153 protein-coding genes, 1 tRNA gene, 1 other RNA gene and 5 pseudogenes are annotated in these 166092 nt (G+C 62.3%); 87 read left to right on the top strand and 73 right to left on the bottom strand.

The features are described 5' to 3' along the window. The 6 genes and pseudogenes from B2S33_RS00855 to B2S33_RS00830 form a co-directional block, all read right to left on the bottom strand. Positions 1-668, bottom strand: a pseudogene (locus B2S33_RS00855) (right-handed parallel beta-helix repeat-containing protein); the annotation flags it as partial. A gap of 18 nt (positions 669-686) precedes the next feature. Then, the gene (locus B2S33_RS00850) at positions 687-2162 is read right to left on the bottom strand and encodes an alginate export family protein (protein WP_288649485.1); all 1476 of its coding nucleotides are present in this window, start codon (positions 2160-2162) and stop codon (positions 687-689) included. Then, complete coding sequence (algK, locus tag B2S33_RS00845) at positions 2159-3592, bottom strand: alginate biosynthesis TPR repeat lipoprotein AlgK (RefSeq protein WP_125921921.1); 1434 nt, start codon at positions 3590-3592, stop codon at positions 2159-2161. The genes B2S33_RS00850 and algK overlap by 4 nt, the downstream gene beginning before the upstream one ends. Before the next feature lie 19 nt (positions 3593-3611). Continuing rightward, positions 3612-4778, bottom strand: coding sequence for an alginate biosynthesis protein Alg44 (locus B2S33_RS00840; RefSeq protein ID WP_288649483.1), 1167 nt, complete (start codon positions 4776-4778; stop codon positions 3612-3614). A 36-nt stretch (positions 4779-4814) separates the two neighbouring features. Continuing rightward, positions 4815-6296: a mannuronan synthase gene (gene alg8, locus B2S33_RS00835; RefSeq protein ID WP_161780414.1), complete on the bottom strand. Its 1482-nt coding sequence runs from the start codon at positions 6294-6296 to the stop codon at positions 4815-4817. 69 nt (positions 6297-6365) lie between these two features. After that, on the bottom strand, positions 6366-7682 hold the full coding sequence (locus tag B2S33_RS00830) for a nucleotide sugar dehydrogenase (protein ID WP_023534285.1): 1317 nt from the start codon (positions 7680-7682) through the stop codon (positions 6366-6368). 838 nt (positions 7683-8520) lie between these two features. Here B2S33_RS00830 and B2S33_RS00825 point away from each other — a divergent pair. From B2S33_RS00825 to B2S33_RS00815, 3 genes are all read left to right on the top strand, one after another. Beyond that, on the top strand, positions 8521-9021 hold the full coding sequence (locus B2S33_RS00825; protein WP_256674425.1) for a hypothetical protein: 501 nt from the start codon (positions 8521-8523) through the stop codon (positions 9019-9021). Between the two features lie 99 nt (positions 9022-9120). Next, on the top strand, positions 9121-9903 hold the full coding sequence (locus B2S33_RS00820) for a hypothetical protein (protein WP_145280249.1): 783 nt from the start codon (positions 9121-9123) through the stop codon (positions 9901-9903). Further along, positions 9900-10526: an ABC transporter ATP-binding protein gene (locus tag B2S33_RS00815; RefSeq protein ID WP_033695030.1), complete on the top strand. Its 627-nt coding sequence runs from the start codon at positions 9900-9902 to the stop codon at positions 10524-10526. The genes B2S33_RS00820 and B2S33_RS00815 overlap by 4 nt, the downstream gene beginning before the upstream one ends. 21 nt (positions 10527-10547) lie before the next feature. On the opposite strand, the gene yaaA is transcribed toward B2S33_RS00815, so the two are convergent. Next, positions 10548-11327, bottom strand: coding sequence for a peroxide stress protein YaaA (yaaA, locus tag B2S33_RS00810; RefSeq protein ID WP_027914451.1), 780 nt, complete (start codon positions 11325-11327; stop codon positions 10548-10550). Positions 11328-11463: 136 nt separating this feature from the next. On the opposite strand from yaaA, the gene B2S33_RS00805 reads away from it, so the two are divergent. From B2S33_RS00805 to moaE, 5 genes are all read left to right on the top strand, one after another. After that, the gene (locus tag B2S33_RS00805) at positions 11464-12606 is read left to right on the top strand and encodes a polysaccharide deacetylase family protein (protein WP_145280247.1); all 1143 of its coding nucleotides are present in this window, start codon (positions 11464-11466) and stop codon (positions 12604-12606) included. Positions 12607-12870: 264 nt separating this feature from the next. Next, on the top strand, positions 12871-14265 hold the full coding sequence (locus tag B2S33_RS00800; RefSeq protein ID WP_023534350.1) for a PhoH family protein: 1395 nt from the start codon (positions 12871-12873) through the stop codon (positions 14263-14265). Positions 14266-14383: 118 nt separating this feature from the next. Beyond that, entirely contained in the window at positions 14384-14854 is a 471-nt protein-coding gene (gene moaC / locus B2S33_RS00795) for a cyclic pyranopterin monophosphate synthase MoaC (RefSeq protein ID WP_023534451.1), read from the top strand. Further along, positions 14854-15099, top strand: coding sequence for a MoaD/ThiS family protein (locus B2S33_RS00790; RefSeq protein ID WP_027914453.1), 246 nt, complete (start codon positions 14854-14856; stop codon positions 15097-15099). The genes moaC and B2S33_RS00790 overlap by 1 nt, the downstream gene beginning before the upstream one ends. Before the next feature lie 2 nt (positions 15100-15101). Continuing rightward, positions 15102-15551: a molybdopterin synthase catalytic subunit MoaE gene (moaE, locus tag B2S33_RS00785; RefSeq protein WP_027914454.1), complete on the top strand. Its 450-nt coding sequence runs from the start codon at positions 15102-15104 to the stop codon at positions 15549-15551. 149 nt (positions 15552-15700) lie between these two features. Here moaE and rhlB read toward each other — a convergent pair whose 3' ends face one another. Together rhlB and B2S33_RS00775 are read right to left on the bottom strand one after the other, a co-directional pair. Continuing rightward, positions 15701-17149, bottom strand: coding sequence for an ATP-dependent RNA helicase RhlB (gene rhlB / locus B2S33_RS00780; protein ID WP_145280245.1), 1449 nt, complete (start codon positions 17147-17149; stop codon positions 15701-15703). 100 nt (positions 17150-17249) lie between these two features. Next, a complete protein-coding gene (locus B2S33_RS00775) occupies positions 17250-17906 on the bottom strand; it encodes an alpha/beta hydrolase (RefSeq protein WP_027914456.1) in 657 nt (218 codons plus the stop codon). A 331-nt stretch (positions 17907-18237) separates the two neighbouring features. Between B2S33_RS00775 and B2S33_RS00770 the strand changes: the two genes are divergently transcribed. From B2S33_RS00770 to B2S33_RS00755, 4 genes are all read left to right on the top strand, one after another. Beyond that, positions 18238-19266, top strand: coding sequence for an amino acid ABC transporter substrate-binding protein (locus tag B2S33_RS00770; protein WP_027914457.1), 1029 nt, complete (start codon positions 18238-18240; stop codon positions 19264-19266). A gap of 66 nt (positions 19267-19332) precedes the next feature. Continuing rightward, complete coding sequence (locus B2S33_RS00765) at positions 19333-20511, top strand: amino acid ABC transporter permease (protein WP_110607134.1); 1179 nt, start codon at positions 19333-19335, stop codon at positions 20509-20511. A 10-nt stretch (positions 20512-20521) separates the two neighbouring features. Next, on the top strand, positions 20522-21619 hold the full coding sequence (locus tag B2S33_RS00760; RefSeq protein ID WP_023534443.1) for an amino acid ABC transporter permease: 1098 nt from the start codon (positions 20522-20524) through the stop codon (positions 21617-21619). 10 nt (positions 21620-21629) lie between these two features. Further along, positions 21630-22394 (top strand): amino acid ABC transporter ATP-binding protein, encoded by a 765-nt coding sequence (locus tag B2S33_RS00755; protein WP_027914459.1) that lies wholly within the window; start codon positions 21630-21632, stop codon positions 22392-22394. 72 nt (positions 22395-22466) lie between these two features. On the opposite strand, the gene algW is transcribed toward B2S33_RS00755, so the two are convergent. Beyond that, on the bottom strand, positions 22467-23627 hold the full coding sequence (algW, locus tag B2S33_RS00750) for a Do family serine endopeptidase AlgW (protein WP_027914460.1): 1161 nt from the start codon (positions 23625-23627) through the stop codon (positions 22467-22469). Positions 23628-23796: 169 nt separating this feature from the next. On the opposite strand from algW, the gene B2S33_RS00745 reads away from it, so the two are divergent. The 3 genes from B2S33_RS00745 to cysN all read left to right on the top strand — a co-directional run bounded on the left by B2S33_RS00745 (position 23797) and on the right by cysN (position 27742). After that, positions 23797-24555: a Nif3-like dinuclear metal center hexameric protein gene (locus B2S33_RS00745; RefSeq protein WP_049696503.1), complete on the top strand. Its 759-nt coding sequence runs from the start codon at positions 23797-23799 to the stop codon at positions 24553-24555. Positions 24556-24745: 190 nt separating this feature from the next. Further along, on the top strand, positions 24746-25663 hold the full coding sequence (gene cysD, locus B2S33_RS00740) for a sulfate adenylyltransferase subunit CysD (RefSeq protein WP_288649476.1): 918 nt from the start codon (positions 24746-24748) through the stop codon (positions 25661-25663). Positions 25664-25840: 177 nt separating this feature from the next. Further along, on the top strand, positions 25841-27742 hold the full coding sequence (cysN, locus tag B2S33_RS00735; RefSeq protein WP_027914462.1) for a sulfate adenylyltransferase subunit CysN: 1902 nt from the start codon (positions 25841-25843) through the stop codon (positions 27740-27742). 50 nt (positions 27743-27792) lie between these two features. On the opposite strand, the gene B2S33_RS00730 is transcribed toward cysN, so the two are convergent. The 6 genes from B2S33_RS00730 to B2S33_RS00705 form a co-directional block, all read right to left on the bottom strand. Then, on the bottom strand, positions 27793-28083 hold the full coding sequence (locus B2S33_RS00730; RefSeq protein ID WP_145280243.1) for a GTP-binding protein: 291 nt from the start codon (positions 28081-28083) through the stop codon (positions 27793-27795). Positions 28084-28303: 220 nt separating this feature from the next. Then, a complete protein-coding gene (locus B2S33_RS00725) occupies positions 28304-28447 on the bottom strand; it encodes a bacteriocin immunity protein (protein WP_225806699.1) in 144 nt (47 codons plus the stop codon). A 148-nt stretch (positions 28448-28595) separates the two neighbouring features. Then, a complete protein-coding gene (locus B2S33_RS00720; RefSeq protein ID WP_288649473.1) occupies positions 28596-28853 on the bottom strand; it encodes an S-type pyocin in 258 nt (85 codons plus the stop codon). A 190-nt stretch (positions 28854-29043) separates the two neighbouring features. Beyond that, entirely contained in the window at positions 29044-29307 is a 264-nt protein-coding gene (locus B2S33_RS00715; RefSeq protein ID WP_028687194.1) for a bacteriocin immunity protein, read from the bottom strand. Next, complete coding sequence (locus B2S33_RS00710; protein WP_232097727.1) at positions 29304-32000, bottom strand: S-type pyocin domain-containing protein; 2697 nt, start codon at positions 31998-32000, stop codon at positions 29304-29306. The genes B2S33_RS00715 and B2S33_RS00710 overlap by 4 nt, the downstream gene beginning before the upstream one ends. Before the next feature lie 112 nt (positions 32001-32112). Then, on the bottom strand, positions 32113-32592 hold the full coding sequence (locus B2S33_RS00705) for an Lrp/AsnC family transcriptional regulator (protein ID WP_145280241.1): 480 nt from the start codon (positions 32590-32592) through the stop codon (positions 32113-32115). A gap of 127 nt (positions 32593-32719) precedes the next feature. Here B2S33_RS00705 and B2S33_RS00700 point away from each other — a divergent pair, with 127 nt between their 5' ends. Beyond that, on the top strand, positions 32720-33916 hold the full coding sequence (locus tag B2S33_RS00700) for a methionine gamma-lyase (protein WP_145280239.1): 1197 nt from the start codon (positions 32720-32722) through the stop codon (positions 33914-33916). Positions 33917-34192: 276 nt separating this feature from the next. Here the strand turns inward: B2S33_RS00700 and B2S33_RS00695 are convergent, their stop codons facing one another. Then, positions 34193-34630 carry a YhcB family protein gene (locus B2S33_RS00695; RefSeq protein ID WP_023534478.1) on the bottom strand — a complete coding sequence of 146 codons (438 nt, stop codon included), beginning with the start codon at positions 34628-34630 and terminating at the stop codon, positions 34193-34195. Between the two features lie 135 nt (positions 34631-34765). Here B2S33_RS00695 and B2S33_RS00690 point away from each other — a divergent pair, with 135 nt between their 5' ends. From B2S33_RS00690 to zapE, 3 genes are all read left to right on the top strand, one after another. After that, entirely contained in the window at positions 34766-35416 is a 651-nt protein-coding gene (locus B2S33_RS00690) for an alpha/beta hydrolase (protein WP_125921917.1), read from the top strand. 10 nt (positions 35417-35426) lie between these two features. Further along, positions 35427-36776, top strand: coding sequence for a tryptophan--tRNA ligase (locus tag B2S33_RS00685; RefSeq protein WP_242810131.1), 1350 nt, complete (start codon positions 35427-35429; stop codon positions 36774-36776). 158 nt (positions 36777-36934) lie between these two features. Next, a complete protein-coding gene (gene zapE / locus B2S33_RS00680) occupies positions 36935-38029 on the top strand; it encodes a cell division protein ZapE (protein WP_027914467.1) in 1095 nt (364 codons plus the stop codon). Between the two features lie 59 nt (positions 38030-38088). On the opposite strand, the gene B2S33_RS00675 is transcribed toward zapE, so the two are convergent. Together B2S33_RS00675 and B2S33_RS00670 are read right to left on the bottom strand one after the other, a co-directional pair. After that, positions 38089-38985, bottom strand: coding sequence for a GlxA family transcriptional regulator (locus B2S33_RS00675; protein ID WP_162832347.1), 897 nt, complete (start codon positions 38983-38985; stop codon positions 38089-38091). A gap of 238 nt (positions 38986-39223) precedes the next feature. Next, positions 39224-40264, bottom strand: coding sequence for an NADP(H)-dependent aldo-keto reductase (locus tag B2S33_RS00670; protein ID WP_145280237.1), 1041 nt, complete (start codon positions 40262-40264; stop codon positions 39224-39226). 258 nt (positions 40265-40522) lie between these two features. On the opposite strand from B2S33_RS00670, the gene rplM reads away from it, so the two are divergent. The 7 genes from rplM (at position 40523) to B2S33_RS00635 (ending at position 45381) form a co-directional block, all read left to right on the top strand. Continuing rightward, positions 40523-40951: a 50S ribosomal protein L13 gene (rplM, locus tag B2S33_RS00665; RefSeq protein WP_003260798.1), complete on the top strand. Its 429-nt coding sequence runs from the start codon at positions 40523-40525 to the stop codon at positions 40949-40951. A 14-nt stretch (positions 40952-40965) separates the two neighbouring features. Then, on the top strand, positions 40966-41358 hold the full coding sequence (gene rpsI / locus B2S33_RS00660) for a 30S ribosomal protein S9 (RefSeq protein WP_003251821.1): 393 nt from the start codon (positions 40966-40968) through the stop codon (positions 41356-41358). Between the two features lie 261 nt (positions 41359-41619). Further along, positions 41620-42213: a ubiquinol-cytochrome c reductase iron-sulfur subunit gene (gene petA, locus B2S33_RS00655; protein ID WP_023534417.1), complete on the top strand. Its 594-nt coding sequence runs from the start codon at positions 41620-41622 to the stop codon at positions 42211-42213. Beyond that, complete coding sequence (locus tag B2S33_RS00650; RefSeq protein WP_028687198.1) at positions 42213-43424, top strand: cytochrome b; 1212 nt, start codon at positions 42213-42215, stop codon at positions 43422-43424. Before petA ends, B2S33_RS00650 begins: the two co-directional genes overlap by 1 nt. Further along, positions 43424-44203, top strand: a complete 780-nt coding sequence (locus B2S33_RS00645; RefSeq protein ID WP_027914471.1) for a cytochrome c1 — start codon at positions 43424-43426, stop codon at positions 44201-44203. Before B2S33_RS00650 ends, B2S33_RS00645 begins: the two co-directional genes overlap by 1 nt. Positions 44204-44315: 112 nt before the next feature. Further along, on the top strand, positions 44316-44939 hold the full coding sequence (locus tag B2S33_RS00640) for a glutathione S-transferase N-terminal domain-containing protein (RefSeq protein ID WP_049696499.1): 624 nt from the start codon (positions 44316-44318) through the stop codon (positions 44937-44939). Between the two features lie 10 nt (positions 44940-44949). Then, positions 44950-45381: a ClpXP protease specificity-enhancing factor gene (locus B2S33_RS00635; protein WP_027914473.1), complete on the top strand. Its 432-nt coding sequence runs from the start codon at positions 44950-44952 to the stop codon at positions 45379-45381. Between the two features lie 86 nt (positions 45382-45467). Here B2S33_RS00635 and B2S33_RS00630 read toward each other — a convergent pair whose 3' ends face one another. The 4 genes from B2S33_RS00630 to B2S33_RS00615 form a co-directional block, all read right to left on the bottom strand. After that, positions 45468-46046, bottom strand: coding sequence for a BON domain-containing protein (locus B2S33_RS00630; protein ID WP_027914474.1), 579 nt, complete (start codon positions 46044-46046; stop codon positions 45468-45470). Further along, a complete protein-coding gene (locus B2S33_RS00625) occupies positions 46043-46636 on the bottom strand; it encodes a phosphoheptose isomerase (protein WP_012274070.1) in 594 nt (197 codons plus the stop codon). The genes B2S33_RS00630 and B2S33_RS00625 overlap by 4 nt, the downstream gene beginning before the upstream one ends. An 86-nt stretch (positions 46637-46722) precedes the next feature. Beyond that, complete coding sequence (locus tag B2S33_RS00620) at positions 46723-47094, bottom strand: YraN family protein (protein ID WP_027914475.1); 372 nt, start codon at positions 47092-47094, stop codon at positions 46723-46725. After that, the gene (locus tag B2S33_RS00615) at positions 47094-48911 is read right to left on the bottom strand and encodes a penicillin-binding protein activator (protein ID WP_288649469.1); all 1818 of its coding nucleotides are present in this window, start codon (positions 48909-48911) and stop codon (positions 47094-47096) included. The genes B2S33_RS00620 and B2S33_RS00615 overlap by 1 nt, the downstream gene beginning before the upstream one ends. A 186-nt stretch (positions 48912-49097) precedes the next feature. Here B2S33_RS00615 and rsmI point away from each other — a divergent pair, with 186 nt between their 5' ends. From rsmI to lpxC, 18 genes are all read left to right on the top strand, one after another. Further along, positions 49098-49973, top strand: a complete 876-nt coding sequence (gene rsmI / locus B2S33_RS00610) for a 16S rRNA (cytidine(1402)-2'-O)-methyltransferase (RefSeq protein WP_027914477.1) — start codon at positions 49098-49100, stop codon at positions 49971-49973. Positions 49974-50040: 67 nt separating this feature from the next. Beyond that, positions 50041-50414, top strand: an RNA gene (rnpB, locus tag B2S33_RS00605) — RNase P RNA component class A. Positions 50415-50722: 308 nt separating this feature from the next. Beyond that, positions 50723-51178 carry a division/cell wall cluster transcriptional repressor MraZ gene (gene mraZ / locus B2S33_RS00600; protein WP_023534344.1) on the top strand — a complete coding sequence of 152 codons (456 nt, stop codon included), beginning with the start codon at positions 50723-50725 and terminating at the stop codon, positions 51176-51178. Beyond that, the gene (gene rsmH, locus B2S33_RS00595; protein WP_023534295.1) at positions 51175-52122 is read left to right on the top strand and encodes a 16S rRNA (cytosine(1402)-N(4))-methyltransferase RsmH; all 948 of its coding nucleotides are present in this window, start codon (positions 51175-51177) and stop codon (positions 52120-52122) included. The genes mraZ and rsmH overlap by 4 nt, the downstream gene beginning before the upstream one ends. Further along, positions 52119-52412, top strand: a complete 294-nt coding sequence (gene ftsL / locus B2S33_RS00590) for a cell division protein FtsL (protein ID WP_023534348.1) — start codon at positions 52119-52121, stop codon at positions 52410-52412. Before rsmH ends, ftsL begins: the two co-directional genes overlap by 4 nt. Beyond that, positions 52412-54160 (top strand): peptidoglycan D,D-transpeptidase FtsI family protein, encoded by a 1749-nt coding sequence (locus tag B2S33_RS00585; RefSeq protein WP_161631443.1) that lies wholly within the window; start codon positions 52412-52414, stop codon positions 54158-54160. The genes ftsL and B2S33_RS00585 overlap by 1 nt, the downstream gene beginning before the upstream one ends. Continuing rightward, positions 54157-55647, top strand: coding sequence for a UDP-N-acetylmuramoyl-L-alanyl-D-glutamate--2,6-diaminopimelate ligase (locus B2S33_RS00580; protein WP_414707688.1), 1491 nt, complete (start codon positions 54157-54159; stop codon positions 55645-55647). The genes B2S33_RS00585 and B2S33_RS00580 overlap by 4 nt, the downstream gene beginning before the upstream one ends. Beyond that, positions 55640-57007 carry a UDP-N-acetylmuramoyl-tripeptide--D-alanyl-D-alanine ligase gene (locus tag B2S33_RS00575; protein WP_288649464.1) on the top strand — a complete coding sequence of 456 codons (1368 nt, stop codon included), beginning with the start codon at positions 55640-55642 and terminating at the stop codon, positions 57005-57007. The genes B2S33_RS00580 and B2S33_RS00575 overlap by 8 nt, the downstream gene beginning before the upstream one ends. Next, on the top strand, positions 57007-58089 hold the full coding sequence (gene mraY / locus B2S33_RS00570) for a phospho-N-acetylmuramoyl-pentapeptide-transferase (protein WP_015271711.1): 1083 nt from the start codon (positions 57007-57009) through the stop codon (positions 58087-58089). The genes B2S33_RS00575 and mraY overlap by 1 nt, the downstream gene beginning before the upstream one ends. 6 nt (positions 58090-58095) lie before the next feature. Further along, positions 58096-59442 (top strand): UDP-N-acetylmuramoyl-L-alanine--D-glutamate ligase, encoded by a 1347-nt coding sequence (murD, locus tag B2S33_RS00565; RefSeq protein ID WP_288649461.1) that lies wholly within the window; start codon positions 58096-58098, stop codon positions 59440-59442. Then, a complete protein-coding gene (ftsW, locus tag B2S33_RS00560) occupies positions 59439-60653 on the top strand; it encodes a putative lipid II flippase FtsW (RefSeq protein ID WP_023534433.1) in 1215 nt (404 codons plus the stop codon). Before murD ends, ftsW begins: the two co-directional genes overlap by 4 nt. Beyond that, a complete protein-coding gene (gene murG, locus B2S33_RS00555) occupies positions 60643-61722 on the top strand; it encodes an undecaprenyldiphospho-muramoylpentapeptide beta-N-acetylglucosaminyltransferase (protein WP_027914481.1) in 1080 nt (359 codons plus the stop codon). Before ftsW ends, murG begins: the two co-directional genes overlap by 11 nt. A 13-nt stretch (positions 61723-61735) precedes the next feature. Next, positions 61736-63163, top strand: a complete 1428-nt coding sequence (murC, locus tag B2S33_RS00550; RefSeq protein ID WP_173645895.1) for a UDP-N-acetylmuramate--L-alanine ligase — start codon at positions 61736-61738, stop codon at positions 63161-63163. Beyond that, complete coding sequence (locus B2S33_RS00545) at positions 63160-64116, top strand: D-alanine--D-alanine ligase (RefSeq protein WP_027914482.1); 957 nt, start codon at positions 63160-63162, stop codon at positions 64114-64116. The genes murC and B2S33_RS00545 overlap by 4 nt, the downstream gene beginning before the upstream one ends. A gap of 5 nt (positions 64117-64121) precedes the next feature. Further along, a complete protein-coding gene (locus tag B2S33_RS00540; protein ID WP_027914483.1) occupies positions 64122-64991 on the top strand; it encodes a cell division protein FtsQ/DivIB in 870 nt (289 codons plus the stop codon). 14 nt (positions 64992-65005) lie between these two features. Next, positions 65006-66265 (top strand): cell division protein FtsA, encoded by a 1260-nt coding sequence (gene ftsA, locus B2S33_RS00535; protein ID WP_023534383.1) that lies wholly within the window; start codon positions 65006-65008, stop codon positions 66263-66265. Between the two features lie 55 nt (positions 66266-66320). Beyond that, positions 66321-67517: a cell division protein FtsZ gene (gene ftsZ / locus B2S33_RS00530; protein ID WP_012274054.1), complete on the top strand. Its 1197-nt coding sequence runs from the start codon at positions 66321-66323 to the stop codon at positions 67515-67517. Positions 67518-67629: 112 nt separating this feature from the next. After that, positions 67630-68541: a UDP-3-O-acyl-N-acetylglucosamine deacetylase gene (gene lpxC, locus B2S33_RS00525; protein ID WP_023534425.1), complete on the top strand. Its 912-nt coding sequence runs from the start codon at positions 67630-67632 to the stop codon at positions 68539-68541. 388 nt (positions 68542-68929) lie between these two features. Here lpxC and B2S33_RS00520 read toward each other — a convergent pair whose 3' ends face one another. Next, on the bottom strand, positions 68930-69385 hold the full coding sequence (locus B2S33_RS00520; protein WP_145280226.1) for a DUF721 domain-containing protein: 456 nt from the start codon (positions 69383-69385) through the stop codon (positions 68930-68932). Between the two features lie 353 nt (positions 69386-69738). Here B2S33_RS00520 and secA point away from each other — a divergent pair, with 353 nt between their 5' ends. From secA to B2S33_RS00505, 3 genes are all read left to right on the top strand, one after another. After that, the gene (gene secA / locus B2S33_RS00515) at positions 69739-72474 is read left to right on the top strand and encodes a preprotein translocase subunit SecA (RefSeq protein ID WP_023534287.1); all 2736 of its coding nucleotides are present in this window, start codon (positions 69739-69741) and stop codon (positions 72472-72474) included. A gap of 209 nt (positions 72475-72683) precedes the next feature. Then, positions 72684-73901, top strand: a complete 1218-nt coding sequence (gene argJ, locus B2S33_RS00510; protein ID WP_027914485.1) for a bifunctional glutamate N-acetyltransferase/amino-acid acetyltransferase ArgJ — start codon at positions 72684-72686, stop codon at positions 73899-73901. 106 nt (positions 73902-74007) lie between these two features. Beyond that, positions 74008-74952, top strand: a complete 945-nt coding sequence (locus tag B2S33_RS00505; RefSeq protein ID WP_280077751.1) for a Nudix family hydrolase — start codon at positions 74008-74010, stop codon at positions 74950-74952. A 29-nt stretch (positions 74953-74981) separates the two neighbouring features. Here the strand turns inward: B2S33_RS00505 and B2S33_RS00500 are convergent, their stop codons facing one another. The 3 genes from B2S33_RS00500 to B2S33_RS00490 are packed head-to-tail and all read right to left on the bottom strand — an operon-like array spanning position 74982 to position 78534. Beyond that, entirely contained in the window at positions 74982-75548 is a 567-nt protein-coding gene (locus B2S33_RS00500; protein ID WP_027914487.1) for a cob(I)yrinic acid a,c-diamide adenosyltransferase, read from the bottom strand. Between the two features lies 1 nt (position 75549). Continuing rightward, positions 75550-77580, bottom strand: a complete 2031-nt coding sequence (locus tag B2S33_RS00495; protein WP_027914488.1) for an ATP-binding protein — start codon at positions 77578-77580, stop codon at positions 75550-75552. 36 nt (positions 77581-77616) lie between these two features. Then, positions 77617-78534: a putative 2-dehydropantoate 2-reductase gene (locus B2S33_RS00490; protein ID WP_128610820.1), complete on the bottom strand. Its 918-nt coding sequence runs from the start codon at positions 78532-78534 to the stop codon at positions 77617-77619. A 99-nt stretch (positions 78535-78633) separates the two neighbouring features. Here B2S33_RS00490 and B2S33_RS00485 point away from each other — a divergent pair, with 99 nt between their 5' ends. From B2S33_RS00485 to B2S33_RS00475, 3 genes are all read left to right on the top strand, one after another. Further along, positions 78634-79119 carry a YajQ family cyclic di-GMP-binding protein gene (locus tag B2S33_RS00485; protein ID WP_110607306.1) on the top strand — a complete coding sequence of 162 codons (486 nt, stop codon included), beginning with the start codon at positions 78634-78636 and terminating at the stop codon, positions 79117-79119. A 111-nt stretch (positions 79120-79230) separates the two neighbouring features. Continuing rightward, positions 79231-80073 (top strand): mechanosensitive ion channel family protein, encoded by an 843-nt coding sequence (locus B2S33_RS00480; protein WP_023534305.1) that lies wholly within the window; start codon positions 79231-79233, stop codon positions 80071-80073. 191 nt (positions 80074-80264) lie between these two features. Beyond that, positions 80265-81509, top strand: coding sequence for an MFS transporter (locus B2S33_RS00475; RefSeq protein WP_049696494.1), 1245 nt, complete (start codon positions 80265-80267; stop codon positions 81507-81509). Positions 81510-81545: 36 nt separating this feature from the next. On the opposite strand, the gene B2S33_RS00470 is transcribed toward B2S33_RS00475, so the two are convergent. After that, positions 81546-83093: an AmpG family muropeptide MFS transporter gene (locus tag B2S33_RS00470; protein ID WP_027914493.1), complete on the bottom strand. Its 1548-nt coding sequence runs from the start codon at positions 83091-83093 to the stop codon at positions 81546-81548. 42 nt (positions 83094-83135) lie between these two features. Beyond that, positions 83136-83477, bottom strand: coding sequence for an MGMT family protein (locus B2S33_RS00465; RefSeq protein WP_033695031.1), 342 nt, complete (start codon positions 83475-83477; stop codon positions 83136-83138). A 162-nt stretch (positions 83478-83639) separates the two neighbouring features. Here B2S33_RS00465 and B2S33_RS00460 point away from each other — a divergent pair, with 162 nt between their 5' ends. The 5 genes from B2S33_RS00460 (at position 83640) to groL (ending at position 88241) form a co-directional block, all read left to right on the top strand. Beyond that, the gene (locus B2S33_RS00460) at positions 83640-84650 is read left to right on the top strand and encodes a DUF481 domain-containing protein (protein WP_027914495.1); all 1011 of its coding nucleotides are present in this window, start codon (positions 83640-83642) and stop codon (positions 84648-84650) included. Between the two features lie 104 nt (positions 84651-84754). Further along, positions 84755-85486 (top strand): HugZ family protein, encoded by a 732-nt coding sequence (locus B2S33_RS00455; protein ID WP_110607305.1) that lies wholly within the window; start codon positions 84755-84757, stop codon positions 85484-85486. Positions 85487-85553: 67 nt separating this feature from the next. Further along, positions 85554-86018 (top strand): FxsA family protein, encoded by a 465-nt coding sequence (locus tag B2S33_RS00450; RefSeq protein ID WP_027914497.1) that lies wholly within the window; start codon positions 85554-85556, stop codon positions 86016-86018. Positions 86019-86253: 235 nt separating this feature from the next. Further along, a complete protein-coding gene (locus B2S33_RS00445; RefSeq protein ID WP_003251905.1) occupies positions 86254-86547 on the top strand; it encodes a co-chaperone GroES in 294 nt (97 codons plus the stop codon). Positions 86548-86597: 50 nt separating this feature from the next. Then, a complete protein-coding gene (groL, locus tag B2S33_RS00440) occupies positions 86598-88241 on the top strand; it encodes a chaperonin GroEL (protein WP_027914498.1) in 1644 nt (547 codons plus the stop codon). Between the two features lie 93 nt (positions 88242-88334). Here groL and B2S33_RS00435 read toward each other — a convergent pair whose 3' ends face one another. Next, positions 88335-89063, bottom strand: coding sequence for a phosphatase PAP2 family protein (locus B2S33_RS00435; protein WP_280076561.1), 729 nt, complete (start codon positions 89061-89063; stop codon positions 88335-88337). 182 nt (positions 89064-89245) lie between these two features. Here B2S33_RS00435 and colR point away from each other — a divergent pair, with 182 nt between their 5' ends. The 4 genes from colR (at position 89246) to B2S33_RS00415 (ending at position 92397) form a co-directional block, all read left to right on the top strand. Continuing rightward, the gene (gene colR, locus B2S33_RS00430; protein WP_023534349.1) at positions 89246-89929 is read left to right on the top strand and encodes a two-component system response regulator ColR; all 684 of its coding nucleotides are present in this window, start codon (positions 89246-89248) and stop codon (positions 89927-89929) included. Further along, positions 89919-91226: a sensor histidine kinase gene (locus B2S33_RS00425; RefSeq protein ID WP_027914500.1), complete on the top strand. Its 1308-nt coding sequence runs from the start codon at positions 89919-89921 to the stop codon at positions 91224-91226. The genes colR and B2S33_RS00425 overlap by 11 nt, the downstream gene beginning before the upstream one ends. Before the next feature lie 108 nt (positions 91227-91334). After that, on the top strand, positions 91335-92015 hold the full coding sequence (locus tag B2S33_RS00420) for a class I SAM-dependent methyltransferase (RefSeq protein ID WP_027914501.1): 681 nt from the start codon (positions 91335-91337) through the stop codon (positions 92013-92015). Between the two features lie 148 nt (positions 92016-92163). Then, a complete protein-coding gene (locus B2S33_RS00415) occupies positions 92164-92397 on the top strand; it encodes a hypothetical protein (protein WP_023534390.1) in 234 nt (77 codons plus the stop codon). A gap of 27 nt (positions 92398-92424) precedes the next feature. On the opposite strand, the gene B2S33_RS00410 is transcribed toward B2S33_RS00415, so the two are convergent. The 9 genes from B2S33_RS00410 to B2S33_RS00370 form a co-directional block, all read right to left on the bottom strand. Then, positions 92425-93522 (bottom strand): DUF1513 domain-containing protein, encoded by a 1098-nt coding sequence (locus tag B2S33_RS00410; protein WP_288649452.1) that lies wholly within the window; start codon positions 93520-93522, stop codon positions 92425-92427. Positions 93523-93524: 2 nt separating this feature from the next. Continuing rightward, positions 93525-94589, bottom strand: coding sequence for an imelysin family protein (locus tag B2S33_RS00405; protein ID WP_027914503.1), 1065 nt, complete (start codon positions 94587-94589; stop codon positions 93525-93527). A gap of 19 nt (positions 94590-94608) precedes the next feature. Then, on the bottom strand, positions 94609-96036 hold the full coding sequence (locus tag B2S33_RS00400) for a di-heme oxidoredictase family protein (RefSeq protein ID WP_288649450.1): 1428 nt from the start codon (positions 96034-96036) through the stop codon (positions 94609-94611). 108 nt (positions 96037-96144) lie between these two features. Further along, positions 96145-96531, bottom strand: coding sequence for a hypothetical protein (locus B2S33_RS00395; RefSeq protein WP_027914505.1), 387 nt, complete (start codon positions 96529-96531; stop codon positions 96145-96147). Positions 96532-96543: 12 nt separating this feature from the next. Beyond that, entirely contained in the window at positions 96544-97026 is a 483-nt protein-coding gene (locus B2S33_RS00390) for a hypothetical protein (RefSeq protein ID WP_027914506.1), read from the bottom strand. A gap of 137 nt (positions 97027-97163) precedes the next feature. After that, positions 97164-98501, bottom strand: a complete 1338-nt coding sequence (locus B2S33_RS00385; protein ID WP_027914507.1) for an imelysin family protein — start codon at positions 98499-98501, stop codon at positions 97164-97166. Positions 98502-98652: 151 nt separating this feature from the next. After that, on the bottom strand, positions 98653-100707 hold the full coding sequence (locus tag B2S33_RS00380; RefSeq protein ID WP_059183299.1) for a putative bifunctional diguanylate cyclase/phosphodiesterase: 2055 nt from the start codon (positions 100705-100707) through the stop codon (positions 98653-98655). 233 nt (positions 100708-100940) lie between these two features. Then, positions 100941-101537 carry a superoxide dismutase gene (locus B2S33_RS00375; RefSeq protein WP_288649448.1) on the bottom strand — a complete coding sequence of 199 codons (597 nt, stop codon included), beginning with the start codon at positions 101535-101537 and terminating at the stop codon, positions 100941-100943. Between the two features lie 251 nt (positions 101538-101788). Beyond that, positions 101789-102388, bottom strand: a complete 600-nt coding sequence (locus B2S33_RS00370; protein WP_027914510.1) for a LysE/ArgO family amino acid transporter — start codon at positions 102386-102388, stop codon at positions 101789-101791. Positions 102389-102479: 91 nt separating this feature from the next. Here B2S33_RS00370 and B2S33_RS00365 point away from each other — a divergent pair, with 91 nt between their 5' ends. The 3 genes from B2S33_RS00365 to B2S33_RS00355 all read left to right on the top strand — a co-directional run bounded on the left by B2S33_RS00365 (position 102480) and on the right by B2S33_RS00355 (position 105329). After that, entirely contained in the window at positions 102480-103370 is an 891-nt protein-coding gene (locus B2S33_RS00365; RefSeq protein WP_027914511.1) for a LysR family transcriptional regulator ArgP, read from the top strand. Positions 103371-103420: 50 nt separating this feature from the next. Then, positions 103421-104416, top strand: a complete 996-nt coding sequence (locus B2S33_RS00360; RefSeq protein WP_288649445.1) for an NAD-dependent epimerase/dehydratase family protein — start codon at positions 103421-103423, stop codon at positions 104414-104416. Positions 104417-104501: 85 nt separating this feature from the next. Further along, the gene (locus tag B2S33_RS00355; RefSeq protein ID WP_028687212.1) at positions 104502-105329 is read left to right on the top strand and encodes a hypothetical protein; all 828 of its coding nucleotides are present in this window, start codon (positions 104502-104504) and stop codon (positions 105327-105329) included. 42 nt (positions 105330-105371) lie between these two features. On the opposite strand, the gene B2S33_RS00350 is transcribed toward B2S33_RS00355, so the two are convergent. Further along, positions 105372-106421 carry an alkene reductase gene (locus tag B2S33_RS00350; protein ID WP_288649443.1) on the bottom strand — a complete coding sequence of 350 codons (1050 nt, stop codon included), beginning with the start codon at positions 106419-106421 and terminating at the stop codon, positions 105372-105374. Positions 106422-106437: 16 nt separating this feature from the next. Continuing rightward, a pseudogene (locus B2S33_RS00345) lies at positions 106438-106739 on the bottom strand (ArsR/SmtB family transcription factor). A 145-nt stretch (positions 106740-106884) separates the two neighbouring features. Here B2S33_RS00345 and B2S33_RS00340 point away from each other — a divergent pair. After that, the gene (locus tag B2S33_RS00340) at positions 106885-107481 is read left to right on the top strand and encodes an ACP phosphodiesterase (protein WP_288649441.1); all 597 of its coding nucleotides are present in this window, start codon (positions 106885-106887) and stop codon (positions 107479-107481) included. A 14-nt stretch (positions 107482-107495) separates the two neighbouring features. On the opposite strand, the gene B2S33_RS00335 is transcribed toward B2S33_RS00340, so the two are convergent. Next, complete coding sequence (locus B2S33_RS00335; RefSeq protein WP_059183298.1) at positions 107496-108287, bottom strand: lysophospholipid acyltransferase family protein; 792 nt, start codon at positions 108285-108287, stop codon at positions 107496-107498. Next, a complete protein-coding gene (locus B2S33_RS00330) occupies positions 108284-109039 on the bottom strand; it encodes a GNAT family N-acetyltransferase (protein WP_028687214.1) in 756 nt (251 codons plus the stop codon). Before B2S33_RS00330 ends, B2S33_RS00335 begins: the two co-directional genes overlap by 4 nt. A 206-nt stretch (positions 109040-109245) precedes the next feature. On the opposite strand from B2S33_RS00330, the gene B2S33_RS00325 reads away from it, so the two are divergent. From B2S33_RS00325 to B2S33_RS00315, 3 genes are read left to right on the top strand one after another with little or no spacing between them, the layout of a single operon-like run. After that, positions 109246-109827 carry a YceI family protein gene (locus tag B2S33_RS00325; protein ID WP_027914518.1) on the top strand — a complete coding sequence of 194 codons (582 nt, stop codon included), beginning with the start codon at positions 109246-109248 and terminating at the stop codon, positions 109825-109827. A 1-nt stretch (position 109828) separates the two neighbouring features. Continuing rightward, positions 109829-110986 (top strand): phospholipase D-like domain-containing protein, encoded by a 1158-nt coding sequence (locus B2S33_RS00320; RefSeq protein ID WP_027914519.1) that lies wholly within the window; start codon positions 109829-109831, stop codon positions 110984-110986. Positions 110987-111037: 51 nt separating this feature from the next. After that, entirely contained in the window at positions 111038-111616 is a 579-nt protein-coding gene (locus B2S33_RS00315; protein ID WP_027914520.1) for a DJ-1/PfpI family protein, read from the top strand. A gap of 25 nt (positions 111617-111641) precedes the next feature. Here the strand turns inward: B2S33_RS00315 and B2S33_RS00310 are convergent, their stop codons facing one another. Next, entirely contained in the window at positions 111642-112040 is a 399-nt protein-coding gene (locus B2S33_RS00310; protein ID WP_027914521.1) for a nuclear transport factor 2 family protein, read from the bottom strand. A 115-nt stretch (positions 112041-112155) separates the two neighbouring features. On the opposite strand from B2S33_RS00310, the gene B2S33_RS00305 reads away from it, so the two are divergent. Both B2S33_RS00305 and B2S33_RS00300 read left to right on the top strand, forming a co-directional pair. Then, positions 112156-112746: a GNAT family N-acetyltransferase gene (locus B2S33_RS00305; RefSeq protein ID WP_110607297.1), complete on the top strand. Its 591-nt coding sequence runs from the start codon at positions 112156-112158 to the stop codon at positions 112744-112746. Then, positions 112743-113612, top strand: coding sequence for a carbon-nitrogen hydrolase family protein (locus B2S33_RS00300; RefSeq protein ID WP_125921913.1), 870 nt, complete (start codon positions 112743-112745; stop codon positions 113610-113612). The genes B2S33_RS00305 and B2S33_RS00300 overlap by 4 nt, the downstream gene beginning before the upstream one ends. Before the next feature lie 106 nt (positions 113613-113718). Here the strand turns inward: B2S33_RS00300 and B2S33_RS00295 are convergent, their stop codons facing one another. Continuing rightward, positions 113719-115242: a fumarate hydratase gene (locus B2S33_RS00295; protein WP_110607295.1), complete on the bottom strand. Its 1524-nt coding sequence runs from the start codon at positions 115240-115242 to the stop codon at positions 113719-113721. Positions 115243-115522: 280 nt separating this feature from the next. Here B2S33_RS00295 and B2S33_RS00290 point away from each other — a divergent pair, with 280 nt between their 5' ends. After that, on the top strand, positions 115523-116443 hold the full coding sequence (locus B2S33_RS00290; protein WP_242810141.1) for an iron-sulfur-binding ferredoxin reductase: 921 nt from the start codon (positions 115523-115525) through the stop codon (positions 116441-116443). 80 nt (positions 116444-116523) lie between these two features. Here B2S33_RS00290 and pyk read toward each other — a convergent pair whose 3' ends face one another. Next, on the bottom strand, positions 116524-117978 hold the full coding sequence (pyk, locus tag B2S33_RS00285) for a pyruvate kinase (protein ID WP_027914526.1): 1455 nt from the start codon (positions 117976-117978) through the stop codon (positions 116524-116526). A gap of 212 nt (positions 117979-118190) precedes the next feature. Here pyk and B2S33_RS00280 point away from each other — a divergent pair, with 212 nt between their 5' ends. The 3 genes from B2S33_RS00280 (at position 118191) to sbcB (ending at position 120652) form a co-directional block, all read left to right on the top strand. Beyond that, entirely contained in the window at positions 118191-118577 is a 387-nt protein-coding gene (locus B2S33_RS00280; RefSeq protein WP_023534272.1) for a hypothetical protein, read from the top strand. A 115-nt stretch (positions 118578-118692) separates the two neighbouring features. Then, positions 118693-119058, top strand: coding sequence for a PilZ domain-containing protein (locus B2S33_RS00275; protein WP_033695024.1), 366 nt, complete (start codon positions 118693-118695; stop codon positions 119056-119058). A gap of 160 nt (positions 119059-119218) precedes the next feature. After that, entirely contained in the window at positions 119219-120652 is a 1434-nt protein-coding gene (gene sbcB / locus B2S33_RS00270) for an exodeoxyribonuclease I (RefSeq protein ID WP_242810142.1), read from the top strand. A 69-nt stretch (positions 120653-120721) separates the two neighbouring features. On the opposite strand, the gene mvaT is transcribed toward sbcB, so the two are convergent. Beyond that, positions 120722-121099 (bottom strand): histone-like nucleoid-structuring protein MvaT, encoded by a 378-nt coding sequence (gene mvaT / locus B2S33_RS00265; RefSeq protein ID WP_023534419.1) that lies wholly within the window; start codon positions 121097-121099, stop codon positions 120722-120724. 280 nt (positions 121100-121379) lie between these two features. Between mvaT and purU the strand changes: the two genes are divergently transcribed. Next, complete coding sequence (gene purU, locus B2S33_RS00260) at positions 121380-122231, top strand: formyltetrahydrofolate deformylase (protein ID WP_027914530.1); 852 nt, start codon at positions 121380-121382, stop codon at positions 122229-122231. A 182-nt stretch (positions 122232-122413) separates the two neighbouring features. Here the strand turns inward: purU and B2S33_RS00255 are convergent, their stop codons facing one another. From B2S33_RS00255 to B2S33_RS21490, 5 genes and pseudogenes are all read right to left on the bottom strand, one after another. Beyond that, on the bottom strand, positions 122414-123406 hold the full coding sequence (locus tag B2S33_RS00255; protein ID WP_088522922.1) for a lysylphosphatidylglycerol synthase transmembrane domain-containing protein: 993 nt from the start codon (positions 123404-123406) through the stop codon (positions 122414-122416). Continuing rightward, complete coding sequence (locus B2S33_RS00250) at positions 123403-124167, bottom strand: DUF2334 domain-containing protein (RefSeq protein ID WP_027914532.1); 765 nt, start codon at positions 124165-124167, stop codon at positions 123403-123405. The genes B2S33_RS00255 and B2S33_RS00250 overlap by 4 nt, the downstream gene beginning before the upstream one ends. After that, on the bottom strand, positions 124160-125281 hold the full coding sequence (locus tag B2S33_RS00245) for a glycosyltransferase family 4 protein (protein ID WP_027914533.1): 1122 nt from the start codon (positions 125279-125281) through the stop codon (positions 124160-124162). The genes B2S33_RS00250 and B2S33_RS00245 overlap by 8 nt, the downstream gene beginning before the upstream one ends. Before the next feature lie 165 nt (positions 125282-125446). Then, positions 125447-126043, bottom strand: a pseudogene (locus tag B2S33_RS21495) (methyl-accepting chemotaxis protein); the annotation flags it as partial. A 261-nt stretch (positions 126044-126304) separates the two neighbouring features. Next, positions 126305-127177, bottom strand: a pseudogene (locus B2S33_RS21490) (HAMP domain-containing protein); the annotation flags it as partial. 311 nt (positions 127178-127488) lie between these two features. On the opposite strand from B2S33_RS21490, the gene B2S33_RS00235 reads away from it, so the two are divergent. Then, a complete protein-coding gene (locus B2S33_RS00235) occupies positions 127489-128964 on the top strand; it encodes a helicase HerA-like domain-containing protein (protein WP_027914535.1) in 1476 nt (491 codons plus the stop codon). 66 nt (positions 128965-129030) lie between these two features. Here B2S33_RS00235 and B2S33_RS00230 read toward each other — a convergent pair whose 3' ends face one another. Both B2S33_RS00230 and B2S33_RS00225 read right to left on the bottom strand, forming a co-directional pair. Then, positions 129031-130503 (bottom strand): inorganic phosphate transporter, encoded by a 1473-nt coding sequence (locus B2S33_RS00230; RefSeq protein ID WP_023534437.1) that lies wholly within the window; start codon positions 130501-130503, stop codon positions 129031-129033. 304 nt (positions 130504-130807) lie between these two features. Further along, positions 130808-131008 (bottom strand): hypothetical protein, encoded by a 201-nt coding sequence (locus B2S33_RS00225; RefSeq protein ID WP_027914536.1) that lies wholly within the window; start codon positions 131006-131008, stop codon positions 130808-130810. A 431-nt stretch (positions 131009-131439) separates the two neighbouring features. On the opposite strand from B2S33_RS00225, the gene pcaR reads away from it, so the two are divergent. The 3 genes from pcaR (at position 131440) to B2S33_RS00210 (ending at position 135129) form a co-directional block, all read left to right on the top strand. Then, positions 131440-132315 carry a pca regulon transcriptional regulator PcaR gene (gene pcaR / locus B2S33_RS00220; RefSeq protein WP_242810145.1) on the top strand — a complete coding sequence of 292 codons (876 nt, stop codon included), beginning with the start codon at positions 131440-131442 and terminating at the stop codon, positions 132313-132315. Positions 132316-132499: 184 nt separating this feature from the next. Further along, on the top strand, positions 132500-133702 hold the full coding sequence (gene pcaF, locus B2S33_RS00215) for a 3-oxoadipyl-CoA thiolase (RefSeq protein ID WP_027914538.1): 1203 nt from the start codon (positions 132500-132502) through the stop codon (positions 133700-133702). 137 nt (positions 133703-133839) lie between these two features. Then, entirely contained in the window at positions 133840-135129 is a 1290-nt protein-coding gene (locus tag B2S33_RS00210) for an MFS family transporter (RefSeq protein WP_197874302.1), read from the top strand. Positions 135130-135195: 66 nt separating this feature from the next. On the opposite strand, the gene B2S33_RS00205 is transcribed toward B2S33_RS00210, so the two are convergent. From B2S33_RS00205 to B2S33_RS00190, 4 genes are all read right to left on the bottom strand, one after another. Continuing rightward, positions 135196-135717 carry a DUF962 domain-containing protein gene (locus B2S33_RS00205; protein ID WP_104926679.1) on the bottom strand — a complete coding sequence of 174 codons (522 nt, stop codon included), beginning with the start codon at positions 135715-135717 and terminating at the stop codon, positions 135196-135198. 158 nt (positions 135718-135875) lie between these two features. Continuing rightward, positions 135876-137330 carry an AdeC/AdeK/OprM family multidrug efflux complex outer membrane factor gene (locus B2S33_RS00200; protein WP_027914540.1) on the bottom strand — a complete coding sequence of 485 codons (1455 nt, stop codon included), beginning with the start codon at positions 137328-137330 and terminating at the stop codon, positions 135876-135878. Further along, positions 137327-140479, bottom strand: coding sequence for a multidrug efflux RND transporter permease subunit TtgB (gene ttgB / locus B2S33_RS00195; protein WP_027914541.1), 3153 nt, complete (start codon positions 140477-140479; stop codon positions 137327-137329). The genes B2S33_RS00200 and ttgB overlap by 4 nt, the downstream gene beginning before the upstream one ends. A 3-nt stretch (positions 140480-140482) precedes the next feature. Then, on the bottom strand, positions 140483-141649 hold the full coding sequence (locus B2S33_RS00190; protein WP_027914542.1) for an efflux RND transporter periplasmic adaptor subunit: 1167 nt from the start codon (positions 141647-141649) through the stop codon (positions 140483-140485). Between the two features lie 255 nt (positions 141650-141904). On the opposite strand from B2S33_RS00190, the gene ttgR reads away from it, so the two are divergent. Further along, positions 141905-142537 (top strand): efflux transport transcriptional regulator TtgR, encoded by a 633-nt coding sequence (gene ttgR / locus B2S33_RS00185; protein WP_110607292.1) that lies wholly within the window; start codon positions 141905-141907, stop codon positions 142535-142537. A gap of 77 nt (positions 142538-142614) precedes the next feature. On the opposite strand, the gene B2S33_RS00180 is transcribed toward ttgR, so the two are convergent. Then, positions 142615-144066 (bottom strand): MDR family MFS transporter, encoded by a 1452-nt coding sequence (locus tag B2S33_RS00180; RefSeq protein ID WP_027914543.1) that lies wholly within the window; start codon positions 144064-144066, stop codon positions 142615-142617. Between the two features lie 418 nt (positions 144067-144484). Here B2S33_RS00180 and B2S33_RS00175 point away from each other — a divergent pair, with 418 nt between their 5' ends. After that, positions 144485-145354 carry an isocitrate lyase/PEP mutase family protein gene (locus tag B2S33_RS00175; RefSeq protein WP_027914544.1) on the top strand — a complete coding sequence of 290 codons (870 nt, stop codon included), beginning with the start codon at positions 144485-144487 and terminating at the stop codon, positions 145352-145354. 8 nt (positions 145355-145362) lie between these two features. Here B2S33_RS00175 and B2S33_RS00170 read toward each other — a convergent pair whose 3' ends face one another. Next, a complete protein-coding gene (locus tag B2S33_RS00170; RefSeq protein WP_088522943.1) occupies positions 145363-146268 on the bottom strand; it encodes a LysR family transcriptional regulator in 906 nt (301 codons plus the stop codon). A gap of 102 nt (positions 146269-146370) precedes the next feature. Here B2S33_RS00170 and B2S33_RS00165 point away from each other — a divergent pair, with 102 nt between their 5' ends. Continuing rightward, entirely contained in the window at positions 146371-147255 is an 885-nt protein-coding gene (locus tag B2S33_RS00165; protein WP_197874304.1) for an MBL fold metallo-hydrolase, read from the top strand. A 45-nt stretch (positions 147256-147300) separates the two neighbouring features. Here the strand turns inward: B2S33_RS00165 and B2S33_RS00160 are convergent, their stop codons facing one another. After that, entirely contained in the window at positions 147301-148221 is a 921-nt protein-coding gene (locus B2S33_RS00160) for an AraC family transcriptional regulator (RefSeq protein WP_027914547.1), read from the bottom strand. Between the two features lie 198 nt (positions 148222-148419). Between B2S33_RS00160 and B2S33_RS00155 the strand changes: the two genes are divergently transcribed. After that, the gene (locus B2S33_RS00155) at positions 148420-148713 is read left to right on the top strand and encodes an antibiotic biosynthesis monooxygenase family protein (protein ID WP_059183290.1); all 294 of its coding nucleotides are present in this window, start codon (positions 148420-148422) and stop codon (positions 148711-148713) included. Positions 148714-148803: 90 nt separating this feature from the next. Further along, positions 148804-149037 (top strand): hypothetical protein, encoded by a 234-nt coding sequence (locus B2S33_RS00150; RefSeq protein ID WP_059184111.1) that lies wholly within the window; start codon positions 148804-148806, stop codon positions 149035-149037. Here the strand turns inward: B2S33_RS00150 and B2S33_RS00145 are convergent, their stop codons facing one another. The 6 genes from B2S33_RS00145 to bglX form a co-directional block, all read right to left on the bottom strand. Beyond that, complete coding sequence (locus B2S33_RS00145; RefSeq protein WP_206405671.1) at positions 149038-149643, bottom strand: flavin reductase family protein; 606 nt, start codon at positions 149641-149643, stop codon at positions 149038-149040. Positions 149644-149760: 117 nt separating this feature from the next. Next, the gene (locus B2S33_RS00140) at positions 149761-150087 is read right to left on the bottom strand and encodes a hypothetical protein (RefSeq protein ID WP_242810148.1); all 327 of its coding nucleotides are present in this window, start codon (positions 150085-150087) and stop codon (positions 149761-149763) included. 382 nt (positions 150088-150469) lie between these two features. Continuing rightward, on the bottom strand, positions 150470-151789 hold the full coding sequence (locus B2S33_RS00135) for an MFS transporter (protein ID WP_023534430.1): 1320 nt from the start codon (positions 151787-151789) through the stop codon (positions 150470-150472). 242 nt (positions 151790-152031) lie between these two features. Further along, positions 152032-153366: a sigma-54-dependent transcriptional regulator gene (locus B2S33_RS00130; protein ID WP_280076569.1), complete on the bottom strand. Its 1335-nt coding sequence runs from the start codon at positions 153364-153366 to the stop codon at positions 152032-152034. Continuing rightward, positions 153360-155117 (bottom strand): sensor histidine kinase, encoded by a 1758-nt coding sequence (locus B2S33_RS00125; RefSeq protein WP_049696481.1) that lies wholly within the window; start codon positions 155115-155117, stop codon positions 153360-153362. Before B2S33_RS00125 ends, B2S33_RS00130 begins: the two co-directional genes overlap by 7 nt. Positions 155118-155221: 104 nt before the next feature. Then, positions 155222-157513, bottom strand: a complete 2292-nt coding sequence (gene bglX, locus B2S33_RS00120) for a beta-glucosidase BglX (RefSeq protein ID WP_288649427.1) — start codon at positions 157511-157513, stop codon at positions 155222-155224. A 185-nt stretch (positions 157514-157698) separates the two neighbouring features. On the opposite strand from bglX, the gene B2S33_RS00115 reads away from it, so the two are divergent. Further along, positions 157699-158316: a hypothetical protein gene (locus B2S33_RS00115; protein ID WP_288649425.1), complete on the top strand. Its 618-nt coding sequence runs from the start codon at positions 157699-157701 to the stop codon at positions 158314-158316. A gap of 66 nt (positions 158317-158382) precedes the next feature. Beyond that, positions 158383-159588, top strand: a complete 1206-nt coding sequence (locus tag B2S33_RS00110) for a class I SAM-dependent methyltransferase (RefSeq protein WP_288649423.1) — start codon at positions 158383-158385, stop codon at positions 159586-159588. Positions 159589-159669: 81 nt separating this feature from the next. Here B2S33_RS00110 and B2S33_RS00105 read toward each other — a convergent pair whose 3' ends face one another. Then, entirely contained in the window at positions 159670-160680 is a 1011-nt protein-coding gene (locus B2S33_RS00105; RefSeq protein ID WP_288649422.1) for a DUF4917 family protein, read from the bottom strand. 252 nt (positions 160681-160932) lie between these two features. Between B2S33_RS00105 and B2S33_RS00100 the strand changes: the two genes are divergently transcribed. Together B2S33_RS00100 and B2S33_RS00095 are read left to right on the top strand one after the other, a co-directional pair. Continuing rightward, positions 160933-161157 (top strand): DUF2188 domain-containing protein, encoded by a 225-nt coding sequence (locus tag B2S33_RS00100; RefSeq protein WP_027914557.1) that lies wholly within the window; start codon positions 160933-160935, stop codon positions 161155-161157. Further along, complete coding sequence (locus B2S33_RS00095; protein WP_173645883.1) at positions 161154-161588, top strand: DNA methylase; 435 nt, start codon at positions 161154-161156, stop codon at positions 161586-161588. The genes B2S33_RS00100 and B2S33_RS00095 overlap by 4 nt, the downstream gene beginning before the upstream one ends. Before the next feature lie 48 nt (positions 161589-161636). Here B2S33_RS00095 and B2S33_RS00090 read toward each other — a convergent pair. The 4 genes from B2S33_RS00090 to B2S33_RS00075 all read right to left on the bottom strand — a co-directional run bounded on the left by B2S33_RS00090 (position 161637) and on the right by B2S33_RS00075 (position 164202). Further along, positions 161637-161710 (bottom strand) — tRNA-Gly (locus B2S33_RS00090). A 111-nt stretch (positions 161711-161821) separates the two neighbouring features. Beyond that, positions 161822-162514 (bottom strand): pseudouridine synthase, encoded by a 693-nt coding sequence (locus tag B2S33_RS00085; protein WP_128610795.1) that lies wholly within the window; start codon positions 162512-162514, stop codon positions 161822-161824. After that, entirely contained in the window at positions 162504-162728 is a 225-nt protein-coding gene (locus B2S33_RS00080) for a cysteine-rich CWC family protein (RefSeq protein WP_128610793.1), read from the bottom strand. The genes B2S33_RS00085 and B2S33_RS00080 overlap by 11 nt, the downstream gene beginning before the upstream one ends. Position 162729: 1 nt before the next feature. Next, positions 162730-164202 (bottom strand): sensor domain-containing diguanylate cyclase, encoded by a 1473-nt coding sequence (locus B2S33_RS00075; protein WP_027914561.1) that lies wholly within the window; start codon positions 164200-164202, stop codon positions 162730-162732. Between the two features lie 215 nt (positions 164203-164417). Here B2S33_RS00075 and B2S33_RS00070 point away from each other — a divergent pair, with 215 nt between their 5' ends. Then, on the top strand, positions 164418-164828 hold the full coding sequence (locus B2S33_RS00070) for a hypothetical protein (RefSeq protein WP_027914562.1): 411 nt from the start codon (positions 164418-164420) through the stop codon (positions 164826-164828). 33 nt (positions 164829-164861) lie between these two features. On the opposite strand, the pseudogene B2S33_RS00065 reads toward B2S33_RS00070, so the two are convergent. Next, positions 164862-165968: pseudogene (locus tag B2S33_RS00065) on the bottom strand (enoyl-CoA hydratase/isomerase family protein). Positions 165969-166092: the final 124 nt, after the last annotated feature.

The raw sequence follows: 166092 nt of genomic DNA, 5'->3' as shown, positions 1-166092 counted from the left end.
TAGGTCTCGGTGCCGCCCCAGGACAGCAGAAACGGGCGAAACGCCTGGGGCGAGCGGAACGTGGCCGGGCCTTTGGCCTGCTCGCGCCACCCGGTCACCTGGGTGTCGGTGATGAACAGCTTGCCGTCGTTGACCAGAAATGCCCCGCCTTCCTCGGACAGGCGCAGTTGCTTGACCTTGCCGTCGATCTCCAACGTCCCGGTGCGCCCGACCACGATGGGCAGACGCGCCAGGTACACACCGGGCTGCACCTCGGACAGGTACCGGCGCGGCACCTGGCGGCTCAACTGCGCCAGGTCCACGTGGCCATCGTCGATGAAAATGGCCTGTGGAATGCCGTGTTGGCGCCGCACCCATTCGGCGGCCTTGTTGTCGCCACCGACGAATGCCTTGAGGCTGTCTTCCTGGAACATACGGCGCAGGCTGACCTTGCCCGGCTGGCTGCGGTCGATCTTTTGCTGCACGGCCTGTGCGGTGTAGCCACTGAGGTCAGGGAGCTTGGGCGCGTCCAGCTGCAGCGGCGCTATCGGTGCGCTAGAGACGGTATAGCTGCGCGCCTGTTGCAGTTCCTTGGTCAGCAGGCCGGGTTGCGCCGCCCAGGTCGAACCACTGGCAAGCAGCAGGGCGCAGGCCAGCAGGCTATGGCGAAGATGGGGATGAACGTTCATGGCAATTTCCTCGTGGCCTCAGAAACGCCAGATCACGTCGACGAAGGCGCGGTGCATGTAGCTGTCTGCCTCTTTGCCGTAGGCATCGCCCGGCTTGAATACCCCAGCACGCAGGCGAACCAGAGCCGAAGGCTCGTCGATCGCCTGGCTCATCGAGGCGGGGAGCAGGCCTTGCTTGAAGTACTTGGTCACGACCACGTCCATTTCCTGGCCAAGGTCTTTCTCACCCTCGACCAAAGGCCGGTTGATGCCGTTGTCGTTGACTACGGCGTTGATGCCGCTCGAGCCTATGTTCTGCGCACCGTCCACTCGCCAGAACCTGTGGTAGAGGAAGCTTGCGTCGTAGTCGTCGCGCAGCTGCCAGGAGGCGAACAAGGTGGCGGCCTGCAGGTTGCCCAACTCGCCACGAAAGGCCTCGCCAAAGCGATGCACACGCGATCGGGTGCCGGTGAAGTTGGAGCGGTTGCTTTCAAGGCCGGTCTGCTCGAAGTTGTTGCCGCCCTCGTCACCGCCGCCGCTGCCGCGGGCATAGGCGGCGCCCGCCTGCCACTGCGGGTTCAGGCGCAGGCGTACGCCCAGGTCGGTGGCCCAGGCATTGACGTCGCCGCGTTGAGTACCGGTGGCCACTTGCTGGTCGCCCACCTGGCGGCTGCTGAGGGTGTCACGGTTGCCGGTCAGCCAGGTCAGGCTGCCCCAGTAGTTGACGTCATGCTCATTGCGCCAGTTGTAGGCATCGCTGTTGGCCTCCAGGCCCAGCCATGTCAGGTCGCCGGTGCGGGTCTTGTCCAAGGCGTCGACGGTTTGGCCGGGGTTTTTCAGGCTACCGCTGTCGTGGGTGTGATGAGCCCGCAGGCCCACCCAATGGCCAGGCGTCCACTGGGCAGCGACATTGCCGTAGAGGTGAGTACGATCCTCGTCCTGCGGGGCCAGGTCGGTCAGGTCGGTTCGGTATTCGCTGAAACGCCGGGCTACACCCAGGTCGGCCTTGAGCAGGGTGGTGTCGAAGGTCCAGTTGAGGGCTTCGATGTTGGTGTCGCGCCACATGCCATCGTCGCTGCGCAACCGTTGCCGGCCCAGTCGCAGTTGCTCGCCGGGGTAGGCGGTCAGGCCGCTGTAGCCCACCCAGAACTCGCGCATGGCCAGGTAGCTCTTGTCCGGTTGACGACTGTCTGTGCCCGTGTCGGTAGTGGTGCCATCGTCGTTCTGGCGCAGGGTATCGGTTTCGATGGTATCGGTGGCAGTGACCGCCTGGCCCATGGCATAGGCGCTCCAGTTGCCGCGCTCGCCGTAGACCCACGGGCGCAGGTCCAGGCCCAGGCCATTGACGTCACCGCCTGGGCGGGTGCCCAGGTCGCGGTCGTCTTCGGACTGGCCAGTGACTTTCACTTCCAGGCCAAAATTGCGTTCGGCCGTGACCTGGGCCAGGCTCGGGCAGGACCACAGCAAGGCAAAGCCAAGGCCGATCCCGGCTTTGACGAAAGGGTTGAGCATCATGGCGCGTCCTCACCGTCTACGTCGTTTTCATCGTCTTGCAGCACATCCAGGGCCAGGGTATTGCTGGCGCCGGGCGTCATGGCCATGCGAGCTTGGGTTTCCCGCGCCAGCGTCTGCTGGGCCTGGCGGCGCGCCTCGGGCGCCAGCTGCTGCTCGATCTGCTGCAACAGCTCGGCCGACTGGGGCGTCGGGTTGGCCTGGGCGAGTTGCGCGAAGACCCATGCATCGGCAGGTTGCGGGCGGATGCCATGCCCCTCGCTGAACAGCTGCGCCAGGGCATAGTCGGCACTGACCTGGCCACCGCGTGCGGCCGCCAGCAGGTTGTCCAGCGCTTTCTGCGGCTCGACGTTGCCCAGGTAGCCACGGCGATAGAGTTGGCCCAGGTAGTAGCGGGCACTGGTCTCGCCGGCCGTGGCGGCGGCCAGCAGGTGACGCTCGGCGCTCTCGGCATCGGCCGGCAGCTGCTTGCCCTCGTAGTACAGGCGGCCGAGCAGCAGGTCCGCGCGAGGCTGCTGCGCATCACGGCCTTTTTTCAGGTAAGCCAGCAAATGGTCGGTGTCCCCCAGTTCAGGGAAGTCGTACAGCAGCTGCGCCAGGCTGACCCAGGATGCCGGGTACGCCGGTGCCACGCGTTCGAGCAACGCCTTGGCAGCTTGCCCGTCGGTCTGGCCCAGGCTGCGGTCGGCCAGCACGCGAGCGACGCTGTCCACCCGGCTGGCAGGCACTGCCCCGCGGGCGTAAGCCGATTCGAGCTGGTGCATCAGGGCGGTCAGCTGTTCGGCCTGACCACGCTTGCGGTACACGGTGGCCAGCTCCACGTAGCACAGGTCGGCAGTCGCCAACCCCGCCTGGCACAGGCTCTGCACTTCGTCCAGGTGCTGGTCGTAGGTGCCCTGCGTACGGTAGAGCAGCACCTGGGCGATACCCGCTTCCGGGTAGCCCTCGGTACGCCACCGCTCGATCTGCTGCTGCGCGTTGATGGTGGGGAAGCTCTGCGGGTAGGCCAGGTACAGCATGGCCAGTGGCACCAGGGTATTGCCCTGGCCCTGGCGGGCGGCCAGCTTGAGCAGCGTTTGCGCCTCTTCGCGCTCGGCCTGGGTGCTGCCCGGCTTGGTCACCAGCAGGCGGCCAAGGCGCGCCTGGGCACGGGGCGAGGTGGCAGCGGCGGCGCGGTAGGTGGCTTCGGCTTGCTCGCGTTGGGCGCTGTCACCGGTGGCCACCTTGATGTCGGCCAGCCCGACCTGGGCATCGCTGTAGCCCAGGTCGGCCAGTGCCTGGTAGTTGCGTTCGGCCACAGCCAGGTCGCCGCGCTTGAGCGCTTCGTTGGCCAGGCGCTGGTCGGGCAGACCGGCGCAACCGGCCAGTGTCACGGTCAGGGCAAGTGCGCACGCCGTGAAAGGGCGTGGGTTGGACCCAGGCAAGGTTGGCATGCTCGTCATCACCTCGCCCTCACAGGCCACGGGCCGACGCACTGCCGATCAGCCAGTCCAGCGAAGGGCCGCGGTTGCTGGCAACCGACACCGGCCGGCCTGCCAGGGCCGCTGGCAGGGCGCTGTCCGGTTTGATCTGTACGCGGATGTCGGCGGCCAGCGCGTCGGGTTCCAGGCTGCTGCTGGCGACGATTTCCCCTGCGCGCACCTGGTCTTCGCCTGCCACCTGGAAGTTGACCCGCGTCCCCGGCTTGACCTCGTCGAACTGGCGGTAGCTGAAGCGGGCCTGGACAGTGGGTGTGCTCGTGCGTGGCACCAGCTCGAAGATCGGTTGGCCCTTGGCGGCGTACTGGCCGTCTTCCACACGCTGGCGGGCGACGATGCAATCGCAAGGGCTGGTGAGGGTGCCGGACAGTTGCTTGCCGAACAGCTCCTGGATTTTGGCGGGGTCGAGCTGGGTGTCGTCCAGGCTGCCCTTGAGCACGTCCAGCATGCTGGTGCTGAAGCTGGCAAGCGGGGCGCCCTTGCTCGTTTGGGCGCCGCTTGGCACCAGGCTGCTGACGGTGCCGTCCCTGGGCATGGTGATGGTGGTGACAGGCACGGCGACGACTGCGGCCTGGGCATGGCTGACGAAGTACAGGCCATACAGCGATTTGGCAACGAAGCCGAACGCTGCCACGCCCGCCACGAACAGGCCCAGCGTCACGCTGACCGCCTTGAACCGGGCCAGTGGGCCCAGCCCGCTGCCGGCGTCCTTTTGCTTGCGCGCCTTGGTGAAGTTGTCCCGTTGCAGCGTGCTGAGCACATCGCCCACGGTGATCAGCTCGCCGGACAAGTGGCTGGTGATCAGGTGGCGCAAGGTGGCGATATCGCGCGGCTCCAGGTTCTGGAACTGCACGCCGGCCCGACCGCTGCCTGGGACGTAGGAGCGCACCTGAAACGCCACGTCCATCGACAGCCCCAGGTTATCGACGCTGAACTGCAACCGGCCGTGCAGCACCTGGCCTACGGCCAGAGGATGCGGGCTATGGAAGCTCAGGCCGCCGGCCGACAGGTCATCTACCTTGGTTTCATGGGGCTGACCCTGGGCGTCGACAAAGCGCAGCCTGGCAGGCATGCGCACCCGTGCGTGCTGGCGCTGGGCTTCGGATTCATGCACGACGTTGACGTTCACGGCGGTATTCATGGCGGTTGTTCCTGTTAGTTCCGATCCGGGGTGGGGTCACACGACCATGAACAGCGCAGCGACGAACAGGCTGGCAGCCGAAAAGGTCATGGCCCGCGAGGACCAGGTGTTGAACCATTGTTGAAAGCTGGCGAGGTCACGCTTGAGGGTGGTGGGCTGGCGCGTCCACGACTGTTTGTCGAGGCGGAAGAACACGTAGATCTTCATCAGCGCGCCGACGATCTGGTTGTAATAGAGAATCACCGGGTAGGCCGGGCCAACGCTGTGGCCCGAGCACAGCAGCATGAAGGTGAGTACCAGGCGGGTGAAACCGATCCACAGCAGGTACACCAGCAGGTAGGCCATGCCGAATTTCAGGCTGGCGATGAGGGCCACTGTCAGGCCCAGCAGGCTGGTCCACATCGAGACCCGCTGATCGAACAGCACGATGCTGGTGAACAGCCCCAGGCGGCGCAGGCCAAGCCCAAGGGCGCGTGAATTCTGCCGAAGGTTGTTGCCGTACCAGCGGTACATCAGCTTGCGGCTGGCCTTGAAGAAGCTTTTTTCAGGCGGATGCTCGACCGTGTTGATGGCCGCATCGGGCACGTAAAACGTGTCGTAACCCAGGCGCATCAGGCTGAACCAGCTGGACTTGTCGTCACCGGTCAGGAACTTGAAGCGCCCCAGGCGCCAGTGCATCAACGCGTCGCTTTCCACGTCGGCGATGAACTCGGGGTTGGTCACCACGCTGGCGCGGAACATCGACATGCGGCCAGTCATGGTCAGCACGCGCTTGGACAGGGCCATGGAACACATGTTGATGTGGCGCTGGGCGAAGCGCAGCTTGTGCCACTCGCTCATGATGTAGCCGCCGCGCACTTCGCAGAACTCGTTGGTGGTCAGGCCGCCGACGTTGGGGAACAGCTTGAACCACGGCACGGTCTTGCGCACCACGCCCTCGTCCAGCACGGTGTCGCCGTCGATCACCGCCACCACGGCATCGTCATCGGGCAACATGCGGGAAATGGCGCGAAAGCCGTAGGCAAGGCCATCGCGTTTGCCGGTACCTGCGATGCGCACGATGTCCAGGGTGACATGAGGGGGCGGGTTGTATCTGGCCCACAGGCTCTTGACCAGCAGCTCGTCCGACATCTCCACCAGCGAACAGACCACGGTGGTGGGGAAGCCGCAGTCGATCGCTTCGCGAATCACCGAGCTGTACACCTGGGCGGTGGTCAGCGCTTCGATGCGAAAGCTGGTGACCATCAGGTAGACATGGGACGGATCGGCTGCCTGGCCCATCTTCTGCACCTTGCGGCGCAGGTACGGATAGACGCCGTACAGAAAGACCATGCCACGGATGAAGTGGGTGGCGCCCATGGAGTAACGCCAGATGCCAACTGCGCCGACCAGGAAGATGAAGTGCCTGGACTGCGGGTCGAAGATGTCGGCTGGCAGGGCCAGGGCGATCAGCATGAGAAGGCTCATGTAGAACAACCAACCGGCGCACTGCAGCAGCGCTGTCTTAAGCCTTTGCATGTTCAGCATCCGTGAAGAATTCAGGGTAGGGGCGACGCGGGATGGGGCACCGCGTCGCCTGGCCAGGCGTTACCAGCAGATGCCTTCGGTGCGGCCATCGGGGCTGGTGGGCTTGGCCATGAAGCCCACCAGGTCGATCACTTGCTTGCCGGCCGGCGCGTGCTGGGCCAGGGCGCGGAACTGCTCGTCACGGTTGCCGAGCACGATGATGTCGGCGTTGTCGATCACCTTCTGGAAATCGGCATTGAGCAGCGAGGACACGTGCGGGATCTTCGATTCGATGTACTCTTTGTTCGCCCCGTGTACCCGGGCGTACTGCACGTTCTCGTCATAGATGTCCAACTGGTAGCCCTTGCCGATCAGGCGCTCGGCCAGCTCCACCAGTGGGCTTTCACGCAGGTCATCGGTGCCGGCCTTGAAGCTCAGGCCCAGCAGGGCCACCTTGCGCTTGTCGTGGCTGTCGATCAGGTCGAAGGCGTTCTGCACCTGGGACTCGTTGCTGCGCATCAGCGAATCGAGCAGGGGCGCTTTCACATCGAGGCTGGCGGCGCGGTAGGTCAGTGCACGGACATCCTTGGGCAGGCACGAGCCGCCGAAGGCGAAGCCGGGACGCAGGTAGTACTGGGACAGGTTCAGCGCCTTGTCCTGGCAGACCACTTCCATCACTTCGCGGCCATCGACGCCCACGGCCTTGGCGATGTTGCCGATCTCGTTGGCGAAGGTCACCTTGGTGGCATGCCACACGTTGCAGGTGTACTTGATCATCTCGGCCACTTCGACCGACTTGCGGATGACAGGTGCATCGAGTTCTTCGTAGAGCGCCTGGAGCACGTCGCCACTGGCGCTGTCGAGCTCACCGATGACGGTCATCGGCGGATGGTCGTAGTCCTTGATGGCCGTGCTCTCCCGCAGGAACTCAGGGTTGACTGCGACGCCGAAGTCGATGCCGGCACGTTTGCCGGAGCAGTCTTCGAGCAGCGGTATTACCACGTTCTTCACGGTGCCCGGCAACACGGTACTGCGTACCACGATGGTGTGGCGGCTGGCTTTTTCACGCAGCACGAAACCGATCTCGCGGCACACCGATTCGATGTACTCAAGGCCCAGGTCGCCATTCTTCTTACTGGGGGTGCCCACGCAGATCATCGACACATCGCTGGCCCGGATGGCCTCGGCAAAGTCGGTGGTCCCCCGCAGGCGGCCATTGGCGATGCCCTGCTGCAACAGCGCCTCCAGGCCTGGTTCGACGATGGGCGACTTACCCTGGTTGATCAAGTCGATCTTGGTGGCCGAGACATCGACGCCAATTACGTCATGGCCACGTGCAGTCAGGCAACCTGCACAGACGGCACCTACATAACCCAAACCAAAGATGCTGATACGCATCGCTATCACCTCGTGTGTTATCACGCTGGCACTTGTACTTGCAGGTGCCGAGTGGGGTTGATTAACAACAAATTCAGGGCGCACGGGGGCGTGGCGATTATCGGCATCGCCCCAGGCAATCACATTCAACATTAAACGTATGCGTTTAAAGTGCTTAGTTGAGCACGCCCATTTGAGCCACGCTCAGAAAGTACTTGGGTGCGGTCGGCACGTCTGTTCATGTTTATGTACAGGTGCCGGGTCGCTGGGTGTGCTATTTAAAATAAAAACCATAGCGTTCAATTACCCGCGCTGGGCGTGGCCATTATTGACGTGCTGGGCGCGACATTTTATTGCCAGGGTTTGATATCGAGATGCTGGCAACTTTCCGGTATGGGAATTTATCTTTAGGCCATCTCTTACAACCTACGAACAGCAAAATCGTTACGGCACCTATGAGCAGTAGGGTTGAGAGAAGTTCCGGCCTGAGATTCATTCGTATGCGGGTTTTTTCAGTATTTTGCGATGGTCATACAATTTCAAATTGATGGCACGAGGCGGTTTAACCTCGGTATATAAAGGGCGAAAATGTTTCGAGATGTTTATATGCCAGCATGAGCGTCAGGTGCGAAAAAAAACTAAAAAAATCGGCCTGAACGATGGTGGCAATCTGAGATTTTTTGGACCGGTGTTTATTTCTTGACGTCAATAAACAGTCCTTTGCGGCTGGTTTTCACGATTTCTCGCCATATTTCGTAACGCTTGAAGGCCCTTCGCTTCCTAAGGTTTTTCAGCATCGGGCCGCCAACGTGGCTAGACGTCGTCATCGGCGGCTGTGAACGAAGGATCGTCGCAGTCCATGCGTGGCCGCCCACGCAGGCGTCTGCTCCCTAACCACATGGAAGAGACGAGGCTTGAAACGATGAAGAACTGCATGCGGATCCTGTCTGCCACCGCCGTCATGCTGGCGGCGGCTCCAGCCCTTGCCGGGCCACCCGTTGAAGTGACGTTCAGAAATCTTGGAACCGAGTCGGTGAAACTCCAGCTGACCAATGCGAACGAGACCAGTACGTATCAGATTGCCAACCCTAAGCCGCACGATGAAGTGAAACCGGGTGAGAGCATCAGGTTCACCGTGCAGCGTCTGGTGAGCCCTGACACCAATGGTGCAATGCTCCGCTATTCGCAAGGGCGCAAGTCATGCGCCTTCAGCACGACGTTCGTCATGATGATGTCAGGAGGTATCAAGCAGCCTAAGTGGAACAAGACTGCCACGCCGGCCGGCGGTGCAACCTGCACCGCCGTTAACTCGGGGTTCAGTTCCAACTACGCCTGGAAAGCCGAATTCACCATGAAGTAACTCGGCTCCGTAGCCTGCTTTGCTGTTGGATTGGCGCTGATGGCAAACGCAGGCACTTTCACCGATTGAACTCACGGAATTTCAAATCGAGGTGCGGCGATGGAACATATTTCGAGAACGGCAAGTTTTTCCGCAGGGGCTGTACCTGTAACGCGGGCAAAGGAGGCAACGACCGGTACGAACGCGGGCAACGTAGCGCCCGTGTTTGAAATACATGAGTCAAGTTCTGATGTTTCAGCGTTGGGCCGTCAACTCGCGGCGGCGGCGCAGCGAGCGGCTGTCCGAGATAGCCAGCTGAGTCGGCAGGAGTTGGCGGAGCTTGGGTCGCGCATTCAAATGGGTCTAGGCGGTCAAGGCTACGTCTATACAAAGGCGCTGCATGATGCCTTCATCCCTGATACGCAAGATCAGGCGCTGTTAGCCAGGGCGCGGCAAGCAACTGATTTTATCAACGGGAAAGATGCCAACCCCTTCAAACACCTCACCACAGAGCAATTGGCGCTGATTGGTTACGATGAGGGCGAAGACTTCACCTACAACGAGCGGCACGCTGCCAGTGCTGAATTGGGTCATCGTTATTCGCAGTGGACCCGCTACATCGTTGACAAAGCCAACGCGGAATACGACAGGACAGGCTTCAGGGACGATGCGCTGAGGGAAATGATCGATTACTACAAAAAACTTCCTCCTATCATGGAGGCGAGTTTTAGAAACTACGAATTTGATTTGACTGCGATGATAGGCAGAACCGAACCACCGCACGGCGATGAAGCCGATTCTCTGATAGACACCCTCCTGAAAACCGCCCGCAAGCTTGAAGACCGGGCAAAGAAGGATCACCCGCCGCTCGAAGACCCTGACGAACCAGGCAAGCCCGCATGATGCCCGCCGTACAGCTGTGCAATGTCAGCCGGTTTCAGGGTGACGTGCCGGTGCTTCAAGGCATCGACCTGCTGATCCCCAGCGGGCAGACGTGCGCTGTCATCGGCCCGTCCGGTTCGGGCAAGAGCACGTTGCTGAACCTGATCGGGCTGCTAGACCGCCCGTGCGCAGGCCAGGTATGGATCGGCGGTACCGACATGACAGGCGCCAGCGCCGACCAGCGCGCCGTGATGCGCAACCGCCTGATCGGCTTCGTTTTCCAGAGTTTCAACCTGCTGCCGCGGTTGTGCGCCCTGGACAACGTGGCGTTGCCGCTATCGTATCGAGGGCTGCGCTTGCCCGTTGCCCGCCAGCACGCCGAGGTGCAATTGCGTGCCGTAGGCCTTGCCAGCCAGGCGGGCAAGCGGCCCGCCGAGATGTCCGGTGGTCAGCGCCAACGTGTGGCGATCGCGCGTGCGTTGGTGACCGAGCCGAGCCTGCTGGTGGCCGACGAGCCCACCGGGAGCCTTGACGCCCAGACCGGTGAGCAGGTGCTGCACCTGCTGCTGACCCTCAACCAGGAAAGAGGCACGACCTTGCTGGTGGTCACCCATGATGCCAAGGTGGCACACAGGCTGCCCTGACGACCCGTTGCGCTCAGCGCCCTATGCGTCGGGCTGATCCCGCAAGAACACCAGGTGTTCGGCCTTCGACTGCTCGGCGCTGTAGTAATACCCCTGCACGTCGAACTGCTTGAGCTGCGTCGGGTCACTGATGCGCTCTTCGATGACGAAGCGGCTCATCATGCCGCGCGCTTTCTTGGCATAGAAGCTGATGATCTTGTGCTGGCCGTTTTTCAGGTCCTTGAAGTCCACGTTGATCACCCGGGCCTTCAGGGCGCTGCGCTTGACCGCGCTGAAATATTCGTTGCTGGCCAGATTCAGCAGCACATCGTCGCCCTGTTCGGCCAGGGCCTCGTTGAGCCACTCGCTGATGCGCGTGCCCCAGAACGCGTACAGGTCCTTGCCACGGGCGTTGGCCAGTTTGGTGCCCATTTCCAGGCGATAGGGCTGCATCAGGTCCAGAGGGCGCAGCAGGCCGTAGAGGCCGGAGAGCATGCGCAGGTGATCCTGGGCATAGCTGAGGTCGTCTTCAGTCAAGGTCTGGGCGTCCAGGCCGGTGTAGACGTCACCTTTGAAAGCCAGCAGGGCCTGCTTGGCGTTCTCTGGCGTGAAGGCGGGTGTCCAACTGCCGAAACGCGCGGCGTTCAGGCCCGCCAGCTTGTCGGACAGGTGCATCAGTTCGCTGATCTGCGCCGGGCTCATTGCTCGCAGCTGCTCGATCAGTTCCTGGGAATGGTCGAGGTGGCGGGGCAGGGTGAAACGCTCGGTCACCGGCGGGGTGTCGTAGTCGAGGGTCTTGGCGGGGGAAATCACCGTCAGCATCGGATCGGCTCCTGGCATCGTTGAGCGGGGATTCTAAGGGTTGGAAGAGGCAAGTCCAAACTATGGCGACAATAGTCAACGCCCATGGCCGATACAGCGGCTATAGTGCCTGTTTTCCTTGAGCGGAGCCCTGACCGTGCGCCTCGTTACAGCCCTGCTGGCTGGCCTGTTGAGCCTGGCCGTTCAAGCCGCCCCTGCCACGCCGGCCAGCCTGGACCGTGGCCTGTGGCCGGAGCAGCTGGACAGCCCTGCGCTGTTCGATGTGGCATCACGGGCCGAAATACTCTCGTTCGCCCGGGTGCTGCACGAGAACGAGCTGCTCGACGAGAATACCTTGGCAGCTCGCCTGGGCCTGCGGCAGGTCAACGTGCAGAAGGTCAGGCAGGTGAGGGCGCGGCTGTGGCAGCGGCTTTGGCAAGGTTATCAACAGGCGCAACGCAGTTGCGAGCAGGATGCGTCCTTTTGCTATGCGGTGACGTCGATGGCCGAACTGCGCTTGCAAGCGGCGACCTTCGCCACGGATGTGGGTGAGTTCTACACGGGCTGGATCGAGCCCAGCCGGCAATTTCATGAGCAGTACCTGAACGAGCAACTGCGCAAGGCGGCGTTGTTGCCGCAGACCAGCAGCGAAGTACAGCGGCTGTCGGCGGCCGAGCGCAACGGCGATGAGCTCAATGACCGGCTGTTTCTGCTCACCTTTGCCGGTGGGCCGGGTGCGGCGGCGGGCACCACAGACGAATTGGCCGCCTACCTGCGCAAGCAGAAGCTCGACGGGACGTTCTTCGTGCTCGGTAGCCGCTTGCAGCAACGTCGTGACGGCGAATCGCTGACGGCCCTGCGGCGCTTGTATCAAGGGCAGTGCGTAGGCATTCAGGGGTGGGAGTACCGGTCCCACGCGCAGTGGACGGATTGGCAGGCCTCGATCAGCCGCAGCCAGGCACGGGTGCGGGCAGACCTGCCCGAGCAGTACGTGCCGCTGTTTCGCCCGCCCTATGGCCAGCGGCGGGCCGACGGCCAGGCCTTCATGCAGCGCCAGCAGTTGCAGGTCTCGCTGTGGGATATCGATGCGCAGGACGACTCGGGCTTGAGTGCGCAGGCCTCAGCCCAGCGTGTGTTGACCTTGATGCTGCTATGGCGCAAAGGCGTGATCCAGTTTCATGACGCGTTGCCCAAGGCCAGGCCTGCGCTGCAGTGGCTGCTTGAACACACCGCGCAAAGCGGCATTGGTTGGCAGGATTGTCGCGAATACGGACAGGGCGCGCAGCAACCTGACTTCTGACTGTAGACCTGCTTGGCGCTGGCGCCAAGGCCTGTTCGTCAATCAGAAAAATAAAGTTGGCAATCGTATGAAAATGCTTTTTCCGGTCATGGCTTTTGCGGTATGAAGAAACCAGACAGCCGATTCCTGCAGCACAGGTGGCGTCACATGGGTCCACCTGGCCAGATCGCTTCCCGCCCGTAACAACGCGGATACGGGAAGAACGGCAGTCACTCCGCGGCGTAACAGACCACGCCGTGCCGCTTCGACATAAGGTGACCGAGTATGGATGACCAAGGACGCACCCCTTCCTCCAGCAAGCCAATCCTCTATGTGCTCGATACCAACGTCCTGATTCACGACCCCAACGCATTACTCAACTTCGAGGAGCACCACGTCGCCATTCCCATGACGGTGCTGGAGGAACTCGACAAGCTCAAGGCCGGTAAGCAAAGTATCGCTGCCGAATGCCGCCAGGCCATCCGCCTGATCGACCAGACGCTGGGTGATGCCTCGCCCAGCGTGGTGGAGCAGGGGGTACCCATCCAGCGTGGCAAAAGTGGGCCAAAAGGTTATCTGTCCATCCTGATGACCCCGCGCAACGAGCCGAACAAGCTGTTGCCCGAAACCCTCAACGACAACATCATCATCAATCAGCTGCTCGAAGTCAGGGCACGGCGTACCGACCTGGACGTGGTGCTGGTCACCAAGGACATCAACATGCGCCTGAAGGCGCGTGCCTGCGGCATTGCCGCCGAGGACTACAGCACCGACCAGTTGGTCGACGACGTGTCGCTGTTGTCCAAGGGCTACCACTCGGTCACCGGCTCGTTCTGGGACCGGGTCAGCAAGGTCGACACGCGTCAGGAACGTGGCCGTACCTGGCACAGAGTGCAATTGGCCGAGCCGCTGCCAGCGGTGCACGTGAACGAGTTCATCATCGATGAGCAAGGGTTCGTCGGCTGGATCAAGGGCACGCGCGAGGGCGAACTGCTGCTGCTCGACCTGCACCAGGAGCCCTTGCTGCACCAGGAAGCCTGGGGCCTGAAGCCGCGTGACATTCATCAGAGCCTGGCGTTGTTGGCGCTGCTCGATCCGGATATCCACCTGGTCAACCTGACCGGGGCGGCGGGTTCGGGCAAGACCATTCTGGCGCTGGCGGCGGCCATCGAGCAGACCATGGTCAGCAAGCGCTACCGGCGCATCATCGCCACCCGTAGCGTGCAGGGGCTCGACCAGGAGATCGGTTTTCTACCGGGCACAGAGGCCGAGAAGATGGAGCCCTGGCTGGGCGCCATCACCGACAACCTCGAAGCCTTGCACATGGACGACGAAAGCACCCATGGCAGTGTCGAGTACATCCTCGAGCGGGTGCCGCTGCAGTTCAAGTCGCTCAACTACATCCGTGGTCGCAGCTTCCAGCAGAGCCTGATCCTCATCGACGAGTGCCAGAACCTCACGCCGCACCAGATGAAAACCATCATCACCCGTGCCGGCGCAGGGTCGAAGGTGGTGTGCCTGGGCAACCTGGCGCAGATCGATACACCATACCTGTCCGCGACCAGTTCGGGCCTGACCTACCTGACCGAACGCTTCAAGGACTTCCCCCACGGCGTGCACATCACCCTGCAAGGGGTGCCTCGGTCGGTGCTGGCCGAGTTCGCCGAGTCCCACATGTAGCCCCGTGCGCCGGGCGGTTCGCCGCCCGGCGGCTTCTGGCCGCGATGCGTCGGCCTGGCCCCTGCTCAAACCTGACCCACCGGTTTACACTCTCTGCTCCCTTCACAGGAGCAGAGCAGTGCTGACACATCTTGATTCCCAAGGGCGGGCCAACATGGTCGACGTCACTGAAAAAGCCGTGACCGAGCGCGAGGCCACAGCCGAAGCGCGCGTGCGCATGTTGCCGCACACCCTGCAAATGATCGTGGACGGTGAGCATCCCAAGGGTGATGTCTTCGCTGTGGCGCGCATCGCCGGCATTCAGGCGGCGAAGAAGACCAGCGACCTGATTCCGTTGTGCCACCCGCTGATGCTGACCAGTGTCAAGGTCGAGCTCAGCGCCGAGGGCAGTGATGCAGTGCGCATCGTCGCCCGGTGCAAGCTGGCCGGGCAGACCGGCGTGGAGATGGAAGCGCTGACGGCAGCCAGCGTGGCTGCATTGACCCTCTACGACATGTGCAAGGCCGTGGACAAGGGCATGGTCATCGAGCAAGTGCGCTTGTTGGAGAAGCTGGGCGGAAAAAGCGGCCCGTACAAGGTGCAAGGCTGATGAAGATCAAGGTGATGTATTTCGCTCGCTACCGGGAGCGGCTGGGACGCGGTAGCGAGTCGCTCGAAGGGACGTTCAAGGATGTGGACGATGTGCGCCTGGCGTTGGTGGGTAGAGGCGAGCCTTATCAGGTGCTGGCCGAGCAAAACCTGATGTGCGCCCGCAACGAGGAATTGTGCAGGCTGGATGAGCCTGTGCAAGAGGGCGATGAAGTGGCGTTCTTTCCGCCTGTAACCGGAGGTTGAGCATGGCCGTTCGGGTACAGGAAGGCGCTTTCGACCCAGGCGTTGAGACCAACGCCTTGCACGCGGCCAACGTGGGTGTCGGGGCAGTGGTCAGCTTCATCGGCTACGTGCGGGACTTCAACGACGGCCAGGACGTGGCGGGTATGATGCTTGAGCATTATCCCGGCATGACCGAGAAGGCCCTGGCCAAGATCGTGGCCGAGGCGCAGCAGCGCTGGCCGTTGCTCAAGGTCGAGGTGCTGCACCGCGTGGGTTACTTGGCGCCCGGTGAGCCGATCGTGTTCGTCGGCGTGGCCAGTGCCCATCGGCAGGCCTCGTTCGAGGCTTGCAACTTCATCATGGATTACCTGAAGACCCGTGCACCGTTCTGGAAGAAGGAAACGACCGGGCAAGGGGAGCGATGGGTGGAAGGACGTCAGAGCGACCAGGACGCGGCGGGGCGGTGGGGGTAGAGGGGGCGATTGACCTTGAGCGTCGCAGAAACGCCCAGGGATCAGTCATGCAGGCTCAACGCCCAGGGTCGCTGCGCGGCCCTGGGCGGCCGATCCGGTGGTCAGGGCCCGGAGCATGGGCATCATCGACCTGACCGCCCGCAACCCGATCAAGTGTGCTTGCGCGGCACTGGCTTGAGCAACTCATCAGGCGGCATTTCACACTTGATCTTGCGCCCCAGCAGCGTTTCGATCGCTGGTAACTGGTAGGAATCATCTTCGCCGGCAAAGCTGATCGACACGCCGCTCGTGCCTGCCCGGCCGGTACGGCCGATCCGGTGCACGTAATCGTCAGGGTCTTCCGGCAGGGTGAAATTGATGACGTGGCTGATGCCGTCGATATGAATCCCGCGCCCAGCCACATCGGTCGCCACCAGCACCGTGATACGCCCCTCACGGAAGTTCTCGAGGGTACGGATACGCTTGTGCTGGGGTACATCGCCGGACAACTGCGCGGCATTGACGCCATCGCGTACCAGTTTTTCCTCGATACGGCGCACTTCGTCCTTGCGATTGGCGAACACCATCACCCGTTCCCACTTGTTCTGGGTCACCAGGTTGTACAGCAGCTTGTATTTGTCGCTGCCAGCCACCGCGTAAACGTGCTGCTCGACCGTTTCGCTGGCCACGTTCTCGGGCTCGATCTCGACGATAGCGGGATCGGTCGTCCACTGCTTGGCCAGGTTCATCACGTCATCAGTGAAGGTGGCCGAGAACAGCAACGTCTGGCGCTCGCTCTTGGGTGGCGTCTGGCGAATGATCTGACGCACCTGCGGGATGAAGCCCATGTCCAGCATGCGGTCGGCTTCATCCAGCACCATCACCTCGACCATGTCCAGGTGCACCTCGCCACGCTGGTTGAAATCCAGCAGGCGGCCGGGGGTTGCCACCAGGATGTCGCAGTGGCGTGCTTCCAGGGCCTTGAGCTGCTTGTCGAAGTCCATGCCGCCGACGAAGCTCATCACGTTCAGGCCGGTGTATTTGGTCAGGGCGACCGCGTCCTTGGCAATCTGCACTACCAGCTCCCGCGTGGGGGCGATGATCAGCGCGCGTGGCTCGCCCATGTAGCGTTCCTTGGGCGGGGGCGTCTGTTGCAGCTGGGAAATGATCGAGATCAGGAACGCGGCCGTCTTGCCGGTACCGGTCTGGGCCCTGCCGATCGCGTCCTGGCCCCGCAGCGTGAAGCCCAGCACCTGCGCCTGGATCGGCGTGCAGTAGGGGAACCCCAGATCGTGAATGGCGTGCATCAGCTCAGAGGAGAGCCTGAAGTCGTGGAAACGGGTCTTGCCCTCCTGGGGCTCGACCACGAAGTCCTCCGGTTTCCACAGGCTGGCCTGCGGCTTGGGCTTTGGCTTGCGCTCTCGACGCGGTTTGTCACTGGCCGGTTTGGTAGCGGCAGTGTGTTCGATTTGGGCGGCAGGCGGGTTGCCCGCAACGGCAGGGGCCGCTGGCAAATCGGCCTGGGGGGCCGCTGGCGCCGGGGTAGTGCTGGCAGCGGGCGCAGTGGCCTGGGGGGCAATGTCTCCCTTGCCGAATATTTTCTTGAGTGCCTTGAGCACGGTCATCTCGTCAATTGGTTAAGGAATGTACGCCGGGCAGTGTAATGCAAGATCCCCGCTCGGCGTAGTGCAATGGCCTTGAACGAACCGTGCGCCCAGGTCACTGCAGTTGCGTGGCCAGCCATTGAAGGATGTCATTGAGTTCTTCGACGATCACTTCGTGCTCCATCGGGTACTCGTGCCATTGGGCAGCGACGCCCCAGGTGTTCAGGTACTCGAAGGCCGTGCGCCCCATCGACGGGATCACCACCGGGTCGTGCACACCATGCAGGCACAGGGCCGGGGTGCGTTGCTGGCAAGCACTCAACGTGTGCTCGTCAGCGAAGGTGGGGGCATAGGTGGAAAGGGCCAGCACGCCACCCAGCGCTTCCTGCCACTTTATATAGGCCGTGTGCAGCACGACGGCGCCCCCTTGGGAGAACCCGGCCAGGAAGATGCGCGACAGGCTGATGCCCTTGGCCTGCTCGGCCTTGATCAAGGCGATGACCTGCTCGGCCGAGGCCTCGAGCTCGGCCTCGTCGATGGCCCTGGCCGGCGTCATGGCCTTGATGTCGTACCAGCTGGGCATGGCATAGCCGCCATTGATGGTCACCGGCCGGGTCGGCGCCTGGGGCATGACGAACCGGGCAGTGAGCAGATGCTGCTGCATGAATTCGGCCACCGGTAGGAAGTCGTAACGGTCCGCGCCCAGGCCGTGCAACCAGATCACACAGGCATCTGCGGCTTTTTGGGGTTCGAGAATGAGTGGGTCGGTCATGGCTGCTCCGAAAACGTGCGTGTGGAAGGGGTTGTGCTTGAAAAGAAGGCGCGCGCCCGACGAGCCGGAAAAAGAATGTCGCAACGATGCAACTTTCCCTACTTGACTCGTGCTTAAACGCTCAAGCCGCGCAATCTGGTACGCGGTTTGCACTTCCCTCTGTGATGCAAGGGACAGGCCGAGACGGTAACACCCTTTGCACGCGAAGGCTGTCACAGAACAGCCCATTGCGCCAAGTGACCCAATAACAAGCCAATACGGGTCGGATGCGCCTCAAAAGGGTGCGGTGCAATTCCGGCTCGATACAACAAGAGCGATTTGGAGGTTGTGAATGAAGATGTTGAAAACCACCCTGGCAGTCCTGACCGCTGCCGCTGCCCTGGGCGCCGTGAGTACGGCCCAGGCCGGTGCGACGCTCGATGCGGTAAAGAAGAAGGGCTTCGTCCAGTGTGGCGTGAGTGACGGTCTCCCTGGCTTCTCGGTTCCAGATGCACAAGGCAAGATCGTCGGGATCGACGCCGATGTCTGTCGCGCTGTAGCGGCAGCAGTGTTCGGGGACGCGACCAAGGTCAAGTTCAGCCAGCTCAACGCCAAGGAACGCTTCACCGCGCTGCAATCGGGCGAAGTCGACGTGCTGTCGCGCAACACCACCTGGACCAGCTCGCGCGATGCCGGCATGGGCCTGATGTTCACTGGGGTCACCTACTACGACGGCGTAGGTTTCCTGGTCAATAAGAAGCTGGGCGTATCCAGCGCCAAGGAGCTCGATGGCGCGACCATCTGCATCCAGGCCGGCACCACGACCGAACTGAACGTATCGGACTTCTTCCGCGCCAATGGCTTGAAATACACCCCCATCACCTTCGACACTTCGGATGAGAGCGCCAAGTCCCTGGAGTCTGGCCGTTGCGACGTGCTGACGTCGGACAAGTCCCAATTGTTCGCCCAGCGTTCCAAACTCGCCGCCCCGACCGACTACGTGGTACTGCCGGAAACCATTTCCAAGGAACCGCTGGGCCCGGTCGTGCGCAAGGGTGACGAGGAGTGGTTCAGCATCGTCAAGTGGACCCTGTTCGCCATGCTCAATGCCGAAGAAGCCGGCATCACCTCCAAGAACGTCGAGGCCGAGGCCAAGAGCACCAAGAACCCGGATGTGGCGCGTCTGCTGGGTGGCGACGGCGAGTACGGCAAGGACCTCAAGCTGCCCAAGGACTGGGTAGTGCAGATCGTCAAGCAAGTGGGCAACTACGGCGAGGTGTTCGAGAAGAACCTTGGCCAGAGCACCGACCTGAAGATCGACCGTGGCATGAATGCCCTGTGGAACAACGGCGGCATCCAGTACGCACCACCTGTGCGTTGATGGTTGCACCTGCGGCGGCATCCCGCCGCCGCAGGCGGTCCGCTACCCTTCTCTTCGGGGCATTTCATGCAAAATCGAATTGGCGCACCAAAGGGTTTATCCCTGAGCGATCCACGTGTGCGCGCGTGGCTGTTCCAGCTATTGACCATCGTCTTCGTGGTCGGTCTGGGCTGGTACCTGTTTCACAACACGCAAACCAACCTGCAGCACCGAGGCATCACCTCGGGCTTCGACTTTCTTGACCGCAGTGCCGGCTTCGGCATCGCTCAGCACCTGATTCCCTATGTGGAGTCGGACAGCTATGCGCGGGTGTTCGTCATCGGATTGCTCAACACCTTGCTGGTGACCCTCATCGGGGTGGTGCTGGCCACACTGCTGGGCTTCATCATCGGTGTCGCCAGGTTGTCGCCGAACTGGATGATCAACAAGCTGGCTACCGTGTACGTGGAAACCTTCCGCAACATCCCGCCGCTATTGCAGATCCTGTTCTGGTACTTCGCCGTGTTCCTGACCCTTCCGGGGCCGCGGGGCAGCATCAACATCGATGACGCTTTCTTTATCAGCAACCGCGGCCTGAACATGCCTGGAGCCTCCATGGCAGAAGGCTTCTGGCCATTCGTGGCTGCCCTGCTGGTAGCCGTGCTGGCAACCGTGTTGATGGCGCGTCGAGCCAACCGGCGCTTCGAAGAAACCGGCCAGCCGTATCACAAGTTCTGGGTGGGGCTGGCGCTGATGATCGCCATTCCGGGTGCCTGTGTGCTGTTGTTCGGCAGCCCCGTGCAGTGGGAGGTGCCGCAGCTCAAGGGCTTCAACTTTGTCGGCGGCTGGGTACTGATCCCTGAACTACTGGCGTTGACCCTGGCCTTGACGATCTACACCGCAGCATTCATTGCCGAAATCGTGCGCTCGGGTATCCGTTCGGTCAGCCATGGCCAGACCGAGGCTGCGCGTTCGCTGGGGCTGCGCGAGGGGCCAACCCTGCGCAAGGTGATCATCCCGCAGGCACTGCGCGTGATCATTCCACCGCTTACCAGCCAGTACCTGAACCTGGCGAAGAACTCGTCGCTGGCCGCAGGCATCGGCTATCCGGAAATGGTCTCGCTGTTCGCCGGCACCGTGCTCAACCAGACCGGCCAGGCCATCGAGGTGATCGCCATCACCATGAGCGTCTACCTGGCCATCAGCATCAGCATTTCGCTGTTGATGAACTGGTACAACAAGCGCATCGCGCTGATCGAACGGTGAGGATACGTCTGTGAATGCTCATGTTTTCAAACCTGACATGCCGCCTCCGGTGAAAACCGTCGGCGTGCTCGCCTGGATGCGCGCCAACCTGTTCTCCAGCTGGCTCAATACCCTGCTTACCCTGTTCGCCATCTACCTGGTCTGGCTGATCGTGCCACCGCTGCTGCAATGGGCGTTGATCGATGCGAACTGGGTGGGCACCACCCGTGCCGACTGCACCAAGGAGGGCGCCTGCTGGGTGTTCATCCAGCAGCGTTTCGGCCAGTTCATGTATGGCTACTACCCCTCCGAGTTGCGCTGGCGGGTGGACCTGACGGTATGGCTGGCGGTGCTGGGCGCAGCGCCGCTGTTCATCCGCAGCTTCCCGCGCAAGGCGGTCTACGGGCTGGGGTTCCTGGTGCTGTACCCGCTGGTGGCCTACACCCTGCTGCACGGCGGGCTGTTTGGCCTGGAGACGGTACCGACCAGCCAATGGGGCGGCCTGATGCTGACGCTGGTGATTGCCACCGTGGGCATCGTCGGGGCCTTGCCCCTGGGGATCGTACTGGCGCTGGGGCGGCGCTCGCGCATGCCGGCGGTGAAAGTGGTGTGCGTGACCTTCATCGAGTTCTGGCGGGGCGTGCCACTGATCACGGTGTTGTTCATGTCGTCGGTGATGCTGCCGTTGTTCCTGCCCGAGGGCATGAGCTTCGACAAGCTGCTGCGGGCCATGATCGGGGTGATCCTGTTCCAGTCGGCATACATCGCCGAAGTGGTGCGTGGCGGCCTGCAAGCCATCCCCAAGGGGCAGTACGAAGCCGCCGCCGCCATGGGGCTGGGCTACTGGCGCTCGATGGGGCTGGTGATCCTGCCCCAGGCGCTCAAGCTGGTCATCCCCGGCATCGTCAATACCTTCATCGCCCTGTTCAAGGACACCAGCCTGGTGATCATCATCGGCCTGTTCGACCTGCTCAACAGCGTCAAGCAAGCTGCCGCCGACCCGGCCTGGCTGGGCATGGCCACCGAAGGCTATGTGTTCGCCGCCTTGGTTTTCTGGATTTTCTGTTTCGGTATGTCCCGCTACTCCATGCACCTGGAGCGCAAGCTGGACACTGGCCACAAGCGTTAGGAGTTTCGAAATGAGTGAAGCGATCAAGCAGCCTGCCGGCCCCGAAGGCATCATCCAGATGCAGGGCGTGAACAAGTGGTATGGCCAGTTTCATGTGCTCAAGGACATCAATCTCAATGTTCGCCAGGGCGAGCGCATCGTGCTGTGCGGGCCCTCGGGTTCGGGCAAGTCCACCACCATCCGTTGCCTGAACCGTCTGGAGGAACACCAGCAGGGGCGGATCGTGGTCGACGGTGTGGAACTGACCAACGACCTCAAGCAGATCGAGGCCATCCGCCGCGAAGTGGGCATGGTGTTCCAGCACTTCAACCTGTTTCCGCACCTGACCATCCTGGAAAACTGCACCCTGGCGCCCATGTGGGTGCGCAAGATGCCCAAGCGCAAGGCCGAGGAAATCGCCATGCACTACCTGGAGCGAGTGCGTATCCCCGAGCAGGCGCACAAGTACCCCGGGCAGTTGTCTGGCGGTCAGCAGCAGCGCGTGGCCATCGCCCGGGCGTTGTGCATGAAGCCCAAAATCATGCTGTTCGATGAGCCGACCTCGGCGCTGGACCCGGAAATGGTCAAGGAAGTGCTCGATACCATGGTTGGCCTGGCCGAAGATGGCATGACCATGCTGTGCGTGACCCACGAAATGGGCTTTGCCCGCACCGTGGCGAATCGGGTGATCTTCATGGACAAGGGCGAGATCGTCGAGCAGGCGTCACCGGACGATTTCTTCGACCGGCCACAGAGTGACCGCACGCGCTTGTTCCTCAGTCAGATTCTGCACTGATGCAGTAGAGGGGCGAATGGCCTGCGTAGCGCCGCAGGCCAATCGCAAGCGCCCACATGTTGGGCACTTGCGTTACTTTTCTTCCTGCTTGGCCACCGGCGCTGGCGGTGGCCGCAGGCCTACCTCGGCGATCAGCTTGAGCTGCTGACCGTTGCGCATCACCTCGATGGTGATCTTTTCGTTGGGCTTGATGCGCGCCACCTGGTTCATCGACCGGCGGCCATCGCCCGCCGGCTCGCCGTTAATGCTCAGGATCACATCCCCTAACTGCAGGCCGGCCTTGGCCGCCGGGCCTTCGCGGAAAATGCCCGCCACCACGATGCCTGGCCGGTCCTTCATGCCGAACGACTCGGCAAGCTCTGTGCTGAGCGGCTGAACTTCGATACCCAGCCAGCCCCGGATGACCTGACCGTGCTCGACGATCGACTTCATCACCTCAAGGGCCAGCTTTACTGGAATAGCAAAGCCGATGCCTTGCGAGCCACCCGACTTGGAGAAGATGGCGGTGTTGATGCCGATCAGGTTGCCGTTGGCATCCACCAGGGCGCCGCCCGAATTGCCCGGGTTGATCGCCGCGTCGGTCTGGATGAAATCTTCGTAGTTGTTCAGGCCCAGCTGGTTACGGCCGGTGGCGCTGATGATACCCATGGTCACGGTCTGGCCGACGCCGAACGGGTTGCCGATCGCCAGCGACACGTCGCCGATGCGAATGGTGTCGGAGCGCCCGATGGTGATGGCCGGCAGTTTCTTCAGGTCGATCTTGAGCACCGCCAGGTCTGTCTCCGGGTCGCTGCCGATCACCCTGGCCAAGGTTTCCCGGCCATCCTTGAGCGCCACGACGATCTGGTCGGCGCCGCTGGTCACGTGGTTGTTGGTCAGCAGATAGCCCTCGGGGCTCATGATCACCGCCGAGCCCAGGCTGGACTCCCAGCGGCGCTGCTTGGGCAGGTTGTCGCCGAAGAACCGGCGGAACTGCGGGTCTTCGAACAGCGGGTGCGAGCTCTTGTTCACCACCTTGGTGGTGTACAGGTTGGCCACCGCAGGCGCGGCCAGGGTGACGGCATCGGCATAGGAGACCGGGCCCTGCACCACCTGTGTGGACTGGGGCGCCTGTTGCAGGTTGACATCCTGGCTGGGCAAGCCGACCCACTCCGGAAAGCGTTGGATGATCAGGGCGGCGATGAGCACGCCAGTGAGCAGGGGCCAGCCAAAGTAACGCAGAGCCTTGAACATGAACGAATCCTGGAAAGAGCCGGGGCCTGGGGCCGCGCATTGGAGCGTGGGCGCGCGATCATACACCGGTTCCCCCAGTGCCGACGACGGCCCATAATGGCCGGCATTATACGGACCTTCGCCAGGCCTTGCGCCTGGCAGGCACCCAGTTTTTTCGAGGAGATTTCCCATGGCCGTCGCGCTGAGTACATTGGTCGAAGAAGCCGAGCGCTACCTGGGCAGCAGCAGGATCCAGGACTATTGCCCCAATGGCTTGCAGGTCGAAGGCCGGCCGCAGGTCGGGCGCATCGTCACGGGCGTGACCGCCAGCCAGGCCTTGCTCGATGCGGCCGTAGAGGCTCAAGCCGATCTCGTGCTGGTGCACCATGGTTATTTCTGGAAGGGGGAAAACCCCTGCATCACCGGCATTCGCCAGCGACGCCTGAAAACCCTGCTGAACAACGACATCAGCCTGCTGGCCTTTCACCTGCCGCTCGACGTCCACCCGGAAGTGGGCAACAACGTGCAGCTGGCGCAACAGCTTCAGATCACCGTCGAGGGCCCGCTGGATCCAGACAACCCCAAGGTAGTCGGGCTGGTCGGGTCGCTGGCCCAACCCATGACTGCCCGCGATTTCGCCCGACGCGTGCAGGATGTGCTGGGGCGTGAGCCATTGCTGGTCGAAGAAGACAGGGTCGTTCGTCGTGTAGGGTGGTGCACCGGCGGCGGGCAGGGCTACATCGACACCGCGATCGCCGCCGGGGTGGACTTGTACCTGACCGGCGAAGCGTCGGAACAGACCTACCACAGCGCCCGCGAAAACGGTGTGAGCTTCATCGCCGCAGGACACCATGCGACCGAGCGTTACGGGGTGCAGGCATTGGGCGATTACCTGGCACGGCGTTTTGCCGTGGAGCACCTGTTCATCGATTGCCCCAATCCGATCTGACCGGCCTGTCGGCGCAGGCCAGATGATGGATCAGCGGGCTTGAGCGCCAACCCGCAGCCCAAACCCGCAGTCATATGGTTAGACGCTTTCGATCTATCCAGGCGCCTAAATAGAATCATCTGCTGTGATAGAGTGGCTCGCTCGAACACGGCCCGCTGGCCGTCCATAAGATCGTTTTTCGTGAGTAGCCATGGTCGACAAACTGACGCACTTGAAACAGCTGGAGGCGGAAAGCATCCATATCATCCGCGAGGTGGCCGCCGAGTTCGACAACCCGGTCATGCTGTACTCGATCGGCAAGGATTCCGCCGTGATGCTGCACCTGGCGCGCAAGGCTTTCTTCCCGGGCAAGCTGCCGTTCCCGGTGATGCACGTCGACACCCAGTGGAAATTCCAGGAGATGTACCGCTTCCGCGACAAGATGGTCGAGGAAATGGGGCTCGACCTGATCACCCACGTCAACCCAGAGGGTGTGGCGCAGGGCATCAACCCGTTCACCCATGGCAGCGCCAAGCACACCGACATCATGAAGACCCAGGGCCTCAAGCAGGCACTGGACAAGCATGGCTTCGATGCCGCTTTCGGTGGCCCCCGCCGCGACGAAGAAAAGTCGCGAGCCAAGGAACGCGTGTACTCCTTCCGTGACAGCAAGCACCGCTGGGACCCGAAGAATCAGCGCCCTGAGCTGTGGAATGTCTACAACGGCAAGGTCAACAAGGGCGAGTCCATTCGTGTGTTCCCTCTGTCGAACTGGACCGAGCTGGACATCTGGCAGTACATCTACCTTGAAGGCATCCCGATCGTGCCGCTGTACTTCGCCGCCGAGCGCGAAGTCATCGAGAAGAATGGCACCCTGATCATGATCGACGACGAGCGCATCCTCGAGCACCTGTCCGAGGAAGAGAAAGCCCGTATCGTCAAGAAAAAGGTGCGTTTCCGTACCCTGGGCTGCTACCCGTTGACGGGCGCCGTGGAGTCCGAAGCCGAGACGCTCACCGACATCATTCAGGAAATGCTCCTGACGCGCACTTCCGAGCGCCAGGGCCGGGTCATCGATCACGACGGCGCCGGGTCCATGGAAGACAAGAAACGCCAGGGCTATTTCTAAGCTTCAAGCGGCAAGCTGCAAGAGCAGTCGAACGCGCTGCGTTCGAACCTTGTGGATTGCCGCCTGCATGGCCCGCGAGCGCTCCAGAATGCCAAGTGGGTTGATCAACCTAATTTCTAACTAGTTGTACGCCGACAAGCTTGCCGCTTGAAGCTGACAGCTTGGAGCTTGAATGAGATGAGTCACCAATCCGATTTGATCAGCGAAGACATCCTCGCTTATCTGGCTCAGCACGAGCGCAAAGAACTGCTGCGTTTCCTGACCTGCGGCAACGTGGACGACGGCAAGAGCACCTTGATCGGGCGCCTGCTGCATGACTCGAAGATGATCTACGAGGACCACCTCGAAGCCATCACCCGTGATTCGAAGAAGTCCGGCACCACGGGCGAGGAAGTGGACCTGGCGCTGCTGGTCGATGGCCTGCAGGCCGAGCGCGAGCAGGGCATCACCATCGACGTGGCCTACCGCTACTTCTCCACCGCCAAGCGCAAGTTCATCATCGCCGACACCCCGGGCCACGAGCAGTACACCCGCAACATGGCGACCGGCGCGTCCACCTGCGACCTGGCCATCATCCTGGTCGATGCGCGCTACGGTGTGCAGACCCAGACCCGCCGCCACAGCTACATCGCCTCGTTGCTGGGCATCAAGCACATCGTGGTCGCCGTCAACAAGATGGACCTCAAGGGCTTCGATGAAGGTGTCTTCGAGTCGATCAAGGCCGACTACCTGGCATTCGCCGAAGCCATCAACCTGACGCCGAGCAGCCTGCACTTCGTGCCGATGTCCGCGCTCAAGGGTGACAACGTGGTCAACCACAGCGAACAGTCGCCGTGGTACACCGGCCCGACCCTGATGGAAATCCTGGAAACCGTGGAAGTGGCGGCCGACCGCAACTTCACCGACCTGCGTTTCCCGGTGCAGTACGTCAACCGCCCCAACCTGAACTTCCGTGGTTTCGCAGGCACCCTGGCCAGCGGCGTGGTGCACAAGGGCGATGAAGTCGTCGTGCTGCCGTCGGGCAAGAGCAGCCGGGTGAAGTCCATCGTTACCTACGAAGGCGAGCTGGAAAGCGCAGGCCCGGGCCAGGCCGTGACCCTGACCATGGAAGACGAGATCGACATCTCCCGTGGCGACCTGCTGGTGCATGCCGACAATGTGCCGCCTGTGACCGACCAGTTCGAAGCCATGCTGGTGTGGATGGCCGAAGAGCCGATGCTGCCGGGCAAGAAGTACGACATCAAGCGTGCGACCAGCTACGTGCCGGGTTCGATTGCCAGCATCACCCACAAGGTGGACGTCAATACCCTGGAGAAGGGCGCTGCCAGCGCCTTGCAACTGAACGAAATCGGTCGCGTCAAGGTGTCCCTGGACAGTGCCATTGCGCTGGACGGTTACGAGAGCAACCGCACCACCGGTGCGTTCATCGTCATCGACCGCCTGACCAACGGCACCGTGGGCGCCGGCATGATCATCGCCCAGCCCGTACTGCCCCATGGCAGCGCCGGGCAGCATGGCAAGTCGGCGCATGTCTCGACCGAAGAGCGCGCCCTGCGCTTTGGCCAGCAACCGGCAACCGTGCTGTTCAGCGGCCTGTCCGGCGCCGGCAAGAGCACCTTGGCCTACGCGGTGGAGCGCAAGCTGTTCGACATGGGCCGCGCCGTTTACGTACTCGACGGGCAGAACCTGCGCCATGACCTGAACAAGGGCCTGCCACAGGATCGCGCTGGCCGTACCGAGAACTGGCGCCGCGCCGCCCATGTGGCGCGCCAGTTCAACGAAGCCGGCTTGCTGACCCTGGCCGCGTTCGTGGCCCCGGATGCCGAAGGCCGTGAGCAAGCCAAGGCGCTGATCGGCAAGGACCGCCTGGTGACCGTCTACGTCCAGGCCTCGCCACTGGTCTGCCGCGAACGCGATCCGCAGGGCCTGTATGCAGCCGAAGGTGACAACATTCCAGGCGAAAGCTTCCCGTTCGATGTACCGCTGGACGCCGATCTGGTCATCGATACCCAGGCCACCAGCGTGGAAGAAGGGGTCAAGCTCGTGCTGGATGTGTTGAGGCAGCGTGGGGCGATCTGACGGCGTTTGACGCTTAGGCTTTATTGCGGCTACGCTCGCTCCTACGGGTTTTACTTTCCTGCAGGAGCGAGCGCAAGCTCGCCACCTTCCATCTGCACCCAACGCTTGGGCCCCGCCAATATCGCCTCCTCGCTCAGCAAACATCCATTCAGCGCCGACTTCAGCGCATCAACGTCCAGCCGCTGGCCGATGAACACGATTTCTTGACGGCAATCACTCACGTTTTCATCCCATTTTCCCATGCTCGCTTGGCGCCGATAGGCTTCCAGCGGCCACTGAGGTTGCTCGACGAAGCGCCACCAGCGCCCTTGGTATGCCCATTCGAACCGGCCACCACTCAACGCTCAACAGCAACCCGATTTCAAACCCGGCTGGCCGGGCTGGCCGATCAGAAATCGCCTTTATCGCGCAGCAGGTGGCCGTTTGTCCCGGCTGTTCGAACAAGCTTCGCAGACGTAGTGGATGGAAGGACGCGTTCGCAGGGGTACGGAATCCTCGCAGTCAGCAGGGCGGGGAACGCCGGGATGGGCGCCACACTAGGTGCTCGAGCGCAGGCTTTGGTCACCGCAAGTCGGTGAACACCGGGAGTTGGTTGGAAGTGCGCCAGGCTACAAGGGTTGCCAGCACCTGCTCAGCGGTTCGCTCATAGGCGGGATCAAGGGGGTAGATCAGGTCTGAACCGTCGGGATGGTCTACAGCCTCGATGGAAATGTTCGAGCTGCGCGTCTTGGTATGCTGTCGTTCCAGTGGCGGACATTATCGTTTGGATCAGCGTCAGGAAGTCGGCTGCGGTGTAGTCGACCAGGCGTTTGGGCGGGAGTTGCTCCACTGGCGTGGCGCGGCCGCAACACCTTTAATTGAGATCATGGCATTTCGCTTCAGGGCCGTGGTTGCAAAGTTCGTAGGATCTTGAACCCTCAAGGGTTTGATGAAACGGCGCACGGGGCGGCCAACCCTCTTTCATAGGATTCAATTGGTAAGTCCCGAACTGTTTTGAAAAGGTCGCGTCGTTGGCATAGGTGCTCCACAAGGCGGACTTGAAATCGGCAAATGTTTCAAACTGTTGGCTACGGAGTTTGGTCTTGATCTGTTCTGGCAGGTGTGTGTTCATTCATGACTCGCTGTAAAGGCAATAGTGTTTTTCGACTGGCGCGGATAGTGCGCGAGTAGTATTCATAATATCGCGCGGGGGGGAATGCTTTCCGGGGCTGACTGAATGTAGGTGAACGCCGAACCGTAGGATTTTTTCTGGGGTTTGGGATGGTGGTTGATAGGCCCTGGTTGTCCAGAGCCTTATGGCTTCAAGGAGTTTTGAAGCTTTCTTTTTCATTGGCTAATCGCCAAGCCTTGACAATTTCCAATACTTCGCCAGGTGCTCCGGTATTGCTCCCAACAGGCCTGAAGAATAAGTCGCTACCACTGGGATGCTCGGTAATGCGTTCAAAGTGCTCAAGTAGTGGGTCGAGTATACGGTCTGGCTCATCTTCGATCGCACGGTTTATCTCGAGTAAGAAGTCAAGGAATTCCTGTTCGGTATAATCGCGATAACTGCCTTTTAAGATCATGGCCTTTTCCCATAATGAATGCTGTTATGAATGAGAGGTGTCAGAATGACTATATTGTTCATGTCGTATACGCCACCATTTTGACTAATGGGGATCACATGGTGTAACTCATAAGATCGCTTGCTTTTGTATTCATCTTGCTTATCCACCCTGGGTGAATAGCCGTGCTTTCTCATTCGGCGAAGTTCTTGAGGGCTGAAGTGTTTAGACAAATCTGGGTCGTTAGCTATCTCCTTCCAAAACCGTCTTCTAAAAGCATCGAAACTCTTGAACTCCCTACCTCTGAGTTTATCCGCGATCTGAGCCGGGACGGGAGCACCTTCCGGGCGTCTCGCATCCTGGCGCCAGGTTTCGGAGGGGACGGCACCTGTTCCCACAGATGTACCCGACTCATACCTCGGACTTTTCAGCACTACCAACAGAGGCGGCAGCCCTGAATCCGCGGGGAACGTGACAATCAGCCGTTCCTGGTCCAGCAAGTCCAAGGCGGGATAGCTTTCCGCTTCGGGGGTAACAGGGTTCAGGCTGGACCCTGTGTACACAATGATCCCTTCTGGTACCTGTGGTAAACCGGTGGGGCCGCCCAACTCAGCCCCCGGTGGACTAGCCGGCGTCCAGGTCAAGGTGCGCTGCGGGTTCTCCAGCGCCACGATGTAGACACCTCGTGCGCTATCCCATCTGGCGGCGCGGACAGGGACCGAAGCGCGACCAGCTGTTATGTGCAACTTGAGGTCAGTACCTTCTTCGCTGCCCGATAGCAGGTACGGAAGGTCCAGTTGCGGTAATGACAAGGAAAGCGCTTCTAGGTCTGGACCCTCTGGCGGCACCAAATCTCTCAGCGGGATACCGATCAGGTATTGCCGGTCGCTGTTGCCCAGATTGGATGGCCATGCCAGAGACATGGTCGCGACAAGCGCCGTGGTGCCGGTGGCCAAAACACTGGCTATCGCTGTGCGTATTGCGGCTTGCAGGCCTGCATATGCGGTTGACAGGTTGCCGAACGAGGCTGACCCGATCGGCAGTACCAATGGCAACGAAGCAGCATCGCGGGCGGGGTAAGCATATGTTCGGCGCACGCGTTCTTCCTGCTGCTTGCGCATCGCCTCGGCCTGCTGCCTGGCTTTGTCTGCACGGCGTTCAGCTGCAAGTTTTCGCGCAGCTTTTTTTGCCTGTCGCTCTGCCAGCGCTTCCTTGACCTTACGTTCAGCTTCAACCCGCTGGGCTGCTCTGGCGGCCCTTGCTGCCTCCTTGGCCTGCTGAGCCTGCTCCCTGCGCAAGCGGAGCATTTCGGCTTTTTCAGCTGCCTCTCTGGCTTTGCGTTCTGCTAGGGCCTTTCGTTGGGCCTTTTTTGCCAGTCGCTCTTCCCTGGGGCGTTCAATTGCCTGAAGCTCCCCAGGAACCCACTTGTGTATGAAGGCTTGCTCCTTCGCCCGGAGATCTGCCTGAGCTTTTCGCCTGGCTGCTTCCGCTTCGGCCTGCTGCTGAGCAGCTTGGTCTGCAGCGGCCTGCTGACGAGCTGCTTGCGCCGCAGCGGCTTGTGCCTCAAGCAGAGCGCTTTGTTCGATTGCATGTCTTGCCAACAGCTGCTCTGCAACCTGGGTACGTTCAAGCAGGTTCTGAGTAGCGCTTGCGTAACGCTCCAGAAACCGTATGGATTCGGTGAGCGACATTGCCAGGTGGTAGTCTTTCCACAACGGGCCGGCCCGACGGTTGCGTTGTTCATCTACAAGGTGCTGCAAAGCTTCTGTTTGCGGCTTGGACAGCGGGCTTGTGATCTTGGGGTTGGATGAGGAAAAGGCGGGGATGGCCTGGCGTTTGGCGGCGATCAACGCGTGCGCGGCGGCAAGGTGCGCGGCGAGGTTGTCGGTCAGCTGCTGCCCTTCCAGTCCAACGGTACTGACTATTTCGTGCTGGAGAAAACTTGGCAGGCCGTCGAATTGGATGGCTCTTTCCACGTGGATCTGGCCAAGCCTTCTGGTCACAACTTCAGGCAGGTCGATGCCGGGCTCTTCAAGCTCGATACGATCCAGCGCGGCAGCCAGTGGCGCAAGATCCGCCGCATGCACTGCCAGTGCGCTCGCTTTGAGGTGCAACCTGTAAGAGCCATCGGCAGACCTGTTCAGCCGTGAGTACAGTTCGTTGGCGAACGCCTCCCCTTTTTCTGTAAAGACACCCGGGTCATAGATCCGGGTCATCATCGAGTCCGTGCGCTTGTAGAAAGAGGGTGCCCCGTAGAAGCTCACAGCATCCGGCAAGTCCTGCAAGTAGCCCCTACGCGTGTCGCTTATCAGTTCCGTAAGCCGTCTTTGTTCCTCCTTCAACTGGCCGAGCGTGGTGGTTGCTGAGGCGCTTGCGGCCTCGGTTATGCTCGATCTCTGCTGTGCTATTTGCGCGGGCAATGCCTGAATGGAGGCGGCATACTTGGCATCATGGTCCTGCTCGATGCCCTTGCGCTCGATATCGAGCACGCGGCTGGGGGCTAGTTCGTGTGTGTCTATTACACGAGGTGGGCTGGTGCCACGTGGGCGCCCTGCATCCAAGCCCCAGCCACCGAAGCCGAATCCACCGCCTCCGCTGATTGGGGCCAGTGGCATCCGGTCCGGGGCGGTGTCGCTGATCCAAAGTGCCTCGGTCAAGTACAGCGGGGGGTGTACGTAAGTGGGTTCAAGTACAACGGGGTTGTTTTTGGCCATGTAGTCAGCTCCTGATCTCTACATGGCCAGCTTTTCGTAAGGCAACCTTCGCAGATATCGGCTGCCGGGTAATCAATCCGTAAGACACTTCCCTCGCGATGGAAGGGCGTATCTAGCGATGGTTCTCCCATACCGGAACCACGCGTCTTTCCTTCACCGCCTTATAGGAAAAACTCGAATAGATCTCCTTCACTCCCGGCAGACGCTGAAGCACCTCACGGGCAAATTCTCCGAAGGCCTCCAAGTCCCTGGCCACGATTTCCAGCAGAAAATCGTACCGCCCGGAAATGTTATGGCAGGCGACAATCTCGGGTATCTCCATCAGTCGCTGCTCGAACGCCAGCGCCATCGGTTTGGTATGGGAATCCATCATGATGCTGACGAAGGCAGTTACCCCGAACCCTAGCGATTTGGAGGAAAGCATGGCCTGATAGCCGGTGATATAGCCGTTCTCTTCCAGCAGCTTAATCCTGCGCCAGCAGGGCGAAGTGGTCAGCGATACCCTGTCGGCGAGCTCGGCGACGGTGAGGCGAGCGTTCTTCTGCAAGGCCGCGAGCAGTGCGCGGTCGATGCGGTCCAAGGGTGCAGGCATGCTTTGCCCTCAAGTACTCACATTTATTGTTTTTGTTCCAAAACAGCGACGCTGGCTTGGTCATTTTGGAAAAATTCTGGGGTTGCCCTGGCATAAGCTTAGATCAAACCAACAAGAGGCTGTTGCCATGCGCGACTCCCGTCACGACAACGGTTTTTCAACGCGTGCCATCCATCACGGTTACGACCCGCTCGCGCACGGCGGCGCACTGGTACCGCCGATCTACCAAACCGCTACCTATGCCTTTCCAACCGTCGAATACGGCGCGGCGTGCTTTGCCGGTGAACAGGCCGGGCATTTCTACAGCCGTATCTCCAACCCCACGCTGAATGTGCTCGAAGCGCGCATGGCGTCGCTTGAGGGCGGGGAGGCGGGCCTTGCGCTGGCATCGGGGATGGGCGCCATCACGTCCACGCTCTGGACCCTGCTGCGCCCGGGCGATGAGTTGATCGTCGGGCGGACCGTGTATGGATGCACCTTTGCCTTCATGCACCACGGCATCGGGGCGTTTGGCGTGACGATCCGCCACGTCGACCTCAACGATACCGACGCACTGCGCGCCGCGCTCAGTGACAAGACGCGCATGATCTACTTCGAGACCCCCGCCAACCCGACCATGCGGCTGGTCGATATTGCCGCCGTGGCCGAAGCGGTACGCGGCCGTGATGTGCTGGTGGTGGTCGACAACACCTACTGCACGCCTTACCTGCAAAGGCCGCTGGAACTGGGCGCTGATCTGGTCGTGCATTCGGCCACCAAGTACCTCAGCGGCCATGGCGATATCACCGCCGGCTTGGTGGTGGGCCGTCAGGCGCTGATCGATCGGATTCGTCTGCAGGGGCTCAAGGACATGACAGGGGCGGTGCTGTCGCCTCAGGACGCCATGCTGCTGATGCGCGGAATAAAGACCCTGGCCCTGCGCATGGACCGGCATTGCGAAAACGCCCGGCAGGTCGCCGAGTACCTGTCGCGTCAGCCGCAGGTGGAGCTGATCCACTACCCAGGCTTGCCGACGTTCGCACAACACGACTTGGCCAAGCGGCAAATGCGCCTACCCGGCGGCATGATCGCTTTCGGGCTCAAGGGCGGCCTTGATGCTGGACGCCGCTTCATGAATGCGCTGGGCCTGTTCGCACGCGCCGTGAGCCTGGGGGATGCCGAGTCGTTGGCCCAGCACCCGGCAAGCATGACCCATTCTAGCTACACGCCCGAAGAGCGGGTGCAGCACGGTATCTCCGAGGGGCTTGTGCGTTTGTCAGTAGGGCTTGAGGACATTGAAGACCTGCTGGCAGACGTGCAACAGGCGTTGCGCGCCTGCTCATGAGGTGCGAGGAAGCGCTACCCGATGCCTTGTCCAGACTGGGCGAGGGCATTCTGGCGGTGCTGGCGAAAGAGCCAGCGTATCCAAGAGGAGCGTCACCATGAAAGTATCTGCATACCCACTCGATCTGATCATTCGCCATGCTGGCGGAGATGACGATGAGGGCGGTCATTCCTGGCGCAAGCCTTGACCTGAAGGGCGTTCCCCGCCCTTGCAGGGGGCGCCTGGTCGATGTTGATCGTGCATTGAAAAAGGCCTCTTTCGAGGCCTTTTTCAATGTCAGTGCTTCAGACCATAGCTCTCGTCGAGCATGCCCGGCGAGTTGGGCGTTTTCGGCGCGTAATCGCGCGGCACTTCGGCGGTATCCCTGGGCGGCGTCAGGCGGCTGTGCGGGCCGTGGGAGCTTTCCGAGTGCAGCGCTGCCAGCAGGCGTTGACGCGTCACTTCGTCCAGGGCCAGGTTGTTGGCGCCATCGGCCAGGTGATCTTGAACATCCTGATAGCTCTGATTGAGCTTTTTGACCAGTACGGCGGTGCTGTTGAAGTGCGTCACCACCTGGTTCTGGTAGCTGTCGAAACGCTGTTGGATGTCATCGAGCTGGCGCTGGCTGCTGCTGGGCGCAGCGTTGGGCAACAGGCGCGCCACGACGAAACCGACGACCACACCGATGACCAGGGCCAGGGTAGGCAACAACCAAACAAGGAGCGAGAGTTCCACGAGTCCTTCCTCTATAAACGGCTTTGCTTTACGTTAACGGCTCAGACCTGCGCTGTATACCGCGAGCGATCGCAAATCAGAACAGAATTCCTCACCTAGACGAATCGACCTCCCCCAAGGTCACGGAGTAGTGCCTTGCTTGTCCGCGAAACCCCTCTGTTCATCGACGGCCCCAGTGGCCCGCTCGAAGCCCTCTACCTGGACGTGGCAGACGCCCGTGGCGCCGTGCTGATCTGTCATCCCAACCCGGTCCAGGGCGGCACCATGCTCAACAAGGTGGTTTCGACATTGCAACGCACGGCCCGGGACGCCGGGTACGTGACCCTGCGTTTCAACTATCGCGGCGTTGGGCAAAGCGCCGGCAGCCATGACATGGGTGAAGGCGAGGTGGCTGACGCCCAGGCCGCGGCCGCCTGGCTGCAGGCGGCGCATCCCGGGCTGCCCCTGGTGTTGATGGGCTTTTCCTTCGGCGGCTTCGTGGCGACCGCCCTGGCAGGCCGCCTGGAAGCCGAAGGCACTGCCTTGCAGCATCTGTTCATGATCGCCCCGGCCGTCATGCGCCTGAGCGAGCAATTCCCCGTGCCGCAGCAGTGCCCGGTGACCCTGGTGCAACCCGATGCCGACGAGGTCGTTTCACCGGCGCTGGTTTACGATTGGTCCGACAGCCTGTCACGCCCCCATGAGCTGCTGAAAGTGGCAGAATGCGGACACTTCTTCCATGGCAAGCTGACCGACCTCAAGGATCTGCTGCTGCCGCGCCTTTCGAACCGAGCCAAGCCTGAATAAGCGAACACCCATGACCACGCGTATCCTTACCGGTATCACGACCACCGGCACTCCGCACCTGGGCAACTACGCCGGTGCCATCCGCCCGGCCATCCGAGCCAGCCAGCAGCCTGGCGTGGACTCGTTCTACTTCCTGGCCGACTACCACGCCCTGATCAAGTGCGACGATCCGCTGCGCATCCAGCGCTCGCGTCTGGAAATCGCCGCCACCTGGCTCGCCGGTGGCCTGGATCCGGACAAGGTGACCTTCTACCGCCAGTCCGACATTCCGGAAATCCCCGAGCTGACCTGGCTGCTGACCTGCGTGGCGGCCAAGGGCTTGCTCAACCGCGCCCATGCCTACAAGGCATCGGTGGACAAGAACGTCGAAAACGGCGAAGACCCGGATGCCGGCGTCACCATGGGCCTGTTCAGCTACCCGGTGCTGATGGCGGCGGACATCCTGATGTTCAACGCCAACAAGGTGCCGGTTGGTCGTGACCAGATCCAGCACGTGGAAATGGCCCGCGATATCGGCCAGCGCTTCAACCACTTGTTCGGCCAGGGCAATGAGTTCTTCGCACTGCCGGAGGCGGTCATCGAGGAAAGCGTGGCCACCTTGCCCGGCCTGGATGGGCGCAAGATGTCCAAGAGCTATGACAACACCATCCCGTTGTTCACCAGCGCCAAGGACATGAAGGATGCCATTTCGCGCATCGTCACGGACTCGCGCGCGCCGGGTGAAGCCAAGAACCCGGACGACGCGCACCTGTTCACGCTGTTCCAGGCCTTCTCCACACCTGAGCAGTGCGCCGAGTTCCGAGCCGAGCTGGAGCAGGGCCTGGGTTGGGGCGAAGCCAAGCAGCGACTGTTCCAGTTGCTCGACGGCCAGCTGGCCGAAAAACGCGAGTATTACCATCAGCTGATCGCGCGGCCTGCGGACCTGGAGGATATCCTCCTGGCAGGCGCGGCCAAGGCGCGCGCCATCGCCACGCCGTTTCTGGAGCAATTGCGCGAAGCCGTTGGCCTGCGCTCGTTCCGCAGCAGCGTACAGGCCACGGCGAACGTCAAGAAGAAGGTCGCCAAGAGCGCGCGCTTCGTCAGCTTCCGCGACGAAGACGGGAGCTTCCGCTTCCGCCTGTTGGCTGCCGATGGCGAGCAACTGCTGTTGTCGCGCAGCTTTGCCGATGGCAAAAGCGCAGGTGCCGTGAGCAAGCAGTTGCAACAGGGCGACGGGGTGGATATCCGCGTCGAGGGATTGGGCTTTGCTGTGTGGCTCAAGGATCAGCCGGTTGCCGACGGTGCGCCGTTCGACAGCGAACAAGCCCGTGATGCTGCCATCGAGCGTCTTCGCGCAGCGCTTGAGCCGCAACAGGACTGACCGACGGGCGGAAGGTATCCGCCCACTGGTACTGTGATCAGGGTAGCCTCATCGGGTCTCTGGTGCCGGTATGAGGCATATTGACGCAAGTCGCATTGCCATTAGGCGGGCCGCTCGCTACAGTGACGGCCCGTTTTTTGTTGCCTCGCTAACGAATCATGACTCCCCTAGAACGCTATCAAGCAGATCTGAAACGTCCCGATTTCTTTCATGACGCGGCGCAGGAAACTGCGGTGCGTCACCTGCAGCGCCTGTACGACGACCTGGTGCAGGCCCAGAACAACAAGCCGGGTGTATTCGGCAAGTTGTTCGGCAAGAAGGAGCAGACCCCGGTCAAGGGCCTGTACTTCTGGGGCGGGGTAGGGCGAGGCAAGACCTACCTGGTCGACACCTTCTTCGAAGCGCTGCCGTTCAAGCAGAAGATGCGCACGCACTTCCACCGCTTCATGAAGCGTGTCCACGAGGAGATGAAAACCCTAAAGGGCGAGAAGAACCCCCTGACCATCATTGCCAAGCGCTTCAGCGATGAGGCCAAGGTGATCTGCTTCGACGAGTTCTTCGTCTCGGACATCACCGACGCCATGATCCTGGGCACCTTGATGGAGGAGCTGTTCAAGAACGGCGTTTCCCTGGTGGCCACTTCCAACATCGTGCCGGACGGCCTCTACAAAGATGGCCTGCAGCGTGCGCGCTTCCTGCCGGCCATCGCCATGATCAAGCAGTACACCGATGTAGTGAACGTCGACAGCGGTGTCGATTATCGCCTGCGCCACCTGGAGCAGGCCGAACTGTTCCATTACCCGCTCGACGAGGCGGCGCAGCAGAGCATGCGTGCCAGCTTCAAGGCGCTGACGCCCGAGTGCACGGCAGCGGTCGAGAACGACGTGCTGATGATCGAGAACCGTCCCATTCATGCGCTGCGCACCTGCGACGATGTGGCCTGGTTCGACTTCCGCGCCTTGTGCGATGGGCCGCGAAGCCAGAACGACTACATCGAACTGGGCAAGATCTTCCATGCGGTCCTGCTGAGCAACGTCGAGCAAATGGGCGTGGCAAGCGATGACATCGCGCGTCGCTTCATCAACATGGTCGACGAGTTCTATGACCGTAACGTCAAGCTGATCATCTCGGCCGAAGTGGAACTCAAGGACCTGTACACCGGTGGGCGCTTGAGCTTCGAGTTTCAGCGCACGCTGAGCCGACTGCTGGAAATGCAGTCTCATGAATTCCTGTCCCGCGCGCACAAGCCTTGAAAACCTGGGGCTGCCTTGCAGCCCATCGNNCGATGGGCTGCAAGGCAGCCCGATTGCGCTCAGGCCTCTTGCATGAACTGCTGGCGATACTGATTCGGTGACAGGTCGGTGTGCTGGCGAAACAGCCGGGCGAAGAAGCTGGCATCGTCATAGCCCACCTCGTAACTGATGGTCTTGATGCTCTTGCGCGTGCTCGACAACAGCCCCTTGGCCGTCTCGATGCGCAAGCGTTGCAGGTAATGCAGCGGCTTGTCCCCGGTTGCGCCCTGGAAACGGCGCATGAAATTGCGAATGCTCATGCCGTGGTTGCGGGCTACGTCCTCGAAGCGAAACTTGTCGGCGAAATGCTCTTCCAGCCAGTGCTGAATCTGCAGGATGATCAGGTCCTGGTGCAGCTTCTGGCCGCCAAAGCCCATGCGTCCCGGCGTGTAGTTGCGCTGCACCTCGTACAGGATGTCGCGCGACACGGCCCGCGCCACATTGGCCCCGCAGAAGCGCTCGATCAGGTAGATGTACAGATCGCAGGCTGACGTGGTGCCGCCAGCGCAGTACAGATTGTCCGCATCGGTCAGGTGTTTGTCCTGGGTCAGGCGTACGTGTGGGAAGCGCTCGGCAAAACTGTCGAAGAAACGCCAGTACGTGGTCGCTTCCTTGCCGTCGAGCAGGCCTGACTCGGCCAGCCAGAACACGCCGCTGGCCTCTGCACACAGCACGGCGCCCCGCGCATGCTGTGCCTGCAGCCAGGGCAGCACCTGCGGATAACGTTGCAACAGGTTGTCAAAATCGTCCCAGAACGCCGGAAGGATGATCACATCGGCATCATCCAGGCCGCCGTCCACCGGCAGCTGCACGTTGCTGAAGCTCTCTACCGGCAACCCGTCAGGGCTGACCAGGTGGATCTCGAACATGGGTTGCAAGCCCAGGCCAAGCTGCTTGCCGTAGCGCAAGCTGGCCAGGTGAAAGAAGTCCTTGGCCTGCATCAAGGTCGAAGCGAATACCTTGTCAATGGCCAGGATGCTGACGCGCCGCAACGACGCGGAGGGTTGGGTAAACATCATTGTCATTGTTCTTATAGGATGGAGTGGTCAATCACTGGCTGGATCGTCTTATTTTTTACGGGTCATGTCTAGCCTGGTAGACAGCGCCGCCCGCTTCGCGGGTAAACCCGAGAAGCAAGCGGCGTTGGGTGCGTGCTCAGGGCGCGGGGTTGGGTTGATCCTGGTGGATGGCCTCGATGGCTGCCAGCAGTTCGTCATCGAGGCTGAGTTCGAGGCTGGCCAGGTTGCTGTCCAGTTGCTCGAGGCTGGTGGCACCGATGATGTTACTGGTCACGAACGGTTGACGGGTAACGAAGGCCAACGCCATCTGCGCCGGATCGACACCGTGTTCCCGGGCCAGCTGTACATAACGCTCGCAAGCGGCCACTGTCTGTGGGTTGGAATAGCGCGCAAAGCGGCTGAACAGGGTCAGACGCGCCTTCTCCGGGCGGGCGCCGCCGTCGTATTTGCCCGAGAGCATGCCAAAGGCCAGGGGCGAGTAGGCCAGCAGGCCGCACTGCTCGCGAATGGCGATTTCGGCAAGCCCCACCTCGAAGCTGCGGTTGAGCAGGTTGTAGGGGTTCTGGATGGAGACGGCCCGAGGCCAGCCACGGGTTTCGGCCAACTGCAGGAATTTCATGGTGCCCCAGGGGGTTTCGTTGGACAGCCCGATGTGGCGGATCTTGCCCGCGCGCACCTGCTCGTCGAGCACCTCCAGGGTTTCTTCCAGTGGGGTGAAATGGTCCTGCGGCAGGTGCTGGTAGCCCAGCTTGCCGAAGAAGTTGGTGCTGCGCTCAGGCCAGTGCAGCTGGTAGAGATCGATGCGATCAGTCTGCAGGCGCCGCAGGCTCTCTTCCAGTGCCGCGACAATGTGTTGCCGGTTGTGCCTGAGTTGACCGTCGCGGATATGGCTGATGCCATTGCCGGGGCCGGCCACCTTGCTGGCCAGTACCCAGTCGTCCCGACCGCCCTGGCGGGCGAACCAGTTGCCGATGATGCGCTCGGTGGCGGCATAGGTTTCCGGGCGCGGGGGTACCGGGTACATCTCGGCAGTGTCGATGAAGTTGATGCCTGCGGCCTTGGCCCGGCCAATCTGTTCGAATGCCTGGGTCTGATCGTTCTGTTCGCCCCAGGTCATGGTGCCCAGACACAGCGCGCTGACTTCGAGGTCGGTGCGACCCAGCTGACGGTAGTCCATCGGTTGCTTGCTCCTTGGCTATGGTCATTCATCAAAGCAGGTTGATATTTTTCCCGCAATCTGGATAATTCAGCCCCTCTCCGCGTGGCGGAAGTGATGCACCATCACGCAGGAAGAACCCCGTCGAACATTGGCGTGCCTGACCCGAGCCCCCAAAAGCGTCAGCGTTCGGCTGCGCGCTTGCCCTTGGCAAGCTGTGCACTATCCAGTAAGATTCGCCGTCTATTTTTCGCTGGGCGGCCTCTGAGGCTTTAGAGAATGAAAACTTTTACTGCTAAACCGGAAACAGTAAAGCGCGAGTGGTTCGTAGTCGACGCCGCTGGCCAGACCCTGGGTCGTCTGGCTACCGAAATCGCTAGCCGTCTGCGTGGCAAACACAAGCCAGAATACACCCCTCACGTTGATACCGGCGACTACATCGTCGTCATCAACGCCGAGCAGGTTCGTGTGACGGGTGCCAAGTCTTCCGACAAAATGTACTACTCCCACTCCGGTTTCCCAGGTGGTATCAAGGAAATCAACTTCGAGAAGTTGATCGCCAAGGCCCCTGAGCGTGTTATCGAGACTGCGGTCAAAGGCATGCTGCCGAAGAACCCGCTGGGTCGCGACATGTACCGTAAGCTGAAAGTGTACGCGGGTGCTGCTCACCCACACACTGCTCAGCAGCCTCAAGAACTGAAGATCTAACGGGATAGTTCATTATGTCGGCGACTCAAAATTACGGCACTGGCCGTCGCAAGACCGCAACCGCTCGCGTATTCCTGCGTCCGGGTACTGGTAACATCTCCATCAACAACCGTTCTCTGGACGTGTTCTTCGGTCGCGAAACCGCTCGCATGGTTGTTCGCCAGCCACTCGAGCTGACCGAAAGCGTTGAGAAATTCGACATCTACGTCACCGTTTCCGGTGGTGGTGTCAGCGGTCAGGCCGGTGCGATCCGTCACGGTATCACCCGCGCTCTGATGGAATACGACGAAACCCTGCGTGGCGCACTGCGTCGTGCTGGCTACGTCACCCGCGACGCTCGTGAAGTCGAGCGTAAGAAAGTGGGTCTGCGTAAAGCGCGTAAGCGTCCTCAGTACTCCAAGCGTTAATACCGCTTCGGCAGTCGAAAAAAGCCCGGTTCCTTGGAACCGGGCTTTTTTTTGCCTTGAATAATTCACCCGCTCGGCGGTGAGCGTCTTTCCCATAGACGTAGATCAAGCAAAGCGTGGGTAGTGGCCGTGCAGCCCGGTAATCACCTTGTCAGTGTGTGGTTTTGTTACTTACCATGGCGACCAATTTTTAGCGCCACTGACACAACCTAGGTACGAGCCTGGTTCAACAGGCCAAGCAAGCTGATGGGAGAGGACTGAATGAGCAATGACGGCGTCAACGCAGGCCGGCGCCGCTTCCTCGTAGCCGCGACATCCGTGGTCGGGGCAGCGGGAGCAGTGGGGGCTGCGGTACCGTTCGTGGGGTCATGGTTCCCCAGTGCCAAGGCGAAAGCTGCAGGTGCACCGGTAAAGGTCAACATCGCCAAGGTCGAGCCAGGGCAGCAGATGGTTGCAGAATGGCGAGGGCAGCCTGTATTCATCGTGCGGCGAACGGCTGAGATCCTCGGCAATCTCAAGAAAATCACCGGCGAACTGTCAGACCCCGATTCCCAGGCATCGGACCAGCCGACCTACGTCGATCCGCAGGTACGCTCCATCAAGCCGGAGATCCTCGTGCTGGTTGGTCTGTGCACGCACCTGGGTTGCTCGCCGACGTTCCGCCCTGAAGTGGCCCCTGTCGACCTCGGACCCAAATGGGTCGGAGGTTATTTCTGCCCCTGCCATGGTTCCCACTACGACATGGCGGGGCGAGTGTACAAGTCGCAGCCGGCACCGCTGAACCTGCCGGTGCCGCCGCATGCCTACGAGTCCGACGAAATCATCGTCATCGGTATCGACCAGGAGAACGCATGATGAGCAAGTTCATGGACTGGATCGACGCGCGTTTCCCTGCCACCAAGATGTGGGAAGACCACCTCAGCAAGTACTACGCGCCCAAGAACTTCAATTTCCTGTACTTCTTCGGCTCTCTGGCCTTGCTGGTGCTGGTCAATCAGATCGTCACCGGGGTCTGGCTGACGATGAGTTTCACGCCTTCGGCCGAAGAGGCATTCGCCTCGGTCGAATACATCATGCGTGACGTGGAGTACGGCTGGATACTGCGCTACTTGCATTCGACAGGTGCGTCGGCCTTCTTCATCGTCGTCTACCTCCACATGTTCCGCGGCTTGCTGTATGGCTCCTACCAAAAGCCCCGGGAGCTGGTATGGCTGTTTGGCATGCTGATCTACCTGGCGCTGATGGCTGAGGCGTTCATGGGCTACCTGCTGCCATGGGGGCAGATGTCGTATTGGGGCGCACAGGTGATCATCTCCCTGTTCGGGGCCATTCCCGTCATCGGCGATGACATCACCCAGTGGATTCGCGGCGACTACCTGATTTCGGGCATCACGCTCAATCGCTTCTTCGCCCTGCACGTGGTGGCCTTGCCGATCGTCATTCTGGGCCTGGTGGTGCTGCACATCCTGGCCTTGCACGAAGTCGGCTCGAACAACCCTGACGGCATCGACATCAAGAAGCACAAGGACGAAAACGGTATCCCGCTGGACGGCATTCCGTTCCACCCGTACTACACCGTCAAGGATATCGTCGGGGTGGTCGTGTTCCTGTTCGTGTTCTGCGCCGTGGTGTTCTTCTTCCCGGAAATGGGCGGATACTTCCTGGAAAAACCCAACTTCGAACAGGCCAACGCCTTCAAGACCCCTGAGCACATCGCGCCGGTGTGGTACTTCACGCCGTTCTACGCCATCTTGCGCGCCGTACCGGACAAACTGATGGGCGTGATCGCCATGGGCGCTGCCATTGCCGTGCTGTTCGTGCTGCCCTGGCTGGACCGCAGCCCCGTTCGCTCCATGCGCTACAAGGGCTGGATAAGCAAACTCTTCCTGCTGGTGTTCTGCGTCGCCTTCATCGTCCTCGGCGTGCTGGGGGTACTGGCGCCGACGCCTGGGCGTACCTTGCTGTCGCAGGTGTGCACGTTCCTGTACTTCGCCTACTTCCTGCTGATGCCGTTCTACACAAGGCTCGAGAAGACCAAACCGGTTCCGGAAAGGGTGACTGGCTGATGAAAAAGTTGATTGCTGTAATTCTCCTGGCAGTGATGCCTGCATTCACCCTTGCTGCAGAGCATGGCGTGGAACTGGACAAGGTCGATATCGACCTGAGCGACAAGGCGGCGATGCAGGACGGTGCGCGCACGTTCGCCAACTACTGCATGGGTTGCCACAGTGCCAAGTTTCAGCGCTATGAGCGTGTGGCCGATGACCTGGGCATACCCCACGATGTGATGCTTGAGAACCTGGTGTTCACCGGGGCAAAGATTGGCGACCACATGCAGATTGGCATGAAGCCCAGCGATGCCAAGACCTGGTTCGGTGCCGCGCCGCCCGACCTTACCCTGGTGGCGCGGGTCAGGGGTGCCGACTGGCTGTACAGCTACCTGCGCAGTTTCTACGAGGACCCATCGCGGCCCTACGGCGTGAACAACAAGGTCTTCCCCAACGTCGGCATGCCGAACGTGCTGGTTGGCCTGCAGGGAAACCAGGTGATCGGCTGCAAGCAGGTGCAGACGGTGGTGGATGGCAAAAAACAATTTGACCCATTGACCGGCACGCCGTTGACCCATGAAGCCTGCGATCAGCTGACCATTACGCCGAATTCCGGTACCCTGACCACCGAGCAGTTCGACGAGAAGGTCAAGAACCTGGTGACCTTCCTGGCCTATTCGGCCAACCCGGTCAAACTGGAAAGTCAGCGCATTGGTACTTACGTATTGCTGTACCTGGCTTTCTTCTTCGTATTCGCCTATTTGCTCAAGCGTGAATACTGGAAGGACGTGCACTGATCACGCAGTAACCTCTGGTTGTTGAACGCGCCTGTGGCGCACTGGNNCCAGTGCGCCACAGGCGCGTTTTCATTTACAGTTTTTACAAGCATCCCTCGAGAGGAGGCGCTACATGGGCGTAACCAATGGGTTAGCCTGCTATTCCGACCCTGCCGATCAATACTCGCATCGGGTTCGCCTTGTGTTGGCCGAAAAGGCCGTTGACGCGCACATCATCGACGTCGATACCGGCAAGATCCCGCCGCGGCTCGCCGAACTGAACCCGTATGGCAGCGTGCCGACCTTGGTGGATCGGGATTTGGTTCTGTACGAGTCGACCGTGATCATGGAATACCTGGAGGAGCGCTATCCGCACCCTCCGCTGATGCCGGTCTATCCGGTCGGGCGTGGCAATAGCCGGTTGCTGATGCACCGTATCCAGCGAGATTGGTGCAGCCTGGCCGATCAGATTCTCGACCCACGCACCCGCGAGGCTGCCCGTGCAGAGGCTCGCAAGGCACTGCGCGAAAGCCTGACCGGTGTCTCGCCGCTGTTTGCCGAGTTCGCCTGTTTCATGAGCGATGAGCAAAGCCTGGTCGATTGCTGTCTACTGCCCATACTCTGGCGTCTGCCGATGATGGGTATCGAATTGCCGCGGCAAGCCAAGCCGCTGCTGGATTACATGGAGCGACAGTTCGCCCGGGAATCATTCCAGGCAAGCCTGTCGTCCGTTGAACGCGAAATGCGCACGCTTTGAGGAGCTGTTGATGAACTCCAGTCGCCCCTATCTGGTTCGAGCACTGTACGAGTGGATCGTCGACAACGATTGCACACCCCATATGTTGGTCAATGCCGAGTACCCGAAAGTACAGGTGCCGGACGGTTTCGCCAGTGATGGCCAGATCGTCCTGAATGTGTCGCCAAGCGCTGTGCGCAGTTTGCACATGGACAATGACGCCGTCAGCTTCGAAGGCCGTTTTGGCGGTGTGCCCCATTCATTGTTCGTGCCCATTGGCGCGGTGCTGGGTATCTATGCCCGCGAGAATGGACAGGGCATGGTCTTCGAGTTGGAGTCTTCGATGATGGAGGACGACGAGATCGAGGACGATCAGGAGCAGCCTGATGATGATGGGCCGCCAGAAGGGGGCGGGCAGCCTCCGCGCCCAAGCGGGCGGCCAAGTTTGAAAGTGGTGAAATAAAAAAAGGCGGTCCGCAAGGATCGCCTTTTTAGCCTGGGCAATAGACGAGGTGCGCGCTGGTCCGCGCTGCCTGCGGGCTCACGTGTTCAGTCGATGTACTCGAACAGTTTCACGATCTTCTGCACGCCAGACACGCTCTGCACGACGGCAGTGGCGGCATTGGCCTCCTGCTGGGTGACGAGGCCCAACAAGTACACGATGCCATTCTCGGTGATCACTTTGATCCGCGAGCTGGGTACTGCTGTATCGGTCAGCATCTGGGTCTTGATCTTGGTGGTCAACCACGCGTCGTTGTTGCGTGCCAGGATGGAGGAGGGCTGCATGACCTGCAGTTCGTTATGCACCTTCTTGACGCGCTGGACCTGGCTGGCCGTCTGTTCGGCAAGGCTCTTGAGTTCGGCGCGTGGTGTCTGGCCAGCCAAGAGCACGATGCCGTTGTAGCTGCTGACGACGATGTGCGAGCCCTTGTCCAGGTCTGGGCTGGCCTTGGCGATATTCACCGAGGCCTTGGTCTCGATCAGTGAGTCGTCGATCTTGCTGCCAATGGTACGAGTGCCTCGGTCATCCTCGATGGGCGAATTACGAGCAGAGTTGAGTACCGAACTGCAGCCGGTGACGCTCAGGCACAAGGTCAAGGCCACAAGGCCAATGCGCATAGGGGTCATTCTTCACTCCCGAACAGTTGGCTGTCGATCAGATCGCACAGGCAATGGATCGCCAGCAGGTGGACTTCCTGGATGCGAGCGGTCACCGTCGAGGGTACCCGAATCTCGACGTCCTCTGGCAGCAAGAGCGAGGCCATGCCCCCGCCGTCGCGGCCGGTCAATGCTACGACAATCATTTCGCGGTCATGTGCGGCCTGGATGGCCTGGATGACGTTGGCGGAATTGCCGCTGGTAGAGATGGCCAGCAGAACATCCCCAGGTTGGCCCAGGGCGCGGATCTGCTTGGAAAATACCTCGTTGTAACTGTAGTCGTTGGCAATCGAGGTCAGGGTCGAGCTGTCGGTGGTCAGCGCGATCGCTGGCAGGCTGGGGCGTTCGCGCTCGAAGCGGTTGAGCAGCTCCGAGGAGAAATGCTGCGCATCGCCGGCCGAGCCGCCATTGCCACACGCGAGCATCTTGCCCTCGTTGAGCAGTGCGTTGACCATGACCAGGCTGGCCTGCTCGATGTGCGGTGCCAGGATGTCCATTGCCTGTTGCTTGGTATCGATGCTGGCCTGGAACAGCCGGCGGATTCGGGATTGCATGTCCATCTGGTGACCTTAAATGGGGCGGAGGCCGGCGCGGCACGCGACGGTAATCAGCCCGCGAAACATAGAGCAAAAAGAACGGAGTGGGTTCAGCATTCGAAGGCGTTTTTCAACCATTCGAGCGGCTTGCCAGCATGATGGCTGCCTTGCAGGGCAACCACGTCGAAGCGGCAAGGACAGTTGCCCCATTGAGGCTTCTGATGCAGGAACAGGCTGGCGGCAAGCACCAGCCGCTTCTGCTTGCGCTGATCGATACTGCCGAGGGCGCCACCGAAGCGTGCGTGCAACCGATAGCGGACTTCGACGAATACTACTGTATCGGCGTCGAGCATGACCAGATCAAGCTCGCCTCCTTTGCATCGCCAGTTGCGGGCAATCAGCTTGAGGCCATGCCCTTGAAGGTACTCAAGGGCCTGGTTTTCCGCCGCTTGCCCGGCATGGCTTGGCGAGGCAGGGGGCATCAACGGGGCGTGTCGGGGAGGCGCTTGACCTGGCCACTGGCAAACTCTGCCCACGGCAGCTGACGCTCAACACGTTGGCTGGCATTGATGCCCAGGTTGCCAGACAGGCCCTGGATACGGCTGTCAGGCAGGGCCTTGAGCTGCCCGAGGCGCGGGGCCAGGCTGTAGGCGTCCACCCCCATGGCATACAGGCGTCCCAGGCTGCCGGCAGCTTGCGGCCATTGCTGTACCACCTGCTGGCGGAGGCTGTTGCTGCTGTCGAGCAACCATGGGGTTTCACAGAAACGGATGCCGTTCATGTCGTTGTACTGGTTCACATCGCCGCTGGCGCTGTACAGGTTGGAGGTGGCATAGACCGGCACATCACCTGCGTACTGGAAGTTCAGGGTCGGCTTGATTTGCTGTGCCTGCTGTGGGGTGGCGGCGAGGAACAGGAAGTCGATGTCCTGGCGACGCGCGGGCTGGGCAGCGATGCTGCCGCCCACGGTGCTTTGCACGCTCTTGGCGCGACCTTCGCTTTGGCGCAGCTGGAACAGGTCGGCAATCTGCTGGGCCAGTGCCACGGGCTGGGCAATACGCTCTGCAGCCAGCAATGTGCCGCCGTTGCTCTCCCAGTCCTGACGGAGCGCGGCCAGTACACGGTCGCCCCATTCCCCGCTCGGCACCATGGCAACGGCACGGACCATGCCGTCTGCGCGCGCCCTGCGGGACACCTCGCGGGCTTCGTCCTCGGCGGCAAGGCCAAATTGGAACAGTTGAGGCGGCGCTTTCTGACCGGCGTCGGCGTAGTTCAGTGCCAAGGTTGTGATCGGAAGCTGCGGTTTGGCAGCCAGTTGCTTGACCAGCGGTTTTTCCAGCGGGCCAATGACAAGCTGCACACCATCGGCCTGGGCCTGGCGGTAGAAGTCGTCCAGCGACCCTAGGCGGGAGCTGTCGACCATCTGCACGGACGGGGCAGGCTGCCCGGATTGCTGGGCCTGGAAGTGGGCAGCCATGAAGCCGTCACGCAGCGCACGCGCCACGCCAGCCAATGGGCCTTCCTGGGGAAGTAGCAGGGCGATGCGCGTCAGAGGCTGGCTAGCCAGCTCCTTGAGCTTGGTCAGAGCGGTTGGCAACTGTTTCGCGGCAGGATGATCCGGGTGCTGTTTGACCCAGTCGTCGATCGCTGCCTGTTGCTGTTCCAAGGTACCAGCGCCCTTGACGGTCAGGGCCAAGCTGGACCAGCCTGCCAGGACAGGATCGCTGGTGGGCTGTTGCAGTTGCTCGTTCGACAGCGAGGCGACCAGTGACCAGATGGCATCGTGGTTGGCGCTGGCAGCATGCCCGCTGAGCAGCGGTGCCAACAGCACGCGCTGCTGGGCGGCGGCCATGGCCTGCCCGTCGGCTTCCAGGGCGGCGGCGTGTACCGAATAGGTACGCACTTGCTGTTGCGCAGGCAATTCGGGCACGTGCTGCAGGCTGGGGTGCTGCAATGTGCTCAGGGCCGCCTTGGGTTGATTGCGGCTCATGGCAAGTTCGGCCGCCAGCGTAACGGCGAATACCTGCTGGGCTGGCTTGAGCGTCTCTACCTGGACTTGTTCGAGAATGCGTGCGGCGCGCGGGAAGTCCTTTTGCTGGTAGGCCATGTCTGCGGCGCTCAGGCGCAGCAGTGCGGCATCTTCGGCAGACTTGCTGGAGGTCGCCCTTTCGAGCAACTGCTCGATGCTGGCATCCGGCGTACGGGGGAGCTCGCCAAGGCTGGATGAGGGCGAACTGGCGCAAGCTGCCAGCAGGGCAGCGAGACAGAAGGCTGTGAGCAGCCGCAGGCAGGCGATCATGTAATTGTCCTGTTACTCGATCAAGTTGGCTGGCGATTGTACCCAAGCGCTGGCTGGGGCGCGATGTCGCCGTGTGAAAGCATCACTATAGGCCTGCTGCCGCGCAGCGGCGTTCAACTTCTTTGCGCGCTGTTGCGGGTGCTCGGGCTACAATGCCCGCTTTGATTTCAATCGCAGGTGCGTGCAGTGACTGATGTGGCCGGGGCTTCGACCGCCCCCGTGGGAACGCTTTATGTGGTGGCAACACCTATCGGCAATCTTGACGACATGAGTGCCAGGGCGCTGAAGGTGCTGGCAGGCGTGTCCCTGATTGCTGCCGAGGACACGCGCCATTCGATCCGCCTGCTTCAACACTTCGGCATCGACACTCCGCTGGCCGCCTGTCACGAACATAACGAGCGGGACGAGGGGGGGCGCTTTCTGACCCGGCTATTGGCCGGCGACGATGTGGCGCTGGTGTCTGACGCAGGCACCCCGTTGATTTCGGATCCGGGTTATCACCTGGTCCGGCAGGCTCGCAGTGCAGGCGTACCCGTGGTGCCGGTACCTGGCGCCTGTGCCTTGATCGCCGCACTGTCGGCGGCAGGCTTGCCTTCGGATCGTTTCATCTTCGAAGGTTTCCTGCCGGCCAAGGCAGCGGGGCGCCGCGCCCGTCTGGAGCAGGTCAAGGAGGAGCCGCGTACCTTGATCTTCTATGAGGCGCCGCATCGCATCCTGGAGTGCCTGGACGACATGCAGGCAGTGTTTGGCGCAGATCGCCCAGCGGTGCTGGCGCGTGAAATCACCAAAACGTTTGAAACCCTCAAGGGCCTGCCTTTGTCCGAGTTGCATGCGTTCGTGGCCGGCGACAGCAATCAGCAGCGGGGTGAATGCGTGGTATTGGTAGGCGGCTGGAGCGCCCCGGAAGGCGAGCAGGGGATTGGCACCGAGGCGCAGCGGGTACTTGACCTGCTGCTGGCCGAGCTTCCGCTCAAGCGGGCCGCGGCGCTGGCGTCGGAAATAACGGGCGTACGCAAGAACCTGCTGTATCAAGTTGCGCTGGAAAAACAGAAAGAGCAGTAGTGGCTAATTGATATATGTGGCGGTAACGCTTGTTCTTGGCAGCATCTGCCGGTACTCTTTGCGCCGGAGAGTCGATCGGACAGTCGCTGCCCGTTTAAGTTCCACCGCATTGCGGTGTCGCTGACGGGGGGAGGAAAGTCCGGGCTCCGCAGGGCAGAGTGCCAGGTAACGCCTGGGAGGCGCGAGCCTACGGAAAGTGCCACAGAAAACAACCGCCTAAGCACTTCGGTGCCGGTAAGGGTGAAAAGGTGCGGTAAGAGCGCACCGCACGGCTGGCAACAGTCCGTGGCTAGGTAAACCCCACTCGGAGCAAGACCAAATAGGGTTCCATCAGGCGTGGCCCGCGTCGGAACCGGGTAGGTTGCTAGAGGCGTCCAGTGATGGCCGTCGTAGAGGAATGACTGTCCTCGACAAAACCCGGCTTACAGATCGACTCTCCACCTTTTCCTTCCTGCTTGAATCGATAGCAGATCTCATCTGGTAATGCCGAAAAAATCTTACTCTTGATAAATCACTTTAAGTTCGGCCCGCATCGGGTTGTGCGCGTTTGATTTCTCAAGTCTTTTTATTCCCCAGATAGTCTTTCCACATTCCTTTAACGCGCTAAATCTCGGTCATGTAAGGCTTTTCCTTCCGAACGTGCCTTGACGGTGCTGCGGGCGGATTCCTATAGTGTGCGCAAGTGGCAGAAAGTGGGATGAAGTGGGTTTTCTGACACAAAAAAGCTAATATTGTGGGGAATCGCAGCCGTGTTTCGCGGAGCCAATGCCGTCAGTCTCGATGCCAAGGGCCGTCTCGCCATGCCGAGCCGGTACCGTGACGAGCTCGATTCGCGTTGCAACGGGCAGCTGATCGTGACCATCGATGCTGTCGATCCCTGTTTGTGCGTCTACCCGCTCGATGAGTGGGAGCAAATTGAAGCCAAGTTGCGAGCCTTGCCGTCGCTTCGTGAGGAAAACCGCCGCCTGCAGCGCTTGCTGATCGGTAACGCGGTCGACCTTGAGCTTGATGGCAGTGGTCGCTTCCTGGTGCCGCCCCGCTTGCGTGAGTACGCCCGGCTGGACAAGAAGGCGATGCTGGTGGGGCAACTGAACAAATTCCAGCTGTGGGATGAGGAAGCCTGGAACACGGTTTCGGCAGCCGACCTCGCAGCTATCCAACAACCGGGCGCCATGCCCGACGAATTGCGTGACCTGATCCTGTGACCATAGATAGCGGCTTCAACCACATTACCGTCCTGCTCGACGAAGCTGTCGAGGCACTGGCCTTGCGCGCCGACGGTTGCTATCTGGACGGCACCTTTGGCCGTGGCGGACACAGTCGGTTGATTCTCAGCAGGCTCGGCCCACAAGGGCAGCTACTGGGCTTTGATAAAGATCCACAAGCGATTGCCACAGGGCAAGCGCTGGCGGCCGAAGACGGCCGCTTTGTCATTGTGCAGCGCAGCTTTGCCGAGCTGGGTGCAGAAGTGGCCGAACGCGGCCTGCACGGCAAGGTGAGCGGGATACTGATGGACCTGGGTGTGTCCTCACCCCAGCTCGACGACCCGGAACGTGGCTTCAGCTTTCTCAACGACGGGCCGCTGGACATGCGCATGAATCCCGATCAGGGCATCAGCGCCGCCGAATTCATTGCCACCGCGCCGGTCGAGGAAATCGCCCGCGTGTTCAAGGAGTATGGCGAGGAGCGCTTTGCCGGCCGTATGGCCCGTGCCGTCGTCGAGCGCCGTGAAAAGCAGCCGTTCACCCGCACCGGTGACCTTGCCGAGGTTCTCAAGGTAGCCAACCCTGCGTGGGAGAAGGGCAAGAACCCTGCCACCCGCGCGTTCCAGGGCCTGCGTATCCATGTCAACAACGAACTCGGTGACCTGGAAACCGGGCTGCAAGCGGCTATCGACGCGCTGGAGGTTGGCGGTCGCCTGGCCGTGATCAGCTTCCACTCGCTCGAAGACCGGATCGTCAAGCTGTTCATGCGCAAACTGGCCAAGGGCGAAGCTGACAACCTGCCGCGCAACCTGCCCGTGCAGCACAAGGTGTTCGAGCCCAAGATCAAGCTGATCGGTAAAGCCCAGTTCGCCTCCGATGCAGAGCTCAAGGCCAACCCCCGCTCACGCAGTGCGGTGATGCGTGTTGCGGAGAAATTGCGGTGAGCAAGTTGTTCGCCAAACCTCTGCCGGGCGGCAGCTTCCTCATGCTCATGCTGTTCGTCGGCGTGCTGGGCTCGGCCATTGCCGTGTCGTATAGCGCGCACTGGAACCGGCAATTGCTCAATACCCTGTACGGGGAGCTGAATGAGCGGGACAAGGCCCAGGCCGAATGGGGCCGGTTGATTCTGGAGCAAAGCACCTGGACGGCGGCCAGCCGCATCGAAAACCTGGCCACCGAGCAGCTAAAGATGCGTGTGCCAGCCGCTGACGAAGTGCGGATGGTGGCGCCATGATGAAGCTCGAAGGCGCACTCTACCCCTGGCGGTTCCGCGTAGTCGTTGGCCTGCTGGCGCTGATGGTCGGCGCCATTTGCTGGCGCATCATCGACCTGCAGGTCGTCGACCGCGATTTCCTCAAGGGGCAGGGCGATGCGCGCAGCCTGCGTCACATTCCTATCCCTGCGCACCGTGGCTTGATCACAGACCGCAATGGCGAGCCACTGGCGGTCAGTACGCCGGTCACCACCCTGTGGGCCAACCCCAAGGAAATGCAGGCTTCGCGCGATCGCTGGCCGCAGTTGGCAACCGCCCTTGGGCAGAATCCACAGCAGCTCACCGAGCGCCTGACTCAGCAGGCCAACAAGGAATTCATCTACCTGGTCCGTGGCCTGACGCCCGAGCAGGGGCAGCACGTGCTGGACCTGAAGGTACCGGGCGTCTATGGGCTGGAAGAGTTCCGCCGCTTCTACCCTGCCGGTGACGTGACCGCCCACATGGTCGGTTTCACCGACCTGGATGATCACGGTCGCGAGGGCGTCGAGCTGGCCTATGACGAGTGGCTGGCCGGTGTGCCGGGCAAGCGGCAGGTGATCAAGGACCGGCGCGGTCGCCTGATCAAGGACATCCAGGTCACCAAGAACGCCAAGGCAGGGAAGACCTTGGCGTTGTCGATTGACCTGCGCCTTCAGTACCTGGCTACCCGCGAACTGCGTAACGCCATCGCCGAGCAGGACGCCAAGGCCGGTAGCCTGGTGATCATGGACGTCAAGACCGGTGAGGTTCTGGCGATGGTCAACCAGCCTACCTACAACCCTAACAACCGCCGCAGCATGTTCCCGGCGGCCATGCGCAACCGGGCCATCATCGACGTGTTCGAGCCTGGTTCCACGGTCAAGCCCATTTCGATGAGTGCCGCACTGGAAAGTGGCCGCTGGAAGCCCACCGACAAGGTCGAGGTTTACCCGGGCAGCTTGCAGATCGGTCGCTACACCATCAAGGACGTGTCCCGAAGCGAAGGTCCGATCCTCGACCTGACCGGCATTCTGATCAACTCCAGTAACGTGGGCATGAGCAAGATCGCCTTCGATATCGGCGGCGAAGCCATCTACCGGGTCATGTCTCAGGTCGGGCTGGGTCAGTACACCGGCCTGGGTTTCCCGGGTGAGCGCGTCGGCAACCTGCCCAACCACCGGGAATGGCGCAAGGCCGAAACAGCCACGCTGTCGTACGGCTACGGCGTTTCGGTCACCGCCCTGCAGCTGGTGCATGCTTATGCAGCCTTGGCCAACGACGGCAAGATGGTGCCGCTGTCGATCCTCAAGGTGGACAAGGCGCCCGAGGCCGTCCAGGCGATTCCCAAGGATACCGCAGAGACCGTGCAGGGCATGCTCCAGCAAGTGATCGAGGCGCCGCGCGGCGTATTCCGTGCCCAGGTGCCGTTCTATCACGTGGCCGGCAAGTCCGGTACCGCGCGTAAAGCCACGGTGGGCTCCAAGGGCTACACCGAAAATGCCTATCGCTCGCTGTTCGCAGGCTTCGGTCCGATGAGCGATCCGCGTTATGCGATCGTCGTGGTGATCGACGAGCCCGGCAAAGGCGGGTACTTCGGCGGTCTGGTATCGGCACCTGTGTTCAGCAAGGTCATGTCCGGCACCCTTCGGTTGATGAACGTGCCGCCAGACAACCTGCCGCCCCCTGCGCCGGCAGCGCCGGCAAGCCAATCGCAAGTCAATGCAGCAGCTGCCAACGGAGGGCGTGGATAATGACAATGCCATTGAGCAAGCTCTTCGCCCATGCCAGCCGCGATCCGCTGATTCGTGAACTGACCCTCGACAGCCGCAACGTGCGCCCAGGCGACCTGTTCCTAGCGGTGCCTGGGGCCAAGGTCGACGGCCGCGAGCATATCGCCGACGCGCTGGCCCGTGGCGCTGCCGCCGTGGCTTACGAGGAACAGGGCGCCACGGTGCTGCCGCTGACCGATGTACCGCTGATTCCAGTCAAAGGCCTGATCGCCCAGCTGTCGGACATCGCCGGGCGCTTCTATGGCGAGCCCAGCCGCCAATTGAACCTGGTGGGCGTGACCGGCACCAACGGCAAGACCAGCGTTACCCAACTGGTGGCACAGGCGCTCGACCTGTTGGGCCAGCGTTGCGGCCTGGTGGGTACCCTGGGGACGGGTTTCTACGGCGAGCTGAAAAGCGGCCGCCTGACCACGCCTGACCCGATCGCCGTGCAGTCGACCCTGTATGACTTGAAAAAACAAGGCGCCAAGGCCGTGGCCATGGAAGTGTCCTCCCATGCCCTGGAACAGGGGCGTGTAGCGGCCCTGGCGTTCGACATCGCGGTGATGACCAACCTGTCCCGTGACCACCTCGACTACCACGGCAGCATGCAGGCCTACGAAGCGGCCAAGGACAAGCTGTTTGCCTGGCCAAGCCTGCGCTGCCAGGTGGTCAATCTGGACGACGACTTCGGTCAACGCCTTGCTGACGCCTACGCTCGCAAGCCGATGGCCGATCGCATCGATACCCGGCTGATCAGCTACAGCCTGGAGCACCCCGACGCCTCGCTGTATTGCCCCGAGGCCACGTTCGACGACGATGGCGTCTGCGCCACCCTCGTCACCGCCCAGGGCGAGCGCACGTTGCGCACGCAGCTGCTGGGTCGCTTCAACCTGAGCAACGTATTGGCGGCCGTGGCGACCTTGCTGGCATTGGATTACGCGCTGGACGAGATCCTCAAGGTCATGCCGCAGCTGCACGGCCCTGTTGGCCGCATGCAACGCCTGGGCGGCGGCGAAAAGCCCCTGGTGGTGGTCGATTACGCGCACACGCCCGATGCCCTGGAAAAAGTGCTCCAGGCCCTGCGCCCTCATGCCCACGGGCAACTGCTGTGCCTGTTCGGCTGTGGCGGCGACCGTGACCGGGGCAAGCGCCCGCTGATGGCAGAAGTGGCCGAGCGCCTGGCCGACCGGGTGCTGGTGACCGACGACAACCCGCGGACCGAAGACCCGATGCGCATATTCGACGATATTCGTCCCGGCTTTACGGCGCCGACCGAGGTGGCGTTCGTGCCCGGTCGCGGCGAGGCCATCGCCCAGCTGATCGCCGGTGCCCGCGCCGCCGACGTCATCGTGCTGGCCGGCAAGGGACATGAGGATTATCAGGAAATCAACGCGCAGCGGCATGCGTTTTCCGATTTGACCGAGGCCGAAAAGGCACTCGCAGCCTGGGAGGCCCCCAATGCTTGAGGCGATGACGCTCAGCCAGGTGAGCTCCACCTTGCACGGCCGCCTGACCGGCGCCGATGCTCGCTTCGATGGCGTCAGCATCGACAGCCGTAGCGTCGTGCCGGGGCAGCTCTTCGTTGCCCTGACCGGCCCGCGCTTCGACGGCCATGACTACCTGGCAGACGTCAAGGCCAAGGGCGCCGTGGCGGCGCTGGTAGAGCGCGAAGTGCAAGGCGTCCACCTGCCGCAATTGGTGGTCGCCGATTGCCGCCTGGCCCTTGGCCAGCTTGGAGCACTCAACCGGGCCGCCTTCGACAAGCCCGTGGTGGCCATTACCGGGTCCAGCGGCAAGACCACGGTCAAGGAAATGCTCGCCAGCATTTTGCGCACGCGCGGCCTGGTGCATGCCACACGAGGCAACCTGAACAATGACCTGGGCGCGCCCCTGACCTTGTTGGAAATTGCCCCCGAGCATAGCGCCGCCGTCATCGAGCTGGGCGCCTCGCGCATCGGCGAGATTCGCTACACCGTGGGCCTGACCCAGCCTCAGGTGGTGATCATCAATAATGCCGGCACCGCGCACGTGGGTGAATTCGGCGGCCCGGACAAGATCGTCGAGGCCAAGGGCGAAATCCTCGAAGGGCTGGGTGAGGGCGGTACAGCCATTCTCAACCTGGCCGACAAGGCCTTCGACACCTGGCGCACGCGTGCTGGCGATCACCGGGTCGTGAGCTTTGCGCTCGACGATCCCCGTGCCGATTTCCATGCCAGTGGCATTGGCCGTGATCCCCGCGGTTGCCCGTCCTTCACCCTGCACGGGGCTGGCGAGCAGGTGCAGGTGCAACTCAACGTGCTGGGCGTGCACAACGTCAGCAACGCCCTGGCCGCCGCCGCCGCTGCCCATGCCGTGGGCATCAGCCTGCAGGGTATTGCCGCAGGCCTGGCTGCGGTTCAGCCGGTCAAGGGCCGCACCGTGGCGCAGGTCACCCCGCGCGGTGCTCGTGTGATCGATGACAGTTACAACGCAAATCCCACCTCCATGTGTGCCGCCATTGATATACTCGCCGGCTTTTCCGGACGCACCGTCCTGGTGCTTGGAGAAATCGGCGAGCTGGGTCAGTGGGCGCAGGAAGGTCACCGTCAGGTGGGTGACTACGCACGCGGCAAGGTCGACGCCTTGTATGCGGTGGGTGCCAACATGGCGCACGCCGTCGAGGCGTTCGGGACCCATGGCCACCATTACGCTACGCAGGCCGCGCTGATCGAAGCAGTCAGTGCCGAAAATGCCAGCGATACCACTATCTTGATCAAGGGCTCGCGCAGCGCTGCGATGGAAAACGTCGTGGCTGCACTGTGCGGTGCCAGCGGGGAGAAACATTAATGCTGCTGCTGTTGGCCGAGTATCTGCAACAGTTCCACAAAGGCTTCGCGGTCTTCCAGTACCTCTCCCTGCGCGGGATTCTCGGGGTGCTTACCGCGTTGTCGCTGGCGCTGTGGCTGGGGCCGTGGATGATCCGTACGCTGCAAATTCGCCAGATCGGCCAGGCCGTGCGCAATGACGGGCCGCAGTCGCACCTGTCCAAGTCCGGTACGCCGACCATGGGCGGGGCGTTGATCCTGTCTGCCATCGCCGTCAGTACCTTGCTGTGGGCCGACCTGACCAACCGATATGTCTGGGTGGTGCTGATCGTCACCCTGGCCTTCGGTGCCATCGGCTGGGTCGACGACTACCGCAAGGTCATCGAGAAGAACTCCCGTGGCCTGCCAAGTCGCTGGAAGTACTTCTGGCAGTCGGTGTTCGGCCTGGCTGCGGCGGTGTTCCTCTACAAGACCGCCCCGACCAGTGTCGAGACCACCCTGATACTGCCGTTCATCAAGGACGTCACCATTCCCCTGGGCATCGGTTTCGTGGTGCTGACCTATTTCGTCATCGTCGGCTCCAGCAACGCCGTGAACCTGACCGATGGCCTGGATGGCCTAGCCATCATGCCGACCGTGATGGTCGGCGGGGCGCTGGGCATCTTCTGCTACCTGTCGGGCAACGTGAAGTTCGCCGAGTACCTGTTGATCCCGTACGTGCCCGGCTCCGGTGAGCTGATCGTGTTCTGCGGCGCACTGATCGGTGCTGGCCTCGGCTTTCTGTGGTTCAACACCTACCCGGCACAAGTGTTCATGGGCGATGTGGGGGCATTGGCGCTGGGCGCGGCGCTGGGCACCATCGCCGTGATCGTGCGCCAGGAGATCGTGCTGTTCATCATGGGCGGCGTGTTCGTGATGGAAACCCTGTCCGTGGTCATCCAGGTCGCTTCGTTCAAGCTGACCGGCAAGCGCGTGTTCCGCATGGCGCCGATTCACCACCACTTTGAACTCAAGGGCTGGCCAGAGCCACGCGTGATCGTCCGATTCTGGATCATCACCGTGATCCTGGTGCTGATTGGCCTTGCCACCCTGAAACTGAGGTAGATGCGCGTGTCACTGATCGCTTCCGACCAATTCCGCATCGTTGTCGGCCTCGGCAAGAGCGGCATGTCCCTGGTTCGCTTCCTGGCGAGCAGGGGCATCGCCTTTGCGGTCGCCGATACCCGCGAGCAACCGCCGGAACTGGAAACCCTGCGCCGTGACTACCCGCAGGTGGAAGTACGCTGTGGCGAGCTTGACGTGGACTTCCTGTGCCGCGCCAGCGAGCTGTACGTCAGCCCAGGCCTGGCCTTGGCTACGCCGGCGCTGCAACAAGCCGCTGCCCGTGGGGTCAAGCTGTCCGGCGACATCGAGCTGTTCGCGCGCAACGCCAAGGCACCCATCATCGCCATCAGTGGATCGAATGCCAAAAGCACCGTCACCACCCTGGTCGGCGAAATGGCCGCCAGGGCGGGCAAGCGCGTGGCGGTCGGCGGCAACCTTGGCACACCGGCCCTCGACCTGTTGGCCGATGACGTGGAGCTGTACGTGATGGAGCTGTCCAGCTTCCAGCTGGAAACCACCGACCAGCTCAATGCCGAAGTCGCCACGGTGCTGAACATCAGCGAAGACCACATGGACCGCTACAGTGACCTGCCGGCCTACCACCTGGCCAAGCACCGCATCTTCCGTGGTGCGCGGCAGGTGGTGGTCAATCGCCAGGACGCGCTCAGCCGTCCCCTGCCGGTCGAAGGCCGTCCCTGCTGGACCTTTGGCCTGGGCGAGCCCGACTTCAAGGCGTTCGGCCTGCGCGAGGTGGACGGCGAGAAATACCTGGCCTTCGCGTTCCAAACCCTGATGCCGGTTCGCGACCTCAAGGTGCGCGGCGCCCATAACCAAAGCAATGCGCTGGCCGCACTGGCCCTGGGCCATGCTGCGGGCCTGCCCTTCGAGCCGATGCTGCAGGCGCTGCGTGAATTCACGGGGCTCGCTCACCGCTGCCAGTGGGTACGTGAGCGCAACGGCGTGAACTGGTATGACGACTCCAAGGCCACCAACGTTGGCGCCGCACTGGCAGCCATCGAAGGCCTGGGTGCCGATACAGCAGGCAAGCTGGTGCTGATTGCCGGAGGCGACGGCAAGGGCGCCGATTTTGCCGCGTTGCGCGAACCGGTCCGGCGCTACTGCCGCGCCGTGGTGTTGCTGGGCCGTGATGCCGAACGCCTGGGCCAGGCCCTGGGTGATGCTGCGCCGCTGGTGCAGGTGGCCTCCCTGGACGACGCCGTTCAGCGCTGCGCCGAGCTGGCACAGCCCGGTGATGCCGTTCTGCTGTCGCCAGCCTGCGCCAGCCTCGACATGTTCAAGAACTTCGAAGAACGCGGGCGCCTGTTTGCCCAGGCAGCGGGAGCACTGGCATGATCTTCGGCATCCTCAAGCCCTATCCGTCGCCGCTGATCAGCGGCCGTGGCATCGACCTGGACTTCCCCCTGCTGGCCGGTTGCCTGGCGCTGCTGGGCCTGGGCCTGGTGATGATCACTTCCGCCTCCTCGGAAGTGGCCGCCGTTCAGTCCGGCAACCCGCTTTACCACATGTACCGGCACCTGGTTTACGTTTTCCTCGGGCTGGTCGCCTGTGGCGCGACCATGATGGTGCCAATTGCCACCTGGCAGCGCATGGGCTTCATGATGCTCCTGGGGGCCTTCGGCCTGTTGGTCATGGTGCTGGTGCCCGGGATCGGGCGCGAGGTCAACGGCTCGATGCGCTGGATCGGCTTCAGCTTCTTCAACGTCCAGCCGTCTGAAATCGCCAAGGTATTCGTGGTCATCTACCTTGCCGGCTACCTGGTACGCCGTCAGACCGAGGTGCGGGAAAGCTGGATGGGCTTTTTCAAGCCGTTCATCGTGCTGCTGCCCATGGCTGGCCTGCTGCTGATGGAGCCGGACTTCGGCGCCACCGTGGTGATGATGGGGGCGGCGGCTGCCATGCTGTTCCTGGGTGGGGTGGGGCTGTTCCGATTCAGCCTGATGGTGGTGCTGGCGGTTGTCGCGGTGTTCGTGCTGGTGCAGGCGCAGCCCTATCGAATGGCGCGACTGATCACCTTCACCGACCCCTGGTCCGATCAGTTCGGCTCCGGCTACCAGTTGACTCAGGCCCTGATCGCATTCGGGCGTGGCGAGTGGCTTGGCGTGGGCCTGGGCAACAGCGTGCAGAAGCAGTTCTACCTGCCTGAAGCGCACACCGACTTCGTGTTCTCGGTGCTGGCCGAAGAGCTGGGTGTGGTGGGCTCGCTGGTCACCATCGCGCTGTTCGTCTTCGTTACTGTCCGTGCGCTGTACATCGGGCTCTGGGCCGAAAAAGCCAAACAGTTCTTCGCCGCGTACATGGCCTTCGGGCTGGCCTTCCTGTGGATTGGTCAGTTCCTGATCAACATTGGCGTGAACGTCGGTTTGCTGCCGACCAAAGGCCTGACCCTGCCGTTCCTCAGCTATGGCGGCAGCTCGCTGGTCATCTGTTGCGCGTGCGTGGGGCTGCTGCTGCGCATCGAATGGGAAAGCCGTACCCACCTGGGCAGCGAGGAGCACGAATTCAGCGAAAGCGATTTTGCCGAGGAGCCTGCCCATGGCCGCTGAAGGCAAGAACGTATTGATCATGGCTGGCGGAACCGGCGGTCACGTGTTCCCGGCGCTGGCCTGCGCGCGCGAGTTCCAGGCGCGTGGCTATACCGTGCACTGGCTGGGTACCCCGCGAGGTATCGAGAATGAATTGGTGCCCCAGGCCGGCCTTACCCTGCATCAGATTCAGGTCACCGGCCTGCGTGGCAAGGGCAAGCTGTCGCTGCTCAAGGCCCCATTGACCCTGGTCAAGGCCGTGCTGCAGGCCCGGCGCATCATCCGCGCGCTCAAGCCTGCCTGTGTGCTGGGCTTCGGCGGGTATGTCACGGGCCCCGGCGGCGTGGCAGCGCGCCTTTGCGGGGTGCCGCTGATCATTCATGAGCAAAATGCCCGCGCTGGCACCGCCAACCGTTTGCTGGTGCCTCTGGCTGCACGGGTGTGCGAAGCCTTCCCCGACACCTTCCAGGCCAGTGAAAAGCGCCGCACCACAGGCAATCCGGTGCGTGCGGAACTGTTCATGGATGCCGAGCGCCCTGCGCTTGGCCAGCGCCAACCGCACCTGCTGGTACTCGGCGGTAGCCTGGGCGCGGAACCCTTGAATACTTTGTTGCCTAAGGCGCTGTCCGAAGTGCCCGAAGCCGTGCGCCCCAAGGTGTTCCACCAGGCGGGCAAGCAACATGCGTCGATCACCGCCGAGCGATACCGCGAAGCGGGTGTCCAGGCGCAGGTCGAGCCCTTCATCAAGGACATGGCCCAAGCCTATGGCTGGGCCGACCTGGTGGTCTGCCGTGCCGGGGCCCTCACCGTCAGCGAGCTGGCGGCAGCGGGCCTGCCCTCGATGCTGGTGCCCTTGCCCCATGCGATCGACGACCACCAGACCCATAACGCCCATTATCTGGCCCGCGAAGGCGCTGCCTTCCTGATGCCACAAGCGACAACTGGCGCAGCGCAGCTCGCTGAACGCCTGAACGAGGTGCTGATGCAACCCGAGAAACTGACTGTCATGGCCGGTACCGCAAGACGCCTGGCCAAACCTGCTGCAACCAGCACCGTCGTCGATATCTGCCTGGAGGTGGCCCGTGGTTGAGAGCCAGAAAGCCATGCCCCAGCCCAAGATGGGCCGTATTCGCCGTATCCACTTCGTGGGTATCGGCGGTGTCGGCATGTGCGGTATCGCCGAGGTGCTGCTGAACCTGGGCTACGAGGTTTCCGGTTCGGACCTCAAGGTCTCGCCTGTGACCGAGCGCCTGGAGTCGTTCGGCGCGCAGATCTTCGTCGGCCATCGTGCAGAGAACGCTGCGACCGCTGACGTGCTCGTGGTGTCGAGCGCCATCAACCCGGCCAACCCTGAAGTGGCAACCGCCCTGGAACGCCGCATTCCGGTGGTGCCACGTGCCGAGATGCTGGCCGAACTCATGCGCTACCGCCATGGCGTGGCCGTGGCCGGGACCCACGGCAAGACCACCACCACCAGCCTGCTGGCCTCGGTATTCGCCGCCGGTGGGCTGGACCCCACGTTCGTCATCGGTGGCCGTTTGACCGCAGCAGGCACCAATGCCCAGCTGGGCACCAGCCGTTACCTGATCGCCGAAGCCGATGAAAGCGACGCCAGCTTCCTGCACTTGCAACCGATGGTCGCCGTGGTCACCAACATCGACGCCGACCACATGGCCACCTACGAAGGGGACTTCAACAAACTGAAGAAGACCTTCGTCGAGTTCCTGCACAACCTGCCGTTCTACGGCCTGGCGGTGATGTGCCTGGATGACCCGGTGGTGCGCGAGATCCTGCCCCAGGTCAAGCGCCCGACGGTCACCTACGGCTTCAGCGAAGAAGCCGATATCCGCGCCATCAACGTCCGCCAGCAAGGCATGCAGACGCATTTCACCGTCTTGCGCCGCGACTGCGAGCCGCTGGAAGTCTCGGTGAACATGCCCGGCAACCACAACGTGCTCAATGCACTGGCGACCATTGCCATCGCCACTGACGAAGGCATTCCCGACGAAGCCATTCTCCAGGGGCTCTCCGGGTTTCAGGGCGTGGGCCGTCGGTTCCAGGTGTACGGTGAGCTGCCCGTGGAAGGCGGCAGCGTGATGCTGGTGGATGATTACGGTCATCACCCCACTGAAGTGGCCGCGGTGATCAAGGCCGTGCGTGGCGGCTGGCCAAGCCGCCGCCTGGTGATCGTCTACCAGCCGCACCGCTACAGCCGCACCCGCGACCTGTACGACGACTTCGTCCAGGTGCTCGGTGACGCCAACGTGCTGCTGCTGATGGAAGTCTACCCGGCTGGCGAAGAGCCGATCCCCGGGGCCGATAGCCGCCAGCTGTGCCACAGCATTCGCCAGCGCGGCAAGCTGGACCCGATCTACATCGAGCGCGGCGCCGAGCTGGCGCCGTTGGTTCAGCCGTTGCTGCGTGCCGGCGACATCCTGATCTGCCAAGGTGCCGGCGATGTCGGTGGCCTGGCTCCGCAATTGATGAAAAGCCCGCTGTTTGCCGGCGCCGTGCAGGAGACGTCTAAATGACCAGCGCCTACGACCTATTGCCCAGCACCTTGGACGTCAAGGCGTTCGGCCGCGTCGCCGTGCTCTATGGGGGCAAGAGCGCCGAGCGGGAAGTCTCGCTCAAGTCCGGCGCCGCCGTGATAGGTGCGCTCACCGAAGCCGGCGTGGACGTCGTCGCCATCGACGTGGGCGATGACCTGCTTGCGCGTCTGCAAAGCGAAAAAATCGACCGTGCCTTCATCATCCTGCACGGCCGCGGCGGCGAAGACGGCAGCATGCAGGGGTTGCTCGAGTGCCTGGGCATTCCCTACACCGGTAGCGGCATCCTGGCTTCGGCCTTGGCGATGGACAAGCTGCGCACCAAGCAGGTTTGGCAGAGCCTGGGCATTCCTACCCCGCGGCATGCGGTATTGGCCAGCGAAAGCGATTGTTTGCGTGCCAGTACGGAACTGGGCTTCCCGCTTATCGTCAAACCTGCCCATGAAGGCTCCAGCATCGGCATGGCCAAGGTGAACAGCGAGCAAGAACTGGTTGCCGCCTGGCGAGATGCCGCCAACTACGATTCTCAGGTACTCGTGGAACAGTGGATTCACGGCCCGGAGTTCACCATTGCGGTGTTGCGCGGGCAGGTACTGCCGCCGATTGCCCTGGGAACCCCCCACGTGTTCTACGACTACGACGCCAAATACATCGCCAACGATACCCAGTACCGCATTCCCTGTGGGCTCGATAGCGCCAAGGAGCAGGAACTGATCGATCTGACCGCCCGCGCTTGCGATGCCATCGGCATCGAAGGCTGGGGGCGGCTGGACGTGATGCAGGACGAGCAGGGCCGGTTCTGGCTGCTCGAAGTCAACACCGCACCAGGCATGACTGATCATAGCCTGGTGCCCATGGCGGCCCGCGCGGCCGGCTTGGACTTCCAGCAGCTGGTGCTGGCGATCCTGGCCGAAAGCGTGGCGACGCGAGGTTAATCATCATGCAGGGCGCAATGGTACGTCAGCAGCAACCCGTTACCGGCCGCAGCAAGCCGGTGCCGCGTGGTGCCAGCCGGCTGGTGGCCGACGAGCCCGTATCGGCGCGCCTGCCGCGTCCAAGCCTGGGCGGCCTCAAGCGCCTGCTGTGGCCGGTGTTGCTGGTAGCCGCAGGCTTCGGAGCCTACGAGGGGGCCATACGGCTCATGCCGTATGCCGACCGGCCGATCACCAAGATCGACGTGCAGGGCGACCTGACCTACATCAGCCAGCAGTCGGTGCAGCAGCGTATCGCCCCCTATGTGGCCGCAAGCTTCTTCACCGTCGACCTGCCGGCGATGCGCAAGGAGCTTGAGCAGATGCCCTGGATCGCCCATGCCGAAGTGCGCCGGGTATGGCCGGACGAAGTGGTGATTCGCCTCGAGGAACAACTGCCGGTGGCACGCTGGGGTGACGCGGCCTTGCTCAATAACCAGGGCCAGGCCTTCACACCGCGCGAACTGGCCAACTACGAGCACCTGCCACAATTGGCCGGCCCCCAGCGGGCCCAGCAGCAGGTCATGCAGCAGTATCAGATATTGAGCCAGATGCTGCGCCCCCTGGGCTTCTCCATTGCGCGCCTGGAGTTGCGCGAGCGAGGCAGCTGGTTCCTGACCACGGGCGCAAGCAGCGCAGGGCCTGGTATCGAGCTGCTGCTGGGGCGCGACCATCTGGTCGAGAAGATGCGCCGTTTCATTGCCATTTACGACAAGACGCTTAAAGAGCAGATCGCCAACATCGCCCGCATCGATCTGCGATATGCCAACGGGCTTGCCGTTGGCTGGCGGGAACCGATTGCACCGACGACGGCCCAACCCGCCGTTGCGAAGAATTAGAGAGAGGCAGGACCATGGCAAACGCGCATAGCGGCAAAATGATCGTCGGGCTGGACATCGGCACTTCCAAGGTAGTGGCCTTGGTAGGTGAGGTGGGCGAAGACGGCACGCTGGAAATCGTCGGGATCGGCACACACCCGTCCCGCGGCCTGAAAAAAGGCGTGGTGGTGAACATCGAGTCCACCGTGCAATCGATCCAGCGCGCCGTCGAAGAAGCTCAACTGATGGCGGGCTGCCGCATCCACTCGGCCTTCGTGGGCGTTGCAGGCAATCACATCCGCAGCCTGAACTCCCATGGCATCGTCGCCATTCGCGATCGCGAAGTCAGCCTGGCCGACCTTGAGCGTGTGCTCGATGCCGCCCAGGCGGTGGCCATTCCGGCGGACCAGCGGGTGCTTCACACCCTGCCGCAGGACTACGTGATCGATAACCAGGAAGGCGTGCGCGAACCGCTCGGCATGTCGGGCGTGCGCCTGGAGGCCAAGGTTCACGTGGTGACCTGCGCCGTCAATGCCGCCCAGAACATCGAGAAATGCGTGCGCCGCTGCGGCCTCGAAATCGACGACATCATTCTCGAGCAACTGGCATCGGCCTATTCGGTACTGACCGACGACGAGAAAGAGCTGGGCGTGTGCCTGGTCGACATCGGCGGCGGCACCACCGACATCGCGATTTTCACCGAAGGCGCCATTCGCCACACCGCCGTCATTCCGATTGCCGGCGACCAGGTGACCAATGACATTGCCATGGCCCTGCGTACGCCCACACAGTATGCCGAGGAAATCAAGATCCGTTATGCCTGCGCCTTGGCCAAGCTGGCAGGTGCAGGTGAAACCATCAAGGTGCCAAGCGTTGGCGACCGTCCTCCGCGCGAACTGTCGCGCCAGGCATTGGCCGAAGTGGTCGAGCCGCGCTACGACGAACTCTTCACCCTGATCCAGGCTGAACTTCGCCGCAGCGGCTACGAGGACCTGGTGCCTGCTGGCATCGTCCTGACCGGTGGCACCGCCAAGATGGAAGGCGCGGTCGAGCTGGCCGAGGAAATTTTCCACATGCCGGTACGCCTGGGCGTGCCGCACAGCGTGCGCGGCCTGAGCGACGTGGTACGCAACCCGATTTATTCCACCGGTGTGGGCTTGCTTACCTACGGGCTGCACAAGCAGACCGAAGACCTGCCCTTGACCGGCAACAGCAGCAGCAACAACAGCTATGGCGATGAACCGAAGGCCCCGGTGCTTGAGCGCTTCAAGCGGTGGGTACAAGGCAACTTCTAAGTTTCAAAGCAGTAGTGGTAGGCGCGACAACTAGAGAACTGTAAGGAGAGGGAAAATGTTCGAGCTCGTAGACAACGTCCCGCAAAGCCCGGTCATCAAGGTGATCGGCGTAGGTGGTGGTGGTGGTAACGCCGTCAATCACATGGTCAAGAGCAGCATCGAAGGCGTGGAGTTCATCTGCGCCAACACCGATGCTCAGGCGCTCAAGAACATTGGTGCGCGCACCATCCTGCAATTGGGCACTGGCGTGACCAAGGGCCTGGGTGCTGGCGCCAATCCGGAAGTCGGTCGTCAGGCCGCGCTGGAAGACCGTGAGCGCATCGCCGAAGTGCTGCAAGGCACCAACATGGTGTTCATCACCACCGGCATGGGCGGCGGTACCGGTACCGGTGCAGCGCCGATCATCGCCGAAGTGGCCAAGGAAATGGGCATCCTCACCGTGGCAGTGGTGACCCGTCCGTTCCCGTTCGAGGGCCGCAAGCGCATGCAGATCGCCGATGAAGGCATCCGCATGCTGGCCGAAAGCGTCGACTCGCTGATCACCATCCCCAACGAGAAACTGCTGACCATCCTGGGCAAGGACGCAAGCCTGTTGTCCGCGTTCGCCAAGGCCGATGACGTGTTGGCCGGTGCCGTTCGCGGTATCTCCGACATCATCAAGCGCCCGGGCATGATCAACGTCGACTTCGCCGACGTGCGCACCGTGATGGGTGAGATGGGCATGGCCATGATGGGCACCGGCTGCGCCAGTGGCCCGAACCGTGCTCGCGAGGCGACCGAGGCTGCGATCCGCAACCCGCTGCTCGAGGACGTCAACCTGCAGGGCGCACGTGGCATCCTGGTCAACATCACCGCAGGTCCGGACCTGTCCCTGGGTGAATACTCCGACGTGGGTAGCATCATCGAAGCGTTCGCCTCGGACCACGCCATGGTCAAGGTCGGTACCGTGATCGACCCAGACATGCGCGACGAACTGCATGTCACCGTCGTGGCCACCGGCCTGGGTGCGCGTATCGAGAAGCCGGTCAAGGTGGTGGACAACACTCTGCAGACTGCCCAGCAGGCCTACGAGGCGTCCAACCCTGCCCCTGCGCGTCAGGAGCAGCCAGCCGTCAACTACCGTGATCTGGAGCGCCCGACCGTCATGCGCAATCAGGCGCACGCGGGTGCGGCAGCGGCGGCCAAGCTGAACCCTCAGGATGACCTGGATTATCTGGATATTCCGGCCTTCCTGCGTCGTCAGGCTGATTAATGAAATTTATCAGGGCTATGAAGGTGATTGGTATTCATCAAAGGTTGGGTCTGGTATTATCGCCAGCCTTTGTTGATAACTGTTCGCAATTTGCGCTGAAGCGGCCAATGCCATGATTAAACAACGCACCCTGAAGAATACCATCCGTGCCACAGGTGTCGGTCTGCACTCTGGGGAGAAGGTCTACCTGACCCTCAAGCCTGCACCTGTTGACACCGGCATCGTCTTCCGCCGCGCCGACCTCGACCCTGTGGTCGAGATCCCGGCGCGTGCGGCCAATGTCGGCGAGACAACCATGTCCACGACGCTGGTCAACGGTGACGTCAAGGTCGATACGGTCGAGCATCTGCTCTCCGCCATGGCGGGCCTGGGCATCGATAACGCCTACGTCGAGCTCTCCGCCTCGGAAGTACCGATCATGGATGGCAGCGCCGGACCTTTCGTATTCCTGATACAGTCTGCCGGCCTGGAAGAACAGGACGCAGCCAAGAAGTTCATCCGCATCCTGCGTGAGGTAACGGTGCAAGAGGGCGACAAGCGCGCCACCTTCCTGCCTTTCGAGGGGTTCAAGGTGAGCTTCGAGATCGACTTCGATCACCCGGTGCTTCGCAACCGGACCCAGAGCGCAAGCGTCGACTTCTCTAGCACCTCGTTCGTGAAGGAAGTCAGCCGCGCCCGCACCTTTGGCTTCATGCGTGACATCGAATACCTGCGCAAGCACAACCTTGCGCTGGGCGGCAGTGTAGAAAACGCCATCGTGGTCGATGAGGAAGGCGTGTTGAACGAAGACGGTCTTCGCTACGAAGACGAGTTCGTCAAACACAAGATTCTCGACGCCATTGGCGACCTGTACTTGCTGGGCAACAGCCTGATTGGCGAGTTCAAGGGCTTCAAGTCCGGTCACGCGCTGAACAACCAGCTGTTGCGCAAGCTGATTGCCGAAACCGATGCCTGGGAAGTGGTCACTTTCGAAGATGCCAGCACGGCGCCGATCTCGTATATGCGTCCTGTCGCGGCTGTGTAAGCTCGAACACTCTCTAGTTCATTGAGGCCACCTTCGGGTGGCCTTTTTTATGGCTTGCTTATGGGCAGAGACACCCATCAATCCATCCAGATGGCCCGAGCCGACCGTGTAAGTCGGGGCAGCGTCGGACTGTATCCTGCGGCGCCGAGGCGGCAAAGGCATCGACTCAGGCTTCGATGGTGGATGCGATCCATCGGCTTGGCCCTGGGGCTGCCCTTGCGCGCGGCTCTTTCATCCTCGATATGATCCAGGCGCGCATGCACCTGTGAGTAATGGCGGCCCCCCAAGGGCGCCGCCGAGGATGGCTAGCACCATCAGGCTGAACAGCGCAGTCTGTAACGCCTTCAAAATCTTGGTTGCTGCCGCCCGAAGCCCCCTGGCAAATCGCTCAGTCCTTGGCCTGCGCATGCGCCGCCAGGCGCTCCAGTGCTGCCCGCAATTTCGCGTCAGTGATGCCTTCGGCCGTCTGCAGCAGGCTCTCGGCCGCGCTGTTGGACAACTCGGCCGCATACCCGCCGCGTTTGGCGGGTACCAAGGGTGGTTGCACCTTGAAAAGAATACGCCTGAGGTTGCCGAACGCATCGGTTGCCTGCAACGCCGCCATCAGGCGCTTTTGCTGGTAACGCAGGCGCGTGGCCCAGTGCCCGTCGGTTACCACAAGCAGCAAGGTACCGTCGCGCCATGACGCCACGTGGCAGTGCTCGCGTGCAGCCGGCTGCAACTGGCCTTCGACCAGGCGTTGCAGGTGCTCCAGGCGCTCGGCCTGGTTGAGCAACAGGCGCAGCGGGCGAACCTGGCGCAGCAACGCCGAGGGCAGCTGGGCGGGGGAGGGTTTGTAGGCCATGGGTATACGCATGAGGTTACAAGTAGGGCAGTCTAACACTTCAGCGTCTGTACCGATCACCCGGCGGTTGAGCCCACTGGCCAAGCGCTGCGCCTGGCGCTACCGGGGCCAGGCCCTGCAAGGCAGCGCGCACAGGCGAGTCTTGAACGCTTTCATCTTTCCAGGTCTTGAACTCAGGGGAAATGCCCCTATCTAAGACACGCCCCTGTAAAAGCGCTGTGCCAGCATCGTGGAATCCACCACTTTCATCACCATCGTTTCCGGGTAGAATGCTCGTTCGCATGCGGCCTTAGGGCTGCACGGGCGACTCATGGGGCCGCCCTCCATCCCTACGTGTGGAAGATCCTGCCAATATGTTTGCGCCTTTGTTAAAGAAACTTTTTGGAAGCAAGAACGAGCGTGAAGTCAAACGCATGCTCAAGACGGTGAGTATCGTCAATGCCTTCGAAGAGAAGATGGTGGCCCTCTCCGACGAGCAGCTGCGTGGCAAGACTGCCGAGTTCAAGGAGCGTTTGGCCAAAGGCGAAACACTGGACCAACTGCTGCCCGAAGCCTTCGCCGTCGCCCGTGAGGCTGGCAAGCGCGTAATGGGCATGCGTCACTTCGACGTTCAGCTCATTGGCGGCATGACCCTGCACGAGGGCATGATCGCGGAAATGCGCACCGGTGAAGGCAAGACCCTGGTCGGTACCTTGGCCGTCTACCTAAATGCATTGTCCGGCAAGGGCGTGCACGTGGTCACCGTCAACGACTACCTCGCCCGTCGTGACGCCAACTGGATGCGCCCGCTGTACGAGTTCCTCGGCCTGTCGGTCGGTATCGTCTCGGCCTTCCAGCCGCCGGAAGAAAAGCGCGCAGCCTACGCTGCCGATATCACTTACGGTACCAACAACGAATTCGGTTTCGACTACCTGCGCGACAACATGGCGTTCAGCCAGGACGAGAAGTTCCAGCGTGAGCTGAACTTCGCAGTGATCGACGAAGTGGACTCGATCCTCATCGACGAAGCCCGTACGCCGTTGATCATTTCCGGCCAGGCCGAGGACAGCTCCAAGCTGTACATCGAGATCAACCGCCTGATCCCGCGCCTGACCCAGCACATCGAGGAAGTCGAAGGCCAGGTCACCCAGGAAGGCCACTTCACCATCGACGAGAAGACCCGCCAGGTCGAGCTCAACGAAGCCGGTCACCAGTTCATCGAAGAAATGCTGACCCAGGTCGGCCTGCTGGCCGAGGGCGAGAGCTTGTACTCGGCGCACAACCTGGGCCTGCTGACCCACGTCTATGCCGGTCTGCGCGCGCACAAGCTGTTCCACCGCAACGTCGAGTACATCGTGCAGGACGGCCAGGTGCTGCTGATCGACGAGCACACCGGGCGTACCATGCCGGGTCGTCGTCTGTCCGAAGGCCTGCACCAGGCCATCGAGGCCAAGGAAAACCTCAACATTCAGGCCGAGAGCCAGACCCTGGCCTCCACCACGTTCCAGAACTACTTCCGTCTGTACTCGAAACTGTCGGGCATGACCGGCACCGCCGATACCGAGGCCTTCGAGTTCGCCCAGATCTACGCCCTGAACGTGATGGTCATTCCGCCGAACAAGCCCCTGGCGCGCAAGGACCACAACGACCTGGTGTACCTGACCGCCGAAGAGAAGTACGCCGCGATCATCGCCGACATCAAGGAAACCTTGAAGCAAGGCCGGCCGGTGCTGGTGGGTACGGCCACCATCGAAACCTCCGAGCACATGTCCAACCTGCTGCACAAGGAAGGCATCGAGCACAAGGTTCTGAACGCCAAGTACCACGAGAAGGAAGCCGAGATCATTGCCCAGGCCGGTGCGCCAGGCGCGCTGACCATTGCCACCAACATGGCCGGTCGCGGTACCGACATCCTGTTGGGCGGCAACTGGGAAGCTGAAGTGGCCGCACTGGAAAACCCAACGGCCGAGCAGATCGCGCACATCAAGGCCGACTGGCAGAAGCGTCACCAGCAGGTGATCGAGTCCGGTGGCCTGCACGTCATCGCCTCCGAGCGTCACGAATCGCGTCGTATCGACAACCAGCTGCGCGGTCGTTCCGGTCGCCAGGGTGACCCGGGTTCCAGCCGCTTCTACCTCTCGCTCGAAGACAGCCTGATGCGCATCTTCGCCTCTGACCGGGTGAAGAACTTCATGAAGGCGCTGGGCATGCAATCGGGCGAAGCCATCGAACACCGCATGGTCACCAACGCCATCGAAAAGGCCCAGCGCAAGGTCGAAGGCCGCAACTTCGATATCCGCAAGCAGTTGCTCGAATACGACGACGTGGCCAACGAGCAGCGCAAGGTCATCTACCACATGCGCAACAGCCTGCTGGCCGCAGAGAACGTGGGCGACACCATCGCCGAATTCCGCAAGGAAGTACTCGACGCCACCATCAGCCAGCACATCCCGCCGCAATCGCTGCCTGAGCAGTGGGACGTGGCCGGCCTGGAAGCCTCGCTGTCCAGTGACTTCGCCATGAAGTTGCCGATCCAGCAGTGGCTCGACGAAGACGACCACCTCTACGAAGAGACCCTGCGCGAGAAGCTGCTGCACGAAATCACCACGGCCTACACCGAGAAAGAAGACCAGGCCGGGATGGAAGCACTGCGCACCTTCGAGAAGCAGATCCTGCTGCGTGTGCTGGACGACCTGTGGAAGGACCACCTGTCGACCATGGACCACCTGCGTCATGGTATCCACCTGCGCGGCTACGCCCAGAAGAACCCGAAGCAGGAGTACAAGCGCGAGTCGTTCACCCTGTTCCAGGAACTGCTCGAGTCGATCAAGCGCGATGCCATCCGTGTGCTCTCGCACGTTCAGGTTCGCCGCGAAGACCCTGCCGAGGAAGAAGCACGCCTGCGCCGCGACGCCGAAGAGTTGGCCAGCCGCATGCAGTTCGAACACGCGCCCGCACCTGGTCTTGAAAGCGAGCAGTTGGCCGAGGAGGGCGCTGAGGTAGCCGTGGCTGCCGAGCCTGTGCGCAACGAGCAGAAACTGGGTCGCAACGAGCCGTGCTGGTGTGGTTCGGGCAAGAAATTCAAGCACTGCCACGGCCAGATCGAGTGATCTGACCGCAAGGCCGTCACAGGGCGCACGGCGCCGTGCTGGCTGCTCACTGCCAAGGGGCTACTGCGCAGCCCATCGCCGACACGCCAGCGCCGCCCTGAGCTGCGTCGATTCAAGCCATGCGGTATGCCCGGTTCGCCCGGGCTTGCCAAAGATGGGCCGCACAGCGGCCCTTTTTTTCACCACACGTATTTTCTAGGAGCGCTCCAATGGCTGTTGGTCTTGGTCCTTTGCCTACGCTGCACCCCGTCCCGGGTTTCGAACTCGGTATTGCCTCCGCCGGCATCAAGCGCCCGGGGCGCAAGGATGTGGTGGTCATGCGCTGCGCCGAGGGTTCGAGTGTGGCCGGTGTGTTCACCCTCAATGCCTTCTGCGCCGCCCCCGTGATCCTGGCCAAGCAGCGGGTGCAGGGCACCGTACGCTACCTGCTGACCAACACGGGCAATGCCAACGCCGGCACGGGCGCCCCCGGCTTGGAAGCGGCGCAGCGGACCTGCGCGAAACTCGCCGAGCTTGCTGGTGTGTCCGCCGAGTCGGTTTTACCGTTCTCCACCGGTGTGATCGGTGAGCCACTGCCGGTGGAAAAGATCGAAGGTGCCTTGCAAGCTGCCCTGGACAACCTGTCGGAAAACAACTGGGCTGAAGCGGCCACCGGCATCATGACCACCGACACCTTGCCCAAGGGCGCGAGCCGTCAGTTCCAGCACGACGGCGTGACCGTGACCGTGACCGGTATCAGCAAGGGCGCGGGCATGATCCGCCCGAACATGGCGACCATGCTGGGCTACATCGCCACCGACGCCAAGGTCGCGCCAGGCGTGCTCAAGGACCTGATGCTGGACGGGGCCAACAAATCGTTCAACCGCATCACCATCGACGGTGATACCTCGACCAACGACTGCTGCATGCTGATCGCCACCGGCCAGGCCGACCTGCCGGAAGTCACCCAAGCCAGCGGAGCCCTGTTCGAAGCTTTGAAAAAGGCTGTGTTCGAGGTCTGCATGGAGGTGGCACAGGCCATTGTCCGTGACGGTGAGGGGGCGACCAAGTTCGTGACCGTGCAGGTCAACGGCGGTGGCAACCCTCAGGAATGCCTGGACGTCGGCTACGCCGTGGCGCATTCGCCGCTGATCAAGACCGCACTGTTCGCCTCCGATCCCAACTGGGGCCGCATCCTCGCAGCGGTTGGGCGGGCCGGCGTGCCCGCGCTGGATGTGAGCCTGATCGATGTCTACCTGGATGAGGTGTGCATTGCCAGCCAGGGCGGTCGTAGCCCGAGCTATACCGAAGACCAGGGCGCCCGGGTGATGGCCCAGGAAGAAATCACCATCCGTATCGACCTTGGCCGTGGCCAGTGCAGTGAAACCATCTGGACCACCGACCTCTCTCACGAATACGTGAAAATCAACGCCGAGTACCGCACCTGATGCAGCCGGGGCCGCTCGCGGTCCCGATGTTTCAATGCCAAGGGAGCAGAACCATGAGCTTTATGCCAACCCCATTGCCCACGGCTGGCGTGACGGAGTGTGACCGATGAAACGGGTTCACGTCGTTGCAGCCGTGATTCGGGGCATGGACGGGCGGATACTCATCGCCCGCCGCGCCGACACCCAACACCAGGGCGGCCTCTGGGAGTTTCCGGGAGGCAAGGTGGAGCCCGGTGAAAGCGTCGAGGCCGCGCTGGCGCGTGAGCTCGACGAGGAGCTGGGCATCCAGGTAACGCGCTCGCGGCCCTTGATCAAGGTCAGTCACGACTACCCCGACAAACACGTACTGCTCGAGGTGCGCGAGGTCGAGGCCTTCAACGGTGAACCCCATGGCGCCGAAGGGCAACCGCTGGCCTGGGTCGCGCCCCGTGAGCTGCCGGACCATGCGTTTCCCGAGGCCAACAAGCCCATCGTCAACGCTGCCCGGCTGCCGGATCAATACCTGATCACACCCGACGGCCTAGACGTGCCTGACATGCTCAAGGGTATCCAGAAGGCCGTGGCCAGTGGCATCCGGCTGATCCAGTTGCGTGCACCGGACATGTACGACCCCAAGTACCGCGATGTGGCGGTTGATGCGGTGGGGTTATGCGCGGGCAAGGCCCAGCTCATGCTCAAGGGGCCTCTGGAGTGGTTAGGCGACTTCCCGTCGGCAGGCTGGCACCTGACGGCAGCGCAGTTGCGCAAGTATGCCGACAAGGGCAGGCCGTTCCCGGTCCAGCGCTGGCTTGCCGCCTCCTGCCACACTGCCGAGGAGCTTGCCCTGGCCCAGCAGATGGGGGTCGACTTCGTCACCCTGTCGCCGGTCCAGCGTACCGAAAGTCACCCAGAGGCCGCGCCGCTTGGCTGGGAACAGGCCCAGCACCTGATTGCCGGGTTCCACCAGCCGGTGTACCTGCTCGGTGGCGTGGGCCCAGCGGACCGCGAACAGGCCTGGCTAGCCGGGGCGCAGGGCGTTGCGGGTATCAGGGCGTTCTGGCCGACCCTCTGACGCCGGACCGGTGCGGCAAGCGCTTGGCGTCAGCCTTGAGGTTTTTCGGCCGGCTGCCACAGGACCTCGGCAATGCCTTGCCGCCTGCCGATGATACGGGCGGCAACGAACAGCAGGTCCGATAGGCGGTTGATGTACGCCAGGCCGACACCCTCCAGCGGCTCTACGGTATTGAGGTGCTGGCAGCGTCGCTCGGCGCTGCGTGCCAGGCTGCGGCACACGTGTGCTTGGGCGACCAGGGCCGATCCGCTGGGCAGGATGAAATTCTTCAGTGGGCCCAGTTCGTCATTCCACTCATCGATGGCCGCCTCCAGCCGCTCCACCTCTGCCGTGGTCAGGGCCTGGTAACTGGGCATGGCCAGCTCCCCGCCCAGGTCGAACAGGCGGTGCTGGCAGGGCGCCAGAACGCGGCTGACTTCGTCCAGACCTTGTTCATCCAGGCCGGCCAGCAACAGGCCAAGCTGGCTGTTGAGGCTGTCCACTTCGCCGATGGCTTCGATGCGTGGATGATCCTTGGGCACACGCCGGCCATCGCCCAGGCCGGTTTCACCTGTGTCGCCAGTGCGGGTATAGATTTTGGACAAGCGGTAGCCCATGTCATTGCTCCGTGGTGACCGGCAGCGGCGGATGCGGCTGGCCGAGGGGCAGGCGCAGGGTGAAACAGGTCCCCTGCCCAGGCGTGGAATGCACCTCCATCTGCCCCTTGTGGTTATTGGTGATGATGAAGTACGACACCGAAAGCCCAAGACCGGTGCCCTGGCCGATTTCCTTGGTCGTGAAGAAGGGCTCGAAGGTGCGCTTGCGCACGGCTTCGGGCATGCCCACGCCATTGTCCTCCACTTGGATTTCTGCCCAGGGCGGCGCAAGCCGTGTGCGCAAGATGATACGTCCTGGCTCGCAAGGTGCCGGGCGCTGGTGAATGGCCTGGGCGGCGTTCTTGAGCAGGTTGAGCAATACCTGCTCCAGTTCGTTGGCGGTGCAGGGCACAGGCCCCAGCGCCGGGTCGAACTGGCGCACGATGGCCTGGCCTTTGAAGTCGAAACCAATGGCCAGGTCGAAGTCGTTGCCTGCTATGTCCACCGCCTGGTCGATCAAGGCAGGGAGGTCGCAGGGCGCCAGTTCGCGCGTGCTGCGACGGCTGAAACTGAGCATGTGGGTGACGATCTTGGCGGCCCTGGCACCCGCTTGCTGGATGCCATCGAGCAACTGAGGCACTTCGCGGCTTTGCAGGTAGGCGTTGACCGTGGTCAGGTCGATGCCCAGCGCGTGGGCTTGCTCAAGATTGCGCGGCAGATCAGGTGACAGGCGGCGGCGGATATTCTGCACGTTATGCAGGATGGCCCCGAGCGGGTTGTTGATTTCGTGGGCCATGCCGGCCGCCAGGCCACCGACCGAGAGCATCTTTTCCGACTGCACCATCATTTCTTCGAGCGACAGACGTTGGGTGATGTCATCGATCCGGATCACCACGCCCCGGCCTCCACCGCCGGTGAGCGGGTAGAAGGTCAATGCGTAATGCCGCGGCTCATCATCCTTGTGCCAGGTAACACGCTCGATTTTCGCCACCCGGTGCCGCTCCACCGTGTCCTTCAACTGTGGCAAGAAGGGTTTTAGCGGTGCGAAGGCGATGAACACCGGTTGGTTGAGCGCCTCGTTGAGGGTCGTGCCGGATAACGCCGTTGCCTCTTGGTTCCACTGGGTCACGTACAGCTGCTCGTCCAAGGCGATCAGGGCCGACGGCATGGAGTCGATGATGCTGTTCAGGTAGTTCTGAAAGCCTGTGAGCTTTTTCTCGATCTTGCTGCGCACCTGCACTTCGAGCTCGAGCTTGCGGTTTGTATGACGCGTTTGCTCGGCAAGCCCCTGGGCCTGGTCGTAGGCACTCTGGAACTCGTCCCGGGCACGCTTGAGCTGGTGCTCCCGGGCTTCGATGCGCGAGAGCATCGTATTGAAGGCATTGGCCAGGCTACCGATCTCGTCGTCGTTGCCGCGTCGGGCCCGCAGCGCGTAGCTCTCCTCACGGGTGACCTGGCGGCTGAGCTCTTCGAGCTGGTTGATCGGCTGCGTGATCAGGCGTTTGATCTGCCGGGCGATGAAGAGCCACAACAGCACGCTGAACACCAGAATGGCCAGGCTCGCGCTGAGCGTGCCGGTGTAGAAGGCGGTGGGCAGCTCGCTGCTGGCTACCAGTAGCAAATGCCCCGGCGGGCTACCGGCCCGTGGCAGGCGAATCAGCTGCGTGCTGCGAAACTCCATGAATCGCCAGCCTTCTATGTTGCGAAACCGCTTGGGCAGTGTGAGGGGGGCGCCATGCTGCAATTGGGCGAGCATGCGCCCGTCGCTGCCATACAAGGCGGCGGCGCGCAGCGGCGCATAGCTGTCCAGTTCATCGAGCAGCGCCTGGGCCGAGGTGGGGTCGTCTGCCGCGCGGGTCGACAGCTCAGGATTGGAGACCAGCCGGCCGATGGTCTGGAGCGCTTGCGGTGCCATGCTTTCCTGGGTGATCCAGTAGGCGGCGCTGATGAAGGTCAGGTTCGCCACCAGCAGAATGGTCACCAGCAAGACCAGCAAAGCTGCCAGCAGCTTCTGCCCGACGGGGAGGTTCTCCAGGCGTTGACGCAGCGTCATGGGCAAGGCGATGTCCGTGTGGGTTCAAGGGCCGCGTCAGTCGCAGGGCAAGCCCCGCACGCGCAAGTTATCGACCAGGCATTGGAGCAGGTGTTCCAGATGCGGCAGGTGCAGCCCATGTCGGCGGGCTGCCTGGCAAGCATAGCCAAGCAGGTACTGCACCTCGGTACGCCGGCCAGCCCGCACATCCTGGTACATCGAAGCGTAGTTGGTGGCAGTGGCCAGGAGGACCCGTTGCACGTCCTGTTCAAGGTCCTTAGCGGCCTGCGGCTGGCCGCACCGACGCAACAGACGCTCGAGCTCAACGCACAGTGCCTGCACCTGATCGAGATGGCCCAGCAGGCCCCCGTTGCGGCATTGGTGCAGCACGGTCAGCGGGTTGATCGCGCAGTTGATGGCCAGCTTGCGCCAGAGCCGGCTGAGGATATCGGGGCTCCATTGGGCAGGGATACCCGCTGCTTGCAAATCCTCGAGCCACGGCGGTGGAGCAGGATTGCCCGGGTCCCCCAGCCAGTTGTACCCCTGCCCGGCGAAGCGCACCTGCCAGTCACGTTCCCGGTAGGCGCCCTCGGTGCTGGAGACGAAGATGCAGCGGGCCTGCGGCACCTGTCTGGCCACCTCGTCCTGGCTACCCAGGCCGTTTTGCAACAACAGCACCTCGGCGCCGGGCACAAGACGGCTGGCAACGCTGGCCACGGCCGGCGCCGCGTCATAGGCCTTGCAGGCCACCAGCAGGCGGTGGATCGGCCCATCACTCTGGGCTGTCTCGGCCGGTATGGCGTAGTGGGCGGTCAGGTCCTGTTCCAGCAAGCCAAGGCTGCCCACTTGCTGGTAAGCCTGCAAACGCGTGCTGTCACGCATGATCAGGCGCACGGCCTTGCCGGCCCGCGCCAGACGACAGGCCCACAGGCTGCCCAGGCTTCCTGCGCCGAGAATGTGCCAGGTGCTGCTCATATGCGTTTCGCAACCGTTATAATGAGCCCGCATTTTAACCGTCAAACCCAGCGCGCTCCATCTTCAGTCCGAGCGCGCTTTTATTTTGGGAGAGTAACCATGCCTTCGTTCGACGTGGTATCGGAACTGGACAAGCACGAAGTGCAGAACGCGGTCGACAATGCCATCAAGGAGCTTGACCGCCGCTACGACCTCAAGGGCAAGGGCAGCTTCGAGTTCAAGGATAAAGAGCAGACCGTCATGCTCACGGCCGAGGAAGAGTTCCAGCTCGAGGCGATGATCGAAATCCTGCGCCTGGCCCTGGTCAAGCGCAAGATCGACGTCAAGTGCCTGGAAACCAAGGACCCCTATCCGTCCGGCAAGGAGAAAAAGCAGGAGGCCAAGTTCCGCGAGGGCATCGACAAGGACCTGGCGAAGAAGATCGTCGCCACCATCAAGGATGGCAAGCTCAAGGTCCAGGCCGCCATCCAGGGCGAGCAGGTACGGGTCACTGGCAAGAAGCGCGATGATCTGCAGGAAGCCATCGCCTTGCTCCGTACCAAGGAATTTGACATGCCGCTGCAGTTCAACAACTTCCGCGACTGATCCGGGCCGCCGGAACCCCCGTGCACTCACGGCTGTCCATGGGGGCCTGGCCGCTGAAATGCAGGCGGCCTGACGTATTGTGCAATCGCCGTTCGGCATCAGGAGATGAATATGGATTTGAGTGCTGAAGTCGATCAGTTGGTCCGCCAATCCGAAACCTGGATTCCCATGATCATGGCGTACGGCAGCCGCCTGCTGCTGGCGCTGGTGACCCTCGCCATCGGCTGGTGGGTGACCAACATCGTCAGCGACCGGCTGGCAAGGCTCGTGGGCCTGAAAGTCCACGACCCGGCGCTGCAGAACTTCATCCGCACGCTGGCAAACATCGTGTTGAAGATCCTGCTGGCCATCAGCGTGGCCTCGATGATCGGTATCGAGACGACCTCCTTCGTGGCGGCCATCGGTGGTGCTACCCTGGCCATCGGCCTGGCGTTGCAAGGCAGCCTGGCGAACTTCGCAGGCGGCGTACTGATCCTGCTGTTCCGCCCGTTCCGCATCGGTGACTGGATCGAGGCGCAGGGCGTGAGCGGTACCGTGGACAGCATCCAGATTTTCCACACGGTGCTGCGTACCGGCGACAACAAGACCGTGATCCTGCCCAACGGCTCCCTGTCCAACGGGATTATCACCAACACCAACCGCCAACCCACCCGCAAGGTGGTGTTCGACGTGGGGGTGGACTACGAGGCTGACTTGCAGAAGGCGCGCAACGTCCTGCTGGAGCTGGCCCAGGACCCACGTGTGCTGGCCGACCCTGCCCCTGTGGCGGTGGTGTCTACCCTGGGTGACAGCTCGATCACCGTCTCGCTGCGTCTGTGGACCAAGACCTCGGACTACTGGGACGTGATCTTCATGCTCAACGAGCAGGCACGTGACCGCTTGAAGGCGGAAGGGATCGACATTCCGTTCCCGCAGCGGGTCATTCGCGTGGTGCAGGAAACGGCCGCGCAGTAAGGCCTCAGCACAGGCTGGCATCGATCGAGCCCGCCCTCCGGGTTCAGCAGCGTCCTTCACAGGGCCTGCTGGGCGCGCAGGGCGGGCTTCGTTGCTCAAGGGGATCTATTCGCGCGCTTACACTTGCTCACAGTCAGTCATCGGGATTTCTGGCATATAGCCTCGTCCCACCGTCATCTTCGTAAACCATCATGAAACCACTGCTGTACATCACCCCGCTGCGGGCCTTGTTGTTTGGCCTGACACTCGCGCTGTTCGAGCTGCTGACCTACCTGGCCAGCGACGCCGTCATGCCGGCGATGCCCGTTGTGGTGGGCGAGCTCAAGGCCGGCCCCGAATACATTCCCCACGCGCTCAATCTCTACCTGCTCGGGGGTGTCTTGCTGCAATGGCTGATCGGGCCGTTGGCCGATCGCTACGGCCGCCGACCGCTGCTGCTCACCGGTTGCGCATTCTTCGGCCTGGCGTGCCTGGGCACCTTCTGGGTCCATGACATTGGCCTGTTCAACCTGCTGCGTCTGCTGCAAGGCATCGGACTGGGTTTTGTGGTCACGGTCAGTTATCCCGCACTCAACGAGGCATTCAGCGAGGCGGATGCTGTGCGCATGATGGCCTTGCTGGCCAATATCGCCTTGCTGTCGCCACTGCTGGGGCCTTTGGTGGGGACGCTGATGCTGCAATGGCTGGACTGGCGCTGGTTGTTCGTGGCGTTTGCCATTGGCGCTGTGGTTGCCTGGTTGCTGCTGTATCGGTTGATGCCCGAAACCTTGGGTGTGGAGCGGCGCGACGGCTCGCGCCTGGCCTTCACCCCGATCCACCTGTTGCCGTTGCTGGCCGGGTACGGGCAGCTGCTGTCGAACCGGCGTTTCGTCGCCGGCAGCGCCGCCCTGGGCCTGGTTGGTCTGCCGTTGATCGGCTGGATTGGCCTGTCCCCGGTGCTGCTCATCCACGATGAAGGGCTAAGCACGCTCGCCTATGCCCTGTGGCAGTTGCCGGTGTTTGGTGGGCTGATTCTGGGCAACCTGATCATCAACCACATTGCCGACCGTCATCCGCTGCCGACGTTGGTGCGCGGTGCGCTGTGGCCTTATGTGGCAGGGCTCTGCCTGATGGTGGTGGCAACCTGGGTATGGCCGAGCGTTATCAGCCTGGTGGCAGGTCTGTCGCTCTACGCACTGGGCCTGGGTATCGCCAATGCCGTGCTCTATCGCATGACATTGTTCGCAAGCACTCAAAGCAAAGGCCTGGTCTCGGCCATGCTCGGCATGATCACCATCGCGTTGCTGGGATTAGGCGGGGCCTTGCTGGCCATGATCGGTGCCGGGGCGAGCCTTTTGCACTTTGCCGTGGCGGCCAGTGTGGCAGGGGGGCTGGCCCTGTGGCCGCTGTGGTCGCTGTTGAGGGCGCGCAGTGCCCAAGCGGCTGTGATGCCTTAGGCGGTACACATGCCTTGCCCTTGCAAGGCAGGCTGTTCAGGGCTGCTCGGAGGCCGGGGCAGGTGGGCTGGCCGACTGGCCGGGCGTGCTGTCCTGGCGCCACTGCAAGGCGATCAGGATCAAGGTCGGCACGCCAAGCAGCGCGGTGATCAGGAAGAAATCGTGGTACCCGAACTTCTCCACCATGACGCCGGAATAGCCACCGATCAAGCGTGGCAGCAGCAACATGATCGAGCTCAGTAGCGCATACTGGGTGGCCGAGAACTTGAGGTTGGTCAGGCTCGACAAGTAGGCGACAAAGGCTGAAGTCGCCATGCCGGAGCTGAAGTTGTCCAGCGAAATGGTCACCACCAGCATTTCCAGATTCGGGCCCATGTCCGCCAGCATCAGGAACAGAATGTTGGTGCCGGCTGACGCCACGCCACCGATGAACAGAATGGGCATGATGCCGAAGCGCACGATGAGCAGGCCGCCCACGCCGGCGCCCACCAAGGTCATGATCAGGCCGAAAATCTTGCTGACACTGGCGATCTGGTCCTTGGTAAAGCCCATGTCGATGTAGAACACGTTGGCCATGACGCCCATTACCGTGTCGGACATGCGGTAGGTGGCGATCAGCCCGAGTAGCAGCAGAGCTTGCCAGCGGTAGCGCACGATGAAGTCATTGATGGGCGTGAGCACCGGCGCAAGGCCGCGGCGGCCAAGGCTCGACAGGCAAGCCCAGGACAGCAGCACGTACAGGATCAAGCGCAGGAAGGCGCGGTCCTCGAGCAGCAGGTCCAGGGGCGTGGCGTCGCCCGAGATCACGCTCGACCAGCCTGTATTGAACATCTGCGTGAAGCTGGCCGGCACCGACACCAGCAGGATGATGAGCACGAACACCGAGGCCAACTGGTGGGCCAACCCGTAGCGGGCTGCCGAAAGCTGGGTGCGCAGGGGCACGGGTGGCTCGCGCATGACCAGGGTCGTGAAGAGGGCCGGAAGCATCATGACTGCGAACATCACATAGGTGCCGGCCCACGCCTTGTGCAGGTAGCTGAACCCGGTGGAGCCAAACCATTCGGCAAAGAACAGCGCGCCGGCGGTGGCGAGCAGGGCGGCGACGCGATAACCGGCCATGTAGCTGGCGGCCAGGGCCGCCTGGCGCTGGTCATCGGCGATCTCCAGGCGGTAGGCATCCACGGCGATATCCTGGGTGGCCGAGGCAAAGGCCACCAGGACGGCCAGGGCGATCAGCCACGAAAGGTGCTGTTGCGGGTCGCACAGGCTCATGCCGACCAGGCCCACCACGACCAGTGCCTGGGACAGCAGCAGCCAGGAACGGCGACGCCCCATGCCGCCCAGAAGCGGTAAACGCCATTGGTCCAGCAGCGGCGACCACACCCATTTGAAGGCATAGGCCAGGCCGATAAGGCTGGCATAGCCGATGGTTTCCCTGGCTACGCCGGCTTCGCGCAACCATACGGAGAGGGTCGAGAACACCAGCATGTAAGGCAGGCCGGCCGCGAAGCCGAGCAGCAAAAGCACCAGGGTTGACGGGCTGGCATAGGCAGCGAGCGCAGCGCGCCAGGTTTTACGGGGCATGGACCAACATCTGCCTCAAGTTTCCAGGACAAAGCGCGCACTCTAACCGCTGTGCTCCATCGGGCGCCAGCCATGGCGCGTCATATCCACGCGATTGTTGGCCACGTGCACGCCTTCGGCACGCAAACGGGCCCGTTGCTCATCGCCCGATGGCGTACCTGAAGGCAGGCTCAGGCGACCGCCTGCGCCCAGCACCCGATGCCAAGGCAAACGCGTGCCCTCAGGCAACTGAGACAGCGTGCGGCCCACCCACCGGGCGGCCTTGCCAAGCCCGGCAAGCGCTGCCAGTTGGCCATAGCTCACCACGCGCCCGACAGGTACCTGGCCGAGCACTGAATACAATGCCGTCCGTCGGCCCTCTGCAGTTTCCAAGGTATGCTCCATCGCGTCGAACACCAGGCCCTCCCTGGGGTGTACATGAAACCTGACCAACGGCCGGCAAATGAGAGTGGAACTCATCGGCGCGTGGCAGGTCTTTGCTTGCTCTTGCCGGTTGCATCTGGATAATGCCCGGTTTTCTCGCCAAATCGAACCTGTAGCCCGCTTATGTCCTTCAAATTACTGCTCTCACTACTCGCCGCCTCCTGCTGCGTCTCCTCGGCGTTCGCCGATACTGTCTGGATGAAAAATGGCGACCGCCTGAGCGGCAAGATCAAGGTCTTCGACGGCGGCAAGCTGCTGCTCGAAACGCCTTACGGCGGTTCGATCGCCTTGGACTGGAAACAGGTGAAGACCCTTGAAAGCGACCAGGAGCTGCTGGTCAAGCAGGATGCCTACTCCGGCGAGAAGGCCAAGTCGCTCCAGGCTGCCGAGGCAGGCAAAGTGACCCTGGCCAACGGCGAGGCACCCAAGACGGTGGACCTGGCGAGCATCGAGCAGATCATGAAGCCCAAGCCGGTGGTCGAGGACCTGGTCTGGAAAGGCAATGTCGATGTGGCGCTGGACTACAAGCGGGCCGAGAACGACACCGACGACTACGACGTCAGTTTCAAGACCACTGCACGCCATGGGCGCTGGCGTCATAACGCCGAAGGCGAGTACAACCGCGAGACCAAGGACGATGTCACCACCACCGACAACTGGAGCGCCGAGTATGCGCTGGACCGCTTCCTGACCGAGAAATGGTTCTGGCAGGGGCGTGCCGAGTACAAGCGTGACCGTATCGAAGACCTCGCCCGCCAGCGCACGGTGGGTACTGGCCCTGGCTACCAGTTCTGGGACGACGAGCTGGGTGCCTTCTCGCTGGGCTCGCTGATCAACCGTACCGACTTCGAGTACCAGGACGGTGACAAGGACAACTTCTATTCCGCCGCCGTGAAGTGGGACTACACCCGCTACCTGATCGGCAAGAAGGTGCAACTGTTCACTAACGGCGAGCTGGCAAAGCCCCTGGGCAATGTCGCCGACTATTCCCTGGACGCCGAAGTGGGCCTGCGCTACAAGGTCACCGACTGGGCGTCGCTGAACCTCAAGGCCGAGAAGGACATCATCAGTGGCACCCGCGAGAGCGACCTGGACAAGACCCGCTACACTGCAGGCTTTGGCGTTACCTGGTAAGCCGTCGGGGTTAAGCTGGGCGATTGGAGTCAGGCCTGCCCTTGTCGGTCTTGTGCCTGCCATCACCGCCTGCTGCCTGCAGGGTTTCATCGAGGGGTTTCGAAGTGAGTCAGAACGCCGTCCGTCCTGCCCGGGAATTGTTGCTCAAGGAATACCGGGGGGTCTTGTCGACCCATTCCAAGTCCATGCCTGGTTTCCCGTTCGGTTCGGTCGTGCCCTATTGCCTCGATGCAGAGGGCAGGCCGCTCATCCTGATCAGCCGTATCGCCCAGCACACGCATAACCTGCACAAGGACGCCAAGTGTTCGCTGCTGGTGGGCGAGCGTGAGGCGCAGGACGTGCAGGCGGTCGGGCGACTGACCGTCATGGCCGAGGCGAGCAAGCTGCAGGACCCGACCAGCATCGAGGCAGCGGCCCTGCGCTATTACCGCTACTTCCCGGACGCGGCCGACTACCACCAGGCTCACGACTTCGATTTCTGGGTGCTTGAGCCGGTACGGCATCGCTACATCGGTGGCTTCGGTGCCATCCACTGGCTCGACAAGGTGACCTTGGCCAATCCGTTCGCCGGCAAGGTCGAGAGCGGCATGATCGAGCACATGAACAGCGACCATGCCGTGGCCATCGCGCACTATGTGCAGCTTGCCCAGCTTCCCAGCCACATGCCTGCGCAGTTGGTCGGTATCGACAGCGAAGGGATGCACCTGCGCATCGGCCAGGCGATCCACTGGTTGGCATTTCCGACTCATTGCAATACGCCGACACAAGTGCGCGAAGCCTTGGTTTTTCTGGCCCGCGCCGACCGCTGGCCGGCTTCGAGCGAAATACCTGCTTGAAAAGCGGAGCACACGCATCCATTTGTAGGTCTTACTGCAAGGGTGTCTTGCGACGAGGAATGCTTTGATGCGTGTTTTTCTACTGCTGCTTCTGCTGTTTCCAGTGCTGGAGCTGTTCGTCTTCGTGAAAGTCAGCGGGGCCATCGGGTTCTTCCCCGCATTGCTGCTGATTATCGCCGGCTCCGCCCTCGGGGTCTTGGTCATGCGAGTCGCCGGGTTGGCCACGGCCCTGCGTGCGCGTGAAAGCCTGCAACGCGGTGAGCTGCCTGCCGAGGACATGTTCCATGGCATGATGCTGGCGGTCGGCGGCGGGCTGCTGATGATCCCCGGTTTCATCAGCGACGTGCTCGGCCTGCTGTGCCTGTTGCCCTTCACCCGCCGTCTGGCGGCTCGCAAGATGCGCGAGCGTGCCCAGGCCCAGGCGACCCGCCAGCGAGCGTTTCAGGATGACCCTTTGCAGGGCCAGCCCCCGCGTGACGGGGGCCATCGGCCCAATGTGATAGAAGGCGAGTACGAGCGCCGCGATCAGTGAGAACAGGGCCGCCAAGCGGCCCTTTTTCATGCCTGGGCAAAAAAAATTCCCTGCCAAGCCTTGTAATCGATTCGGACGGCCTCATGTAGTGGTCACCGCAAGGTTTCTGGTGGTGACACCAGACATGACTCAGGCCGTTTGCTCGTTGCGAGCGGCCTTCCGGCAACGCCGGACAGCATCAACCCGCCGGTGTCGACACCGGCCGATGAAAACCACAATTTGGGAGAGATCGACAATGAAGCTTCGTCCTCTGCATGACCGCGTCGTCATCCGTCGCAGCGAAGAAGAATCGAAAACCGCTGGCGGTATCGTCCTGCCAGGTTCGGCCGCTGAAAAACCAAACCGCGGCGAAGTCGTCGCCGTCGGCACTGGCCGCGTCCTGGACAACGGCGAAGTACGTGCACTGGCCGTGAAAGTGGGTGACAAAGTGGTTTTCGGCCCGTACTCGGGTAGCAACACCGTGAAAGTCGACGGCGAAGACCTGCTGGTCATGGCCGAAAACGAAATCCTGGCCGTTGTTGAAGGCTGATTTCCACCGACTTCCCGTTACTCCAAAGATTTATCAAGGATTAAACGATCATGGCTGCTAAAGACGTAAAATTCGGCGATTCCGCTCGCAAGAAAATGCTGGTTGGTGTCAACGTTCTGGCTGACGCGGTAAAAGCGACCCTGGGCCCGAAAGGCCGTAACGTGGTACTGGCCAAGAGCTTCGGCGCGCCGACCATCACCAAGGACGGCGTTTCCGTCGCCAAGGAAATCGAGCTCAAGGACGCCTTCGAGAACATGGGCGCCCAGTTGGTCAAGGAAGTCGCTTCCAAGGCCAACGATGCAGCCGGTGACGGCACCACCACCGCGACCGTGCTGGCTCAGTCGATCGTCAACGAAGGCCTGAAGGCCGTCGCTGCCGGCATGAACCCGATGGACCTCAAGCGCGGCATCGACAAGGCGACCTCCGCCATCGTTGCCGAGCTGAAGAACCTGTCCAAGCCATGCGCCGATTCCAAGGCCATTGCCCAGGTCGGTACCATTTCCGCCAACTCCGACAGCTCCATCGGTGAAATCATCGCCGAAGCCATGGAGAAGGTCGGCAAGGAAGGCGTCATCACCGTCGAGGAAGGTTCGGGCCTGGAAAACGAGCTGTCGGTCGTCGAAGGCATGCAGTTCGACCGCGGCTACCTGTCCCCGTACTTCGTCAACAAGCCAGACACCATGGTTGCCGAGCTGGACAGCCCGCTGCTGCTGCTGGTCGACAAGAAGATCTCCAACATCCGTGAGCTGCTGCCAGTACTGGAAGCCGTTGCCAAGGCCGGCCGCCCGCTGCTGATCGTTGCTGAAGACGTCGAAGGCGAAGCCCTGGCTACCCTGGTCGTCAACAACATGCGCGGCATCGTCAAGGTTGCAGCAGTCAAGGCACCAGGCTTCGGCGACCGTCGCAAGGCCATGCTGCAGGACATCGCCGTCCTGACTGGCGGCCAGGTCATCTCCGAAGAAATCGGCCTGTCCCTGGAAACCGCTACCCTGGAACACCTGGGCAACGCCAAGCGCGTTACCCTGTCCAAGGAAAACACCATCATCATTGACGGCGCTGGCGCTGAAGACGATATCCAGGGTCGCGTCAAGCAGATCCGTGCTCAGATCGAAGAAACCTCTTCGGACTACGACCGTGAGAAGCTGCAAGAGCGTCTGGCCAAGCTGGCCGGCGGTGTTGCCGTCATCAAGGTCGGTGCTGGCACCGAAGTCGAAATGAAAGAGAAGAAAGCCCGCGTCGAAGACGCACTGCACGCTACCCGTGCAGCGGTCGAGGAAGGCGTGGTGCCTGGCGGTGGTGTTGCCCTGGTGCGCGCCCTGTCTGCAATCGTTGACCTCAAAGGTGACAACGAAGACCAGAACGTCGGTATCTCGCTGCTGCGCCGTGCGGTCGAATCCCCGCTGCGTCAGATCACTGCCAACGCCGGCGACGAGCCAAGCGTTGTGGCCGACAAGGTCAAGCAGGGTTCGGGCAACTACGGCTACAACGCTGCGACCGGCGAGTACGGCGACATGATCGAAATGGGTATCCTGGACCCAGCCAAGGTTACCCGTTCGGCACTGCAAGCTGCTGCTTCGATCGGCGGTCTGATGATCACCACCGAAGCCATGGTTGCTGACCTGCCGGAAGACAAGCCAGCAGGCGGCGGCATGCCTGACATGGGCGGCATGGGTGGCATGGGCGGCATGATGTAAGCCAGCCTTACCCTCGCTATACCCCTAAGCCCCGGCTCGCAAGAGCCGGGGCTTTTTCGTTCAGGGCTCGGCACTCGACCGGGGGGCACTGACTCAGGCAGGGTTGGGCTCGGCGGCTGGCCTGTCTGCTGCCCGTTTGCGGTACAGCACCAGGTAGTAGGCACCCAGGCCGATCAGCCAGCAGAACACGGCCGTCCACACGTTGTGGGACAAAAAGTGCGCCCCTTGCATCATCCTGCCCACCGACAGGACCGTACCGGCGATCAGGGCGGCCGCAAATGCCACGCGCGCGAGGCGCGGTTTACGATCACGCAACGCGAAAAACAGCGCGAATAGGCAGAACCCCGTGGTCGCGTGACCACCCGGCCAGCACAGGCCCGGCTTGTCGGTGGCAGGCCTTGGCTCGAGCAGCTTGCTGTAGGTTTCCGAGCCGCCGAACTGCGTGAGGCTCCAAGGGCACTGCACCTGCGTCAGTTTCTTAAGCGGTGTGACGAAGGCGGTGGACACCCCCAGTGCGAGCACCAGGCAGCCCAGTTCGCGGCGCCAGCTGTACAAACCCTTGACCAAAAAACTTGCCGCAAACACAGCCAGTGCCAGTACGCCCAACACGATTACGCCCTGCTTGACCCGGTCATGCAGGATGTTCTCCAGCAGGTAGCTGTGGCGACCGATGAACTGCCCGGTGGCGGTATCGAAGAACAGGTTGGCTATGTCCATGTCCACCGACGTCCATTCGAGCGCCACCAGCCCAAGCATGATGGCCATTGGGATACCTAGGTACAGCCACAGGTTCAAGGGGCGAGGGCAATTTGATTGCTGCATGGCGGCTCCAGGGCGCGAGAAGGTCGCGCATTGTCAGGCCGCTTCTATGCTGTGTCCGTGAAGGTTCGGTGAAAAAAACGTCAAGCCGCCTGAATTCATCCAAAGGCTGGCACCCCGCAGGCTTAGGCCTTAAGCTGCGCCTGCCGCGCATCACCGCGAGCAGCGTCGCACAGGAGAAATTCATGCGCATCCTCTTGGTTGAAGACAACCGCGATATTCTGGCCAACCTTGCCGATTACCTCGGCATGAAGGGCTATACCGTCGACTGTGCCCAGGATGGGTTGTCGGGCCTGCACCTGGCAGCGACCGAGCACTATGACCTGATCGTGCTCGACATCATGTTGCCGGGCATCGATGGCTATACGCTGTGCAAGCGCCTGCGCGAAGACGCACGCCGCGACACGCCGGTGATCATGCTCACCGCCCGCGATCAGCTGGACGATCGGCTGCAAGGCTTCCGTTCCGGCGCCGATGACTACCTGCTCAAGCCCTTCGCCTTGTCCGAGCTGTCTGCGCGTATCGAAGCCGTGCTGCGCAGGGCGCAGGGTGGTGGACGTCGCACGCTGCAGGTTGCAGACCTGAGCTACGACCTCGACACACTCGAGGTCAGCCGGCAAGGCCGCCTGCTCAAGCTCAACCCGGTCGGCTTGAAACTGCTGGCGGTGCTCATGCAGAAGAGCCCGCACGTGTTGCGGCGCGAAGTGCTCGAAGAAGCCCTGTGGGGCGATGACTGCCCCGACAGCGACAGCCTGCGCAGCCATGTACACCAGTTGCGCCAGGTGATCGACAAACCCTTTGAAAAACCCCTGCTGCATACCGTCCATGGCGTCGGCTATCGCCTCGCCGAGGGCCGCGATGGAGTTTAAACAGAGCCTTGCCCAGCGCATCATCATTGCCTTTGCGTTGATGAGCGCGCTGGTAGCGGGGGCTTTCGCCGTGGGTATCGTTTCTACCGTGCACCTGGTGGAAGAACGCCTGATTTCGTCGGTGCTCGGCGGTGACTTGCAGCGTCTGTTGCGCATGGACAGCGTCAGCGACTGGAGTCACCGTCCGCGACCGGACCAACTGTTCTACTTCAGTGGCGGGCGGGACGACTTCGAGTTGCCAAAGGACCTGCGCCATCTGGACCGGGGTTTCCACGAGGTCTTTCGCGATCAGCTTTCGTATCACGCCATGGTGGAGATCGTGGACGGTCGTCGCTACGTGCTGTTGCAGGATCAAAGCGACTTCGAGGAGCGAGAACGGCTGCTGTTCGCGGTGGTGGTCGTAGGGTTCGTATTGAGCCTGGTGCTCGCCGTGATTCTGGGCTGGTTGGTGGCGCGTCGGGTGATGGCGCCGGTCATCCGCCTGGCGCGCCAAGTGCGCCATCGCGATCAGCTGTTGGGGTTGGCGCCACCATTGGCGCCTGATTACGCCGCCGACGAGGTCGGGCAGTTGGCAGTGGCCTTCGACGACACCCTGGGCCGTCTGCGCGATGCCTTGACGCGCGAGCGCCTGTTCACAAGCGACGTCAGCCACGAGTTGCGTACGCCGCTGATGGTGCTGGCCACCTCGTGCGAGCTGCTCATGGAAAACCCGGCACTGGACGCGCGCTCGCGCAGTCAGGTCGAACGGGTAGCCCGCGCCACCGAGGAAATGCGCGAGCTGGTAAAAACCTTCCTCATGCTAGCCCGGGCCCAAAGAGACGAAGGCGCTGTGGCTTCGCGGGCAACCCTGCGCGAGGTGGGGGACGAATTGATCGGGGTATGGCGCGACACCATCGAACAAAAGGGGCTGACGCTGCATTACGAAGGCCGTGGTAACGCAGGTCCGGTCTTGTACAACGCCACCTTCCTGCAATCGGTCATGGGCAACTTGCTGCGTAATGCTGCCCATTACACCGACAGCGGTTACATTCGTCTGACCCTGCAAGCCACGCATTTCACCGTGGAAGACAGTGGGGTAGGCATCCCGGAGGAGCAGCGCGAAGCCATGTTCAAGCCCTTCGTGCGGGGGGATGAGCGCCGAGGTGAAGGGCTTGGCCTGGGCTTGTCGTTGGTCCAGCGCATTTGCGATGACCAAGGCTGGCAGGTCACCCTGACCTCGACCCACCCCCATGGCTGCCGTTTCCAAGTGGACCTCAGCAGCACCGTAGCCAAGGGCGAGCTGAACACACTTTCGTAATAGCCTGTAAGAAATATCCTATTGAAGAACGCTTTTTTCACAAGGCCATAACCTGATTCCAACGCTTGGCTGCTTAGTCTGGCCGCCATTGGAATCAGGAGATGCCCGATGCGTAGCCCCATCAACCTCGAGTTTTCCCGTAAATACGACAAGGCCCATGCCCAACAGTATTTTTTGAAGCACCAGGCTGGCCTTGCCAGGCGCCTTTCCCATAAGCGCGATGAACAGTTGGCTCGACGGGCCCTGATGCTGGCGGGCGAGCCGGGCCTGGTCCTGGACCTGCCCTGCGGGGCGGGTCGCTTCTGGCCACTGCTGGCGGAAAAAGCCAACCGCGTGATCATCGGAGCAGACAATTCTGCCGACATGATCGAGACGGCATGCGCGGCCCAACCACCGGAAATCGTGGCCCGGGTACGACCTTTGCAGACCTCGGCCTTTGCCATCGAATTGCCGGACAACGCGGTGGACAGCATCTTTTGCATGCGTCTGTTTCACCATATTGGCGAAGCGGCGCACAGAAAAGCGATTCTCAATGAGTTTCATCGGGTTAGCCGAGACAGCGTGATTGTGTCGTTGTGGGTGGATGGCAATTTCAAAGCCTGGCGGCGCAGGAAGCTCGAGCGGCGTCGCGGCGCCGAGCATGGACCGGAAAGTTACCAGAACCGTTTTGTGTTACCCACCGAAACGGTTGAGGCGGAATTCGCTGCCGCGGGTTTCAGAATCCAGGAGCGTCTCGACTTCCTGCCGTTTTATGCCATGTGGCGTGTGTATGTATTGCGCAAGGGTTGAGGCGCATTGACGGCTCTCGAGGGCAGCGCCCTGTGCGTGATCACCCATGTGACAGGTGCCGCCATTCGTCGTTCAAGCGTGCAAAGGGGCGTAGGTTGCACTACGTTGATGAGGTAGCGTTTGGCAGCGCTGTCAAAGGGTTAGGGCAATGAAACTAGAAATAGCTCGAACTTTGTTCCTGGTTGGGGGCCTGGCGCTCACTACCGTTGCGGTGGCAGCGTGGGAACAACCAAAAACAGTGGTATTCAGCCAATCGGAGCTGGCTGAACAATGTGCACTGCCGCGCGAGGTAAAGCCGCAGCAGCAGGCCAAGGTGCAGCCTGATCATGACCTGCTGCTGTTCCTGTTCGGCATGCGCCAGGGCCTGCGGCCGTTCGGCTAAGCCGCAGGGCATGGCCTGACGCACATTTCAGATTAGGTGCAGGTGATTGTCCCAGAAGCCTGAAGGCAGGTTCAGGGGCTGGCCGACAAGCTGGTGCTTGCGGCAATCATAGAACCGGCAACGGCCTTGGCCAGATGTCACGACGAACCCGTCCTTCACCGCACCAACCCCGGCACAGTCGGGCATGGGCGCATCCAGACGAACGGCGCCGCTGTCCAGGTCCCAGACGAACAGGCGGTTAGCCCGTGGTGCTGTCAAGGCCACCAGACGCAGTTCGTCGTGAATGGCCACGCTGGCGGTGTACTGGGCCATGGCCTGTAGCTGGTGTTGCGCAACGGGGAAAGCCTGGAAAGGCTGGCCCGGCCGTTTGATCGCCAGTAGCTCGGCAGTATCCGAGGCATCCCCCATGAACTGCTGGCACGCGGCAATGGTGCCGTCGCGTGCTACCGCCAGGTGACGAACACTGTTCATCTGCTGGGCCAGGGTTTCCTTGCTCAACAAGGTGCCGTCGCGCTGCATCAGCACCAGGCTCGGCTCCATGGCATCAAGGTTCATTTCCACCCGGCTTTCGGCTTCGGTACGGATGCCACCGTTGGCGACTACCAGCGTTTCGCCGTCCGGCAGCCAGGCGACTTCGTGCGGGCCAATGCCGTGGGTGCTGAGCTCGCCTGTGCGCACCAGGCGCTCGTCGTCGAAACGGTAGACCCCCAGCACGCCACGGCCAGGGTCACGGGTATCGTTTTCGGTGGTGTATAGCCACTGGCCGTCCTTGTGGAGCACGGCATGACCATAGAAATGCCGGTCGGGCGGCGATACCACCGTCTGCAACACCTTGCCGTCGCGCAGATCGACCAGGTAGCTTTCGGTCCCCGGGCGGCGAGCCACGAACAGGGCGACAGGCCGGTCGGGGTGATCGATGATGGCATGGCAACGCTGGGCGACCTGGGTGCTGAACACCTGGGTGCCGTCCAGGCGATAGCCCACGGCGTAGTGCTTGCCGTCGGCGTCGTCGCGTGCCGAAAGCAGCAGGGGCTCGCTACCTTTGTTGCGCAGAAGCGTCCAGCCGCCCAAGGTGAGGGCACTGAGTACAACGCTACCGAGTTTCAGGGCCTGGCGTCGCAGCATGATCAGTCACCGTCGTTGGCGTTGAAGCCCAACTGAATGTTAAGTGCCTTGGCCAACTCACCTTCATGCAGGCGGTGCACGACGTTGAGGCTGTCGTAGATCTGGTTGAGGGTCTGCTGGCCTGCATCGTCGGCCAGCAGCTCGCCCAGGGTTTTCTGATTGTCGGCCAGCAACTTCAACGATGTGGCGTAGGCATCGTCTATCTTTTGCGCAAGCGCCTTCTGATCGCTAGGCAGCAGCCCGCGCAGCCCTTGATTGTCCACACCCACCCAGACCGCCTGGGCCGCCTTGAGGCTGGCCTGGAGGCTGTTCATGGAGTTGTGGCTACGCCAGGCTTCAGCCTGCAGCGGCTGTGGGATGCCTTTGCTTTGCCGCCCCATGGGCGCACCCAGCTTCTTCTTCAGCGAGTCCAAAGCGGTCACCTGTGCGCGCAGCAGGTCGGCGATGGCCTCGTGCGAATCGGCGTAGCGCTGATTGGGGAACTTGGTCATCTGCGAGAGCATGCCATCAGTGCTGTTCCAGCCCTTGAGAATTTCCTCGGCCAGCCCCTTCTGGTGCTCGGCGATGGCCACCAGCATCGGGCAGTATCGCGCCTTCTGCTCGGCCGTGGCGATGTCCGGCTTGCTGTCGAACAGGATGTACTCATAGGCAGACAAGCCGCGGACGACAACGCTGGCCTTGGCCAGGGAGGCCGCATCGACAGGCTTGTCCGCATTGACCAATTGCTCGACCTGACGGCCGACCAGGTTCTTCTTGTCAGGCCAGAACTGTACCTGCCACGCACGGTTGCCTTCGGCCAGTGGACCCACCAGCAAGGGTTGCAGTTCGGCCCAGGCCTTTTGCGCATTGAGGAAATCGGCGCGCGCCTTTTCCAGGGTCTCCTTGCCTTCACAGAAAGCCAGGGCGCTGGCGGCCAGCATGCGGTCGGCTTCGACCCAGCGGCTGTAGGTGGGCAGGATCACCTGCTTGGCGATGGCCGCGGAGGTGACGGCCTGCGGATCCTGCGGCGAGCAGGCGCCAAGGGCCAGGGCAGCGAGGCTGGTAAACAACAGTTTGGGTCGGAACATGGCCGGCTCCTGTGCATGTTTAAAGTGAGTTCAGAAAAGCCAGCAGCGCAGCGCGCTGCTCGGCATCGAATGTAAGGACGAAATCGCGTGCTGCCTGGGCTTCGCCGCCGTGCCACAGCACCGCTTCGAGCAAGTTGCGCGCGCGTCCGTCATGCAGAAATTGCGAGTGACCGCTGACCGTTTCGCTCAGGCCGATTCCCCAGAGCGGGGCCGTGCGCCAGTCCTGGCCGTTGGCGGCAAATTCGGTTCGTTCATCGGCAAGGCCGGGCCCCATGTCATGCAGCAGCAGATCGGTATAGGGCCGGATGGTCTGACCGGCGAGCTCCGGCTCGGCGGCATCGCTGGCGGTGGTGAACTGAGGAATGTGACAGCTCTGGCAGCCGGCCTCGTGGAACAGGTTCTTGCCTGCAAGCACCTGGGGGTCAGACACATCCCGCCGGGCCGGTACTGCAAGGTTGCGTGTATAGAAGGTGACCAGGCGCAGGATGTTGTCACTGACTTCCTTTTCGCCTGCCACGCCGTCGCCATTGGGCGCTGCGCGGCATTCGACCTGCGCCTGGGTGCAGTCGTCGTTGGGCTGCAATGTCGTCGTCAGGCCCATGTCGCCGGCGAACGCATGCGCGTTCTGCTGGTTCACGTTGGGCTGGCCCGCTTTCCACCCAAAGCGGCCAACAACTGAACGTCCGTGAGCGTCGTCCCATACGCGGTTGGCGCGCCCACGAATCCCGTCGCGATTGCGGTCGTCCGGGTCTTCGTTGGCCAGCAGGTCGGCCTCGGGGATCGCCTCGAGCAGGCCCAGGCCGATCATCGGTGGCGCCACGCGTGCCGAAAAGCGCGTGTCCGGGTGCATCGCCCCATAGCCCAGCTGAGTGATCTGCAACGCAGGCATGCGCAGCTCGACCTGATGGCCATCCTTGAACGAGACCGTCTGCGGGGTGTAGGTCATGCGCACCTTGCCTTCAGGCACTACGCCAGGAATGGCCATGTCCTGAAGCTGGGTGCCGTACACAGGTTCCGGTACCACCCCGAGCCGTTCGATGACCTTGGCCAGGTAGGGCTGGTCAGGTATCGACAGGCGCACGAGCATGCCAACTGCATTGCTGGCATCTGTTGCGGGGGGGTGGCCACGCCCGTCGCGCACATGGCAGTTCTGGCAGGCGTTGGTATTGAACAAGGGGCCCAGGCCGTCGCGCGCCGTTGTGGTAGAGGGGGCGATGACCCACGGGTTGCGAAAGAAACTGTTGCCCACGGCAAAGTCCAGGCGCCGCTCAGGGGAGAGATTGGCAGCGGGCTGCGAATACGCATTGCGGTCACTGCGCAACACGGTCGTCTTGCCACCTGACAGCGCTTCGCCCGGCTCGGCCTGGGTGAAACGCGGAGCGTCATCACAGGCAGCGAGGGCAAAGACCAGCAGCAGAGGGGCAAGTCGGGACAGCGGCAGGGACATGCAGAATCCTGGGCCTGAACGTAAAAACCGGCGTGCAAGCTTATCAGGCCCAGGATCATTGAATAAGAGCAATTTGCGTTTGCTGGATGAAATCGTCTTGGCAGGTGCTTATGCCATGAAGAGTTTGAACTGGCGATTGACCAGGCTGACGATGAGGTTCTTGCTACCGCCTTCATGATTATCGCCCGGGACCTCCATCACTTCTTCGCTGGTGTATTCCATGGACGAGGCGGTCAGGTATTTCACTACATCCTTGTGGGCGGGCTGCCAGTAATCCTGAAAAACCCAGATGTTGGTCTCTGCACCTGGCCCCAGAATCAAGCGCAGCGCCTTGTAGTTCTCTTTGGATTTACCGATCCAAGGTACCGCGAGCGAGCCGTTCCAGGCGTGCTGGGCGCCAATTGCCAGGCTTTGGCTACGGCTCTCTCCGTCAACCAAAGTCAGGGTATAAGGCGTGTTGTTGGCAATGGAACGCAGGTAGGTGACGCTGGCCATGGTGTATCTCCTTTATGGATGAGTACTCGGACGTGGCAAGGGGGCGCTCGGGGCGCGGTATACGTAGGCCGCGAGCAAGGTGATTTCATTGAAGGGCGGTTCGAGGGTGGCTGGATCGAAGCGACCCAAGGGTTGCAGGCCATACTCGTGAGCCACGGCTTCGAACAGTCGTCGGTCGCTTTCGTTGGGGTCGTACAGGTAGACCTTGCCTGACCCTGCCAATACACGGCACATTTCCTCGGCCACCGTGTGGGTGATCGGCGCGCCCATGAGGGTGACATGCGGGACGGAGTGATCGTCGATCGGGAACTTGGGCGCGTCGTACTCATACACCAGGATCAAGTTGGGAATCGGCCCGCCAGCAAATGGGCCGTTGGAGATGCGCTGCCCTGCTTTGTTGAGGTTATAGGCGTTGTGAAATCCTGTGATCAGGTTCGCGCCTTCAGCGCGCTGCACGATCCGGCCCTCTCCCCAGACATCGAGAATCTGCAGCATTGGCTGCCTCCCTGTTGGCGATTGAATGATGCGTACAGGGTGGTCGATCATCGGCCTGCCAGGCAGCGGGAAGCGCTGCCGCAGACATGAAAACGCCCGGCTCTAGGCCGGGCGTCGGGTGCTGCACAAGGGTGGGATCAGAACTCGTGGTCGGCTGTGTCAGGGTTCAGGTTGTCGATACCCAGTTTGCCGGCTGCCTGTTCGATGGCACCGGTCTGCTTGACCAGGGCTGCAATCGCATCACGCACGATCTGATTGCCGGCGGTGTTGTCGGCAGCGATCAGTTGGTCGTAGTGCTCGCCTTTGAGGGCGTGATCGACGATCACCTGGATCTTCGCTTCGGTGGCTTCCAGGTCTGCGCGCAAGGTCGCATCGGCGGCAGGGTCGGCCTTGGCCACCAGTGACGACAGGCTAGGCCCGGTCAGCTTGGTGCCATCGGGGCGGGTGTACTCGCCCAGATAGACGTTGCGAATGCCCTTGGCATCGTAGAAATGCGAGTAGTGGGTGTTGTCGCTGAAACAGTCGTGTTCGTCCTCGGGCGAGTTCGCCTCCAGGGACACCTTCATGCGCTCACCGGCCAGCTCACCGAGCGACAGGCTGCCCATGCCGAACAGCATCTTGCGCAAGCCGTCGGTGGCAGGCTCGGCTTCGAGCTTGGCGCGATAGTTGTCGGTCACGTTCGGCGCCCAGTTGGCAACCATCTCGTCGAGATCGGCGACCAGCAGGTCGGTGACGGCCTTGAGGTAGGCACGGCGGCGGTCGTTGTGACCACCCGTGGCACCCTGGCCTTCGAGGTAGTCCGACGCCGGACGGTTACCCGCACCTGGGCCGGTACCGTTCAGGTCCTGGCCCCATAGCAGGAATTCGATGGCGTGGTAGCCGGTGGCGACGTTGGCTTCGGAGCCGCCCAACTCGTTGAGGCTGGCCAGCTTCTCCGGGGTGATGTCCTTGACGTCGATCTTCTCTTCGCCCACCTGGATCTCGGTGTTGGCGATGATATTGGCACTGGCTGCCGGGTTGCCCAGGGCGTGCTCATAGCTGGTGTCGACGTAGTCGATCAGGCCTTCGTCCAGGGGCCAGGCGTTCACCTGGCCTTCCCAGTCGTCGATGATGGTGTTGCCGAAGCGGAACACTTCGCTTTGCAGGTATGGCACGCGTGCAGCGACCCAGGCGTCCCTGGCGGCCTTGAGCGTCTGATCGTTGGGCGTGGCGAGGAATGCGTCCACGGCGCTCTGCAGGGTTTTGGCGGTGCTCAGCGAGTCGCTGTACACGGCATGGACCATCTCGGCGTAGTGCTTGACCACGGCCTTGGCAGCGGCTTCGTCGACAGCCCCCGGCGTTGCTGCAGGGGTGCTGGCGGCAGCGGGCGCCTGGGCTTGCGGCGCGGCGGTCTTGTCGTCCTTGCCTTCACCGCAACCGGCGAGAGCGATGGCAATGGCCAGCAGACTGGCAGAGGCCAGGGGCGTTCGAATCATTGTTGGTTTCCTGCGTCGTGTGGTTGGACCATGGATGAACCGTGCGCGATGGCACGTTGAACCGACACATCATGCGAAAGATTTGCATTTGCTGTAAAGGGTCCAGCCTGCGATTCATGTAAAAGCAGGTCACGACGTGTCATCTGTGCACTCAGAGCACGGAAACCTGATTGCGCTGGGCCTGCCTGAGGAAGCTGGTCAGTTCCCGGGCCGACAGCGGTTTGCTGTAGTGGTAGCCCTGGCCCTCGTGACAGCCTTGGGCAATGATGTAGGCTTCCTGTTCGGCGGTTTCCACGCCTTCGGCAATGACCTGCATGCCCAGGCTTTTGCCCAACTGGATGATGGCGCGCACGATGGTCGCGTCATCGTCGTCATCGAGCAGGTCCTGCACGAAGCTCTTGTCGATCTTGATCTTGTCCAGGGGCAAGGACTTGAGGTAACTCAATGACGAGTACCCGGTCCCGAAGTCGTCGATGGCGATCAGGGCGCCCGAGCGGCGCAGGCTCAGCAGGTGTTGGGCCGCGGTGCTGATGTCCTCCATCAGGCCAGTCTCGGTCACCTCCAGTTCCAGGCTGCGCGGGGGCAGGCGATAGGCCTGGAGCAAATTGTTCACCACCCGCGGCAGTTCGCTGTGGTGAAGTTGGACGGTGGACAGGTTGACCGCCATGCGCAGTTCGCTGAAGCCCAGGTCGTGCCATTCGCGCAATTGCCGGCAGGCCTGGTCGAGCACCCACTCGCCGATCCCGATGATGCTGCCGTTCTGTTCGGCCAGCGGTATGAACTGATCGGGCGGCACCATGCCCAGTTCCGGATGCTGCCAGCGCAACAGCGCCTCGACCCCTACAACGCGATGATCGCGATAGCTGATCTGGGGTTGATACACCAGGTACAGCTGGTTGCGTGGCAGGGCCTCGCGCAGGTCCTTTTCCAGCTCACGGCGCCGACGCATCTCGGTGTCCACGCTCGCGATATAGAACTGGTAGCGATTGCGTGAGCGCGCCTTGGCCAGGGTCATGGTCTGTTCGGCTTTTTGCAGGAGTTTTTCGGTGCTGTCGCCGTCTTCCGGGAACAGGGTGATGCCAATGGTTGCGCGCAGCCGGATCTGCTGGTGGTGGTCCAGGTCGAAGGGCACTTCCAGGTCATCCAGGATGCTTTGCGCAAGCTCTGCCGCTTCGTAGGGCTGTTCGATGTTGGCCTGCACCAGTGCGAACTGGTCGCCCCCCAGCCGCGCCAGCGCGCCCAGTCGTCCGCTGTGGGCCCTCAGACGATCGGCCAAGGCCAGCAGCAACTGGTCGCCTACCTGGTAGGTGAACTGCTCGTTGATGCCCTTGAAATCATCCAGGCCTACGCATAGCACGGCCACCCGGTGTTGCAGGCGCCCACCGTCCACCAGAATCTTGTCCAGTTGCTGCTGCAGTTGCTGGCGATTGGGCAGGCCGGTGAGGAAGTCGTACTGGGCCATGCGCTGCAGACTGTTCTCGGCCTCATGGCGCAGATGGGTATTGCGCTCGATCGATGCCAGCAACTGGTTGGCGGTGTTCACCCAAAGGCCGAGCTCGTTCTTCTCATGGCCTTTGATCAGTGGGATCTGATGCTGGCTGGGGCGATCCGGATTGATCTGGGTGAGGTGTTCGATGATTTTGGAGAGTGGCTTGGTCAACAGCCAGTGGTAGACCAGGTACAGCACCAGCCCCATGGCAAGCGCTCGAAGCACGCCGGAGATGAAGATGATCACGGCATTGATCAGAAAGTCTTCGCCATAGGCCGCCGTATCGAGGGTGATGTTGAGGTCGCCGTAATATTCACTGTAGGGCCCCCGGCCTACCAGCTGCGTGGAGTAGCTACGCTCCTGGCCAAGAATCAGGTCGGTGAGCCAACGCAGGGGCATGTCCTGCAAGGGTCGGGACTTTTCTGCCAGCATCGTCTCGTTGGGGTGGCCGATGGAGGCCATTCGAACCGACTCGTCCTGAAACAGGCCTTCCATGACCTGCATGCCCATTTCTCGGTCCAGGCTGTAGACCGCCTGTGTGGAAGGATCGCGGAACATGTCGAGAATACGCTGGGCGTCATTGTTGACGGCCTGGCGTGTCTTGTAGGTGTCATAGACGATTTGCGCACAGCTGAGCACGACGCCGACCGCTAGCGCCGCCAGGAGCACGACCCTTAGCAACTTGACCGACAAGCTGTTACGCAATTCCAGCTTCAAGGGAGGTTCCTTAATCCATGCAAATGACATTATTTTGCCATCAATCACGACCTTTCACTACGGGAGGGTCATTAGCAGTGTATCGGTTGAAGCCCTGGGTAACTTGAGTGGGCCTCGTCAAGAAACCGGAAGTTTGATGTTAGCGCGCTATGCACACTGAGCAAGTGCCACATCGCCGAACAGCAGGCATAAAAAAGCCCGGCACGTGCCGGGCTCTCAGAGCGTTACGAGGCTCAGGCCTTGAAGGTCTTGCCTTCGAACTGCTCGGCCACGAAGGCCCAGTTGACGAGGTTCCAGAACGCCTCGACATACTTCGGACGCAGGTTGCGGTAGTCGATGTAGTAGGCGTGTTCCCAGACATCGCAGGTCAGCAGCGGGGTATCGTCGCTGGTCAGCGGGTTGCCGGCACCGATGGTGCTGGCCAGCACCAGGGAACCATCAGTTTTCTTGACCAGCCAGCCCCAGCCGGAACCGAAGGTGCCGACGGACGTCTTGGTGAACTCTTCCTTGAACTTGTCGAAGGAACCGAAAGCGGTGTTGATGGCTTCTGCCAGGGCGCCGGTCGGCTGGCCGCCGCCGTTTGGCGACAGGCAGTTCCAGTAGAAGGTGTGGTTCCACACTTGAGCGGCGTTGTTGAAGATGCCGCCCGACGAAGAGGTGACGATCTCTTCGAGGGTCTTGCCTTCGAATTCGGTGCCCGGGACCAGGTTGTTCAGGTTCACGACATAGGCGTTGTGGTGCTTGTCGTGGTGATACTCCAGGGTTTCCTTGGAGATGTGCGGCTGCAGGGCATCGTGGGCGTAGGGCAGCGGCGGCAATTCAAAAGCCATGGTAGATCTCCTGATTCAGGTCTAGTTCGCGGTTTGCGCAGGGCCGATCACGGGCGGCCCTATGTGCGTCGGCGAGTTTGTACTCTTTGCGACGCAAGGGCTGGATCATAGCACCAAGCCTTGGCGCATAACCACGCAACAAACATAGGGATTAGAGGTTCCAGGCGCCTTGGCGGGCAGCGACCGGTGGCAGTCGTTTCCAGACCGGACAGGCAGGTAAGTCGCCCGTTGGCACCCACGAGCCCGTACGATCAGTTGAAGATCAGTTGCGCTGCCACGGCGAACATCATCACGGCCACCATCAGGTCCAGCAGTCGCCAGGTGCCTGGCCGTGCCAGCCAGGGCGCCAACCAGGCCGCCCCGATCGCCAGGGTCGAGAACCACAGCAGCGAAGCACTGGCAGCCCCGGCCACGTAGGCGCCCGGCGCCGTCTGCTGGGCCCCGAGCGAGCCGATCAGCAGCACGGTGTCGAGGTAAACGTGGGGGTTGAGCAAGGTGACCGCCAGGGCACTGAGCAGCACGGCGCGTCGTGAGCGCATGCCTTGGCCCTGCTGGTGCTGCAGGCTCTGGTCGGAAAAGACGCTGCGAAGCGCCTTGGCCCCGTACCAGATGAGGAACACCGCGCCCCCCCAGCGGGCAACGCTCAGCAGCGTCGGGTTATGGGCCAGGGCCGTGGCAAGGCCGAACACACCTGCGGCGACCAGCAGGGCATCACACAGGATGCACAGCGCTGCCACCGGCAAGTGATGCTCGCGGCGCAGGCTTTGCGCCAGGACGAATGCGTTCTGCGTGCCGATGGCCATGATCAGGCCCAGGGCGACCAGCAGGCCATTGAGATAACTCTGCCACATGGAAGACGACTCCTCGAAAGATGCTGGCCAGTGTGACAAGTTGCGGGTTATAAGAAAAATCAATAAAGCTCACTGGGCATTAGGAAAATCGATGTTCGACTACAAGTTGCTCGCGGCGCTTGCTGCTGTCGTCGAGCAAGGCGGTTTCGAGCGTGCCGCGCAGGTGCTGGGCCTGTCTCAATCGGCCGTGTCGCAGCGCATCAAGCTGCTGGAGGCGCGCGTGGGGCAGCCGGTACTGGTTCGCATCGCGCCGCCTGGCCCGACGGAGGTAGGCCGGCAGTTGCTCAACCATGTGCAGCAGGTACGCCTGCTTGAGCGCGACCTGCAGCGTCAGGTACCCGCGCTCGAAGACGGGGGCATGCCGGAGCGTCTGCGCATCGCGCTCAATGCCGATAGCCTGGCCACTTGGTGGGCCGGCGCCGTGGGGCAATTCTGCGCCGAGCACAAGGTGCTTACCGATTTGGTGGTCGAGGACCAGGAAGTGGGTCTCAAGCGCATGCGCGCCGGCGACGTGGCCGCCTGCCTGTGCGGCAGCGAACGCCCAGTGGCCGGCGCGCGCAGTCTGGCGCTGGGGGCGATGCGCTATCGGGCCTTGGCCAGCCCTGCTTTCATGAAGCAGCATTTTGCCCAGGGATTCGATGCCCGTCGCCTGGCCCGCACGCCCGCGATCGTCTACGGCCCCGACGATTTCCTGCAGCACCGCTACCTGGCCTCTTTGGGCATGCAGGACGGTTTTCTGCATCATTTATGCCCCTCATCCGAAGGCTTTTTGCGCATGACCGAAGCGGGGTTGGGCTGGGGGCTGGTGCCCGAGTTGCAGGCCCGCGAGCAACTGGCCAGCGGCCAATTGGTGGAAATCTGCAGCGATACCCCGATCGATGTACCGTTGTACTGGCATCATTGGCGTAACGGCGGGCAACTGCTGGCACAGCTGACCGACCACCTGCGCCACAGCGCCCGGCACTGGCTGGTGCCGTTGTAGCGCCTAAGGGCGTCAAAGGCTTCTGAACATCAGGCAAGGCGGAGTGTTACATGCGAATTTTGGTCACTGGCGCAAGTGGCTTCATCGGCGGGCGTTTTGCGCGGCTGGCCCTGGAGCGGGGGCTGGATGTGCGGGTCAGTGGCCGGCGCGCCGAAGGTGTGGAGCACCTGGTGCGGCGTGGCGCGCAGTTCATTCCGGGCGACCTTGGCGACGCGGAGCTGGCCCGGCGCCTGTGCCAGGGCGTCGAGGCCGTGGTGCATTGCGCCGGTGCAGTGGGGCACTGGGGAACCTATCAGGCGTTTGCCCAGGGCAACGTGGTGGTGACCGAGAACGTCGTCGAAGGCTGCCTGAAGGAACACGTGCGTCGCCTCGTGCACCTGTCATCGCCTTCGATCTACTTCAATGGCCGTTCACGCGTGGCCATTGGCGAGGATCAGGTGCCCGGCCGGTTTGCCAATCACTACGCCAGGACCAAGTTCATTGCCGAACAGAAGGTGTTCGGCGCCCAGGAGTTCGGCCTCGAAGTGTTGGCGCTGCGCCCGCGTTTCGTCATCGGCGCAGGCGATACGAGCCTGCTGCCGCGGCTGGTGCACCTGCAACGCAAAGGCAGGCTGGCGATCATCGGCAACGGCTTGAACAAAGTCGACTTCACCAGTGTTCACAACCTGAACGAGGCGCTGTACAGCTCAGTGTTCGCGGACGGGCGCGCGCTTGGGCAAGCGTACAACATCAGCAATGGCCAGCCCTTGCCGCTGTGGGATGTGATCAACTATGTCCTGCGCCAGCTTCAGCTCCCTCAGGTCACCCGCTACCGAGGTTATGGGCTGGCCTACGGCTTGGCCGCGCTCAACGAGGCAGCGTGCACCCTGTGGCCGGGGCGGCCGGAGCCTACGCTGTCACGCCTGGCCATGCAGGTGATGAGTCGCGATTTCACCCTGGACATCACCCGCGCCAGTCAGTACCTGGACTATCAGCCCACCACCAGCGTATGGGCGGCATTGGATGAATTCTGCACGTGGTGGAAACACCAGCCGCCTGGCCGGTAAAGCGTTCAGCTCGACGTCGGGCATCACCGGGCTGCGCGCGCGGTTTATAATCCGGCTTATTTGCAACCTGTGGGGTGGGATGCTCATGCGCTTTGATGCTCGCGATGATTTCGATGATGTACCGGCCTTGCGCGCAGGGACGCAGGATGACGATGAGTTGCTGCCAGCTCATGTCTCGCGCAGTCGCCGTCAAGCGGCCAGGGCGCCGAGCACCGGCCCATTGTGGGCGATGCTGGTGGCCGCGTTCATCGCCCTGGGCTGTCTGGGATGGTGGAGCTATCGGCAGATCTCCCTGATGGAGCAGCAGCTGGTCGCCACTCAGGAGAGCTTCGCGCGCATCAGCGAAGACGCGGCAGGGCGTTTGCAGGCAATCAGCGGCAAGGTCGAAGCCAGCGCGTCGTCCAGCAACAGTGGCAGTGAAGCCCTCAAACAGCAGATCAGTCAGTTGCAGGCCAGTCTGGCCGAGCAAGGCAAGCAGCAGGCAGGTGTAGCGGGCCAGGCCGGGGACCTGGGCAAGCGCCTGGAGCAGGTCCTGGCGGACACCCGTGAACAGCAAAGAGCGGTCACCGAGCTGCAAACGCAGTTGCAGGCACAGTTGAAGGCGGTGAACGGCGAGTTGGCAGCGCTCAAGTCGGGCCAGGTCGATGGGGGCAAGCTCGACGGGCAACTCAAGAGTCTGAGCGAGGAGGTGGCCGCGCTGAAAAAACAAGGCAATCCCACGGCCGCCATCGAAAGCCTGCAGCAGGATGTGCTGGTGCTCAAAAGCCAGCTGGACAACCGCCCGAACACGGCGGCCGGCGGGGGCGCATCGGTGCAGGAGTTCGACGCGTTTCGTGGTCAGATGACCCGTAACCTGAACAACGTCCAGAGCCAGCTGCAGAACCTGCAACAGCAGATCAACGCCAGGCCATGACTGGGAAGGGCAGGGGCCGGGTCCTGGCCCCTGTCTCAGGCCTTACAGGCGTGGGTAGTCGATATACCCCACCGGTCCCTGGCCATAGAACGTTTCCGGATGAGCTTCGTTCAGTGGGGCATCGTCAGCCAGGCGTGCAGGCAGGTCCGGGTTGGCGATGAACGGCACACCAAAGGCCACGGCATCGGCTTTGCCATCGGCCAGGGCCGCATTGGCACTGGCTTTGTCGAAACCTTCGTTGACGATATAGACGCCACCAAATGCGTCTTTGAGGGCAGGGCCCAGGCTGTCGTCGCGCTCCCGCTCCCGTGAGCAGATGAAGGCAATGCCCCGCTTGCCCAGCGCTCGCGCCACATACGTGAAGGTCTGGATACGGTCGGCATCGCCCATGTCATGGGCATCGGCGCGCGGCGCCAGGTGCATCCCAACGCGCTGCGCCCCCCATACCTGGACTACGGCATCGGTGACCTCCAACAGCAGGCGCGCCCGGTTTTCCAGCGAGCCGCCGTACGCGTCGGTGCGCTGGTTGGTGCTGCTTTGCAGGAACTGGTCGAGCAGATAGCCGTTGGCGCCATGGATCTCGACACCGTCAAAGCCTGCGGCCTTGGCGTTTTCGGCGCCAGTGCGGAAGGCCTCGACGATGTCGCTGATCTCTTCGGTATCCAGGGCCCGAGGCGTGGGGTAGTCGCTGAGCGGGCGAACCAGACTCACGTGCCCCTTGGGCTGGATGGCACTGGGTGCGACCGGCAACTGGCCATCGAGGTAGCGTGGATGGGAAATGCGGCCCACGTGCCACAGCTGCAAGAAGATTCGGCCGCCTGCGGCATGCACGGCATGGGTGACGTGGGTCCAGCCCCTGACCTGTTCAGCACTCCAGATGCCCGGTGTGTCCGGGTAGCCCACGCCCATGGGGCTGACCGACGTCGCCTCACTGATGATCAGACCGGCACTGGCGCGTTGTACGTAGTACTCGGCCATCAGTGCATTCGGCACGCGGCCGGCGTCTGCGCGGCAACGGGTGAGTGGGGCCATGATGATACGATTGGGCAGTTCCAGATCGCCCAGGGTGATTGGATCGAATAGCGTGGTCATGACGTATACCTGAAAGTCAAAGGGAGTCGCGCAATTGTTCGAGCAATGCTTCGATGATGACTTCGTTGCGCTTGAACAAGTGCCATTGGCCGATTTTCTGGCGGATGACCAGGCCTGCTCGCTGCAGGATCGCCAGGTGCGCCGACACAGTCGATTGGGACAACCCGCAGCGCCGCTCGATCTGCCGGCACAAACCCCTTGGTCAGTACTGTGGACCTGCTCGAGAAACTGGGCTGCCGGCGTTTTCAACCAGCCGAGTATTTCCCGCCTCACCGGGTGGGCGAGGGCTTTCATGATGTCGTCCAGGTCAAGCGGCATGGCTCATCTCGCAGCGGTGCATGGGGTCAGCGCGAACCCTACATCGTGATTTTGCGATATACAAAGATTCAAGTGTTCCGAGCGAGTAGCCAGACGGTATATCGCTCGGCGGCGATATGTCCCGAGCAAGTGATAGACTGGCGCCATGAATTATCTTGCACACCTGCACCTGGGAGGGTCGGCTCCGCAGCAATTGCTGGGCAGCCTCTACGGGGACTTCGTCAAAGGTTCGCTGGAAGGGCGGTTCCCGCCGCAGCTCGAAGCGTCCATCCGACTGCATCGACACATCGACAGTTTCACCGACGCCCACCCTGTGGTGCTCGCTTCCCTGGCGCGCTTTGCGCGGGTGCGGCGGCGGTTTGCGGGGATCGCTCTGGACGTCTTTTTCGACCACTGCCTGGCGCGGCACTGGCCCGAGTATGGGCGCCAGCCGCTGCGTCAGTTCACCCAGGCGTTCTATCAGGTGCTGTTAGCCGAGCCCGCCCTGCCGGGCCGGTTGGCCCACATCGCGCCGTCCATGGCGCAGTCTGATTGGCTGGGCTCGTATGCTGACTTTACCACGCTGGAGCAGGTGTTTGCCGGGATCGCCCGGCGCTTGTCGCGGCCTGAAGGCCTGGTAGGGGTCATGGACGAGCTTGATCGCCTGTACGTGCCGTTGCTCGATGATTTCCGCGAATTCTACCCGCTGGTACAAGCGTTCGCTGCCAGTCATCGGGCACAGGCCAGCCCGTGCGTTGATTGACGGATCTGCTGCATTCAGGCAGCAGTCGCACACTGCCTGCGAAGTGCCGGTGGCTCTGGTGTGCCGTAGAGCGCCTGATGGATCGAACGCTGTGCCTGGAGCCCCAGCAGCGTGCGGCCCTTGCCATGACTTGCCAGTGGCTCGAGCAGGTGAATGCGCACTTGACCGCGAGGTTGCGCGAGCAACCGCAGCAGGTGTGACAGCAGGTCGTCATCTCCCACGAAGGGTGCAAAGGGGTCGATCTGGCCCCGCCGCTGGTATTGGATTGCCACCGGTTGCACGGCGATGCCCTGGTCGATGGCTGCCGCCAGCAGGCGCCCATGGAACGTCCCCAGCTGGTGCCCGTCGGTGGTAGTGCCTTCGGGAAACAGCAACAGGGGGTGACCTGTGACCAACCGCTGACCGATGTGCACGCGCAGCTGCTGGCCATCGCTGGCACCGCGCTTGATGAACAAGGTGCCTGCCTGCTCGGCTAACCACCCGGCAAGCGGCCAGTGCCGGACCTCGGCCTTGGACAGAAATGACACAGGGGCCAGCATGCCCAACAGTGGGATGTCGGTCCAGGACACGTGGTTGCTGACCCACAGCATGGGGCTGCTCGGCAGCTTCCCCGTCACGCAGACGTCGAACGGCAGTGCTGCCACCAAGCGCCGCATGAACAGCCGTGTCCAGCGTTGCCGGCGCGCGAGCGACGCTTTGATGCCAAGGTGCCGCCCGATGACGAGCAGGCTGGCCATCAGCAGCCCCAGCGCCACCACCAGCAGCACGTGAGCCAGGCGCCCCACCTGCCGCAGACGGCCCCTCACACAGCGGCCTTGAAGTGACGGGCGTAGCGCGGGCACAGCGCCTCGCGCTTTAGCAGGATGAACACATCGGCGACCTGGAAGTCTTCATCCCAGCACGGTTCGCCACAGACCTTGGCGCCCAGGCGCATGTAGGCCTTGAGCAAGGCCGGCATCTGGGCGCTCACGTTATCCGGCAACGTCAGCGGTGGCAGCGGTTTGCGGGGTTCGGCACGCAGGTCCTGGGTGCACAGGTGGCGTTCGCGCAGGCGCTGCATGACCGCATGCGCCTGCACCCCGCCGTCCTGCATCGAGATGCTGGCGCAACCCATCAGGTAGCGATAACCGCCTTCGTTGAGTACTTCGGCCAGCTCACTCCAGAGCGTAGCAATGGTGCCGCCGTTGCGGTACGGCGCGGCCACGCAGGTGCGGCCCACTTCCAGGATAGGGCCCTGAAGTTGCAGCAGCCCCTGCAGGCGGAACCCTTCCTCGCTGTAGAAGCGACCCAGGCTGCTGGCCGCCTCGTGGTCGAGCAGGCGGGTGGTGGCCACCAGTCGTCCAGTGGTGACATCGCGTACGCCGATATGGCGGCAGTGCGCGTCAAATTCGTCCTGATCCAGGCCGTGCTCAGCGCCCTTGAACCTTGCCTCGAACGCTTCGCTGAAGACCTGATAGCGCAGGGCCTGGGCCTCCTGCAACGCGGCGTGACCCATCAGGCGCTCGGCGTGCAGGCGGTGTCCGGCGCAGGTGTCGGCAACATGAGCGATTCGCGTCATTACGAGTCTCCATAAAACCAGCCATGCAAAGGTGGCCGGTAGGCGTTTATGTGCACGTTCAGGCTAGAAACATGGGATGTCACGGCGATGAAGGTTCGATGATGCTTGCATGAACCGCCCGTTGGGCGTGGCGGCGAACGTGCTGGCGCTTGCTGTGCCAAAGACCTGCGCGGTAAGGTGAGCCGCCTGCATTTTCGAGACCCCTCATGCTGAAGTCACTCCGCCTATGGCCCGCACTGCTGCTTGCGTTGTGCCTGCCCGCACACGCCAATTGGCACCTTGATGGCGAGTCGTCTCGCCTGTCGTTCATCACCGGTACCAATGGCGAAGCGGCGCAGGTGCACCGCTTCCTGGTGCTGCATGGCACGGTGGACCGCAAAGGCGCCGCGAGCCTTCGTATCGAGATGGATTCGGTCAGCAGTGGCGTGCCGCTGCGTGATGAACGCATGCGTGACGCGTTGTTCGACGTCGCGCGGTTTGCCGAAGCGACCGTGCAGGCGCAACTGGATCTGCGCCCGATCAACGACCTGGCCAACGGGGCGCAGATCGAACTGCGCCTGCCGCTGACGGTAACGTTGCACGGCCAGTCCCATCGTTACGAGGCCTTGCTGCTGGCCACTCGCCTGGACGAGCGGCGGTTTCAGGTCGTGACCTTGGAGCCTCTGGTGCTGCGCGCCGAGGATTTCGGCCTGATGCCAGGGCTGCAAGCCCTGCGCAAGTCCGCCAACCTTACGGCCATCAACCCGTCCGTACCGGTCAATGCGGTACTGATCTTCACTGCGCGCTGACATGCCGGGCCCGGTCTTCCCCTGGCGGGATGGCAACCAGTTCGAGCTGCTGATCGATGGGCCACACTTCTTTCCCCGCATGCTGTCGGCCATCGAGCATGCCCAGACGCAGGTAGACCTGGAGCTGTACCTGGTCGAGTCCGGGGCCTGCGCCGAGGCTGTGGTCCAGGCGCTGGAACAGACGGCCCGCCGCGGGGTGCGGGTGCGCTGCCTGTTCGATTATTACGGGTCGCTGGCCTTGAGCGCCAAGCTGCGGCAACGTCTGGTGGATGCCGGCGTGTACCTGCGCTGGTACAACCGGCTGCACTGGAAACGCGGGCTGCGCAACCTGTACCGCGACCATCGCAAGTTACTGGTGGTCGACGAGCAGTGGGCGGTGGTCGGCGGTACCGGGGTGACCGACGAGTTCTGGCAACCGGGCCAGCCCAGCAGCGAATGGCATGAGGTGATGGTGCTGATGCAAGGCCCGGTGGTGAGCGACTGGCAATTGCTGTTCGATCGCCAGTGGCAGGCCAACCATCGCCGCACGGCCTGGCGCCCTGCCGAGGGCTTCGGCCTGCCGCGCCTGCCCAAGGTGCCTGCGCAAGGGCAGGGCATGGGCCGGGTGGCGTACGCCGACGCCCGTCAGCATCAGGACATCCTGCATGCATTGGTGCGTGCCCTCAACAGCGGCAAGCAGCGCATTTGGCTGGCCACGCCTTATTTTCTGCCGACCTGGAGCGTGCGCCGCTCGCTGCGCCGCGCAGCGGGCAAGGGCGTCGATGTGCGGTTGCTGCTCACCGGCCCGCGCACCGACCACCCTTCGGTACGGTATGCCGGCCATCGGTACTATCCACGCCTGCTGCGCGCCGGAGTGCGAATTTTCGAGTATCAGCCGTGCTTCCTGCACCTGAAGATGGTGGTGGTGGACGATTGGGTCAGCGTCGGCTCCTGCAACTTCGACCATTGGAACCTGCGCTTCAATCTGGAGGCCAATATAGAAGCGTTGGACCTGCCGCTGACGACCGCAGTGGTCGCCAGTTTCGAGCGCGATTTCGCCCTGAGCGAGGAAGTCGACCTCGCGCACTGGAACGCCAGGCCGTTCTGGCGCCGGGTCAAACAGCGCATCTGGGGATGGCTGGACCGGTTGGTGGCCAACGTGCTCGACCGGCGCGACTGAGCGCAGCTATCGTGCAATGACGGTTCACAGGCAATCGATGGAGTGGATGGGATGACGGCTAAGAAGATACTCATGCTGGTGGGCGATTACGTCGAGGACTACGAGGTCATGGTGCCCTTCCAGGCGCTGAGTATGGTCGGGCATACCGTGCACGCCGTGTGCCCGGAAAAGGTAGCGGGCCAGACCGTGCGCACGGCTATTCACGACTTCGAAGGCGACCAGACCTACAGCGAAAAGCCAGGGCACCAGTTTGCCCTGAATCAGGATTTCGTCAGGGCCCGTGCCGAAAGTTACGATGCCCTGGTGATCCCGGGCGGGCGGGCGCCTGAGTACCTGCGCCTGAACGAGAAAGTGCTCGACCTGGTGCGAGCGTTCGACCAGGCAGGCAAGCCCATCGCCGCCGTGTGCCACGGCGCCCAGTTGCTGGCCGCCGCCGGTGTGCTCAAAGGCCGGGAGTGCAGTGCGTACCCGGCCTGCGCTCCGGAGGTGCGCCTGGCAGGCGGCACCTATATCGACATTGCGGTGGACCAGGCCCATGTGGACGGCAACCTGGTCACCGCGCCCGCCTGGCCGGCACACCCTGCGTGGCTGGCGGCGTTTCTGAAGGTGTTGGGCACCCGTATCCTCTGACCCAACAGGCCGACCGGCCCGTGGGTCAGCCGACTTGCTCGACCCAGTCGTTGAGGTTGTAATAGTTGGTCACGCGGGCGATCTTGCCGCAGTGGATATAGAAGAACGCGCCGGCCGGCAGGACATAGGTCTGGCCGGTGGCCGCAGGCAGGCCTTCGTCATCGGCCACGTACTGGCCGTGCACGGTGAATTCCGCCGCTGCGCGACTGCCATCGGCATTTTGCATCACCACGATGTCGGCCAGGCGCTCGCGGTAGCAGCGGTTCATCTTGTCCATGAAAGCGGCGAACCTGGCCTTGCCCATCTGCCGCTCACCCTGGTTGATGTCGTGAATCACATCCTCGCTGAGCAGGGCCAGAAACCCTGGCATGTCGCCTGCGTTGAAGGCAGCGTAGTAAGCGTTTACCAATTCGGTAGCGGTCATGGAACATTACCTGTCGTGTAGGGAAAAGGCGTGTCGTTGGCCTGGATGATAGGGTTTCCCCTCAAGCCCGGCTTAGCCGAGCGCGTCATCCACATCGACAAAACGACCGCCAAGCATGCAAATACGCCTACTGCACGGCGCCGCCATCGCGCCTTATATCGATGACCTCGCTCGTCTGCGCCTGACCGTGTTCCGCGAGTTCCCCTACCTCTACGACGGTTCGCCCGAGTACGAAGCCGACTACCTGGCCACCTATGCCCGTTCCGGTCGCAGCCTGGTGGTGCTGGCCGTGGATGAGGACAAGGTAGTGGGCGCGTCGACGAGCCTGCCCCTGGTCGACGTCGCGCCCGAGTTTCAGGAGCCGTTCGTGGCCCAGGGTCGCGACCCGGCCAGCGTCTACTATTTCGGCGAGTCCGTGGTTCTGCCGCAATACCGAGGGCAGGGGCTTGGGGTACGCTTTTTCATCGAACGCGAATCCTACGCCCATAAACTGGCCGAGTTCGATTACTGCGCGTTCTGCGCCGTGGAGCGGCCCGGTGTACATCCGCGCCGTCCAACCGATTACAAGCCCTTGCATGGGTTCTGGCGCAACCGTGGTTTTCTGCATGACCCGTCCCTGCGTACCCGGTATGCCTGGCGCGACCTGGACGAGCAGGAAAGCTCGGACAAACTCATGTCGTTCTGGCTCAAGGAACTGCCCTTTTGATCCGTGTCGCGGCCTGCCAGTACGCCATTGAGCTGCACGAAACCTGGGAGGCCTATGCCGACCACCTGCAAGGTTTGTGTGCAGAGGCGGTGGAGGCTGGCGCGCGTCTGTTGCTGCTGCCCGAGTATGCAGGGCTGGTACTCAGTGGGCAGCTGACACCCGAGCAGCGGGGGGACCTGAACGCTTCCATTGCAGGCATCCAGCCGTTGATCGAGCCGTGGAAGGCCTTGTGTGCGGGCCTGGCCAGGCGTTGGGGCATCTACCTGCAACCAGGCACGCTGCCGGTACTGGACAGCGACGGTGCCTACCGCAACCGCGCCTGGCTGTTTGGCCCCAAGGGTGCCCTAGGGCATCAGGACAAGCTGATGATGACCCGCTTCGAGCGGGAGCAGTGGGGCATTGCCGCAGGCCAAGGGCTGACGGTGTTCGACACCGATCTGGGCCGTCTTGGCATCCTGGTCTGTTACGACAATGAGTTCCCGCTCTTGGCCCGTCGGTTGGCAGAACGTGGCGCCGACCTGATCCTGGCGCCGAGCTGCACCGATACCGAAGCCGGCTATCACCGTGTACGGATCGGGGCTCAAGCACGCGCGTTGGAGAACCAGCTGGCCGTGTTGCAGAGCCCGACCGTGGGGCTGGCCCCTTGGTCGCCGGCACTGGACGAGAACCTGGGCCGGGCAGGGCTGTTCGTGCCGCCTGATCGTGGCATGCCGGGGGATGGGGTGATGGCATTGAGCGAATCGCTCGACCCGCAGCGCAGCCGTTGGCTGGTGTGTGACCTGGATCTGGAGGCCGTGCGCCGGGTCAGGCAGCAGGGGCAGGTATTCACACGCAGGGACTGGCCCGAACAATTCGAACGTCTTTGAACGCAACAGCGGCGGGCCCTGGCATCAAGGACCGCCGCTGCAGGTTGGCTGCGCATTGACTGCGCACGCGAGCGGCCGGTGACAGCGCCGTCGCTGTTGCCTTGGGTTACTTCACTTCGACGGCCAGGCTCTGGGCGATCTTGTTCTGCCACAAGGCGGGGCCTGTGATGTGCACCGACTCACCGTTGCTGTCCACGGCCACGGTCACTGGCATGTCCTTGACCTCGAACTCGTAGATGGCCTCCATGCCCAGCTCGGCAAAGGCCAGGACCTTGGACTTGCGGATGGCTTGCGCGACCAGATAGGCGGCGCCACCTACGGCCATCAGGTAAACGGCCTTGTTGTCCTTGATCGCTTCGATGGCGGTCGGGCCGCGCTCGGACTTGCCGATCATGCCCAGCAGACCGGTCTGCTCCAGGATCTGGCGGGTGAACTTGTCCATGCGCGTGGCGGTGGTGGGGCCAGCAGGGCCGACCACTTCGTCGCCTACCGGGTCGACCGGGCCAACGTAGTAGATGAAGCGGCCCTTGAGATCCACCGGCAGTGCTTCGCCGCGGTTGAGCATTTCGACCATGCGCTTGTGGGCGGCATCCCGGCCGGTCAGCATCTTGCCGTTGAGCAGGATGGTTTCACCCGGTTTCCAGCTGGCCACTTCTTCGGGCGTGATGCTGTCCAGGTTGACACGTCGGGCGCTTGGGCCAGCTTCCCAGACGATCTCGGGGTAGGCGTCCAGCGACGGCGCTTCCAGCTGCGCCGGGCCCGTGCCGTCGAGCACGAAGTGGGCGTGGCGAGTGGCCGCGCAGTTTGGGATCATGCACACCGGCAGCGAGGCGGCGTGGGTCGGGTAATCCATGATCTTGACGTCGAGCACGGTGGTCAGGCCACCGAGGCCCTGGGCGCCGATGCCCAGCTGGTTGACCTTCTCGAACAGTTCCAGACGGATTTCTTCCAGGCGGTTCTGCGGGCCGCGTGCCTTGAGCTCATGGATGTCGATGGACTCCATGAGCACTTCCTTGGCCATGACCGCGGCTTTTTCGGCGGTGCCGCCGATGCCGATGCCCAGCATGCCAGGCGGGCACCAGCCAGCGCCCATGGTCGGAACGGTCTTGAGCACCCAGTCGACGATGGAGTCGGACGGGTTGAGCATGGCCATCTTGGACTTGTTTTCCGAACCGCCGCCCTTGGCTGCAACATCGACCTCGACCTTGTCGCCGGGGACGATGGAGTAGTGGATGACGGCCGGGGTGTTGTCCTTGGTGTTTTTGCGGGCGCCGGCCGGGTCGGCCAGGATCGATGCGCGCAGGACGTTTTCAGGCAGATTGTAGGCGCGGCGCACACCCTCGTTGATCATGTCGTCCACGCTCAAGGTGGCGCCGTCCCAGCGCACATCCATACCCACGCGCACGAACACGGTGACGATGCCGGTGTCCTGGCAGATAGGCCGGTGACCGGTGGCACACATGCGCGAGTTGATCAGGATCTGGGCGATGGAGTCGCGCGCAGCCGGCGACTCTTCGCGCAGGTAGGCCTCGTGCATGGCCTGGATGAAATCGACGGGGTGGTAGTACGAGATGAATTGCAGGGCGTCGGCAACGCTCTGAATCAGGTCGTCTTGCTTGATCACGGTCATGCAGCGCGCTCCTCTTAAAGACGGGAACATTCAGTGAGACGTTCGACGGAGCCGACCAGCCTGTCGAAACGCCTTGCAAAGGCGCGCCGACAGCCTGCCGACGCAAAAAAGGCGCGGCAGTATAGCGCGCCTGCCCCGGTGAAACACCTGCGAGTGGTCAGGACCATGGTCTGGCCGGTGGCCGGCATCCTTTTTGCTGCTCGGCACAGTACAGGGTATTAGAATCGACGGGCACGCGGTCGCGTCCATCGGCACAAGGGGTTTGAAGAGGTGAGTGAACATGCCCGAACTTAGCGTGGGCACGCGTTGTTGGACAGTGCCGACTGGCGCCAACTTGCTCGATGCCTTGAACGAGGCAGGGCTTGATGTGCCCTACAGCTGCCGTGCAGGGCGCTGCCATGCGTGCCTGGTACGGTGCGAGCACGGGTTGCCCCTCGATGCCCTGCCAGAAGCCCTGGCGTTGGACAGGCATGCCGTGGGCTGGCGCCTGGCCTGCCAGTGCCGCGTGGTCGAAGACTTGCGCGTGGACGTGTTCGATCCCTTGCGCGACGGCGTAGGCGGCGTTGTCAGCGAACTGGACTGGTTCGGTGATGTGTTGCGGTTGCGCCTGCGGACCGAGCGCAGCGTCCGCTACCAGCCAGGCCAACACGCGGTGCTCTGGTTGGGTGGGGTGGCGCGGCCTTATTCACTGGCCAGCCTGCCGGGTGAGGATGATTGCCTGGAGTTTCATATCGATTGCCATCGCCCCGGTGCTTTCTGTGACCAGGCTCGGGCGCTGGGGGTGGGCGATGCGTTGCGCCTTGGCGAAGTCAGGGGTGGGGCATTGCATTACGACCTTGACTGGCAGGAACGGCCGTTATGGCTACTGGCTGCCGGTACCGGGCTTGCACCGCTGTGGGGCATCGTGCGCGAAGCGTTGCGTCAAGGGCATCAGGGGGAGATCCGGTTGCTGCACGTGGCCCGCGACCGCGCAGGGCACTACCTGGCAGCACCGTTGCAGCAGTTGCCAGGTGTGAGCGTGGAACTGGTGGTGACAGCGCAGCTGGAGGAAACACTGGCGGCGCTGCGGCCTTCATCGAGACAGACCTTGGCCCTGCTGTGCGGCGCGCCCGCCAGCGTCGAACGGTTTGCCCGAAGGCTGTTCATCGCCGGCGTGCCGAGGGGGCAGGTGTTCGCAGACAGCTTTGTCGAGCACGTCTGAGCCGACGTGTCTGCAGTGCCTGCACAGGGCCGCTTGCTCACGGGGGAACGCGCGCGAAGCGACCCTGGCTCGTCAGCCGATCAGCCGACCAGCGGATCACCGACATGCAGGATCTTCATGCCGTTGGTCCCGCCGATGGTGTGGTAGCTGTCGCCCTTGGTGAGGATCACCCAGTCACCTTGCTCGACCAGCCCACGCTTGAGCAGCTCGTCCACGGCGGCCTGGCTGACCTTGTCGGCCGGCAGCGATGCCGGGTCGAAATCGATCGGGTACACACCCCGGAACATCGAGGCACGGGCCTGGGTAGCGCGGTGCGGAGACAGGGCGAAGATCGGTACGTGCGAGCGCAGGCGCGACATGATCAGCGGGGTATAACCGCTCTCGGTCAGGGCGATGATCGCCTTCACACCTGGGAAGTGGTTAGCCGTGTACATGGCTGCCAGGGCGATGCTTTCGTCGCAGCGCTCGAACGTGGTGTGCAGGCGGTGGCTGGAGCGCTGGCTAGTCGGGTGTTTCTCGGCACCCAGGCAGATGCGCGCCATGGCCTGGACGGCTTCGATCGGGTATGAACCGGCGGCGCTTTCGGCCGACAGCATCACGGCGTCGGTGTTGTCGAGCACGGCGTTGGCCACGTCGGACACTTCGGCACGGGTCGGCATCGGGTTCTGGATCATCGACTCCATCATCTGGGTCGCGACGATCACTGCCTTGTTGTTGCGGCGGGCGTGCTGGATGATCTTTTTCTGAATGGCGATCAGCTCGGCGTCGCCGATTTCCACGCCCAGGTCACCACGGGCAACCATGACGGCGTCGGAGGCTGCGATGAGCTTGTCGAGGGTTTCGTCGTCGGCAACCGCTTCGGCGCGTTCGATCTTGGCCACCAGCCAGGCGCTGCCACCAGACTCGTCACGCAGCTTGCGGGCGTATTCCATGTCGCTGGCGTCACGCGGGAACGACACGGCCAGGTAGTCCAGGTCCATCTCGGCAGCCAGCTTGATGTCGGCCTTGTCCTTCTCGGTCAGGGCCGGTGCAGTCAGGCCGCCACCTTTGCGGTTGATGCCCTTGTGGTCCGACAGCGGTCCACCGATGATCACCACGCAGTGCAGGGCGTCGGCGGTCGCGGTTTCGACGCGCATGACCACGCGGCCATCGTCGAGCAGCAGTTCGTCGCCAACGCCACAGTCCTTGACCAGGTCGGGGTAGTCGATACCGACGATGTCCTGGTTGCCTTCGGTCAGCGGATGAGCGGTCGAGAAGGTGAAGGTGTCACCGACTTTCAGTTCGATGCGCTTGTTGGCGAACTTGGCGATGCGGATCTTCGGACCCTGCAGGTCGCCGAGCAAGGCCACGTGACGGCCATTCTTGGCAGCGATTTCACGGATCAGGCGGGCGCGTGCCTTGTGCTCGTCCGGAGTGCCATGAGAGAAGTTCAGGCGAGCCACGTCCAGGCCGGCGAGGATCAACTGTTCGATCACTTCCGGCGAATTGCTGGCGGGGCCAAGGGTGGCGACGATTTTGGTACGGCGGATGGTCATGCACAGACTCCTATAGTGAAGCGCAGCGAGAGGCTACTCCTGAATCGGGCTGTAGTCATCGTTAGGTTGCACTACCTGGCTTTGGAAAACTGTGCAGGTGACAGTCGCGCGCGTTTGCTGGCTGGCGTGGTCGAGCCACTGCACGCGATACGTGCCGATCGTTGAAGAATCCAATGGGCCGGCCGATATGCTGTTCAGCAAAGGAGACTCCCATGCGCATGCTGATCGTTTTAGCCCTCGCGGCCAGTGCCGTCGGGTGTACCCGCTGGTCCATGGACCACCATCTCAACAATGCCTACCGCGCTTATGATCGCGGTGATTGCCAGCGGGTAATGTTGGAGCTGTCCCAGGTCGACCGCACCAGCCGCGCCCGGCCTTTCATCCACCCGGAAGTGGCGTTGCTGCGCGGGCAGTGCCTGGAGCGGCAAGCGTTGTACGTGGATGCCGCACAGACCTACCAGTACCTGATCCAGCGCTATCCGGGCAATGAATATGCCTACCGTGCCCAGGCGCGTCTGCAAACATTGGAGAAGCTGGGTCATTACCGGGGTGGCGAGCCGGCCGTGACCAGGCCAGCGACGAGCGTACCTTGGCGCTAATGCCAAGGTGTGCTGTATTGACGGGGAGATTTGTCGCAGCGTGCGCTAACCTGTAACTCAACTGATACAACAACCGCCAGTACCAGGCGTTCCTGGCATCGCGGACGGACTGACCTTGACGCTATTCAATAAACGACATATCGACCGCCACCAGTTGCCCTTTGTCCTGAAGGTATTCAATCGCTTCAATGGGCAGGAGATGGGCCAGCTGGGCAATGCCTCTGAAAATGGCATGATGCTGATCAGCGAGCTGCCGGTCATGGTGGGCCCCGATTACGAATTGCAGTTGCGCCTGCCGTTGACGGGGGGTGGGCATCAGTTCGTCAACCTTACGGCCAGTTGTCTGTGGTGCCGCGAGGACCAGACGCCTGGGTACTACGATTCGGGCTTCATGTTGTTGCAGGCGCCTCGCGAATACGACGACTTTGTGCGCTCCTTGCAGGAGTACTTCAGTTTTCGCGCCTCCTCTACCTCGGTTTGACAGGTCGGTATTGCCGATTGCTGACGCCCGTCCATGAGATCGGTCCGGGTCAGTAGGGGCTGTGTAGCACGGCCTACTGGCCCCAAGTCGCTTCATTGGCCCGACGTCAGGCCCGGCTCAACGCGTTAGAATCAGGGCGAACCTGCAACAGGACGGCCCTGTGACTTCAAGCATTTTCTGGCATGACTACGAAACCACCGGCATCAACCCGCGCTGCGACCGGCCCGTGCAGATGGCAGGGGTGCGTACCGACCTCGACCTGAATGAAATCGCCGAACCGATCAACCTCTATTGCCGCTTGTCGGATGACATATTGCCGCATCCTGCTGCCTGCCTGGTGACGGGCGTCACGCCGCAACAGTTGGCCGAAAAAGGGCTCGGCGAGGCCGAGTTCATGGCGCGCGTGCATGCCGAACTGGCGCAACCCGGTACCTGCGGTGCCGGCTACAACACGCTGCGTTTCGACGACGAAGTCACGCGCTACAGCCTATACCGCAACTTCTTCGACCCTTACGCACGCGAGTGGCAGGGCGGTAACAGTCGCTGGGACCTGATCGATATCGTCAGGACCGCGTTCGCGTTGCGTCCCGATGGCATTCAATGGCCCCAGCAGGAAGGGCGCATCAGTCTGCGCCTTGAGTTGTTGAGCAAGGCCAACGACCTCGAACATGGCCACGCACACGAGGCACTCTCCGATGTTCGGGCGACCATTGCCCTTGCCCGGCTGATACGCGAGAAGCAGCCAAAGTTGTACGACTGGTTGTTTCAGCTTCGCAGCAAGCACAAGGTCATGGAGCAGATACGGCTGCTGCAGCCGATGGTGCATATTTCTGGACGTTTCAGTGCTGCGCGTCATTACTTGGGCGTCGTGTTGCCTTTGGCCTGGCACCCTAAAAACCGCAATGCATTGATTGTTTGCGATCTGCATCAGCAAACCCTGCCGCTGATTGAAGAGCGCGCCGAAACTTTGCGCCAGCGGCTCTATACCCGTCGAGAAGCCCTTGGCGAAGGCGAGCTCCCTGTACCGCTCAAACTCATCCAGATCAACCGCTGCCCGGTGGTGGCGCCCCTTTCTGTATTACGACCGGCTGATCAAGCGCGTCTGGGGATTGACCTGGACGCATTACAACGACGCGCCGAGGCATTGGTCCGTCAACAGGATCAATGGCAGGAAAAACTGGCACCTATTTATACGCAAGACGGTTTTGCGGCCAGTGACGATCCTGAACAGCAATTGTATGAGCGGTTTCTCGGCGAGCGTGACCGGCGGTTATGCGATCAAGTGCGTTCGCTGGCGCCCGCCCAGTTGGGCGCCGGGCAGTGGATGTTCGATGATCCACGCTTGGCCGAATTGCTCTTTCGCTACCGTGCACGTAACTTTCCCGACACCTTGAACGATGAAGACAGGGCGCGATGGCAGGATTTTTGTAGGCAACGTCTGACTGACCCCCGCTGGGGTGCGCCCAATACCCTGGGTGATTTCGCCCAGGCCCTGGCCGCAGCCTGGCCTGGCGCGGGTGAAGCAGGACAGCAAGTGCTGACAGCCTGGCAACTGCATGCCAACGCGTTGCAAACGCGGTTTGCCGTCAATTGAAAGCCCATAAAAAAACGCCGGTTATTAACCGGCGTTTTTTACGTATATCAAATAGCGAGCAATGGACAATCAGTCCAGCAGGGTTGCCCAGCTTTCTACCTCGTCACCGCCCCATTGAGCTTTCCACTCTTTCAGGGTTTTGTGGTTGCCACCTTTGGTTTCGATGACTTCACCGTTGTGCGGGTTTTTGTATTGCTTGACCTTGCGCGCGCGTTTGGTGCCAGTGGTTTTCACGGCGCCACGCGGCAGTTTGCTCATCTTGGCATCAGGGTCGAGCAGGGCAATGATGTCACGCAGCGACTTGGAATATTCGCCCATCAGGGTGCGCAGTTTGCCTTCGAACTCCAGTTCTTTTTTCAGCTTGTCATCCTGAGACAGGTTGGCCAGGCGGGCCTGAAGTTCCTTGATGGCTTCTTCGGTAGCACGGTACTCGTTGATCAGGGACATGGAGTGTTCCTTAATGCGTGTTCGGAAATGTGTGGAGCAATAGTAAACAGGCAATTCTCGCAAGTAAACATATGATTGATGTATTAACAGTTGATTAGCTGTGACACTAATTCTCCACGTGAACAAAAATTTACATAGGTTGCCGTTTCATCCATAAACCTTGTCGGAAGATTCCCGCCTGATAGGCACAGCGGCCCTATGCAGCACGTCGCAATCATTACTGCGTTTTTCTCAGCGTGCCGCTAGAATAAGCGCCTTTGCGAGTTCTGGAGTCTTATTCATGCGCACCTACCGTCTGGTGATCGCTTGCCCCGACCGTGTCGGCATCGTGGCGAAAGTCAGTAATTTCCTGGCCTTGTACAACGGCTGGATCACCGAAGCCAGCCATCACTCCGACGAGCAGACTGGCTGGTTCTTCATGCGTCATGAAATTCGCGCCGAGTCGCTGCCCTTCGGTATCGAGGCGTTCCGCGAAGCGTTCGCGCCCATCGCCGAAGAGTTCTCCATGACCTGGCGCGTGACCGATTCTGCCCAGAAAAAGCGCGTCGTGCTGATGGCCAGCCGCGAATCCCACTGCCTGGCCGACCTGCTGCACCGCTGGCACAGCGATGAGCTCGATTGCGACATTCCCTGCGTCATTTCCAACCACGACGACCTGCGCAGCATGGTCGAGTGGCACGGTATTCCGTTCTTCCACGTTCCAGTAGACCCCAAGGATAAAGCCCCGGCGTTTGCCGAGGTGTCACGCCTGGTGCAGGAACACGCAGCCGATGTGGTCGTGCTGGCGCGGTACATGCAAATTCTGCCGCCGCAACTCTGCCAGGACTATGCTGAGAAGGTCATCAACATCCACCATAGCTTCCTGCCATCGTTCGTCGGCGCCAAGCCGTACCATCAGGCGGCGCTGCGTGGCGTGAAGCTGATCGGTGCGACCTGCCACTACGTGACCGAAGAGCTGGACGCCGGCCCCATCATCGAGCAGGACGTGGTGCGGGTTACCCATGCCGACAGCATCGAGGACATGGTCCGCTTCGGGCGCGACGTGGAGAAAATGGTGCTGGCCCGCGGCCTGCGCTATCACCTGGAAGACCGGGTTCTGGTGCACGGCAACAAGACAGTGGTGTTCGACTGATAGCAGGGCTGCTATCAACCCTCTTGAGCAACGTGAGGATCGACCAATGGGACGGCGCGGTACGCCTACAGCCTCTCCACCCCCTGTAGTGGGCCAGGGTTGCCTGGCCCGCTACGATCCAGACGCGTTGCAGGACACCGACGGCACCGACTTCCCCGGTGCCGCTGCGCTTTGGCAAGCGCTCAACCCACCTGACGCCGCCAGCGCTCCAGCAGCGGACGTGCCAGCAGGCACACGAACACAGGCCCTCCGGCGAGCAGATACAGGTAGTAAGTGATTGCGCGCCAGATCAGGATCGCCGCTGCCGCCGTCGAGCTGCCCACCATGGGTGTCAGCAGGCTGGCCGAGGTCAGCTCGGCAGCGCCTGCGCCGCCAGGCATCATGCTGAACTGACCGGCGCTGAGCGAGAGCATCTGGACCAGGAAACTGGGGATCCAGGCCAGCTCCACGCCCAGGCCCTTGACCACTAGGTACAGCACGCTAAAGCGCAGCCCCCAGTGGACGCACGTCAGGCTGAACACCAGAAACAGGGTGCGCTTGGGTAGCTGCCAGGTTTGCGCCAGTGCCTGCACGAAACGAAGCAGCTTACGGGCCCAGCGCCGTTTGCGCGGTGCGCTGGTACCCAGGCGCTGCAGCAGCCTGCCATTCAGCCGCATCACCTTGCGCCGGTAGCGCAGCAACGCCACCACGCCTGCCAGCGCCGCGCACAGCAGTGCCGCACTGCCCAGCAACATGCTTTCCTGGCTGCGCCCCAGGCTGTGAAACAACGCATAGCCGGCGATCGCCAGCATGGCGCAGAAGAAAAACACCAAGTCATTGAGCTGATCCATCGCGAACACCGCGCCGCTGCGGGCTGCGCTGATGCCCTCGCGGGCCAGCAAGGCCATCAGGGTCAGGGGACCGCCGCCACCACCTGGAGTGGTACAGATGGCGAATTCGGTGGCCATGACCACACCCAAGGTGCGCACCCGCGACACGCGCACTGCCTGATCGCCTAGCAGCAGGCGCATCCGGCAGGCGTTGATCACCCAGCACAGCAGAATCATGCCCACCAGCGTCATCAACAGCTGCGGGTCGAAGCGGCTCAGCTTGGGCAGCAGTTCGCTGCCGCCCAACAGTGCCGGCACCAACGCTGCGCCCAGCAGCGCCAAGCCCAGCAGCAGCCAGCGGTTCATGCTGCCACCTGCCGCTCCAGCCAGGCTGACTTGGTCAAGGGTTCGCGCCCGTCTTCGATCAGTTTTTCAAGGGTGCGCAGCCAGTAGTCCCGTGAGTATTGATGGCGCATGTCCACCGGGTGCAGCCCCAGGCGCAGGGTGTTAGCACCTTGCCAGCGTCGACATTGCCAGTCGCTGAGCACCCGCGACACACCACGGCGCCAGGCGCTGCGCGCGCTCCAGACCAAACCGGGTGCATCGATGGCGGTAAAGTCCGGCAGGCGATAGAGGTGCTGCGGGGTGCTGGTGTATTTGAGCGGCAGTTGGCGCAGCGCTTGCCGCGTGCCCTGGCTCATCAACCACGCGGGGGCCACGAAGCCTGCTACAGGCCAGCCTTGACGGTCGAACAACGCCAGGCCGTCTTGTAGCCGGGCGATGGCCTGGTGTTCGTCCAGCGCGTAGAACTCGCCTTCATGGGTATAGATCCGCCGCATGAAGTAGTCCACGGGCGTACGCGGCGTGGGGCCCTCATCGGCATGGGCGTAACCGTGCAGGGCCAGCTCGTCACCCGCGGCCAGACGGCGATCGAGCAACTGGCAGAAGCCGGGAGACTGAGTCAGCAGGTTGCGCCGATGAAAGTCGGGCACCACCAGCCAGGTCATGGGCACGTTACCCAATGCATCGACCGCCTGCACGAACGGCTCGTAATCTGGCCACGTCTCTGGGGCCACATCATGCAGCACCAGCATCACGCTACGGGAACGGGTACCGGACTCAAGCATGTGCCCGCACCTGCTGTTGATGGCCAAGTACAGCCTGGTAATGCTCAAGCAGGCCATTGACCACGTTGTCCCATGAGTAATGCTGCTCTACATGTCGCCTGGCCTGTGCACCGAGCTTGCGCGCCCCGGCTTCGAACGCCTCGCGCACCGCCAGGGCCATTGCCCGGGCATCATTGGGTTGGCACAAGCGCCCGCACTGGTCGTTGACGATTTCGCCGAAGGCGCCGGCACGCACTGCAACCACGGGCGTGCCACTGGCCATGGCTTCGAGGATGACCAGGCCGAAGGTTTCCTGGTCGCCGGCATGCACCAACAGGTCGGCGCTGGCCATCAGGCGAGCCACCTGGTCAGGTGGGCAGAACTGGCCGATCACGCTGACGTTGTCGGGCACATTGGCGGGCATGTTGGACCCCACCAGCAGCAGGTGATACCCGCGCCCCAGCTGCCGCATGCAGTCGAGCAGCACGGGCAGGTTCTTCTCCCGAGAGCCTCGGCCTGCATAGATCAGCAGCCGGCAGGTGTCGGCGATGCCCAGTTCGGCCCGCACCTGTGGATCGCGGCGTGCGGGGTTGAAGGTTTCCAGGTCCACGCCCAGCGGCTGCACGTGAACATCACGTACCCCCAGGCGGCGGAGCTTGTCTGCCATGACCTTGCTCGGTGCGAGCACGCGGTCGAAATTGCCATACAACTTGCTGACATAGGCCTCGACGTTGGGCGTGAACCAATTACCCATGCGGTTGCTCACCAACAGCGGCAGGTCGGAGTGATAGAAACCAATGACCGGTACGTCCAGCTGACGGCGCGCTTCAAGCGCCGCCCAGGCGGTCAGGTACGGGTCGCCGACCTCGATCAGGTCTGGCTTTAGCGTGCGCAGCGTGTTGCACCATGGCGCCAGGCGTACCGGAAAGCGGTAGCCTTTGCCAAAGGGCAGGGGTAGTGCAGGCACATGATAGACACCGCCTTCATGCCGAGCGCTGGCGCCGGGGATCAACAGGCTGTGACGGACACCTTGTAGGGCATCCAGGCGGTGGTGTTTGGCATCAAGGTAAGTGCGTACGCCGCCGCTGGCCGGGGCGTAGAACATGGTGATGTCGGCAATGTGCACGATCTGCATCCCTCCGGGATCGTCTTTCGGGTCTGTCATCGCGCGGTAACGAAACCGGCGTTGACATGCCATGAAGTTGACCTTTCAGAAGGATAGTTTGTTCGATCAGCTTGTGCGGTTGATCGCCCGGCAGCCGAGCGCCAGGCAAAGGCGCTCGGCGGGTCGGTGCCGGCTTCAGATACGGAAGGTGCCGACCAGGTGTTTCAGACGGCTGGCCTGCTGTTCCAAATCGGAACAGGCACGCAGCGTCGCCTGCAGGTTTTCGACGCCTTCCTGATTGAGCATGTTGATTTCGTTGATATCCATATTGATGGCTTCGACCACGGCCGTCTGCTCCTCGGTGGCCGTGGCCACGGACTGGTTCATGCCATCGATTTCGCCAATGCGCACGGTGACACTGTCCAGCCGCTCACCGGCCTGGTTGGCGATCTGCACACTGTCCAGGCTATGGCGCTGGCTCTGGTCCATGGTATCGACCGACTCGCGGGCGCCCACTTGCAGCTCCTCGATCATGCCCTGGACCTGCTGCGCGGATTCCTGGGTGCGATGGGCCAGGTTACGCACTTCGTCGGCCACCACTGCGAAACCACGACCCGCTTCACCGGCACGCGCGGCCTCGATGGCGGCGTTGAGCGCCAGCAGGTTGGTCTGCTGGGAAATGCTGGTGATCACTTCGAGAATCTGGCCGATGTTGACGGTTTTACTGTTGAGCGTCTCGATGTGGGCGCTGGACGTCACGATCAAGTCGGAAAGCCGGTTCATGGCGGCGATGTTGCGATCGACCACTTGCTGGCCTTCTTCAGCCAGACGCCGTGCAGAACTTGCATGCTGAGAAGCCTGCGCCGCATTGCCGGCGATCTCCTGGGCGGCAGCGCCCAGCTCGTTGATGGCGGCCGCCACGCTGTTGGTGCGGTTGGATTGTTCGTCGGAATTGGTCATCGACGAATTGGACGCACTGATCACACGCAACGCGACTTCGTTCACCTGCTCGGTGGCCGAGGACACTTCACGGATCGAGCCGTGGATACGCTCGACGAAGCGGTTGAAGGCGTTGCCCAGGATGCCGAACTCGTCGTGATGGTGGATGCGCAGGCGCTTGGTGAGGTCGCCTTCGCCCTCGGCGATGTCCTCCATGGCCCGTGTCATGGTGTGCAGCGGCTGCATCAGCACACGGATCAGCAGCCCCAGCAGGGCGATGATGATCACCACGGCCACCACGGTGGCGATCACGGCGGAGGTGCGGAACGTGCTGAGCATCGCGAAGGCCTTGTCCTTGTCCACCGACAGGCCGATGTACCAGTTGGCCGAAGGCAAGCCGGTCACCGGTGTGAACGTCAGCAGGCGGGCATGGCCGTCACTTTGCACTTCGGTCAGCTCAGGGGTGAGCTTCGGTGTGCGCTCGGGGAACAGGTCTGACAATGATTTCATCACCAGGCCTTGATCCGGGTGGACCAGGATCTTGCCTTGGTCGTTTACCAGGAAGGCATACCCCATGCCGCCGAAGTTCAGCGAGTTGATGATTTGCGCCAGGCCGTCCAGTGCCAGGTCACCACCGACCACTCCCACCGAATCGGCCACCTTGTCGAGGATGCCGATCACCATCTTGTTGGTGGTCATGTCGATGTAGGGTTCGGTCAGCAGGGTGCCGCTGGCACTCATGCCATCCTTGTACCAGGGGCGTGTGCGGGGATCGTACCCGTCAGGCATCTTTGCATCCGGGCGCACGCTGAAGCTGCCATCGACCCTGCCCAGGTAAACGGTAAGGAAACTCGATATCAGCGCCTGCTGGCCCATCAGGGTTTCAGCATTGGCCGGTTGCTGGGCGATATTCTGCGCCAGGTTCTCGACCAGTTTGATACGTCCCTCGAACAAACTGCGGATGTTGGTCGACGTAGAGGCGCCCATCTCAGCCAGGTAGTCCTGAAGGTCCTCGCGAATCGCATTACGCTGCAGGTAGTCGTTGTAGAGGGTGAACAGGCTGAATGCGAGGATCACGATCAGTGATGCTGCCAGCAGAATCTTGTGGCTGAAACGAAGGCTTTTGTTCATGAAATCATCGGGTCCGCTAAGGTTTTGTATCAGGCGTTCGCAGCTGTAGGGCCCAGCCAGTGCAACATCCCGAAAAGTCCTTTTTCGGTTGTTCTCTCTGAGTAAGGCGAATATCACCCAGAGGTATCGGCCGAAGTAAGACAAAGCTTGAGCAGAGGATTAAAGAGATGTCGGAATCTTCATTTATCGTTGTAGGATCAAGCCCTGATGGCCAGCCCGTAGGGCAAGCGATGCGGCTTGCCAACCGGCACGGGTTGGTGGCGGGGGCCACCGGTACCGGCAAGACCGTGACCCTGCAACACTTGGCCGAGGCTTTCAGTGATGCCGGCGTGGCGGTGTTCGCGGCCGACGTCAAGGGCGACCTGTGTGGGCTAGGCGCCAAAGGCGCGCCTGAGGGCAAGGTGGCCGAGCGCATCGCAGGGATGCCTTGGTTGCACCACCAGCCACAGGCCTACCCAGTCAGCGTGTGGGACATCGCGGGCCAGTCGGGGCATCCGTTGCGTACCACGATCAGCGAAATGGGGCCTTTGCTGCTAGGCAACTTGCTTGAGCTCACCGATAGCCAACAGGCGGCGCTGTATGCCAGTTTCAAGGTGGCCGATCGCGAAGGCTTGCTGTTGCTGGACCTCAAGGACCTCAAAGCGCTGCTTGGCCACCTGAAGGACAACCCGCAGGTGCTGGGCGAAGACAGTGCGCTGGTTACCGGCGCGTCCGTGCAGGCGTTGCTGCGCCGGCTGGCCACCCTGGAGCAGCAGGGGGCAGAGGCGTTGTTTGGTGAGCCGGCATTGCAGCTCGAAGACATTCTGCGGCCCGACCCGGATGGGCGAGGGCGCATCCATTTGCTCGATGCCAGCCGCCTGGTGCATGAGGCACCCAAGGTCTACGCCACGTTTCTACTGTGGCTGCTGGCCGAACTGTTCGAGCAACTGCCCGAGCGTGGTGATGCCGAAAAACCGGTGCTGGCGCTGTTCTTCGATGAAGCGCACCTGCTGTTCAAGGACACGCCCAAGGCCTTGCAAGACCGCCTGGAGCAGGTGGTGCGGCTGATTCGCTCAAAAGGGGTCGGGGTGTATTTCGTCACCCAGTCCCCAGCCGACCTGCCCGATGCAGTCCTTGCCCAGTTGGGCCTGCGAATCCAGCATGGCTTGCGGGCGTATACGGCCAAGGAGCAGAAGGCGCTACGCGCCGTAGCCGAGGGCTTTCGCCCCAACCCTTCATTCGATGCGTTGTCCTCGCTGACCGAGTTGGGTATTGGCGAGGCCTTGGTCGGCACGCTTGAGGACAAGGGAACACCTGCCAGTGTGCAGCGGGTGCTGGTCGCCCCGCCGCAATCGCGCATCGGCCCGTTGAGTGAGGCCGAGCGCAGTGCACTGATTGCGCGGTCCCCCTTGGTTGGCCGTTATGACAAACCCATAGACCGGGAGTCGGCTTACGAAAGGCTCAACCAACGCAAGGGCGAAGCGGTGGAGCCCGCGCCGCAACCCAAGGCTGATGACAGCAGTTTCGCTGAAAAGGCGGGCGAATTTCTGCAAGGCGCGGCCGGGCAGGCGATCAAGTCGGCGATGCGTCAGGCTGCCAATCAACTGGGGCGGCAGCTGGTGCGCGGGCTGATGGGCTCGTTGCTGGGCGGGAAAAAGAAGTAGCTGCGCGGTGTGAAACCATCGCCCATAAAAAAGGCGCCCGACGGCGCCTTTTTCTATGGGCTGAGGTCAGCCGATTGCCTTGGACGCCAACCAGAACAGGCCGGCGGCAAGCCCCATCGAGGCGGGCAGGGTCAGCACCCACGCCATCAGGATGGTCTTCACCGTACCGCCCTGCAGGCCGCTTTTGTTGGCGACCATGGTGCCGGCAACGCCGGAAGACAGCACATGCGTGGTGGAAACCGGCAGCGCGAACACGTTGGCCATGCCAATGGCGCAGGCCGCGGTGATCTGCGCCGACATGCCCTGGGCATAGGTCATGCCCTGTTTGCCAATCTTCTCGCCGACGGTCAACACCACGCGGCGCCAGCCAACCATGGTGCCCAGGCCCAGGGCCAGGGCAACGGCCACGATCACCCAGAACGGAGCGTACTCAGTGGTGGCGGTCAGGTCCTTGCGCAGCTTTTCCAGGTCGGACTTTTCACGCGCATCCAGGCCCGGCAACTTGCCAACCTTTTTCGCGGTGTCGTCCAGGCACAGCAGGTAACGGCGTACTTCTACACGCTTGTCCGCGTCCAGGGCCCGGTAGTCGGTCACGCCCTGCAGCGAGGACTGCAGCGCGGCGATGGTCGGCTCGGTCTGCTGGGGATTGCAGCTGAACTGTTCAGGCAGGTCACTGGCCTTGGCCTTGCCCAGCGCCAGGAATTCGCCCAGCGTGGCAGCGTTGCGCTCGTAGAACTGGCTCATGTGCAACGTGGCATCACGGGTGCGTTCGATCTGGTAGGTGGTGCTGTTCAGGTCGAGCACGAACTTGGCCGGTACGATGCCGATCAATACAAGCATGATCAGGCCAATGCCTTTCTGACCGTCATTGGAGCCGTGCACGAAGCTCACGCCCATGGCCGAAATCACCAGCACCAGACGATTCCAGAAAGGCGGGTGCTTCTTGTCGTCCAGTTTGCGGCGTTGCTCAGGCGTCTTGTGCATCTTCGACAGCGGGCGCCACCATTTCAGGCCAAGCAGGACCAGCGCGGCCACGGCAAACCCGGCGATCGGCGAAACCACCAGGGACATGGCGATATCGATGGCTTTCTGCCAATTGACGCCGTCACCCAGCGGAATGTCGTTGATGAGCGCGTTGGCCAGGCCCACGCCCAGGATCGAGCCGATCAGGGTATGCGAACTGGACGCAGGAATACCGAAGTACCAGGTGCCCAGGTTCCAGGTAATGGCTGCGGCCAGCAGCGAGAAGACCATGGCCAGGCCGTGCCCGGTGTTCACATTGATCAGCAGCTCTACCGGAAGCAGGTGCACGATGGCATAAGCCACCCCGACCCCACCCAGCAGAACGCCAAGGAAGTTGAACACGCCGGAGAAGAACACGGCCAGGTGTGGTGGCATGGCTTTGGTGTAGATGACGGTGGCTACCGCGTTGGCGGTGTCATGAAAGCCATTGATGAACTCGAAGGCGAGCACGAAGGTCAAGGCGAGCAGCAAGCTCACCAATACCCAGGCATCCAGTCCGCTGAATAAATCGATCATGAAGGTTGTCTGGCGGTCGTAGGGGGGCCGGATTATGCCAGAAAACGTTGGCAATCGATGCACCCGCGGCAGCCGCTGATCATGTCGCCCAGGTCAGAAATTGCCGTCTGCCACTGCAGGTCGGTCAACATTATCGAAGCCAAATGTGTTCAACGTCAGCGAAAAATCAGCAAAATGCGCGGAAGGTGAGGCGGTTAATCGTTTTAAACGCGCGTATGAAATTTGTGAAATTCCATTACAACCATTGCGCCAGAGCAATTACGCGCTCTGGGCACCCCTAGCGCTTTGACGATTGGGCAAAGGGCTAGGGGTTAGCGCTGCGCAATTCCTTCTCCATGCGTTCCAGCTCCTGGCTGAACGCCTGGTCGCGCATGTTGGCGCGTTTGCGCCAGGGTTTGCGTTCCGGTTCCGGCTGTGCCGCATAGGTGGTCACTTCGCCGCCATACACATCCTTGAAACGCTCAGCCTGGCGCTCGAGTTCTGCGCGCAGTTCTTCTTTTGTCACATGCAGTACCTGAATTGAATTGGAAAGAGGACCGCCCTGTCGGCGTAAACCGTTAGACGATATCGACACTTAACTTGCCGGCGGGACCTGGATCGACGCGTCGTCCAACTAGACGACCGGAGTATATCAACACTCGAATAAGGCCAGTGTGATGGGATTGGCCCGACGGGCAATCAAAGACATGTCGATATTAAGAAAACCACAACGTGTGAAAGTTCGATATCGCACGTGATGCACACCGCAAAAACAAAACGGCCCCACCAATTGGCAGGGCCGTTGCCTGGGACTTCTACGGTGGGTACCTGACCAGTCTCTCCAAAGAAGCCACAAGTGGCACTGGAAAGGTATAAGCAAACGTGTCGCCGGTCAATTGCGATTATCGGCCGGTTGTTCGATAATCGCACAAGTCGGCGATTTTGTTGAGGTGTGCGATGAATGACGATAAAACAGCCCGTGACAGTGCTCTGCCCGAAGCAGCACGCAGTCCGGCACCCGCCCTGGCCCCGCCAATCGTGGCATCGCCGGCCAAACGCATTCAGGCGTTCACCGGCGATCCTGACTTCATGACCTCCCTGGCGCGTGGGCTTGCCGTCATACAGGCATTTCAGGAACGCAAGCGGCACCTGACCATCGCGCAAATCAGCCATCGCACCGAAATACCTCGGGCGGCAGTGCGCCGATGCCTGCATACGCTGATGAAGCTGGGCTACGCGACCACCGACGGGCGTACCTACTCCTTGCTGCCCAAAGTGCTGACGCTCGGCCATGCGTACCTGTCATCGACACCCCTGGCCATTTCCGCGCAGCCTTACCTGGACCGTATCAGCGACCAGTTGCACGAGGCGGCCAACATGGCGACCCTCGAAGGGGACGACATTCTGTACATCGCCCGCTCGGCGACGGTAGAGCGCCTGATCTCGGTAGACCTGTCGGTCGGTGGACGGCTCCCGGCGTATTGCACGTCCATGGGCCGCATCCTCCTGGCGGCCATGGACGACACCAGCTTGCGCGAATACTTCGATCGTGCCGACCTCCAGGCCCGCACCAGCCGTACCCTGCACGACGCCCCGTCGCTGTTCGCCTGCATCGAGCAAGTGCGTAGCCAGGGATGGTGCGTGGTCGACCAGGAACTCGAACAAGGCCTGCGCTCGGTGGCCGTGCCCGTCTACGACGCCTCAGGCCAGGTATTGGCAGCGCTGAACGTCAGTACCCACGTCGGGCGTGTACCGCGCAGTGAACTGGAGCAGCGGTTTCTTCCCGTACTGCTGGAAGCCAGCCAAGAGCTTAGCCATCAGCTGTTTGGTTAAGCGCGAAGGCTTTAGGATCATTACAGCCTGCTGACAAAGCGTTCGATAATCGCCCAGTTCAGCCTTGAGCTAATTGTGACGGCCCCGCCTTTGTCCCTAACCTGATGCCCACCCGGCGGACAGGTTGCAGTGACCCGATTGTGCCTGTATCGCCGGCGCCCATGGTCACTGCAGGAGACGCAAGATGCGCGAGGTCTATATTTGTGATGCCGTACGCACGCCCATTGGCCGGTTTGGTGGCGCCCTTGCCAGCATCCGGGCTGACGACCTGGCGGCGGTACCGCTCAAGGCATTGATCGCGCGCAACCCGGGTGTGCACTGGGCGCACCTGGACGAGGTGTTTTTCGGTTGTGCCAATCAGGCGGGCGAAGACAACCGTAACGTGGCACGCATGGCGTTGCTGCTGGCCGGGCTGCCTGAATGCGTGCCGGGTGTCACCCTCAACCGCTTGTGCGCTTCGGGCATGGAGGCCGTCGGCGCGGCGTTCCGCGCCATCGCCTGTGGCGAAATGGAGCTGGCCATCGCGGGCGGCGTGGAGTCGATGTCGCGAGCGCCGTTTGTCATGGGCAAAGCGCAAAGCGCTTATTCACGCACCATGCAACTGGAAGACACCACCATCGGCTGGCGTTTCGTCAACCCGCTCATGAAAGCGCAATACGGCGTGGATGCCATGCCGCAGACGGCGGACAACGTAGCTGACGACCATGGCATCTCCCGCGCCGACCAGGATGCGTTTGCCTTGCGCAGTCAGCACAAGGCCGCAGCGGCGCAAGCTGCCGGGTTTTTCGCCGAGGAAATCGTGCCGGTGTGCGTCGCGCACAAGAAGGGTGAGACCTGGGTAGAGCACGATGAGCACGTGCGACCCGATACCACCCTTGAGGCCTTGGCCAGGCTCAACCCCGTCAATGGCGTGGGCAAAACGGTGACGGCGGGCAATGCATCGGGGGTCAACGATGGCGCGGCAGCGATGATCCTGGCGTCTGCCGAGGCCGTGCACACCCATGGCCTGACCGCTCGCGCCAAGGTACTGGGCATGGCCAGTGCGGGGGTGGCCCCGCGGGTCATGGGCATCGGGCCGGTGCCTGCGGTACGCAAGCTGATCGAGCGACTGGGCATCGACATCAGCGCATTCGATGTCATTGAACTCAACGAGGCCTTCGCCAGCCAGGGGCTGGCCGTTCTTCGCGGGCTAGGGGTGGCGGACGATGCGCCCCAGGTCAACCCCAACGGCGGTGCCATCGCACTGGGCCACCCGCTGGGCATGAGTGGTGCGCGCCTGGTACTGACGGCGCTGCACCACCTTGAGCGCACAGGAGGGCGCAAAGGCTTGGCCACGATGTGCGTAGGTGTCGGTCAAGGGCTGGCGCTGGCCATTGAACGGCTTTGAGGGAGCCTGCGCCCGGGTGCCTCAGAGATGAGGGCAGCCGGCAGCGCCTCGCTGCACTTGATTGCACACCACGCGGAACGACTGTGTAACCAGGTATGTCTAGACTTACCTTGTATTCCTCCAGGAGCACGACTGACATGACCACCCCTCACTACACTGGCGAGGAGCGTAGCAAACGCATCTTCGCCATCGTCGGCGCCTCTTCAGGCAACCTGGTGGAATGGTTCGACTTCTATGTCTATGCCTTCTGCGCCATCTATTTTGCTCCGGCGTTCTTTCCTTCAGATGACCCGACCGTGCAACTGCTCAATACCGCTGGTGTGTTTGCCGCGGGCTTTCTGATGCGGCCTATCGGCGGCTGGATCTTCGGCCGTCTGGCCGACCGCCACGGTCGCAAGAACTCGCTGATGATCTCGGTACTGATGATGTGCTTCGGGTCCTTGGCCATCGCCTGCCTGCCCACTTACGCCAGCATTGGCACATGGGCGCCGGCATTGCTGCTGCTGGCGCGCTTGATTCAGGGCCTGTCGGTGGGGGGGGAATACGGCACCACGGCGACCTACATGAGCGAAGTGGCGCTGCGTGGGCAGCGGGGCTTCTTTGCATCGTTCCAGTACGTGACCCTGATTGGCGGCCAGTTGCTGGCAGTATTGGTGGTGGTGATCCTGCAGCAGTTGCTGACCGAAGACGAACTGCGCGCCTGGGGCTGGCGAATTCCCTTCGTGGTCGGTGCGATCGCTGCCGTCATCTCCTTGATGCTGCGCCGCTCCCTGCACGAAACCAGCAGCGCAGAAACGCGCCAGGACAAGGACGCCGGCAGTATCCGCAGTTTGTTCGGCAATCACCTGGCGGCCTTCATCACGGTGCTGGGCTACACCGCTGGCGGCTCGCTGATCTTCTACACCTTTACCACCTACATGCAGAAGTACCTGGTCAACACGGCTGGCATGACCGCCAAGCACGCCAGCTACGCAATGACCGGGGCGCTGTTCCTGTTCATGGTGATGCAGCCGTTCTTCGGCATGCTGTCCGACCGCATCGGCCGGCGTAACTCCATGCTGTTGTTCGGCGCGCTGGGCACGGTGTTCACGGTGCCATTGCTCATGGCGCTCAAGACGGTCAGCAGCCCCTTCATGGCGTTCGTGCTGGTGAGCCTGGCGTTGTGCATCGTCAGCTTCTACACCTCCATCAGTGGTCTGGTGAAAGCCGAAATGTTCCCGCCCCAGGTGCGGGCCTTGGGCGTGGGGCTTGCCTACGCGGTGGCCAACGCCGTGTTTGGCGGGTCGGCGGAGTACGTGGCCCTGGGGCTCAAGACCTTGGGCATGGAAAACACGTTCTACTGGTACGTGACCGCCATGATGGCCATCGCTTTCCTGTTCAGCCTGCGCTTGCCAAAACAAGCCAAGTACCTGCACCACGATCATTGACGAGCTCGACACAGAGCGTGAAGCGCGGCGGGCCGTCCGCGGTATCGGGACGGCCTGTCGAGGTTGTCACTGCCGCACGGCCTTACGCACCGCCACCGGGCCGGCGGCGCGCTCGATCTGACGCTTGAGGGCAGGGCACAGGCCCATCATGAAGGCCGCTTCGGCCACCACGAACAGCGGCCCGATGATCAAGCCGCTGATGTCATCGACGAACGCTGGCTTGCGCCCCTCGTAATGATGACCGACGAACTGGATGATCCAGCCCACCACGAACGCACCCACGCCCACCGACAGCCACAGCGCCGTGGTCTGCACCGCCAGCAGGTGACCTAACCACAGGCACAGGCCCAACAGGGCGCCCATCACCAGGCCGAAGCGAAGCTCCAGGCGCAGGTAGAACCAGGTGGCCGCCGCCGAGACAAGCAGGGCAGGAGACAGCCAAATGCCGCCCAGCGACCCGCCTGGCCGAGACAATAGGATGGCCACGGACAGGACGATCAGGGGTATGCCGACGAAATGAGTGACGATGTTGCGTGGGTCGCGGTGATAGCCCGCGTAGCGGATCAGGTGCTCGGCGAGGGTGCTCATGGTGCTGCCTCCTGGTGGGCTTGCCGGGGTGTGCCCGATATAGCTCAGGATAGCTGTGGTCACCATCATCATCAGCCTGGCGAATGCCAGGGCCGCGCCTTGCTCATCACCCACCGCGTCTGTCGAGGCCTGGCGGGTGGTGAGCAAGCGGGCGGGTATCAGCCGCGGGGCGTCTGTACCGAGGCCTGCTGATTGGCCTGCCCGGTGCGCTCGTACCAGCCGCCACCGAGTGCCTTGTACAGGTTGACTTCGCTGGTCAGCTGCGAAAGGCGGTCACCGATCAGCGCCTGCTGCGCACTGAACAGGTTGCGCTGGGCGTCGAGGAACGTCAGGTTGCTGTCGATGCCGATACGGTACCGACGCTCGGCCAGGCGGTAGTAGTCCTGGTTGGCTTGCACCAGGTCCCGCTGGGCTTGCAACTGCTCCTCGAAGGTCTTGCGCGCGGCCAGCCCATCGGATACTTCCTGGAACGCAGTCTGGATGGACTTCTCGTAGCGGGCGACGTTGATGTCCTTCTGGATCTTGGCGTAGTCAAGGCTCGCTTTCAGGCTGCCGGCGGTGAAGATCGGCAGGTTGATCTGCGGCTGGAACAGCCAGGTGCCCGACCCACCCTTGAACAGCCCGCCCATGTCGGTGCTCAAGGTGCCCGCATTGGCCGTCAGGCTGATGCTGGGGAAGAAGGCCGCGCGGGCAGCGCCGATGTTGGCGTTGGCCGCCTTGAGCAGGTGCTCGGCCTCCTGGATGTCAGGGCGGCGCTGCAACAGGTCCGACGGCAGGCCTGCCGGTACTTCGGCCAGTTGATCGGCGTCCAGGCGCAGCGGTTCAGGCAGGTTGGTGGGGATGCCGGTCCCCAGCAGGACAGTCAGGCTGTTCACGTCCTGGGCGACCAGGCGCTGGTACTGCGAGTACTTGACCCGGGCGCCTTCGACAGCCGTGCGGGCCTGGCTCAGGTCCAGCGCCGACGCCACGCCCACCTCGTTGCTGCGCCGGGTGAGGTTGTAGCTTTCCTGATAGTTCTTCAGGGTTTCCTCGGTCAGCTTGAACAGCGCCTGGTCGGCCTGCCAGGTGTAATAGGCGTTCGCCACGCTCGCCACCAGGCTGATCTGGGTGGAGCGACGCGCCTGCTCGCTGGACAGGTAGGTCTCCAGCGCCTGTTCCGAAAGGCTGCGCACGCGGCCGAACAGGTCGAGTTCATAGGCACTGACGCCCAGGGTTGCCGAATACTGGCTGGTGATGCCCGACTGGCCAGTCTGCGACATGTTCGCCGGGATGCGTTGACGGCTGCCACTGCCGTTGGCCGACACCGCCGGGAACAGGTCCGCACGCTGGATGCGGTACTGGGCGCGGTAGGCGTCGATGTTCAGCGCCGCGACGCGCAGGTCCCGGTTGTTGACCAGCGCGGTCTGGATCAGTTGCTGCAGCGCCGGGTCGTTGAAGAACTGCCGCCAGCCCTGTTCAGCGGCAGCGACGTCCGCCGACTGGGTGGGCGAGTAGGCCGGACCTTGCGGCCACTGCTCAGCCACCGGTGCTTCCGGGGTCTGGTAGTCGGGGATCAGCGAGCAGCCGCCGAGGATGAAAGCGGTGACTGCCAGGGACAACAAAGACTTGGTCATTGCCCAGCCTCATAACGTGGAGTTTCAGGGGTGTCATCTTTTTTCGGCTCTTTGCTGCCGAACAGCGACGACACTGCGACGAAGAACAACGGTACCCAGAAGATGGCCAGCACGGTCGCACTGATCATGCCGCCGATCACGCCGGTACCAATGGCGTGCTGGCTGCCGGCGCCAGCGCCGCTGGCGATGGTCAACGGTACCACGCCGAGGATGAAGGCCAGCGAGGTCATGATGATCGGGCGCAAACGCATGCGGCACGCCTCGATCGCCGCGTCGTACAGGCTGCGGCCCTGCTCGTGCAATTCCTTGGCGAACTCGACGATCAGAATGGCGTTCTTGGCCGCCAGGCCGATGGTGGTCAAGAGGCCGACCAGGAAGTACACGTCATTGGACAGCCCGCGCAGGCTGGTAGCGATCAACGCACCGATGATGCCCAGTGGCACCACCAGCACCACGGCGATCGGAATCGACCAGCTTTCGTACAGCGCTGCCAGGCACAGGAACACGAACAGCAGCGACAGGGCGAACAGGGCCGGCATTTGCGAACCAGACAGCTTCTCCTCGTAGGACATGCCCGTCCAGGAGAAACCTACGCCGCTTGGCAGTTCGCCGGCGATGCGCTCGACCTCGGCCATGGCCTCACCGGTACTGTAGCCAGGAGCAGGCGCACCGAGGATTTCCATGGCTTCTACGCCGTTGTAGCGCGAGAGCTTGGGCGAGCCGTAGGTCCATTCACCTTTGGCGAACGAAGAGAACGGCACCATTTCGCCATCGGCGTTGCGCACATACCACTTCTGCAGGTCTTCCGGGCTCATCCGGGCATTGGCTTCGCCCTGGATGTAGACCTTCTTGACCCGGCCGCGGTCGATGAAGTCGTTGACGTAGCTGGCACCGAAGGCAATCGACAGGGTGTTGTTGATGTCCGAGATGGTCACGCCCAGGGCGCTGGCACGCTCGTCATCGATGGTCAGCTGGTACTGCGGTTCGTCGTTCAGGCCATTGGGGCGTACACCGCTGAGGATCTTGCTTTGCGAAGCCTTGGCCAGGAACTGGTTGCGGGCCTCCATCAGCTTGGCATGGCCGACACCGCCGCGGTCCTGCAGGAACACGTCGAAGCCTGTGGCGTTACCCAGCTCGAGCACCGCTGGTGGGGCGAACGCGAAGACCATGGCGTCGCGGAAGCTGAAGAAGTGCTGCTGCGCCCGCTGGGCAAGGCCGAACACGCTGTTTTCCGCCGTACGCTCACCCCAGGGCTTGAGCATGATGAACGCCATGCCCGAGCTCTGGCCGCGGCCTGCGAAGTTGAAGCCGTTGACGGTGAACACCGAGGACACCGTGTCGGCTTCGTCCTTGAGCAGGTATTCACGCATCTGGTCGACCACTGCCTGGGTACGCTCGGCACTGGAGCCGGCCGGCGTCTGCACCTGGGCAAACAGTACACCCTGGTCTTCCTCGGGCAGGAACGCGGTTGGAATGCGGGTGAACAGGAAAATCATGCCGGCCACGATCAGGGCATAGCCCAACAGGAACGGAATCTTGTTGCGCAGGATGGTCCCCACGCTGCGCTCGTAGCCGTTGACGCTGCGATCGAAGCTGCGGTTGAACCAGCCGAAGAACCCACCCTTGGCCTCATGGTGCTGGCCCTTTTTCAAAGGCTTGAGCATGGTGGCGCACAGCGCCGGGGTGAAGACCAGCGCCACCAGCACCGACAGGCCCATGGCCGAGACGATGGTGATGGAGAACTGGCGGTAGATCACACCAGTGGAGCCCCCGAAGAACGCCATGGGCAGCAGTACGGCCGACAATACCAGGGCGATACCCACCAGCGCGCCCTGGATCTGCTCCATGGAGCGCTTGGTCGCCTCCTTGGGCGGCAGCCCTTCTTCGGACATCACCCGCTCGACGTTTTCCACCACCACGATGGCATCGTCCACCAGCAGGCCGATGGCCAGCACCATGGCGAACATGGTCAGGGTGTTGATGCTGAAGCCTGCGGCGGCAAGGATGCCGAAGGTGCCCAGCAAAACCACCGGTACGGTCATGGTGGTGATGATGGTGGCGCGGAAGTTCTGCAGGAACAGGTACATCACCAGGAATACCAGCACGACGGCTTCGATCAGGGTATGGATGACCCCGCTGATCGATTCGGTGACCACCGGCGTGGTGTCATACGGGAATACCGCCTTGACCCCTGGCGGGAAGAACGGCTCCAGGTCGGCGATGGTCTGGCGCAAGGCCTTGGCCGTATCCAGTGCGTTGGCGCCCGTGGCCAGCTTGACGGCCAGGCCCGAGGCGGGCTTGCCGTTGAACTGGGCGCTGACGGCGTAGTTCTCGCCGCCAAGGCTGACCTGGGCCACATCGCCCAGGCGTACTTGGGAGCCGTCGTTGTTGACCTTGAGCAGGATCTTCTCGAACTGCTCGGCAGTCTGCAGGCGGGTCTTGCCGATGATGGTGGCGTTGAGCTGCGTCCCAGGCACGGCTGGCAGGCCGCCGAGCTGGCCGGAGGAGACCTGAACGTTCTGGGCAGCCACGGCGGTCTTGACGTCCACCGGGGTCAGCTGGAACTTGTTCAATTTGGCCGGATCGAGCCAGATGCGCATGGCGTACTGGGCGCCGAACACCTGGAAGTCACCCACACCGGCCGTACGCGAGATCGGGTCCTGCATGTTGGAGACGATGTAGTTGGCCAGGTCGTCCTTGGTCATGCTGCCGTCTTCGGACACCAGACCGATCACCATCAGGAAGTTCTTCACGGCCTTGGTGACGCGGATACCCTGTTGCTGCACTTCCTGCGGCAGCAAGGGGGTGGCCAGGTTGAGCTTGTTCTGCACCTGCACCTGGGCGGTGTCGGGGTTGGTACCCTGCTCGAAGGTGGCAGTAATGGTCATGCTGCCGTCGGAGTTACTTTCCGACGACACATAACGCAGGTTGTCGATACCGTTGAGCTGCTGTTCGATCACCTGCACCACCGTATCCTGCACGGTTTGCGCCGAAGCGCCCGGGTAGGTCACGGCAATGGCGATGGCCGGTGGGGCGATGCTGGGGTACTGGTTGATCGGCAACTTCAGGATCGACAAGGCGCCGACCAGCATGATCACCAAGGCGATCACCCAGGCGAAGATCGGGCGATCAATAAAGAACTTCGACATGGTTTACTCCGCTTTGGCGTCTGCTTTCGCTGCGTTGCCCTGGTTGGGGCTGTCCGGCTTCTTGACGTTGGTGGCTTCGCTGACCTTGACCTCGGCACCTGGACGCACGTACTGCAAGCCTTCGGTGATCAGGCGGTCGCCTGGGTTCAGGCCTTCCTCGATCAGCCAGTCGCTGCCCACGGTACGGCTGGCCTTGAGCTGGCGCAGTTCGACCTTGTTGTCCTTGTTTACCACCAGCGCGGTAGGGGCGCCCTTGAGGTCGCGCGTCACGCCCTGCTGCGGTGCCAGGATGGCATTGGCGTTCACGCCCGCCTTGAGCCGTGCATGCACGAACATGCCAGGCAACAGGGTGTGGTCAGGGTTGGGGAAGATGGCACGCAGGGTGACCGAGCCGGTGGTTTCGTCCACGGCCACTTCGGAGAACTCCAGGCGCCCTTCCTGCTTGTACAGGGTGCCGTCTTCGAGCACCAGTTGGACCGACGCTGCGTTGTCGCCAGCGCGCTGCAGTTGGCCGCTTTCCAGCTCGCGCCGCAGCTTGAGCAGCTCGGCAGTGGACTGGGTCACGTCGACGTAGATCGGGTCCAGTTGCTGGATAGTGGCCATGGCATTGGTCTGGCCGCTGTTGACCAGCGCGCCTTCGGTTACCGCCGAACGACCGATGCGGCCGCTGATGGGGGCCAGGACCTTGGTGTAGCGCAGGTCGATCTGCGCACTCTTGAGCGAGGCCTCGGCTTGCAGGCGCTTGGCATTGGCGTCGTCGTATTCCTGCCGGGAAACCGCCTGTTCCTCGATCAGCTGCTTGTAGCGATCAGCCAGAGAGCGGGTAGCCTGCAGGTCTGCCTGGGCCTTGCTCAGGTTGGCTTCGTAGACGGCCGGGTCGATCTGATACAGCTGTTGGCCCTGCTTGACCTCGCTGCCTTCCTTGAACAGGCGCTTGAGGATGATCCCGTTTACCTGTGGACGAACTTCGGCGATCCGGTAGGCATTGGTGCGGCCTGGCAGCTCGGTGGTCAAGGTGAAGGCCTGCGGCTGTAGGGTCACTACGCCGACTTGAGGCGCCTGCTGCTGCTGTTGCTGCTGCGCGGCTTGGTCTTCTTTATTGCAGCCACTGAGCAGGGTTGCGAGGGCTACGGCTGAAACCAGGGCGGTAACGGCTGGCTTGAATTGCATGAGAATCCTCGGATCGCAGGAGCAGGGAGACGCTCAAGAGTAATGGAATGTCTTGATCTGGATAAATGGCTATCCGGTGGATAAATAGCTTGCTAAGGAATATACTTACATTCATGGTTGTTTGTAAATACCGCCGGGTTGTCCATGGCTACCGCCACAGCCCTTGATTAGCTTGATCCGCCAGGTGCCCCAAGAGGCGCCCCGGAGCCTTCCCGCACGCGTCGCCGCGTTCGGGCCAGATGAGGTTGTACTGCCATGGTCCGTCGAACCAAAGAGGAAGCCCAGGAAACTCGCGCCCAGATCATCCAGGCGGCAGAAAGGGCTTTCTACAAGCGCGGGGTTGCGCGAACCACCCTTGCGGACATCGCCGAACAGGCGGGCGTCACGCGAGGTGCAATCTACTGGCACTTCAATAACAAGGCCGAGCTGGTGCAGGCACTGCTCGACAGCTTGCATGAAACCCATGACCATCTCGCGCGCGCCAGCGAAAGCGAGGACGAACTCGACCCGCTCGACTGCATGCGCAAATTGCTGCTGCAAGTGTTCAACGACCTGGTGCGCGACGCCAGGACACGCCGTATCAATGAGATTCTGCATCACAAGTGCGAGTTCACCGATGACATGTGCGAAATCCGCCAGCAGCGCCAGGTGGCAGTAGCGGACTGCCACACAGGCATTACCCTGGCCCTGGCCAATGCAGTGCGCCGTGGCCAACTCCCGGTGGAGCTGGATGTGGAGCGGGCAGCGGTGGCCATGTTTTCTTACGTTGATGGCTTGATCAGGCGCTGGCTGTTGCTGCCCGACAGCGTGGACCTGCTGGGCAACGCCGAGAAATGGGTCGACGCCGGGTTGGATATGCTGCGCTTGAGCCCGGCGATGCGCAAATGAGACTTTGTGAAGGTTTGTGAGGGCTATTCCCCGGGGACGTGCCAGTGATCAGCACCTGAGCTTCCCTGCGGGCCACCTCAATGCCCGCGCAGTGGCCGATCCGGCAGCAGCACCGCCACCACCAGTGCAATGACGCCGACCCCTGCACTGGCCATCAACAGATGCCGGAAAGTGATCGCCAAGTGTGCCTGCAGTTCAGGGCTCACCTGGTTGGCCTTGAAGGTACCCAGCAACGGATTGTCCAGCAACGCGAACCCGCCTTGGTGCAGCAAGGCCAGTAGCAGGCTCGACATGCAGGCCACGCCCATGGCGCCACCGAGGGACCGAAACAGGTTGGTGGTGCTGGTGGCGACCCCCATGTCCTGGGCCTGCACGGCATTCTGCGTGCCTACCAGTGACGTTGGGAACTGCATCCCGCACGCGATCCCTGTCAGCAGCATGAACAGTGCACTGGCCAGCCCGGCCTGCGGCGGCGTGATCGCCAAGGCGAAGATAGACACCGGCATCAGCAGGGCGCCAGTAAGGATCTGCGGCTTGTAGCGGCCAAGCCGCGTTGTCAGACGTCCTGCGGTAAAAGCACCGATGGGTAGCCCCATGGCCAACGGCAGCAGATGCAAGGCGGCGCTGTCGGCACCGGCACCGGTGAGGCCCTGGTAGCGCAAGGGCATCAGCATGGTCAGGGAAATGGCCTGGAAGCTGGCGAAGAAAATCACGCCCCAGCACAGCACCGCGGCGCGATTGCCGAATAGCGTCAACGGCAGCAGTGGCTCGACGCAGCGGCGCTCCTGGAGGATGAACAGGATCATGGCGATCACGGCGCAGGTGAACAGGCCTAGCACGGCGGGCGCCGTCCAGGCCTGCCCCTGGCCGACCAGGGTGATCCCGAGCAGCAGGCTGCCCAAGCCCACGATCAGCAGCAGCGCGCCCGGATAATCCACTTGTGCGGGCCGATGCTGCACGGGCAGACCGGCCAGGGCGCGGTGGATAGCCCAGAGCGCGGCGATGCCCAGCGGCACGTTGATCCAGAACACCCAGCGCCAGGACAGGTACTCGGTCAGCCAGCCGCCCAGTACCGGCCCCGCCACGCTGGCCAGGGCATACATGCTGCTGAAATAGCCTTGATAACGGCCTCGTTCGCGCGGGGGCACGAAGTCGCCGATGATCGCCTGGCTCACCGATACCATGCCGCCTGCGCCGATGCCTTGCAGCACTCTGGCCAGCACCAGTTGCGGCATGTCCTGAGCCAGCGCACAGCCGATCGAGGCGACAGTGAACACGCCGATTCCGGTCAGGATCATGCGACGCCGCCCATAGAGATCGCCCAGCTTGCCGTAGATCGGGACGGCCACTGTCATGGCAACCATATAGCCGGAAATGACCCAGGCCAGCAGACCGACATCATTGAACTGCGCGGAGATCGCAGGCAATGACACTGCCACGATGGTTTGATCCAGTGCGCCGAGAAAGATGGCCAGCATCAAGGCGGTCAGGATCTGGCGCAGGGCAATCGCAGGCAGGGCAGGGGGCACGGCAGTTCCTTTGGTTTGAGTGGGCTTCATCCGAACGATCCCGCAGGCTACAGCTACGCGCGATCAAGACCAGGGCACGCCTGCACAGGGGCAGTGAAAGCATGGCAGTGTAACCTGAGTTACGTAGCTTCCTATGTACTCTGAGCATCGCCTATGCATGATCGGCATCAACGCATTCATCCAGCAGAGGCTGGCCCCGTGATATCTTTGGTATGCCAATCCCGCGCTAAGCCCCTGTTTGCACTAGCTTGGTGCGACCTCTCGGGGGTTAATCGGATTCCCCTGGCTCCTACACCTTTATTCCTCTGCCTGCATGTGGAGCATGACCGCGACTTGAGTGGTCCATGAATTGTGCAGGTACGCCCGATACAGAGGCCGGTAGTTACCGTTCAGAAATTTCTACAATTGCGGAGTGATCATGCCCAAGGCTTCCCACCAAGATCTGCGTATTGCCTTCCGCGAGCTGCTCGCTTCAGGTTCGTGCTACCACACCGCCTCGGTGTTCGACCCCATGTCTGCGCGCATTGCCGCGGACCTGGGTTTTGAGGTCGGCATCCTTGGAGGTTCGGTGGCATCGCTGCAGGTACTGGCTGCGCCGGATTTTGCCCTGATCACACTCAGCGAATTCGTCGAGCAAGCCACGCGAATTGGTCGCGTGGCCCAGTTGCCGGTGCTGGCAGACGCCGACCACGGATACGGCAATGCGCTGAACGTGATGCGCACCGTCACGGAGCTGGAGCGTGCCGGCGTGGCGGCGTTGACGATCGAGGATACGCTGTTGCCGGCCCAGTTCGGGCGCAAGTCCACCGATCTCATATCGGTAGAAGAAGGCGTGGGCAAGATCCGCGCGGCGCTCGAGGCGCGCGTCGATTCGTCCCTGTCGATCATCGCCCGTACCAACGCCGGCGTGCTCAGCACCGAGGAAGTGATCGTGCGGACCCAGAGCTACCAGAAAGCGGGTGCCGATGGCATCTGCATGGTAGGGGTGAAGGACTTCGACCAGCTCGAACAGATCGCCAGCCACCTGACCGTACCCTTGATGCTGGTGACCTACGGCAACCCCAACCTGCATGATGACGCGCGTCTGGCAAGCCTGGGCGTGCGCATCGCCGTCGACGGTCACGCGGCTTACTTCGCCGCCATCAAGGCGACGTACGACTGCCTGCGCCAGCAGCGTGGCCAGCAGCACAAGTCCGATAACTTGAGCGCCACCGAGCTTTCGCATACCTATACCCAGCCCGAGGACTACATCCGCTGGGCCAAGGAATACATGAGCGTCGAGGAGTAAGCAGGCGCTTACAGGTCCCGGTCCCAGGCCGGCTCCTCCTCGAAGCGCTGGACGAGAAAGTCCAGCAGGGTGCGCAAGGTCGCGGGCATGTGCTTGCGTGAGGTATAGACCGCCGTCAGGTCCAGGGTCTGCGGCCTGGCCTCGGGAAGCAGGCGCACCAGTTCTGCGCTGCGCAGGGCGGCAGCCGCCTGATAGGTGGGGAGCAGGGCGATGCCGGCGCCTGCTGCTACCGCCTTTTGCAATGTCAGGGACTCGTTGGCGCTGATGTTGCCCTGAACCGGCACCGCAACCTGCTGGCCGTTGACCTCGAACTGCCACACCCCATTGCCGTAATAGCTGTGCGTCAGGCAATTGTGGTGTGACAGGTCCTCGACCCGCTCGGGTGTGCCGTGCTCGGCCAGGTAGGCGGGCGCGGCGCAGATCACCGAGCGGCATACGCTCAGGCGGCGGGCAACCAGGCTGGGGTCCAGGTCGTTGCTGTTGCGGATGGCCAGGTCGATGCGTTCGTCCACCAGGTTCACGGTGCGATCGAGCATCTGCAGGTCGACTTTTACCAATGGGTACTGACGCACATAGGCGGCCACGGCATCGGCCAGCTGCGCCTGTCCAAATGACGTACTGACGCTGATACGCAATGTCCCCCGTGGTGTCTGGTCTTGCTGTTGTACGGCTCCTTGCAGTTCGCTGGCCAACTCCAGCAATTGCCTGCAGCGCGGCAGAAGGTCCTGGCCTGCGGCAGTCAGGCTGAGCCGGCGCGTGGTGCGCTGCATCAGCCGCGCGCCCACCCACGCTTCGAGCTGTGCCAGGTACCGAGAGACCACGGGGCGCGAGAGCTGCAGGTGCTCGGCCGCCGCCGACTGACTGCCAAGGTCCACCACCGTGACGAAAACGCGCATAGCTGTTAAACGATCCATCATTTGCCCGATTTCAGAAACAAACCATGTGCAAGCATGGCATTTTTCTGCAGGGTGTCGCCCCTTAAGCTGCAGGCATTTCCACTCTGACGGATGCCTGCGATGACACTCCTTTCTCCCTTGCGTGGCCTGGTGCTCGGATGCCTGGCCTGTGCCGCCCCACTGCTGGCCGCCGCTCCCTTGCAATTGGACGTGTACAACCCTGGCGCCGATGCGCCGTTTGCGGTCAGCTCGGTGATCGTGAGCGGCCAGCGTGACGCCGTGTTGATCGATGCACAATTTGGCACTGATCACGCCCGGCAACTGGTGCAGCGTATCCGTGCGAGTGGCAAGCGCTTGACGACGATCTACATCAGCCAGGGTGACCCCGATTATTACTTCGGCCTGGCAACCTTGACCCAGGCGTTCCCTGACGCCGAGGTGTTGGCTTCGGTCGCCACGGTCGAACACATCCGCAACACCATGGAGGCCAAACTGGCGTACTGGGGGCCTGAAATGGGGGCGCAAAAACCTGAGCGGCTGGTGCTGCCCAAGGTGTTGACAGGCAACCGCCTGCTGCTCGAGGACCAGGTGCTGGAGGTGCGTGGCCTTGAAGGACCGCAGCCGGACCGCAGCTTTGTCTGGATACCTTCGATCAAGGCAGTGGTTGGCGGGGTCGTGGTTTCGCAGAACATTCATGTGTGGATGGCCGACACACAATCGGCGTCCTCGCGTGCCCATTGGCTGCAAACCCTGGCGGACATCCAGGCGCTTGCGCCGCAAACCGTGGTGCCCGGGCACTTCGTCGGTGCCAGTGATTACTCACCGCAGTCCGTTGGCTTTACCGCCGATTACATCCGCACCTTCGAGGCGCAGGCGCGCGCAGCAAACGATGCGGCTGCGCTGGTCGAGGCCATGAAACGACGCTATCCGGGGTTGGGCGATGAGAGTGCGCTGGCGCTCAGCGCCAAGGTGGCCAAGGGCGAGATGCAGTGGCCCCTCCAGTGACGGTGCGCGCGTATGCAATGCAGCGCTGCGGTGATCTCGGTCTTGCTATACCGCGCTGGACCGCAGCCGGGCCATGTCACGAATAGGCGGTGCGCCGTAGAGCCGGCTGTACTCACGGCTGAATTGCGAAGGGCTCTCGTAGCCCACTCGATAGGCCGCCACGGCGGCCTCAAGGCCATCGTTGAGCATCAGCCGCCGGGCTTCTTGCAAGCGCAGTTGCTTCTGGTACTGCAGCGGGCTCATCGAAGTCACCGCCTTGAAGCGATGGTGCAGGGTGGAAACGCTGAGGTTGACCTCGCGGGCCAGGTCCTCGATGCGCAGTGGCCGCTGATAGTTGTCGTTGAGCCAGCTGATGGCCTGGCACACGCGGTGGGTTTGGCTGTTGGCCAAGGCAATTTCGTACAGCCGGTAGCCCTGCGGGCCGCGCAGCAGGCGGTAGAGAATCTCCCTGCGCACCAGCGGTGCCAGCATGGCGATGTCGCGTGGCGTGTCGAGCAGGCGGAGCAGGCGCAGCAAGGCATCGAGCAGCGCGCTGTCAGTTTTTTCCACGTACAGGCCGCGCCCATACGGGCGATTGGGTACCAGCATCGGACCGCTGTCGGCGATCAGCTGGCTGATCTCGGCAGGGTCCAGGTCCATGCGCAACCCCAGGCTCGGGCGCTGCGGGCTGGCGTCGAGCTTGACCGCGCTCAGCGGCAAGGTGACCGAAACCACCATGTAGTGCAGCGGGTCGTAGGCGTACTGTTCGTCCCCGAGGAACAGGCTTTTGCTGCCCTGGGCCAGAATGCACAGCGCAGGTTGCGCCAGGGTAGGTACCGAGCGAATGTTCTCGGTGTAGCGCACCAGGAACAGGTTGTCGATGGCCGAGGCCGGCCCATAAGGGTCGCCTGCATGGCGAGCGATCAAGTCGGCCAACTCCTGGCGCTGGACCTCCAGGTGCGGATCAAGGGACGGGGCGATGGACATGGGGCTTTCCTCTGCTGACCGACGCAGAATAGGTTTGGGCAACCGCCGAAGCTAGTCGAATACTGCAGATCGATTGCCTGATCCTGCCGCGATGCAGAATCAGGCAATCGGTGTGCAGTAATGGCCTAACGCGCAAACGCGCCCAGGCCCTAGCCTTGCAAGCCAGGTATTCGATGGCTGCTTCAGGGAGAGTGTGCAATGAGGCTACAACAACCGGTCACCCACCTTGCCTTGATTCGCGCCAGCAGCGGGCGCTCGGCCGAACTGGGCGCACGCTTGCGCGACCTGTTGGTGCCGTCGCTGCACACCCCGGGTTGCCTGAGTTTTTCGGTGCAACGCTCGCAGGCTGATGACGACCTGTGGTTATTGAGCGGTAGCTGGCAGGATCAGCAGGCGATGAATGGTTACTTCGCTTCGCCAACGCTGAATGTGTTCGGCGAGTTGGTGCAGTCCCAGGTGGTGAGCAGTCTGGATCTGCACACGTTTGGTTGAGCCTGCCTTACGAGCGCACAGGCCAGTGATTGCCGCATCATCGAGCCAGTGGGTACCATCCAGGTTTCACCCACGAGGCGTATGGCAAAGATGGCACGTAGAGAGTTTCCCCAGTTCGAAGCCGTGTCGGCAATGGTGCCGGCCGAAGGCGGTGGCTACCACGCAGCCATTGCCGTCAAGGCCATGGGCATGGGCGGTGCACCGCGCTTTCACAAGGTGCTCGATGGGCAAGTGTTCAAGGGCGCCGTGGCTGCCGACGAGGCGGCCACGGGCGAATTGCAACGCCTGCAAGGTGTCGGCGAGGCGGGTGAGCTGATCTGGTGATCAGGCTTTGGGCCTGGGCATCTTGAACAGGTTGCCCAGCTCGAAATAGTCCGCCGGGCCACCGCCACGCAGGATAGGCTCGGCCGCTGCGGTATCATAGATGCCGTCCTTGAGCAGGCGCTCGGCGATGTGCACCGCCACCACTTCGCCCAGGATCAACCAGCTCGGTACCAACGCCTGGTCGGCGCGCTGCAGTTGCACGATCTGCGTCACCTTGCATTCGAACGCCACAGGGGTTTCCCCTACCCGTGGCACCTGTACCACGCTCGACGGCGTGGCCGTCAGGCCGCTGAGTTCGAACTCGTTCACCTCAGGCGATACCGCCGAGCAGCTCAGGTTCATCTGCTCGGCCAGGGGGCGGGTGGCCAGGTTCCAGACGAATTCACCGGTTTGCTCGATATTGTTCAGGCTGTCTTTGCGCCCGACGCTGCAGAAACCGATGATCGGTGGAATGTAGTTGAAGGCGTTGAAGAAGCTGTAAGGCGCGAGATTCAAATGGCCTTGCTGGTCCTGCGAAGATATCCAGCCGATCGGGCGAGGGCCGACGATGGCGTTGAATGGATCATGGGGTAGGCCATGGCCTTTGGCGGGTTCGTAGTAATACATCTGCGCTGGGCTTGCCGGCCCACCTCCTGGTTTGAGAGGCGACCAGTGTGCCAAGCCTGAAGCCAACTGGGAATGCTGGAGCCCGGCGAAAGCCGGGCTGAGTGCGCATGGCTACTATCAGCTAATGCCATGGGCGTTGGTGCGGTCGAAACCGTCTTCGGCGAAGCGCTGGCCACCGGTGCGGTCGAAACCATCTTCGGCGAAGCGCTGGGCACCGGTGCGGTCGAAACCGTCTTCGGCGAAGCGCTGGCCACCGGTGCGGTCAAAACCGTCTTCTGCGAAGCGCTGACCACCTGTGCGGTCAAAGCCGTCCTCGGCATAGCCGGTGGCCTGAGCAGGCGCCGCTGCGAAGGTATGCGCATGGGTGCGATCGAATCCATCTTCGGCAGATGCGCCTGCGGCAAATGCGAAAAGAGCGAGGGTCAGGATGAATTTGCTTTTCATGGGGATGCTCCAGAGTAGGTGTGTCGTTTCGATAAAATGAATGCTACGCCGATTAATGCGATTAAAAAGCGCTAAAAATCGTGCTTAATAATCTATTTATCCGATTGATTGGAGCGCGCACCTGGGCTGGAACGCAGGCAGCCCGGGGAGTTTCGAGGCGCAGGTACTGGCGCTTTTGCTGATGGGGTAATGTGCCGGAGTGTGATTAATGGGCCATTAAGCCAAGCGCGTCGGACGAACGTCGTGCCAGTGCGGGAAGGGAAGGTGCAAGCTGGGCCTGCAGAGGAGGGCTGGCGCCTGGATGATCCGACGAGGCCCGGCGTGGCCAAACGAAATCGGGCGCCCTCTAGGCGCCCGAAGCAGTGCTAAGCGTGGGATGGGCTTAGTCGGTGGTGATCCGCGAATGCTGCTTGGTGTCCTTCATGGTGGCGTACACCAACAGCGAGCAGGCGATGCAGCCTGTGACGTACCAGTAGAAGCCGCTTTCCATGCCGGCGCTCTTGAACCACAAGGCCACGTATTCGGCCGTACCGCCGAAGATGGACACGGTCAGGGCGTAGGGCAGGCCAACGCCCAGGGCGCGGATTTCGGTGGGGAACAGCTCAGCCTTCACCACCGCGTTGATCGAGGTGTAGCCGCTGACGATGATCAACGCGGCCATGATCAGGAAGAACGCGCCCCACCAGGTCTGGATGGTGTGCAGGGTGCTGAGGATCGGCACCGTGAACAGCGTACCGAGCACCCCGAAGGCAATCAGGATAGGGCGCCGGCCGATCTTGTCCGACAGCCCACCCACCAGGGGTTGCAGGCACATGAACAGGAACAGCGTCGCGGCCGAGATGGTGGTCGAATCGCTGATGCTCATCCCGACTGTGTTGACCAGGTATTTCTGCATGTAGGTGGTGTAGGTGTAGAAGGCCAGGGTACCGCCCATGGTCAGGCCGACCACGGTCAGCAGTTCCTTGGGGTGGCGCATCAAGGTGCGCATCAGGCTTTCCTTGGCTTTCTCCTTCTTGGTGAACGACGCGGTTTCTTCCATGCCCCGTCGCAGGTAGAGGGCCACCACCGCACACAGGGCACCGATCACGAACGGCACACGCCAGCCCCACGCGTACAACTGCTCGGTGGTCAGGGTCTGTTGCAGAACGATCAGTACCGCCAGGGCGATGAGCTGGCCCGAAATCAGCGTCACGTACTGGAAGCTGGAGAAGAAGCCTCGACGCTCCTTGCTGGCCATTTCGCTCAGGTAGGTGGCCGAGGTGCCGTACTCACCGCCCACCGACAACCCTTGCATCAAGCGAGCGACCACCAGCAGGACCGGCGCTGCCACACCGATGGTTTCATAGCCGGGGGTGAGGGCGATCACCAGCGAGCCTGCGCACATCAGCAGCACCGAGGCCATCAGTGCAGCCTTGCGGCCCTTGCGATCGGCGTACATGCCCATCAGCCAGCCACCGATCGGGCGCATCAAAAAGCCCACCGCAAAGATGGCGGCGGTGTTGAGCAGTTGAGCGGTGGAATCGCCGGCCGGGAAGAAAGCCTTGGCGAAATACAGCGAGAACGCTGCATAGACGTACCAGTCGTACCATTCGACCATGTTGCCGATCGAACCGCTGAAGATCGACTTGAGGCGACTGGCAGTGGTTCTTGGCGCGGCAGGCGTTGCGGCCGCCCCGGTAGGCAGGGAGGTAGCGTTATCCATCAGGGACACCTTCTCATTGTTGTTGTGAAAGCGCGCAGGGCGCAGCTTGCAGTAGCTTTTGCAGAAGGTGTGCCAAAAAGAGGCGCGATTGCTTCGTTAAGGTGCGCGCTTGTGTGAAACCCGTATGAATCATGGCGTTGCGCCGAACGCGCGACGCACTGTGGGAGAGATCCGCGGCAGGCCAGTTCACCTGCATAGGCAAGATCCCGCTCATTAGGGCGTAGACGTCGGCGAGTTTCCGCTTACGGTGCGTTGACGAATGCGTCCCGAACCAGCCCATGACGCTGCATTTTCTCGTTCAAGGTACGGCGGGGCATTTGCAGGTCCTGCATCACCGCCTTGATCTCACCGGCATGTTGGCGCAGTGAAGCACGCAGGCACTGCGCCTCGAATGCTTCCACGCGCTCAGCCAACGACTGCCCGGCAGGCGCCTGTTCTGGCATGGGCGAACCAAGTCCCAGCACGTGGCGCTCCGCCGCGTTGGCCAGTTCACGCACATTGCCTGGCCAATCATGGGTCAGCAGTTGAGCCAACTGCAGGCCCGACTGCGGCAGGGCCGTACGGCCAATCCGGGACGCGGCTGCCTGTGCGAAATGCTCGAACAACAGGACGATGTCTTCCCGCCGTTCCCGCAGGGGCGGCAGGCGCAGCTCTGCAACGTTCAGGCGGTAGGCCAGGTCCTCGCGAAAACGTCCGGCCCGGGCTTCGTCGAACAGGTCGGGCTTGGTGGCGGCAATGATGCGCAGGTCTACGCGGATGCTCTGATTCGCACCCAGGCGCTCGATCTTCTGGTCCTGGATCACCCGCAGCAACTTGGCCTGTTGCGCCAGGGGCATGCTTTCGATTTCATCGAGAAAGACCGTGCCACCATCGGCATATTCCAGCCTGCCGATGCGTTTGCCCTGGGCGCCGGTGAACGCGCCGCTTTCATGGCCGAACAGCTCGGCCTCGAACAAGGCTTCGGGAATGGCCGCGCAGTTGAGCGCAACGAAAGGTTTGCTGGCGCGTGGGCCAAAGTCGTGCAGGCAGCGGGCGACCTGCTCCTTGCCGCTGCCGGTTTCGCCGCGAATCAGCACGTTCACCGGCAACGCGGCCAAATCCAGTACCTGGCGGCGCAACTGCTGCATGCCCGGTGATACCCCAAGCAGCGTGGTTTCAAGGCGCGTCCTGAGGTCGGCCTGCTGATGCAGGCGTCGATTTTCCAGCACCAATTGGCGTTTTTCCAACGCCCGGCGAAGGCTGCCGAGCAGGTGCTGGGGGGTGAAGGGCTTTTCCAGGAAATCGTAGGCGCCGCTGCGCATGGCCTCGACCGCCATGGGCACGTCACCGTGACCGGTGAGCAGGATCACAGGCAGGTCCGGATCGTCGGCCTGCAGCCGTTCGAGCAGTTGCAGGCCGTCCATGCCAGGCATGCGCACATCGCTGATGATCACGCCTGGATAGTCCCGGCCAATGTGCACCAGGCCGTCATCGGCACGGGCAAAGACCTGGACCTCGAAGCCCGACAGGCTCAGCCATTGCTCGACTGCCGTACGGATACTGGCTTCATCGTCTATGACCATCACTGAGTTCAACATGCAGGCTCCTGATCGCGAGGCAAGGTGATGCTCAGGCGCGCGCCGCCCGGTACGTTTTCGGCCAGCAGCTGCCCACCGGCGTCGTGCACGATGCCATAGGAGATCGCCAGGCCCAAGCCCAGGCCGTCCCCTACGGGCTTGGTGGTGAAGAAGGGGTCGAAGATCCTGGGCAGATCCTCGGCCGCGATGCCGCCCCCCGAATCGAGCACGCTCAAGCGCCAGTGCTGCGCATCGGGCTCGATGCGGATTTCCAGGCGCCGGTAGCGCTTGTCTGCCATGGCGTCCAACGCGTTGCTCAGCAGGTTGATCAACACCTGTTCCAAGCGGATGGCGTCGCCGCGCACCCACGCCGGACGCGCCAGGTACAGGGCCAACTGCACGTCCAGGGCATGCAGGCGTGCCTGCAACAAATCCAGCGCCTGGTCGACCACGCCGGCCAAGTCCAGGCGCTCGCGCAAGCCACCGGGGCTGTTACGGGCAAACGTCTTCAAGTGCCCGGTCAGCGACGCCATGCGCGTCAACATCTGCTCCAGCGGCTCCAGGGCCTGGCGAGCCTCGTCGTAACGCCCGTGGTCCAGCAGCAGTTTCAGGGTTTCAAGCTGCATGCGCTGGGTCGTGAGGGGCTGGTTGATTTCGTGCGCCATGGCAGCGGACATCTGCCCCAGGGCAGCCAGCTTGGCCGTTTGCACCAGGCCTTCCTGAGCCGTGCGCAGCTCGCGGGTGCGCTCCTCGACCTGGCGCTCGAGCTCCTCGCGGCTGCGTTGGCGCAGGCGCGACAGGCGCAGGCGCTGGCTGACCAGCAAAGCAGCGAATACCAGGCTCAACCATACCGCTGCAGCACCCAGGCCAGCATTGCGCGCGTCGGTACCGACCTGGGGCCTGCGCAGCAGGTGCAGGGTCCATTGCTCGCTTTCCAGCGGCAGGCTTTCCCACAGGAACTCGGTCTCGCCTTGCGGTGCCTGCACCCGGCTGAGTGTGCTGTTTTCAGCGAAACGCGTCAGCACCTGGTGCATCAGCGGTATCAGCGGGTGTTTGTCGTACTGGCGGGTCTGCGCCAGTTCGGCCCGGTCGGCGCCGTCCAGCGGGCGCAATTCCCGGTAGCGCCAGCCGTCCTGGTTGGCGATGAAGGTAATGCCACGGGCATCGCTGACCAGCAGGATGTCGCTGCCCTGGCGCCATTCTCGCTCGAGCTCGGGAAATTCCAGCTTGACCACCATGGCGCCGAGAAAACGGCCCTGTTCGTCATTCACCGCGCTGGACAGAAAGTAGCCAGGCACCCCGCTGGTCACGCCAACGGCATAGAAGCGGCCGTTACCCAGGCTACGGGTTTGCTTGAAATAAGGGCGAAAGCCGTAGTTGGAGCCCACGTAACTGGTTGGCAGCCGCCAGTTGCTGGCCGCCACGGCCAGCCCGTTGCGGTCGAGCAGTTCGAGGGTGGAGGAGTTGGCTGCACCGTTGATGCGCTCGAGTTTGCGGTTCAGGGCAGCCTGCGTTTGCTCCTGGACCGGGCCGCGCAACGCGTCGATCAGTTCCGGGTCCAGGGCCAGCACCGCTGGCAGGGCCCGATAGCGGTCGATGAGGGTGTGCAAGGCATTGGCGTACAGCCCCAGTTGCTGGCTGGCCCGGCGGGCGTCCGCCTCCATGGCCTGGCGTTTGGCCTGGTGCATGGCCCAACTGGCACAAAGCACGGTACCCAGCACGATCACCAGGGTGATCAGGCCCAGACGCAGGGCGCGAAAGGAAAAAGGCATTGGGAGCAGATCCGCATGGGTGGGGAAGGGGCCCGCTTTGGCGGAACCGGAGCGCTGCACCGCCGCTCCGGTCTGTCCGCGAAATGGCCGTCAAGGGTCGACACTTACAGCAGTTCAAAGCCCTGCTGTTGCACCGCCTCGGAATCCAGGCCCACCTGGACGTTGAAGGTCCCGGGCTCGGCAACGCGCTGCAGCTGGCCATTGTAGAACTTCAAGTCTTCTTCGCTGATGCTGAAGGTCACGGTCCGTGTTTCGCCGGGCTTGAGCATGAGCTTCTGGAAGTTCTTCAACTCCTTGACCGGGCGACTCATCGAGGCGGACACATCTTGCACGTACAGTTGCACCACCGTCTCGCCGGCCACCTTGCCGGTATTGCGCACCACGACGCTGGCTTGCAACGTGTCCCCGCGCTTGAGCTTGTTGCCTGAAAGCGCGAGCCCCGACAGTTCGAACGTGCTGTAGCTCAGGCCGTAGCCGAAAGGATACAGCGGCCCATTGGGTTCTTCGAAGTACTGCGAGGTGTAGTTGCCGGGTTTGCCAGGCGTGAACGGACGACCGATACGGGTGTGGTTGTAGTACATAGGAATCTGCCCGACCGAACGTGGGAACGTGATCGGTAGCTTGCCGGAGGGGTTGTAGTCGCCGAACAGCACGTCGGCGATGGCGTTACCGCCTTCGGTACCGGCGAACCAGGTTTCGAGCAGGGCGTCGGCCTGCTCGCGCTCCCAGCCGATGGACAGCGGCCGGCCATTCATCAGTACCAGTACCAGCGGTTTACCGGTGGCCTTCAAGGCCTCGATCAACGCGCGCTGGTTGGCCGGCACCTGCAGCGTGGTGCGGCTGGAAGATTCATGGGACATGCCGCGCGATTCGCCGACCACGGCCACGACCACATCCGCCTGCTGCGCGGCCTTGACCGCTTCGTCGATGAGCACTGCAGGTGGTCGAGGGTCGTCGACGATTTCCGGCGCATCGAAGTTGAGGAAGTTCAGGTAGTCGAGAATGGCCTTGTCACCGGTGACGTTAGAGCCCTTGGCGTAGACCAGCTTGCCCTTGCCCTCGATGGCGCGGCGCAGCCCTTCGCGCACCGTGACCGATTGGTTGGGCCGCCCGTCGGCCGCCCAGCTGCCCATCATGTCGATCGGAGCGTCGGCAAGGGGACCGACCAGGGCGATGGTGGCGTCTTTGCTCAGCGGCAGTGTCTGCTTGCGGTTTTCCAGCAGCACCAGGCTGCGGCGCGCCACGTCGCGCGCGGCGTCGCGGTGCAGGCGGTCCTCGCCGTAGTAGTCCTTGAGGTCGTTCTGCGCCGCGCCGATGCGCACGTAGGGGTTCTTGAACAGGCCCGTGTCGTACTTGGCGCCCAGCACTTCGCGTACGGCCTGATCCAGCTCCGCCTGGCTCACGTCGCCCGCCTTGAGCAACCCTGGTAGCTCTTCGCCGTACAAGGTGTCGTTCATGCTCATGTCGATGCCCGCCTTGATCGCGAGTTTGGCAGCCTCGCGACCGTCGCGCGCCACGCCATGGCGGATCAGCTCCTGGATGGCGCCATGATCGCTGATGGTAACGCCCTTGAACCCCCACTCCTTGCGCAGCACGTCGTTCATCAGCCAGGTGTTGGAGGTGGCCGGCACGCCGTTGATCGAGTTCAGCGCAACCATCACCCCACCGGCGCCTGCATCGATCGCAGCGCGGTAGGGCGGCAGGTAATCGTTGTACATCTTCGGCAGGCTCATATCGACCGTGTTGTAGTCACGCCCGCCTTCCACCGCGCCGTAAAGGGCGAAATGCTTGACGATGGCCATGATGCTGTCCGGGTTGGCCGGGCTGCTGCCCTGGAACGCGCGGACCATCACCTGGCCGATCTTCGCCGTCAGGTACGTGTCTTCGCCAAAGCCCTCGCTGGTGCGACCCCAGCGCGGATCCCGGGCGATGTCGACCATCGGCGCGAAGGTCATGTCCAGTGCGTCGGCAGCCGCTTCGATGGCCGCCGTGCGACCGACCTTGGCGACGGCGTCCATGTCCCAGGTGGCGGCCATGCCCAGGCCGATGGGGAAGATGGTGCGCTCGCCATGTACCGTGTCGTAGGCGAAGAACATCGGGATCTTCAACCGGCTGCGCATGGCCGCGTCCTGCATCGGCCGGTTTTCCGGTGCCGTGCGCGAGTTGAACGTGCCTCCGATGCGTCCGGCGGCGATCTCCTCGCGGATCTTCTCCCGGGGCATTTCGGGGCTGATGCTGATCAGGCGCAACTGCCCGATTTTTTCGGCCTCGGTCATCTGGCTGATCAGATGGTCGATGAAGGCCTGTTTGTTCTCGAGCGGCGGCGCGGAAGTGGCGGCGACAGCCGCCTGGCTGACGAGGCCCATGGCCAGGCCCAGCAGAGACAGTTTCATCATGAATTCCGTAAGGGGGCCGATGCACGGTCAACGGTGACACACGCACGGGCGAAGTTTTCGGGCGGCTGTTGTTGTACGATTTGCACGCAGATCTTCCTGCGGCGGATTATGCCTGAATCCGTCGCGTGCTGACGAAGCCCCGTACACCGGGAAAACAACTATAAGAACGCTCACGAGAACACGGCATGACCCCGCTTGAACCCTACTACCAGCGTCAGCTCGCTGAAGCCATGGCCGGTGTTGGCCGGCGCACGGATGTCGCGTTGCTGGCAGTGCTCGCCCGCCGCGCCGATGATTACGCGTATTTCCCACTATTCTGGTCAGCCGTGCTGGCGCTGGCGCTGCCAGGCTTGCTGCACGGGGTGCTGGGCTGGCCCAGCGTGCGCGGCCTGATCGTCGCCAACGTGCTGCTGTTCGTCGGCCTGTGCGTGCTGTTGCGCAGCCCGCGCCTTGAACGCTTGACCGTACCGCGGGCCTGGCGCCGCTGGCGAGCGTCGCGTCTGGCCACTCGTCAATTTCTCGACCTTGGCGCTCAGGCCTTTACAGGTGCCGGATGCGTCATGATTTTCGTCAGCGAGGCCGAGCAGTACGCACGGTTGCTGATGGACAAGCAGGTCGCGCTTTGCCTTGATGACGCGGTGCGGGTCGCGCTCACTGACCGTCTAGCCAGCCAGGTTCGCCAAGGGCAAACCATGCAGGGCATGATCGAGTGCGTCGAGGCGTGCGGCCTTCTCCTTGGCCAGCAGGCGCCACGCGCGCTTGCGTGCAGGCGTTTGCCCCAGCCGCTGGTAATCCTCGACTAACGCAACCCTGGCCGACTGCGCGGGGGTGTAGAATACGGCCCCCGCTATTGGAGGTACCGTTTGCCCATGTCTGCCCTTTCTACTCCACCGGATGCGCGCGTCCAGTTTCTCGACCTGCTTCGCACCGGCTTGCAGGGCAACACTGTGGTCAAGCTGGTCCTGGCGCGGCCTGTGGGCACCGACCCGACCCTGCAACGCATCATCGCCAAGCCCTTGCTGGTCAAGGGTCAGGCGAACCTGTCCCTGGTCTACCGTCACCAGACCCGCGATATCACCCGCAACCTGCCGCTCGATGATGCTCTGCAATGCATCGCCGAGCTGCTGCCAGAACATTTTCGCAACGCTCACCTGTTCGATGCAGAGGGTGAGCTGCAATTGACCTTCAGCAAGAAGGGCAAGCCCATGCTGCAGCGTCATGGCGCCCAGGCGCCCCGGGAAACCGTTGGCAGCAACGAGCATGACCGCGAGAAAAAGCGCTACCTGGACATTGCCCGACCGTTTTTGCGTGACCTTGGCGTAACGGATGGCCAGGGCGCACTGATCCCGTCGATGTCGCGCAAGTGGAAGCAGATCAACAAATTCATCGAGGTCTTCGACCACGCCCTGGCCAATGCGCCCTTGTCGAGCGAGCAGCGCTTGCGGGTGGCCGACTTCGGCTCGGGCAAGGGGTATCTGACCTTCGCCATGCACGATTACCTGCGCAATACGCTGGGCCGCGATGCCCAGGTAACGGGGGTGGAGCTGCGCCAGGACATGGTCGAGCTGTGCAACGCTGCCGCCGCGCGGCTCGAACACCCAGGGCTCGAGTTTCAATGCGGGGATGTGCGCAGCGTGGTGCCCGATGCCATCGAGGTGATGATCGCCCTGCACGCCTGCGACGTGGCGACCGACTACGCCATCCATACCGGCATCCGCTGCAACGCGGCGATCATCATGTGCTCACCGTGCTGTCACAAGCAGATCCGCCCGCAGTTGCACAGCCCAGGTCTGTTGCAGCCGATGCTGCAATATGGCCTGCACCTGGGCCAGCAGGCCGAAATGCTCACCGACAGTCTGCGCGCACTGTACCTGGAGGCCTGCGGCTACGAGACCAAGGTGTTCGAGTTCATATCGTTGGAGCACACCAACAAGAACAAGATGATCCTGGCCGTCAAGCGGCGCCAGCCAGCGGATCAGTCAGCCTTGCTGGAAAAGATAGAACAGCTCAAGGCGTTCTATGGCGTGAAGGCGCATTGCCTTGAAACGTTGCTGCGGGCGGATGGTTTGCTTTGAACCTGATGCGCTCCAGCCTTGGATATGCTCATCCTTGCTTCGCTGCTCATGAGCGCGTTCTGATGCTGCAGGCATGCTTGATCACTCAGCTTGAGCAATCAATTGCACAGTCGTGCTTGCCAGCCCCAGCGGATGCGTCTGGGCATCGAAGAAGTGCAGGGCCGTGTCCGGCATGTCTTCGAAGCGGCTGGTGAAATGACGCTTCTGATTGATGACCGATGCCTCTCCCAATGGGCGTATGGCAATGGCCAGGTGGCTGGGCCGGGCTGAGCGAATGGCTTCGAGCAGGTGCCGGTCGTTGCTGTCCAGATGCTGGCCGAACAGGCACATGCCTTGGTGTTCACCGGCCAACTGGCCGAGGCTCCAGCTGAGGTAGTCCGAATGCCGGATGGCACGCAGTTTTTCGTCGCTGCGCTCTTCGTTGACGAACAGCGGCACTTCACCTGGCACATTCACGGCGAACCCTTCGAGCATTTCAGCGCTGCTTGCACTGCGTTGCCGGGTGGTGCCGTCAGGCAGCTTGAGCAGGTGCATGCCACCGTGCAGATGCAGCACGCGTGTGCCTTGGCTCGCCGTTCGGCGCACGTCGAAAAAACCCTGCTCGTCGAACAGTTCAGCGAAGCCCATCGGGTCGTGCTGCACGGCCCAGACCAGCAGCAGGTCATAGTTGCTGGTATAGACGTTGCGGTAGCCGCGCAGGGCCTGGTTGAGGGTGGTCAGGGCGGCTTCGGGCATGGCCGGCCAGGGCATGTGCACGGTGCGCACAGCGTGGATCAGCGCCTCCTTGATGGAGTAATAGCGGTTAAGCGGCGCTGTCGAGTTGATGGCCAGCGCAGCGTTCGTGCGCACCGTAGTGTTGAGGGCGGTCAGCACCGGTTCGAAGAGCTCAGTGCCCAACGACTTGAACAAGGCCTGATCGCTGATGGCCAAGCCCTTTTTGCGCCCGGCCCGTTGCGCCTCCTCATACAGCGAGAAGTACCCGAACGGCTTCCAGAAGGCCCGGCTTGCGCCGTTGCCGACCAGTAGGGTTTCGCAGGGGTACTGGTCGGCAAGGTCTGACCAGGCGGGGAGAGTGGCGTCGAGTGCGGGCATGCTGAAGTCCGTAAAGCGGGATCCGGCAGACTTTACCACGCCAAGCCCAGGTCATGAGTGCGCCGTGCCAGAGCTGGCAGCGCCGTGTAGGGGGCATTGGTGAGGGTGAGGGCATCTGCAGAGGATTGAAAGTGAACACGAGCGGACTTCATTCCCTCCAAGGTATTGAGTGGTCACGGTGCAGTGCCTAGCCAGCATCGGCCACACCGACACATAGATCGTCATGTCTTTTACTTGAACAGGAGATCCCTCATGGACACCTATCATGTAAGCCCTGCCAACGACGGGTGGGAACTGAAGAAGGCAGGTGCTGCGCGTGCCTCGAAACACAGCGCGACCAAGCAAGAACTGGTGGGGTCGCTGGCCACCTTCTTTGAGGGCAAGACCGCCTCGGTTAAGATCCACAAGGCCGATGGCACCCTCGAGGAAGAGCGCACCTACCCACGTGCCGCTGACCCGCGGCGCACCAAGGGTTGATACCGATCAGCGCCGCGCTGCTTGGCATCGACATGCACCAGTGCCATGGGCGCGGCCTCTACAAGTGGTTGCTTGCAAGCTTTCTGATCGGCAAGCGCATTCGCGCCAGTGTCGCGGTCCAGGCCTATCAGGTACTGGTCGATACCCACGGCCTGGACACACCGGGCAAGCTGGCGAGGTGCCCGCATCACACGTTGGTGAAGCTGCTGGGTCAGGCCGGTTACGCACGCTACGACGAATCCACGGCCCGGCGGCTGCATCGGTTGGGCAAAGGGCTTGAAGCGGAAATGGACCACGTGCTGCTGGACGACGCAGTGGACATGGCGCACGTAAACGCTTGGCTGCTGAGGTTTGAAGGCGTGGGGCCCAAGACGCTCGAGATTTTCATGCGGGAAGCGGCGCCGGTACTGCAGCATCAACGTGCGCAATGAGGATGGGCGGTAGAGGAAGCGTAAGCCATGTGAACGCTGGCTTGAAGGTGGAGCGGGTAGAGGGAATCGAACCCTCAACTAAAGCTTGGGAAGCTTTCGTTTTGCCACTAAACTATACCCGCATCTGAGCTGCACTTTTTACCAGAACGTTCGGCAAATTAGAAGCCCGCGTTATAAAAAAACGTCATTTCCCTCCGTTTTCCCGTGCTCCCCTCCATGCGCCTAAGGCTCGCCTACACGGCAGCGATTTCCTCGCGCGTGAGTTCACGGTATTCCCCTGGCGGCAGGTCCAGGTCCAGCGCGATGGCGCCCATGCGCTCCCGGTGCAGCTTGACCACCTTATTGTCGTAGAACCCGAACATGCGTTTGACCTGATGATAGCGCCCTTCGACGATGGCGAGCCGGGCCAGGCGCGGCCCGAGGATCTGCAGGTCGGCCGGTTGTGTCGTCAGGTTTTCGAAAGCAAAGTGGAAACCCTCCTGAAACCGGGCCACGTAGTGCTCGCCGATCTCGTCCTGGGTTTCGACCAGGTAATGCTTGGGCAGCTTGGTGGTGGGTTGGGTCAGCCGCCGGGACCACTGGCCATCGTTGGTCAGGATCATCAGCCCGGTAGTATTGAAGTCCAGGCGCCCGGCAATATGCAGACCCTGCGCAAGCGCGTCGGGCAGCAAGTCCATGACGGTCGGATGCTGGGGGTCGTGGGTGGCGCTGACGCAACCGGCCGGCTTGTGCAGCATCAGGTAGCGTGGCGGGTGGCCCGCCTGCAGCACCTCATCGTCCAGCTCGACCCGGCTGAACGCCCGCACTTCCGTCAGCGGGTCGCTGGTTACCTGGCCATCGACGCGCACGCGACGTTGAGCCAGCATCAGGCGCGCATGCTGGCGGTTGCAGGTCGGCAGGTTGGCAAGAAAACGATCAAGGCGCATGGGTGAAACCAGCAGGCGATGCCAATTGGGCCTCGACGCCCGCGCAGCTTGGGCACAGGCAGGCACGGTCGCGCAGTTCGGCAGGCAGGGCCTGCAGCACGGCCGGGTCGATGCGCACACTGAAGCACCAGCAGGCCTGGGTGGCCTGGGCAGGGTCGGCCAGGGTGCACTGGTTAAGGGCACCGCAGGCGGGGCAGTATCTATCGTCGTTCATATCAGGTTTCAGTGCAGACACGGTTGCGGCCAGCCTGTTTGGCACGATAGAGGGCGCCGTCGGCGCGGGTCAGGAGGGTATGCAACGTGTCGCCTGACTTCAGGTGGCTGACCCCGATGCTGGTGGTCAGGCGCAGCGGCTGGTCTTCGTAACTGAAGGTCAGTTGCTCGGCGCGGCGCCGGATCTTTTCGGCAGCCTCGTTCGCCTGGCAAGCATCGGCCTCACGCAGCAGCACGATGAACTCCTCGCCTCCCCAGCGGCAGAGTATATCGGACTGGCGAATGCTGCCTTGCAGGACATTGGCAAATTGGCGCAGCACTTCGTCGCCTGCCAGGTGACCATAGGTGTCGTTGAGCACTTTGAAGTGGTCCAGGTCGATCAGCAACGCCACCAGCGGACTGTTGTCACGCTGGGCCTCGCGCAGCGCCTGGGCGGCCAGCAGGTCGAAGCTGCGTCGGTTGGGCAGCCCGGTCAGGCTGTCGAGCGTGGCCAGGGCTTCGGTGCTGGCCTGGTGGCGGCGCACCATCGCATGCACCAGGGCCACCACCACGAGGGTGATCATGGCGCAGATCGCCAGGTTCAGGTACAGCGAATGACGAATCCGGTCCAGCGCCCCGGTCTCGCGCTTGTCCACCAGCAGGTACCAGTCCAGTTCCGGCAAGTGGCGTACGTTCAGAAAATGGCTGTGGCCTGCAAGGTCACGGTATTCATGACTGCCCTCGCCAGGCACCGGCTGGTGTGCGAGCACGCCGCCCAGGTCTGGGCTGTCGACCAGCGACTGGCCGACGCGCAGGCCCTGCGGGCCACCACCCGAGCCTGTCATCAACACCTTGCCCTGGGCGTCGACGAAGACCACGGATCGCTGATAGCGATGTTGGTACTGGTCGATCATCCTGACCACGGTCGAAACGCTCAGCCCTACCCCCGCAGCGCCGATGAAGCGCTGCTGATAGTCGTGCACCTTGTAGTTGATGAACACGGTGAGGTTGTCCTGGTTGGCCATGTCCAGGTCTACATTGATCTCGTAAGGCGCTGCCTGGTCGCGCAGGCGGAAGTACCAGGCATCACGCCAGGCCTGGGGCTGGACCTGCTTGAGCACGCCCTTGGCCTGGTAGTAGGTCAGCGTGCGTTCGGAGACGAAAAAGGACGTGAAGATGTCCTGCTTGCCCGTCACCTCGCCCAGGTAGCGGGTCATGCGCTGGGCGTCCTGCTCACCGGCCAGCACCCAGTCACGCAGGAAGGTGTCCTGGGCCATCATCGATGCGATCAGAACAGGGCGGATCAGGTCTTTCTGGATTTCCGAATAAACCGTGTCGGAAGTCAGGGGCAGTTCGGTATTGATGATGCCGTCACGTATGGCGCTGCGCGAGGAGAAATAACTCAGCAGCGACGTGGCGAGGAAACCGCAGGCCAGCAGCATCAGCAGGGCGGCGATTAACGAACGCTGCGATGACGGAGCGGAGCGTGAAGGCATGATCTTCCCATGATGTGTGCCGGGCCGCACATTCTAGTGTTCTGGGCACTAAATAACTGCAAGATTTTGTTTGGAAGCTGCAGCTGTATCAAATTATTACCAATATGGCACTGCACGAGTTGGCGCTTGTCTGATTCCATGTCGATCAACGTGTTGTGCATCGACGCTCGGCAGCGTTCGCTGTGCGGGCACCTCAGCGGTCCGGGAGGCCGCCTATGTCCTATCGAATTCTGCTTGTGGCCCTGCTCGGGCTGACGCTTGGCGCCTGTGCGCCGTACGCTGGACGGTCGACCTACTACCGCTCCGACTATTACGTCACGGACCGGTATGTCTCGCCTGGCTACGCGCCCGGCTATTACCGCTACGGTCGTTATCCGGTGGCGCCACAACCGCGCTACTACTACCAACCGGTGCCTCGTTACCATGCGCCGCCCGGCTACCGACCGTTGCCGCCGCCCGACGTGCGCCGCTGGCACGGCAACCCGCGCTACGATTATGGTCATCGCCAGCGCTGGGACTACAGGCGTGACCGTGACCGGCACGACTACCGCAACGATGGCCCGCGCTATCAGGATGGAGGTCGACATCAAGGCGGCTGGGGTGACAGGCGTGGACGAGGACACTGATCAGGTGACAAGCACCCTGGCACTTACGCGCCGCTAGTGCAGGTCCGACAGTGGGTGATGGCCTTCCCAGGGTGCTTGGAAGTGTGCCTGTACCACGGCTGCGGGCACATGGTCCACATCCGGCCAGTGCCAGCGTGGCTGGTGATCCTTGTCCAGCAGGCGTGCGCGCACCCCTTCGCTGAACTCAGGGTGGCGACAGCAGTTCAGGCTCATGGCGTACTCCATCTGCAGCACCTGCGCCAGTGACAAGTACCGGGCCCGACGGATCTGCTCCCACACCAGATGAGCCGTCAGCGGGCAGCCCGCCAGCATGCGCTCGGCGGCTGCCGAGAGCAGTGGGTCCTCGTGCTGGCGCAGGCCCGCCACGGCCCGCCAGGCAGCGCCTGCGCAGGTGACATCGAGCAATGCGTCGATGAGCGCGCGGCGCGGCAACCACTGGGCTGTGGGTAGCGTTTGGCGGGCACAATGCTCCTCAGCCCTGAACAGGCTGTTGAGCTGGAGCGCGGTCTGCTCCTGCCAGTTCACCTGCAGCAGTTCATCGATCAACGCCGCTTGTCGGTCTTCGCCCATGAAGCGGTCGGCCAGCCCCAGGTCCAGCGCATCGCGCGCATTGACAGGCGCACCGGTGAGCCCCAGGAACAACCCCAGCTTGCCCGGCAAGCGGGCCAGGTACCAACTGGCCCCAACATCGGGGTACAGACCAATGCTGATCTCTGGCATGGCCAATACGCTGCTGGGGGTCACGATGCGTACGTTGGCGCCCTGAAGCAAACCCATGCCGCCGCCCAGCACATGGCCATGGCCCCAGCACAGCAGCGGCTTGGGATAAGTGTGCAGGGCATGGTCCAGGCGATATTCGGCGGCAAAGAACTACGCGGCCAGCGGTGGCACGCTGCCAGGCTGCTCGCGGCACGCCTGGGCCAGCGCCCGCACGTCGCCACCGGCGCAGAAGGCCTTGGCGCCATTGCCACGCAGCAGCACACAGGCGATGCCCGGGTCTTGCGCCCAGCTGTGCAACTGCTCGGCCAGCGTCTCTATCATTGGCAGGTCGAGGGCATTGAGCGCCCTTGGCGCATCGAGGGTGACGATGCCCAGGCGAGCGCCGTCGGCGCCTGTCAGGACTTGGCAGTGAATGCTCATGGCTTACCTCATTCAGGTCACCGCTCAAGTATGGCCTGCCTGGTCGATCCCGCCGGGCACTGGTCGGATCGTTTGACAAGCGTCGGTGTCACCCCTAGTGTCGCCCCATTGTTTACGGAAGCCC

Origin of the sequence: Pseudomonas sp. UBA5568, assembly GCF_002425525.1 — a bacterium.
In the GTDB taxonomy this organism is placed as follows: domain Bacteria; phylum Pseudomonadota; class Gammaproteobacteria; order Pseudomonadales; family Pseudomonadaceae; genus Aquipseudomonas; species Aquipseudomonas fulva.
The sequence above is the reverse complement of the archived record's forward strand: the minus strand, read 5'-3'. Positions and strand labels throughout refer to the sequence as shown.

Excerpts from the sequence above, each read along its gene's own strand:
- B2S33_RS00645 (WP_027914471.1), top strand. The coding sequence starts at position 43,424 with ATGAAAAAGTTGATTGCTGTAATTCTCCTGGCAGTGATGCCTGCATTC.
- B2S33_RS00630 (WP_027914474.1), bottom strand. The coding sequence starts at position 46,046 with ATGACCCCTATGCGCATTGGCCTTGTGGCCTTGACCTTGTGCCTGAGC.
- B2S33_RS00295 (WP_110607295.1), bottom strand. The coding sequence starts at position 115,242 with ATGACCGTGATCAAGCAAGACGACCTGATTCAGAGCGTTGCCGACGCC.
- B2S33_RS00705 (WP_145280241.1), bottom strand. The coding sequence starts at position 32,592 with ATGCCTGCACCCTTGGACCGCATCGACCGCGCACTGCTCGCGGCCTTG.
- rplM (WP_003260798.1), top strand. The coding sequence starts at position 40,523 with ATGAAAACTTTTACTGCTAAACCGGAAACAGTAAAGCGCGAGTGGTTC.
- B2S33_RS00170 (WP_088522943.1), bottom strand. The coding sequence starts at position 146,268 with ATGGATCGTTTAACAGCTATGCGCGTTTTCGTCACGGTGGTGGACCTT.
- B2S33_RS00670 (WP_145280237.1), bottom strand. The coding sequence starts at position 40,264 with ATGGACTACCGTCAGCTGGGTCGCACCGACCTCGAAGTCAGCGCGCTG.
- B2S33_RS00385 (WP_027914507.1), bottom strand. The coding sequence starts at position 98,501 with ATGATTCGAACGCCCCTGGCCTCTGCCAGTCTGCTGGCCATTGCCATC.
- B2S33_RS00790 (WP_027914453.1), top strand. The coding sequence starts at position 14,854 with ATGAAGATCAAGGTGATGTATTTCGCTCGCTACCGGGAGCGGCTGGGA.
- B2S33_RS00715 (WP_028687194.1), bottom strand. The coding sequence starts at position 29,307 with ATGATCTTAAAAGGCAGTTATCGCGATTATACCGAACAGGAATTCCTT.
- B2S33_RS00710 (WP_232097727.1), bottom strand. The coding sequence starts at position 32,000 with ATGGCCAAAAACAACCCCGTTGTACTTGAACCCACTTACGTACACCCC.
- B2S33_RS00410 (WP_288649452.1), bottom strand. The coding sequence starts at position 93,522 with ATGCTGCGACGCCAGGCCCTGAAACTCGGTAGCGTTGTACTCAGTGCC.
- B2S33_RS00290 (WP_242810141.1), top strand. The coding sequence starts at position 115,523 with ATGCCCGAACTTAGCGTGGGCACGCGTTGTTGGACAGTGCCGACTGGC.
- B2S33_RS00230 (WP_023534437.1), bottom strand. The coding sequence starts at position 130,503 with ATGATCGATTTATTCAGCGGACTGGATGCCTGGGTATTGGTGAGCTTG.
- B2S33_RS00130 (WP_280076569.1), bottom strand. The coding sequence starts at position 153,366 with ATGTTGAACTCAGTGATGGTCATAGACGATGAAGCCAGTATCCGTACG.
- alg8 (WP_161780414.1), bottom strand. The coding sequence starts at position 6,296 with ATGCAAAGGCTTAAGACAGCGCTGCTGCAGTGCGCCGGTTGGTTGTTC.
- B2S33_RS00375 (WP_288649448.1), bottom strand. The coding sequence starts at position 101,537 with ATGGCTTTTGAATTGCCGCCGCTGCCCTACGCCCACGATGCCCTGCAG.
- B2S33_RS00620 (WP_027914475.1), bottom strand. The coding sequence starts at position 47,094 with ATGCCCCCTGCCTCGCCAAGCCATGCCGGGCAAGCGGCGGAAAACCAG.
- B2S33_RS00355 (WP_028687212.1), top strand. The coding sequence starts at position 104,502 with ATGCGCTTTGATGCTCGCGATGATTTCGATGATGTACCGGCCTTGCGC.
- B2S33_RS00485 (WP_110607306.1), top strand. The coding sequence starts at position 78,634 with ATGCCTTCGTTCGACGTGGTATCGGAACTGGACAAGCACGAAGTGCAG.
- B2S33_RS00490 (WP_128610820.1), bottom strand. The coding sequence starts at position 78,534 with ATGAGCAGCACCTGGCACATTCTCGGCGCAGGAAGCCTGGGCAGCCTG.
- B2S33_RS00640 (WP_049696499.1), top strand. The coding sequence starts at position 44,316 with ATGGGCGTAACCAATGGGTTAGCCTGCTATTCCGACCCTGCCGATCAA.
- B2S33_RS00495 (WP_027914488.1), bottom strand. The coding sequence starts at position 77,580 with ATGACGCTGCGTCAACGCCTGGAGAACCTCCCCGTCGGGCAGAAGCTG.
- B2S33_RS00820 (WP_145280249.1), top strand. The coding sequence starts at position 9,121 with ATGGAACATATTTCGAGAACGGCAAGTTTTTCCGCAGGGGCTGTACCT.
- B2S33_RS00650 (WP_028687198.1), top strand. The coding sequence starts at position 42,213 with ATGAGCAAGTTCATGGACTGGATCGACGCGCGTTTCCCTGCCACCAAG.
- B2S33_RS00245 (WP_027914533.1), bottom strand. The coding sequence starts at position 125,281 with ATGCAGATCGTGCACATTGCCGACATCACCATGTTCTACGCCCCGGCC.
- B2S33_RS00520 (WP_145280226.1), bottom strand. The coding sequence starts at position 69,385 with ATGGCCTACAAACCCTCCCCCGCCCAGCTGCCCTCGGCGTTGCTGCGC.
- B2S33_RS00840 (WP_288649483.1), bottom strand. The coding sequence starts at position 4,778 with ATGAATACCGCCGTGAACGTCAACGTCGTGCATGAATCCGAAGCCCAG.
- zapE (WP_027914467.1), top strand. The coding sequence starts at position 36,935 with ATGACTCCCCTAGAACGCTATCAAGCAGATCTGAAACGTCCCGATTTC.
- B2S33_RS00370 (WP_027914510.1), bottom strand. The coding sequence starts at position 102,388 with ATGTGGCAGAGTTATCTCAATGGCCTGCTGGTCGCCCTGGGCCTGATC.
- secA (WP_023534287.1), top strand. The coding sequence starts at position 69,739 with ATGTTTGCGCCTTTGTTAAAGAAACTTTTTGGAAGCAAGAACGAGCGT.
- B2S33_RS00330 (WP_028687214.1), bottom strand. The coding sequence starts at position 109,039 with ATGACGCGAATCGCTCATGTTGCCGACACCTGCGCCGGACACCGCCTG.
- algW (WP_027914460.1), bottom strand. The coding sequence starts at position 23,627 with ATGTTCAAGGCTCTGCGTTACTTTGGCTGGCCCCTGCTCACTGGCGTG.
- B2S33_RS00700 (WP_145280239.1), top strand. The coding sequence starts at position 32,720 with ATGCGCGACTCCCGTCACGACAACGGTTTTTCAACGCGTGCCATCCAT.
- B2S33_RS00575 (WP_288649464.1), top strand. The coding sequence starts at position 55,640 with ATGCTTGAGGCGATGACGCTCAGCCAGGTGAGCTCCACCTTGCACGGC.
- murG (WP_027914481.1), top strand. The coding sequence starts at position 60,643 with ATGGCCGCTGAAGGCAAGAACGTATTGATCATGGCTGGCGGAACCGGC.
- B2S33_RS00420 (WP_027914501.1), top strand. The coding sequence starts at position 91,335 with ATGCGTAGCCCCATCAACCTCGAGTTTTCCCGTAAATACGACAAGGCC.
- B2S33_RS00115 (WP_288649425.1), top strand. The coding sequence starts at position 157,699 with ATGACCCCGCTTGAACCCTACTACCAGCGTCAGCTCGCTGAAGCCATG.
- B2S33_RS00110 (WP_288649423.1), top strand. The coding sequence starts at position 158,383 with ATGTCTGCCCTTTCTACTCCACCGGATGCGCGCGTCCAGTTTCTCGAC.
- B2S33_RS00755 (WP_027914459.1), top strand. The coding sequence starts at position 21,630 with ATGAGTGAAGCGATCAAGCAGCCTGCCGGCCCCGAAGGCATCATCCAG.
- lpxC (WP_023534425.1), top strand. The coding sequence starts at position 67,630 with ATGATTAAACAACGCACCCTGAAGAATACCATCCGTGCCACAGGTGTC.
- B2S33_RS00500 (WP_027914487.1), bottom strand. The coding sequence starts at position 75,548 with ATGGGCTACCGCTTGTCCAAAATCTATACCCGCACTGGCGACACAGGT.
- B2S33_RS00720 (WP_288649473.1), bottom strand. The coding sequence starts at position 28,853 with ATGAACACACACCTGCCAGAACAGATCAAGACCAAACTCCGTAGCCAA.
- pcaR (WP_242810145.1), top strand. The coding sequence starts at position 131,440 with ATGAATGACGATAAAACAGCCCGTGACAGTGCTCTGCCCGAAGCAGCA.
- B2S33_RS00395 (WP_027914505.1), bottom strand. The coding sequence starts at position 96,531 with ATGGCCAGCGTCACCTACCTGCGTTCCATTGCCAACAACACGCCTTAT.
- B2S33_RS00435 (WP_280076561.1), bottom strand. The coding sequence starts at position 89,063 with ATGCAGCAATCAAATTGCCCTCGCCCCTTGAACCTGTGGCTGTACCTA.
- B2S33_RS00770 (WP_027914457.1), top strand. The coding sequence starts at position 18,238 with ATGAAGATGTTGAAAACCACCCTGGCAGTCCTGACCGCTGCCGCTGCC.
- B2S33_RS00635 (WP_027914473.1), top strand. The coding sequence starts at position 44,950 with ATGAACTCCAGTCGCCCCTATCTGGTTCGAGCACTGTACGAGTGGATC.
- cysN (WP_027914462.1), top strand. The coding sequence starts at position 25,841 with ATGAGTCACCAATCCGATTTGATCAGCGAAGACATCCTCGCTTATCTG.
- ttgR (WP_110607292.1), top strand. The coding sequence starts at position 141,905 with ATGGTCCGTCGAACCAAAGAGGAAGCCCAGGAAACTCGCGCCCAGATC.
- purU (WP_027914530.1), top strand. The coding sequence starts at position 121,380 with ATGCGCACCTACCGTCTGGTGATCGCTTGCCCCGACCGTGTCGGCATC.
- B2S33_RS00475 (WP_049696494.1), top strand. The coding sequence starts at position 80,265 with ATGAAACCACTGCTGTACATCACCCCGCTGCGGGCCTTGTTGTTTGGC.
- B2S33_RS00315 (WP_027914520.1), top strand. The coding sequence starts at position 111,038 with ATGACGGCTAAGAAGATACTCATGCTGGTGGGCGATTACGTCGAGGAC.
- B2S33_RS00470 (WP_027914493.1), bottom strand. The coding sequence starts at position 83,093 with ATGCCCCGTAAAACCTGGCGCGCTGCGCTCGCTGCCTATGCCAGCCCG.
- B2S33_RS00255 (WP_088522922.1), bottom strand. The coding sequence starts at position 123,406 with ATGAACCGCTGGCTGCTGCTGGGCTTGGCGCTGCTGGGCGCAGCGTTG.
- B2S33_RS00465 (WP_033695031.1), bottom strand. The coding sequence starts at position 83,477 with ATGGAGCATACCTTGGAAACTGCAGAGGGCCGACGGACGGCATTGTAT.
- B2S33_RS00365 (WP_027914511.1), top strand. The coding sequence starts at position 102,480 with ATGTTCGACTACAAGTTGCTCGCGGCGCTTGCTGCTGTCGTCGAGCAA.
- B2S33_RS00360 (WP_288649445.1), top strand. The coding sequence starts at position 103,421 with ATGCGAATTTTGGTCACTGGCGCAAGTGGCTTCATCGGCGGGCGTTTT.
- B2S33_RS00545 (WP_027914482.1), top strand. The coding sequence starts at position 63,160 with ATGACCAGCGCCTACGACCTATTGCCCAGCACCTTGGACGTCAAGGCG.
- B2S33_RS00350 (WP_288649443.1), bottom strand. The coding sequence starts at position 106,421 with ATGACCACGCTATTCGATCCAATCACCCTGGGCGATCTGGAACTGCCC.
- yaaA (WP_027914451.1), bottom strand. The coding sequence starts at position 11,327 with ATGCTGACGGTGATTTCCCCCGCCAAGACCCTCGACTACGACACCCCG.
- B2S33_RS00800 (WP_023534350.1), top strand. The coding sequence starts at position 12,871 with ATGGATGACCAAGGACGCACCCCTTCCTCCAGCAAGCCAATCCTCTAT.
- B2S33_RS00135 (WP_023534430.1), bottom strand. The coding sequence starts at position 151,789 with ATGGATAACGCTACCTCCCTGCCTACCGGGGCGGCCGCAACGCCTGCC.
- B2S33_RS00390 (WP_027914506.1), bottom strand. The coding sequence starts at position 97,026 with ATGCTGCAGATTCTCGATGTCTGGGGAGAGGGCCGGATCGTGCAGCGC.
- B2S33_RS00175 (WP_027914544.1), top strand. The coding sequence starts at position 144,485 with ATGCCCAAGGCTTCCCACCAAGATCTGCGTATTGCCTTCCGCGAGCTG.
- B2S33_RS00540 (WP_027914483.1), top strand. The coding sequence starts at position 64,122 with ATGCAGGGCGCAATGGTACGTCAGCAGCAACCCGTTACCGGCCGCAGC.
- B2S33_RS00320 (WP_027914519.1), top strand. The coding sequence starts at position 109,829 with ATGCCGGGCCCGGTCTTCCCCTGGCGGGATGGCAACCAGTTCGAGCTG.
- B2S33_RS00100 (WP_027914557.1), top strand. The coding sequence starts at position 160,933 with ATGGACACCTATCATGTAAGCCCTGCCAACGACGGGTGGGAACTGAAG.
- B2S33_RS00250 (WP_027914532.1), bottom strand. The coding sequence starts at position 124,167 with ATGCTTGAGTCCGGTACCCGTTCCCGTAGCGTGATGCTGGTGCTGCAT.
- B2S33_RS00685 (WP_242810131.1), top strand. The coding sequence starts at position 35,427 with ATGACCACGCGTATCCTTACCGGTATCACGACCACCGGCACTCCGCAC.
- B2S33_RS00205 (WP_104926679.1), bottom strand. The coding sequence starts at position 135,717 with ATGAGCACCCTCGCCGAGCACCTGATCCGCTACGCGGGCTATCACCGC.
- B2S33_RS00305 (WP_110607297.1), top strand. The coding sequence starts at position 112,156 with ATGCAAATACGCCTACTGCACGGCGCCGCCATCGCGCCTTATATCGAT.
- B2S33_RS00445 (WP_003251905.1), top strand. The coding sequence starts at position 86,254 with ATGAAGCTTCGTCCTCTGCATGACCGCGTCGTCATCCGTCGCAGCGAA.
- B2S33_RS00155 (WP_059183290.1), top strand. The coding sequence starts at position 148,420 with ATGAGGCTACAACAACCGGTCACCCACCTTGCCTTGATTCGCGCCAGC.
- rpsI (WP_003251821.1), top strand. The coding sequence starts at position 40,966 with ATGTCGGCGACTCAAAATTACGGCACTGGCCGTCGCAAGACCGCAACC.
- B2S33_RS00815 (WP_033695030.1), top strand. The coding sequence starts at position 9,900 with ATGATGCCCGCCGTACAGCTGTGCAATGTCAGCCGGTTTCAGGGTGAC.
- B2S33_RS00105 (WP_288649422.1), bottom strand. The coding sequence starts at position 160,680 with ATGCCCGCACTCGACGCCACTCTCCCCGCCTGGTCAGACCTTGCCGAC.
- pyk (WP_027914526.1), bottom strand. The coding sequence starts at position 117,978 with ATGACCATCCGCCGTACCAAAATCGTCGCCACCCTTGGCCCCGCCAGC.
- B2S33_RS00125 (WP_049696481.1), bottom strand. The coding sequence starts at position 155,117 with ATGCCTTTTTCCTTTCGCGCCCTGCGTCTGGGCCTGATCACCCTGGTG.
- B2S33_RS00850 (WP_288649485.1), bottom strand. The coding sequence starts at position 2,162 with ATGATGCTCAACCCTTTCGTCAAAGCCGGGATCGGCCTTGGCTTTGCC.
- B2S33_RS00765 (WP_110607134.1), top strand. The coding sequence starts at position 19,333 with ATGCAAAATCGAATTGGCGCACCAAAGGGTTTATCCCTGAGCGATCCA.
- murC (WP_173645895.1), top strand. The coding sequence starts at position 61,736 with ATGCCCCAGCCCAAGATGGGCCGTATTCGCCGTATCCACTTCGTGGGT.
- argJ (WP_027914485.1), top strand. The coding sequence starts at position 72,684 with ATGGCTGTTGGTCTTGGTCCTTTGCCTACGCTGCACCCCGTCCCGGGT.
- B2S33_RS00830 (WP_023534285.1), bottom strand. The coding sequence starts at position 7,682 with ATGCGTATCAGCATCTTTGGTTTGGGTTATGTAGGTGCCGTCTGTGCA.
- pcaF (WP_027914538.1), top strand. The coding sequence starts at position 132,500 with ATGCGCGAGGTCTATATTTGTGATGCCGTACGCACGCCCATTGGCCGG.
- B2S33_RS00460 (WP_027914495.1), top strand. The coding sequence starts at position 83,640 with ATGTCCTTCAAATTACTGCTCTCACTACTCGCCGCCTCCTGCTGCGTC.
- B2S33_RS00160 (WP_027914547.1), bottom strand. The coding sequence starts at position 148,221 with ATGTCCATCGCCCCGTCCCTTGATCCGCACCTGGAGGTCCAGCGCCAG.
- mraY (WP_015271711.1), top strand. The coding sequence starts at position 57,007 with ATGCTGCTGCTGTTGGCCGAGTATCTGCAACAGTTCCACAAAGGCTTC.
- B2S33_RS00080 (WP_128610793.1), bottom strand. The coding sequence starts at position 162,728 with ATGAACGACGATAGATACTGCCCCGCCTGCGGTGCCCTTAACCAGTGC.
- petA (WP_023534417.1), top strand. The coding sequence starts at position 41,620 with ATGAGCAATGACGGCGTCAACGCAGGCCGGCGCCGCTTCCTCGTAGCC.
- B2S33_RS00070 (WP_027914562.1), top strand. The coding sequence starts at position 164,418 with ATGTCCTATCGAATTCTGCTTGTGGCCCTGCTCGGGCTGACGCTTGGC.
- B2S33_RS00085 (WP_128610795.1), bottom strand. The coding sequence starts at position 162,514 with ATGCGCCTTGATCGTTTTCTTGCCAACCTGCCGACCTGCAACCGCCAG.
- bglX (WP_288649427.1), bottom strand. The coding sequence starts at position 157,513 with ATGATGAAACTGTCTCTGCTGGGCCTGGCCATGGGCCTCGTCAGCCAG.
- B2S33_RS00450 (WP_027914497.1), top strand. The coding sequence starts at position 85,554 with ATGCGTGTTTTTCTACTGCTGCTTCTGCTGTTTCCAGTGCTGGAGCTG.
- B2S33_RS00745 (WP_049696503.1), top strand. The coding sequence starts at position 23,797 with ATGGCCGTCGCGCTGAGTACATTGGTCGAAGAAGCCGAGCGCTACCTG.
- B2S33_RS00190 (WP_027914542.1), bottom strand. The coding sequence starts at position 141,649 with ATGCAATTCAAGCCAGCCGTTACCGCCCTGGTTTCAGCCGTAGCCCTC.
- B2S33_RS00405 (WP_027914503.1), bottom strand. The coding sequence starts at position 94,589 with ATGTTCCGACCCAAACTGTTGTTTACCAGCCTCGCTGCCCTGGCCCTT.
- algK (WP_125921921.1), bottom strand. The coding sequence starts at position 3,592 with ATGCCAACCTTGCCTGGGTCCAACCCACGCCCTTTCACGGCGTGCGCA.
- ttgB (WP_027914541.1), bottom strand. The coding sequence starts at position 140,479 with ATGTCGAAGTTCTTTATTGATCGCCCGATCTTCGCCTGGGTGATCGCC.
- B2S33_RS00075 (WP_027914561.1), bottom strand. The coding sequence starts at position 164,202 with ATGCCTTCACGCTCCGCTCCGTCATCGCAGCGTTCGTTAATCGCCGCC.
- B2S33_RS00150 (WP_059184111.1), top strand. The coding sequence starts at position 148,804 with ATGGCACGTAGAGAGTTTCCCCAGTTCGAAGCCGTGTCGGCAATGGTG.
- ftsW (WP_023534433.1), top strand. The coding sequence starts at position 59,439 with ATGATCTTCGGCATCCTCAAGCCCTATCCGTCGCCGCTGATCAGCGGC.
- ftsA (WP_023534383.1), top strand. The coding sequence starts at position 65,006 with ATGGCAAACGCGCATAGCGGCAAAATGATCGTCGGGCTGGACATCGGC.
- B2S33_RS00280 (WP_023534272.1), top strand. The coding sequence starts at position 118,191 with ATGCGCATGCTGATCGTTTTAGCCCTCGCGGCCAGTGCCGTCGGGTGT.
- B2S33_RS00145 (WP_206405671.1), bottom strand. The coding sequence starts at position 149,643 with ATGTATTACTACGAACCCGCCAAAGGCCATGGCCTACCCCATGATCCA.
- B2S33_RS00325 (WP_027914518.1), top strand. The coding sequence starts at position 109,246 with ATGCTGAAGTCACTCCGCCTATGGCCCGCACTGCTGCTTGCGTTGTGC.
- B2S33_RS00340 (WP_288649441.1), top strand. The coding sequence starts at position 106,885 with ATGAATTATCTTGCACACCTGCACCTGGGAGGGTCGGCTCCGCAGCAA.
- B2S33_RS00200 (WP_027914540.1), bottom strand. The coding sequence starts at position 137,330 with ATGACCAAGTCTTTGTTGTCCCTGGCAGTCACCGCTTTCATCCTCGGC.
- B2S33_RS00825 (WP_256674425.1), top strand. The coding sequence starts at position 8,521 with ATGCGTGGCCGCCCACGCAGGCGTCTGCTCCCTAACCACATGGAAGAG.
- ftsZ (WP_012274054.1), top strand. The coding sequence starts at position 66,321 with ATGTTCGAGCTCGTAGACAACGTCCCGCAAAGCCCGGTCATCAAGGTG.
- colR (WP_023534349.1), top strand. The coding sequence starts at position 89,246 with ATGCGCATCCTCTTGGTTGAAGACAACCGCGATATTCTGGCCAACCTT.
- B2S33_RS00165 (WP_197874304.1), top strand. The coding sequence starts at position 146,371 with ATGACACTCCTTTCTCCCTTGCGTGGCCTGGTGCTCGGATGCCTGGCC.
- B2S33_RS00775 (WP_027914456.1), bottom strand. The coding sequence starts at position 17,906 with ATGACCGACCCACTCATTCTCGAACCCCAAAAAGCCGCAGATGCCTGT.
- B2S33_RS00310 (WP_027914521.1), bottom strand. The coding sequence starts at position 112,040 with ATGACCGCTACCGAATTGGTAAACGCTTACTACGCTGCCTTCAACGCA.
- groL (WP_027914498.1), top strand. The coding sequence starts at position 86,598 with ATGGCTGCTAAAGACGTAAAATTCGGCGATTCCGCTCGCAAGAAAATG.
- B2S33_RS00625 (WP_012274070.1), bottom strand. The coding sequence starts at position 46,636 with ATGGACATGCAATCCCGAATCCGCCGGCTGTTCCAGGCCAGCATCGAT.
- B2S33_RS00425 (WP_027914500.1), top strand. The coding sequence starts at position 89,919 with ATGGAGTTTAAACAGAGCCTTGCCCAGCGCATCATCATTGCCTTTGCG.
- B2S33_RS00415 (WP_023534390.1), top strand. The coding sequence starts at position 92,164 with ATGAAACTAGAAATAGCTCGAACTTTGTTCCTGGTTGGGGGCCTGGCG.
- cysD (WP_288649476.1), top strand. The coding sequence starts at position 24,746 with ATGGTCGACAAACTGACGCACTTGAAACAGCTGGAGGCGGAAAGCATC.
- B2S33_RS00140 (WP_242810148.1), bottom strand. The coding sequence starts at position 150,087 with ATGAAAAGCAAATTCATCCTGACCCTCGCTCTTTTCGCATTTGCCGCA.
- B2S33_RS00210 (WP_197874302.1), top strand. The coding sequence starts at position 133,840 with ATGACCACCCCTCACTACACTGGCGAGGAGCGTAGCAAACGCATCTTC.
- B2S33_RS00615 (WP_288649469.1), bottom strand. The coding sequence starts at position 48,911 with ATGATCGCCTGCCTGCGGCTGCTCACAGCCTTCTGTCTCGCTGCCCTG.
- B2S33_RS00235 (WP_027914535.1), top strand. The coding sequence starts at position 127,489 with ATGTCGGAATCTTCATTTATCGTTGTAGGATCAAGCCCTGATGGCCAG.
- moaE (WP_027914454.1), top strand. The coding sequence starts at position 15,102 with ATGGCCGTTCGGGTACAGGAAGGCGCTTTCGACCCAGGCGTTGAGACC.
- B2S33_RS00505 (WP_280077751.1), top strand. The coding sequence starts at position 74,008 with ATGAAACGGGTTCACGTCGTTGCAGCCGTGATTCGGGGCATGGACGGG.
- B2S33_RS00400 (WP_288649450.1), bottom strand. The coding sequence starts at position 96,036 with ATGTCCCTGCCGCTGTCCCGACTTGCCCCTCTGCTGCTGGTCTTTGCC.
- mvaT (WP_023534419.1), bottom strand. The coding sequence starts at position 121,099 with ATGTCCCTGATCAACGAGTACCGTGCTACCGAAGAAGCCATCAAGGAA.
- B2S33_RS00585 (WP_161631443.1), top strand. The coding sequence starts at position 52,412 with ATGAAGCTCGAAGGCGCACTCTACCCCTGGCGGTTCCGCGTAGTCGTT.
- B2S33_RS00480 (WP_023534305.1), top strand. The coding sequence starts at position 79,231 with ATGGATTTGAGTGCTGAAGTCGATCAGTTGGTCCGCCAATCCGAAACC.